Below are 228,161 nucleotides of genomic sequence, written 5' to 3'. Positions count from 1 at the left end.
GGACCCCGCAATCCACTTCGACCCCGACCCGGCACGGGCCGGCGAACGCACCCCGTCCCGCTGGGGCGGCTTCCTCGGCCCGATGCCCTTCGACGCCCTCGCGCACGGCATCCCGCCGGCCTCGCTGGCCGGGATCGAACCGGTACAGCTGCTCGCCCTGGAGATCTCGGCGCGGGCCCTGACGGACGCCGGGTACGGCAAGGACCGGGAGTTCGACCGGTCCCGGACCTCGGTCGTGTTCGGTGCGGAAGCCGGCACCGAGCTGGCGGGCGCGTACGGGCTGCGCGCGCTGTACCCCGGGTACCTGGGCGAGATCCCTCCCGAGCTGGACGAACAACTCCCGCGGCTCACCGAGGACTCCTTCCCCGGGGTGCTCGCCAACGTCATCGCGGGCCGGGTCGCCAATCGGCTGGACCTCGGCGGCGCGAACTGCACGGTCGACGCCGCATGCGCCTCCTCGCTGGCCGCACTCGACCTCGCCTGCCGCCAACTGCGCGACAAGGACAGCGACATGGTGCTGTGCGGAGGCGCCGACGTCCACAACGGCATCAACGACTACCTGCTGTTCTCCTCCGTCCGGGCGCTCTCCGCGAACGGCCGCTGCCGGCCCTTCGACGCGGCCGCCGACGGGATCGCCCTCGGGGAGGGGGTGGGGGCGCTCGTACTGAAACGGCTCGCCGACGCGGAACGGGACGGCGACCGGGTGTACGCCGTCATCAAGGCGGTCGGAGCCGCCAGCGACGGACGCTCCCTCGGCCTGACCGCACCCCGGCCGGAGGGGCAGCGCAGAGCCCTGGACCGGGCCTACGCACGGGCCGGGATCAGCCCCGGCGACGTCGGCCTCATCGAGGCGCACGGCACCGGCACCGTGGTCGGGGACACCACCGAACTGGCCGTACTGACCTCCCTGTTCACCGAGTCGGGCGCCGCTCCCGGAGGCTGCGCGCTGGGTTCGGTGAAATCGCAAATCGGGCACACCAAGTGCGCGGCCGGGCTCGCCGGACTGATCAAGGCGGTCCGGGCGGTCCACTCGGGCGTACGTCCGCCGACCCTGCACCTCGACACACCGGTCCCCGCCTGGAACGCGGAGAGCAGCCCGTTCTCCTTCGACACCGGAGCCCGGCCGTGGGCGGTGCCCGCCGGGCGGCGGATCGCCGGGGTGAGCGCCTTCGGATTCGGCGGCACCAACTACCACGCGGTGCTGACCGGTTACGCGGGAGCCGAGGAGCCCCGGCACGGGCTGGAGGAATGGCCGGCCGAACTGTTCTGCTTCCGCGGCGAGGACCGGCGCGCGGCGGGCCGGGCGATGGCCCGACTGGCGGCCAGGCTGGAGGAGAACGACGCGGCCGGGCGCCCCTGGGCCCTGCGGGACCTCGCCGCCGAGGCCGCGGCCGGGGCGGGTGCGGTACGGGTCGCGGTCGTGGCCGCCGACCTGGACGAGCTGGCGGCCCGGCTGGAGCGGGCGCGCGCCTTCACCCCGGGCGCGGGGGTCCACGTACGGGAGGAATCGGCGGCGCCCGGACAGGTGGCCTTCCTCTTCCCCGGCCAGGGCAGTCAACGCCCCGGCATGCTGGGCGAGTTGTTCACCGCCTTCCCGTTCCTGCGGGAGCTCCTGGACGCGGCGCCGAGTGCGGTGGCCTCCGCGATGTTCCCCCCGGCGGCCTTCACCGCGCAGGGGCGGACCGCCCAGCGGGCCGCGGTCACCGACACCCGGGTGGCCCAGCCGGCCCTCGGGCTGGCGGGCTCGGCGGCGCACCTGCTGCTGGGGGAGCTGGGCGTACGGCCGGACTGCGTGGCCGGGCACTCGTACGGCGAGCTCACCGCACTGTGGGCGGCGGGGGTCTGGGACCAGGAGAGCCTGCTGCGGCTGAGTGCGCGCCGGGCCGAGGCCATCGTCGCGGCCGCCGGGACGGATCCGGGGTCGATGGCGGCGGTGACGGCCGCGCCGGAGGAAGTGCGGGAGATCGCCGCGCGTGCCGGGTGCGTGATCGCCAACCACAACGCACCCCGGCAGTGCGTGATTTCGGGGCCGTCCGCCGCCGTCGCCGAGGCGGTGGCCGCCCTGCGGGAGGCGGGCCTGACGGCGGCCCCGCTCTCCGTGGCCTGCGCGTTCCACAGCGAGGTCGTGGCGGGGGCGGCCACGGCACTGGCCGAGGAACTCGCCGGGACGGAACTGGCCGACGCCGCCGTCCCCGTCTGGTCGAACACGACGGCCGGCCCGTACCCGTTGACCGCCGACGCGCTACGGGACCTGGTGGCCCGTCAGGTGGCCGAGCCGGTCCGGTTCGTGGAGCAGGTGGAGCACATGTACGCGGCCGGAGTACGGACCTTCGTGGAAGCCGGGCCGGGCCGCGTCCTGTCCGGCCTGGTCGGCCGCATCCTGGGCGACCGGCCCCACACGGTGGTGCCGGTTGACGTGCCCGGCGAGCACGGACTGCTCCGCCTGGTCACCGCGTTGGCGGAACTGGCCGCGGCGGGCGTCCCGGTGGCGCCCGAGGCCCTCTTCCGCGGCCGCACCTCCCGGCTCCCCGAGCGCGCTCCACGCCGCCCGGGCTGGCTGGTGGACGGCCACCTGGTCCGTACCCGGGACGGCAACCCCGTCCCCGGCGGCCTCCGCCCGGCCCGCCGGGTCCACGTCGCGGTATCCGAAGGAAAGGGAGCCCATCAGATGGCGCAGCCGAAGAACGGCACCGGCCCGGCGGGGGGCTCCGCCGCGGTGGGGGCCCACGCGAACGCAGGCTCCGACCCGCTGGGGGGCCGCACGAACGGCGGCCCCGAGAGCGTGCCTGCTCCTGCCGGGGGCGGGCACTGGCTGTCGGCCGGCATCCCCGGCGAGGACGGCTCGGCCGGGCGTTCCACCCGGGAGGAGGCCCTGACACCAGGGGGCGAGGACGGCCGCTTCGCGAGCAACGGGCACGGCGCCGCCCCTGGCGGGGGTGGCCCTTGGCTGCCGGGCGGGGGGTCTGGTGCAGGTGGCTCGGGTGGGGGGTTCGACCCGGTGGGGGGTGTGATCGGAGGGCCTGTGGGCGGTGGGTCCGCGGAGCCGGGGAGGGGTGGTCCTGCCGGGGACGGGCACTGGCTGCCGGGTGGGGGTCCTGGTGTGGGTGGTTCGGGTGGAGGTTCCCGTCCGGTGGGAGGTCCGATGGGTGGGTATGCGGACGCACGCAACGGCCGGGCCGGGCTTCCGGCGGCCGAGGGGGCGTCGTTCCTCCCCGGGAGCGGTGGGCCGGCGGCCGGTTCGGTCGTGGGGGGTGCGGATGGCCGGCACATCTGGACCGAGAACGGGGGCTCCGGCACGGGCCTTGAGTCGCTGTCGGGTCCGACCGCCCGGGCGGTCGCTCGCTCCGGTCACATGGCGGAGCCCACCACACCTGCCCCGGCCGACCGCCGGGAGGAGGCGGTCCTGGAGTACCTGCGCGGTTCGCGCGAACTGGTCCAGGCGCAGCGGGACGTCATGATCGGCTACCTGGCGTCGACCGCGACGGCGCCGCCGTGGAGCGGCCCCGACCCGGCCCCGCCCGGGCACTTCGCTGTCACCGGCCCGGCCCGCGCGATCCCGCCCTCCCCCCTCGGTACCACCCGTGGGGCCGTGGACCCGCAGGACGTGGGGGCAACCCCGGACCGGGGTCCCGGACAGGGGTTCGCGGGCCCACCGGGTGCGGTGGGCGCCCCGGGGATGCTCCGGAGCGCGGCTCCGGCTGCCCTCTGGGCCGAGCCCCGGCCGGACGGCCGAGGCCTGCCCGGCGGTGTCGACGGTGCCTGGTCCGGAGCCCATGGCGAGGCCCTGGTAGGCACGGACCCCGGTGTCGGGGGGGCCGGCGCATGGCCGACGGCCCCCGCCGGCGCGGCCTCGGGGGCCGGACTGCCCGGCGGCCCGGGGGCGGCCCCGGGGATGTTCGCGGACGCAGCCTCTCTCCGTGCGCGGGCCGAGTTCCGTCCCGACGCCGGAGCCCAGCCGGGAGGCGCCGACGCGTCCTGGTCCGCCGCCCACGGCGGGGGCGCGGACCCGGGCCTCGGAGGAACCGGACCGTGGCCGGCGGCCCCCGGTGGGCCGGAGTTCGACGGCGTGGCCCCGGGCTCGGGGACGATCGGTGGCGGGTCCTCGGGCAACGGGATGCCCGGTGGCGTGGTCCCGGGTGGCGGTCTGGCCAGGGGCGACGGGCGTGGGGGCGTCGGCGGCAGCGGGGGCGCGGCTCGTGGGGGGCCGCGGTCCGCCGAGGAGGTGATGGACGTGATCGTGGAGATCGTCCACACCCGGACCGGGTACCCGCGGGACATGCTCGCTCCCGAGCTGGACCTGGAGGCGGACCTGTCCATCGACTCCATCAAGCGGGTCGAGATCATCGGCGCCCTGGCCGACCGGATCGGCCTGCCCCAGGACGCGGGCGGCTCCGCCGAGTCCGCGATCGAGGAGCTGTCCCGGATCAAGACCCTGCGCGGCATCGTGGAATGGGTCTCCGGCCACACTGCCCTCCCCGAGCCTCCGGCTGCCGAGGCCGAGGCCACGGCGACGGCCCCGCCCGCACTCGGCCGCCTCCGGGTGGAGCTGCACGCGCTGCCGCCCGCGCCGGGGGACCCGGAGGTCCTGCGGGGTCTGCGGATCGGGGTCGTCGGGGAGGCCGGGGACGGCCAGGGCGTTGTGCCCGCGGTCACCGGGGCCCTGCGAGCCCACGGGGCGGACGTCCGGCAACTGGCCGAAGGCGACGCCGGGTTCGATGCCGTCCTCGACCTGTCCGCCCTGCGGCCGGGAACGGCGCCCGTCCTGCCCGAGAGCTTTCCCGGGCTGCAGCGGGCCCTGACCGGCGGTGTGCAGCGGCTCCTGCTGGTCACCGTCCGCGGCGAGTCCGCCGGAGTGGGAGTGCACGGCTTCGCCCGCAGTGCCTCCCTCGAATACCCGGGCAGGCTGATCCGCGCCGTCGAGGTCCACTCCAAGGAAGACCCGGAGCGGATCGCGGCGCAGCTCCTGGCCGAGCTGAGCTGCGAACCGGCCGCGCCGACCGCCGCCTCCTCCGCCTCCGCCTCCGCCTCGGCGGAGGTCCCCGCCTCCGTCGCCTACACCGCCGACGGCCTACGGGTCACCCCCCGGCCGGTCCCCGCACCGCTCGCCCCCGGCAACGGGACGCCGCCCCTCGACGCCGGCTCGGTGGTCCTGCTCACCGGCGGGGCCCGCGGGATCACCGCCCGGGCCGCCCTGGCACTGGCCCGGGCCACCGGATGCCACGTAGAGCTGATGGGACGTACGCCTCAACCCGCTGCCGAAGCCGATGAGTTCGGGCACGCCACCGACCGTGTCGCCCTGCGGGCCGCACTGATCGCCACCGGACTGCGCACCCCCGCGGAGATCGAGGCCGCGGCCTCGCGGATCCTCGCCGAGCGAGAGGTGCGGGCCACCCTGGCAGCCCTCGCGAGCGTGGCCGCGTCCGTCGGCTACCACTGCGCGGACGTCACGGACGAGCAGGCGGTACGAGGCGTCGTGGCCGCCGTGCGGGCCCGCCACGGCCGGCTGGACGGGATCGTGCACGGAGCCGGGACCCTGAACGACGGACTGCTCCGCGACAAGCAACCGGCCGCCTTCGCCGAGGTGTTCGCCACGAAGGTGACCGGCGCACGCCACCTCGCCGCCGCCGCGGCAGAGCACGGCGTGGCGCCCGCGCCCCGCTTCCTCGCCCTGTTCGGCAGCGTGGCGGGCGTCTACGGAAACCGGGGGCAGACCGACTACGCCGCCGCCAACGACGCCCTCGACGGCCTCGCGCACATCTGGGCGGAGAACTTCCCGGGCCGGGTGCTGTCGCTCGACTGGGGCCCCTGGGCCGCCGAGGCGGGCGGCATGGTCAGCCCCGAACTGGCGCGCGCGTACACCCGCCGGGGCATTGCGCTCATCGACCCGGAGGCGGGCGGCGCCGCGTTCCTCGCCGAACTCGCGCACGGGGCCGACGTACAGGTGGTCCTGATGGCGGCCGACGGACACGAGGGGAGTGAGCGGCGTGCCTGACCGCCATCGACAGGGGCAGGGGCAGGGGCAGGGTCAGGGCAAGGGGCAGAGCCAAGGCAACGGACAGCGGCGGCATCACCGCGGCCCGCGGCCCACCGATGCGGCGATCGTCGGGATGGGCGCCGTGTTCCCGGGCGCCGCGGACCTCGCCGCCTACCGCCGCAACCTCCTGGCCGGCACGGACTGCATAGGCGACGTCCCGCCCGGGCGGTGGGACCCCGAGGTCTACTACGACCCGGACGGCGCCACCGGACCGGTCTCCGGCGACCGGTTCTACTGCCGGCGCGGAGGGTTCGTGGACGGGCTCGCCGCCTTCGATCCGACCCGGTTCGGCATCATGCCGGCCACCGTGGAAGGGGCCGAACCGGACCAGATGCTGGCCCTGCACGCCACGGCCGAGGCCATCGCCGACGCGGGCGGCGAGAGCCGCCTGCCGGCCGACCGCTCGCGGATCGGGGTGGTGCTGGGGCGCGGCGGCTTCATGGGCGTGGCCACCGCCCGGCTCGACCAACGGGTGCGTACCGCACACCAGTTGGCGCAGACCCTGCGGGAACTCGCGCCCGATCTGGGGGAGCGGCGGATCGCCGCGGTGCGCTCGGCCTTCCAGGAGGCCTTGGGCCCCGAACGGCCCGACGCGTCGATCGGGCTCGTGCCGAGCTTCACGGCCGCCCGGACCGCGAACCGGCTCGACTTCCACGGACCGGCCTACACCCTGGACGCGGCCTGTGCCTCCTCCCTGCTGGCGGTGGACCAGGCGGTGGGGCTGCTGGCCGGCGGGCGCTGCGACGCGGTGATCGCCGGAGCCGTGCACCACTGCCACATCGCCACCCTGTGGAGCGTGTTCACGCAGCTGCGCGCCCTGAGCCCCAGCGAGCGGATCCGGCCCTTCGACCGGCGCGCCGACGGAACCCTCCTCTCCGAGGGCACCGGGGTGGTGCTGCTGAAGCGGCTGGCCGACGCGGAGCGGGACGGCGACCGGATCTACGCGGTGATCCGCGGCACCGGCGTGGCCGGGGACGGCAGGGCGGCGAGCCTGATGAGCCCGCTCGTGGCGGGTCAGGTGAGGGCGCTGGAACGGGCCTGGCGGGAGGCGGGTCTCGATCCGCGGGCGCCCGGCGCACTGGGGCTGCTGGAGGCGCACGGTACCGGGACCCCGGTGGGGGATGCGGCCGAACTGGACACGCTGGCCCAGGTGTTCGGTCCGTACGCGGGCGGCGGGACGGGGGCCGGGGCCGTCCGCGGCACCGGACTCGACGACACGGGCCTCGGCGCCGCCTTGGAGGGGGGGCTCGACACCGGGAACGCGATCGGCTTCGGCTCGGTGAAGTCGATGCTCGGCCACACCATGCAGGCCTCCGGCATGGCCGGGCTGATCAAGGCCGCACTCGCGGTGCACGAGGGCGTGCTGCCGCCGACCCTGCACCTGGAAGAGCCGCACCCCGGCCTGGCCCGGACCCGGATGCGGCCGGTGACGGAGGCCCGGCCGTGGGAACGCGGTCCGGCGCCGCGCCGGGCCGGGGTGAACGCCTTCGGCTTCGGCGGCATCAACGCGCACGTGGTGCTGGAGGAGGCTCCCGGCGCCGCGCGCCGCGCCGCACCCTCGGGCCGGACGGCGCCCGCGCGACCGGCGGCGCCCGTGCGCCGGTTCCTGCCCCTGGGCGGCCCGGCCGCCCCGGTGGGGGCGCCCGCGCGGGAGGAGGTGCTGCTGCTGGCGGCCTCCGACGCGGCGGAGCTGTCGGCCCGGCTGGCGTCCGGCTCCCCGGTGTCCGGCGGCGACGGGCCCTGCCGGCTCGCCGTCGTGGGTCCCACGCCCCAACGGCTCGCGCTGGCCGCGAAGGTGGCGGCGCGCGGCCGGGCCTGGCGGGGGCGCGGGGAGGTGTGGTTCACGCCCGAGCCGCTGGGCGGCCGGCTGGCGTTCCTGTTCCCGGGCCTGGAGCCCGAGTTCGCCCCGGCGCTGGACGACGTGGCGGACCGGCTCGGGCTGGAGCGGCCCCGGCTGACCAGGGGTGAGGAACTGACGGAGCGGGCGCTGGACGCCATCGCGACGGGCCGGTTCCTCGCCCGGGTGCTGCCCGAACTGGGCATCCAGGCCGATGTACTGGCGGGCCACAGCCTGGGGGAGTGGGCGGCGATGGTGTCCGCCGGGATGTACCGGCAGGACGCGGCCGACACCTTCCTGGACTCGCTGCGGCCCGGTTCGGTGAAGGTGCCGGACCTGGTCTACGCGGCGCTGGGATGCGGGACCCGGCGGGCGGAGGCCGCACTGCACGGACTGGACGGGGTGGCGGTCAGCCACGACAACTGCCCCCACCAGTCCGTGGTCTGCGGGTCTCCCGCCGAAGTGGCCACCGTTCTCGAACGGTTGAAGGCCGAACGCGTCCTCGGCCAGGAACTCCCCTTCCGCTCCGGCTTCCACACACCCATGTGGGAGCCCTACCTCGGTCAGGTCCGCGCCGCCTTCGCCCGACTGCCGCTCCAGCAGGGGAGCTTGCCCCTCTGGTCGGCTACCACCTGCGCGCCGTTCCCGCCGGAGCCCGAGGCGGTGCGCGAGCTCGTGGTCCGCCACCTGCTGGAGCCGGTTCGCTTCCGCGAGCTGACGATGCGGCTGTACGAGGACGCGGGCGTCCGGGGCTTCGTCACGCTGGGCCCGGGCAGCCTGCCGGGCTTCGTCGAGGACACCCTGCGCGACCGGCCCCACTTCTCGGTGGCGGCTTCCTCGCCCCGTCTCACCGGCCTCGCCGCCCTGCGGCGCACCTGCGCCGCCCTGTGGACCGAGGGGCACTCCCCGCGCTGGGACCGCCTGGCCCCCGACGGGACGGGAGGCCCGGACCGGGCCGCCGCCGGACCTGCCGGAACACCGGCAGCACCGGCGGCCGGGCGCGGCATGCTCCTGGACCTCGGCTCGCCGCTGGTCCGCCTCGGAGCGGCCGCACGCGCCACCCTGACCGGTCTCCTGCCACAGGCCACCACCGCGGCGGCAACCGCTCCCGTCACCCCGGCCACCCCTACCCCGACCACCCCGCCGGCCCCGCAGGCGGCAGAATTCCGGCCGGTCCTGCTCTCCGCCCTCGACGAGGCCTCCGCCACCGGCGAGACCGAGCCGCAGACCGGGACGCGTTCAGGGGGCCAGCCCGGGATCCAGCCCGGGACCGAGCCCGGGATCCAGCCCGGGACCGAGCCCGGGACCCAGCCCGGGACCGAGCCCGGGACCCAGCCCGGGACCCAGCCCGGGACCGAGCCCGGGACCCAGCCCAGGAACCACACCCTGCGCCTCTCCCTCGCCACGCTGCCCTACGTACGGGACCACTGCGTCTACCTGCAGCCCGACGGATGGCCGGAGGACTCCGACCGGTTCCCCGTCGTCCCCATGACGACGATGCTGGAGCTGGCGGCCGAAGCCGCCCTGCGGGACGCACCACCCGGCCTGGCCGTCATCGGCTACGAGCGGGTCCGGGCCCTGCGCTGGCTCCCCGTGGAGCCGGCCCTCGATCTGGCGGTCACCGTACGTCCCGCCGGGTCCGGCCGTGTGCGCGTCACGCTCGGGGAGTACGCCGACGTGTTCGTCCTGCTCGGAGAGCGCTACGAGGCCCTGCCCGCCCCCGACACCACCCCGCTGCGCGAGCCCCGGCCGGCCCCCGTCAGCGCCGAGGCCCTCTACCGGGACCGGTGGATGTTCCACGGCCCCCGCTTCGCCGGGGTGCACGAGGTGCGGGCCGTCGGCTCGGACGGCATCCGGGGCGTGCTGCGGGCGCTGCCCGACCCCGGGGCGCTGCTCGACGCCGCCGGGCAGCTCTTCGGGCACTGGATGCAGTTGCGGCTCCCGGTGGACCGGCTGGTGTTCCCGGCCACCGTGGACGGCATCCGCTTCTCGGGGCCCCCGCCCGCCCCGTACGAGCTCGTCGGGGCCACGGCCCGGATCCGCGAGGTGCGCGATGTCACCGTGCGCGGCGACATCGAGCTGCTGCGGGCCGACGGCCGGGTGTGGGCCCGGATCGACGGCTGGACGTACCGCCGCTTCGGCGCCGACGAGCGGGTCTGGCCGATGAAGTTCACCCCGGAGGTCTGCGGCATCGGCGAACCGCGACCCGAGGGCTGGTGTCTGGCCCGGCGCCGCTGGACCGACCCCGCCTCGCAGGAGCTGGTCATGCGCCGCTACCTCGGCGCCGCCGAGCGCGCGGCCTACGAGCGGCTGGGGCCGCGCGTCCGGGCGCCCTGGCTGCTGGGCCGGATAGCCGCCAAGGACGCACTGCGCCACCTGCTCTGGGACGGCGGGGCCGGGCCGGTCTTCCCGGCCGAGGTGCCGATCGGCAACGACCCGGCCGGGCGGCCCTACGCCGGGGGCGCGCTGGCCGGGGGAGTCCGCCTGACGATCGCCCACAAGGACCGGATCGCGGTCGCCCTCGCCCACCCCGGCCTGCCGGTCGGCATCGATGTGGAACAGGTGACCACCGATCCGGACGCGCTCATCCGCATCGCCCTGGCGCCGGGCGAACTCGGCCTCGCGGAGCGGCTGGCGGCCCAGGAGGGCGCCGGACTCCCGGCCGCGCTCACCGCCCTGTGGTGCGCCAAGGAGGCGGCCGCCAAGGCCGCCGGAACCGGACTCGCAGGCCGCCCGCGCGACTGGCGGGCCTCCGGCGACCCGGGCTCCGGCGAGCTGCGGGTGCTCTCCCCGGACGGGCACCCGTACCCGGTCCGCACCACCCTGCTCGTGCTCGCGGACGCACCACTCGATCACGTCGTCGCCTGGACCGACCGTCCCGCGACTCCGCCCCCCGTCCCCTTCCACCTCACGGAGACCAGTCATGGCAGCTGACATCCTCGCCGAGATCACCGGCATGCTCGTGGAGATCGTCGGTGACGAGCACCTCCTCGCGGACGAGGTCACGATGAAGACGACGTTCAACGAGGACCTCGCCCTGGAGAGCATCGAGTTCGTCGCCCTCGCCGAACTCCTCCACCACCGCTACGGCGCCCAAGTCGACCTGATGGGCTTCCTGTCCGAGAAGGACATGGACGGCATCCTCGCCATGTCCGTGGGTGAACTCGTCACGCACATCGGCCGGATCACCCACGCCTCCCTCACCCACGCCTCCCTCGGCCAAGCCTCCCCGGGACGCGGACACGGCAGCCCCGCCCGTGCCTCGGCCGCCGGCCGCCCCGCCGCCGCGACCGGATCGGACGGCTGATCCCGCCATGGCCTTCGTTCCCGCGGACACCGTCCGCTTCCACGTTCAGCAGCTCCCGGCCACCCTGCACGCGGCCGGCCAGGACGCCGCAGACCGCCCCGTGGTGGTCTTCCTGCACGGGCTGGTCGTCGACAACCTCTCCTCCTTCTACTGCCCCCTGGCCGTCCCGGTGGCCCGGGCCGGGCACGAGGTGGTCCTCTACGATCTGCGCGGCCACGGCCGAACCGAGCGCCCCGCCACCGGCTACGACAGCCGCACCGCCGTACGGGACCTCTTCGCCCTGCTCGGCGCGCTCGGCCTCGGGCACCGCCCGGTGCACCTCGTGGGCAACAGCTACGGCGGCACCCTGGCCCTGCACGCCGCTCTCGCCCGGCCCGACCTGGTCGCCGGGCTCACCCTGCTCGAACCCCCGCTCAGCGGGGCCTGGGTGGACAACATGGTGGACACCCTGTCGGCAGCCGCCCTCAGCCTCGAGGACAGCGCGGTACCCGCCGAGCTGCTCACCCTGCGACTGCGCAAGGCGGCCAACCTCACGGCCATCGCCGACGACCTGCTCAACCGCACTACCCTCATCGACGACATCGCCGCCAGCCGCACCTTCACCCCTGGCGACTACGCCGGACTGCGCTGCCCCGTCCTGATCGTCTGCGGCGAGCACTCCGAACTGGTCCTGGGGGCGCTGGAACTGGCCCGCCACGCTCCGCACGTCACCGCCGTCGAGATCCTGCCGGGCCTCGGGCACGACGTGCTGAAGGAGAACAGCGGAGCGCTGCGAGCAGCCGTGCTCGCCCACCTCGACGCCACGGCCACGGCCACGGCGGGGGCACTCACACCGACATCGCCGTCGACGCCGCCGTCGACATCGCCGACGACGGTGCGACCGCGGGCAGGAGCGCTGGTCCGGTGAAGGTGCTCTTCACGGTGCCGCCGCTCGCGGGGCACGTCAATCCGACCGTGGCGGTCGGCGCCGAACTGGCCGCCCGCGGCCACGAGGTCGCCTGGACCGGCCCGCCCGGGGCGCTGGCCCGGCTGCTGCCCGACCACGCCCGGATCCTCTCCGCCGGCGCGGAGGCGGGCGGCGACTACGCGATGCTGCACGCCCGCTGGCGCGATCTGCGCGGGGTCGGGGCGCTGCGGTTCCTCTGGGAGGAGGCGTTGGTACCCCTGGCCCGGGCGATGCTCCCCGGCGTGGTCCGGGCGGTCGGCGCCTTCCAGCCGGACGTGCTCGTCGCCGATCAGCAGGCCCTGGCCGGTCCGGTCGCCGCGCGGCGGCTCGGGGTGCCCTGGGTGACCTCCGCGAGCACCTCCGCCGAACTCACCCACCCCTTCGCGGACTTCCCGAAGGTCGGGGAGTGGGTGGCCGCGCAGATCGCCGGACTGCTGACGGAGTGCGGGGCCGGTCCCGAGCCGGCCGGAGCTTCCTGGGATCCGCGGTTCTCGGAGCGGCTGGTCCTGGTGTTCTCCAGCCGCGAACTGGTGGGAGGGGACGAGAAGTTCCCGCCGCACTACGCCTTCGTCGGTCCGGCCTTCGGGTCCCGCCCCTCCGTTCCCGGATTCCCCTGGGAGCGACTGGATCCCGAGCGGCGACGGGTGCTCGTCTCCCTGGGAACCCTCAACCAGGAGGCAGGGGGCCGGTTCTACGGCGCGGTGCTGGGCGCTGCCGAACGGCTCGACAAGGACGTCCAGTTGGTCCTGGCGGCCCCCTCCCCGCTGGTCGGAGCGGTCCCCGGGAACGTACTGCTGCGCGACAGCGTCCCGCAGCTGGAGCTGCTCCGTCACCTGGACGCGGTCGTCTGCCACGGCGGCCACAACACCGTCTGCGAGGCCCTCGCACACGGGCTGCCGCTGGTGGTCGCCCCGATCCGCGACGACCAGCCGATCGTCGCCCGGCAGGTAGTGGAGGCCGGCGCCGGGGTGCGGGTGCGCTTCGGCAGGACCAGGGCCGAGGAGCTGCGCGACGCGCTGACGGCCGTACTGGACGAACCCGGCCACCGTCGGGGCGCCCGGCGGATCCAGGCCTCATTCGCCGCGGCCGGCGGGGCCGCCGCCGCGGCCGACCGGTTGGAGGAACTCGTATGACGCGCTCCCCGCTCCCTTCCCCCGTCCGGATCCCCCTTTCCGTGCCCCTCCTGCTGCCCGGCGTCCGGTGGACCTCCGCCCTCCTGCTCGCCGCCCTCGGCGCGGGCACCGTGCGCGCGGCCCGCCGGCTGCGGGCGGTCCCGGTGCTGTCCATGGCCGCGTCCACGAACGGCGGGGTGCCGCGCGCCGCCGGGTGGCGCCTGCTCACGGCCGGCGGGGTCGAGCCCGATGCGGCCACCTTCCTCGCCGCCTGCGCGCACGCCGACCGCGAGGGGCTGCGGGTACTGGACCTGCTGCCCGGGGACCTGCCCGCCGAGCGGGTGCTCAGCCTGCTGCGCCTGGTGGACCCGGCCGGCTACCGGCAGGACCGTCTCGGCGAGGGCCGCGGGGCCGGTTTCGCCGTGCTCGTCGCCGAGGAGGTGCTCGCGCGGGCCGGGGTGGACCCGGCGGGCCCGGCCGCCACTGTGGCGGAACTCATGGCGGTGATCCGGCGCGTGAAGGAGTACGCCGCCGATGCCACGGGACTGGCCATCGCACCCGCCCTGAGCTGCGGACCACCCGTCGATGCGCGCGGGCCGGCCCGGGCGGCCGAGCTGCGGGCCCAGGGCCTGCCGCCCGGGGCGCTCGCCGCAGCGCAGCTCGCCGGGCTGGCCCTGCTGGCGGGGGTCGCCGTGCGCCAGGGCCGGTGGGGGGCCGCCGCGGCGGGACTGTACTGGATCCAGCCCTACCTCGTCCTCGGCCGGCGCGGTGCACCCCTGCGCCCCGGGGACCTCGCCCGGGCCACGGCCGCCCGGCCCGTACGCTCCCTCGGCGCGGCCCTGCGCACGGCCGCCGCGACGACCCGTACGCCGCGACCCGAGGCCGCCACGGCGGCCAACGGCCCGGCCGCAGTGCCGACCAACGGCCCGGCCGCCGCGCGGGACACGGAGCAGGACGCCGTCCGGGCCGGGGCGGTCCAGGCGTACCGCGCGGACCTGGCCGCCGGGACCGAGCGGTTCCTCGAACCGCGCCGGCCCGACTGCCCCTGGTGCGGCTCCGGGCAGCTGTCCGTCCGGGTCCGGGTGCCCGACCTGCTCCAGGGCAAGCCCGGCCGGTTCACCCTGGAGCAGTGCGGAGCCTGCGGGCACGTCTTCCAGAACCCCCGACTCTCCCCGGAGGGGCTGGAGTTCTACTACCGCGACTTCTACGACGGCCGCGGCGGCGAGGGCGCCGCCACCGTCTTCGGCCGGCTCGGCGCCGCCTACCGCGGCCGGGCCGAAATGCTCCGCCCCCACACCGATCCCGTGTCATGGCTCGATGTCGGAACCGGGCACGGCCACTTCTGCAACGCGGCCCGCGCCGTCTGGCCCGACACCCGCTTCGACGGGCTGGACATGGGCGACGGGGTCCGCGAGGCCGAGCGGCGCGGCTGGGTGGAGACGGGGTACCAGGGCCAGTTCCCGGAATTCGCGGTCAAACTGGCGGGCCAGTACGAGGTGGTCAGCATGTACCACTACCTGGAGCACACCCGCGACCCGCTCACGGAACTGGACACGGCGGCCGCCGTCCTCGCCCCCGGCGGCTACCTCACCATCGAACTCCCCGACCCCGAGTCCCGGATGGCCCGACTGCTCGGCCCGGCCTGGCTGCCCTGGTTCCAGCCGCAGCACCAGCACCTGATCCCCTCCTCGAACCTGCGCGAGGCGCTGGCCGACCGGGGCTTCACCGTCCTCGCCGAGGAACACGGGCCGGCCCACCAGGGCAACGACTTCTTCGGCGCGGTGGCCCTGACCGCGACCCGGCTGGCACCCGACCCGGACCGGCCCTGGGGGCCCCCGGCCACCACCGGCCGACGCGCCCTCACCGGAGCCGTACGGCTGGCCTCGCTGCCCTGCTTCGCCGCCGCGGCGGTGCTCGACGGGCTGCGCACCGCCGCGGCCCGGCGCACGGACGGCGGCAACGCCTACCGGATGCTGGCCCGCAAGGACGAGCGGTGACGGGCCGCGGCGCGCAGACCGGCCCGGTCCCCGCCGCCACGGTCACCGCCACCGGCCCCGGCGGGGCTGCCACCGGCCCCGCCGACACCGGCCCCGAGGCCCTCGCCGGAGGCGACCTCGCCCGCCGGGCCACCGCCGACCCCCTCTTCCGCCTGGTCGCCTACGCCCTGGAAGCCGCGCACGGCCGCCCCCCGGCCGCCGTCTGGAGTGCCCCCTACACCTTCCACCTGGGCTTCCCGGGCCTCGTCGCGGCGGCGGGCTGGCCGGTGGCGGCCGCAGCTGCCCCGCGCACCGACGGCCTCGTACGGCTCAGCTCCCTGGCCCACCCCGCGGACGGCTGCGACCTACCACTGACCCTGTCCGGGCCGCCGCCCGCCACCCCGCCCTGGGCCGCCCGCCCGTACGCACTGCTGCGCGCGCTGGCCCGGGCCGGGTACGGCCGTGGCGGGACCGACCTGCACGTGCAGGGCTCCCTCACCGCAGCCGCCGGGCTGGCCACGGAGGAGGCCGCCGACTGCGCGGTGGCGCTCGCGGTGGCCGACGTCCACACGGCGGCGGGCGAGGACCCGGACCGGGTGCGGCTGGCCCGGCTGATGGGGGAGGCGCTGCCGGACGGCGACGACGCCCTGCGCCGGGGCGCCCTCTTCGCCCGGCCGGGCAGGGCCCTCCTGCTCGGCCACGGCCCGGCCCGGCCGGAGCCCCGGCGGCAACGCCAGCGGTACGTGGTCTTCGACCCCGCCGCGTCGGGGGCCCGCCTGGTGCTGCTGGCCCTGCGGCCGGACCCCGACGGCACGCAGGACCGTACGGCCGACCTGGCCCGGGCCGTCGGGTGCGCCCGCCGGGCCGGGGCCCTGAGCGCCTGGCCGCCCGGGCAGCGGCCGGGGCGGAGCGTCCTGGTCCTGCTGCCCGAGGCCCGGCTGACCGCGGTGCGGGCGGCGGTCGCGGAGGACTTCCGCGACCGGGAGCTGCCCGCCCCCCGGTTCCTGAACATCACCGTGGCCGGCGCGGCCCGCCGCGAGGCGTGACGCCCGCTCCCGACGCCGGCTCCCGGCGCCGGGACCTGACACCGGCCCCTCACCCCGCGCACCACACCACTCATCACGAGGAGGAACCACCCATGGCACTGAGTCCCCCGACCGCACCGAGCGCGAGCGCGCCCGCCCGCGCGAGACACCGGGTCCGCCGGTCCGCCCTGCTCGCCGGGATCGGCGCCCTCGGCGCCCTCGGACTGCTGGGCGCCTTCACGATCGCCAACTCCCAGGCGGCGACCAGCGGTTCCGCGGCTCCTTCGGCCACGGCCGCACTGCCCGCGTACGACCACGTGGTCGTCGTCGTGTACGAGAACAAGCAGTACGGCGAGATCATGGGCAGCGCCAACGCCCCGTACATCAACCAGCTCGCGAGCGGCGGCGCGAGCCTGACCGGCATGAAGGCGCTGACCCACCCCAGCCAGCCGAACTACTTCAACCTCTTCTCCGGCGCCACCCAGGGCATCACCGGGGACGGCTGCTACACCCCGCAGTCGATGACCGCACCCAACCTCGGCCAGGAGCTGATCGCGGCCGGCAAGACCTTCGCGACGTACAACGAGGACCTGCCGAGCGAGGGTTCCACGGCCTGCACCAACGGCCAGTACGCCCAGAAGCACAACCCGTGGTTCGCCTTCAAGAACGTGCCGCTGAACACCGGCAAGACCTGGGCGCAGTTCCCGCAGAACAACTTCGCGGCGCTGCCCAACCTGTCGTTCATCGTCCCCAACCAGTGCAACGACATGCACTCCTGCTCGGTCGGCACGGGTGACACCTGGACGAAGAACAACATCGACGCCTACGCGCAGTGGGCGAAGGCCAACAACAGCCTGCTGGTTCTGACCTGGGACGAGGACAACTTCCTCGGCTCCAACCAGATCGCCACCGTGTTCTACGGGGCGAACGTCAAGACGGGCACGTACTCCACGGCCTTCAACCACTACAACCTGCTGCGCACCTTCGAGGACCTGTTCGCCGTGGCCACGCACGCCGGGAACGCCGCCAACGTCCAGCCGATCAGCGAGGTGTTCGGCTCCACGACCCCGACCCCGACCCCGACGCCCACCTCGACCCCGACTCCCACGCCGACGCCCACGCCGACCCCCACCCCCACCCCGACCTCGGCCGATCTGAAGCTGGCCAACCCCGGCCCGCAGAGCTGCAAGTTCAACCAGAGCTGCACCATCCAGCTCACCACCACGGGCGGGAAGCCCCCCGTCCGCTACGCCGCCACCGGACTCCCCTGGGGCCTGACCCTCGACGCCGCCACCGGCCGCATCACCGGAAAGCCCTGGGCCACCGGAACGATCCAGATCACCGCCACGGCCACCGACACCACCGGAGCCACCGCCACCACCACCTTCCCCCTCACCCTCACCTGGTTCTAAAGGAGGCACCCGTGTACCTGTCGACCAGCCGTGCGGCGGACATCGCCGCAGACCCTCCGGCTCCGAAGGGCCCCCTGCGGGCCGTCCCCGGCACGGTGCTCGCCCTCGGCATGGTCAGCCTGGTCACGGACGTCTCCGCCGAGATGGTCACCGCCGTCCTGCCGCTGTACCTGGTGGCCGGACTCGGGATGTCCCCGCTCGCCTTCGGCGCTCTGGACGGGATCAACCAGGGCGCCACCGCGCTGCTGCGCCTCGTGGGCGGACGGGTCGCGGACCGCACGCAGCGCCGCAAGCTCGTCGCCGGCACCGGCTACGCGATCTCCGCCGCCTGCAAGGCGGCCCTGCTCGCGGTCACCACCCCCTGGTCGGTGGCGGCGGTGCTCGCCGCCGACCGGACCGGCAAAGGGCTGCGCACCGCCCCGCGCGATGCGCTGATCTCACTGTCCTGCCCGCCGGGGGAGCAGGGCCGCGCCTTCGGCGTGCACCGCGCGCTGGACACGGCCGGGGCCCTGCTGGGGCCGCTGGCCGCGTTCGGCGTGCTGTGGGTGGCGGTGGACGGGTACGAGGCCGTCTTCACCGTGAGCTGCTGCCTCGCGGTGCTGGGCGTCCTGGTACTGGCCCTGTTCGTACGCGAGAGCCCCGCGCCCGCACCGGCGGCCGGGACGCCTTCGGCCCGCACCCTCCTGCGGATCCCCGGCCTGCGGCGGCTCTGCCTGACCGCCGCCGTGCTCGGCCTGTTCACCGTCGGGGACGCCTTCCTCTACCTGCTGCTCCAGCGGCGCCTGGACCTGCCGGCCGCCTGGTTCCCGCTGCTGGCGGTCGGCACCGCGGCCGTGTTCCTGCTGGCCGCCGTACCCCTGGGCCGGCTCGCCGACCGGCTGGGCCGCCACCGGGTCTTCCTCGGCGGCCACCTGCTGCTGCTCGGCGCCTTCCTGCTGCTCCTGGCTCCGCTGCCGCAGGGGCCCGCGCTCGTGTGCGGGGTCCTCGGCCTGCTCGGCCTGTTCTACGCGGCCACCGACGGGGTACTGATGGCCGCGGCCGGGCCGCTGCTGCCGCCCGGGCTGCGCACCACCGGGCTGGCCGTGCTCCAGACGGCGCAGGCCCTGGCGCGGTTCGCGGGCTCCCTGCTCTTCGGCGCCGCCTGGACCCTGTGGGGACCGGGCCCGGCGCTGGCCGCGGCGGCCGGGGGACTGCTGCTGGCCCTGACCGCCACGACCGTGGCCACGTCCGCCTTCGCGGGCCGCGGCCCCGCCTCGGGGGAGGAATCCCCCGAGGGATGAGGGCGCCGGCTCAGGCCGGTGCTCCACTCGGCTGCGGCTCCTTCGCGGCCCGCTGCCGCAGGGCGTCCTCGTCGGTGTCCGCGTCGTAGGAGATCAGCTTGGGCAGCAGGGCGGCCAGCAGCGCCACCGAGGCCACGCAGGCCAGTCCGCCGCTCCAGAAGGCCGGACGGGTCCCGGTCCAGCCGGCCATCGTGCCCGCGCGGACCTGGCCCAGCTGCGGGCCGACGGTGTACGAGAGCACCTCGATGCCCGCGAGCCGGCCCCGCAGCTCCTCGGGGATCGTCTGGTTCCAGATGGTGGCGCGCCCCAGCGCGCTGAGCATGTCGCCCGCGCCGGCCACCGCGAGGCACAGCAGCACGAGCCAGATGTTCCCGGACCAGCCCGCGGCCGCGATGGCCAGCCCCCACACCCCTGCCCCGCACACCACCAGCAGCCCGTGCCGGCGTACCCGCGAGGCCCAGCCGCTGGTCAGCCCCAGCGCCAGCGAGCCCACCGCGCCCGCCGCGTACATCAGACCCAGCGCCCACACGGCGTCGAGCTCGTCGGCGAGGAAGGGGAAGACGGCGTTCGGGAAGGCGAAGAACATCGCCGCCATGTCCACGGCGTACGTGCCGAGCAGCACGGGCCGGCTCCACGCGTACCGGGCCCCCTCGGCGATCCCCCGCAGCGAGGGCCGCTCGGCGTCGCGCGCGGGCGGAGCCGGACGCAGCCGCAGGCACAGCAGCACCGACACGGAGAACCCCGCGACGGTGACCGCGTACGCGGGGACGTACCCGGCGTACGCGACGACCAGACCGGCCACCGCGGGGCCGGCGATGGCGCCGAACTGGTAGCGCAGCCCGTTCAGCGCGGCGGCGGCGGTGAGCTGGTCGTGCGGCACGATCCGCGCCATCAGCGAGTCCATGGCCGGCCGCTGCAGGCCGGTCAGTGCCGATACGCACGCCGCGACCACGTACAGCGGCCACAGCAGGGGACTCGGCAGGGCGGCGTTGACCAGGAGGACCAGGGCGAGCACCCCGAGCCCGGCCTCGGTCAGCAGGATCATCCGCCGCCGGTCCACGGCATCGGCGAGGGCACCCCCGTAGAGACCGAAGACCACCAGCGGGAGCAGTTCCACCGCGCCCATCGCACCGACCGCGAGGGGCGAGTCCGTCAGGTGCTTGATCTGGAGCGGCAGCGCGATCATCGCCATGAACGAGCCGAAGTAGGTGACCGTGCCCTGGTAGAACAGCAGCCGGAAATCGGGGCTGGACCGCAGGGGGCTGAGGTCGGGCAGTACGGAGGCGAAGCGGGATCTGCTCACGAGGGGCCATCGTCGGCGCCCGCCCGTCCCCGGGCAACTGGTTTTCGGTCGTGGACGGGTTGGGGCCTGCCGTCAGATTCCCGTCGTCGTCCGATCCTGCACAATCGGCGGATGAGCGATGAAGACCCCTACCTCTGGCTGGAAGACGTCACCGGCGAGGCCGCCCTCTCCTGGGTGCGCGAACGCAACGAAGAAACGGTGTCCGAGCTGGCCTCGGACCCCGGGTTCAAGGTGCTGGAGTCGGAGGTCCGCGAGGTCCTCGACGACGACGGCAGGATCCCGTACACACGCCGGCGGGGACGCCACCTCTACAACTTCCGGCAGGACGCCGACCACGTACGCGGTCTGTGGCGGCGCACCACCCTGGAGGAGTACCGCAAGGAGCGGCCCGACTGGGAACCGGTCCTGGACCTGGACGCGCTCGCCGAGACCGAGGGAGAGAAGTGGGCCTGGGCGGGCGCCGCCGTCCTGGCTCCCGATCACCGCCACGCCCTGGTCATGCTGTCCAGGGACGGGGCCGACGCCTGTGTGGTGCGCGAGTTCGACCTGGAGCAGCGGGAGTTCGTCACCGGCGGCTTCGAAGTCGCCGAGGCCAGGACCACCATCGGCTGGATCGACCAGGACCGGGTCTGGATCGGCACGGACTTCGGCCCCGGTTCGATGTCAGTCTCCGGCTATCCCCTCCAGGTGCGCCGGTGGCGGCGCGGCACCCCCCTCGCGGAGGCGGAAACGGTCTACGAGGGCCGGCCGACGGACCTGAACGCGTCCGGCTGGCACGATGACACGCCCGGTTTTGAACGGGACTTCGTCCACCGGCAGATCGACTTCTGGAAGCAGGAGCTGCTCCTCCTCCCCGGGGACGGAACCCCGGATCCGGCGGCCGGGCCCGAGAAGATCGACGTCCCCGACGACGCCGGCGCCTCCGTCCACCGCGAGTGGCTCCTCGTCGCGCCGAAGTCGCCGTGGCTCGGCCACGTCGCGGGCAGCCTGCTCGCCTTCGACTTCGAGGCCTTCCGGGCGGGGGAGCGGGAGGCGGCGCTGCTCTTCACCCCGGACGAGCACACCGCCCTCGCGGGCTGGAGCTGGACCCGCAACCACCTGATCCTCACCACCAGCGCCGACGTCTCCTCCCGGCTGGAGCTCCTGACCCCCGGGCCGGGCCCCGACGGCTGGAGCCGCACCCCCCTCTCCGGCGTACCGCCGCTGTCCACGGCCTCCGTGGTCGGCACCGACCCGGACGTGAGCGACGAGTTCTTCCTGGACGTCTCCGGCCACCTCCAGCCCTCCACCCTCTACCGGGGTACGGCCCCGGCCGGCGCCGAGGAGACCGTCAAGCAGGGCCCGGCCCTCTTCGACACCGCCGGCCTCGCCGTCCGCCAGTACTTCGCCCGCTCCGCGGACGGCACGAGTGTCCCGTACTTCGTCGTCGGACCCGAGGACCGCACCGGCCCCGGCCCCACCCTGCTCTACGGCTACGGCGGCTTCGAGATCTCCATGGTCCCGGGCTACAGCGCCGTCACCGGCCGTGCCTGGCTCGCGCGCGGCGGCACCTACGTGGTGGCCGGCATCCGGGGCGGGCACGAGTACGGGCCGGACTGGCACAAGGCCGCGCTCGGGGCGAACCGGGTCCGGGCCTACGAGGACTTCGCCGCCGTGGCCCGGGACCTCATCGCCCGGGACGTCACCACCCCCGCCCAGCTCGGCATCGAAGGCGGCAGCAACGGCGGGCTGCTCATGGGCGCGATGCTCACCCGCGACCCCGAGCTGTTCGGCGCGGTCGTCGCCCACGTGCCGCTGATGGACATGCTCCGCTTCCACAAGCTGCTCGCCGGAGCGAGCTGGATCGCCGAGTACGGGGACCCCGACAGCCCGGCCGACCGGCCCCACCTGGAGGGGATCTCCCCGTACCACCAGGTCCGGACGGACGGGCCCCCGTACCCCCCGCTGCTCCTGCTGACCTCGACCCGCGACGACCGGGTCCACCCCGGGCACGCCCGCAAGATGGCCGCCCGGCTGCGGGAGTCGGGGCACCCCGTGCTCTTCCACGAGCACCTCGGCGGCGGCCACTCGGGCGCCACCGACCACGGGCAGGCCGCCTTCAACGGGGCGCTGGTCCACACCTTCCTGTGGGAGCGGCTGACCCCGCCGAGGTGACCGTGCGGTGTGCGGCGCGGCCCGGGATCAGATCTGGCAGCTGATCTCGGCCGCGACGCGTTCGCCGGAGGAAACGGCCGCGTTCAGCGTGGAGTTCTCCACGTCGGTGTGCTCGCCCGCGAAGTGGATCCGGCCCTCCTGGAGCCCCTCGCACCCGGCGATCGAGGTGTACTGGCCGACCTTGTAGTAGTGGTAGGCGCCCCGCTGCCAGGGGGCGCGCGACCAGTGGTCCTCGTACGCCCTGCCGGTGTAGGCGGCCCGGGTGCCCGGGTAGACGTGCTCGATCTGCGAGAGGAACCAGTCGACGTCGGCGGCGGGCGCCGGGCCGTGCGCGGCCCGGTGAGCACGTCGCGGGCGGTGTTCCCGCCGGGGAAGTTGACCAGCAGGGCCGGTGTTCCGGTGGGGGCGCCCGCGACCGAGCCGTCCCAGGCCGTCTGATAACCGACCGGGCCGGTGTTGCTGATGCCGTTGTACCCGAGCTGCGGCCAGGTTTTGGCCGACAGCTCGGTGACGATCTTCGCGTTCTGGCCCATGCCCTGCTGCCGGACGGCGGTCAGCTTGCGGGCGGAGAGGCCGGCCCCGGAGAGTTCGACGTCGCGCAGGGTGCTGAAGGGCAGGGCCAGCACCACGTGGTCGGCCGGAACCGAGACCGTGCTGCCGCCGTGGTCGAAGACGCAGGTGTACGAGCCGTCGCTGCCCCGGCGCAGGGCGATGAGCTGGTATCCCTGGCGGACCGTGCCCGCCGGGAGCTGGGCCGCCATCCCGCTCACGAGCTGGTCGTTGCCGCCGATGAGGTGGTACTTCTCGTCGAAGCCGCGCCCGCCGGCGAAGACCGACGAGGCCCCCAGGAAGCCGATCATGCCCAGCGCGGAGGCCTCGGCGGGCTCGCCGCCCGACTGGAGCTGCAAGGCCTGGATCAGCTGGCCGAGGCGGGAGCCGGGGGCCAGCCCGATCTCGTCGAGATAGTCCAGGCATGAGAGGTGGTCCAGCCGGTACGCCTCCGCGGTGTAGCCGTCGTAGCGGGCGGTGCCGGCGGCTGCGTACGAGGCGCTGAACGCGTCGTACGCGGCGTCGATCCAGTCGTCCTGCTGCTGGAGCCCCGAGTAGGAACCCCCGTTGACCCAGCCGGCGTAGTCCCCGGCGTGCAGTTCGCCGCCGTTGGCGAGCTCCCGCTGCAGGCCGAGGCTCCGTGCCAGGTCGAGGACCGCGGTGTCGGTGGAGCTGATGAAGGACCCGCCGTGCTCGTGGACCGCGCCGCCGGAGAAGAACCCGCGCAGCGACCAGCAGCGGCCCCCAATGCGCGTGGTGTCGGCCTCGTACACCGTGGTGGCGACCGGGTTGCCCTGGTTCCACAGCCGGTGCGCGCAGCGCAGTCCCGCGAGTCCCGCACCGACGATCACGACGCGCGGGGCGGCGGCGCCGGTCGCGGCGGCGGCGCGGCGCGGGGTGAGCAGGCCGCCGGGGAGGGCGGCGGCGAGGGCCGCGGCGCCCGCGGCGCCGAGCATCCGGCGGCGGCTGGGCGTACGGCCGTCGGAGGCGGGCTGTTCCCCGGCCCGGCGGGCGCGTTCGCGGCGGGTGTCCTCGGCGCGTTCGCCGAGGACCTCGGCGACGGGCATGTCCCGGCGACGGGCTTCGGCGTGGGCGGCGAAGGCGGTGCGGAGCGGGTCGGGAAGGCCGGCGCGGTGGGCCGGCCGGTGCGCGTGCTGCATGTGATCCCTCTTCTCGGAATCCTGCGGAGACGGCAAGGAGTCGGGCTGAAGGGGAGTAGAGCGGTGGCGCAACACCGTTGTCAACGATGTTGCGCCACTTTTTGGCAGACGGATGCCCGCGGACAGGTATCCGCGGACGGGGTGAATGCGCGTGGGTGGTCCTCGGATCAGGCGGGTGGGCCTCGGATCGGGCGGGTGCTCCTCGGATCAGGCTCCGCGCAGCGCCCGGACCCGGTTCTCGATCGCGGTGATCAGCGCCTCGACCCTGGCCCGGAAGATCTGTTCGTCCGTCACCTCGGCCAGTTCGCCGCTCAGTCGGGTGATGTGGGGGAATCCGGCGGGGTCGACCAGCCGGTACTCGCGGCTCCACGAGGACTCGTCGGCAGCCCGGATCTCCGGGTCGAAGAGCAGGTAGGCGGCGCGCTGGCCGACGTAGGCGAGCAGGGAGTCGCCGACCATCCGGTAGTGGACGGCCGCCTCGGCCCCTTCGAGCCCGGCCTCCGTCACCGCGCCGAGGATCAGCTCGACGACACGGAACTCGTTGGTCCTGCGGGTGGTCCGGCTGGCCATGGTCGAGCCGACCACCGGGTACCTGAGGGCGACTTCGAGGGAGCCTTCGGCGAGCGCGCGCAGCCGGTCCTTCCAGCCGAGTCCCGCGGGGATGCTGTCGAGCACCTCGCCGAGCGTGCGGTCGGCGACGGACAGCAGCAGGTCGTCCTTGTCGCGGAAGTGCCGGTAGATCGCGGTCGGGTCGGCGCCGAGCTCCTCGCCGAGGCGCCGGACGGTGAAGGCGTCCTCGCTGCCGCGGGCCGCGATGCGCAGGCTCGCTTCGATGATCACGTCGGGTGTGAGCTGGCTGCCCGCGCGCTTGGACCGGGCGGGTGTGTCGGATGGCTTCGGCATGGTGGGGCCAGTGTAACGATGTGGAACAGAGCGAGCGCAACACCGTTGACAACACTGTTGCGCTCCCGTTCACTCCTCCTCAACGAACCAGCCGTGCGGGGCTCACCCGCCGAGCCGAAGGATGCGTCGATGGGCAAGACCAGGCAGCGTGCCGACATCGTCTTCGTAGGGGGGCGGGTCTTCACCGGGACCTCCCCGACCCCGGTCGACGCCGCCGTCGCCGTCGGAGGCGGCCGGATCATCGCCGTCGCCGACGCAGCCGCCGTACGGCTCCTCGCGGACGCCGACACCGAGGTCGTCGACCTCGCGGGAGGACTGCTCGTCCCCGGATTCCAGGACGCCCACGTGCATCCCGCGGTGGCCGGCGTCCAGATGCTCGGCTGCGACCTGAGCGAGGAGCGCACCATCGACGGCTACCTCGCCGTGGTCGCGGAATTCGCCCGGACCCACCCCGACGTGGCCTGGATCCGCGGCGGCGGCTGGTCGATGGACATCTTCCCCGGAGGCACGCCGACCCGCGCCATGCTCGACGCGGTGGTCCCGGACCGGCCCGTCCTCCTCACCAACCGGGACGGCCACGGCGCCTGGGTCAACACCCGGGCGCTGGAGATCGCCGGCGTCGACCGCACCACCCCCGATCCGGCCGACGGCCGGATCGAGCGGGAGGAAGACGGAAGCCCGGCCGGCACCCTCCAGGAGGGCGCCGTGGAGCTGGTGGCACACCACGTGCCCCTCGCAACGCCCGACGAGGCGCACGCGGGCCTGCTCGCCGCACAGGAGCACCTCTTCTCCCTCGGCGTCACCAGCTGGCAGGACGCCATGATCGGCTCCTTCCCCGGCAACCCCGACAACTACGGCGTCTACCTGCGCGCCGCCCGCGAGGGCTCCCTGCGCGCCCGCGTCGTCGGCGCCCTGTGGTGGGACCGCGAACGCGGCCTGGAACAGATACCCGACATCGAGGAGCGCCGCCGCACAGGACAGGTCGGCCGCTTCAAAGCCACCAGCGTCAAGATGATGCAGGACGGCATCGCCGAGAACTTCACCGCCGGCATGCTGGAGCCCTACCTGGACGGCTGCGGCTGCGCCACCAACAACTCCGGGCTCAGCTTCATCGATCCGAAGGTGCTCACGGCAGCAGTGTCCCTGCTCGACCGCGCGGGCTTCCAGATCCACTTCCACGCCCTGGGCGACCGGGCCGTGCGCGAGGTGCTCGACGCCCTCGCCGAGGCCCGCGAGGCCAACGGAGCCAACGACAACCGCCACCACCTCGCCCACCTCCAGCTCGTCCACCCGGAGGACATCGCCCGCTTCGCGAGCCTGGACGCGGCCGCCAACATCCAGGCGCTGTGGGCCGCGCACGAACCGCAGATGGACGAGCTCACGATCCCCTTCCTCGGACCGGAGCGGGCCCGCCTCCAGTACCCGTTCGGCGACCTCCAGCGCGCCGGCGCCCGCCTGGTCGCCGGCAGCGACTGGTCGGTCAGCAGCCCCAACCCGCTGTGGGGCATCCACGTCGCCGTCAACCGCTCCGTACCCGACGAGGCCCCCAACGCGACCGGGACCTTCGAACCGGCGCCGCCCTTCTTCCCGGAGCAGGCCCTGACCCTCTCCCAGGCCCTCACCGCCTACACCGCCGGCAGCGCGTGGGTGAACCACCTCGACGAGGTCACCGGCACCGTCGAGGTGGGCAAGTACGCGGACCTCGTCGTCCTCGACCGCGACCCCTTCGCGCACCCCCCGATGGAGATCGCCGACACCCGCGTGCTGCGCACGTACATCGACGGCGAACTGGTCTTCGCCGCGACCGACTGACCGGTCACCGCACGCACCTTCACCGGCCGGTCCGCCTCCGGCCGAGCGTCACCCACCCCACCGAGCTCATCCCTCAGGGAGTCAGACGATGTCATCAACCCGATCGGGATCCCCCCTGCACCGAGGCCGCGGCCGCGGCCACCGCATCCGCACCGGCGCCGCAGCCGCTCTCGCCGCGGCCGCCGTGCTCGTCACCAGCGCCTGCAGCGGCACCGCGAACCCCGACAAGGACACGGACCAGGCCGCCGCGTACAAGATCACGGACAAGACGCCCGCCGCCGCCGGAAACGTGGACTCCTTCACCTGGTCCGTCTACGCGGAGCCGACCACCATCGACTACGCGTACTCCTTCGACTTCCCGCCCAACCAGATCCTCGCCAACGTCTGCGAGAGCCTGCTGCGCTGGAACCCCGACCTGACGACCTCCCCGGGCCTCGCGTCCTCGTACACCAACCCCACACCCACCAGCTGGGTGTACCAGATCCGCCCCGGCGTGCACTTCCACGACGGGACGGTGCTCACCGCCGACGACGTCGTCGCCTCCCTGAGCCGCAACCTCGACCCCGAGACCGGCAGCGTCTGGGCGAACCAGTACAAGAACGTCGAGTCCATCGACAAGACCGGCCCGCTGGAAGTCACCGTCACGCTGACCAAGCCGGACTCCACCTTCAACAAGTACCTGGCCGCCAGCCCCGGCACCGTGGAGTCCGCCGCCACCCTGGCCAAGTCCGGCAAGGACTACGGCAATCCGCAGACCGGCGTGAACTGCACCGGCCCCTTCTCCTTCGCCTCCTGGACCTCCGGCCAGTCCCTCACCCTCAAGCGGTTCGACGGGTACTGGAACCAGGAGCTGAAGGCCAAGTCCGGCGAGGTGAAGTTCGTCTTCCTCGCCGATGCCACCACCCGCGTCAACGCCTTCCAGAGCGGCGAGGTCGACGGCGGCTGGATGGTCCCGCCGAACGCCTACACCCAGCTGGGCTCCACCGAAGCCGGAAAGCTCTACTTCGGCCGCAACACCACCGTCGCCGACGAGGTCGTCGCCAACCTCAAGGGCCCCCTCGGCAACCCCAAGGTCCGCCAGGCGCTCCTCATGGCCACCGACCGCAAGGGCATCGTCAAGGCCGGCGCAGGCGGGGTCGGCGAGGTCTCCGACTCCCTCGTCACCGACAGCCTGTGGGCCGACGCTCCGCCCGCGACCCGCGAAGCCCTCGTGAAGGACCTGCCGAAGTACCCGTACGACCCGGCCAAGGCCAAGGCGCTCGCCGCCGAGGCCGGAGTGAACGGGCAGGAGATCGTGATCGCGACCAGCCCGCTGGACTCGCAGACCACGATCATCACCCAGGCCATCGCCCAAGCCGCCACCGCCATCGGACTGAAGCCGCGGATCGACTCCCTCTCCGCGGAGAAGTACACGACCCTCTTCACCGACCCCGCGGCCCGCGAGGGCATCGACCTCTTCCTCACCTTCTGGTACACGTCCATCACGGACCCGCTGGACATGTTCGCCTCGCTGGAGACCGGCGCCTTCAGCAACTACGGCAACTGGTCCGACCCGGCCTTCGACGCGGCCGTGCAGAAGGCCGTCGGCGCCCACGACCCCGCCGGGCACGCGGCCGCCAACGCCGAGGCGCAGAAGATCGCCTCCCGCGAACTGCCCTGGCTGCCCCTGTACACCCTGCCCGTCAGCGTCTTCATGGGTAAGAAGATCACCGGCGTCCAGCCCTCCATCGCCTACCTCTACTACCCGTGGGCGGCCGAGATCGGAGCCAAGGGATGACGGCCGCGGCGACGGCCGCGACCACCCGCGCCGTACGGGTGCTGCGCCGCCTGGCCGGCATGGCGGCGACCCTGCTCGTCACCTCCTTCCTCGTCTTCTCCTCCCTCTTCCTGGCCCCCGGAGACCCGGCCAGCTTCCTCGTCAAGGGACGCAGCCCCAGCCCGGAGGACCTCGCCGCACTGCGCAGCCAGTACGGCTTCGACGAACCCTTCCTGGTCCGGTACTGGAACTGGCTCGAAGGGGTGCTGCACGGCGACTTCGGCCGCTCCTACCTCTTCCACCAGGACGTCTCCGCGGTCATCTGGTCGCGGCTGCCCTCCTCCATGCTGCTGATCGCCGTATCCGGCCTGATGATCGCCGTGTTCGGCATCGGCTCCGGCATCATCGGCGCGCTGCGCCGGGGTTCGCGCACCGACCGCTCCCTGATGCTCCTCGTCACGGTGGGCGCGGCCGCACCCGCCTTCGTCGCCGCCCTGCTGCTCAGGTCGGTGTTCGGGGTGCAGCTGGGCTGGTTCCCCACCATCGGCAACGGCGAAGGCCTCATGGACCGGCTGCACCACGTGATCCTCCCGGCGGCGGCCCTGTCCGTCACCTTCACCGCCCTGGTGACCCGCGTGACCCGCTCGGCCATGCTCGACGAGCTGAGCCGCGACCATGTGGAGGTCGCGCTGAGCCGCGGAGCGCCACGGCGCACCGTCATCCGGCGGCACGTCCTGCGCAACGCCCTCGGCCCGATCGTCACCGTCTCCGCGCTCCTGGTCTCCGGCATGCTGGTCAGCACCGCGATCGTCGAGACCGCCTTCGGAATGTCCGGCGTGGGCTCGCTGCTCGTGCAGTCCGTCGACCAGCTCGACTTCCAGGTCGTCCAGGCCATCGTGCTGCTGGTGGTGGCCGCCTTCGTCATCGTCAACGCCCTCGTGGACCTGCTCCACCCACTGATCGATCCGCGCACGGCCGCGGCGGGGAGCGCCCGATGAGCACCCTTCCCGAAACGGGCGTCACGACCTGTACCCCGGGCACCCCCCGTACCCCGGGCACCCCCCGTGCCCGGCGCGACCCGCTCGCCCGGCTGCGCCGCCTCGGCGGCAGCCGGCTCCAGCGGACCTGCCTGACGCTCCTGGTCCTGTTCGTGCTCGTCGCGATCCTGGGCCCCTGGATCGCCCCGTACGACCCCACCTTCGGACAGCTCGGCGACACCCTCCTGGGGCCGAGCGCCCAGCACTGGCTGGGCACCGACCAGGGCGGCCACGACACGCTCTCGGCGCTCATCGTCGGCACCCGGACCAGCCTGGCCGGCCCGCTCGCCGTCGTCCTGTTCTCCACGGTCCTCGGCGTCGCCGTCGGCCTGTTCACCGCCTGGCGCGGAGGCTGGATCGACACCGCCGTCGGCCGCGTTCTCGACGTCCTGTTCGCCTTCCCCGCGCTACTCCTCGCGATCTTGGCGGTGGCCCTGTTCGGCAAGGGGATGACGGCTCCGGTGATCGCCATGGCCATCGCCTACATGCCGTACACCGCACGCCTCGTACGGGGCCTGGCCGTCCGGGAGAAGTCCCGGCCCTACATCGCCGCCTACCAGGTGCAGGGCCACTCGCCCCTGTACGTCACCGTCCGCAGGCTGCTGCCCAACATCGCCCCGACGCTGCTCGCCCAGTCGACGGTGAACTTCGGCTACGCCCTGCTCGACCTCGCCGCCCTCTCCTTCCTCGGACTCGGCGTACAGCCGCCCACCCCCGACTGGGGAGCCATGATCAACCAGGGGCAGGCGGCCGTCCTGCAGGGCCAGCCGCTCTCCGCGATCGCGCCGGCCGTGGCGGTCGTCCTGGTCGTGGTCGCCTTCAACGTCGTCGGGGAAGACCTCGGCGACCGGCTCGCGGGGAGGGACTCCCGATGACACTGCTCGCCTACGAAGACCTGCGCGTCACGCTCCCCGCGATGGCCCGCCCCCTCCTCGACGGGGTCAGCCTCACCGTCGCGGCCGGAGAGGTCGTCGCCCTGGTCGGCGAATCCGGCTCGGGCAAGTCCGTCACCGCCCGCGCCGCCCTCGGCCTGTTCCCGCAGGGCTCCGAGACCGGCGGCCGGGTCCGCGTCGACGGCACCGACCTGGTCGGCGCCGACCCCGCGAGCCTGCGCGAGGTCCGTACCAACAAAGCGGCGATGATCTACCAGGACCCGCGGGCCGCCATCAACCCGGTACGCCGGGTCGGGGACTTCCTCACCGAACCGCTGCGCCTGGTGCACGGCTGGTCCAAGGCCCGGGCGAACGTCAGGGCCGCCGAACTGCTCGACGCGGTCGGCCTGCCCGACCCCGTCCGCCACCTGAACCAGTTCCCGCACGAGCTCTCCGGCGGCATGCTCCAGCGCGTCGTGATCGCCGCGGCCCTCACCGCCGAACCCCGGCTCCTGCTCTGCGACGAGCCGACGACCGCGCTCGACGTCAGCACCCAGGCCGAGATCCTGGCCGTCCTGGGCCGGCTCCAGCGCGAACGCGGCCTCGGGCTCCTGCTCATCACCCACGACATCGAGCTCGCCGCCTCCGTCAGCGACCGGATCTACGTCATGTACGCGGGCCGGATCGTCGAAACGGCTCCCGTGGCGGAACTCTTCGCCTCCCCCCGGCACCCCTACACCGCGGGCCTGCTCGGATCCTCCCCGCCCCTCGCGGGCCCCCTGGCCCGCCTGACCCCCATCCCCGGCGCCCCGATGGGGCTGTTGGAGTCGGCCCCCGGGTGCGCCTTCGCAGCCCGCTGCCGGTTCGCCGAACCGGGCCGCTGCGACCAGTCCCCGCCGCAGCTCCTGCCGCACGGCCCGGCCGAGGTCGCCTGCCACCGCGCCGCCGAAATCAGCCTGAAGGAGGACAGTTGAGCAACCGTCCGAGCAAGGACACCGCCCCGGACCTTCCTGCGGAACTCCTCCGGGTGAGCGGACTACGCAAGACCTACCGGACCGGCGGGACGGAGGTCGTCGCCGTCGACGACCTGTCGTTCTGCGTACGGGCCGGCGGGGCGCTCGGCATCGTGGGGGAATCCGGTTCGGGCAAGACCACCACGGCCCGGATGCTGATCGGCCTGGAACGCCCCGACGCGGGCGAGATCCTGGTCCAGGGCCGGCCGCTGGCGGCCTCCGTACGGGGGAGGCCGGCCCGGCTGGCCCGCGCCAAGGCGGTCCAGATCGTCTTCCAGGACCCCTACCTCTCCCTGGACGCGCGGATCAGCATCGGCGCGACCGTCGACGGCGTGCTCACACTGCACGGCATGTCCGACCGGACGGCCCGCGCCGCACGCGTACGGGAACTGCTGGCCCAGGTAGGCCTCGGCGACCGCGAGGCCGCCGCCCTGCCCCGCCGCCTCTCCGGCGGGCAGCGCCAACGCGCCGCGATCGCACGGGCGCTGGCAGTCGAACCCGCCGTCCTGGTGCTCGACGAAGCGGTGTCCGCCCTGGACGTGTCCGTACAGGCGCAGGTGCTCAACCTGCTCTCCGACATCCGCCGCGACACCGGGATCGGCCTGGTCTTCGTCAGCCACGACCTGGCCGTCGTCCGCTACGTCTGTGACGAGGCGCTCGTCATGTACCGCGGCCGCACGATGGAACACCGCCCGGTCACCGAGCTCCTCACCGCCCCCGAGCACCCCTACACCCGGCTGCTGCTGGCCTCCGTACCCCGTCCGGGCTGGGACCCCGACTCGATCAGCCGGCGCCGCCGCGAGCTCGCCCCCTGACAGCGCCGACGGCTCCGGCGGCGGGGAAGTGACGCCGGGGCGGGCTCCGGTGAACCCGCCCCGGCCCGACCCGCGCGAGGGGACACCGGGGCCGGTGGACCGGCGCCTGCGGGCGGCCCAGTGATCATGGCCGGATCCGCGCGGTGCGCCCCGGCGTCCCCGCAACGCATCGCCGGAGATCCCTCAACGGGCGCCGCCCGTGGCTTACGATCTCGGCGGACGGTCCCGTCCCGTGATCGCCGCTCGACCCGCACTCGTGGAGGTCAACCGTGTTCCGGACGGCCAGAGGAAACTGCACGCGAGGAAACCGCAGGCGCGCCGGCAGCCTGCGCATCCGCGTCGCCGCCGCGGCGGCGGGCGCGTTCCTCGTCGCCGGATGCTCCTCGGGAGAAGACGGCCCGGGCGAGGCCGCCGGCGGAGTGCCCGTCGTGGAGAAGGGTAAACTGACGACCTGCACCCACCTGCCCTATCCGCCGTTCCAGTTCGAGAAGGACGGCAAGGTCGTCGGTTTCGACGTGGCCCTGGTCGACCTGGTGGCGAGCCGGCTCAAGGTCGAGCAGAAGATCCTCGACACCCCCTTCGAGAACTTCAAGACCGGCGCCTTCCTGAACTCCGGCGAGTGCGACCTCGCCGCCGCCGGCATGACGATCACCGACGAGCGCAAGAAGAACGTCGACTTCTCCGTCCCCTACTTCGACGCCACACAGGCGCTGCTCGCCACCAAGAAGAGCGGCGTGACCTCGCTCGCCGACCTCAAGGCGAAGGGGAAGAAGCTGGGCGCGCAGGCCGAGACCACCGGCGAGAGCTACGCCAAGGCCCAGGGCTTCGACCCCGTCGCCTTCGAGAGCTCGGACGCGGTCATCAACGGCCTGCGCACCGGCCAGGTGGACGCCGTCGTCATCGACTACCCCGTGGTCCAGGGCTGGCTCAAGGACCCCAAAAACGCCGCCGAGTTCACCCTCGGGCAGAACATCGAGACCGGCGAGCAGTACGGCTTCTCGGTGAAGAAGGGCAACACCGCCCTCGTGGCCGCGATCGACAAGGCGATCACCGACGCCAAGGCCGACGGCACCTACAAGAAGCTCTACGAGCAGTGGATCGGCCCGCTGCCCCAGACCACCCCGTGACCTCCCGGCTGACCCGGCGCCAGCGCCGCCGGGTCTCGCAGGGCTTGCAGTACGCGCTCTTCGTCGCGGCGCTGGTGCTGATCGGCGTCTCGGCGGACTGGGAAAGGCTGCAGAACCAGTTCGCCCAGAAGGACCTGGCGCTACGGCTCTTCCCCGAGATCATCACCACGGCCCTGCGCAACACGGTGATCTACACGACCTCCGGGTTCCTCCTCGGCCTGGTCCTCGGCCTGGTCATCGCCATGATGCGACTGTCCTCCGTGGCCCCGTACCGGTGGGTCGCGAGCGTCTACATCGAGCTGTTCCGGGGCCTCCCGGCCCTGCTGATCTTCATCTTCGTCGGCGTGGCGGTGCCCCTGGCGTTCCCCGGTACGCAGATCCCGGGCGGCACGTACGGCAAGGTCGCGATCGGCCTGGGACTGGTGGCCGCCGCCTACATGGCGGAAACGATTCGGGCGGGCATCCAGGCGGTACCCAAGGGGCAGATGGAAGCCGCCCGCTCGCTGGGCTTCTCGCACGCCCGCGCCATGGTCTCGGTCGTCATCCCGCAGGCCTTCCGCATCGTCATCCCGCCCCTCACCAACGAACTGGTCCTGCTGTTCAAGGACTCCTCGCTCGTGCTGTTCCTCGGCGTGACGCTGTCGGAGCGCGAACTGACGAAGTTCGGCCGGGACCTCGCCAGCCAGACCGCCAACTCCACCCCGATTCTGGTCGCGGGCCTGTGCTACCTCCTGGTGACCGTGCCGCTGAGCTTCGTGGTGCGCCGCCTGGAAGCCCGCGCGGACAAGGCCGTGTGAGGAAGACATGCCACAGGAGGCCCCAGCGGTGGACACGACGGCCACGGACGGCCCGGAGATCGAGATCCGGGGACTGCACAAGTCCTTCGGCGCCAACCACGTCCTGCGCGGCATCGACCTGGAAGTCGCCCGCGGCGAGGTGGTGTGCGTCATCGGGCCCTCCGGCTCGGGCAAATCGACGCTGCTGCGCTGTGTGAACCTGCTCGAAGAGCCCAGCGAGGGCCGAGTCTTCGTCGGCGGAACCGAGGTCACGGACCTGGACGTCGACATCGACGCCGTACGCCGCCGCATCGGGATGGTCTTCCAGCAGTTCAACCTCTTCCCGCACGTCAGCGTGCGCGAAAACCTCACCCTGCCCCAGCGCCGCGTCCTGGGCAGGGGCAAGGCCGAGGCCGAGGCCGTGGCCCGGGAGAACCTCGCCCGCGTCGGCCTCTCCGACAAGTCCGAGGCGTACCCCGCCCAGTTGTCCGGCGGCCAGCAGCAGCGGGTGGCGATCGCCAGGGCCCTGTCGATGGGCCCGGAAGTGATGCTCTTCGACGAGCCGACCTCGGCGCTGGACCCCGAACTCGTCGGCGAGGTGCTGGCGGTGATGCGGGTCCTTGCGGGCGAGGGCATGACGATGATGGTCGTCACCCACGAGATGAGCTTCGCCCGCGAGGTCGCGGACCGGGTCGTCTTCATGGACGGCGGAGTCGTCGTCGAGCAAGGGCCGGCGGCCCAAGTGGTCGGGGATCCCCGGCAGGAGCGGACCAGGAGCTTCCTCAACCGGATCCTCGACCCGGCGGCGGCCGAGCCGCCCGGGGCCCTGGGCGACGAATCGGGCCGGGGCGGGGACGCCTGACGGCGTCGAGCCCCCGGACCGAGCACCTGACCGAGCCGTGCCCCTGACCGAGCGTTGCACCAGGCTGGCCCCACCTCGGCTCCGCGCTGCCCATGGGGCAGGATGGGACGTCCGTTCCGGATGCGTACGCATGCGCGAACGCGGCATCCAGCACGACGAACTGACAGGTGACAAGGTGACCACACCACCCCTCATCCGGCGGCCCGCAGGGCCGCCCCTCGCCTCCCCGCTCCGGCGAGGGGCGGAGGACGTCCGTTGAGCCGGGACCTCGTCCTGCACGACTGGCTCATCGCCGGCGTCGCGCTGGCCGCGGGCGGGCTCGCCGGGCTGCTCCTGCGCGCCCTCGTGCGATGGCTGTCCAAGCACGCCCTCAGGACCCGGTGGAGCGGCGACGACATCGTCGTCGACGCGCTGCGCACCCTCGCACCGGCGGCGGCCGTCATCGCGGGCGCCGCCGTGGCCGCCTCGACGCTGCCGCTCGGTCCGCGCGTCTCCGGCTGGGTGAACCACTCGCTGACCGCGCTGCTGATCCTCGTGGCCACGATCGGCGTGGCCCGCGTCGTGGCCGGCCTCGTCCAGTCCGTGGCCCAGGCGCGGACGGGAGTCGCCGGATCGGCCACCATATTCGTCAACATCACGCGCGTCCTGGTGCTCGCGATGGGTCTGCTCGTCGCCCTCGAATCCGTGGGCGTGTCCATCGCGCCCTTGCTCACCGCCCTCGGCGTGGGCGGTCTGGCGGTCGCCCTGGCGCTGCAGGACACCCTTGCCAACCTCTTCGCGGGCGTGCACATCCTCGCCTCGAAGACGGTGCAGCCCGGTGACTACATCCGCCTGACGAGCGGGGAGGAGGGCTACGTCGTCGACATCAACTGGCGCAACACCGTGGTCCGCAACCTGTCGAACAACCTGGTGATCATCCCCAACGGGCGGCTCGCGCGCACGAACATGACCAACTTCACCCAGCCCGAACAGCAGTTGTCGATCATGGTCCAGGTGGGAGTGGGCTACGAGAGCGACCTGGAGCACGTCGAGCAGGTGACCCTCGAGGTGGTCGACGGGGTGATGGCGGACATCAACGGCGCGGTCCCCGACCACGAAGGGGCCGTACGCTTCCACACCTTCGCGGACTCCAGGATCAACTTCACGGTGATCCTCGGCGTCGGCGAGTTCAGTGACCAGTACCGGATCAAGCACGAGTTCATCAAGCGGCTGCACAGCCGGTTCCGGGCGGAGGGCATTTCGATCCCCGCCCCCACGCGGACGGTCGCGCTCCAGCACGAGGACTCCCGCCCCGTACCGCTCGCCGCGGGAGCGGCGGTCTCGGCGGTGTCGCCGGCTTCGCCGGTCCCGCACCAGCGCGAGGCACCGGCCGCGGCCCTGGCGGACGGTGTGCGGTAGCGGGCCGGGCCGGCACCCCGCCCCCACGCCACCCTCTCCGGGTGGCGTGGGGGACACCGGAGGCGAGTGGCGGCGGGGCGGGTCATAGGCTGACGGCCCGGGGGGCCGCCCAGTGGTCTCCCGCACCGAGCCGCCCATCGAGAGGACCACGTCATGAGTGAGAAGGCCCGCAAGCTGTTCGATGCGCTCGACCTGAACAGCGACGGGGTTCTGACCAGGGTCGAGGTGATCACGGCCCTGCGCAGCAAGGGCCCCACCCTCGCCGCCCAGGGGGACCTCCCCTTCTGGGCCGTGGGCGACGTGGACACCTCCTCGGCCCTCTTCGACCGGGCGAACGCGGACGGCGACGACGTACTGACCTTCGAGGAGTTCGAGCGCGAAGTCGACCGCCGCTTCGGCTGGTAGCCGCGAGCGGGCCCCGGATCCATGCCGGATCGGGGCCCGCTCGGTGCCGGATCCATGCCGGCTCAGTCGCGGATCCCGTCGCAGGCGATCTGCAGGTGCCGGGGCCCGCGCAGCACCGCGTTCTGCCGGTAGGGCGGCGGATCCTCCAGCAGCCGCGGGTTCTCCAGCCGCCGGGCCAGCTCGCTCAGCGCGAGCTGCGCCTCCAGCCGTGCCAGCGGGGCGCCGAAGCAGCTGTGGATGCCGCTGCCCAGGCCCAGGTGCTGGATGTCCTTGCGGTGCGGGTCGAAGCGGTCCGGGTTCTCGAAGCGGTGGGGGTCCCGGTTGCCGGAGGCCAGGATCAGCCACATCGAGGATCCCTTGGGGATGGTCACCCCGCCCACCTCGATGTCCACCAACGGCGTGCGCTGCGGCAGCAGTTGCACCGGCGGCTCGAACCGCAGCAGCTCCTCCACCAGCGGCACGGCCAGCCGGGGTTCCTCCTTCAGATCCCGCAGTACGTCCGGGTTGCGCAGGAGCGTCAGCATGCCGTTGGTGATCAGGTTGACCGTGGTCTCGTGGCCGGCGATCAGGAGCAGGGCCGCCGTGCTCAGCAGCTCCATCGTGGACATGGACTCGTCCGGCCCGTGTCCCGCGGCCAGTTGGGAGAGCATGTCCTCGCTGGGGTCCTTGCGCCGCTGCTCGATCAGCCCGGCCAGGTACATGCCCAGCTCCATGCGGGAGTCGTGGGTCTTGCGCTGCCGTTCGGCGGGATCGGCGTCCGGATCGGGGTCCAGGCTGGCCGCGAGGGTGTCGGCCCAGACGTGGAACTTGGGCTCGTCCTCGTGCGGTACGCCGAGCAGCTGGCAGATCATCGTCACCGGGAACGGATACGCGAACTGGTCGACCAGGTCGATCTTCTCGGTGTCGCCGAGGTTGTCGATGAGACCGGTGACGATGTCCTTCAGCCCCCCGCGCATCCCGTCGACGCGGCGCGGGGAGTGCGGCGGCCCGAAGGGCCGGTTGGCCATCCGGCGCAGCCGGTCGTGCTCCGGCGGGTCCAGCTTCAGGAAGCTCGGCGGCAGCGCGGTCTCCTCGGTCTCCCCGCCCTCGGCCAGCGGGTCCCCGGCCGTGGCGGCCAGGTTGCGCGCGTCGGAGCTGAGCCGCGGATCGTGCAGCAGGCCCTGGATGTCGTAGTAGGTGCTGATGACGTACGGTCCGGTCCCGTCGTGGAAGACGGGGGTCTTGCGCAGTTCCTCGTACAGCGGGTACGGGTTCGCGCGGCTGGAATAGTCCAGGATCTGGCTCAGGATGCCGTGGGCCATGGGGGTCCTCCGGGAACGTGCGGGTCAGTGCCCGGCGGGGGTGAAGGTGGCGATCCGGCGGTCGGCCGGCGAGTACCCGCTGAGGGTGATGGTCGGGCCGTGCGTGGGCACGGAGGGGTCGGGGAAGTCGGCCGGGATCGGCCGCTGCCCGTCGGGGCGCCGGTCCACCGTGGTGAACGGGGGCGGGAAGGGCGAGCTGGCCTCGATCTGCTTCTCGTAGAACTGCAGCCAGCGCCCGTTGTCGAAGGTGACGGCCCCGATGATCCGGCCCTGGTAGCCGTAGACGGCGGTGAACCGGCGCTCGGCCCGGGAGCCCTGGGTGAACATGATCTCGGTGCCCATCGACGGAACGCCGACGGATTTGATGTTCACCCCGAACTGCGAGGACCAGAACGCCGGCACCCACAGGTGCGGCCGGCGATCGGTGCTCTCGCTCAGCATGTTGTGGGCGGCGGTCTCGGACTGGGCCACGGCGTTGCCCCAGTGCTCCAGGGAGAGGAACTGGTAGCCGAACAGCGCGTGCGGGGAGCGGGCCACGTCGCCCGCCACGTAGATGTCGTCCGTGACGATCCCGCGGAGGTCGAAGGCCCGGCAGCCCGCGTCGCAGGCGATGCCGCGCGGACCCGCGCCGAGTCCGGAGCCGGTCAGCCAGTCGGTGTTGCGCTGGGCGCCGAGCGAGACGACCACCACGTCGCATTCCAGCGTGGTGCCGTCGGAGAGGTGTGCGGCCCGCACCCGGCCGGTGGAGTCGCCCTCCAGGGCGGTCACCATGATCCCGGTCCGCAGGTCCACGCCGTTCTCCCGGTGGAGTTCTGCGGCGACCGCCCCGATCACTCCGCCCAGGGCGCCGACCAGGGGGCCGTCGCCGCGTTCGGCGACGGTCACGTCCAGCCCGCGCTCCCGGCACGCCGAGGCGATCTCGGAGCCGGTGAACCCGGCGCCGATGACCAGCACCCGGCGCGGTCCGGCCGCCAGGGCGCGGGCCAGGCCCGCCCCGTCCTCGCGGGTGCGCAGGGTGAAGACCCCGCCGAGCTCGCCCTCGGCCTCGTTCGGCCAGGGCCGGGCCCGGACGCCGGTGGCGATCAGGAGACGGTCGTACGGGACCTCCTCGCCATCGGCGAGCCTGACCGTACGGGCCGCCATGTCGAGCCCGGTGGCCGCGACGCCGAGGCGCCATTCGGCGTCGATGTCGAGGCGTCGGGGGAGCAGGGTGTGCTCGGCGTCGGCCTTGCCCAGCAGCACCTGCTTGGACAGCGGCGGACGGTCGTACGGCTCGTGGGGCTCGTCGCCGATCAGGGTCAGCGAGCCGGCGAAGCCCTTCTCCCGCATGACCTCGGCGGCGCGCAGGCCGGCCAGCGAGGCGCCGACGACCACGATCCGGCCGGAGCGCTTGAGCTGGTCCAGGGCGGTGTCAGCCATCGGAGGCCGCCCCTCCGGTGCCGGAGGCCGCGGCCGCCGCGGTGCGCGGAGCGGCGCCGCCCGGCAGGTCCAGATCGTCCACGAGGATCGCCTGCACGGGGCAGGCGGCCGCGGCCTGGGCCACGCGCTCGCGCTGGGCCTCCTCGGCCTGCGGATCGTAGAGCAGTCCCTCGTCCCCGTGCATCGCGAAGACGTCGGGGGCGAGGAAGGCGCACTGTGCGTACCCCTGGCACCGGTTGAGATCGACGACGAGCCTCAGCAAGGTGGTGTCCTTTCGGTGCCCCCCTGGGCTTCCCGGACCAGCGTGCGCGCGGTGGTGCCGGGGGGCCCGCCCGCGACGGCCATTGGAGTGAGGCCCCGGCGCCCGTCAGGGGGCCGGGCGGAGGCGGCCCCGGCCCGACCGCAGGACGTACAGGCTCACGACCAGGGCCCAGGCCGGGAAGACCAGCTCGGACCAGGGCAAGGAGGAGCCCGCCACCAGCAGCACCAGGCCGGCGAGGTATCCGGCCAGGGTCAGCGGGCGCGGGAAGGCCCCGATCCGGCGGCCGATCGTGGAGGTCGCGAACACGAACACGGCGGCCATCCGCATCCCGTACGTGGTCAGCAGGTTGTAGGCGAAGTGGCGGCCGAACTCCTGGGGCTGGTCGGCGTCCAGCACGGTCCCGGCGGCCGCCGCGGCGCCGAAGAGGCTGGCGACGAAGATCAGCCCGCTGCCCAGGAAGACCGTGGCCACGAACCGGTCCTCGGCCTCGCCGGAGTGCTCCCGCAGTGCGCCCATGAACCACAGGAAGGCGATCCCCGCGAAGGGGACGAGCTCCAGCGCCGTGGTCACCGCGTCCCGCTGCCCCGAGGTGACCTCGACCTCGGCCGCGCCGCCTCCCTCGGGCAGGCCGATCCGGGCCAGCACGATCGCCGCCGCCATGAGGACGGCGAAGAGGATCCCCGCGAGCCCCGCAGCCCTGGGGGTGCTCAGGCTCTGTCCCGGGGCCGTCCCCGGTGCTTCCGGTCCTTCTGGTCTCATGCGTCCAGCAAGCCCGGGGTGCGGCCGTGGTGCCAGCGGGGCCGCGCGCCCGGGTGACAGGGGGTCCGGGCCCCGCCTCCACGACGGGGATGTAAGGAATCATTGACACCAGGTATGAATCCTTTTACCTTCGTGATGTCAAAGTTCTTTTACACGGGAGCGGGTGCGGTCGTGGCCTTCGAAGAGAAGCGCGCATGGATCATGGGGGTGGTCGCGATCGTCGGGTACGCGGTCTACCTGGCCCTCGTGCTGGGCCGGTTCGCGACGGGCCGGTCCGGCGACGGCGTCCCCCTCACGGAGGTCCCGTACGTCGCGCCGCTGCTCTGGACGGTCGGGGGCGCCATCGCCGCCACGATCCTCCTCAACATCGCCGTGGCGGTGGCCAAGCCCGGCGAGGCCGACGTCAAGGACCAGCGGGACAAGGAGATCGGCCTCCTCGGCGAGCACGCCGGGCAGTCCCTCCTCGCCATCGGGGCCGTGACCGCACTGATCCTCTCGATGGCCGGGGCGGACCGCTTCTGGATCTCGAACGCCCTCTACCTGGGCTTCGTCCTCTCGGCGGTGCTCGGCTCGCTCGTCAAGCTCGCCGCCTACCGCCGGGGGTTCCAGTCGTGGTGAAGCCGACCGGCATCACGAACCGGATCAGGATCCTGCGCTTCGAGCACGGGGAGATGACCCAGGCGGAGCTGGCGGAGCGCATCGGCGTGACCCGCCAGACCGTCATCGCCATCGAGAAGGGCCGCTACTCGCCCTCACTGGAGACGGCGTTCAGGATCGCCCGCGTCTTCGCAGTGCCGCTCGAACAGGTATTTCAGCACGGGGACGACGCAGTCGACGCAGACGAGGAAGGGACGGCGCCGTGAAGGCGATCGTGCAGGACACGTACGGCTCCAGCGAAGTACTGGAGCTCAGGGACGTCGAAACGCCGAGACCGGGCACGGGAGAGGTGCTCATAGCCGTCCGGGCGGCCGCCCTGGACGCGGGGGTCTGGCACCTCATGAGCGGCAAGCCCTACCTGCTGCGGCTCCTCGGCTACGGGCTGCGCGCACCCAGCGTGCCCGTACGGGGCCGGGAGGTCTCCGGGCGGGTCGAGGCGGTCGGCGAGGGGGTGAGTGCCTTCCGGGCGGGGGACGAGGTGTTCGGGATTTGCGAGGGCTCCTTCGCGCAGTACGCGACCGCCCGGCAGGACAAGCTGGCGCACAAGCCTGCCGGGATGCCCCTGGCGGAGGCGGCGGCCCTCCCGATCTCCGGGCTCACCGCCCTCCAGGCGCTGCGCGACGCGGGGCGCGTACGGCCGGGGCAGCGGGTCCTGGTCATCGGCGCCGCGGGCGGGGTCGGCACCTTCGCGGTGCAACTGGCCAAGGCGTACGGGGCGCACGTCACCGGAGTGTGCAGCACCACGAAGACGGAACTGGTGCGCGGGCTCGGCGCGGACGAGGTCATCGACTACACCCGCGAGGAGTTCGCGGACGGCGTCCGCCGCTACGACCTCATCCTGGACATCGCGGGCAACCGGGCCCTGTCGCACCTGCGGCGCGCCCTCACCCCGCGCGGGACGCTCGTGATCATCGGCGGCGAGGGCGGCGGTCCCTGGCTGGGCGGCATGGGCCGGGTCCTGTGGGCCGCGCTGCTGAACCCGTTCGTGCGCCACGGCCTCAAGGGGTTCATCTCCGCCGAGCGTCAGGCCGACCTGGAGGTCCTGCGGCGGCACGTCGAGGACGGCACCCTGTCCCCGGCCGTCCACCTCACCTGCCGACTCGCCGAGGCCCCGGACGCCATCGACCGGCTCCACCGGGGCGAGGCGCGCGGAAAGATCCTGATCACGCCCGACGAGGTCGACGACCGCCCGTAGCAAGGGCTAGGTGTGTTGTCCGGCCCCGGACGGGCCGTCACCAGCGCCGGTTCACGGTCGCCTTGCCGCCGGTCACCAGGCTTGCCGGGGGAACGTCATCGGCCACGACGGCGCCGGCGGCGATCACGGCATCACGGCCGATGCTGACGCCGGGCAGGATCGTGGCACCGGCGCCGATCCACACGTTCTCCGCCACGTCGATGGGCGCGCCGGTGAGGTACAGCCGCCGCTCCTCGGGATCGACCGGGTGGCCGCTGGTGATGAAGGTGACCTTAGGACCGACCATCACGCGCTCGCCGAGCCGGATGCCGGCGTAGTCCAGGAACGTGCAGTTCTGGTTGATGAACACGCGCTCGCCGAGGTCGAGTCGCAGGCCGTGGTCCGTGTAGAAGGGGGGATAGATCGTGACTCTCGGCGGCAGTGCCTTGCCGAGGATCTGTTCGAACAGTTCCGCCTTGCCCGCTTCGTCCTCGAAGGGCAGGACGTTCAGGCGCGAGGTGAGCTCGGTGACCCGCAGGACCCTCTCGGCCATGGCCTGGAACTCGGCGCTGCGGATACGCATGAGACGGTCGCTGGACAAGCTCGCTCACTCCTTTTGGAATTGACCGCCTCGTACCATAACGGTCTTTGCCGTGAGGGCCGGGCGGATTCGGCCGGCTCCGTCAGGCGTCCGGGATGCCGGAATGCCGCCCGCCGGGTGGTGGCCGTTCGTCATGGGCGCGTCACGGAACCGCCACAGGGGTGTGTGGCGGGAACCTGCTCGGGTCAGGGGAGCGTGTCCCTGCACGCGAGTGCCGGTGCGGTGCCGGTCGTGAACCTCGGGGAGCACCCAATGCAGTACACAGCAGGCATCGGCCGGACCGCGGCAGCCCTGGCGACGGCCCTGGCGGCTGCGGCTCTGATGACGGGCTGCACGCCGACCGGCGACGGCGGCGCGGCCGTCGACCCGGCGGCGCCGCCCGCGGCCTCGCGGCCGGCCGGGCCCACCCCCACCGGCGGCGACAAGGGCGGAACGACCAGCGGCGGCGGGAGCGGAGGTTCCACGGGCGGCGCGTCGCCCTCGGGCGGCGGCCCCTCCTCCCCCTCCGCCTCTTCCGGCGGCGGTACCGGAGGCGTGACGAAGAAGCCCTGCACGGTCGCCGACATCGAGGTCTCCGAGGCGCACCAGGCCGACGTCCGCCCGTCGGGCACGGGAACCGGGGCCGCCGTCATCTCCGTCACCAACACCTCCGCGTCTTCCTGCAAGGTGTACGGGTTCCCGACGGTCGCGGCGGCGGGCAACGGCTCACCGGAGAAGAACCAGCCGCTGGCCACCACCCACACCGGCCCCGCCGCGGCCAACGTGGTGCTGGCCCCGGGCGCCCGCGCGTGGACGAAGCTCACCTTCGTCCAGGTCCAGGGCGAGGCGGACGGCTACTGCGAGTCCGGCGCGACCCCGGGCTCCTACCCGACGGTGGTCATCGGCGTACTCGGCGCCGGGAAGCATCAGATCGCCATGGACGACGGCGTGTTCGCCTTCTGCGACGGCCGGGTGACGGTCACCGCCTGGTCCTCCGTCAAGCCGTCCTAGGCGCTGGACGGCCCTACGGAGTGGGCGCCGCGCCCGTGCCGGACGACGCGGCGGCCGCGGCGGGTGTGACCGGTGCGGCCGGCGTGGTGGACGTGGTGGGTGCGGCGGAGGCCGGGGGTGCGGGCGCGGCCGGGGTCCCGGGGGAGCCCGACGGGGTCCCGGGCGTGCTAGACGGGGTCGCGCCGGGCGTGGCCGTGGGGGACTCCGGGGCGCAGATGATCTCGTCGCGCGGGGTGTAGTGCGTACGGAACGTCTCGTGGCCGACCTCGTGGCCGGCCCGGACGAAGACGCGGTCGACGGAGACGTCGAACCCTTCCAGCGGGGTCTGCGGCTCGCAGGTGGGGCCGGTGACGATGCGCTTCGCCGGCGGGGTGATGTGCGTCCGCGGGCCCTTGGTCGCGCGTATCTCGTCGTACTGCTTCGTTCCGAGCAGGGTGACGGTGACCGAGGTGGAGGTGGAGGACGCCCGGACGGTCACTGGGTGTCCCGAGTCGTTCTGCCAGCGCAGGTCGAGGGTGCCCCAGGCGACGGTGGCCTCGCGGCCTTCCGGGTACCGCTCGATGTAGAAGGAGTGGGCCCCGTGCTCCAGCGGCTTCAGGCCCGCGAAGAACATGGCGTTGTACATGGTCGTCGCGACCGCGGAGACTCCGCCGCCGGGGGATTTCACGTAGCGGCCGTCGTTGATCATGATGCCGTCGACGAAGCCGTTCTCCTCGGTCCGCTCGCCCACCGCCTGGTTGAAGCTCCAGATGTCGCCCCGCTGGACGACGGCCCCGTTGATCAGTTCCACGGCGCGCGCGATGTTGTGGGTCCGGTAGGGCGCCGCGGGATAGGCGACGGTGAAGGTGGAGAGGACCTGCTGCCCGACGGCCGCCGGGGCGGTCGCCGTGGGCGCGGAGGGCCGGTCCGGGGCGGGCGTGCCCGCGGCGGCCGCGGAACCGGCGGAGAGGCCGCAGAGGCCGAGCAGGGCAGCCGTACCGGCTGATAGCAGGGCGATCCGCGTGGTGGCCGTACGGCCGTGGGCGCGTCGCATGTCTCTCCCTGTCGCTTCGGAAACCGAACCACACAAGCTTGGTCCAAATCGGACCAAAAGGGTGAGAAATGTGCCGGGTCTCACGATACGGGCGCCGATACGGGTGCCGATACGGGTGCGGCAGAGGGTGCGGCCCACCCACGGACGCCCACGGACGCCCACGGACGCCCACGGACGCCTACAGAACCGAGCGGATGCGTCTGACCAGCAGCGATCCCGCCAGGGCCAGGGCTCCCGCCAGTGCGTACAGGGCCGTGTACCCGCCGAGGTGGGTGACGACCGGGGCCGCGATCACCGGGGCCAGCACTTGCGGCAGCGCGTTGGCGATGTTGATGACGCCCAGGTCCTTGCCCCGGTCCTCGGCGGTCGGCAGCACGTCCGTGAGCAGGGCGAAGTCCACCGCCGTGTACACGCCGAAGCCGAGGCCCAGGATGAGCGAGGCCACGATCGCGCCGGTCCAGGTCTGCCAGACGGCGAGCAGCAGCGTGGCCGCGGCGATGACCAGCCCCGACCGGATGACGTAGGACTTGCGGCGGCCGCTGCGGTCCGACCGGATGCCGCTGATCACCACCGTGGAGAGCAGCGTGAGGGCGTTGAGCGCCGTGAGGATCAGGACGCCGGTGTCCGCGTCGCCCCGGTAGCGCACGGCGTCGGTCAGGTAGTAGAGCAGGTACATCGTGCTGATGGAGTAGGAGAGGTTCATCAGGAACCGGGTCAGCCAGGCCCAGCCGAAGTCGGGATGGCGGCGCGGGTCGATCCAGAAACCGGTCAGGAAGCCGCGCCACCGGAAGGCCGGCCGGGCGGCGGGGGCGAGCACCGAGTCCCGCCGCATCAGCACGTACGGCACGGCCGCGAGGACCGAGAAGGCCGCGCAGGCCAGGTAGCCGGCGGTGATCCCGCCCGCGACGGTGGCCAGCGCCGTGCCCACCAGGATCCCGATGACCTGGGAGACGCCGAGCCAGCCGCCGACCAGCCCGCGCTGCCGGGCCGGGACCTGGTCGGGGACGGCCGCGGTGAGCGCGGCGAAGGCGGCGTTGAGGGCGAGCTGCACCAGGCACCAGCCCGCGATCACCGCGACGACGCTCTGCGCGAGCCCGAGGACCACCAGGCCCGCCGCCCCGCCCGTCACCCCGGCGACCACCCAGGGGATGCGGCGGCCCGCGCGCGCCGTCGTACGGTCGGACAGCGCTCCGAAGACGGGATTGGCGACCATCGAGACGGCCGCGCCGAGCCCCGTCACCAGAGCGAGGGTGGACGCCTTGTGGTCCGGGGTGAGGAGCTCGGCCTGGCGGGCCAGCAGCAGCTGGAGCGGGCCGAACCAGCCGACCCACACCCCGAGGTTGGCCAGGGACAGCGCGCTCACCCACCGGCCGCCGGGCGGCGTGGCGCTCTCCCTGGCCGCCTCGGCCTTCGGCCCGGCGGTCACCTGCCGCTCTTGATCAGGTCGCGGTACCAGGCGTACGACTCCTTGGGGGTCCGGGCGAGGGTCTCGTAGTCGACGTGGACCAGGCCGAACCGCTGCCGGTAGCCCTCCGCCCATTCGAAGTTGTCGAGGATCGACCAGATGAAGTAGCCGCGGACATCGGCCCCCTCGGCCATCGCCTCGTGCAGGGCGCGCACGTGGCCCTCGTGGTAGGCGATCCGGCGCGCGTCCTCGATCCGGCCCGTGCCCGGATCCGGCCCGTCCCCGTACGAGCAGCCGTTCTCGGTGATGTACAGCGGCGGCAGCCGGTCGCCGTAGCGCTCGCGCAGGGTGGCGAGCAGTTCCCGCAGCCCGTCAGGGACCACCGGCCAGTCGAAGTCCGTGCGCTCGTACCCCTCGATCTCCCGGATGCCGAAGGGGAGGCCGGAGGGGATCTCGATCCCGCCGAAGGCGGAGGTGCCGGCCGGGGTGGGGGCGCCGACGAGCATCGGGTTGTAGTAGTTGACCCCGTACCAGTCCAGCGGGGCCGAGATCGCTTTGAGGTCCTCGGCCACCGGGCCGGGCAGCAGGGACTCCAGGCCGTCCGGGTAGGCGCCGGTCAGGATCGGGTCGGCGAAGAGACGGTTGGTGAGGGTGTCGTACAACGCGGCGGCGGCCCGGTCCTCCTCGCTCTCGCCGGCGGCCCACACGGGGCTGTGCGAGGCGGCTATGCCGATGTGGCGGGCGCCCGCCGCGCGCAGCGCCTGTACGCCCAGGCCGTGGGCCAGCAGCTGGTGGTGGGCGGCGGGCAGGGCGTCGAAGACGAGCTGCTTGCCCGGGGCGTGCTCGCCGAGGCCGTAGCCGAGGAGGGTCACCTCGGCGGGCTCGTTGATGGTGATCCACATCGGCACGCGGTCGGCGAGCCGCTCCGCGACCACCGAGGCGTACGCGGCGAACCGCTCGGCGGTGTCGCGCTCCAGCCAGCCGCCCCGCTCCTCCAGGGCGAGCGGGGTGTCCCAGTGGAAGAGGGTGGGCACCGGGTCGATCCCCGCGGCACACAGCTCGTCGACGAGCCGGTCGTAGAAGTCCAGCCCCGCCCGGTTGACGGCCCCGTGACCCTCGGGCAGGACCCGGGACCAGGAGACGGAGAACCGGTAGGCGTCCACGCCCAGTCCGCCCATCAGGGCCACGTCCTCGCGGTAGCGGCGGTAGTGGTCGGTGGCCACCTCCGCGTGCGAGCCGTCCTTGACGCGCCCCTCCTCCCGGGTGAAGGCGTCCCAGGAAGAGGGTCCCCGGCCGTCGGCGGTGGGCGAGCCCTCGATCTGGAAGGCGGAGGCGGAGACCCCCCAGCGGAAACCGGCCGGGAAGCGGGGCGCGGGCGGTACGGAAGTCGTGGGCGACACGGGCGACACGGGCGGTACGGACGCGGGCATGCGGACTCGCTTCGTTCGGGGACGCACGTGATCCCCGGCACGCACGGGTACGGGGACGCGCGCCGTCGGGCGCACTGCTCACGGCACTTTCGGGTCCCCGGACCCGCCCTGTCAATGGAAAGTGAACAATTCTCAACTTTTGCGGGAGCGCGGCTTACGTCTTCCACGGCACCGTCACCACCGCAGCAATCCGCCTATGGCTCCGCCTGTGACACGCGAGACACACGGTGGTTCTAGAGTCACCCCGTGGACGTCAATAGCTGGTTCGAGGTCGAGGACCCGGAGGAGTACGGCGAGGAGCCCTGGGACTTCGGCGAGGCCGAACTCGCCTTCCTGGCAGCCCTGCGAGCCCGGGCCGCTGATTGGCGGGTGCCGTGGGCTCCCAGCCAGGTCGGACGGCCCGAAGACGAGTCGTCGTTCCTCGTCCATATCAGCCTTCTCGATGAGGCGCGCCGACTGGTGCTCGCCGAGTGGGCCGTGCACTTCTACGGCACACACGTGCTGGCCGGGAAGGTCTGCGACCAGCTCTTCAACCTTCACGAGTCGCCCGAGCAGGGCTTCTTCCGGGCCTCCGGCACGGTCGAGGAGCTCGCGGAACGGTGCGCCGGCTGGTTCGAGAGCCTGTTGAGCCGCCCTGTCGTCCGCGTCGAATGGCCGTTCAAGGACAGGAAGCACGCGACCCGCTGGGAGTTCGCCGACACAGGCGAGGTCCTGGCGACGCGCGGCTCCATACCCGCCGACGGCTCATCCCCGGCCCACCGCCTCCCGGTCCGTCTCTGATCCGCCGGACAGGACCTAAGGGGAGGGGGATTCCCGACGTTGACCGCCGCGTTGATGTCCCGGTCCAGGACGGCCCCGCAGTACCCGCACTCCCACACGGCAACCGCTTCGTTCTCACGGATGATCCGAGTGGAGAGCTGGTGGTGGAGCTCGCGCCTCGCGTCGGTCACCCGTGCCTGAGCGCGGGCGAGCTTGATGCGGGCCTTGGCCCGGTTGTTGCTGCCCTTGGCCTTGCGGGACAGGCGACACTGTTCCCGCTTGAGCTTCTTCTGGGCCCGGCGCAGGAAACGCGGGGACTCGATCTTCGTGCCGTCCGAAAGGATCGCGAAGTGTGTGAGCCCCAGATCGATGCCGACTTCCGGCGTCGCCTCGGGCAGCGTCTCATCCGGCCCGGTCTCCACGACGAACGACGCGAAGTACCTGCCGGCCGCGACCTTGACCACGGTAACCGTGGACGGGATAGACGGCAGGGTGCGGGACCATTCGACCCGCACGTCCCCGATCTTCGGCAACGACAGGTCGCCGCCGGTCGTGATCTTCCATCGGGCGTTGGCGGTGAACCGTACGGCCTGCCGGTTGTCCTTGCGTGACTTGAACCGTGGTGCCCCCATGCAGGGGCGCCTGCCCTTGAGGCCGTCGAAGAAGTTCTTGTAGGCAGTGTCCAAGCCCCTGAGGGGCTGCAAGACCACGGCGGAAACATCGCCCAGCCAGGCGCGTTCCTCGGTCTTCTTCGCCTCGGTGATCAGCAGCTTGGACAGGTCACCGGTCTTCAGGAACGCATCGCCTGATGTGCGGGCGGTCTCACGAGCGCGGATGCATCGTTGTAGATCACCCGAGAGCACCCAAAAGCCTTGGCCAGCGCGGAGCGCTGAGGACCGTTCGGGTACAGGCGGAAGCTGTACCCAAGCTGCATGTCGATCAGCGTACTAGCCTCGCCCTTTCAGTTGGAGGGTGGCGGCTGAGCGGTGATAACACCAAAGTGCCTTCCTGGCCTGGGCCGATGAACCTTGTCCAAGAAGCCGTTGCCATACCGATCATGGAGTCTGTCGATCGAACGGGAGTCTCGATCGGGTGATCGCGGGCACTGCCCAGCACGAGAGCAGGGCCTGGCGGTATGCGGGGAAAATCCAGGGGAGCGGACGGCCGCGCGCTGCTACGGTCGGGCGCTATGAGCTGGCTCCCCGATAACTTCGTCCATCCCGTCCTGGTACCGCTGCCGGGCAGTGGTCATCACCTGCGGCCGATCCGGGAGACGGACACCCCGCTCGACTATCCGGCTGTGATGGGTTCGCGCGAGCGGCTGTGGACCATCTACGGCCCAGCCTGGGGCTGGCCCGCGGCCACCATGACCTACGAGGCCGACCAGGCCGACCTGTTGCGACACGAGAAGGAGATCGCCGCACACCAGTCCTTCAACTACGCGCTGTTCGACGCGGCGGAGACGGCTCTGCTCGGCTGCGTCTACATCGACCCACCGGAAAGGGCCGGAGCGGACGGCGATATCTCCTGGTGGGTGGTGGACGAGCTGGTTGGCAGCAAGGTCGAGCAGGCCCTCGACGAGTTGGTGCCGCAGTGGATCGCCGCCGACTGGCCGTTCGAGCAGCCGCGCTTCCTCGGCCGAGAGATCTCCTGGTCGGACTGGCTCGCCCTGCCGGAGCACCCCGACGCGTAAGTAGCTTTTGTTGTAATGCTCTGGGGCTTGGTGCTGGACGGCCGTCTCGATTGGGTGGTCGTCGGGTGCTCGGCGCATGCGAGGAGGGCCGCCTGAACAGCTCGCTGGTGTCGAATCACCGAGCATCAGGAGGCTCTGGTGTCGCAGTCTTGCGTGCCGATGCCCGTGCAGTCCACCGCGGGTACTCGGGAGTGTGACTGTTTGGCTCACCGGTTCGTCTCTGCAGTCAGAGCCCGCAGCAGTGTGCAGGGCAGATTGATGCCCGGGTCCGGGTGGGTGATGAAGGTATAGGCGGCGGCTTGTCGCCTAGATGATTGATTCCAAGGGGTAGCTGAACGGACGCGAGGGTGCCCACTCTCAGTTTGTGACGACCGAGATAGACACCCTCGCAACTGCACTGTACGTGCGGGTCGATGACCTTTTGAAGGCTTCGCCGCATCTTGCTCCGTGGCGGCCGCGGGTGGGTCTGGAGCCGAAGCTCAGCGATGCGGAACTGGTCACCCTGGCGGTGATGCAGGCCCTGCTGGGCTTCGTCTCCGAGGCCCGCTGGCTGCGCCATGCCCGTGCTCACCTGCGGCATCTCTTCCCGTACCTGCCGCAGCAGCCGGGCTGGAACAAGCGGCTGCGGCGGGCGTCGGGCCTGGTCAGGCAGGTCCTGCGTGAGCTGGCCACCGACACCGCCCTGTGGGGCGATGACGTGTGGATCGTGGACTCCACACCGGTGGAGTGCGGACGCTCCCGCGAGACCGCGAAACGCTCTGACCTGGCCGGATGGGCCGAGTACGGCTACTGCGCCAGCCACTCACGGTTCTTCTGGGGCCTGCGCCTGCACCTGGTCTGCACTCTGCACGGCCTGCCCATTGCCTTCGCGCTGACCGGAGCCAAAGCCGTCGAACGCGAAGTGCTGCTGGACATCTTCCAGGTAGAACCGGGACTGCTCGCCAACCGGCCACCACCGACGCTGCTGGCGGACAGGAACTACTACGGCCGTGCCTTCGAGAGGGACCTCGCCGACCTGGGGGTCCGGCTGCTGCGGCCGGCCCGCAAGGGTGAACCCGAGCGGGCCGGAGCCGAACTGTTCAAGCCACTGCGCCAGCTGATCGAGTCGGTCAACCAGACCCTCAAGGGACAACTCGACCTCGAACGGCACGGCGGCCGCACACCCGCCGGGGTCACCGTGCGCGTCCTACAGCGACTCCTCGCCCTGACCGCCGCGATATGGCACAACCACAAGACCGGTGGACCGGTCATCCGATCACTGACCGTCTACGACCACTGAAGCCTTGGAATCAATCATCTAGTCGGGAGTTCGTCGCCCAGGAGTGTGGCTGCAAGCCGGACCTCGGCGCGGGCCATCTGGTTGGCGAACCTGGTCTCCCGGTCTGTCTGGGCCGCTCATTTGCCGCGGTCGGCTTCCCGCTCTGCGAGCCGCCGCGGCCAGCCAGTCGTGGCGGATCAGGCTGCTGAAGGGTTCGATCAGCAGCCAGTAGGGTCGGAACCGGCGTACGGACGCCTGGTCGGTCCCGAAGACCCGGGTTTCGGTGTGCAGGTAGGTCCCGGCGCCCTGGCTCGCGACCGAGAAGGCCATCAGTCCCTTGATGTGCCCCGGCTCGTCGAATTCCAGGTACTCGTCGGGCGTCAGGGTGAGCCACTTCTGCCGCAGGGACCACGGCTGTCCGACGAAGCCGACGACGAGGTCCCCGCCCGGGTCGTCCTGGAGCTGGAAGGCGCCCACCCCCTCGTACAGCCCGTCGACGACGGGCGCGGCCCGGTCCAGATACCGCTCCTTGTCGGGGGATGTGAGACGGGCCGGAATGCTGCGCACGAAGACCAGCGGCCTGAGCGCGTACATCTCCGCGGGCTGCACCTCGCGCACCGCCCGCGCGACCACCTCGGGTTCGGCTGGCACGCTCCGGCCGTGGTGGGTGCGCCACTGGTACTGCGGCAGCCAGCTGTCACAACTGGCCATCTTCGGATCTGTCCTGTGACTGCGCATGACGTCGCCTCTCGTCCCTTCCCTCGATGAGATCCGCGCTCGCCGGCTCCGGGTACACCCGGCGAAGCGCTCTCTCGTCCCGCGCGGCGGTGTATGCGGGGCGCCGGTGGGGCGTCCAGCGGCAGTTACGATACCCGAGTTCCGGAACTCGGGTATCGTAAACTTGGGTCATGCCGAACCCGACACCGCGACTAGGGCGCCCCAGAGACAGTCAGATCGACAGCACCGTGCTCCGAGCCGCGCGCGAACTGCTCGCGGAGGTCGGCTACGCCGGGGTGACCATGAACGAGATCGCCGACCGTGCAAGTGTGGGCAAAGCGGCCATCTACCGCAGGTTCGGCTCCAAGGCGGAGCTGCTCTTCGCCTCGGCCGTGCACGGCATGGACATCGAGCCGCCACCGGACACCGGCTCCCTGCGCGGCGACGTCCGCGCGATGGCGGGCCTCGCCCTTGAGCGCCTCTCGACGCCCGCGGCCCGGATGCTGACTCCCGCGCTCATGGTCGAGATGTCCCGCGACCCGGCGCTGGTCGCCCGCTTCCAGGGCACCTTCATCGCACAGGAGCGGCGCGACCTCACGGCGATACTGGAGCGCGCCGAGAAGCGGGGGGAACTGCCCGGGCCGCAGGACCCGACGGTGGCCCATCTGCTGCTGGGCGGCCCGCTGTTCCTCGCGCTGTTCGCCTTCCATCTGCCGGTGGACGAAACCCTGCTCGACGAGCTCGCCGCGGTGATCGCCGCCGGGCTCATCGCCCGCGCCCGGGGCACTGCCGGCTGATTCGGCCCCGAGCCTCCCCGTTTCAGTTGGAAGGTGGCGGCTGAGGGGTGAAAACCCGAAAGTGTCTTCCTGGCCTGGGACGATGAACCTTGCTGAGGGGTTCTGTCGGTCCATGCGGAGGGCGCTTTCTACGTGCCGGCTATCGGCTCGCGTTCCACGGTCCATGTCACGGCGGACGGTTCGGGAACGGTCGGGCATGCCGGGGCACGCCTGCTCGCAGATCTAGCCGATGCGATCGGGCTGACCTCCGCGTATACGGCCGTGCTGCGGCCGTTGCGGCCTCGCGGGACCGGACACGATCCCGGCCGGATCGCGGTGGACCTTTCGGCGATGATCGCCGATGGCGGAGAGACGATCACCGACCTCGCGGTGCTGCGGGATCAGGGCGATGTGTTCGGGCCGGTGGCCTCCACTGCCACCGCCTGGCGGCTGCTCGCCCAGATCGACGACACGGTGCTCGCCCGTCTGTGGTCGGCCCGGGAGATCGCCTGGCTGCAGGCCGCCGAGACGGGTGAAGTGGTCGCCGCCCGCGCGGGCGTGTCCCGATCGAGCGTCTCCCGCGTCGTCAACGGGGAGACCACGGTCGCGCCCGAGATCCGCGAGGTCGTCCTGCGGGCCGTGCGCGAACTGGGCTATGTACCCAACGCCGCCGCCCGCAACCTGGTCACCCGCCGGACCGACGCGGTCGCCGTGGTCGTCTCCGACCCTCCCCAGGGTGTGGTCTCCGACGACCCCCTCGGTCCGCGAATCGTCCTGAGGGAGCGCTCCCTCAGGAGGGGCGCTCCTCGGAGGAGCCCGTCACGTCCCGTACGTGCCGCAGGCCCGGCCCCGCCAGGACCTCGTGCAGCTGCTGGAAGACCTGCCGGGCGCCCACGGCGTTCCAGTCCGCGGGGAGCAGCTCGGCGGGGAGGCCCGGGTCGAGGTAGGGCAGCCGACGCCACTCGGTGAGCATCGGCACGTAGTGGCGGAAGGCCTCGGCGGCGTCGATGCCGTCCTGCAGGGCGAGCTTCGCCGCGACCGGTGCGTACGCCCCGGTGAACGTGGCGTACTGGGCCTGGATCGCCGGGAAGTCCCACCAGGAGCTGACCGCCTCCGGCAGGTCGCTGAACGCGGCGTAGTCGGCGGCGGCGAACAGGTGGACGTACTCGCTGAGGCCGAGCCGGACGAGCATGTCGCGCGCGTCCTCCAGGAGCCGGCCCGGCGCCAGCCACACGCCGGGGGCGATGTTGCCGAAGCCGAGCCAGGTCAGCCTGGTCCGCAGCTGGTAGCGGTGGGAGCGCTCGGACTCCGGTACGGAGAAGACCGCCATGGCCCAGCCGTCCGCCAGGTCCGCCGGTTCGAGGCTGGCGAAGATGCGCCGGTCGCCGGCGTCGAAGACGGGGTGGACGGCCGGGCTGAGCCGGTACCCGGTGGCTGCGCGGCGCTCCGGTTCGAGAACGCCCTTCTTCTTGAGCCGGGAGATGGCCGAGCGCACGGCCTGGCTCTCCACGCCGAGTTCCGACATGAGCGTGATCAGGTCGGCGACGGAGATCCAGCCGCCGCTCCCGCGCACGAAGGCCCCGTAGACCGTACTGATCAACGAGCTGGGCCTGAGGGGGCTGTCCGACATGATCACCTTCCCGTGGTGTGGGGTGGTGATCCTATCGAGGGGCGGCGGCCGGGCCGCCTCCGGTCACCCCGAGGCCCGCGTTCCGGGGTGCAGGGGGGCCTCCGCGTACGCGCCGGAGAGGAGGTGGCCGGCTCCGGGGGCGACGGCCGGCAGGTCGAGGGCGCGCAGCATCTGGTGGGCGGTGCAGACGGCCGCGGAGACGACCGGCTTGCCGAGCAACTGCTCGGCCTCCTCGATGGCGCCGAGCGAGGGCATCTGCACGCAGGCCGACAGGACGACCGCGTCCGCGTCGGCGTAGTCCAGGGCGCGGGCCAGGCCGGGGAGCCTGGCCGGGTCGTGGGCGGCCACGTCCAGGTTGTTCGGGATCTCCAGGGCGTGGTGGTCGAGGACCTCGATGCCCTCGTGGGTGAGGTAGTCGACGACGGTCTGCGTGAGCGGGCGCATGTACGGGGCCAGCAGGGCCACCTTCTTGGCGCCCATCGTGTGCAGCCCGTGGACCAGGGCGCCGGCGCTGGTGACCACGGGGGCGGGGGCCCCGTTCTCCACGGTGCGCGTGTGCAGGCGTTCCTCGGAGGTGCGGTGGTAGCCGAGGCCCATGCTCATGATGGCGACCAGGCAGGCGTAGCCGAGGACGTCGACCCGCGCGTCGGAGAGCTCCACGGCGCAGCGGTCGGAGTCGGCGTCCATGGCCTTGAGCTGCTCGGGCGTCACGTGGGTCATGCGCATGCGGCTGGAGTGGAAGGTGAAGCGGTCGTCGGGCGCGATCTCCATGCGGGCGCGCAGGATCGCGGGCACCTCGGTTTCCATGGTGACGTTGGAACTCGGGACGATCTGGCCGATGCGGTAGGTGCGGGGCGGCACGGGTGCTCCTCGATGGTCGGGGGCCGGGGTGGCGGTGGCCGGGGTGGAGGGGGAGTGGTGGGGCGGGGTTCAGCGGGCGTCGACGACGGGGTTGGCGAGGGTGCCGATGATCTCGACGGTGGCCTCGACGGTGTCGCCGGGCACGAGGAACTCGGGCGGGACCATGCCGGCCCCGACACCGGAGGGGGAGCCGGTCGCGATGACGTCGCCGGGCTCCAGGGTCACGCCCGAGCTGATGTCGGCGATGAGCCGGGCGATGGGGAACAGCATGTGGCGGGTATTGGACTTCTGCTTGGTGACCCCGTTCACCCGCAGTTCGAGGTCGAGGTCCATCGGGTCCGGGACCTCGTCGGCGGTGACCACGGCGGGGCCGAAGGGGGCGTAGGAATCCTGGCCCTTGGAGAAGAACCACTGGCCCGAGCGGCGCTGGTCGCGGGCGCTGATGTCGTTGACGACGCTGTAGCCGAAGATGTGGCCGTACGCCTCCTCCTCGGTCACCCGGAAGGCGGCCCGGCCGATGACCACGGCGAGCTCGCACTCCCAGTCGAGCTGAGTGGTGAGGTCGGCGTTGTGCAGGATCGGCGCCCCGGGGCCGGTGACGGCGGTGGCGGGCTTGCTGAACAGCACCGGACGCGGCGGCAGGTCCTTGTCGGTGTCCAGGCTGCGGCTGGACTCCTCCACGTGCTCCACGTAGTTCAGCCCGACCCCGATGATCTTGCCGGGGCGCAGCGGGGCGCGCAGGGTGACGTCCTCCAGGCGGTGGACGGCCCCGGCGGGCCGGTCCGCGGGGTCGCCGGCCAGCAGGCGGGCGGCCGTCTCCCGGGCGGGGGCGCCGGCCCGGACGAAGGAGAGCAGGTCGCCGGGCAGCTCGACGCCCGCGTGCCGGGCGAGGGCCGCGAGGTCGTACACCAGGCCGTCGACCTGGGCGCCGAGACGGTCGGCGGTGGCGGTCATCGGCGCGGTCGTGTAGGTCACCAGTCGCATCGGTGGCTCCTAGGGGAGAGGGAGTGGGGCGGGGAGAAGGGGCGAGGCGGGGCGGGGCGGGGGCCCGCGGGGGGTGCGCCGCCGCACCGGGACCGGTGTCAGGGCCGGCGGTCCGGTGCGGCGGCGCGGCTCAGGAGGCGGGCTGGTGCCCGCCGTTGTCCGGGTACGCCTCTTCGCGGTGGAAGCCGAGGGACCGCATGACGGGGAAATCGTTGAAGGAGAACAGGCAGGCGTCCTCGGACGGATCGAGGTTGTGGTGCTCGTGCCAGGCCCAGGACGGGACGCAGAACACGTCGCCCTGCTTCCACTCGAAGCGCTGCCCGGCGACCACCGAGACACCGCGCCCCTTGGCCGCCGTGTAGATCACCGAACCGGTGTGGCGGTGGGCCTTGGTGGCCTGGCCCGGGCGCAGCAGCTGCATGTGGGCGCTCATGGTGGGCATCACCGAGCCGCCGGTCACCGGGTTGGTGTACTCCGCGATGACCCCGTCGTACGGGGAGCCCTCGCCGGCCGAGGCCAGGCCGAGCAGGGCCTCGTAGGTCTGCTCCCAGGGGTAGGCCAGCAGGGGGGAGTAGGGCCGGGTCCACTTCTCGGAGCCGTACGGGAGCAGGTTCGCGGCGTAGGTCAGGACCGAGGAGTTCACCACCTTCCCGGGCCGCTGGTACAGCTCGGGGTGGACCTCGTAGAACCCGGCGTCCAAGGCGTTGACCAGCGGGATGTCGAGGCCGTCCTGCCAGATCACAGGGGCGTCGGAGGCGTCGTTGCCGTGCTCGTGCCAGGTGCCGTTCGGGGTGATGGCGAAGTCGCGCGGGCCGACCTTCAGCTTCTGGCCGTCCACGATCGTCCACGCCCCGGTGCCCTCGTGCACGAAGCGCAGCGCCGCGGCCTGGTGGCGGTGGGCGGTCATGGCCTCGCCGGGACCCATGATCTGCAGCCCGGTGTAGAGGAGTCCGGCGGCGGCGCTGACGTCCCTGCGGCCGGGGTTGACCAGCATTACGACGCGGCGACCCGCGTCGTCGGCCCGGACGAGGCCGAGGGCCTTGTGGACGAGGGGGCGCAGCTCCTCGTAACGCCACAGCACCGGAACGGACTTGGGCTGCGGGTACCAGGGCTCGATGTCGTTGGCCACCGTCCACAGCGCACCGGCCTCCAGGGCTTCGAGCTCGCCGTAGTAGGCGGTGAGTTCGGGGGTGTCGGAGACCCGGGCGCGGCCGAGTGCGGTGTCGTCCTGGTCGGTGGTCATGCGTCCTCCTCGGGGGTGGCGGTGGCCGGCAGGGCCATGTGCGGGACGGTGAAACTGACCGGCACGCGCGGCCGGTTGTCCACTTCGAGGCGGAACACGTCGAAGCGGTTGTAGTGCCCGGTGATGTCGTGCATCTGCTTGGGCTGGATGCACCGGTTCAGGTCGATCTCGGCGTAGACGATGCCCTCGACGTCGACGAGCGGCTCCGTGACCGGGCGGCCGTCGGGGCCGAAGATGCCCGACAGGGCGCTGCGCGGCCGGGCGAACAGGGCCCGGACCGCCTCGTCTTCACCGGCGACCGCGTCGACGATCTCGGGGGAGACCGTGGAGCAGGCGACGACCGAGAAGACCTTGCCCTCGAAGCTGTGGGCCGCGGTACGGACGGCGATGGCCTCGGCCATGTCGTAGTCGGTGGGTGCCACGGGCAGGGCGATGTAGCAGGCCGCGTGCACCAGTTCGCCCTGGGCCAGAAGCGTGAAACGGGCCAGCGTGTTGGTGTTCTCCCCGCAGGCGAGCGCGCCGACCGGGCCGACGGGGGTCTGGTGGACGCGCAGGGAACTGCCGTCACCGCCCGTCCAGGTGAGCTTCTCCGCCCAGGTGGGCACCAGCTTGCGGTGCACGCCGAGCAGTTCGCCGTCGGGGCCGATGGTCAGCAGCGTGTTGTAGAGCACGCCCAGACTGTGCGGGGCGCGCTCGTTGACGCCGATGACCAGCACGACCCCGTACTGGCGGGCCGCCGCGCGCAGGGTGTCCACGTGCGGGCCGGGGACGTCGATGGACGCCCGCTGCAGGCGCTCGAACCAGGGCGAGCCCTGGACCGGGTTCATCGTCCAGTTCCAGTACGGATAGCCGGGGACGAACGCCTCGGGGAAGACGACGAGTTCGGCGCCCTTGCCGGCGGCCTCAGCGATCAGGGCGACGGCCTTGTCGACGGTGGCGGCGGGATCGAGGTAGACGGGAGCGGCCTGGACGGCGGCCGCGGTGAAGCGGGGCAGGTCGTTCGGGGAACGGGCCTCGCGGGTCTCGCGGATCTTCATGGGGGTCGGCCGTTCCGTTCAGAGGGCCGGCGCGGCGACGCGCGGCAGCCATCGCTGGTGCACCGGTGCGGCGGGCTGCCGCAGCAGTTCGAGGCGCGGCGGCACCCGGTCGGTGCGCGCCGCCGGCGGCCGGGCGCTGCCGGCCCGCCATGACCGGGCCCACGGGGCGGCCGGTCCGCGGTACCCCTGGGCCACGGCCGCGTGCAGGGTCCACAGCGGGTCGTGGAGCTGGGCGCGGCCCACCGCGCACAGGTCGGCGCGGCCCGCCAGGATCACCGAGTTCACGTCGTCGTAGGTGGAGATCGCGCCGACGGCGATGGTGGCCACCCCGGTGGTGTTGCGGATCAGGTCGGCGTACGGGGTCTGGTAGCTGCGGCCGAAGGGCGGCCGCTCGTGGGAGACGACCTCGCCGGTCGACACGTCGATCGCGTCGGCGCCCGCCGCGGCCAGGGCGCGCGCGATGTGCACGGCGTCCGCCGCGCTCAGGCCTCCTTCGGCCCAGTCGGCGGCCGAGACGCGGACCAGGAGGGCCTTCCCGGCCGGCCACACCGCCCGTACCGCGCCCAGCACTTCGAGCGGGAACCGCAGCCGGTTCGCGACATCTCCGCCGTACTCGTCGGTGCGCAGGTTCGTCAGCGGGGAGAGGAACCCGGACATCAAATGGCCGTGCCCGTACTGGAGTTCCAGGATGTCGAAGCCGGCCCGGTCGGCGCGCTCGGCCGCGCGCACGAAGTCCCGTACGACCAGGTCCATATCGGCGCGGGTCGCCTCGCGGGGCAGCGGGCCGCCCTCGTCCCAGGGCAGCGGGGAGGCGGCCAGCAGCGGCCCCCCGGCCGCCCGGCGGCCGGCGTGGGTGAGCTGGATGCCCAGGCAGGTGTCGGACTGGCCGTGCGCGAAGGCGGTGACCCGCCGCCAGGCGGCCTCCTGCTCGTCCGTCCACAGACCCGGGCAGCCCGCGTCGGTGCGGCCGTCGGCGCTCACCGCCGTCATGCCGGCGATGACCAGGGCCGCGCCGCCGAGGGACTGGGTGCCCAGGTGGACGAGGTCGAAGTCGCCCGGAACCCCGTCGACCGCCGTGGACAGCGCCATGGGCGGTACGACGATCCGGTTGCGCAGGCGCAGACCGCCGATCCGGAAGGGCCGGAACATGGGCGGCACCGGCGCCGAGGCGTTGACGGCGGTGGTGAACTCCTCGTCGCGCACACGCAGGTTGTCGTAGGTGACCCGGCGGCTGCGGGTCAGCAGGTTGAAGGCGAACTGGTGCGGATCCTGGCCGGTGTACCGGTCGATGTTCTCGAACCACTCCAGGCTGGCCTGCGCCGCCCGCTGCGTGGACTCCACGACGGGCCTGCGCTCGTCCTCGTAGGCCGCCAGCGCACTCTCCACGTCGGGGTGCTCGTGCAGGCAGGCGGCCAGCGCGAGGGCGTCCTCCATGGCGAGCTTGGTGCCGGAGCCGATGGAGAAGTGGGCCGTGTGCGCGGCGTCCCCGAGCAGCACCGTGTTGCCGTGGCGCCAGGTCTGGTTGCGCACGGTGGTGAAGCGCAGCCACTTGGAGTTGTTGGGGATGAGCCGGTGGCCGTCCAGGTGCCCGGCGAGGACCTCCTCGCAGCGCCGGATGCCCTCCTCGTCACTGGCGCCGGGCGCCAGGTCGACGCCGGCGGACCCGGCGAAGCCGCCGCGCTGCCAGGTGTCCTCGTCCATCTCGACGATGAAGGTGGAGCGGGTGGAGTCGTACGGGTACGCGTGCACCTGGAGCGTGCCGAAGTCCCGTTCCTCGACGATGAAGGTGAAGGCCTCGAAGACCTTGTCCGTGCCGAGCCACATGTAGCGGCCCGCGCGCTCGTCGAGATCGGCGCCGAAGGTGTCGGCGTAGGCGGCCCGGGTGGCCGAGCGCACGCCGTCGCAGGCGACCACCAGGTCGTATTCGGCGGCCAGTTGCTCCGGCGGAGGGGACTGCGTGCGGTAGCGGACGTCCACCTCCAGGGCGGCGCAGCGCTCCTGGAGGATCTCCAGCAGCCGACGGCGGCCCAGAGCGGCGAAACCGTGCCCGCCGGAGGTGAGGGTCCGGCCGCGGTGGCGGACGTCGATGTCGCTCCAGCGGGCGAACTCCGCCGACATCGCGGCGTGGACGAAGGGATCGGCCTGCGCGATGCCGTCGAGGGTCTCGTCGGAGAAGACCACCCCGAAGCCGAAGGTGTCGTCGGGAGCGTTGCGCTCCCAGACGGTCACCTCCCAGTGCGGGGAGATCTGCTTGGCCAGGGCGGCGAAGTACAGGCCGCCCGGCCCGCCTCCGATGACTGCTATGCGCACGGGGCGCCTCCTCGGTTGTTCTCGATCAGTTCGGGGGCCTGCCGGCCCGCCTTCGTGAGGACCTCGCGGACCTCGTCCGGCCAGGGGGTGGTCCCGGTCGCGCGGGCGGCGGAGTGGGCGATCACCATGCGGCCGGTGGCGGCCTCCGTGCCGTCCGGGCCCTCCGTGCCGTCCGCGCCCGCCGGGGCCGGCTCGCCGCGGACGGTGAAGGCGTAGTGGAGGGAGCTCGTGCCGACCTTGGTGACCCGCAGCTCGGTCCGTACGGCCTCGCCGAACCAGAGCCGGGCCCGGTAGTCGGCCTCGAAGTGGACCCGGGGCGTACTGCCGAAGAGGTGCGACAGGCCCAGGCGGCGCAGCAGCACGGCCTCGGCCGCCTCGACCCAGCGGATCACGGTGGAGTGGTGGTAGTGGCCCGCCGCATCGGTGTCGGTCCACTCGACCCGGCGCTCGACGACCACGCTGGGCAGGTGCGGCACCTGCGCCTCGGGACACCCGGCGGCGCAGCCGCCGTCCTCCGGCGCCGGGGCAGTGGTGGTGGGGGCGGCCTCGGCCGGCTCCCCTCCCCGGGTGCGGAGTTCGGCCCGCCTGAGCTTGCCGGTTTCCGTACGGGGGAGCTCGGTGACGAACTCCACCGCACGCGGGTACTTGAAGGGGGCGATGGCCGCCTTGACGTGCTCCTGGAGCGCGCGGACGGTCTCCGGGGCGGCCGGGACGCCCGCGCGCAGCACCACGTACGCCTTGACGAGCATCCCGCGCCGTTCGTCGGGGACCCCGACCACGCCGCAGTCCGCCACGTACGGGTGGTCGGCCAGCGCCTTCTCGACCTCGGGCCCCGCGATGTTGTAGCCCGAGGAGACGATCATGTCGTCGCTGCGGGCCACGTACCAGAAGTAGCCCTCGGCGTCGCGGATGTAGGTGTCGCCCGTGATGTTCCAGCCGTCCCGGACGTACGTGGTCTGGCGCGGGTCGTCCAGGTAGCGGCAGCCGGTGGGCCCGGTGACGGCGAGGAGGCCGGGCTGCCCGTCGGGGACGGGCTCTCCGTTCGCGTCCACCACGGCGGCCCGGTAGCCGGGGACGGGCCGGCCCGTGGAGCCGGGGCGGATGTCCTCGTCGGCTGCGGAGATGAACACGTGCAGCATCTCGGTGGCGCCGATGCCGTCGATGATGCGCAGCCCGGTGGCGGCGTGGAACTCCTCCCACACGGCGGCGGGCAGGGGTTCGCCCGCCGAGACGCAGCGGCGCAGCCCGGCCAGCAAGCCGGCGGCGCCCGCGGCCAGGATCGCGCGGTAGGCCGTGGGCGCCGTGAACAGGACGGTCACCCCGTGAGCGGCCACGAGGTCGGCCAGCTGCGCCGGCGTCGCGGTCTCCAGGAGCAGGGTGGCGGCTCCGACGCGCAGCGGGAAGATGACCAGACCGCCGAGCCCGAAGGTGAACGCGAGCGGCGGGGTGCCGGTGAACACGTCGTCGGGCTCCGGCCGCAGGACGTGCCGGGAGAAGGTGTCGGCGTTCGCGAGCACGTCCCGGTGGAAGTGCAGGGTGGCCTTGGGGCGCCCGGTGGTGCCGGAGGTGAAGGCGATCAGGGCCACGTCGTCCGCGGCGGTGTCCACGGAGGTGAAGACCCCGGTCTTGGCCGAGCAGCGGACGGTGAGGTCGTCCTCGCCGGGGCCGCCGTACGCGACGACGCGTGGGGCGGTGTACTCGGCGGAGCCGTCGGCGCCGGCAGCGGCCGATTCGAGTTCCTCGAGGTAGCGGTGGTCGCACAGGGCGACGGCGGGGAGGCTGATCTCGCACAGTGCGGCGAGCTCGGTGGCGCGCAGCAGCGGCACCGTGGTGACGGCCACTCCGCCCGCCTTGAGCACGCCGAACCAGGCGGCGACGAGCCAGGGGTTGTTCGGGCCGCGCAGCAGTACGCGGTTCCCGGGGAGCAGGCCCAGGTCCTCGGTGAGCACCTGGGCGACCTGGTTGGCACGCCGCAGCAGCTCGCCGTACGTCCAGCGCTCGTCGGGGGTCAGCAGGCAGGGGCGGTCGGGTCCCCAGCGCTCGACGGCGTCGTCGAGGAGGCTGTGGGCGCAGTTGAGCCGGTCCGGGTAGTCCAACTCCGGCAGGTCGAAGTGGAGTTCGGGCCAGAGGTCGAACGGCGGGAGCCGGTCGCGGCAGAAGGTATCGGCGTGCGCCGAAGGGGAAAGCTCCATGGGGCGGCACCTCAATCAGGGAGCAGCGGGGGAGATGGGGCAAGTATCTCGATAAATTGGCGGCCGTCAATTCCTCGCCATATTTCTGTGAGGTGATCGTGCTCTCGGGCGGCTCTCCGGCGGCTTCCGGGCGGCTCTCCGGCGGGCCTCCTCCGGCCCCCTCTCGAGCCCGCGATCCGCGCCGATCCGCCTGTCAGGCGGCCGGCACGCGAACCCGTGCGGACTTGCCGAACTCATCTGCCTGGACGCTGAGTTGACCTCCAGCCTCGGTGGCCATCAGGTGCACGATCAGCAGGCCGCGCCCGTTCTCGGCGTCTAGGTCCGCCTCGCCCCGCGGGTGCGGCAGCCGTGGCAGCGAGGGGGCTCCGTCGGCGACCTCCAGCTGGAGCCATCCCCCTCGCAGGGAGATCCCGACGCGCAGGCGGCCCGCGTCGGCGGCGTGCAGGACGACGTTCCCGACCAGCTCGCTCACGGCCAGCAGCAGGACGTCCGCGATCTCGGCGGAGATTTCCCAGCCGTCGAGGACCGAGCGCACCCGGGAGCGGATCAGGGGGACGGTCGCGGCGGTGGGCTCCGCGGCCCAGTGGTCGAAGCCGCGGGCCCGGGAGGCGGCCGCGGAGGTCGGGTCGGCCAGGTCGGCCGGGGCGGCGACGGGGCGCGTGGCGGGGGGTGTGGAGGTGAGCATGGCGTGCTCCCGGAGGGGAAGGCGACGACATTCGCGCGGTGGCTCGTGTAACTGCCGGGGAAATGGGACTGCCCGTGCTCTTGTGGTCTGCGGAAATGCGTCGCTAGAGTCGTGATTACACGTGTAACACGCTAGGCCTCCTCCCCGGCTCGCGCAAGCATTTCGGACATACGTTACGAAGCCTTGTCCGTAGCGCTCCGTGCTCACTCGGCCGCGGTGTGACCCGCACCTGAACCCCCCCGGCCCCCCGGGCCGAACAGATTGGAAGGGCCGCAATGACGCAATCGCTCCCCGCCGCGATCGATCCGGCGGACATGACCTGGCCGCCCCCGCCGTTCCGGACCCCCGTGTCCGCCGTCGTGGGCGCGGACGGGGTCCGCCGCTTCGAGGGGATCACGTACGCGACCTCGCCCGGCTACCGTCCCCGCCTGCTCGACGTCCACGTACCCGCGGGCGAGGGCCCCTTCCCGGCCGTGGTGTGGATCCACGGAGGCGGCTGGCTGGACGGCGACCGGCGCTATCCGCCGCCGACCGTGCCCGTGGAGCTGCTGCACGGGTCGGTGCTGGGGGCGGGGCTGGCCCTCGTCTCGATCGACTACCGGCACAGCCTGGAGGCCCCGTTCCCGGCCCAGCTGCACGACGTGAAGGCCGCGATCCGCTACGTCCGGAAGTTCGCCTCCGTACTGGGCATCGACCCGGACCGGATCGCGGTCTGGGGCGAGTCCGCCGGTGGCCACCTCGCGGCCCTGGCCGGAGTCGTCGGCGCGGACACCCCGGACGCGGCGGAGCTGGAGGGCACGCACGGAGTGGGCGCCGGCGACACCGCCGTACGGGCCGTCGTCGACTGGTACGGGGTCTCCGACCTGCTCACCCTCGCCGAGCACCCCATGCCGGCGTTCCCGCCGATGCCCGGCGGAGCCGAGTTCCCCGACCCGTACGAAGCCCTCCTCGGCGCGTCCGTCGCCGAACGCCCCGAGCTGGCACGGGCCGCGAGCCCCGTCACGTACGCCGTCGAAGGCTCGGAGCCGCCGCCGTTCCTCCTGGTCCATGGAACCCTGGACGGACTGGTGCCCTACAGCCAGAGCGAGGAGCTCGCCGCGGCTCTGGCGAAGGCCGGGGGCGAGGTCGTCCTGACCCCCGTGGAAGGCGCCGACCACATCTTCCTCGGCTCTCCCGACATCGACCGCATCGTCACCGACAGCGTCGCCTTCCTCGCCCGCCACCTGAGCGCCTGAGGTCCCGTAGCCGGTGAAGGGACGGCGCCGGCGGTGGGCGTTTCGGCACCGGGGCGCCCGCTGCCGCCGCCGGACCGGTCGGGTCCCCCCCTACGCCCCGTAGGCGGGAGGGGGGACCCGGAGACGGCGGCCGACCGGCTCGCGGACGGCCACCCGCCGGAAGGCGCGGGCATCACGGCCCCGACGAGACGGCCCGGCTCCGGGAGGACCGTCAGTCGGTGCAGCCGGGGACCGTGCCGGTGGGGCTGCAGTTGTTCGGCTGATTGGCGCGGACGACATCGCCGTTCAGCGTGAGGACGCCGGACGCCTTGAAGATGCCGCCGCCGTCACCCGCCCGGTTGTGCCTGATGGTGTTCTCCTCCAGCGTGGTGGTGCCCAGTCCCTCGGCTCCCCCTGCGTGGTAGAGGCCGCCGCCCTGCGCGGTGCCGTTCTTCGCGGTGGCCGTGTTGCGCAGGACCTTGTTGCGCTTGGCCGTCAGCGTGCCGCCGTCGGGGTTGTCGAGGCCGCCGCCCTGAGCCGTGCCGCCCGGTGCCTCGACGGTGTTGCCGGTGATCTGGCTGTCGGTCAGGTCGAGCGTGCCGAACGGGCCCACGCGGACGCCACCACCGCGCGCGGTGCCGTTCTTCGCGATCGCCCGGTTCGCGCTGATCTTCACGTCGCTCACGGTCATCAGGGCGTTGTTCGCGATGCCCCCGCCCTGGGCGAAGCCGTGCGGAGCGTCCGAGGTGTTGTCCGTGATGGCGCCGCCGGTGACGGTCAGTCTTCCGGGCGCCGGGACGCCGTTGGAGACGGCGGCGCGCGCGAACCCGCCCGGGGCGAAGGAGCGGTTCTTGCTGATGACCGTGTTCGTGACGGTGGTCTCGGCGAAGCTGATGAGGCCGGCTCCGAAGGCGAAGCTCTTGGTGTCCTTGGTGGCGGTCGCCGTGTTCCCGGTCAGCCGGGAGTCGGTGACCGTGAGCGGACCGTCATTGGCGATCGCGGCGCCCGCGGCGCCGCCGCCGAGGTCGCTGCCGCTGTAGATGACCTGGTTTCCGGTCACCTCGGTCTCGCTCACGGTTCCGGTACCGGGGTTGTCGATTCCGCCGCCCTGGGCGAACACGTCGGACTGGGACGTGTTGCCGGTGATCTTGCTGCGGGTCACGCTCATCTTGCCGGTGTTGGAGATGCCGCCGCCGCAGGCCAGGCCCGGGGGATCGGGGAAGGCGGGGCAGTCCGTGGCGAAGCCGCCGCTGATCGTCGTGCGGGCGAGCGTGAGGTTCCCCGTCGGGCCGACGAGGAGGATCCGGAACTTCGGCACCTTGTGCCCGCGCCCGTCCCGCCGGATCGTGGACCCACGTCCGTCGATGGTGATCTCACTGGTGATCACCGGCAGCCCATTTCCGGGGTTCCCGGGGTCCGGCGCCGTCAGTTTGTACGTGCAGGTGCGCGCCAGCTGGAGGGTGTCCGGTCCGGGTGAGGCGTTCGCGGCGTTGATCGCCGCGACGAGATCGGGAACCGAGCAGCGAACCTGCACCGTGGCGGCGTGAGCGGCCGGGGCGGGGACCGCCACCAACGCGCCCGCGACGAGGCCGAGGACGGCCGGGACATGCCGACGAGACATCGGGGGACTCCTCCTTCTGCGCTGTTGGCCGGCCGTCGGGGGACCGCAACCAGCCGAGCCCAGCCGACCACGCGCGCCCCCCTTCGGCTTCCTGGCTTGATCCATACAGGCGGGCGGACAGCCCGGACGGAGCACGAAGGCGTGCGAACGGGCCAAGGAGCGCGAGGGGTTCTCAGGCTCTCAGGAGGTCTCGCGTTGGACGAGGATCGCCTCTATCTCGGGTACGGGCGCCGTGGTGCCCGTCTCGATGAGGTCGTGCACGGCGTCGGCGACCATGGCGGGCGAGGCCAGCTCCAGGCGGATGGAGGTCAGCGGGGGTTCCTGGAGCCCTGCGAGGATCAGGTCGTCGGAGCCCACGACCGCCACGTCCTGCGGGACGGAGATCCCCTCGGCCCGCAGCGCGTGGAGGAGCAGCGCGGCGTACTCGTCGTTGTACGCGAACACGGAGTCCAGCCCGAGGCTCCGCCAGCGCCGGGCCAGCGCGGTCGCGGACTCCCGGGTGTACGAGAGCTCCACTGGGGTCACGGTGGCCATGTGCCGGGCGGCGACCGATTCGGCGCCGGCGAGCCGCGGCGCGGCGAGCGTGGCGAGGCCGCGCTCCTGGGGCATGACCACGCCGATACGGGTCCGGCCGCGGGCGATCAGGTGCTCGGCGGCGGTGGCGCCGATGGCGGCGTGGTCGAAGCCGATGGTGTGCACGCCCGGTACGGGGCGGGCGGCGAAGGCGATCAGCCCCCGCACGCCGGCGCGCCGCAGCAGTTCCGCGGCCTGCGCGGTGAGGCGGTCGCCGTCGAGGGCGATGACGGCCGCCGGGCGCAGTTCGGCCCAGGCGCGGGCGGCGTCGAGGGGATCGGCGAAGCGCCCCGCGTGCAGGACCGCGGTGTAGCCGTGCCGGTCCAGCTCGCTGTGCAGTTCGTCGACCCAGTCGCTGACGAGGCGGCCGACCGCGGAGATCGACGCGGGCATCAGGACGAGATTGCTGCGGCCGGCCCGCAGGGACCGTGCCGCGGCGTGCGGTACGTAGCCGAGCTGCCGGGCGGCGTCGAGGACGCGGGCGCGGGCGGCTTCGCCGACGCGGTGGCCCTGGGTGTCGTTGAGGACGAAGGAGACCGTGGCGCGGGACACCCCGGCGAGGCGGGCCACGTCGGCGCTGGTCGGGGATGCCGGAACAGGAGTGTCTTTGGCCATGACGTCGATCGACGCTCCTTTTGATCGGCTCGATGCCTTCCATTCGAAGGTTACACGAGTTAGATCAAGGGAGCGCGGGCCCGCCCGGATGGGCGGGCCGGGGTGGGCGGGCCGGGGTGGGCAGGCCAAGGTGGGCAGGCCAGGGTGGCGGAAGCGTCACCGGGGTCGGTCGAGCGCCCCTTCGTGCAGGCGCAGGGAGTCCCCGGCGAGGTCGTCGAGCGCGGTCACCACGGAGTCGAAGCGCATCGTGGTGCGGGTGTCCGTCTCGTACGGGCTCCACGTCGGCATGCCCGGATGGTTCGGGTCGCCGGTGCGGACGAAGGCGATCCAGGACTCGTGCATGGTGTGCGCGAGTCCGTCCCGGACGGCGGGGTCGAGCCCGCCCGTCAGGGGTGCGTGGGCCCACTGGTCGAAGTTGGCGAAGGCGAAGGGCAGTTCGAGGCAGTGGGCCGCTCCGAGCCGGCCGTCGTAGGCGGCCGCGGGGAGGTCGAACTGGTAGGCCCACACCGGCCGGCCCGCCGCGGCCCGCGCTTCGGCGAGCCGGAGGGCCGGCACCCGGAAGAGCTCGTCGGTGATGAGGTCCATCAGGACGCCGGCCGGCCCGGCCCCGGGTCGGGCGTGCTCGTACGCCGCGTACACCCCGGGGGCGGCGTCGGGGCCGAAGGTGTCCGCGATCCGGTCGGTCACCTGCTCCCGGGAGGCCGCGGCGTAGACCTCGTTGAGGGCGAAACCGAAGTTGGCCTCCTCCCGGGTCCAGCCGATCATCACCTCGATGCCCGCGGCGGCGCCGTGCAGCAGGGCCTGCGCCGGGTGGCGGGGCAGGGTGACCCCGTCGATCACCGGCAGGAACGGCGTGGGCCAGTACCCCCAGCGCGTGGTCAGCGCGAAGAGCCCGCCCATGGCGCCGATCAGCTCGGGCCAGGGCACGGCGCGGAGCTCGCTCAGGGTCTTGACCCCGGCGAGTTCCAGGTACGCGGCGGTGCGCTCCCGGTAGGCGTCGGGCGCGGGGAGGTCCAGCCCGAAGGGCGGGCTCATCAGGATCACCCGTCGGATCAGCTCCTGGGCTTCGGGCAGTCCGGCGAGGGCGGCAGTGGACACGGCGCCGCCCGACTGGCCGGCGACGGTGATCGACCCGGGGTCGCCGCCGAAGGCGGAGATGTTCTCCCGTACCCAGCGCAGGGCGGCGAGCTGGTCGCTCAGCCAGTGGTTGGCGCCGGCGCCGTCCGGTTCGTCCTCGGTGCCGGTGTGGAGGTAACCGAGCGGGCCGATGCGGTAGTTGATGCTGACGACGACCAGGTCTCCGTCGCGGGAGAAGGTCGCGCCGGAGTAGTTCGGCAGCGACCCGGAGCCGGAGACGAAACCGCCTCCGTGGATCCAGACCAGCACGGGACGCCGGGCGTCGTCGACCGCGGGCGTCCAGATGTCGAGGGTCAGGCAGTCCTCGTCGAAGGGCGGCGAACCGTGCCCGCCGAGGACGGGATCGCCGCCCTCCATGTACATCTGCGGGGCGCTGGGCCCGTCGGTGGTCGCGTCCCGGGTGCCGCTCCAGCCCGGATGCGGCCGTGCGGGCCGCCAGCGCAACTCGCCGACCGGGGGTGCGGCGTAGGGCACGCCCCGGAAGGCGGCGAGCCCGTCCTCGACCGCGCCACGGAGCGGGCCCGCGGGCGGATGTGCCACGGGGTGATCGGGTCCTGGGGTGGGTGCCATGAGTCGATCCTTCCTGGGCCGCGCGCCGAACGCGCGCCGGCCCGCCAAGAGTATGGCGTGAATTCTGCGACCGTCAATGTTTCGCGATAGTTGGACTGGTTGGCGGACGGCCTTCGGGCCGGCGAGGGATAGCCGACCGCGGCCGGTCCGCACGAGAGCCGGACCGCGCGTGCGGGGCCGCAGCGCGGGCAGCCCGTCGGCGGTGCGCGCTCCGGAGGGGCGGCCCGCCCGGACGGCCCGCCATTCCCGGAAGGTCTGACCCCGGCCGCGACGGCCGCTGGACGCTCTGGGAATGCCGGACGGTCCTGACCATCGATGACCCTGTGGCCGGCCGGCCGGCCGGCCCGGCCTGGCCTGACGGCCTGGCCCGGCTCGTTCGTACGCCCAGGCCCGCTCGGCCGTCTTGTGTCGGAAGGCCTTGGCTTGGCGACTCGGCAGCGCCGGAAGGCCCGGCCTTGCTCGGAAATGCTGCTCTGGGTGAATTCCTGTGAGGGACAATGCTCGGTGTGACGACTTGAAGAGCACCGGCCGGGCGGCAGCATTGGCGGAAGGTCGGGACCTGGGCCACGCTTCTCGAGGATGGTCGACGAGCATGTGCCGCCTGCGGAACGTCCGTCTGCTCGTACCAGTACCGCGTCCATCCGCCCGAGTCCTCGATGTTCGAGCGCTGCATCGGGCTCGCCTGGTGTTCCAGTTGCAGGATCTACTCCGGCAACATGGTCCAGGTCCCGCGCAAGCGGGTCCTGGTCGACCTCTTCTCCTCTCTGCCTCCTGAGCAGCGAGACCGGGTTCTCCGTTCGGAAACGCGGGTGATCGAGTTCCTGGACCGTCAGGTTCGAGGAGGCCGAGGTTAGGGCCCGTCGGCTGGCCGCGATCCGGAGAAGCCGCGTGTGCAGCAGCCGTTTCGCTCTTCCGAGCATGCCGCGCTTGGGGGCTTTGAGACCGTTGACGCGGCCCTCGACGACGGGCCCGGACGGCCAGTCGGTGCTCATCCGTAGACGACGGCGTCCAGTTCGGTGAGCGGTCCGGGGGCGAAGCCGGCCAAGCTGCACGGCTCGTCCCCACGGACGTCGGCGATCCCGTGGCGCAGCCGGTCTCCTTCGCGGGTGGTCATGAGGGCGGCGAAGGTGCGGACGCGGCCGCCCGCAGTGGCCGTGCCCTTGGGGCAGCAACCCCACGGGGTCTTCAGCCACCGCGGTCCTTCCTGGCGTAGGCGGTCCGGGTGGCGCCCGGACGGGGCGTGCTGCACGCCGGGCTCGCGGGGGTGGCTCGTGTCGCCCCGACGCCTGGTGCCGCCGGAGCGCCCTGCGAAGGTGGCCCGTTGGCCCATCCTGGGGGCCCGGCCGGTCTGTACGGACCGCCTGGATGGTGGGACGGCCCGGTCGGGTCTGGCGGCCCGGACCCCGGCTGGCATCGTGGTCTGGCCTACCGGGTCTGACCGTCGGGGCGCTCGGAAGGCGTGGTCCTCAGGGACGGCGCTGACAGGCCACCCGCTCCCGTCGGATGAGAGCCTCGGCCGGACCGTCCCTGAGCATCGCGGAGGGCGGTCAATCCCAGAGGGTGTCGGACGCCATGCGTTCCGCCTCCGTCTCCAGCAGGGGGGCGAACGCCCGCCACAGGAGCAGGCAGGCTCCCACGGCGGCTAGGGCGCCGGCGAAGGTGTCGCTCAGCCACTGGGCGTGCTGCCAGGTGCGGCTCCACATCATGGCGCCGGTGTAGCCCGCACCGAACAGCCACCACCAGCGCCGGCCGCCCGGCGGGAACAGCACCACCGCGGCCGCGATCACCAGTGCCACCGCGCTGAAGACCTGGCCGGAGGGGTACGAGCCGTCGTTGACCAGGGTCCAGGTGTGCGGGGGCCGCGGTCGGTCGGCCAGCTGCTTGAGCGGTAGTACCAGGAGCACTTGGGCCAGGACGGCCGTGGTGAAGACGAAGAGCGCCGACCGCCAGCGTCCGTACATGCACAGGCAGCCCATCAGCAGCAGCGGCACGACCGTGCCCAGTGGCCCGCCCATACGGTCGAGGACCGTGGCGAACCCGCTGGCGGTGTCGGCGGGCGATCCCTTCAGCGAAGAGGCCCAGGCGTCGTCGAGGCCCTGGAAGAAGGGCCGTTCGTCCAGGCGAAGGAGCAGTCCCATGAGCACGGACAGCAGGGTCAGCGCCGCGCCCCAGGCAAGGGCGTGGCGGGGCGGAGCCGCGGGGACGGGCCGCCGGGGCGGTCGACTGGGGATCGGAGGTGGGGTGACGGCGTGACGGGGGAAGCCGGGGAAACCGGACATGGCGGAACCTTTCGTGGCCGCCTCCCCGGGTGACGGGGGAGCGTGGGAAGGCGGCGGACGGGCGCGAAGCGCGGGGACGGAAAGGAGCGGACGCGCCGAAGGGCGCGTGCCGAGGCGGTTCGTGGAGGTGAGCGGCGGAGGCGGCTGCGCTGGTGGCGGTGTGTGGACGCGCCCTGCGGCGGTGTGCGGAAGGGGACGGGTTGACCCGAGCAGCGGCGGAGTGAGGACGGGGATGTGCGGAGTCGAGTGGAAGTGGCGCGGGGAGGCGTGTGGAAGGAGACGGGTGCAGGTCTGTGGAAGGGGTCGACGGGGCCGGGCGGATGGGTGCCGTACGGGTCCGAGCGACCGGGACGTAGGCGGTACGGGTCCCCGCAGGTCAGCCGGGCGCGCCCCAGATGCGGAGACGAGCGGGAGGGGCCCCGTCGGGCCGGGTCGGCCGGATCGGTCCAGTCGGCGGAACCGGCAGAATCACCCGAGCGGTCCGGGGTCCCCGCGTGGGTCGAGCAGCCTGGGACGACCTAGTCGGCCCAGCGACCCGAGGCGCCGAGGGCGCCCGAGCCGGCTGAAGCTGCTCGAGCCGTCCGAGCCGCCTGACCAGTCCGAGCTGCTCGAGCCGCCTGAGCTGCCAGGGGCGCCCGGCCTGCCTTGGCTGCCGGGGGTTTCCCAGCGGCCCCGGTTGGCGGTGCCGCCGGGGCCGTGAGGGGCGCCCCAGTCACCGGAGTTGGTCGAGTCGCCCGAGTGGGCCCAAGCGGCACAGTCGCCCGAGCGGCTGGGGGTAGCCGAGCCGTCCGAGCCGTCCGAGCCGCCCGGGTTGCCCGAGCCTCCTGGGCGGCCGGGGGTGTCCGACCTGCCTTGGTTGCGGTTTCCCAGCCGTCCGAGTTGGCCGAGTTGGCCGAGCCGTCCGAGCCGTCCGAGCCGTCCGAGCCGTCCGAGCCGTCCGAGTTGGCCGAGCGGGCCCAGTCGGCCCAGCGGCCTATGCCGTCTGAGCCCCCTGAGGTAGCCGAACGACCGAGCCGCCGGGGGTAGCCCGAGGTGGCCGAGCCGCCCGAGCCCCCGGAGGGGGACCGAGCCGCCCGGGGTGGCTGAGCAGCTCGTGCCGCCGGGGGTGGTCGGAGGTAACCGAGCCGCCCCGGCCGCCCAGAGACACTCCGCCCCGGGCGTGCCGGCATCGCGGTCGGGGCGGAGAGGTGGTGGGGTCCGCCGGAGTGCGGCGGTGCGGTGCGGAGTATTGCGGAAGCGTGACCGTCGCCACAAGGGCAAGAGGGTTCTCGGTCGGGCTGGACCCGCCCGGAGGCTGCATTTGGTTGGTTACACGTGATCCACCTGGACTGCGTCTAGGGGTCACGATCTGTACGGAGACCTGTGTCACCCCTTGGCGAGACCGGGGAACGGGTGCTACACAGTGTCCAAGCACCTGAAGTGACACGTGTAACAAACTCGTGTCGGCCGCATGGCGTCACACCGCACAGCGCCGACGGTGCCACACCACACAGCACCGCAGGGCACACGCAGCACGCACCACCCACCCCACCCCGCACAGCACCACATCCCCATCGCACCGCACCGCAGGCACCGCACGCACCGCGCCGAGCAATCGCACCGCGTCAGCCGCCTCGCGTTCGGCGCGGCATTCCCCCGGCGACGCCCTCGTGCGCGACAGCACCCTCGGCGTCGCCGCCCTCCCCGCGCACCGCACCGGCGGTCCCCCCACGCCACCTCCCCGCTCCGTCCCCCGAGGAGTCGTCATGGCTACGAACGAGATCATCGACCCGCCCGTCCCGGCGGATCCCGAACCCTCCCGCGGACGCGGGCTCCTGCTCCTCCTGCTGGTCGCGAACTCCGCGATGATGGCCGTCTACATGGGCGTCGGCTCCGTCCTCCTGCCCACCCAGATCGCCGCGATCGCCGGCGACGACAAGGTGGCCGTCCTGGGCCTGATCGGCGGCATCAGCGCGATCTTCGCGACCGCGTTCAACCCGATCGCCGGCGCCCTTTCCGACCGCAGCGGCCGCCGCAACCCCTGGGTGCTGGGCGGTGCAATCGGTTCGCTCGTGGGCCTGGCCGTCCTCGGCAGCGTCAGTACCGCCCTGCTCGTCGGGATCGGCTGGTGCCTGGTCCAGGCGACCATGAACATCTACCAGGCCGCCGTCACCGCGATCGTTCCCGACCGGGTGCCCGCCGCCCGGCGCGGTACCGCGTCCGCGCTGGTGGGACTGGGCCTGCCCATCGGCGGCACGGTCGGCGTGCTGATCGCCTCCCAGACCTCGGAGCACCTGCGCACCGGCTACCTCGTCTTCGGCGGGGTCATCGCCGCAGCCGCGCTCCTGCTCACCACCTTCTGCCGGGACGTACCGAGATCCGAGCCCGCCCCGGACGCGCACGCCGCCCCCAAGGGAGCCCAGCTCAAGGCCTTCCTGTCGGCGCTCGCCAACCACGACTTCCGGTGGGCCTTCATCGGGCGCGCCCTGATGGTCCTCGGGTACTTCTCGGTGGTCGGATACCAGCTCTACATCCTGGGCGACCACATCGCGCTCCCCGCAGGGCTGACCCCGCCCGCCGCGATGGCGATACTCACCCCGGTGTCGATGGTCGCGATGGCCCTCTCCACGGTGGTCGGCGGGTTGCTGTCCGACCGCTGGAACCGCCGCAAGGTGTTCGTCGGCGTCTCGGCGGCCCTCGCCGGGCTGGTCATGGTGGTCCCCGTCGTCAGTCCGACGTGGACGGGCATGCTCGTCTTCAGCGCGCTCAACGGCCTGGCCTTCGGATGCTTCATGGCCGTCGACACCGCGCTCGTCACCCTGGTGCTGCCCCGGGCCGAGGACGCCGCCCGTGACATGGGCGTACTGAACATCGCGAACGCCGGACCCCAGATCATCGCCCCGTTCGTCGCCTCGGCCGTGGTCACCACCCTGGGCGGGTACACCCCGCTGTTCCTGGTCGGCGGCGCGCTCTCGCTGATAGGCGCCCTCGCGATCCTCCCCATCCGCAGCGTGCGCTGATACCGCCGGGTCCCGTACGGGTCCCCGCACCAATCGGGTCCCGTACGGGACCCCGCACCCACAGGTCCCGTACGGGTCCCCGCACCCCCGGGTTGCCTTCGACCTCCGGGCCGCCCCTCCCGGGCGGCGGCCCGGCCCGCACTCCGGCGGGCTCGCGCCGAGGGTCGCGAGCCCGCCGGGCATCACCCCTCCACACCCTCACCCAGCTCGCAGTTCCCCTCTCCAACCCTCTCCGAAGGAGCGTTCCGTGCAACGCAAGCGAGTTCTGCCGTTGGCCGCCCTGCTGCTCTGCGCGCCGGCCCTCGCCGGTACGGTGCCCGCCGCCGCGGCCGAGCCGCAGGGCGGGCCGGCGCCCGCACCGGTGCCCGCGGGCCCGCTGCGGATCCTGCTCACCAACGACGACGGCTACAACGCGCCCGGCATCCGGCTGGCCTTCGCGCGGCTGACCGCCGCCGGGCACGACGTCACCATCGTGGCTCCGCTGACCAACCAGAGCGGAGCCGGCACGAAGACCTCCAACGCCCCGTCCCTCACCGTCCGCCACCCCGAGCCGAAGGTATGGGCGGTCGACGGAACCCCCGGCGACTCGGTGAACTTCGGGCTCTCCGAGGTGTTCGAAGGGCGAGCGCCCGATCTCGTCGTGTCGGGCACCAACTTCGGCCCGAACGTGGCCGCGCTCGCCTCCCACTCCGGCACGGTCGGCGGAGCCATCGCCGCACTGGACGCCGGCGTGCCCGCCATCGCCCTGAGCACCGGTGGCGTCGCGGCTCCCGACCCCGTGACCACGGTCAACGCCATGGGTCCGACGCTCGACTTCGCCGTCAAGCTGATCGACCGGCTGCGCTCGCGGGCCCGTTCCGGCCCCCTGCTGCCCCAGGGCGTCGGCCTCAACGTCAACCACCCGGTCGTCGGCGCCGACGGCAAGGGCACCCCGGCCGGGGTGGCCACCACCTTCCAGGACGCGCAGGCGCTCCTGAAGGCGGACTTCACCGATGCCGGCGACGGCACCTGGAAGGTCGGCGTGCAGGTGGACCTGAAGACTCCGGCCCGGGGCAGCGACGTGGAAGCCGTGAGCGCCGGGAAGATCGCCGTCAGCCCGATGAACGCCGACTGGAACACCGGTCCGGTCGACTTCTCCGTCACCGCCGCCCTGCTCACCGGGCTCCGCCCGTAGGCCGGGTCCCGTCCCCGGGCCCCAGGCCTCGTCCGTAGGCCAGGCCTCGCCCGGGCCGGGTCCCGCCGACCACCCCAGCCGGCCTTCCGGAGGCGGGGCGGGCGTCCCGCGCCCCGTCCCGCCCCCGGATCGTCCCGAAACCAGGAGTACGGATGCAACGGCTCTCGTACCGGATCACCCGGTTTTCCACGTCAAGGCCCTTACTCGGCACGGTACTCGGCCTCACCGCGCTGATCGCCGCCGCGCTCCCGGCGGCCGCCTCCCCCGGCGGCCTCGCCGACGGCCGGCCGGGCGGCGGCCCGCCGGACGGCTCGCCCCGCCCGGTGGTCTCCGTCGCGCAGGGCGTGCTGCGCGGCCGCGTCCACGACGGGGCGCAGGAGTTCCTCGGCGTGCCCTACGCCGCCGCGCCGGTCGGCGAGAACCGGCTGCGCGCCCCGCAGGCGCCCCGGGGCTGGAACGGAGTGCGCGAGGCCGTCGAACAGGCCCCGGCCTGCCTGCAGTTCTCGCCCTTCGGGCTGCGCGATCCCTCGGCCGTCAGCGAGGACTGCCTGTACCTGGACGTGTACCGGCCGGGCCGGGCCCGCGCGGGGGCCCGGATGCCGGTGATCCTCTGGATGCACGGGGGCGCGTACAGCCAGGGCACCGGCACCCAGTTCGGCGGGCGCACGATGGCGGAGCTGACCGGCTCCGTCGTGATCAGCATCAACTACCGCCTCGGCCAGCTGGGTTATCTGGGCCTTCCCGAACTGGGCCGCGAGAACGCGCTGCGCTCCGGCTCCTTCGGGCTGATGGACCAGATCCAGGCGCTGCGCTGGACGAAGGAGAACATCGCGTCCTTCGGCGGGGATCCGGGCAACGTCACCGTCTCCGGCCAGTCCGCGGGCAGCGGTTCGGTGTGCGGACTGCTCGCCGCTCCGCCGGCGGCCGGGCTGTTCCACCGGGCCGTTCTGCAGAGCGGCCCGTGCACGCTGCTGCGTACCCCCGACGGCGCGCGGGCCGCGTCCGAGGCGCGGGCCTTCGCCGCGAGCGCGGGTTGCCCCGAGCCGGCCGGCGTCGTGGCGTGCCTGCGCGCCGCCTCCGGGCAGTCGCTCGTGGACGCGGCCCGTACGCGGGCCACTTCGGGTCCCGCGTCGGGCGACGGGCTGCTGCCGCGGGATCCGGCCGCCGCGATCTCGGCCGGGTCCTGGAACAAGGTCCCGGTCCTGATCGGGAGCACCCGCTCCGAGGCACGCTTCTTCGTCGCGCTGACCCAGCCCGCCCTGACGGCCGAGCAGTACGCGCAGCAGGTCCTCGCGGGCTTCGGCGCGGCCGGGCCTGAGGTCCTCGCCCGCTACCCGGTCGCCGCGCACGGATCCCCGTACCTGGCGCTGTCGGCGGTCATGACCGATTCGACGTTCGCCTGCGAAACCGCCCGGACGGCGCAATCGTTCGCCCGCCAGGTCCCCACCTTCGCCTACGAGTTCGACGACCCCGACTCGCCGACGCTGGCGGGCGCGCAGGTCCCCGGCCTGGACGAGTCGAACGCGCACAGCGCCGAACTCGCCTACCTGCACGACTTCACGATGGGCGAGCGGCCCCTGACCTCCGTCCAAGCCGCCCTGGCGACGCGCATGAAGCGCTACTGGGGTGCCTTCGCCCGCCACGGTGTTCCCGCGGTCGCGGGTCAGACCCCCTGGCCGGTGACCGGTCCGGGCGGCACGGTACTGACGCTGGCGCCCGCGGGGGACCGGCTCGACCGGGCGTTCGCGGCCGAACACCAATGCGGCTTCTGGCGCGACCAGCCCTCCCGGCCGCTCTGACGGGAAACGAGACCCGGTGGTCCGTACGGGGGTGATCCGCGCGCGCGTCAACGCGTGAGCGCGGAGCTCATCCTTTGGTGATCACCGAAAGACGGCGGCCCGGGGGGTGCCGCCACGCCGCCGGATGCCCCGAGGGCCACGGTCCCCACGGGCATCCGGCGGTTTCCCGCGTCCGCGGCTCGGACGCGGGCCGAGCGGCGAGGCGGGATCGCCGAGCGGAACGGGCCGCGCGCGATGCCAGCATGCCCGTTCGGGCAACGGACCAGTCGAAGCCGTTGCGCAGGCACGGGAGTTGGAAAAACGTGACCGCTCAAACGGTGGACACGGCGGCTCGCTCGACGCCCACAGGGCGCAGGAACGGGGAAGGGAGAGGGGGCGCTGCGGTGGCCATGGCCATGGCCATGGCCGTGGACGCCTTCGCGCTGCGGATCCGGGGTCCTCGACGCGCGGCGCAGCGCGCGCTGACCTGGCGCTGCCCCCTCCGGGAGGGTGAGCGAACGGGGGATGGCCGACGGCGCCGTCGGCTCACCCCCACCCGAGGGACCCGGCGGGGCCGCCGGGTCCGGCCGGTTCTAGCGGGCGCCGGCCGCGGCGTGGGCCGGCGCAGCGGTGGCCTCCGCCATCGCCGCCGACGTGGCGTGCACGGTGTCGAGCTGGGTCTCCATGTCGTCGAGCGCGCTGCGCACCGCGGCGATCCGGAGCAGGAGCTCGTCGGCGGCGTCCGGCGGCGACTGCTTCGCCAGGAGCAGGGACCGCTTCTCCTCCTTCTCGGCCTCGTCCTCCATCTCCCGCGCCTCCTCAAGGGCGTTGAGGACCACCCCGATCAGGACGTTGACCAGCACGAAGGAGCCGAAGAGGACGTAGGAGGCGTAGAAGAGGATGCTCAGCGGGGAGATGGCCAGCCCCGCGTGGACGGCGTCCCCGAGCCCCTCGAGCGTCATCAGCAGGAACAGGGTCAGCCCGGCCCGGCCGATGGACCCGTAGTGCTGCGGGTCGTGCTCGGCGAAGCAGATCCATCCGATCATCGCGTACACGTAGACGATCAGCGCGCCCACGAACAGGAAGCTGACGGTCCCGGGCAGGCTGCGGCCCACCGCGACCAGCAGGACCCGCAGCTGGGGCATGAACCGGGCGGTGCGCAGGACCCGCGCCAGCCGCAGCAGCCGCAGCAGCGTGGTGTTCTCCCTGAGGAACGGGATGAAGGCCGAGGAGACGACCAGCAGGTCGAAGACGTTCCAGGGGTCTTGGAAGAAAGCTTTCGGCCGGTCGGCGTGCGCACCGAGGCGGATCAGCATCTCCAGGGTGAAGGCGATCACGCAGAAACGCTCGGTCGCCGACAGGAGGCCGCTGTACTCGGCGGAGAGGCCGCTGTACGTCTCGGCTCCCAGAAGGGCGGCGTTGAAGAGGATCACCGCGAAAACGGTGAGCGAGAACGCGGGCGCCTCGCACACGTCACGGCAAGGCGCGGCAAGCCTTCCACGCCAGGTGTCCACCGCGGTCGGGTCGGTCATCGTGCTCCCTCGTACGGGCCACCGGCCGCCCCCGGCCCCGCACGCGCCGGCTGCGCCGCGACGGAAGACGAGGCAGCCGAGGCGATGTTCATGTTCCGGGTCGTGTAACGCCGTACTGGGGAATTCGAGACGCCCTGGAGCGCTACATCGCCCGATCGGGGACCGGCCCGCCCCGCGAGGGCCGTGAAGGGGAGGGCAGGATGGGGTGCATGACGAGTCGTGACGGTGGAACCGGGCAGGCATGGGCCGCGTTGGGCGGCCCCGAGGAGCTGGCGGGGCGGGTCGGCTACCGGGGGCCGAGCGGGCTGGGGGACGGGCCGCTGCCCGTACGGGAACTCGCGCGGGCCACGGTGGGGGTGTGCGCGCTGGCCGCCGCGGAGCTGGCCGCCGTGCGGGCCGGGGGCGGTGCGCAGGACGTGGCTCCGCTGCTGGTCGACGAAGGGGCCGTGGCCACGGCGTTCGTCAGCGAGCGCCACCTGCTGGTGGACGGCCGGCCGCCCGTGACCTTCGCGCCGCTGTCGGGCTTCTGGCGGGCCGCCGACGGGTGGGTGCGTACGCACGCCAACTACGCGCACCACGAGACCGCGTTGGTACGGGTCCTGGGCGCCGGCACCCGGGAGGGCGTGGCCGGGGCGATCGCCGAGCGCCGGGCGGTGGACGTCCAGGAGGAGGTCTACGCGGCCGGCGGGCTGGCGGTGTCCGTGATGACGCAGGGGTACGGCCCGCCGCAACCCCTCGTGGAACGGACCGGCTCGGGCGTGCGCGGACGACCCCTCCCATCGGTCGCCGAGGGCAGCGGACTGCCGATGGCGGGGGTGCGGGTGCTCGACCTGACCCGGGTCATCGCGGGGCCGGTCGCCACCAGGACCCTCGGACTGCTCGGCGCGGACGTCCTGCGGATCGACTCCCCGGGACTCCCGGAATCGGACGACGCGTACGCGGACACCGGATTCGGGAAGCGCTCCGCGCTCCTGGACCTGGGCGAGGCGGGGGACCGGGCGGTGTTCGACGGGCTGCTGGCCGGCGCGGACGTGGTGGTGACGGGCTACCGGCCGGGAGCACTGGAGCGGTACGGGCTGGGCGCGGAGGAACTGCTCGCGCGGCGGCCGGGGCTCGTGGTGGCCGAGCTGTGCGCGTGGGGGTGGCGCGGCCCCTGGGCGGGCCGCCGGGGCTTCGACTCGCTCGTGCAGGCGGGATACGGGATCTCCGCGGCCTGCGGTGACCGGCACGGCCCCGGGGTGCTGCCGGCGCAGGCACTGGACCACGGGACGGGGTACCTGGCGGCCGCCGGCGTGCTCCGGGCACTCGCGGACGGCGGTGGGCAGGCCCTGCGGTTCTCCCTGGCGGGGACGGCGTCGTGGCTGGTCCGCGAGGTCCCGGGGGCCGGCGCCGCCGTACCGGGGTACGCCCCGCAACCGTGGCTGCGCGAGACCGCGTCGGGATACGGGCCGCTGCGGTACGCGGCTTCGCCGCTCGGGGGCCGAGGCTGGGAGCGGGGCCCCTCCCGCTGGGGGACGGACCGGCCCGCCTGGCTCTGACTCGACCGGGCGGGCGGATCGGCTCAGGCCACGGGTCAGGCCACCGGCCAGGTCACGGGACCGGTCCCGGGCGCTGGCGCGAGCAGGCTGACCGAGTCCGAGTCGCGCCTGGCGGACCTCATCTGTCAGGGCGCCACCAACCAGCAGGCCGCCCAGCACATGTTCATCTCGGTCAAGACCGTCGAGGGCATGCTGAGCCGCGTCTACCGCAAACTCGGCGTCCGCTCGCGCACCCAGCTCGCGGCGGCCCGCGCCGCCGCGGCCCCGGGCCGGGACGCACGGACGCCCCCCGGGTGACCTGGGGTCACTCGGGGGGCGTCCGGTACATCCGGTCCTGCGGGGACGGGGCCTTGGGGATCAGACCGCCGGCGCCGGGTAGGTCGGGTACTCGACCCCGGAGACGTACTGGACGACCCGGACGACCTGGCAGGAGTAGCCGAACTCGTTGTCGTACCAGAGGTAGAGGATCGCGTTGTCCCCGTCGACCTTGGTGGCGCCCGCGTCGACGATCGAGGCGTGACGCGAGCCGATGAAGTCGCTGGAGACCGCGTCGGGCGCCGTGGTGAAGTCGATCTGGCGCTTGAGCGGAGAGGTCAGCGACACGTCGCGGAGGTAGTCGAGCACCTCTTCGCGGGTGGTCTCGCGGCCGAGGCGCAGGCTGAGGATCGCGATCGAGACGTCCGGGACGGGGACGCGGATCGAGCTGCCGCTGATCGGGGCCTTGAGGTCGGGCAGCGCCTTGGCGACGGCGGAGGCGGCGCCCGTCTCGGTCATGACCATGTTGAGCGGCGCGGAGCGGCCGCGGCGGTCGGCGCTGTGGTAGTTGTCCAGCAGGTTCTGGTCGTTGGTGAACGAGTGGACGGTCTCCACGTGGCCGCGCAGGACGCCGTACTCGTCCGCCATCGCCTTCAGCGGCGGGACGATCGCGTTGGTGGTGCAGGAGGCGCAGGACAGGATCTGCTCGTCCGGCTTGATCGTGTCGTGGTTGACCCCGTGCACGATGTTCGGGACGTCGCCCTTGCCCGGAGCCGTCAGGACGACCTTGTCGATACCGGGGCGCAGGTGCTTCGACAGGCCCTCGCGGTCGCGCCACTTCCCGGTGTTGTCGATCAGGATGGCGTCCTTGATGCCGTACGCCGTGTAGTCGACCTCGGACGGGTCGTTGGCGTAGATCACCTTGATCTCGTTGCCGTTGGCGATGATCGTGCTGGTCGCCTCGTCCACGGTGATCGTGCCCTGGAACTGGCCGTGGATCGAGTCGCGGCGCAGCAGCGAGGCGCGCTTGACGAGGTCCGCCTCACCGCCGCCGCGGACGACGATGGCACGCAGACGCAGGCCGTTGCCGGAACCGGTCTTCTCGATGAGCAGGCGGGCGACGAGGCGGCCGATGCGGCCGAAGCCGTAGAGGACCACGTCGCGGCCCTCGCCGCGCTCGATCTTGTTGGCACCCGTGGCGCCGGACACGGCGCCGGCGGTGAACTCCTCCACCGACAGACCGCGGTGGTCCGTCGCGTACGCCGCGGCGAGCATGCCGAGGTCGATCTGCGAGGGACCGAGGTCGAGGGTGGTGAGCGCCTGGAGGAACGGGAGGGTCTCGGTGACCGAGAGCTCCTCGCCGTCGATCTGGCGCGCGAAACGGTGGGTCTTGAGAATGCTCACCACGGACTTGTTCACCAAGGAGCGGCTGTGCAGGAGGATCGTGACGTCCCGCTCCCGGTGCAGCTTGCCGATGATCGGGATCATCGACTCCGCGATCTTCTCGCGGTTCTTCCAGTTGGTGAACGAGTCGTCATTGACAGTCACAGAATTATCTTTCGAGCTAGGCGGCGCTCATATGCTAACCCGCGCGCGGATCGCTCCTTCAAGCACCCCCTGGGCAGGCGGTCAGCCCTCCGCGCGCTGGGTCACGGGAGCGGTGCTCTCGTCACCGAGGAACTCGTACCAGCGGCGCTGGAGGCACAGGTAGCGCGTGTCCGCCTCGGCGAGCGCGAGGAAGGAATCGACCGTGTCGGCCAGCCGCTCGCGCAGGCCCGGATCGGTCAGCTCGCCGTCCTCGCCGAAGGCCGAGTGCGCCATGGCGAGGCTGAACATGTCGGGGTACACCCGGGCCCCGAGGTGTTCGAGAGGGACCCGCAGCGCCCAGAGCCCGCGGTTCCCGCCGACCATCGACGGGGAGGCGGACACCAGCAGGGTCTGCTTGTCCTTGAAGGGCTGCGGCCGGAACCGGGACACCCAGTCGACGGCGTTCTTCAGGACACCGGGCACGGAGGCGTTGTACTCGGGCGAGGCGATCACCAGGGCCTGCGCCGCCAGCAGCCGCTCGCGCAGGGCGGCCGCCCCCGCGGGCTGGCCGTCGGCCTGCTCGGCGTCGCCGTCGTACGTGGGCATCACGAAGTCCCCGATCCGGGCGACGTCCGCGACGGCGCCCGACCGCTCGACCTGACCGGCGACGAGCGCGGCCAGCCGGGCGTTCACGGAGCCCTCGCGGGAGGACCCCGCGAGGACGAGGACCCGTAGCGCGTCGGCTCCGGTGGTGACGTTCAGGGGATCCGGGGCGGCCGGATCCGTCGGGAACTTCGGGCTCTGGGGCTGATTCGCATCGGTCACGTGCGGGACCGTACGGGACCCGCCGGGGGTCCCCCCGGCGCGGCGCACGGGCTGTCACCCGGACGGGGTCAGTTGGCGCCCCAGCCGCCGTCCAGGGGGAGCGAGGTGCCCGTCACGTAGCCGGTGTGCGGACCGCACAGCCACAGGGCGGCCGCCGCGACCTCCTCGGGCTCGATGAGCCGCTTGATCGGCGACCGCGTCAGCAGCACCTCGGAGAGCACGTCACCGGCGGCGATGCCGTGGGCGGCGGCCTGGTCCAGGATCTGCCCCTCGACCAGGGGGGTGCGGACGTAGCCGGGGCTGATGCAGTTGCTGGTCACCCCGTACGGGGCCCCCTCGATCGCGGTGACCTTGCTCAGCCCCTCCAGCCCGTGCTTGGCCGTCACGTAGGCCGATTTGTACGCGCTGGCGCGCAGCCCGTGCACGCTGGAGATGTTGACCACCCGGCCCCAGCGGGCGGCGTACATGTGCGGCAGCACGTGCCGCAGCAGGAGGAAGGGCGCGGTGACCATCACCTGCTGGATCAGGGCGAAGCGCTCGGGCGGGAACTCGGTGATGGGGGCGACGTGCTGGAGCCCGGCGCTGTTGACCAGGATGTCCACGGCGGCGGGCAGCTCCCCGATGGCGGCGGGCTCGGCCAGGTCGACCACGTGGGCGTACCCGCCGACGAGGCCGGCGACGGCCTCGGCCGCCTTCGCGTCGACGTCGGCCACGTGCACCACGGCCCCGGCCTCGGCCAGGGCCACCGCGCACGCCCGGCCGATGCCGCTGGCTCCGCCCGTCACCAGGGCGACGCGCCCCCGCAGACCGGTGGGGGAAGGAAGTTCGCTCGTCATGGCTGGAAGCGTAGGGAGGGCCCGGGGCGGCGCCCACGGTGCCGCACCCCATACTCGGCGCCGCCCGTATGGAGACGATCACCATGCGGGCCGGCGGCCAGGGCGGTCGGGCGCGGTGCGCCCTCAGGTGTCGAGCGGGCAGCTGGTCAGCAGGGCCGCCGGGGTGGCCTGCGGATCCCGGGGGACGGTGTGGCCGAGCGGTGGCCGCACACCGCGGCCGATCCAGTCCTCCAGCGCCGTGAAGGCGGCGCGGTGGCAGGGGGTGAGGGGGCGCAGCCGGTCGGGGAAGGCGTCGACGAGCGAATCGACGTGCGTGCCGCCCTCGATGCGGTAGTAGCGCAGCAGCCCGTCGCGGCCGGCCCGGCGGACCATCCCGGCGTAGACGTCGGAATCCCGGGAGATGGGGAGCAGGACGTCGAGGGTGCCGTGCAGGGTGATCAGCGGCTTGCCGATCCGGCCGGTGAGCGCGATCCGCTGGACGGCGCGGCGGACCTCCGCGGGCCGCTCGGCGTACGCGTAGTCGGCGTCACAGGCCGGGGTGCCGGGCGCGCAGAAGGGGGTCCCGGCCTCGGCCGGACCGTCGAATCCCGGATCGAACTCCTCGCGGTAGATCCGCTGGGTGAGGTCCCAGTAGTAGCTGTGGTGGAAGGGCCACAGGAACTCCGAGCCGGCCGGGAAACCGGCGGCGAGCATCGCCTCGTGCGCCTGCCCGGCCCGTGGCCCGCCGGCCGCGTAGACGGGGTAGGCGGACAGCGCCGGGGGCAGGAAGGTGAGGAGACTGGGGCCGTCGGCCCGCCACAGGGTGCCCTCCCAGTCCACCCCGCCGTCGTAGAGCTCCGGATGGTTCTCCAGCTGCCAGCGCACCAGGTAGCCCCCGTTGGACATGCCCGTGGCGAGGGTGCGGTCCGGGGGCCGGTGGTAGCGCTGCGCGACGACCGCGCGGGCGGCCCGGGTCAGTTCGGTGACCCGGGAGTTCCACTCGGCGACGGCATCGCCGGGGGCCCGCCCGTCGCGGTGGAAGGCGACCCCGGTGTTCCCCTTGTCGGTGGCGGCGAAGGCGTAGCCGCGCGAGAGCACCCAGTCGCCGATGGCCCGGTCGTTGGCGTACTGCTCGCGCACGCCCGGGGACCCCGCGAGGACGAGTCCGCCGTTCCAGCGGTCGGGCAGCCGGATGACGAACTGCGCGTCGTGGTTCCAGCCGTGGTTCGTGTTGGGGACGGCGGCCGGTGCGGCGGTGTCGGGGAAGTGGCCGTCGATCTGGATGCCGGGTACACCGGTGGGAACGGCCAGGTCCTTGGGGGTGAGACCGGCCCAGTCGGCCGGATCGGTGTGCCCGGACGCCACGGTGCCGGCTGTCGTCAACTCATCCAGGCAATCGGCCTGTTGGCGATCCGCACCCGGTACGTGGAGCTGGGCGAGGCGGGCGCAGTGCGCGTCGGCCCCGCCGGCGGCGGCCGGGGGAGCGGGGAGCGCCAGCAGGGCCGGGGCCAGGAGGGCGACGGCGGCGGTGAGGGCTGCGGTTCGGATGGGCGGTGGCATGGGGAAGCCTCCAGAGGGAGCGTCGGGGTGGAGTGGAGTGGAGTGGGGGAGATGCAGGGTTGGGGGGGGCCTGGGCCGGAAGGGCGGTTCAGGGGCAGCTGGTATCGGCGATGACGAAGTAGCCGGCGGGCGCCTCCTTCAGCGTGTGCGTGACGTAGAGGTTGTAGAGGCCCAGGTTCTGCCCCGACCCCCCGGCGTACGCGTAGCTCCCGTCGGTCGTGGCCCGGCCCGCCTGTACCTGCTGGTAGTTGTTCGTCGTCCAGCACGCCGCGGGCGCACCGGTCGTAGTGGCCGTGAGCGGTGCTGAGCGGGTCCCGGCCGTTCCCGCGCCGTCGCGGGCCGCAACCGTCCAGGTGTGACCCGTACCGGGGGCGAGGCCGCTGTCGGTGTGAGCGGGTCCGGCCGGGGTGGCGATCTGGATCCCGTCCCGGTGGACGGCGTAGTCGGCGGCGCCGGGCACCTGGTTCCAGGTGAGGGTGACACTGGTGTCCCCGACGGCGGAGACGGCCAGACCGGCGGGCGCGGGCAGGGTGCCGGGGCCGGGACCGGGGCCGGGCGTGGAGCCGTCCAGACCGAAGAACTTCGCGATCCAGTGGGCGGAGCAGATCGAGGCGAGGAAGTACGCGGCCCCCGTGCGGCCGCACTGCCCGGGACCGGAGCCCGGATCGACCGGGGTGCCGTGCCCGATGCCCGGGACCCGGTCCACCTCGACGGCCACCGTGCCGTCGGCGGCCAGGTACTCCTCCTGGCGGGTCGCGTCGGGCCCGATGACGGAGGTGCGGGCGGGAGTCTGCGGGAGCCCGTGCAGCGCCGTCCACTGGTCGCGCAGCTCATCGGCGTTGCGGGGGACGACGGTGGTGTCCGCGTCGCCCTGCCAGATCGCGACCCGGGGCCGGGGGCCGGTCCACGCCGGATACGCGTCGCGGACCAACTGCGCCCAGGCGGCAGGGGACTTGTCCACCCCGGGGTTCATGCACGTGTAGGGACTTGCGCCCTTGGCGCAGTCGTAGGGCAGTCCGGCGATCACCGCCCCGGCCGCGAACACGTCCGGGTAGGCCGCGAGCATCACGGACGTCATGGCGCCGCCGGCCGACAGGCCGGTGACGAAGGTGCGGGCGGGGTCGGTGGAGTAGGCCGAGGCGGCGTGGGCGGCCATCTGCCGGACGGACGCGGCCTCGCCCTGGCCGCGCCGGTTGTCCGCGGTCTGGAACCAGTTGAAGCACGTGTTGAGGTTGTTCGCGGAGGTGGTCTCGGCGAAGACCACCAGGAACCCGTCGCGGTCGGCGAGTTCGGGCAGTCCGGAGTTGTCGGCGTAGGTCTGGGCGTTCTGCGTGCAGCCGTGCAGGGCGATCACCACGGGCGGGTCGGCCGGCAGGGAGGACGGCCGGTATACGTACATGTTGAGCTGCCCCGGATTGGCGCCGAACGCGGTGACCCGCTGGAGCGCGACGGCCGCGCGGGCGGGGGAGGCGGGCCCGGCCACCACCCCGCCCACGGCGAGCAGCACCATCGCGAGCAGCCGCACGAGGGCCCGGCGGGGGCGAACGAGGGCCCGGCGCGGGCGCCCGTACGACCACCCGGGCGGGCGCCGTCGGACGGTGGTGGTGATCCGGGTCTCGGATGATCTGCTGCGCACGGACATGGCGGCTCCGTAAGTTGTTAGGCGGCGGGAAGGACACGGGCCCGTCGTCCGGGGCCCGCGGTGCCCGCCACCGTAGGAGCGGCTGCGCCCGCTGCGGGATGGCGCGGAGCGCCATAGTCGGGCCCCCGCTTGACCGGGCCGGGAGGGTTGCGGGGGCTCCCGGCCACTGCTAGGCCGTCTGGGAGGACGGAGGGGCCGCCGCGCGACCGCCCTGCGCCACCGCCAGTTCCGCGTCCGTCGCGGTGCGGACCTCGTCCACCGTGACCCCGGGGGCCAGTTCGCGGAGCAGGAAGCCCTCCGCGGTGATGTCGAGGACCGCGAGGTCGGTGATCACCCGGTGGACGACGCCCCGCCCGGTCAGCGGCAGCGTGCACCGCTCCACGAGCTTCGGGGCGCCGTCCTTGGCGGTGTGCTCCATGAGGACGATCACCCTGCGCGCTCCGTGCACGAGGTCCATCGCACCGCCCATCCCCTTGACCACCTTCCCGGGGACCGTCCAGTTGGCCAGGTCACCCGAGGCCGACACCTGCATGGCACCCAGCACGGCCGCGTCGACGTGCCCGCCGCGGATCATGCCGAAGGACAGCGCGGAGTCGAAGAAGGAAGCCCCCGGCCGGACGGTGACCGTCTCCTTGCCCGCGTTGATCAGGTCAGGGTCCACCCCGTCGGCCGGCGGGTACTGGCCCACGCCGAGGATGCCGTTCTCCGACTGGAGCACCACCTCGACCCCCGCCGGAAGGTGCTGGGGGATCAGGGTCGGCAACCCGATCCCCAGGTTCACGTACGTACCGTCCGTCAGCTCACGGGCGGCGCGTGCCGCCATCTGCTCGCGCGTCAAAGCCATGTCACATGCCACCCTGCTGGTCGGGGAGGAGGGCCGTCCGCACCGTGCGGCGCTCGACGCGCCGCTCCGCCGCCGGATCGCCGGGACGGACGCGGACCACGCGCTGGACGAACACCCCGGGCAGATGGACGGCGTCCGGATCCAGCTCGCCCGGCTCGACCAGCTCCTCCACCTCCGCGATGGTGACGCGCCCCGCCATGGCGACGAGGGGATTGAAATTGCGGGCCGAGGAATGGAAGACGAGATTGCCGTGCCGGTCCCCGGCCGCCGCCCGCACCAAGGCGAAATCGGTGGTGATGCCCTCCTCCAGGAGGTACTCCCGGCCGCCCCAGCTGCGCAGCTCCTTGGGCGGCGAGGCCACGGCGACGCCCCCGTCGGCGTGGTAGCGCCACGGCAGTCCGCCCTCCGCGACCTGAGTTCCGGCCCCGGCCGGGGTGTAGAACGCCGGGATGCCCGCGCCGCCGGCCCTCAGCCGCTCGGCGAGGGTGCCCTGCGGGAGCAGCTCCACCTCTAGTTCGCCGCTCAGGTACTGCCGGGCGAACTCCTTGTTCTCGCCCACGTACGAGCTGGTCATCCGGGCGATCCTGCCCTCGCGCAGCAGCAGCCCCAGACCCCAGTCGTCCACCCCGCAGTTGTTCGACACGACCTCCAGGCCGTGCACCTCCGCGCGCTCCAGCAGCGCACCGATCAGCACGCCCGGCACCCCGCACAAGCCGAAGCCGCCCACCGCGAGCGAGGCCCCGGCGGGAATGTCCGCCACCGCCCCGGCCGCACTCGCGACCTCCTTGTCCAGCCCCATCGCACACCCTCCTCCGCCCGGCCCGGGACCGCCGGCCACCCGAACGGGCCGGCGCGCGGCCGGGCCGGCCCGACCGACCCTAGGAACCGCCGCCCGCCCTGGCCATGGCGGCCGGGCACACACCGGACCGTCCCGCTGTGTGGCTCCGGAGCCACGGGGAACCGGCGGAGCCCGGCACACGTCACAGCCGTACCGATACGGTCCGGTACCGGACAACCCGGTACCGGACAACGAAGAACGAGGGGGAACCGATGGTGGGTCGAAACACCGAGAGACACCTGCGCGTGGTGAAGGGGAAGGCCGGCCCGAGCGCGGGCGTGGCCCTCGCCGTGAGCATGGGGGCCGTCGCCGTGCTGCTCACCGGCTGCGGGAAGGGCGCCGTGGCCGAGCCGGTGGATCCCGGCGCGACGGCGCCTGCCCGGCCCGTGGCGGCCGCGTCGTGCCCGGTGGCCGACCCCGCCGCATCGCAGTCGCCGCCGATGATGATCGACGGCACCGCGGCCAACACCCCCGAGGGCACTCGGCTCTCACAGGCCGTCGGGGAGCAGGGCTACGGCGCCTTCGCCGACGTCTACTCCGCCCAGATAGTCGACCACCCCGCGGGCCGGGTCGCCCTCTGCGTCACCGATCTCGCCCGCGGACGGCTCCTCTTGGCGGCGGCGCACGCGGCGGATCCGGAAGCGGACCCGGCCCGGGCCGACCTGTACCTGAGCAAGTACTCGCACCGGACCCTCCAGGCCGCCGGAGACAAGCTCATCGACCTGAAGGCCGGTTTCCCGATCTACAGCGTCTCCGGCAGCCACGGCGCGGCGGTGGAGGTCACCTCCACGCAGGAGGGCGCCGCGTCGGCGGAGTTCAAGGCGAAGCTGGAGAAGGCCACGGGGGGCATCCCCGTCACCGTCACGAAGGGCGAGCAGCCCACGCCCCTGCTGGGCCCGATGACCGCCGCTCCCTGACCGGCCGGGCCCTGACGGGCCGCTCCCTGACGGGCCGCTCCCTGACGGGCCGGGCCCTGACCGGCCGGGCCCCGTCCGGCCCGGCCCCGTCCGGGCGCTCGCGGCGGTGTGTGCGAGCAGCTCCTCCCCGGGAGCCTGATCACCGCCGTGCCGTCCTGCTCAGGGCCTCCGCCAGGGCTGCCGCACCGGGATGGGGACGCCTGCGGCGCGGGGACAGCACGCCGATGTGCCGTGCGGGGGAAGGGGGTTCGACCGGTACGACGCTCACGCGGCCGGCATCCCCGGCACGATCCCCCTCCCCGCAGGCGTCCCCGTCCGCAGAGCCGTCCCCCGGTGGCAGCGCGACCCGGGGGATCAGCGCGACGCCGACGCCCGCCTCGACGAGGGAGCGCGCGAAGAAGTAGTCCGTGGTGGACGCCGCCACCCGGAGGTCGAAACCGGCCCGATCCGCGTACCTGCGCAGGTACGCCTCGGTCTTGAGGCAGCCCAGCACCCAGCGGTCGGAGGCGAGTTCGGCCGGAGCGATCGACTCGCGCCCCGCGAACCGGTGCCCCGGGGGCAGGACCAGCGCCAGCGGGTCCTCCATCAGCGGCAGCCAGTCGAGCGCGGCCGCCGGTGGCAGCGGCAGCGGCCCGTCGAAGTGGTACGTCAGCGCCAGATCGGCGGCGCCCGAACGGACCATGGGCACCGCCTCCTCCGGCTCGGCCTCCACGACCGTCAGCTCCACCTCGGGATGCGCGACGACGAACCCGGCGAGCGCGCCCGGCAGCAGCCTGCGGCCCCCGCTCACGAAGGTGGCGACCGTCAGCCGCGGCCGCTCGGCGGTCACCCGGTCGATCTCGTGGCGCACCCGGTCGAGCTCGGCCGACACCGCCTCCGCCGCCTCCACCAGCAGCCGGCCCGGCTCGGTGAGCGTGATCCCGCGCGTACTGCGCACGGCGACGGGGTGACCGAGGCCGCGCTCCAGGGCCGCGATGTGCTGGGAGACGGCCGAGGGCGTCAGGAGCAGCGCCCCGGCGGCCTTGTTGAAGCTGCCGTGCTCGGCCACGGCGCGCAGGATGCGCAGCCGCTGCACATCGATCATCAGTTTTCCTTACGACGTGAACAGTATTCCGGTAGTTCCGCTGGGGACGGTACAGCGGCAGAGTCCAGGACATGAAGAAGATCCTGGTCATCGGCGGGAGCCGCTATTTCGGAAAGCACCTGGTCACCCTGGAGCGGGACGCCGGGAACGAGGTGACCGTCCTCAACCGCGGCTCCGCCGCCCCGCCCCGGGGCGTCGGCCACCTGATCGCCGACCGGGAGGACGAAGCGGGGCTCCGCGCGGCGCTGGGGAAGCGCACCTTCGACGTGGTCTTCGACCAGGTCTGCTACACGCCCGGGCAGGCGGAGACCGCCCGCCGGGTCTTCGCCGGCCGCACCGGTCGGTACGTGATGACCTCGACGATGGAGGTCCACGACCCCGCGCCGCCCACCCCTGAAGCGCGTGCCTACGCCGAGGGCAAGCGGCGGGCCGAGGACGTCCTGGGGGCGCAGTCCGCCTTCGGCCACGTGGCCGTGCGCACCGCGCACGTACTCGGCGGCGGCCGGGCGGAGTTCACCGGCCGCCTCGCGCACTACGTCGAGCGGATCGGCGCCGGGATCCCGGTGGCCGTGCACGAAGCCCCGTACCCCACCTCCTTCATCCACCACCACGAGATCGCCCGGTTCCTGCACTGGGCCGGGGAGCGGGACTTCACCGGGCCGGTGAACGCCGCCTCGCACGGCGAGCTCGACGTGCTCGGGCTGTCCGGGGCCGTCGCCGAGCGGGTCGGGCGGGCGCCGCGCCTGCGCACCGTCGCGGCCGGTTCCGAGGCCTCGCCGTTCTCCTTCGACCGGGCCTACGCGATGGACAACGGCCGGGCCGCCGCGCTCGACTTCCGCTTCGGGCGGGTCGCGGACTGGCTCCCGGAGGCCATCGGGGAGAGCGCCGCCGCGCTCCGGGCCGGTTCTGCCTGACCTGCCGGCGGCGGCGCGCCTGACGCTCGAAGGGAGTTTCAGTATGGGGACGGCTCACACGGACAGCCCGGTGCCCGACCTCAGGCCGGCTTGCGCCACACGGAGATGTGCTTCGCGGAGTCCTGGGTGAACGGCGACCCGTCCCAGTCCGCGACGCGACGTTCCAGCTCGAGTCCGGCGATCCGTGCCATCAGGTCGAGCTCGGCCGGCCAGGCGTAGCGGTGCCGGGAGTTCTCGCGGCGGTAGCGGCCGTCGTCGGCGTCGCGGGTGAAGTGGTGCGAGACGAGGATCTGCTCGACCAGGTCGAAGGTGTCGAAGCCGAGATGCTGCTCGGAGACGTCGAACGGCACCGCGACCTGGCCGGGCGGCAGGAGCCGCAGCGGCGGCACGCCCAGCTCGATGACGAACCGGCCGCCGGGCTCCAGATGACGTGCGGCGTTGCGGAAGCACTCGACCTGCTCGTCCTGGGTGAGCAGGTTCGTGATGGTGTTGTAGACGAGGTAGACCAGGGTGAACACGCCCGGAACGACGGTGGTGGCCATGTCCCCGATGGTCACCGGGAGCGTGTCCTCGTCGATCTTGCGCCGCAGTACCGCGGCCATGTGCTCCGACAGTTCGATGCCCACCACCGGTACGCCTCGTTCCCGGAGCGGGACGCCCACGCGTCCGGTCCCGATGGCGAACTCCAGGGCCCGGCCGTCTCCGACGAGCCCGGCGAGGAAGGCGACGGTCGGTCCGAGAACGGCGGCCGACGACGTCTCGGCCTCCTCGGCGTCGTAGCGGTCGGCGGTCGCACGGGTCCACAGCTCACTGGTCGTCACGGACGGCCACTTTGCCGGGTGCCGAGGGGTGTTGTCGACGCATTTGCGTCCTGCTCGGTGCAGCGTGCAGCGTGCACCGCGCACTCGTGCGGCGTTCTCGGGCCGTCCGTCCGCCCGTCCGTCCGCCCGTCCGTGCGCAGGCCGGTCGCGGGGATTTCATTATGATCACCGGCATGCAGTCGGAGACCCGCCCGAGCCCGCGCGCCCTGCGCTGGTTTGACGACAGGCCCTAGCGGTCCCCGGCCCGGCGCTCCAAGGGTGTTGCTACTGACGAGTTGTTCACACTGAAGGTGACGCTGCCCGCCCGGTAGCGGTCGTCTGACCACTCGATGGGGCGGCCCGTCCGGGTCGCGGAGACGTGCCGCTGGCGCAAAAGCGGGCTGCCGCGGCGGATCTCCAGCAGCCGGGCGTCCTCGCTGCCGGCGGGAAGCGCGTCGATGAGGTGCTCGCCGTAGTGGGCGACGATCCTGGAGTCGTTCGCGAGTCCGTCCATCACCGAGCGGCAGTCCTCGGGCATCGCCTCGACGGCTGCCGCGACCCAGTCGGCGTAGGCCGTCCGTTCGACCATCGTCGGCTCCCCGTCGAGCAGCCGGAGCCGCAGGACGGCCAGGATCTCCGTGCCGGCCGGCAGGGCCAGCCGGTCGGCCTCCTCGGCGGTGGCCGGCCGGCGGGTACGGGACAGGAAGCGGCTCGCGGCCTGGTGGCCGACCCCCTCGGCCCACTGGGCGAAGCTGTTGAGCTCGCCGAAGCTGTGCTTGCGCTCGTGGCGCAGGACGATCCTGCGGGCCCCCTGCCGGGAACCGATCAGCCCCTCGGCGGCGAGCGTCGCCACGGCCTGGCGGATGGTCGCGCGGGAGGCCGACCAGTGTGCCGCCAGATCGCTCTCCGAGGGCAGTTGGGCGCCCACCGGGTACTGGCCGGAGAGGATCGACCGGCGCAGCGCCTCGGCGATCTCCAGATACCGCACCGTAGCCATGGTGTCCTGTTCCCCCTTGTGTGGATGTGTGCACCGGCCCTGCTGAGTGCACCGGCCCTGCCGCCCGGATCCGGTAGCGCCCGTCCGCAAGCCTAGGCCGTGCCGAGCCTCTGAAGATCATCTTTGGGGCCGTCCGTCACGGTGGAATCCGGCCAGTCTCCGGTCTTCGTCGAGACGTGCTCCAGGAGACAGCCGCCGTTCACCGTCCGTACAGCGACCCAGTGCGAACTGGAGCCAACTTGTTCAGACAAGTGAAATCCCCTCCACGCGTTCTTCATGCGTTTTCGTCTCCGGGAGAGACCGTGCTCAGTTCCTCCGCCCGTCGCGGTGCGGCCGTCCTGCTCAGTGCCGCCGTGCTCACCACGCTCAGCGCGTGCGGCGCCGCACCCGACAAGACCGCCGGCTCCGCCGGTGGCGACGGCAAGAACAAGACCCAGCTCGGCGCCGCCACCTCGGTCGCCGACTTCGGCGGCCTGGAGGGCCTCGTCGCAGCCGCCGAGAAGGAGGGCGAGCTCAACGTCATCGCGCTGCCCGCCGACTGGGCGAACTACGGCGAGATCCAGAAGGCGTTCGCGGCCAAGTACCCCAAGGTCAAGATCAACGCCGAGAACCCGGACGCCTCCAGCGCCGACGAGATCGCCGCCGTCAAGTCCCGCAAGGGCCAGACCCGCGCCCCCGACGTCCTGGACCTCGGCATCGCCTTCGCCCGCAGCGGCGCCGCCGAGAACCTCTTCGCCCCGTACAAGGTCACTGCCTGGGACCAGATCCCCGCCTCCCAGAAGGACGCGGACGCCCGCTGGTACAACGACTACGGCGGCTACGTCTCCATCGGCTGCGACGCCGCCCGCATCCCGAACTGCCCGAAGTCCTTCGCCGACCTGGCCAAGCCCGAGTACAAGGGCAAGGTCGCCCTCAACGGCAACCCGACCAAGTCCGGCTCCGCCTTCGGCGGCGTCTACGCGGCGGCCCTCGCCAACAAGGGCTCCTTCGCGGACATCCAGCCCGGCATCGACTTCTTCGGCCAGCTGAAGAAGAGCGGCAACTTCATCCCCGTCGAGTCCACCCCGGCCACCGTCGAGAAGGGCGAGACCCCCATCTCGATCGACTGGGACTACCTGAACGCCGGCTACGCCGAGCAGTTCAAGGGCAAGGGCGTCGACTGGAAGGTGGCCATCCCCACCGACGGCGTCTACGCCCAGTACTACTCGCAGGCCATCAACAAGGACGCCCCGCACCCGGCGGCCTCCCGCCTGTGGATGGAGTTCCTGTACAGCACCGAGGGCCAGAACCTGTGGCTCAAGGGCTTCGCCCGCCCCGTGCTGCTGCCCGCCATGACCCAGGCCGGCACCGTCGACAAGGAAGCCGTCACCAAGCTCCCGCAGGTCCAGGGCACCCCGGCCTTCCCGGCCTCCACCGAACTGGACAAGGCCAAGGCCACCCTCGCCGAGAAGTGGGACAAGGCCCTCAGCTGATGTCCGCCTCCTCCACCATCCCCCACTCGACGGGGACCGCCTGCGGCAGCACCACCCGCCGCCGGCGGCGCGGCCCGCGCACCTGGCTCGCCGCCCTCCCGCTCCTCGTCTTCACCGCACTGTGCTTCGGCGTCCCGCTGGGCGCCATCGCCTTCGGCGCGGTCACCCGTACGGACCCGGTGAGCGGCGCCACCGAAGCGACCGGCGAGCACCTGGCCCGCTCCCTCCAGGGGCCCTACCTCGGCTCGCTCATCGGCAGCGTCCAGCTCTCCGCCCTCACCGCACTCGTGGCCGGGGTGCTCGGCGTCCTCATCGCGCAGGCCGTCGTCACCTCCCCCTCCCGCGCCCTGCGCGGGGCGACGCTGACCGCCTCCGGCGTCCTCGCCAACTTCGGCGGAGTCCCCCTCGCCTTCGCGTTCATCGCGACCGTAGGGATCTCCGGGGTCGTCACCCAGCTCGCCGACCTCACCGACCTCGGCTGGAACCTCTACTCCTTCACCGGCCTCACCGTGGTCTACCTCTACTTCCTGACCCCGCTCATGGTGCTGGTGACCGTCCCCGCGCTCGACGGACTGCGCCCGCAGTGGCGCGAGGCCGCCCAGAGCAACGGGGCGAGCGCATGGCAGTTCTGGCGCCACGTCGGCCTGCCCGTCCTCGCGCCGTCCCTGCTCGGCGGGTTCGTGCTGCTCTTCGGCACGGCCTTCGCCGCGCACGCCACGGCCGCCGCCCTCGTCGGCGGCTCCGTCCCGCTGGTCACGCTCAAGATCGCGGACGCCCTGTCCGGGAACGTGCTGACCGGCCAGGAGAACGTGGCCCTGGCCCTCGGCCTCGACATGATCGTGATCGCCGGCCTGGTCATGGCGGTCTACCTGCCCCTCCAGCGACGGAGCGCCCGATGGCTGCGATGACCCCGACGCCCGCCCCGAACGACGAGGCCGCGTCGGCGGCCACGCCCGCCGCGCACGCCACGTCCGCCGCGGCTGCCGGTCCGGCCGTCGCCGTCGCCGCCGCGGACGGTGAGCGGGACCGGCCCGAACCCCCGGCCCGTACGCCGCGCCGGCTACGGCCCCGCTCCCGGCCCCGGGTGTGGCGCGGAGCGGTGCTCGCCCTCGCGGGCGCGTACTTCGTCCTCCCGCTCCTCGCCTCCTTCGTGTTCACCGTGCACGTCCCCGGCCAGGGCATCAGCTTCGAGGCGTACACCCAACTGCTCTCCGCCGAAGGGTTCACCGAGAGCCTGCTGCTCTCGCTCGGCCTCGCCGCCGCGACCATCGCCGCGTCGCTGCTCCTCGCCGTGCCCGCGCTGGTCGCCGTACGCATCGGCTCGCCGCGCCTGCGCCCGGTCGTGGAGGTGATGTGCATGATGCCGCTGGTGGTACCGCCGATCGCGCTGGTCACCGGTATCACCACGGTGCTGCGCTGGGGTCCCGAACACCTCTCCAGGACCCCGCTCTACCAGACCTTCCTCGCGGTCCAGAACCCGGACTTCCCCGTCGTCCTGGTCCTCGCCTACACCGTGCTCGCACTGCCCTTCGTCTACCGCTCCCTCGACGCGGGCCTGCGCGCCGTCGACGTCCCGACCCTGGTCGAGGCCGCCCGCAGCTGTGGCGCGAGCTGGCCGTACGTGGTCCTGCGCGTGATCCTGCCGAACCTGCGGGCCGCCCTCGCCGGAGCCGGATTCCTCACGCTGGCCCTCGTCCTCGGCGAGTTCACGATCGCCTCGCTGCTCGGCTTCCAGCCCTTCGCCGTGTGGATCGTGTCCATCTCCGGAGCGCACGCCCGCATGTCGGTGGCCGTCTCCGTTCTCAGCCTCCTCATCACCTGGCTGTTGCTGCTCCTCCTCTCCCGGGCCGGCACCGCTCCCGCTACCGTGTCCGGCGGACCCGCGCGCACCTCCCGTACCCCCCGCACCTCCCGTACCTCCGGCAAGGAGTCCTGACCCGCATGTCCCTCACCCTTCCCGAGGCCAGGAAGTCCGCGGATGGCGAAGCGGCCACCGGCGGAGCGCGCGTCGAATTCCGCGGCCTGCGCCGGGCGTTCGGCTCCACCGTCGCCCTCGACGGACTCGACCTCACCATCGAGCCCGGCGAACTCGTCGCCCTGCTCGGCCCGTCGGGCTGCGGAAAGACCACCGCGCTCCGCGTCGTCGCCGGCTTCGAACAGCCCGACTCCGGCGAAGTGCTCCTCGACGGACAGGACATCACCCGGATCCCGGCCAACCGCCGGGACGCCGGCATGGTGTTCCAGTCGTACAGCCTCTTCCCGAACCTCAACGCCCGCGACAACGTGGCCTTCGGCCTGCGCGTCCGCAAGGTCGGCGCGGCCGCGCGCCGCGATCGCGCCGCCGAACTGCTCGACCTGGTCGGCCTGCCCGACCACGGCGACCGCTACCCGCACCAGATGTCCGGCGGCCAGCAGCAGCGCGTCGCGCTCGCCCGCGCCCTCGCCCTGCGCCCCCGCGTCCTGCTGCTCGACGAGCCGCTCTCCGCGCTCGACGCGAAGGTGCGGGCCAGCCTGCGCGAGGAGATCCGCCGGCTCCAGCTCTCCCTGGGCATCACCACCGTGTTCGTCACGCACGACCAGGAGGAGGCCCTGTCCATGGCCGACCGGGTCGCGGTGCTGAACGCGGGCCGTCTGGAGCAGTGCGCCGCCCCCGCCGAGCTGTACGAGCGGCCCGCGACCCCCTTCGTCGCCGAGTTCGTCGGCACCATGAACCGGCTCCCCGGACGGCTGTCCGGCTCCGGCACGGTCGAAGTGGCCGGCTCCCGGCTGCCGGTGGACGGTCCGGTGCCGTCCACCCCGGACGTCGAGGTGCTCGTACGGCCCGAGAACATCACCGTGACGGCGGCCGCAGCGGGCACCGAGGGCGCGGCCACCGTCGTATCGGCCTCGTTCTTCGGGTCGGTGACCCGGCTCCACCTGGACCTGCCCGACGGCATCCGGATCAAGGCCGACCTGCCCTCGCGCGAGGCCGGAGCCCTGGTCCCGGGCGCGCGGGCGGCCGTGGGCCTGGCCGAACGCCCCGTCCTCGTCGTCGCCACCGCGGCGGCCACGGCCACCGCCACGGCCTCAGCCTCAGCCTCAGGGGAAGCCTCATGACCGGACTCGCCGCCGTCCTCTTCGACATGGACGGCACCCTCGTCGACACCGAGGTCCTGTGGTGGCAGACCACCGCGGAGATCGCCGCCGGCCTGGGCTACGCACTGACCGACGCCGACGCGCCCGAAGTGGTCGGCCGAGCGGTGGAGGACACCGCCGCGCACCTCGTACGGGTCGCCCGCGCGGGGGACGCCGAGGAGGTGGCGCGGGCCCTGACCGACAGCTTCTTCGGACGGGTGGAACAGGGCGCGCCGATGCGGCCGGGCGCACAGCGGCTGCTCACCGCCCTGGAGGCGGAAGGCCTGCCGTTCGCCCTGGTGAGCGCCTCGCCGAGGGTGGTCGTGGACTCGGTGGTGGGCGGCTCGCTGGCCCATGTCCCCTTCGCCTTCACGCTGTCCGCCGACGACACGTCCCTGACGAAGCCGCACCCGGACCCCTACCGGGCCGCCGCGGCGCGCCTCGGCGCGGAGCCGTGGAATTGCGTGGCGGTCGAGGACTCCCCGGACGGCGCGGCCTCGGCGGAGGCGGCCGGCTGCGGAGTCCTGGTGGTGCCGTCCCTGCTGGAGGTCCCCCCGTCGCCGGTACGCACCTTCGCACCCTCCCTCACCGAGGTCACCCCGGACACCCTGCGGGCCTGCCTCGTCGCTCCGCTGGGGGTGTGACCGGACGCGGACGCGGCTAAGGGTTGTCCCGTAGTCCCGCGAGGCTGAGGGTCATGCGGTGCCCGGGTCGGCGCCGACGGCACCGGCCGAGTGAAGCGAACGTCCGAGGGCGCCGGTGAGGATGCGGGGGCGCCGGCGCCACCACCACAGGTCGGGACCGGGCAGCCTGTGGAATTGGTCGAGTGCTTGGCCGTCGTCGTCGATGGTCGCGGCCCGAACAGGCCTTTGTCGGGCTATCTCTCGCAGGCCCCGGGGGCCCGGCCTGGGTCACCACGGCGCTCCACCGGGCCAGCGGAGTTACGGCCACGACCCGCTCCTCGCGCGGGTCGTACTGACCAGTCCCGACCAGCAGGCCCTGCTCCACCTCGAGCCCGAACCCGAACCGACCAGCCGGGGCGAGGTGCCCTGAGCCCCCTCTGGTCGGGTGAAGCGCCGTTTGGGCGGCCTGTTGGTCCATCCGCCGTGTCCGCGCTGCACGCGCCTCGCCGTCCCGGTTATGTGGTCGTTGCGAACCAGTTCGCGTTCGTTGACCACCAAAGGAAATGAGGTGTTAGGCATGGCGGGACGAGTCCGGGTCGCGAGTCCGGCATACCGGCTCGCGGCGGTGTCCGCGGCTGCGGTGGCGTTGTTGGCGGGGAGTGTCACGGGGGCGGAGGCGACGGGGCGGACGGCCGCGCCGGTGGGGCGGTACGTGATCGTCCTGGAGGACTCGGCCCGTGACCGGCTCGACGCGGTCGTGCGGGCGCACCGACGGGACCACGGGGTGCTGGCGGGCTTCCAGTACCGGCATGCGCTGGTCGGGTACTCGGCGGTGGTGCCAGAGTCCCAGGTGGCGGCGCTGCGGGAAGACCCGAACGTGAAGGCGGTGGCTCCCGACCTGCCGGTGCACGCTACCCAGCAGGTGCTGCCGACCGGCGTGGACCGGATCCAGGCCGACGTGAGCAGTACGGCCGCCGGGAACGGGTCGGGGACTGTCGACACTGCGGTGGCGATCCTCGACACCGGCATCGACGACCGGCACCCTGATCTCAACGTGGCCGGCGGGTTCAACTGCATGGGCCCCTCGCGGCCCGACGCGTGGCGGGACAACAACGGCCACGGCACCCACGTGGCCGGTACCGTCGCCGCCCGGGACAACGGCGACGACGTCGTCGGGGTCGTGCCCGGCGCCCGCCTCTACGCGGTGAAGGTGCTCGGCGCCAGCGGCGGCGGATTCACCTCCACCATCGTCTGCGGGCTCGACTGGCTGGCGCAGAACGCCGCCCCGCTCGGCATCAAGGTCGCGAACATGAGCCTCGGCGGCGACGGCGCCGACGACGGCAACTGCGGGTTCACCAACAACGACCCGGAGCACCAGGCGATGTGCCGTGTGGTCAACGACGCCGGCGTCACGATGGTGGTCGCCGCTGGCAACGACGGCGCCGACTTCGCCGGCCAGACACCCGCCGCCTTCGACGAGGTCCTCGCCGTGACCGCGATGGCCGACTTCAACGGGCAGCCCGGCGGCGGCGCCGCCGCGACCTGCCGGACGAGCAACGAGGACGACACCGCGGCGAACTTCTCCAGCTTCGCCGTGAGCGCCGCGGACGCCGCCCACACCATCGCCGGTCCGGGCGTGTGCATCCGGTCCACCCGCAGGAGCACCGGCACGACGGTCTACTCCGGCACCTCGATGGCCTCCCCGCACGTGGCCGGCACGGCCGCGCTGTGCCTCGCCACCGGGCAGTGCACGGACCCGTCCCCGGCCGGTGTGATCGCCAAGCTCCGTGACGACGCCGCGGCCCAGCCCACCTCGTATGGCTTCGCGGGCGACCCGAACGCGCCCGTCAGCGGGCGCTACTACGGACACCTCGTCCACGCCGGCGGCTACTGAGCACGCCCATGCCCACGGCGGAGCCCCGGGTACCGGCCCGGGGCTCCGCCGTCATGGTGGTCGGGGGCCGGCCCGTCCTCTTCGCACCGGCCGTACAGCCCCGGCCGCATCGCTCCCGCTGACCTCGCCCTCCCCCTGGAACCGCCCTCTTGTCCAACTCCTCCAGGTCCGCGCGCGGTACCACGCAGCGCACCACCAGATGCCCGATAGCGGCGGCGAACTGCCGTTGTGGTCGAAGGCCGGAGGCCGCCCGCCAGACGTCCCCCGGCGCCTTCGGTTACCGACCTGGTCGGCCGGTTCCGGGATAGTGCAGCGGATTCCGCGTCGGCGTAGGTAGGCGCGGTTAGCGCGCGAGGAATAGGCCTTGTCGGCCCGCACCCTCGACGGGCGGACCCTCAGCTGGCCCAGGCCGAGACGAGGAACCTTGATGGCTTCCAACACGGCCGTGAACTGCGGGCTGTCTCCCTGCTGTCGGGCCGTGACGAGTAGTGATAGCGGCCTTTGCCCTTGCTCGCAGGACAGGTGGATCTTTGTGGTCCAGCCCCCGCGGGACCGGCCCCAGCCGTGGTCGTCAGGTTCGGACTGGTGGCCGCCCGGCGGTTCCTTCTGGACTTGGCCGTCCCGCCGGGCACCTCCGCGTGCTGGTGGGCCGGCACATCGTGGAGTCGACGCTGACGTCCCACGCGATCAGGCCGGCGGCGTCCGCCCGCGCTTGCAGTGCGGTCAGTGTTGACGGCCAGACACCATTGCGCTGCCAGCGACGGAAGAGCCCATACACGGTCTGCCACGGGCCGTACTCCGCTGGCAGATCCCGCCACGGAGCGCCGGTCCGCACCCGCCAGCGTATCCGTCGGTCAACCGTCGCCGACACACCGATGGTCTTCCCCGGCCGGCGACCGGTAACAACGGCTCCAGCACCGTCCACTGGTCATCTGAAAGATCCCCTCGCCCCACACCGAGATCATCACGGCGCGCGGTGAGACATGGACCCCAGTTCTAAAACACGACCTAGACCGTGAGGTCGAGCAGGCTCAGGATTCCCTCCGCGTACGCGGCCGATTCGGAGCCCGGGCACCGGGCTGCCGTCTCGCGCAGTCCGGACAACCCGGAGCGGATGTGTGCGGCGCACTGGCCGTACAGGCCGGCCTCGTGCGAGGAGCCGTCGTCCTCGGCGCCGAGGAGGCGCAGCAGCGCCCACAGCAGGGCCTCGCGCGTCGACTGCCGGGGCGGGCCGGCGAACCAGACGGCCATCAGGACCCCGCACACCGCCGGGGCGGGCGGTCGCAGCACTCCGGTGTGGAAGGCGTGGCCCTCCAGGGCACGGAACGCGGCCGGGTGTCCCTCGGCCGCGTCCCACAAGGTGTCTGCGAGATGACCGGCCGGGCGGCCGCAGCCGCATTCCATGGTGTTCCAGTCGTGCCGGGCGATCTCCCGGGCCACCGCGTCGGGCACCAGCGGGCTGGTGCGGGGCTGCTTCTCCGTCGTTCTCACGGGAGAAGTATGGGATCAGGCCGGTGGCCCGTCCAGAGCGGCCCGCCCGAAGGGGACCGCGAGGTCAGCCGCCGTGCCCCTGGCAGCCGCAGCCCTTCGCCGCGGCGCGCGGCAGCTCCTCGGTGAACTCGCTCTGCGAGAACACCGCGAGGACCGTCGCCGGCTCGGTGCCGTGGTTGACCAGGGTGATCTCCTTGCCGGCCGGCAGCATCGCGAAGGTGCCCGGGGCCACCGTCTTGGCACCGCACCCGCACGAGGCCTCCACCGTCCCGGCGACGCCCGTGAGCAGCAGCTCGGACGAACCGTGCGCGTGGGCCGGGATCGTCCCGCCCGCCGGCACCTGGATCCGGACCGCCGCCAGCGAGCGGAACGTCCCGACCTCCCGGGCCCTTCGCCTCGCCCCGGCCATGACAGGCTGGGTCAGTGAACGAGGCACCGCGCGACCCAGCACCCAGGACACCGCTCTACCTGAAGGTCGCCGGGGACCTGCGGACCGCCATCACGGCAGGCGAGTACGGATCGGGCGCGCGACTGCCCGCCGAGGACGAGCTCGCCCGCCGCTACGGCGTCTCCAGGGGTACGGTGCGCCAGGCCCTCGCCGCCCTGCGCACCGACGGGCTGATCACCTCGCGGCGCGGCACCCGCCGGGTCGTCCTCGGCGGCGGCGCGGGGGAGGCCGGGGGAGTCGCGGAGCTCCGTAGCTTCACCCGGTGGGCCCGCTCGCTCGGCCAGGAGCCCGGAGGGCGGACCGTGGCCGTGGACCGCGCCGAGGCCGACGCAGAGGAGTCGGAGCAGCTACGGATCGGCGCGGGCGCCCCCGTGTACCGCGTCCTGCGGCTGCGCACCCTGTCCGGGGCCCCCGTGATGGTGGAGCGCACGACGTACCCGGAGCCGGTCGGCGCCCTGGTCGCGGACATGCCGCCGGACACGGTCTCGTACTCCGAGCAACTCGCCCGGCACGGGGTCCTCTTCGCCGACGCCCACCACACCATCGACATCGCGGTGGCCGACGCGGACGACGCGCGGCTGCTGGGCTGCCCGGCGGGCGAGGCCCTGCTGCGCGAACGGCGCCGCTCCACCGACCCGGCGGGGGTCCCGGTGGAGTGGTCGCAGGACCGCTACCTGCCGGGGACCGTCGCCTTCACCGTGCACACCTCCGCCGCCAGCGCGCTGGGCCGCCTGCTCGGCTCCTGAGCAGCTCCTGATCAGCTCGTGATCAGGCGTTCTTGATGAGCAGGGCCTCCAGGAGCGGCCGGAAGTGGTCGAAGTCCGGGGTGGCCAGCTCGGGGTCCTTGGCCTGCTCGTCCCAGCGCCGCACGGCCACCGCGTCGGCCGCCCCCGGCAGCGCCTCGAACGCCCGCACCTGCTCGGCGGTCATCGGGCCGCCCTGGACGCGCAGGGTGTGTACGGAGGCCTCCGAGAGCAGGTCGAAGTAGCCCGGCTCGGCCGTGCAGAGGTAGCGCTTGGCGGCCACGTGCAGCCGGACCGGCTCGGTCACCTCCGGCCCGAACCACCGGGCCAGCCAGTCGGCCCCGGTGTGGCTGTGACGGTTGTCCTGCCCGCCGTCCATCAGGTCGCGGCCGGTCACCGTCCCGTGGAAGTGCCCGATGTCGTGCAGCAGCGCGGCCGCCACCAGGTGGGCTGGGGCGCCGGCCGCCTCGGCGAGGGCCCCGGCCTGGAGCATGTGCCCGGCCTGGGTGACCGCCTCGCCGAAGTACTCGGCGCTGCCCTCGCCCTCGAAGAGGCGGGCCAGCGCGTCGATGGCGCCGGCGCCGGGGACGTCGTCAGGGGCGGTGGTTTCGGAGGGGTTCACGCGCAGGCTCCTTCGCGGCGCAGGACGGCAAGGGTGGAGAGCAGCCCGTCGAGGTCGGCGTAGGTCCCCTGGAGGTGGCGTCCGCCCGATTCGGCGAAGGCGGTACGGGCGTGCAGCAGACGGGTGTTGTCGAAGACCACGCAGTCGCCGGGCGCGAGCCGGAAGCCGAGCCGCAGCTCGGGCCGCTCCAGCAGCTCGCCGAAGAGGCGGTAGGCCGCGTAGAACTCCTCCAGTACGGCCGCGGGCTGGTGCAGCGTGGAGATGGAGCGGTTGTTGAAGCGGACCTCGCGGATCCGCCCGAGCGGATCCACGTCGATCAGCGGCCGGTGGGCCCGCAGTTCGCAGTGCGCGTCGGCGAAGGCGAACTCCACCGGCACCCGGGTCAGCACCTCGAAGGCCTCCGGTTCCCGCGCGCGCAGCAGCGCGGCCGCGTGGAAGCCGTCGACCAGACCGGAATCGCCACCCCGGGCCTCGTTGCGCAGGCAGTGCAGCAGCTGGAGGGTCGGCACGGGATCCCGGTAGGGATTGTCGGTGTGCGGGGTGATCAACGCGCCGGTGAAGGCCAGGTTGTTGGGGTCCGCCTCCACGCGGACCTCGAAGAGCTCCCCGTAGTTCGTCTCGCGGACGAAGCCGAAGGTGCGGGCCACGTCCAGCACCATCCGGTCCCGGCACGGGACCTCCCGAAGGAGGGCGAAGCCCAGCCGGACCACGCTGTCGAGGACCTGCTCGCGGACCTCGCGGGAGCTGATGTACGCGTCCCAGCCGGCCTCCGGGATCCGCCCGTGCAGGTCCGCCGCCGCCCACAGCTCCTTGTCCGCCTCGGTCCGCCCGTCCCCGGCCGCGCGGTACGCCGGTCCGTCCGGGGCGTGGGCGTCGAGCCACTGTGCCGGGTACACGGAGCGGTGGCCGTCCGGCTGCCACTCCACCTCCCAGCCGGGCCCGCCGTCCGGGGCGGGTGCTTCCCGCACGGCGCGGACCGCCAGGCCGGCGGGCAGCTCGGTGATCTGGAACAGCTTCTGGCCGGTGCGCGGGTCACGGCACTCGGCGCAGGGGCAGTTGTCGCGCAGCCAGGGCGCAGGTGGGCGGGTGATCGCAGGTACGGACATCGTGGCTCCTGCCAAGCTTGGGAAAGTTGTATATACAACTCTGAGGTGCCCGCAGCGTGACAGGAGGAGGTGACCGGCAGATGGCGCACAGGTGGCCGGAACCGGATCGCGGCGCCGGCCGTCTGAGACCGGGGCGGACGGTGGCGGACGGGCCCCGGAGAGGACCGGCCGGCGGGTGAACGGACCCGCGGGCGGCTGAGCGAGGAGCGTGGGGGAGACGGTGTGGACGGCAAGGGCGCGGACGGCAAGGCTGCGGACGACGAAGGTGCGGGAGGCGAAGGTGCGAACGGCGAGTGTGCGGACGGCCACGTGGATCCGGCGAAGGATCGGACTCCTGCTGTTCGCGCTGCTCGCGACCCAGGTGGGGTCCCTCGTCAGTCCGGCCTACGCCTGCGGCTGCGGGGCCATGGTCCCCGACGGAAGCTCCCGGATCGGAGTCTCCCGGGAGGCCTCCGTGGTCCGCTGGGACGGCCGGACCGAAAAGGTGGCGATGCGGTTCACGGTCGGCGGCGACGCCAAGCGGGCCGCCTGGATCATGCCGGTCCCGGGGCGGGCCACGGTGCGCCTCGGCGACGGCGGGCTGTTCTCTCAACTGGTGGACCTGACCGGACCGGAGTACCGGACCCGCGGCTACTTCTGGCCGCGCGATGGGGACTGGCCCTTCGACTCCGGCCGCGGGGACGCGGCCGGAGCGCTGCCGCCCGGCAGCGGTGAGCCGCGGGTCGGCGTCATCGGCCGGGAGCGGCTCGGCGACTTCGACGTGGCCCGCCTGACCGCCACCGACCCCGAGGCGCTGGGCGACTGGCTCGAGGTCAACGGCTTCGTGCTCCCCGACCGTCTCTCCGCCGAGCTGAAGCCGTACGTGGACCAGCGCTGGGAGTACGTCGCCGTACGCCTCGCCCCCCGGGACCCCGGCGCCACCCTGAGCGGCACCCTGGACCCGCTCCTGATCCGCTTCGAGAGCGACCGGCTCGTCTACCCGATGAGGCTGTCCCGACTGGCCGCCACCGCCCAGTCCCTGGGTCTGTACGTCCTGGCGGAGCACCGCATGGAACCCGTCTCCGCGATCGGCGGCAACGCGCCCGAGGTGACCTTCGCCGGGCGGATCACCTCGACGGGACCGGTCGCCGAATTTGCGGGCGCGGAGCCGGTGTTCCTGACGGCCATCGACCAGAGCTTCCCGGTTCCGTCCCGGATCGACGGCGACCACGAACTGCGCGCCGCCGCCGCGGACGCCCCGTACCGCCGGGTCGAGTACACCGACGAGCTGCTCACGGCCGGCGGCCTCCCGGTCTGGATCCTCGCGCTCGGGGGCCTGCTCGCGCTCACCGCCCTCGCGGCCGTCCTGACCGCGCTGCTGATGCGCCGCCACCGGCCGGCCGCCGGGCCGGGGAGCCCGCACGTGTAACGGCGCAGTCGCCCCTGCCGTCAGTGGGCGGGGGATTGCGCTTGTGCCGACCGCCGCCGACCGCGTGCACGCTCCGCGCCCCGACCGGCCTCCCGGGCCAGCGCCGGAGCGCAGAGCCACCAGGCGACCAGGCCTGCCCCCGCGCCGGCCACCGCCCCGGCGGCGGTGTCGCTGAGCCAGTGCGCGTGCAGCCAGGTGCGGCTCCACATCATCGCCAACGTGAACACCGCGCCGCCGATCCACCACGCCCGGCGCCTGGCGGCCGGGACGAGGAGCGCGCCGACGATGACGACCAGGAGCGCCGCGCCGGCCGCGTGCCCGGAGGGGAAGGATCCGTGGTCGACCCGGACCAGCGGATTCTCCGGGCGCGGCCGGTCCACCAGGTACTTGAGGCCCTGTACGACGAGCATGTTTCCGGCCATGTAGACGAGGAAGAGGAATCCCGCTGACACCCAGCGCCGCCGGACGAGCAGGAAGAGCAGCAGGGCGAGCGGGACGACGGCGCCCACCGGGCCCCCGAACCAGTTCAGCAGCGTGGCGACCACGGAGGGCAACCCCTCGTGCGGTCCGCCCATCCAGGCCAGCCAGTGGTCGTCGAGGCCCTGGAAGGGCGGCCGCGCGACGTCCCTGCGGACGACGAGCGCGAGCGCCGCGGCGGATCCGAGCAGCGCGACGCCGAGGGTGAGGGTGCCGGTGCGCCTGCTGCCGGGGTCCGTCGCGGACGCGGGTGCGCCGGCTTCGAGGGGTGGGCCGACGGGGATCGTGGACATGGCTGTGCTGCCTCTCGCGGCGGGGGAAAAGAGGGGTGACGAGGGGAACGCGGGGAACGAGGGGGTGCGGGTAGGGGGTGGCGCGTGCGGGGGCACGTGGCCCGTTGTGGTGTGGCCATACCTCGTGCTTACACGTGTAATCAGGGAATGTAGCGATGCCTTCCCCGCACCACAAGCCCCGCGGGCCCGGGACCCCGGCCGCCCGCCCGGCCGTCCGGATCGGTTCGGCGCCGAGGGCCCGCCGTCAGGCCCCCGGCCGGATGATCGTGATTCCCGGTCCCGGCGCCGAGCCCATCGCCGCCAGCGCGGCCGGCGCCCCGTCCAGCGGGATCGTGGAGGTGACCAGCAGGTCCGGCCGCAGCGCCCCGGAGCGGACCAGTTCCATCATCGGCGGGTAGGCGTGCGCAGCCATCCCGTGGCTGCCGAGGATCTCCAGCTCCCACCCGATGACCCGCTCCATGGGCAGCGCCGCGGCCCCCCGCGCCGCGGGCAGCAGCCCGACCTGTACGTGCCGCCCGCGCCGGCGCAGCCCTGACACCGACGCCGCCGCCGTGGCCGCGGAGCCGAGCGCGTCGAGCGACAGGTGCGCACCGCCGCGCGTGTACTCCCGTACGGACTCGGCCGCATCGCCCCGCCCCGGATCCACGCAGTGCGCGGCCCCGAAGGCCCGCGCCAGCTCCAGCGCCGCCGGCGCGGTGTCCACGGCCACCACCCGGGCACCCGCCGCCACCGCGATCATCACGGCCGACAGCCCCACCCCGCCGCAGCCGTGTACGGCGACCCACTCGCCCGGCGCCACCCGCCCCTGCGCGACGACGGCCCGGAAGGCCGTCGCGAACCGGCAGCCGAGCCCGGCCGCGGTGTCGTACGAGAGCTCCTCGGGCACGGCCACCAGATTGACATCGGCGTGCTCCAGCGCCACGTACTCGGCGAAGGACCCCCAGTGGGTGAATCCCGGCTGGGTCTGCCGGGCGCACACCTGGTGCTGCCCGGCGGCGCACTCGGCGCAGCTGCCGCACGCGCAGACGAAGGGCACCGTCACCCGGTCCCCGGTACGCCAGTTGGCGACTCCCGGGCCCACCGCCTCGACCACACCGGCCAGTTCGTGGCCGGGCACGTGCGGGAGCGTGATGTCCGGATCGTGGCCCATCCACCCGTGCCAGTCACTGCGGCACAGCCCCGTCGCCTTGACCCGTACGACCACCCCACCGCCGGCCGGCACCGGATCGGCCACCTCCCGCACCTCGCCGGGCTCCCCGTACCGCTCGAACACCACCGCGCGCACGCCGACCGCCTCCACTCGCCTGATCCGTCCGACCCGGGCTCCCTTGTCGGCCCCGGGCCCGGATGTGAAGCTGCCGGGACGACCACCACACACCATCAGGGGGACCCGATGACCCGCAAGACGACCCGCAGGACGACCCGCAAGCGCGCCACGGCCGCCGCCGTATCCGTCCTGCTCGCCCTCACCGTCACCGCCCTCGGCGCGAGCGCGTCGGCGTACGCGGCCGCGGGCGAGAAGAAGGTCGAGGTCATCAAGTAGCGGACCGGCTCCCGGGAGGTCTCCGTACACTGGCGGGCATGGTAAGCCGCATCAGTGAGCTGGTCATCGACTGCGCCGACCCCGAGCGCCTCGCCGCGTTCTGGAGCGAGGCCCTCGGCTACGTGGAGCTCTCCCGGGAGGGCGACGGAAGCATCGAGATCGGGCCGGCCGCCGCCGGTTTCGGAGGTCCGCAGCCCACCCTCGTCCTCAGCCCGAGCAGCGACCCGCGGCGGGGGAAGCTCCGCCTGCACATCGACGTCAACCCCGTCGACCGCGACCAGGAGGCCGAGCTGGAGCGCCTGCTCGCCCTCGGTGCCCGTCCGGTCGACATCGGCCAGACCGGCGCCGAGAGCTGGCACACCCTGTCCGACCCGGAGGGCAACGAGTTCTGCCTCCTGCACACCCGGCTCGGGCCCCTCTGACCGACCGGATCCGAAGGGCGATGTCCTAGGCCGTCTGGGCCGTCCCGGCCCGGCGCAGGGTCAGGGCTGCCAGGGCTTCGGGGGCGCCCGGCTGGTCGCGGATGCCGGGGAAGGCGTTGACGTCCACGATCAGGGGCGATCCGTCGGCCGTGGCGATGATGTCCACGCCGTAGACGTCCAGGGAGTAGACCTCGCCGGCCCGGCGGGTCAGATCGGCCCAGCCCTGCGGGAGCCGGTGCAGCGGCAGGGTCGGGCCGCGGCCCTCCGGGGAGAGTTCCGAACGGCGCAGGGCCGCGAAGACGCGGTCTCCGATCGCCCAGAGCTTGTGGTCCCAGCCGCTGTTCGGGGCGAAGTCCTGGACCACCACCGGCTCGTCGGGCCAGTCGTCCGCCAACTCCCCGAGGCGCACCGGGTCGTCGACCCGGGCCACGAGGTCCGCGCGTCGGCTGTGGCGGCTCTTGACGACCACGGGGGCGACCAGCGCCGCCCCGGCCGCCCACCGCGCGAGCGCGCCGACGGTACGGGTTCCCGCGAACGGCAGCCCGGCCCGCACCGCAAGCTCCGCCATCAGGGTGCGGTCCTGGCAGAGCGTGGTCGCGGCGGCGGAGTTGACCACCGGCGCCCCGAGCCGCTCCAGGCGCCGGGCCAGTTCCAGCCCGGGAGGGGTGTGTGCCTTGAGGAGGTACACGTCGGCCGGTGCCTCGCAGGCCGCGTCCGGCGCGCCGGGATCCAGCAGCTCCACCCCGTGTCCGGCAGCCCGGAGGAGGCCGGCCGCCGCCGAGAGCAGCGGATGCCGGGGGTTGTCCGTGATCAGGCCGATCCTCATGCCGGGTCCCCCGTGGAGGCCGGGGGGACGGCCGCGCCGCCCATGGTCGCCGTCAGACCCGTCAAGGCCGTCAAGGCCGTCAAGGCCGTGACGTCAGTGACGGCCGTGGCCGACGGTGTGCCGGCGCCGGCGCCGGCGCCCGTGCCGGCCGTGGCCTGGACCGGGATCAAGACGGCCGGGCCGGACAGGCGGGGCGGGGCGGACCCGGCCCTCGCTCCGGCCCCGGGTACGGGCCTCGGGCAGCCGCCGCCGCGCGCGAGGTCCAGTACCGCGCGGGCCACCCGGGCCGCCGCGTCGGGGACCTGACGGAAGCTCGGGAAGTCGTTCACGTCCACGACCACCGGTCCTTCGGGCCCCAGCAGCACGTCCACCCCGTACAGGTCGAGGCCGTACACCTCACCGACCCGCGCGCCGATCTCCGCGATCTCGGCGGACAGCGGGACGAGGCGCTCCGGCACGGAGGTGTCCGGATGCAGGGGGGAGCGGCGCTCGGTGGCGAAGAGCTCCCCGCCGACCGCGTACACCTTGAGGTCGGTGCCCGAGTTCGGCACGTACGGCTGGGCGACGAGCAAGCCATCGCCGGCCAGTTCGGGGAGCATCGCGGCCAGCCGCTCCGGCGAGGAGACCAGGTGCACGGCCCGTCCGGAGCTGCCGTCGGCGGGTTTGACGACCAGTGGGTACTCCGACGCCGGGATCTCGGCCAGCAGCTCCGGCCGGGCCGCCGCGTACGTCGGCGGCAGCGGCAGCCCCCGGCCGCGCCCGATGGCGGCGGCCAGCGCCTTGTCCCGTACGCCCCGGATCGCGCGGGCGTCGTTGACGGTCGTCGCACCGGCCGCCGCGGCGGCTTCGAGCAGGGTCAGCCCCGGCCCGCCGGACACCGTCTTGAGGATCCAGGCGTCGTGGGCGCCGGCATCCACCGCCTCGCTCATCCGCAGCAGCGAACCGCCGGGCCGCAGCACCTCCACCCGGTGGCCCCAGGCCTTCAGTTGCCGGACCACCTCGTTCGGCATGCCGTCGTGGCGGTAGTGCTCCTCCACCAGGAAGCAGAGCCTCATGGACCTTCCCCATATTCCCCGGACGTCCGCCGATCCCGTCCGGCGAGTTGTGACGTCACAGGATGTCATGGGCCGCAATGTGATGATCGGTCCGTGTACGCAGCACCCCGCAACGGCGCCGCCGGGGCGGGGTTCGCCGTCCGGCCGCCGCCGGCCACTGTCCGGCCACCGAGACGCGGGTGGACCGGACGGTGCGGGCTCGCGATTTCCCCCCTGTTCAAAGCGCTACAGAAGGAGACTTACCGGTCGCAGTTGAGCGGAAAACTTGTCAGGGGCTGCCCAAAGCGATCAGCAACTCTCCTATAGTGATGCCTCGTTGCCAGGAACCTTCTCCTCCATTTACGCCCGGTATGAGGCTCTGATTGATGACGGCGTCGCCCTCCCCCCTTCGCCCCTCCGCGCTGGCCCTGCTGATCACCGCAGTCGCCGGTGGCGCGCTCACCACGGCGGCGGTGGCCGCGGCCCCGTCGTCCATCGCTACCGCCCTCGGCTGGTTCGCCGGCGCGGGCGTCCTGCTGCTCGCGGTATCGGCCTTCGCCGTGACCTGGTGCGCACGCACCTCCCGGACGCAGCGCGGCCGCATCTCCGGCCTGAGCGCCGAACTGGCCGCCCGTGACGGGCACATCGCCCGGCTGATCGCCGACGCGACCCGTGACGCGGCCGCGCGCACCGCCGAACGCTCCCGTCTGACCGGCGAACACACCGCCGAACTGGAGCGGCTGACGGGTGACCACGCCGCCGCGCTGGAACACCTGGCAGGCGCGCACGCCGCCGAGCTCGACGGGCTGGCCGCCGCCCAGAACGCCTCCCGCGAGCGGCTCGGCGGTGAGCTGCGCCGCGCCGAGTCCGGCCGGGCCGCCGCCATGGCCGCGGCCGCCAACGCGGCCGGCCGGATGCAGGCCCTGGCCACGGGGATGCTCGCCGACCTGCGTGAAATGGAACACCGGCACGCCGACGAGGACGTCCTCGGCGACCTGCTCCACCTCGACCACCGCACCGCCCAGGCCGGCCGCCTCGCCGACTCCATCGCCGTACTGACCGGGGCCCGTTCGGGCCGCCGCTGGGCGAAGCCGATCGTCATGGAGTCCATCCTGCGCGGCGCGATGGGCCGCATCGGCGGCTACCAGCGCGTCAGGCTCCACTCCACCAGCGACGCGGCCGTCGCCGGGCACGCGGCCGAGGGCGTCATGCACGCCCTCGCCGAACTCCTCGACAACGCCGCCAACTTCTCCCCGCCGACCGCCGAGGTCCACGTCTACGTGGAGGAGGTGCCGTCCGGGATCGTCATCACCGTCGAGGACAGCGGCCTCGTCATGAGCGAGGTCCAGCTGCGCCGCGCCGAACAGGCCGTGACCGCCGCCTCCCTGGACCTGGCCGGACTGTCCGGCACCCGGCTCGGCCTCGCCGTGGTCGGCCGGCTCGCCCGCAAGCACGGACTGACCGTCTCCTTCCGGCCCTCCGCCCGTGGCGGTACGGGCGCGCTGATGATGCTCCCGCAGGAGCTCATCAGCCGCACCCCCGCCGAAGCCCCCGCCGCGCCGCTCGCCATCCCGGCGCAGCCGTCCGCCCGGGTCGCGCGGGAGGCTCCCGCGGCGCCCGAAGTCCCCGCCGCGGCCGAGCCCGAGGCCAGGCACGACACTGCCGTGCACGACACCGCCGCCGGTCGGGACGACACCGTCCGCGCGCAGGACCGTACGGCGGCGGACGGCGGGACCGCGGTCCCCGGCGCAGCGGACACCGGCACCGGTTCAGGCGCCGGGACCGGTACGGGCGCCGACGCCGACTCCGCGTCCGAGTCCGAATCCACCGGCGGCCACCCGCACTTCGGCGAGAGCGGCCTGCCCCAGCGCCGCCGCGGCCGGACCCTGGCAGCGGCCCACCCCGAGGGCACGGACGGTGCGGGCACCGAGACCCGTACGGCCTCGCCCACGGTCTCCACCACGGCCTCCGCGCCCGGCGGGGCGTCCCGGTCGGCCGCGCGGTTCGGCAGCTTCCGCCAGGCCGTCCGCGGCGCCGCGGCCCCGGGCGAAGCAGCCCCGGGCAGCGCCGACGCTCCCGGCGACGAGCAGCAGCCCGCGCACACCCCAGACCCGGAAGGCAACACGCGATCATGACCGGCTTCACCACCGACGAGACGCTCACCTGGCTCCTCGAAGGCCTCCTCGAGCGCACACCGGGCGCCCGCCACGCCCTGGTGCTCTCCCGGGACGGCCTCAAGCTGTGCCGCACGCCCGAGCTCTCCGTCGACCAGGCCGACCAGCTCGCCGCGATCGCCGCCGGCATCCAGAGCCTGTCCCACGGCGCGTCCGTCGAGTTCGGCGACGGCAGCGGCGGAGTCCGCTCGGCCATGGCCGAGTTCTACGGCGGGATCCTGTTCATCGTCGAGGCCGGCGAGGGGGCGCACCTCGCGCTCGTCGCGACCGAGGAAGCCGACGCCGGACTCGTCGGCCACAACATGTCCGAACTGGTCGAGCAGCTCGGCGAACACCTCATCGCCAGGCCCCGGGGATGAGCCGGCCCCGGCCGGGCCGGGACGATTCGCCGGACCGGCTCTACACCCTCACCGGTGGCCGCAGCCGCTCCGGCTCGGACGTCTTCGACCTGGTCACCCTGGTCGTCGCCGAAAGCGATCCGGTGCCCGGCATGCAGTCCGAGCACGCGGCGATCCTGCGGATGTGCCAGTTCCCGACGGCCGTGGTGGAGATCGCGGCCGAGCTCGGACTGCCGGTGTCGATCGTACGGATCCTGCTGGCCGACCTGCTCGCCACCGGACGGATCCGCGCCCGGCACCCGCGTACGGCGAACTCGGCGTACAGCTTTACCGACCCCGACATCCTGGAGCAGGTGCTCGTTGGACTCCGCAATCTCTGACGCGACGATCCCCGAAGCCGCGTCGCCGACCCCGCCCACCGAGTACCGGGCCACCGAACCGCTCCGGCCCCGCCAGGCACTGCGCAGCACCGCCGACAACGGACTGAAGATCGTCATCGTGGGCGGTTTCGGCGTCGGCAAGACCACGATGGTCCGCTCGGTCAGCGAGATCCGCCCGCTGAACACCGAAGAGACCATGACCAAGGCCGGCGAGGCCGTGGACGACACCCACGGGATCGCCGGGAAGAGCGCCACCACCGTGGCCTTCGACTTCGGACGCATCACCCTCGACGCCCGCAACGTGCTCTACCTGTTCGGCGCCCCCGGCCAGGAGCGGTTCTGGTTCCTGTGGGACCGGCTCTTCTCCGGCACCCTCGGCGCCGTCGTCCTCGTCGACACCCGGCGCCTGGCGGACTCCTGGTACGCCATCGACCGGCTCGAACACCACGGCACGCCCTTCGTCGTGGCCTGCAACGACTTCGGCGGCCCCGCGCACACCCCGGAGCAGATCCGCGCCGCCCTGGACCTGCCCGACGGCATCCCGCTGGTGTTCTGCGACGCCCGCTCCCGGGAGTCCAGCAAGCAGGTCCTGATCTCCCTCGTCCAGCACCTCCAGACGGCCGCGCTGTCGAGCACCCGGCCGATCCTCCAGCAGAGCCCCCTGTCCCAGACCCCGGAGCCCACCCCGTGACCTGCCCCGCCGCCCCCGAGCACCAGCCCCTCTACCTCGGCGGCCCCCGGTTCCAGACCGACCCCGCGGAGCTGTACCGCGAGATGCGCCGCGACCACGGCTCCGTCGCCCCCGTCGTCCTCGACGGAGACGTACCGGCCTGGCTGGTCCTCGGCTACCGCGAACTGCACCAGGTCACCAGCGACCCCGTGCTCTTCTCCCGGGACTCCGAGCTGTGGAACCAGTGGGACCGCATCCCCGCCGACTGGCCGCTGCTCCCGATGATCGGCCGCCGCCAGCCGTCGATTCTCTACACCGTCGGGGAACGCCACCGCGAGCGGGCCGCCGTCATCTCCGAGGCACTCGAAGCCGTCGACCCCTTCGAACTCAAGGGGCACGCCGAGCGGTTCGCCGACGAGCTCATCGACGAACTGTGCGGCAAGGGCTCCTGCGACATCGTCGGCGAGTACGCCATGCTGCTCCCGCTGCGCGTCCTCGCCCGCCTCTACGGGTTCTCCGACACGCAGGGCCCCGGACTCGTGCGCGCCATGAACGACATGATCAACGGGCGGGAGGGCGCCCTGGAGGGCCAGAGCCACCTCGCCGAGTCGATGTTCGCGCTGATCTCCGCCAAACTCGCCGAGCCCGGACCCGACGTGGTCTCCCGGATGCTCGCCAACCGGTCCGGCTTCACCGTGGAGGAGGTCGCCCAGGACCTCATGGTCATGATGGCCGCGGGCCACCAGCCCACGGCCGACTGGATCGGCAACTCCCTGCGCCTCATGCTCACCGACGACCGCTTCGCCGCCTCCCTCGCGGGCGGCCGGCACAGCGTCGGCGAAGCCATGAACGAGGTGCTGTGGGAGGACACCCCCACCCAGAACGTGGCCGGCCGCTGGACCTCCCGCGACACCCACCTGGGCGGCCGGCGCATCGCCGGCGGCGACCTCGTCCTGCTCGGCATCGGCGCCGCCAACACCGACCCGCACGTGCGCACCGACGCCGGAGCGCTGACCGGCGGCAACAACGCCTTCTTCTCCTTCGGGCACGGCGAACACCGCTGCCCCTTCCCCGCCCAGGAGGTCGCCGAGGTCATCGCGCGCACCGGCATCGAGGTGCTCCTCGACCGGCTGCCCGACGTGGACCTCGCCGGGCCCGCCGGGGACCTGGCCCGCCGCCCCTCGCCTTGGCTGCGCGGCCTCACCGCCCTTCCCGTGACCTACACCCCGACCCCCGCCCTTGGAGCCACCCGATGACGTGTCCGATCGACCACACCGGCCCCGCGGCCATCGTCCTGGACCCCTTCGTCGCCGACCTCGACGCCGAGAGCGCCGCGCTGCGCGCCGCGGGCCCCCTGGTTCAGGTGGTCCTCCCCGGTGACGTGGCCGTGTACGCCGTCACGCACCACGCCGAGGCCCGCAAGCTGCTCACCGATCCCCGGATCGTCAAGGACATCGACGTGTGGGGCGCCTGGCAGCGCGGCGAGATCCCGATGGACTGGCCGCTGATCGGCCTCGCCAACCCCGGCCGCTCGATGCTCACCGTGGACGGCGAGGACCACCGCCGGCTGCGCACCCTGGTCGCGCAGGCCCTGACCGTACGCCGGGTGGAGAAGCTGCGCGCCGGCATCGAGGCGCTGACCACCGGCATGCTGGACAAGCTGGCCGCGCTGCCGGCCGGCGAGAGCGTCGACCTCAAGGCGCAGTTCGCCTACCCGCTGCCGATGAACGTCATCAGTGACCTGATGGGCGTCGACGCTGAGGAACACCCGCGCCTGAAGGCCCTGTTCGAGAAGTTCTTCTCGACGCAGACCCTGCCGGAGGAGGTGCCGCAGATGATGGCGGACCTCGGCGCGCTCTTCTCCCGCATCGTCGAGGCCAAGCGCGAGAACCCGGGCGACGACCTCACCAGCGCCCTCATCGAGGCCTCGGAGGACGGCGACCACCTCACCACCGAGGAGATCACCAACACCCTCCAGCTGATCGTCGCCGCCGGCCACGAGACCACCATCAGCCTGATCGTCAACGCGGTCGTCGCGCTGGAGACCCACCCGGAGCAGCGCGCCCTCGTCCTCAAGGGCGAGGTCTCCTGGGAGAACGTCATCGAGGAGACCCTGCGCTGGTCCAGCCCCACCTCGCACGTCCTGATCCGCTTCGCCGCCGAGGACGTGGAGGTCGGCGACCGGATCCTGCCCAAGGGCGAGGGCCTGATCGTCTCCTTCGGCGCGCTCGGCCGCGACGAGGCCCAGTTCGGCGAGACGGCGGGCGAGTTCGACGCCACCCGCACCCCGAACCGGCACATCTCCTTCGGCCACGGCCCCCACGTCTGCCCCGGCGCGGCCCTCTCCCGCCTGGAAGCCCTGGTGGCCCTCCCGGCCCTCTACGCCCGCTTCCCGGACCTCACCCTGGCCGTCCCCGCGTCCGAGCTCCGCAACAAGCCGATCCTCACCCAGAACGACCTCTTCGACCTCCCGGTCCGCCTGGCCTGACCGCCGCTGCCCCGCCCTCTCGATCCAGGAGCGGCGGGGCAGCGCTTTAATCGGATGTGCTTACGGGGCACGGTTGTTAGGTTCTCCGTGTGCCGAAGCTGAATCAGATCATCGCAGTCGAAAAGGGCGTCAAGTCCAAGGCCCTCCAGGAGCTCACCCAGGCTCACCAGGACGTGCAGAAGCCCGCCCTGCTGGCCGGCATCTCCCGGACCTACCAGCCCAAGGACGAGGAGGGCGAGCAGCTCCCGCCCGAGTCCACCCGGGTCCAGATCAAGGCCGAGGACGCCCTGCGGGCGACCGCCTCGACCCTCACCCGGCTCTTCGACGTGACCGCGACGAAGGACTGGGCGAACCGGTCCGCGGTCGCGGACGTGGTGGTCGACGGCACGGTCCTGCTGCCCCAGGTGCCCGTCCCGTACCTGCTGTTCCTGGAGAAGCAGCTCACCGACCTGCACACCTTCGTGCGCAAGCTGCCGGTGCTCGATGCCTCCGAGTCGTGGAGCCTGGACCCCTCGACGGACGCGTGGAAGACGGACGCGGTGCGGACCATCCGCACGAAGAAGGTCCCGCGCAACCACGTGAAGGCCGAGGCCACGGAGAAGCACCCGGCGCAGGTCGAGGTGTACTACGAGGACGTGGCGGTCGGTTACTGGACCACCGTGAAGTTCTCCGGAGCGCTGCCCGCCCGGCGGGTCAACGAGCTCCTCGACCGGGTCGAGAAGCTCCAGCAGTCCGTCAAGTTCGCCCGAGAAGAGGCGAACAACACCGAGGTCACCGACCAGCGGATCGGCGACGCGGTATTCGGCTACCTCTTCCGGTAGCCCCACATTCGCCCCCCGTCGCGAGCGGGGGGTGCGCGATGAGCGCAAGCTGAAACTGATGTTGAAGCTGATCCAGGGGTGTCAGGTGGGGGTTCGAATCCCTCCCCCCGCACACGTGCGGGGGTGGCCCAAGTCCGGCAGAGGCGGCCCCGTCAAACTCAGATTCTCGCTCCAGTCTCAGTATTCGCCGCCGAACACCGGATCGACCGAGCGCGGGCGAACATCGACGGATGGGGGTTCAAGTCCCCCCGGCGCCTCTTCCGTGGCGCTGTAGTTCAACGGCAGAACACGTCGGTCTCAAGATGACCCGCGGCTCTTAAACGCCGCCGGTGTGCGCAAATGGGTGGCAAGCTGGAGCCCGGGAGCTGGACATGCTCCCGGGCTCCGTCACGTTGCGTGACCTCCGCCGCGCGGGGCGGCCCCGGTTCAACGCGGTGCCGGTTCAACTACGTGGGCACCGGTACGGACACGAACGCCGTGCCCGACTCGTTCTCCACCAGGACCGCCCGGACGTCCGCCGGGTCCACCGCCGCCGAGCCGTCCAGCGCCGCACCCTTGCCCTCGCCGTGCTCCGCGGCGCCCACCACCCAGCCGCCCGCCGTGGTGCGCGTGCCGTCCCGGGAGACCACGACGATCCGGCAGCGCTCGCCCGCCGGGATCCCCGTCACCGCGGCGTGCACCCGTACCCACTTGGCCGCGGGCGTCACCCGTACGGTCATCCGCGCGCCCGTGCCCGCATCCGTCGCGGAGGCCACCTTGGTCCCCGCCGTCGGCGCGGACGGTTCGGCCGAGACCGTCGGCTGCGGCCGGGCCTCGACGCCGGTGCTGCCGCCGCCCAGTTGCGTACCGGCCCAGAAGACGGCGGTCAGCGAGGCCGCCACGGCCAGTCCGGTGAACGCGGTCCGGCGCCGCCGCGCCCCGTCGACCTCCTGGCGCATCTGGCGCAGGGTGCGCTGGAGCAACAGGTCCCCGCCCTGCGGCGGACCGTCGAGGAACGCCTCGGGGGGCACCTCGCCCAGTGCCGCCTCCATCTCGCGCAAGGCCGTCACCTCCTGACGGCACTGCACGCAGCCGTCCACGTGTTCCTCGACCCGGCGGACCTCCGCGTCGTCCAGGACGCCGAGAACGTACGGGCCGAGCAGTTCCTCCTCGTGCCGCTGCCCGTTCATGCCACCACCTCCTGCAGTCCGCCGGGCCGCGGAGACGGGCCGCCCGTGCGCGTGCTTTCCCTGAAGACTTCTCTGAGCGCCTTGAGCGCGTAGTGCGAGCGCGATTTCACCGTGCCGGCCGGGATGCCGAGAGCGTCCGCCGCTTCGGCGACGCTCTGCTGGCGGTAGTACAACTCCGTCAGCACGTCCCGGTGTTCCGGTGACAGCTGGTCCAGGGCCCCCAGGACGGCCATCGTGTCCACCACGGCGTCGGCGTGGTCCGCCTCGGCCGGCGGATGGGCCGGCGATCCGGACACCTCCGTGGGCCGGGCCGCCTTAGCCCGGTACCGGTCGGTGATGATGTTGCGGGCCACCGTGAGCAGCCAGCCGCGTACGGAACCCTTCCCGTTCACCAGGACCTCGGAGTGGCGCCAGGCCCTGATCAGGGTCTCCTGGACGATGTCCTCGGCCGCGGCCCGGTCCCCGGTCAGCCGGGTCGCGTACGCGAGCAGGGCGTGACCGTGCTCCTCGTACACGGACTTGATCAGTGCCTCGTCGGTCGAGCCCCGCCGAGTGCGGGGCCACAGTGGTCCGGCCATCTCACCCTCTCCGTCTTCCTCGCTTTTTTGGTGCGGTCAGAACACGCCACGCACGGGCGCCGGGTTCACGTGACCTGCGTCACCCGGGAGTCGGTGGTTCGCGCTGCCGCTCATGTCCGGCAGGTGCGGCCCTGGTTGAGGCAGTCCACGACCTCGTCCATCCGCGGGCCGGTCATCACGTTCACGAACATCCCGTGGTCCGTCTTGGGGCTGTGCCGCTGCTCGGGGAAGGAGTCGAGCGCGATCGGCGCCCCCGCGGGCACGGCGTAGGCGAGGGAGATCCGCAGGCGCGGCACGGGGAAGGTGTCCTGGGGGCAGACCCCGTTCGCCGCCGGGAAGCGCAGGTGCGAGCGGTGGCCCGGGCTGCTGGTGTCCAGACCGTTCCAGCAGCTCGGGAAGGTGAGCGTACGGGTGAGGCGCTCGCCGTCGGGACAGCGCGGATAGCGCGTGGTGGAGCGGTCGGGGGAGCCCGAACAGCCCCAGCGGGCCCGTACGTCCTCGTCGGAGTCCGCGGTGAAGGCCACCGCGTCACCGGTCATCGCGCGCAGGAACCGGGGCATCGCCACCACCTTGCTCACCGGACTGCCGAGGAACTCCACCGACACCGCCGTCTCCGGCAGGATCGCGCCCGCGTTGCCGTGGCCCGCGGCCCCCTCGTGCGGCCGGTCGCCCGTCCGGTCCGTGCGGCGCAGCACCGGCCAGTAGTACGTGGAACGGTCCCCGCCCGCGCAGCTGGTGGCGGCCGCGTCCAGCGAGGCGTCGGTGGAGAAGGCGTCCGTGGACAGGTTCCCCACGTAGCCGTGCGTGTGGTGGGCGCCGGAGCGCAGGCCCGGGGAGACGACGAGGTTGTCCTCGTTGTAGTGGCCCGCCTCGTTGCGGCCGCAATCCACCGTCACCCGCCCCGCGGAGGCCTGCGGACCGGCCGCGGGGGGCTCGGCGGGCCCGGGCGGGACCTCCTGGATGTCCACGAAGTCGGCGGGTCCGGGACCGGCCCCGGACGCCGGCGGGTGCGGCCCGCCCGAGCGCGCGGCCCCCAGCACGGCGGCGGTCAGCCCGGCGCCCAGTACCAGGCAGATCAGCAGCGTGAGCAGTCGGCGTTCGTTCCCCATGCGGGTCACGGTTGCCGCCCGCCCCCGCCTGCGTCAACCGGGCGTCCGCAGGGCGGTCACCGCCCGGCCGGGGCGCCGCAATCCGTTGAAGGTGTCACGCACGGGCCCCGCGGCCGGAGGCCCGCAACTTATGCCCCCGTTTGGCTGTTCATACGGCAAAGCAACCACGCCGGCTCGACGGCGGCCAGGAGCGGGATGCCGCCGCCGAACTGCGCTACGCCGAAGCCCTCAACCGCGGCGTCCACTCCCCGCGCGCCGCCCGCGAGATCGGACTCCTCGGCCCGGGCGGCGCCCACCTCCGCTGAACCTCAGGCCAGCGGCGCCGCGTCGAGCTCGATCACCTCCGCGGGTCCCGCACGGAACGCGGGGCTCGCCGCGTCCGCCTCGATCATGTGAGGGGTGACGTCGTGCGCGGCGAGGGCCGCCCGCGAGGCCCACTCCTCGACGAGGACGAACCGGTCGGGCGCGCCGCTCACCCGGTGCATGTCGTAGCGGACGCAACCCTCTTCGGCCCGCACGACCGGCGCGAGGCGTTCGTAGGCGTCGATCTGCTCACGGCCGCGGCCCGGGAGGGTGGTGATGTGGATCAGGAGTCGAACTGTCGATGGCATGGGCCGAAGACTAGATCGACCGGAGCGGGCAGCGGAAAGGCTTTTCCACCCCGGCGTCCACCCCTGCAGGACCGGTTTGGTGTTCGAACCAGGACGACCGGCCATCACGACGCGAGGGTCGCGGGCCGCGGGTCGGCAGATGATTCCGTCGTGCGGGTCGTCTTGCCCGCGCCCCTCAGCCATGTGAACGAGAAGAGGGCGGCGCCGGCCATGACGATGGCCGCGCCTACGGCTGCGTAGCTCATCCCGTGTGTGAACGCGTCACCGGCGGCCGCCAGTACGGCGTCTGCGGTCCCGTCCGTCAGCTGGGCGGCGGCGGCCGTCGCACCGCCGAGCGTTTCGCGGACGGCTTCGGCCTGCGGTCCTCCCGAGGGCAGTGCTCCGGCCATGTCCCGGGTGTACACCGCTGCCCCGATGGATCCGAGGATCGCCATGCCCAGCGCGCCGCCGAGCTCCTGGCCCGACTCCAGCACGGCCGCGGCCGATCCCGCGCGCTCCGGCGGGGCCGCGCCGAGGGCGAGTTCGTTGGCGAGGGTCATGGCGGCGACCAGGCCGCCCGCGTACAGGGAGGCGCCGGCGAGGGTGAACCAGAGTGCCGAGTCGGTGCGTACCTGGGTCAGCCACAGGAATCCGCAGGCGGAGAGGAGGAAGCCGCCGCCCATGACGTACGCACGGTCCACGCGCTGTGCGAGCGCGGCTCCGGCCGGGGCCATGACGGCCACCCCGGCGGCCGGTACCAGGCTCCACAGTGCGGCGTTGAACGGGCTCAGGCCGAGGACGGACTGCAGGTACTGGGTGAGGAAGACGGCCATCCCGACCGTGGCGAACATCGCGAGGAGATTGGCGAACACCGGGCCGCCGAAGCTGCGCCGGCCGAGCAGGCCGAGGTCGATCATCGGATGCGCGAGGTGCTTCTGCCGGCGCACGAAGACGAAGCCGAGCACCAGCCCCACGCTGATGGAGAGGGTGGGCAGCGGCTCGTACCCGTGCCGGGCCCATTCCTTGATGCCGTAGATGACCAGGAGTACGGCGCCGAGTGACAGCACCGCGCTCGGCAGGTCGAAGCGTTCGCGCTTCGCCGACGTGAACTCCGGCACCAGGAACGGCACCAGCACGAGCAGCAGCACCATCGCGGGCAGGTTGATCAGGAAGACCGCGCCCCACCAGAAGTGCTCCAGCAGCAGACCGCTGACGACGGGCCCCAGCGAGATGCCCGTCGTCATGACGGCGGTCCACAGGGTCACCGCCTTGCCGCGCTGCTTCTCGTCGTGGAAGAGGTTGCGGATCAGGGCGAGGGTCGAGGGCATCAGGGCGGCGCCGCCGAGACCCAGCAGTGCGCGCACGGCGATGAGCAGTTCAGCCGTGTGCGCGTAGGCGGCCGCCACTGAGGCCGCTCCGAAGAGCACCGCTCCCGCGAGCACCAGCGTGCGCCGGCCGATCCGGTCGCCGAGCGCACCCATCGTGATGAGCAGCCCGGCGAGGACGAAGCCGTACATGTCGAGGATCCACAACTGCTGCGTCGCGCTGGGCTCCAGGTCCTGGCTGACGTAGGGAATCGCGAAGTACAGGATCGAGACGTCCATCGAGACGAGGAGCAGGGGCAGCATCAGGACGCCCAGGGCGGTCCATTCCTTGCGCCCCGCGCGGGGGCCGGGTGAGTTCTCCATGAACGGCAGGGAACCGGGAGCGTGGCGTACGCCGCAAACAGGTACCTAGTGCACCCCGCCATTGATCGGCTTTGAACAGCTGCGATGCCTTGTCGGTGCACTAGTACAGTGCGGCCATGACTGTGGAACCGCCCTACCTCCGCATCGCCGGCGACATCCGCCGGCGCATCGCCTCGGGTGAGCTTGTGCCCGGTGCCCGCATCCCTTCGACCCGGCGCATCACCCAGGAGTGGGGCGTCGCCATGGCGACCGCGACGAAGGCGCTTGCGGCCCTGAGCCAGGAGGGTCTCGTACGGGCCGTGCCCGGCGTCGGCACCGTGGTCGCCGAGTCAGGACGAGAACGGCCCTCGACTCCCCACCACGGACTCACCCGGGATCGCATCATCCGCGCCGCGATCGCCCTCGTCGACGCCGAAGGGCTCGCCGCGCTCTCCATGCGCCGGGTCGCAACCGAGTTCGGGGTCTCCACCATGGCGCTCTACCGCCACGTCCCGAGTAAGGGCGAGCTCGTACGGCTGATGTCGGAGACGGCGTTCAACGGAGAACCACCGGGGCCGCGACCAGCCGGCTGGCGCGCGCAACTGGAACGTGAGGCCCGCTGGCTGTGGCGCCTGTACCAGCGCCATCCCTGGCTGGCGCGAGCCATGGCGGCCCTCACTCGGCCGATGGCCTCACCCCACGCGATGCGGTACACCGAGCGGGTCCTCACTGCTCTGAAAGGCCTGGGGCTGACACCGACCCAGATCATCCACGTCCACCTCGCTCTTCTCGGGTACGCGCAGGGCGTCGCGGCGGCCGTCGAGCTGGAGTCGCAAGCGCGCCAGGACACCGGCATGACACCCGAGGAGTGGATGGCCTCCAACGAACCGCGGATGGAGTCGATCCAGACCGCGGGGGCCTATCCGACCCTGTCCACCCTCTTCGGCCAGGAGGGGTTCGACCTCGAACTCGACACCCTCTTCGAATTCGGTCTCGCACGGATGCTGGACGGAGTCGAAGCACTCATCGAGCAATCCTGAGCCCCGGCCCCGCACGACCGGTCGGCCCCGCATCACCGGTCGGCCCCCGCATCACCGGTCCGCCCCGGATGGCCGGTCCGGTCCTTGCCCGTTGCGGGCCGGCCGCGCAGAGTGGCCCGGTATGACACCAGAAGACCTGCTGCAGGCCCTCGCCCGTACCCGCGCCTCCCTCGACGGAACCGAGGTCACCTTCTGGTGGACGGGCGACGTCCACTCCTGGGCCCCCGGTGAGCCCTACCGGCGCCTCTTCGGATTCGAAGGCCTCAATGTGGCCCGGCTGGTGGAGGACGAGGCGCCGGGGACCTACCAGCTCCTCACCAGGGAGGCCGCGTTCTACCTGGACCCGCTGACCCGCGAGATCCTGGAGACCTGGGAGGACAAGCCCGTGGTCCACGTCTGGAACGACCCCGCGAACCAGAGGTGGCGTCCCTTCCCGGTCCCCATGACCGAACTGGGCGACCAGGTCTGCTTCAGCCTGGAGATCCCGCTCGCCTACCCCTCCCCGCTGCCCGTCGCGCAGTACCCGGCGAACTCGGCCGACGACACCTACCGGGCCCTGGAGCTCTTCCAGTTCTTCGCCCCCGCCTCGGTCCTCGCCACCGACGCGCCCAGCGTCCCGTCCACCATGTCCTGGACCCGGATGTCGCCCTGGCTCCCCTGGATGGAACAGGGCCCGCGCCCCGGCGGGCTCGTCTTCCACTGCCGGGGCCGCAAACTCGGCTCCTACGCGCAGGTCCCGGAGCGGACCCGCGCGTACATCGAGGCCCGTCACCCGGAGTTCGCCCACGCCCCGGAGAAGTGGACGGAGCCGAACGAGACCAGCTGGACGTACTTCCGTAGGCTCAACCCGCCGTCGGACCCGCCCGGCGCCTGAGCCGGGCAGCTCCGCGCAGGTCCGGTCGGGTCCCGGCGGGTCCCGGCGGCGCCTCCCCGAGGGGCTCTCAGTCGTCGGCCGCGAACCGGTCGAGGGCACCGAGCACGTGGTCGAGGGTGGCACGGCCGCCCAGGTGGCCCGCCTCCTCCACCACGGTCAACTCCACGCCGGGCCAGGCGCGGGACAGTTCCCAGGCCGTGTCGAGGGGGCTGCCCATGTCGAGCCGGCCGTGGATCAGGACTCCCGGGATCCCGGCCAGCCGGTGGGCACCGCGCAGCAGCTCGCCCTCCTCCAGCCACGCACCGTGCGAGAAGTAGTGCGAGCAGATCCGGACGAGGGCGAGCCGGGCAGCCGGCGGCCGGCCGGTGTACGGGCGGGAGGCGACGTTCGTCTCGCCGGACAGTACCGCGTCCTCCCATGCGCACCAGTCCGCCGTGGCCTTCGCCCGTACCTCCTCGTCGGGATCGGCCGCCAGGCGCGCGTAGGCCCCGACGAGGTCGCCGTCGTGCGCCGTGCCGCCGGCTCCGGCGAGGAAGCGGTCCCACTGCTCGGGGAAGTACCGGCCGACGCCGCGGTACAGCCAGTCGATCTCCGAGCGCCGGGTGGTGGTGACGGCCGCGATGACGATCTCGGAGACCCGCTCCGGGTGCCGTTCGGCGTAGGCCAGGATCAGGGTGGAGCCCCACGAGCCGCCGTACAGCAGCCAGCGGCCGATGCCGAGGTGCTCGCGCAGCCGTTCCATGTCGGCGACCAGGTGGGCGGTCGTGTTGTGCCGCATGTCGGTCGCCGGGTCGCTCGCGTGCGGGGTGCTGCGGCCGCAGCCGCGCTGGTCGAACAGGACGACCCGGTAGCGTGCCGGATCGAAGAGCCGCCGGGCGCGCTCGGTGCACCCCGACCCCGGACCGCCGTGGACCACGAGCGCGGGCTTTCCGTGCGGATTGCCGCAGATCTCCCAGTAGATGACGTTCCCGTCGCCGACGTCGAGCATTCCCTTGTCGTAGGGCTCGACCGGCGGGTGGAGCTCTGCCACGTCCCGACCTCCTCATCTCGCTCTCCCAAACGGCCGCTTGCCGGCGGCCCCTCGGGGGTCCGCCCACCCTAGGGCCTGGCGTCGCCTTCCCGTCTGCCCCGCCCTTCGGGCGACGACGGGAAGGCGACGACAGGCCCTACGGCGCCCTCACCAGGGTCCGGACAAGGGTTTTCCCCGTATCGCGTTCATCCCCGCTTTGCCTACTGTCTGCCCACCGGCGATCCTCCCCGTCCGAACAGCCCCCGCGCCCACCCCACATGGCGTGAAGCTAGAGGGTCGGTCCTTCGCCGGTGCCACCGTCGCCCGGCCCCGACGCCGCGGCAGGCGACTACGTGGTGTGCAGCAGCGGTGGCCGGGCGGGCTTGACCAGCCCGTTCCGGTCCCGCGGCCGCCGGTCAACCTCCCACACTGCACCAACCGGCCGTCCCGGCTCGTTCTGTGGCGGCCCGCGAAAGGGAACACCGTGCACGCATCCAGTCGACGCAGGCTCATATCCGTGGTGGCGATGTCCGTCACCCTGCTCGCCGGCACCGCCACCACCTCCCTGGCGCTGTCCGCCGCGGAGCCCGCCCCCGGCTCGCAGACCCTCCCCGCCGCCGGCGCCCCCGCTGCCGCCGCCCCCGTCGAGAACCTCATCGTCGGCTACAAGGCCTCGGCCGCCGAGGCGGGCTCCAACTCCGCCGCCGCCGCCGACGTGGCGGCCAAGGGCAAGAAGGCCTCGAAGAAGGCCACCTTCGAGCGCCGCCTCGGAACCGGAGCAGCCCTCGTCACCCTCGGCGCCCCCGCCGACGCGGCCGCCGTCATGGCCCAGTTCCGCGCCGACCCCGACGTCGCCTACGTCGAGGCCGACTCCCGCGCGTACGCACTCGCCGTCACCCCCAACGACACCGAGTACGCCAAGCAGTGGGACCTCTTCGAGCCCACCGCCGGCATGAACGTTCCGGCGGCCTGGGACACGACCACCGGTTCGGGCGTCACCGTGGCCGTGATCGACACCGGCTACGTCGCCCACTCCGACCTCGCCGCCAACGTGGTCGCGGGCTACGACTTCATCACCAGCTCCACCGCCGCCCGTGACGGCAACGGCCGCGACAACAACCCCGCCGACCAGGGTGACTGGAGCGCGGCCGGCGAGTGCGGCACCGGCTCCAAGGCCAGTGACTCCTCCTGGCACGGCACTCACGTCGCCGGCACCATCGCCGCCGCCACGAGCAACTCCAAGGGCGTCGCCGGCATCGCGTACGGCGCGAAGATCCAGCCCGTCCGCGTGCTCGGCAAGTGCGGCGGTGCCACCTCGGACATCGTCGACGCCATCACCTGGGCCTCCGGCGGCACCGTCTCGGGCGTCCCGGCCAACGCCACCCCGGCCAAGGTCATCAACATGAGCCTCGGCGGCTCGGGTGCCTGCACCGCCACGTACCAGAACGCCATCAACGCCGCCGTCGGCCGTGGCACGACCGTCGTCGTCGCCGCAGGCAACAGCAACTCCGACGCGGCCGGCTTCTCGCCCGCCAGCTGCAACAACGTGATCAACGTCGCCGCCAGCAACCGCACCGGCGACCGCTCCTTCTACTCGAACTACGGCGCGATCATCGACGTCGCCGCCCCGGGCGGTGAGACCCGCCGCGCCACCGACACGCCCGGCACCATCACCACGCCCGAGAACGGCATCTGGTCCACCCTGAACACCGGCGCCACCACCCCCGGCGCCGAGAACTACGAGCCCTACCAGGGCACCAGCATGGCCGCCCCGCACGTCGCGGGCCTCGCCGCCCTGCTGAAGTCGGCGAACTCCGCGCTGACCCCGGCCCAGATCGAGTCCGCGATCAAGACGAACGCCCGCCCGCTGGCCGGCACCTGCACCGGCGGCTGCGGCACCGGCCTCGCCGACGCCGGCGCGGCCGTGGCCGCCGTGACCTCGACCCCGCCCACCCCGGGCTTCGAGAACACCACGGACTTCGCGATCGGTGACAACACCACCGTGGAGAGCCCGGTCACCGTCACCGGTGTCACCGGCAACGCCCCGGCCACCCTCAAGGTCGCCGTGAACATCGTCCACACCTACATCGGTGACCTGAAGGTCGACCTGGTCGCCCCCGACGGCACCGTCTACACCGTGCACAACCGGACCGGCGGCAGCGCCGACAACATCAACCAGGTCTACACCGTCAACGCCTCCTCCGAGGTCGCGAACGGCACCTGGAAGCTGCGCGTCAACGACAACGCCGGCGGCGACACCGGCAAGATCGACTCCTGGAGCCTGACCTTCTGAGTCCGGCCCCCTGAGTCCGGCCCTCCGGGCCGGATCCCCGCCGCGGCCCAACTCGGCCTGACGGGGCGATAGTACGGACCAACAGCCCGCCCGACCTGCCGATACACCGCGTATCGACGGGCCGGGCGGGTTTTCCGGTCACGTGACTGAATTCTGCGTCACAATCCGGGCCCACCGGCCATCCGACCTCGTATTGTCGCGTCTCACAGGAAGGGCACAGGAACGGGGACCGAGAGGCTGGTGGCTGTGCGTGGTGGCAGCGACGGGGCACCCTGACACGACCGTCGGACACGGCGAACTGATCAAGGCGGTCGACCGCGCGCTGACCACGCACGGACGCGCCCTGCTCACCGGGCCCGCCGGCTCGGGCAAGACCGAGGTGCTGCGCGCCTTCACCGAGGCCGCCGCGCTGCGCCACGAGACCGTGCTCCGTCTCGCCCCCGGAGCCGCTGACCGGTGGATACCCGAGGCCGCCGCCGCCGCCCTCCTCGCCTCCGTCCCGGCCGCCGCGCTGGAATGCCTCTCCGGACCGCAGCGCGCCGCCATCGCCCTCCTGCGGCGGGAAACCGACGCATCCCGCGTCGGCCGCGACCACGTCGCCCTGCGCCTCGCCGTCGTCGAGGTGCTGCGCACCCTCGCCGCCCGCGGCCCCGTCCTGCTCGCGCTCGACAACGCCCAATGGCTCGACGCGGAGAGCACCGACCTGCTCCGCTTCGCCCTGCGCCTGACCCCGCCGCAGGTACGGGTCCTCGCGGCCGAATGCGTCCAGGGTGGAACCCCGCTCGCCGAGTCCCTCTGCGGACCGGACGCCCCCCAGATACGGGTGCCCCCGCTCGGCACCGACGAGATCGCCGAGCTGCTGGTGCGCCGGGGTCTCCCGGCCCGCCTCGCCGGCCGGATCCACCAGGCCAGCGGAGGCAACCCGCGCCTCGCCCTGGCACTGGGCCGCTCCCTCGCCGAAGCCGCCGGGTCCCGCGACGGCGGCGCCCACCACGCCGATCCGCTGCCCGTCTCCGGCCAGGCCCGCGAGGTGGCCCGCCGACTCCTCGGCGTCGTCCCCGGCCAGGCCCGACGCACCCTGCTCTACGCCGCCCTCGCCGCGCGCCCCACCACCGCGCTGCTGCGCCGGGCCGGCCGCCTGGACGCGGAGGCCGAGCTCGCCGTGGCCGAGCGGGCCGCGCTGGTCACCGTAGAAGAGGACGGCACGATCCGGTTCATGGCCGGGGCCCTGCCGACCGCGCTGGCCGCCGACGCGGGCTGGCCCGAACGCGCTGCCGGACACGCCGCGCTGGCCGCCGCCGTCGACGACCCCGTCCAGGCCGTACGCCACCGCGCGCTGGCCGTGGACGCCCCCGACCAGGCGCTCGCCGCCGAGGTGACCGAAGCGGCCGCGTCCTGCAGGCGCCGTGGCCAGCGGGCGCTGGCCGCCGAACTCGGCCTGCTCGCGGCCGACCGGACCCCCTACCACCTGCCCGGAGAGGAGCTCGCCCGGCTGGTCGCCGCCGCCGAGGACGCAGGCTGGGCCGGCCGGGCCGACCTCGCCCGCCGTGCCACCCGTGCCGTACTCGCCCGCGACGCCTCGCCCGGCGACCGGGTGCGGGCCCGCCTCGCCGTCATCGACGCCGCCGGCCAGGCCCTGGGGGCCCTCGACGAGACCTTCGCGTACGCCATGGCCGACGCCGAGGGCGACCCCGCCCTGCAGGCCGCCGTCCGGCTGCGGACCGCCTGGAAGCACAACCTCAGCGACGGCGACCCCGTCCGCTCCCGCGACGCCGCCGCGCAGGCCGGGGTACTGGCCCGCAGCGGCGGAGACCAGGTCGCCGAAGCCATGGCGCTGACCGTACGGGCCCGCATGGGCCGCATCCTCGGGGACCCGGACGCCGAGGAGATCCTTGCCGAGGCCCTGGCCCTGCCCGCCCCCGACGTACCGCTCGGCATGCGCAACGCCCCGCAGTACCTCGCCGTCCGCCACGCCCTCTTCGACGACCGGAACGCCGACGCCCGGCGCCAGTTGCTCGTGCTGCTGCCCGCCGTACGGCGCACCGGCTCCGCCGAGGACGTCTTCGAGGTGCTGCGCAGCCTGACCGAGGTGGAACTGCGCCAGGGCAGGTGCGCGGCTGCCACCGCGCGCGCCCGCGACGCCCTGGAACTGACCGTCGAGGCGGGCCTCTCGCCCGGCCCCGCCTGGTACCTGGCCGCCCTGGCTGAGGCCATGGGTGGAGGTTTCGCACGCGCCGCCGGATACGCCCGGCGCGGCATCCAGGCTTCGCAGGAGGAGCACGACCAGGTCTTCCTCTCCCGCGGCCTGTACGTGCTCGGCCTGGTCGAACTGGCCACGGGCGAGGCCGCGAAGGCCGTCACCACCCTGCGCCGCGTCGCCGAACTGGAGGCCGCGCAGCAGGTGGTGGACCCCTCGATCCTGCGCTGGCACGGGGAGCTCGCCGAGGCCCTGGTCGCCGCCGACGTACCCGAGGAGGCCGCCGAACTCCAGGCGAAGGTGCGTACGACGGCGCTCGCACTCGGCCGCACCAGCGTCATCGCCGCCCTCGACCGGGCCCGGGGCCTGTGCCTGTCGGCGCAGGGCGATGCCGATGCGGCGGTAGCCCTGCTGGAGGACACCGCGCAGCGCTTCGAGCTCCTCGAGCTCCCCCTGGAGCGGGCCCGTACGCTGCTCGCGCTCGCCCGTGTGGAACGCCGCCGCCGCCGGCGCGCACCCGCCCGCGCCGCGCTGGGGGCGGCGGCCGAGGTCTTCGCCCGGGCGGGCGCCGCTCCGTGGACCGAGCTCGCCCGGGAGCCGTCCCCGTGCCCCTCCCCGGGGGAGGGCGGCGGGGCCCGCCCCCTGGCCGCCCTCACGGAGGCCGAGACCCGCCTCGCGGTGCTGGTGGCCCAGGGCGCCAGCAACCAGGAGGCGGCCGCGAAGCTCTTCGTCAGCGTGAAGACCGTGGAGGCCCGGCTGACCCGGATCTACCAGAAGCTCGACGTCCGGTCCCGGGCCCAGCTGGCCACCACGCTGCGGCTGAGCTGACCAAGGCCGTGCCGGCCAAGGCCGTGCCGGCCCGGCTCAGCAGCTCAGGTTGTTGCCCGGGGTCACCCCGAGGAGCTGGGTGAAGGCCTGGTAGGTGTTGATCCGGCTCTGCACCTGTGCCGGGTTTCCGCCGTTGCACTCCAGGGCGCCGTTGATGGAGCGGATGGTCTCGCCGAAGCCCGCGCCGTTCACCATGGCGGCGTGGGCGGTCATCGTGCCCGGGCCGTTCTGCGTGTTCCAGTACCAGAGCGCCGTCTTCATCGCGACGGCCGGGTCCTGCTCCACCAGGTAGGGGTTGGCCAGGAGGTTGATGCCCAGGGCGTCGCCGGCCGCCTTGTAGTTGAAGTTCCAGCTCAACTGGATGGGCCCGCGCCCGTAGTAGGCGGCCTGCCCGGCAGGACAGCCGTAGGACTGGCTCGTGTCGCAGTAGTGCGGGTAGTTGGCGGTGTTCTGCTCGACGATGTGCACGAGCCCGCCGGTCTCGTGCGAGACGTTGGCCAGGAAGGCCGCCGCTTCGCGCCGCTTGACGGTGTCGTCACCGGTGGTGGCGAAGCCGGGGTAGGCCGACAGGGCCGCGACCAGGCCGCTGTAGGTGTAGAAGGGGTTCCTGTTCGGGAACATCTGGTTGAACTGGGCCTCGCTGACCACGAATCCGGACGGGTTGGGGGTGGTCGGGTCCGGGTCCGGGGTCGTTCCGCCTCCGCAGACACCCTGGTCCGACCAGACGCCCCACTGGCCGGTGGTGCCGGGGGTCTCGCCCTGGGTCCACCACTTGGCCTGCCAGTTGTGGCCGCCGTACGAGGCGTTCATGCCACCGGTGTAGACGGCCGAGGTCGCCCACGCGCCGGCGCAGGCGGGAGCCGCGGCGGCGGGGGAGGAGGGGAGGGCGATCGCGAGGCCGAGGGTGACGGCCGCGGTGGCGGCCAGCGAGAGGGCGCGGCGGCGCAGGATGGGCATCACGGAAGTTCTCCTTCAGTGGGGGGAGTTGCCGTGGGGGGCAACGGGCAACGGACAACTGCGCCCACTGAAGCGAGGATGGTCTGGACCTGTCAAGGTCTAGACCAAAATGAAGCGCCGGTGCTCCGCCCCGAAGGGCGGTGCACCGGCGCTCCGTTCTTGGGTCAGCTACCGGCGGAGAGGTTGCCGGAGAGGACCGGGATGTTGTCCAGGATGTGCGAGGCGGTCTCGTCACCCTTGGCCTGGGTGGAGTTCTCGGCGCACTGCTGGTTCTGCGGGTTGGACGCGATCGGGATGTCCTGGACGCCGACGTTGACGAAGGCCAGGATCGACTGGGCGTTGACCTTCGCGGGCAGGCCGACACAGAGCTTGTTCAGGGAGCCCTGGATGGCGGACATCTGCGGGCTCATGGAGCCGGAGGTCTCCTGGTTGCCGTAGACCTGCGAGGAGCCGTTGCCGTTGACCGTGTTGACGCCGTTGTCGTTGCCGATCGCCATCGCCGGGGAGGCTACGGCGGCACCGGCACCCAGAACGGCGGCGGTGGCGGCTGCGGTGGCCATGAACTTCTTGAGCATGTGGGAGATCCTTCTTCTGTCGCACTGTCGCATGAGATAGCTGCCCTCGGCGGGACGAGCTGCTCAACTGCCGTGGACACCGGGGGTTATCACCCATCACCCGAGTGGCCCAACCTTGCACTCCACCGGTGCGGTCGGGCGTCGGCTGATTGACCCAACGCCGACAGGCGGGCGGTTCCTCTTCCCGGGGTGCGTTCGTGCACGTGCGCCCCGGGTTATTGCCCCGTGCGCTGGGGGCCCCGTCCGGATCCGGACGAGGGGGTGCCGCCCCCGACCGGATCCGGACCCTGTGCAGGTCCCGGACCCCGTCGGGGCCGGCAGGGGCGGTGTCGCGGCAACGCGACGCCGCCGCGGTCAGCCGGTCTTGCGGCGGACCTTCTTGTTCTTGCCCCCGGGGTTGCCGCCGGCGCCCTGGATCTTCGCCCGGCTCTGGTGTGCCTGCTGCGACTGGGCATTGGCGGCGTTCCGCTCCAGGGCCTCCTTGAACTTGCGCTTGGCTTCCTCGGCCGGCGATTCGTTCTGCGGGGTGTCTGATTCGTCTGACATGCGTCCTCCTGGAATGTTCTGAAGCCGTTGCAGTCTGTCAGGTGGTGTTTCCCCTGGCCAACGCGTTCGGGCGATGCGGCTTCGGAGCGGTCTCAGGCGTCCTTCTCCAAGGTCGGCCGCAGCCGCTCCAGCAGGGTGTGGAGCGTCGCGCGCTCGGTGTCGTCCAGGACGTCGAGGGCGCCGTGCGTGGCCTGCATCTCCTCGCGCACCCGGCGGATCACCTCGCGGCCCGCATCCGTGGCCACGACGTTCTTGACGCGCCGGTCCGCGGGGTCGGCCTCGCGGCGGACCAGCTCGCGGGCCTCCAGCCGGTCCACGATGCCGGTCACGTTCGAGGCGTCGCACACCAGCAGGGTGGCGAGGCCGCGCATCGGGAGCGGGCCGTTCAGCTGGGCGAGGACCTTCGCCTGGGTGGAGGTGAGGCCGTGGTGTGCGGCGGCCGCCGCGAAATCCCGCCACTGGGCGGTGCCGATCGCGGCGAGCAGCTCCAGCAGCTCCAGCTTGGTCGGGACGGCGTGGGGGGTGGTCGTGCTCATGCTCGAAGCGTACTCAAGGTGCTTCACATTATCAACCTTTTACTTGACCACCTTAACTATTGAGGTCTACCGTCTGCTGGAGTCGAAGTACTTGATGACGTCAAACATCTGCGATCTGAAGCACTGAAAAGGTCCTCCCTGCCATGAGCCCCACCCCCTCCGCCACCACCCAGGCCGGCGGCCGCCGGAACGAGACGGTCATCGTCTTCGCCCTGAGCCTGGCCGCCATGGTCGTGTCGATGATGCAGACGCTGCCGGTCCCGATCCTGGGGCTGATCCGGAGCGATCTCGGCACCACCACCGCCAACGTCAGCTGGGTGACCACCGCCACCCTGCTGTCCGCCGCCGTCTTCACCCCGCTGCTCGGCCGCTTCGGCGACCAGCACGGCAAGAAGCCGACGCTGGTGGCCGTACTCGGCGTCATGGTCGCGGGCTCCGTCATCGCGGCGCTGGCGTCCTCGCTCCCCCTGCTCCTCCTCGGCCGGGTCCTCCAGGGCGCGGCGACCGCGATCTTCCCGCTCGCCCTCTCGGTGCTGCGCGAAGAGGTCCGCCCGCAGAAGCTCCCCGGAGCGATGGCCCTGGTCAGCGGCACCCTCGCGTTCGGCAGCGGCCTCGCGCTCGTCGCGACCGGCCTGCTCACCTCCGGTAGCGACGCCGACTACCGCAACGCCTTCTGGATGGCCACCGGCTTCGCCGTGCTCGCGCTGCTCGCCGTCGTCTTCCTCGTTCCGGCGACCCGGCACAAGACCGGCGGCCGTACGGACTTCCTCGGTGCGCTCACCCTGGGCATCGCCCTGCTGCTGCTCCTGCTGCCGATCTCCCAGGGCCACGAGTGGGGCTGGGCCTCCGGCCGCACGCTGGGCAGCTTCGCCGGCGCAGTCGTCATGACCGCCGTCTGGGTGTTCACCGAGCTCAAGGTCCGCGAGCCCCTCGTCGACATGCGGATGTTCGTCCACCGCCCGGTCCTGATGGCCAACCTGGCCGGCATCCTCGTCGGCTTCGGCATGTTCGCGAACTTCCTCGGCGTCTCCTACCTCGTCCAGATGCCCGAGGCGCTGACCGGCTACGGCTTCGACGCCTCCATCCTGCGCGCCTCCGTGGAGTTCCTGCTGCCCGGCGCGATCGTCTCGCTCCTCGCCTCGCCCATCGGCGGGCAGCTGGTCCGCCACCGCGGACCGCGCGCCGCACTGACGGTGGCCGCGGCCCTCGGCGCCGCCGGCTTCGGCTGGCTGGCCCTGGACCACGGGCACAGCGCCTCGGTGATCGGCGCCGGCCTCATCGTCGGCGCGGCCGTCAGCTTCGGCTACGCGGCCATGCCGGCCGTGATCATGGCGAGCGTCCCGCACCACCAGAGCGGCATCGCCAACGGCATCAACTCGATCTCCCGCTCCACGGGCAGCGCGATCGGCAGCGCCATCGTGACCACCATCCTGGCCTCGAAGACGATCGAGCACCTCCCGGCGGGAGTCCCCGCGCTGCCCGCCGAATCCGGCTTCACCCTCACCTTCGCCATCGGTGCCGTGGCCTTCGCCCTGGTCGCGGTGATCAGCGGAATCGGCCTGCGCGGTACACACGGCCCGCGGACGGCCGGCGCGGGTGCCCCCGCTCCGGCGGCCGCCTCGGCCGGGACCACGCCTGCGGGCACCGGGCCGGCTGCCGCCCCGGTGTCCGCCGCGAAGGCCGACGCCTGATCCGTCCGCACCGCACCGCATCGCCGGTGCGGCTCCACCACCGAGCCGCCCCCGGGTCCTGCCGCACACGCGCCAGGACCCGGGGGCGGCTTTACCCGTTCAACGGCGACGACCTCGCGGTGGGCTGAGCGCTCCGTCCGGCCCACCGCTGGATAGGGTCGACCGGGCCCGGAAAGGATCTCCCCGGGCCCGGAAGGGTGCCATGACCAGCGAAGCAGTGATCCGGATCCTGCGGGCGGCCGACCGGCCGGCCGCCCGGTGGAAGAACGGCGGGGGAGTGACCCGCGAGATCGCCGCCGGACCCGAGGGCTCGGGGATGGACGACTTCGGCTGGCGGGTCAGCCTCGCGGAGGTCACCGCCGACGGCGCCTTCTCCGTGTTCCCCGGCGTCGACCGCACGCTCACGCTCGCGGAGGGCGCGGGCATGGACCTCGAAATCGGCGGCGTACGACGCCTCGTGGACCGGCGATACGAGCCCCAGCGGTTCCCCGGCGACGAGCCGACCGGCTGCCGGCTGCTGGCCGGGCCGGTGGTGAACTTCAACGTGATGTACCGCCGGGGCGTGGTGAGCGCCGACACAGCCGTAGTACGGGGCGACCTCGCGCTCACCGTCCGGCCCGGCGAAAGCCTGCTGATCGTCGCCCTGGAAGGGACGGCCGAGGTCGTCGGCTCCACCGGACTGGGCCCGTACGACGCCGTCTTGATGACGGGAGCGCAGGAGGTCCTGCTACGGAGCTCCGGGCGCGCGGCGGTGGTCCGGCTCGCCCCGGCCCCGACGGACCCCGGCCGCATTCAGCCGGCGTAGGAGGCCTAGGAGGTCGTCCACTTCGCCAGGGTCCGGGGCGCTCCGGCGCCGAACTGCAGGTCGACGGCCGGCCCGAGTGTGATCCGAAGTCCCCTCTGTGTGCGAAGCGTTGACAAAGTCGTCATCTGCTAGAAACCTGTGGCGCCATGGCCGCATAACTGCGATCAGATCACTCAAAAAATTAATAACGGTGCGCAAGTTTGCGGCAGGCGCGGTTGCGCCGGGCCGGTCCCCTCATGGAACAGAGGACAGCATGAGATGGAAGCAAGGCGGCCGGCTGATGGTGGCCGGCACGGTGGTCGCGGGACTGATGTCGTTCGGACTCCTGCCCGTCACCCTCGCCGCCGCCGCGGGCGGACCCAACCTCGCCCTGGGCAAGTCGGTCTCCGCGAGCGGATCCCTCGGCGGGTACGGGGCTCCGGGAGTCACCGACGGCAACCAGGGCTCGTACTGGGAGGGCCCCTCGGGCACCTTCCCGACGTGGGTGCAGGTGGACCTCGGCAGCAGCGTCGCCGTCGACCAGGTGGTGCTGAAGCTGCCCGCCCCGTGGGAGACGCACACCGAGACGCTGACCGTGCAGGGCAGCGCCGACGGGAACACCTTCACCACCCTGTCCGCTTCGGCGGGACGGGTGTTCAACCCCGCCCAGTCCAACGCGGTGACCATCGGGTTCACCGCCGCGACGGTCCGCTACGTGCGGGTGAACGTCACCGCCAACACGGGCTGGCAGGCCGCGCAGATATCCGAGCTGGAGGTGTACTCCGCCGACGGCAGCGGTCCCGGCGACCCGGGTGATCCCGGGGATCCGGGTACGCCCCCCGTCGGCGTGAACCTCGCCCAGGGCAAGCCCATCGAGGCCTCCTCCACCACCCAGTCGTTCGTCGCGGCCAACGCCAACGACGACAGCGTCACCAGCTACTGGGAGGCGGGCGGCCAGCAGTCCACGCTGACCGTGAAGCTCGGCTCCAACGCCGACGTCACCGGAGTCGTCCTCAAGCTCAACCCCGACCCCGCCTGGGGCAACCGCACCCAGAGCTTCGAGATCCTGGGCCGGGAGCAGTCGGCGAGCGGGTTCACCACCCTGAAGGCCCGCGCCGACTACGCGTTCAGCCCGGCCGGCAACCAGAACACCGTGACGGTTCCCGTCACCGGCCGGCTCGCCGAGGTCCAGCTGAAATTCTCCGGCAACACCGGGGCCGTCGGCGGCCAGGCCGCCGAGTTCCAGGTCATCGGCGCCGCCGCCCCCAACCCGGACCTCACGGTCGCGGACCTCGCCTGGTCCCCGGCCGCCCCGTCCGAGAGCGACGCCGTCACGGTCAACGCGACCGTGCGCAACGCCGGTTCGGCCGCCTCCCCGGCCACCACCGTCAACGTCAGCCTCGAAGGCGCGGTCGCGGGCAGCACCCCGGTCGGCGCCCTCGCCGCCGGAGCCTCGGCCACCGTCCCGGTCTCCCTGGGCAAGCGCCCGATGGGCAGCTACACCGTCTCCGCCGTGGTCGACCCGGCCGGCAGCGTCCCCGAGCAGGACGACACCAACAACAGCCGCACGGCCGCCGCGAAGCTCGTCGTCGGCCAGGCGCCGGGCCCCGACCTGGAAGCCCTCTCCATCACCACCAGCCCGGCCAACCCGGCCGTGGGCGCCCCGGTCTCCTTCACCGTGGCCGTCCGCAACCGGGGGACCACCGCGGTGAGCGCGGGCACCGTCACCCGGCTGGTCGCCGGCGCCACCACCCTGAACGGCCCCACCCCGGCGATCGCGGCCGGTGCGACCGTCAACGTGCCGATCAACGGCACCTGGACGGCGGTCAGCGGCGGAGCCACCCTCACCGCCACCGCCGACGGGACCGGCCTCGTCGCCGAGACCAACGAGAACAACAACAGCCACTCCCGCGCCGTGGTCGTCGGCCGCGGGGCGGCGCTCCCGTACACCGAGTACGAGGCGGAGGCCGGCAGTTACACCGGCACCCTGCTGCAGAGCGACGCCCAGCGCACCTTCGGGCACACCAACTTCGCCACCGAGTCCTCAGGCCGCGAGTCGGTACGCCTCTCCTCGACCGGCCAGTACGTACAGTTCACCTCCACCAACCAGGCCAACTCCATCGTCGTGCGGGGCTCCGTACCCGACGCCGCGAACGGCGGCGGCGCCGACGCCACGATCAGCCTGTACGTCAACGGCAGCTTCGCCCAGAAGCTGACGCTCTCCTCCCGGCACAGCTGGCTCTATGGCAGCACCGACAGCCCCGAGGGCCTGACCAACACCCCCGGCGGCGACGCCCGCAGGCTCTTCGACGAGTCCCACGCCCTGCTCGCGCAGAGCTACCCGCCCGGCACCACCTTCCGCCTCCAGCGCGACGCGGGCGACACGGCCTCGTACTACGTCATCGACCTGATCGACCTGGAACAGGTGGCCCCGGCGGCGTCCAAGCCCGCCGAGTGCACCTCGATCACCGACTACGGCGCGATCCCGAACGACGGCATCGACGACACGCTCGCCCTCCAGAAGGCCGTGACGGCGGACCAGAACGGGCAGATCGCCTGCGTCTGGATCCCGCAGGGCCAGTGGCGCCAGGAACAGAAGATCCTCACCGACGACCCGCTGAACCGCGGCCAGTTCAACCAGGTGGGCATCAGCAACGTCTCCATCCGCGGTGCGGGCATGTGGCACTCCCAGCTCTACACGCTGACCCAGCCGCAGGACGCCGGCGGCATCAACCACCCGCACGAGGGCAACTTCGGCTTCGAGATCGACGACAACACGCAGATCTCCGACATCGCCATCTTCGGATCGGGCCGGATCCGCGGCGGTGACGGCAATGCCGAGGGCGGTGTGGGCCTCAACGGACGCTTCGGCAAGAACACCAAGATCACCAACGTGTGGATCGAGCACGCCAACGTCGGCGTCTGGGTCGGCCGCGACTACGACAACATCCCGGCCCTGTGGGGTCCCGGCGACGGCATCGAGTTCAGCGGCATGCGGATCCGCGACACCTACGCCGACGGCATCAACTTCGCCAACGGCACGCGCAACTCCACCGTCTTCAACTCCTCCTTCCGCACGACCGGTGACGACGCCCTCGCGGTGTGGTCCAGCAAGTACGTGAAGGACCAGTCCGTCGACATCGGCCACGACAACCACTTCCGCAACAACACCATCCAGCTGCCGTGGCGCGCCAACGGCATCGCCGTCTACGGCGGTTACGGCAACACCATCGAGAACAACCTGATCTACGACACCATGAACTACCCCGGCATCATGCTGGCGACCGACCACGACCCGCTGCCCTTCTCCGGGCAGACCCTGATCGCGGGCAACGGGCTCTTCCGGACCGGCGGCGCGTTCTGGAACGAGGACCAGGAGTTCGGCGCGATCACCCTCTTCCCGTCGAACCTGCCCATCCCGGGTGTCATCATCCGCGACACCGACATCCACGACTCCACCTACGACGGGATCCAGTTCAAGACCGGCGGCGGGGTCATGCCCGACGTCAAGATCACGAACGTGACCATCGACAAATCCAACAACGGGTCCGGAATCCTCGCCATGGGCGGAGCGCGCGGCAACGCCATCCTGTCCAACGTCACCATCACCGGATCCGCCCAGGGCAACATCCTGATCGAACCCGGATCGCAGTTCCTGATCAACGGCGGCTAGGTCGTACCCGGGCGGGGCGTCGGCCGAAGTGGCCGGCGCCCGCAGTCCGATCGTGCGGCCGCGGACGCCGGTCATCCGCAGCTCCAGCTGGCGCTGACTGGTGTTCACCGCGTGGGTGACCGTGGTCGGCGCCAGCAGCACGGCCCGCCGTACGCCGGCGGCCGCCGAGCTCTCCACCGGGAACTCCGCGTCGTGGGCGATCTCGCCCGCCGGGACCCGGTCCGGGCGCACCGGTGCAGGTAGGCGGGCTCGTAGATCTCGATCGAGCCGTCCCATCCCGTCCTTGATGTCGGGGTCGTTGGCGAACTGCTGCAGCTCGTACCCGGTGACCACGACCCGGCCGTCCGGCAGCGCCAGGGCGTTGGAGTGGTAGCCCCGCGGCAGCCGTTGGGCCGGCCCGAGCCTGCACCGGCCGTCCGCTCCCCGCAGTTCGGTCTGGCGGAACCTCAGATCGGCCTTCGGGTTGAACGGCCCGAATCCGTAATCCCTCGTGTTCCACGGCGCCCTGGGTGGCCCGGCGCAGCTCGGCGTGGGCGCGCGCGTGGCTGGCCCCGATCACGGCGGCCTCGGCCGCATCGGTTCCCCCGGTCCCGTCGGTCACCCCGCCCGCGCCGATTGACCCCGTTGCCCCGGCCCCGCCGTCCGTGCCGTGCCCCGGAGTCGCGGCGGCGGCCGGCGCGGTCGCGAGGACCAGGGCGGAGACGACCGCGGTCGCGGAGAGCAGGGCGGACCGGTGCAGGCGGCGCATGGGGCTCCTCGGCGCGGGCGGTTCCGTAGGGCGCTCAGCAGAGGAAATATCGGGAGGAATCGGATGGCGTGACGTGCCAGTCGCCCTGCCGATGAGCCGTTCGGCCCTCCCCGACCCCCTGCCAGAACGTTTCTGCGGTGAATGGGCCCGGCCATCGGAGTGAGGCCGCGCACCCGTTCCCCGATCGGCCCGGTACGGACCGCTTCCATGGCCGGGTGATCAGAACACTGCGCACCGCGCTCGGCGCCGTCCTCGTGACCGGCGGCCTCCTCGCCCTCCTGCCCGCCTCCGCCGCCGGGGCGGCGGGTGGCCCCGCGGCCCCCGCCGCGCCGGAGGACCGGGTGACCGTCGACGTCGCCACGGTCAACGGCTCGGGGTGCCGGCCGGGCAGCGCCACCGTCGCCGTGGCCGAGGACAACTCGGCCTTCACCGTCACCTACAGCGAGTACCTGGCCATGGCGGGCGGGAGCAGCGCCCCGACCGACGGCCGCAAGAACTGTCTGCTCTCCCTGCTCGTCCACGTCCCGCAGGGGTTCACCTACGCCGTCGCCCAGGTCGACTACCGGGGATTCGGCAGCCTCCAGACGGGCGCCGTCGGCACCCAGAAGGCCAGCTACTACTTCCAGGGCATGAAGCAGACCGACTCCCGCACCCACAAGTTCAACGGCAAGCTCGACGACAACTGGCAAGCCTCCGACACCACGGGCATCGAGGCCCTCGTCTTCGCCCCCTGCGGCGAACAGCGCAACTTCAACATCAACACCGAGCTGCGCGCCGAGGTCGGCACCTCGGACCCGGCGACGACCAGCTACATGGCGCTCGACTCCACCGACGGCAGCATCAACAGCGTCTACCACTTCTCCTGGAAGAAGTGCCCGGCCGGCTGACCCGGCCCGGCGCGCTCCCCACGGGCGGCCGCGCGGGACTCCCGCTCAGGAGTCCCCCCGCGCGGCCGCCTGCCGCTGCCGCTTGCTCAAGGGGGCCAGCGTGAGGTCCTGGGCCTGCGAGCGGATCCGCTTGAAGCCGTACCCGTGTTCCGTCAGCCAGGTCTCGGCGGCGAGCTCGGCATGGGCGGTCGCGTCCAGGATGTCCCCTTCGGCCTCGCCCTCGGCCAGGAAGCGGAAGGTGAAGGAGGGCCTGGCCGCCACGTCGTACGTGAGGTGCCCCTCGGGGGTGAACTCGGCCGTCAGCAGGTCGTGCCGTGCCGCGTCCGCGAGGAGCGCGGCGCGCTGGTCTTCGGTGAGGCCGTCGAAGGACCCCCGGACCGTGATGCGGAAGGTGCGGGTACTCATCCCTTCAGCCTAGGCAGCGTCCCGACCCGTCCGCACCGGGTTTTCCGGGGGCCCGCCACTCCGACGGCCCAATCGCCGCGCGCCGCGAACAACCCCGGCGTCACCCGGTCGAGGCGGCCGCGACCTGGGCTTTCGCGCAACTGCCCGGCATGCCGGGCGTGTCGCGCCCGGCTAGCGTCGGCAGCGTCCGGAGTCCTTGGATTCCGCGAGGGGGGTCCTGCTATCCGCCTGTGCGAGAGGCCGAGCCGATGCTGAAGGACGCTCCGATAGCCCAGATGACCCCGATAGCCAGCCTGCTCCGCGTGGAGAAGGGCGTGGCGGCCCCCGAGGAACTCGCCGCGATCGCGGTGGTCGTCGCCTGCTTCGCCCGCCGCAACTCCGCCGGAGCGGCAACGGGAGCGGCCCCCGCCGAAACCGCCCGTCGCAGGCGCCCCGCGCACCACGGCTCCGGCTGCTGGGCGGGCTGCTGGGCCTGCGCCTGACGCGGACCAGCAGCACCCATGAACGCCCCTGCCCCCGGCCCGCTTACGGGCCGGCGGCAGGGGGACCACTTGGCGTACGGGCCGGTCAGGCCCGGCGCAGCACCGTAGAGAGGGCCTCGGACAGTGCGGCCTCGGGATCGGCCACCGGCCCCTGCGAGCGCCACGCGACGAACCCGTCGGGCCGCACCAGAAGGGCGCCCGCCTCGGACATCGCGTGCACCTCGCTCCAGTCGGAGCCTTCCTCCTGCACCAGATCGGTGCCGGGAACGCTCGCGGACCCGATGGAAGCGGACCCGATGGAATACGCGTCGAGCTTCACCGACAGCCGCTCGGCCACCCGTTCGGCCGCCGCCTTCCACGGCGAGCCCGCGCCGCACAGCAGCACGAACGCGCGCTCGTACAGGTCCACCGTGGAGACCCGCTCGCCGTCGGCCCGCGTCAGCCACATGTGCGGGGCCCGCGTACCGACGTCGCCCTTCATGCGCATCCCCTCGGGGATGACCGGGCGGTCCGGCGACCCGCCGACGAACGCCCCGCTCGGGTACGCGTACGCCATGGCCGTCGTCAGGACCCCGCTGCCCGGTCCGCCGCCCATGGTGGGCGGAGGCGCGTACCCGGGGTGGCTGTGCTCCGCGGAACGGGCCGAGGCGCGCTCGGCGGTCGCCAGCGCCACCGGGTGCCGCTCGGCCCCGTAGGTCTCCAGCAGTCCGATGCCCGCCGAGCCGTCCAGGACCGCCGCGATCTTCCAGGCCAAGTTGTGCGCGTCCTGGATGCCGGTGTTGGAGCCGAACGCGCCGGTGGGGGACATCTCGTGGGCCGCGTCGCCGGCCAGGAACACCCGCCCGGACGAGTACCGCACGGCCACCCGTTCGGCCGCGTGCCAGGGTGCCTTCCCGCCGATCTCCACGTCCAGGTCCGGTACGCCGATCGCCTCCCGGATCTGCCGGGCGCACCGCTCCTCGGTGAAGTCCTCCAGGGTTTCCCCCTGGTCCGGGTGCCACGGCAGGTGGAAGACCCACTGGGTGTCGTTGTCCACCGGCAGCAGCGCCCCGTCCGCACCCGGCTTCATCAGGTAGCAGACGATGAACCGCAGGTCGCCCAGCACCTCCACGAGCTGCCGCGAGCGGAAGGTGACGCTGACGTTGTGGAACAGCTCGCCGCTGCCCGTCTGGGGGATGCGCAACTGCTCGCGTACGGGGCTGCGCGGGCCGTCCGCCGCGATCAGGAAGTCGGCGCGCACGGTGATGTGCTCGCCGGTCTCCCGGTCCTTGACCAGCGCGTTCACCCCGGCCTCGTCCTGGTCGAAGCTCATCAGCTCGGTCGAGAACCGCACGTCGGCGCCCTGCGCGCGGCTCTGCGCGGCGAGGATCGGCTCGATGTTGTTCTGGCTGCACACGCACCAGCCGGTCGGGCTGAACTTGCTGAGCGCCCCGGCCGGGTCGATGGCCTTGACCAGCCACTTGTGATCGCCGCCCAGCAGGGACTCCGTCTGGAGGATGCCCATGTTGTTCTCCAGCGCGGACGCCGCCTGCCGGATGGCGTTTTCCGCCCCGGCCACCCGGAACAGCTCCATGGTCCGGGCGTTGATGCCGCGCCCGCGCGGGTGGTCGGAGGTACCGGCGTGCTTCTCCACTACCAGGTGCCTGATGCCGTGACGGCTCAGGAACAGCGAGGTGGACAGACCCACGAGGGAGCCGCCCACGACGAGAACCGGTACGCGAACATCTGCCGTGTCTTCCATCAGCTGCGAGCTCCTGAATTCTGTGTGGGGGGGGGAGTGCACTCTTTTATGCCCCCGATCGCCGGCCAAGCCCAGGAGATACGCCGGTTGTCACCCGCTTGATCCGGAGATGTAGCGCTACGTCCGCACCCGGATGACGATGAGCGACAGCGGTTCCCCCGAAGACACGCCGGCCTGCCGTCCCCGCGACGGCCGCCGGTCCGGGGCGGCCACGCCGATGACGGACGAGGGTCCGTACGCGATGAACATCCCCGCCCTCACCCAGGGCCCTCACGAAGGAGTGAGCAGATGACGACCACCCTGTCCGAACGGGTGTCACAGTCCGCCTTCGACGGATCCATGCTCCGGGTCGTCCTGCTGATGGACCTCCACGAAGGAGCCCAGCAGCGGTTCTTCGAGGCGTACGAGCAACTGCGCCACGACATCGCGTCGGAACCGGGCCACATCAGCGACCAGCTGTGCCAGTCCTTCGAGAACCCCTCGCAGTGGCTCATCACCAGCGAGTGGGAGAGTGCACCGCAGTACCTCGCCTGGGTCAACAGCGAGCACCACGCCGAGCAGGTCCGCCCCCTCGGCGCCTGCGCCCGCGCCATGCGCCCGCTCAAGTACACCGTCCTGCGCGAGACCGGACGCGGCTACCAGGACGCGCAGCGGCCCACGGGTGCCCGGCTGCAGGAAGCGCCCCGGCTCGGCGCCGGCATCGTGCGCCACGCCCTGACCTTCACGGTCAAGCCCGGCAGCGAGAAGGACGTCGCCGCGATCCTCTCCAGCTACGCCTCGCCGGCGGCGGACGTCGACGGCCACACCCGGCTCCTGCGGACCTCGCTGTTCATGCACGGCAACCGGGTCGTGCGTACGGTGGAGGTCCGCGGCGACCTGATGGCCGCCCTGCGGCACGTCTCCGAACAGCCCGAGGTGCGGGCCGTCGAGGAGGCCATCAACCCCTACCTGGAGCAGGACCGCGACCTCGGCGACCCCGAGTCCGCCCGGATGTTCTTCATGCGGGCAGCCCTCCCCGCCGTCCACCACGTCGCCGCGCGCGAAGCCGGCGGCGCCGACCGCTCCGACGTACGGCGCCACGCGCTGTTCTACCCGGCCAAGCCCGGCTGCGGACCGGCACTGGCCCGGTTCCTCGCCCGGCAGGACGAGGAGGCGGCCCACCGGTCCGACGCACCGTCCGTGAGCAGCAGCATCTTCCAGCGCGACGACATCGTCGTACGCCTCATCGACGTGCGCAGCCCGCACGGCGCCGGGCTGGAAACCGCCTTCGGCGTCCGCGGACCGCGCAAGGCGGCCGTCCTCGCCCGCCTGATGGCCGGACCCGTCAGCGGGTCCGACGGGGCAGCCGCGTCCGCGGTCCGCCACACCATGAGCCTGGTCACCGACCGCAGGGCCCCCGCCGAAGGCTGACCGCGGCGGCACCCCGCCCAGCCGGCCCACCCGGCCCCCGGACTCCACATCCCCGGACCCCTCATCCCCGGACCCCTCGTCCTCGGCCCCCAACCACCAGCCCCGTCCAGGCATCCCACCGCCAGGAGGAACCCCCGCCATGACCAGACAACGCCCACCGCACATCGTGGACCTCAGCGAGACGCAGCCCAACACGAGGCGCGGCGGCGACCTGAGGGCCGTCCTCACACCCACCTCGGTGGGCTGCACCAGCGGCTTCATGGGCCTGGCCGTCATGGCGCCGGGCGAGCACATCGCCGAGCACTACCACCCGTACTCCGAGGAGTTCGTGTACGTGGTCGCCGGCGAGCTGGAGGTCGACCTCGACGGCGAGGCCCACCCGCTCCTCACCGACCAGGGGCTCCTCGTCCCGATGAACGTGCGCCACCGGTTCCGCAACGTCGGCGGTACCGAGGCCCGCATGGTCTTCCACCTCGGACCGCTCGCCCCGGACCCCAAGCTCGGGCACGTGGACACGGAGGAAGCCGTCCACCCGGAGGGCTCCGCCTGGGAGCGGCCCCCGGACCGCGCGGGAGCGGTCTCGTGACCCGCCGACGCGTGGCCGTCACCGGGGTCGGCGTCGTCGCCCCCGGCGGGATCGGCGCCTCCGCCTTCTGGGAGCTGCTCTCCAACGGGCGTACGGCGACCCGCGGCATCACCCTCTTCGACCCGACCGGCTTCCGCTCCCGGATAGCCGCGGAGGTCGACTTCGACCCCGCCGCACACGGGCTCGCCGCCGAGGAGGCGGCCCGCGCGGACCGGTACATCCAGTTCGCGCTGGTCGCCGCCGCCGAGGCGGTGCGCGACGCCGGACTCGACCTCACCACCGACGAAGCCTGGCGCACCGGAGTCTCTCTGGGCACCGCCGTGGGCGGCACCACCCGCCTGGAGCACGACTACGTGGCCGTCAGCCAGTCGGGCGACTGGTGGGACGTGGACCACCGGCTCGCCGGGGCCCACCTGCACCGTGCCTTCACGCCGGCCACCCTGGCCTCCGCCGTGGCGGAGAAGACGGGAGCGCGCGGACCGGTCCAGACCGTCTCCACCGGCTGCACCTCCGGACTCGACGCCATCGGCTACGCCTTCCACTCCATCGCCGAGGGCAAGATGGACGTCTGCATCGCCGGCGCCTCCGACTCACCCGTCTCGCCCATCACCGTGGCCTGCTTCGACGCCATCAAGGCCACCTCGCCCAACAATGACGACCCCGCCCACGCCTCCCGGCCCTTCGACGCGGACCGCGACGGCTTCGTCCTCGGCGAAGGCGGCGCCGTCCTCGTCCTGGAAGAGCTGGAACACGCGCGGGCGCGCGGCGCGACCGTCTACTGCGAGATCGGCGGCTACGCCACCTTCGGCAACGCCCACCACATGACGGGGCTGACCACCGAGGGCCTGGAGATGGCCCGCGCCATCGAAACCGCCCTCGCCCAGGCCCGGACCGACGCCCGCGAGATCGACTACGTCAACGCGCACGGCTCCGGGACCAAGCAGAACGACCGCCACGAGACCGCGGCGGTCAAGAAGGTCCTGGGAGACCACGCCTACAAAACGCCGATGACCTCCATCAAGTCCATGGTGGGGCACTCCCTCGGCGCCATCGGGGCGATCGAACTGGCCGCCTGCGTCCTGGCGATGACCCACCAGGTCGTCCCGCCCACGGCCAACTACGAGACCCCCGACCCCGAATGCGATCTGGACTACGTCCCGCGCGTCGCCCGCGAGCGCAAGCTGCGCAGTGTGCTCTCCGTCGGCAGCGGCTTCGGCGGCTTCCAGTCCGCGGTCGTCATGACCCGCCCCGACGAGCGCAAGGAGGAGGTGGTCTCGTGAACGTCCGTACGGTCATCACGGGCATCGGAGTGGTCGCGCCCAACGGCATCGGCGCCGAGGCCTTCTGGAAGGCGACCCAGTCGGGCGCCTCCGTCCTGGGCCGCGTCACCCGGGAGGGCTGCGAACACCTCCCGCTGCGCGTCGCGGGCGAGGTACGGGGCTTCGACGCGGCCTCGATGGTCGAGGAACGCTATCTCGTCCAGACCGACCGCTACACCCACCACGCCCTCGCCGCGGCCGACCTCGCCCTGGAGGACGGCCGGCTCGGCCGGGCCGACTACGAGGACGACCCCTTCTCGGTCGGCGTGGTCACCGCCGCCGGGTCGGGCGGCGGCGAGTTCGGCCAGCGCGAGCTGCAGCACCTGTGGGGCCAGGGCCCGCGCTACGTCGGCCCGTACCAGTCGATCGCCTGGTTCTACGCGGCCAGCACCGGGCAGATCTCCATCCGCCGGGGCCTCAAGGGCCCCTGCGGGGTCGTCGCCGCCGACGAGGCGGGCGGACTCGACGCCTTCGCGCACGCCGTCCGGGCCATCAACCAGGGCAGCAAGGCCATGCTGGTCGGAGCCACCGAGGCGCCCCTGGCCCCGTACTCCATCGTCTGCCAGCTCGGCTACGAGGCACTGAGCACCCACGAGGACCCGGACCGGGCCTACCGGCCCTTCACCGACAAGGCCTGCGGCTTCGTACCCGCCGAGGGCGGCGCGATGTTCCTGGTGGAGGAGGAGCGGGCGGCCCTGCGCCGCGGCGCCTCCGTACGGGCCCTCCTGGCCGGACACGCGGCGACCTTCACCGGCCCGCACCACCCCGAACGGGCCGACGCGTCCGCCGAGGGCCTGGCCCACGCCATCAAGGGCGCCCTGCGGGACGCGGGCTGCGCCCCCGAGGAGGTCGACGTGGTCTTCGCCGACGCGCTCGGCACCCCCGAAGCCGACCGGGCCGAGGCGGCCGCGATCCTCTCCGCCCTCGGAGCGCACGGGCGCAAGGTGCCGGTCACGGCGCCCAAGACCGGGACGGGCCGGGCCTATTGCGCGGCCCCCGCCCTCGACACCGCCGCCGCGGTCCTCGCCCTGGAGCACGGCATCGTCCCGCCCACGCCGAACGTGTTCGACGTGTGCCACGACCTCGACGTGGTGACGGGCGGCGCCCGCCCGGCACAGCTGCGCACCGCGCTCGTGCTGAGCCGGGGCCTCATGGGCTCCAACGCCGCGCTCGTCATCAAGATCCCCTCCTAGAGACAGAAGGAGCCGCTCATGTCCGAAAGACTGACCGTCGAGGAGCTGGCCGCGCTGATGAAGTCCGGGGCCGGCATCACCGTGGACCCGGCCGACATGAAGAACCGGCCGGACTCCCTGTTCGACGACTACGGCCTCGACTCGCTGGGCCTGCTCGGCATCGTCGGGCTGCTGGAGAACCAGCGCGGCCGCGCCCTGCCCACCGACGCGGACCGCTGCAAGACCCCCAAGGAGTTCCTCGAACTCGTCAACACCAGCCTCATGACAGGAGCTTGACATGGCAGGACACACCGAGAACGAGATCGTCGTCAAGGCGCCCATGGACACCGTCTGGGAGATGACCAACCATCTCCCCAGCTGGCCCGCGCTGTTCAGCGAGTACGCCTCGCTGGAGATCCTGGAGGAGGACGGGCCCACCACCCGCTTCCGCCTGACGATGCACCCCGACGAGAACGGCACCGTGTGGAGCTGGGTCTCCGAACGCACTCCCGACCCGGTCAGCCGCACCGTGCGCGCCCGCCGGGTCGAGACCGGCCCGTTCGAGCACATGGACATCCACTGGCAGTACTTCGAAGTCCCCGGCGGCACCCGGATGGTGTGGACCCAGGACTTCGCGATGAAGCCTCAGGCACCCGTCGACGACGCCGGGATGACCGCCCGCATCAACCAGAACTCCAAGATCCAGCTGGAGCTGATCCGGGACAAGATCGAACAACGCGAACGCGAGAACCGCACGCCCGCGGTCAGCCGCGTCTGAGACGAAAGGCAGCACACCGGATGCACCGCGCTCTCATCGTGGCCCGCATGGCGCCGCAGTCCGCCCCCGACATCGCCGAGCTCTTCGCGGCCTCGGATGCGGGCGAGCTGCCGCACCTCGTCGGAGTCACCCGCCGCAGCCTCTTCCAGTTCGGCGACGTGTACATGCACTTCATCGAATCGGACCGGCCCCCCGGCCCGGCCATCGCCGAAGTCACCGGCCACCCGGAGTTCCGGGACCTCAGCGACCGGCTCACCGCCTACGTCAGCCCGCACAACCCGGAGACCTGGCGCAGCCCGAAGGACGCCATGGCCCAGGAGTTCTACCGCTGGGAGCGCCCGGGCAGCTCCCGTACGGCTTGACCGTACGGACCGCCCCGCGCGCGAACGACAGGCCTCGGGCCCCGCACCCACCGGGTGCGGGGCCCGCCACCATGCCGCCCCTGGGTGCGATGCCCCCCTCGGCGACATCGACGTCTTCCTCGGCCTGGACGCCGGCGAGGGCGAACACCACGCCACGTCGTTCCGCAGACCTAAACCATGGTCAGGAGGTGGTCCGTGGGTCCGTAATCGATCTTCCAGTCGGGATAGATCCCCACGGCACCATCCCTCCGGCACCGCAGCCCAACCGTCACCCAGCGGACCAACCCGTCGTCGGCAAGCGAGAACGCGACTGCCACCTCGAACTCCCGGCCTCCGCAAGGGCAGCCGGCCTCGCCAGGATCCGCGTCCTCCCAAAACTCCTCACTATCCGCAATGAACGCGCGGCCGCCGCACTCAACGCACATGCGCTCGGCCCCGCCCTCGACATCGTCGAAGAGCACGAGGAACACACGCCCGCCACAACCGCCACAGACGGAAGAAACGATCATCACCGGACGGCTGTCGTCAGCGCTCCGGAGAAGCGCCGCGAGATCCGCAGAGACACCCTCGCCAACCTGATCATCAGCATGCACAAGCGCATCGTTCCAGACGCCCGAAGCAGCACCCCTCCACCGTGACCAAATAGATAGGGCACCCCCCCCGGCGACGAGCTCCGCGTACCGGCGCGCGCCGCCCTTCGGGGTGCGCTGCCGCCCCGTTCACCCGGGGCCGAAAGGGAGTCGGTCCCTCAGGCGGAGCCGCGCACCACCAGCGAGGTCGGGGTGATCACGGATCCCGGCACGCGGTGCGATGCGTGCGCCGGGTCCAGGGACCGCAGCAGCAGCCGGGCCATCAGACGTCCCATGCCCTCGATGTCCTGGCGTACGGTCGTCAGCGGCGGATCGGCACTCTCCGCCACCAGCTCGGCATCGTCGAAGCCGACCAGTGCCACGTCCCCCGGCACGGACCGGCCCCGCTCGCGCAGCACGCCCAGCGCGCCCGTCGCCATCAGGTCGTTCGCGGCGAACACCGCGTCGAGATCCGGGCAGCGCTCCAGCAGTTCGGCCATCGCCCGGGCTCCGCCCGCCGTGGTGAAGTCACCCTCGGCGATCAGTGCCGGGTCCGCGTCGAGCAGTACGTCCCGGTACCCGTCGAGGCGGTCGGTCGCCGACGTCTGGTCCAGCGGCCCGGCGATGTGCGCGATGTGCCGGCGCCCCCGGGACAGCAGGTACCGTACGGCCTCGCGCGCACCCCCGCGGTTGTCGGCGTCGACGTACGACACCGGACCGTGCACCGGCCCCGTCCAGCCGGGCCGCCCGCCGTAGACGGTGGGCATGCCGATGCGGCGCGTGATCGCGGGCAGCGGGTCGTCCGTGTGCAGCGAGAAGGCGAGCGCGCCGTCGACGTGGCCGCCCGCCAGATACCGCTCGATCCGGCCGTAGTCCCCGCGGTGCTCGACCAGGAGCAGCACCAACTGCGTGTCGTGCGCGGTCAGTTCCTTGCTGATGCCGCGGACCTGGCGGGAGAAGAAGGGGTCGGAGAAGATCCGGATCTCCGGCTCGGCGATGATCACGGCGACCGCGCCGGTGCGCCGGGTGACCAGGGTGCGGGCCGCGTGGTTCGGTACGTAGCCGAGGTCCAGGACGGCCGCGCGGACCTTGTCGACCAGGTGCGGGCGGACGCCGTCGCCGCCGTTGACGACCCGGGACGCGGTGGCCCTGGACACTCCGGCCCGCGCCGCCACCGCCTCCAGGGTGGGCCGGCCGGAGAGAACCTGTTCGGCCACGGGCGCTCCTCGTGCGTATCCGGGGGCGGCAGCCCGGGCCCCGCGGGCCCCGGCCCTGTCGGACAGCAGGGTAACCCGCACCGCCGGGAACGCTGAGAGCGCTCCCGGTCCAGGGCGACGCCCGGGCGTTCTCCAAGCTTGCCGTCCGCCCTGTCGGGCGACGGGGCGGCGCCGCAAGTGCGATTACGGCCGTTCCTCGGAAGCCTGAACTACCCAGGCCCTCTTGTGAGTTGAGCCGGACCTCCTGAGAATGCGCATGACAACCGAAGGATCTTCGGTCGCATTGTCACTCAGAGGGGAACCCCCACATGAACAAGCCTCTCGCCGGCGCCGCGTTCGCCCTGCTCCTCACCGGAGCGGTGGCCTCACCGGCCGTGGCCCAGGCACCCCTGGACACGGCCCGGCAGGCCGTCGCGGTCAACTTCGCCGGTACGGTCGCGCTCAGCAACTGCTCCGGCTCCGTCGTCCGCGTGCCGAACTCGCTGCCGAGCGACCCCGCGCTCGTGCTGTCCAACGGCCACTGCCTGGAGTCCGGCATGCCGGCGGCCGGACAGGTCGTCAAGGACAAGGCGTCCAGCCGCAGCTTCTCGCTGCTGAACGCCTCAGGCTCCAAGGTCGCGACGCTGCGCGCGAGCAAGATCTCGTACGCCACGATGACCGACACCGACATATCGATCTACCAGCTGACCAAGAGCTACGCGCAGATCAGCAGCCAGTACGGCATCAACGCGCTCACCCTGAACGACGCCCACCCGGTGCAGGGCACCGCGATCAAGGTGGTGTCCGGCTACTGGAAGCGAACGTACAACTGCAACGTCGACGGGTTCGCCTACCGCCTCAAGGAGGGCGAGTGGACCTGGAAGGACTCCCTGCGCTACACCTCGTCCTGCAACACCATCGGCGGGACCTCCGGCTCCCCGGTGATCGACACGACGACGGGCAAGGTGGTCGCCGTGAACAACACGGGCAACGAGGACGGCGGGTCCTGCACGCTGAACAACCCGTGCGAGGTGTCCGAGAGCGGCGCCGTGACGGTCCGGCAGGGCATCAACTACGCGCAGCAGACCTACATCATCGTCCCCTGCGTGGGCCCGGGTAACACGATCGACCTGAACCGCCCCGGCTGCACGCTCCCCAAGCCGTAGCGAACGCGTCGGGGCCCGCCCGGAATCCGGACGGGCCCCGACATCAGGCCGAATCAGCCCTTGGGGACCACGATGACGACGGTGCTGCACACCTTGTCGGCGAAGGTCTGCTTCTTGGCGTCCCACAGCGGCCACAGGTAGCCGATGTAGCAGGCGACGCTGTCGAGGAAGTGCGCCAGCTTGCGGACGAAGGCCATGCCGAAGCCGAGGACGCTGCCGTCGGCCTCGCGGCGCACGCTGATCCCGAGGACCTTCTTGCCGGTCGACTGGCCGGTCGCGCCTTCCTTGTAGAGCTGGAAGATGCCCATGCCGAGGGCGTAGAGCCAGCCGATCAGGAAGAAGACTCCCGGCCCGGCGGTGGCCGCGTCGTCGCTCATGGCGAGGTCGATGAAGCCGAGGGCGTACATCGGTCCCGCGATGATCAGACCGTCGAGGAGGGTCGCGCCGAGGCGCAGGCCCCAGTGCGCCAGCGGCGGCATTCCGGTGCCCGGCATGGGCGGCATGCCGCCCGGCATGCCGGCCGGCGGGTACGCGCCGTACGGCTGCTGCGGGGGGACGCCGCCGACGGGCTGCTGCGGGTAGCCGTACTGCGGGGGGACACCCTGCGGCGCCTGCTGCGGGTAGCCGGGCTGACCCTGCGGGGGCTGCTGCTGGCCGTAGGGGTTGTTCGGGTCGCCGAAGCTCATGGCGAAGTCTCTCCAGGGGTGTGGCGGGGACGAGCGGTCCGTGCGGAGGGACGTGGAACGAGCGGTTTGCCCCCCTGCGCAGCCGCGAACTTGCGGGGCCATGGTGTTAGTAACATCGGCCACTTGTCCAATCCGCTGCCCCATGTGTGGACCACGTGACGGGCCGGTGTACACGGCATGGAGTCCCGGACCCTGAGAACAGGTCCGGGACTCCCGGGGCCACTTCGCTGACCACCTTTACAACGACCGGCGCCCCTGCGGGTCACCGGTGCGGCGCCACCGCTACTTCGGCATCAGGACGGTGTCCACGATGTACACGGTGGCGTTCGCGGTCGGGACGTTGCCGCAGACCACGGTGGACGCGCCGTTGACCTTGTAGGACTCGCCCGAGCCGGTGGTGGTCACCTTCCCGGTCTCCAGCGTGGCGAAGGAGCCGTTCTCGAGCTGCTTCGGCGTCAGCTTCTGGCCGACCACGTGGTACGTGAGGATCTTGGTCAGCGTGGCCTTGTCGGCGAGGACCTTGTCGAGGTCCACCTTCGGGATCTTGGCGAATGCGTCGTTGGTCGGCGCGAACACGTGATGTCCTTGGCGTTGTTGAGCGTGTCGACGAGCCCGGCCTGCTTGACGGCCGCCACCAGGGTGGAAAGCGCCGGGTTGTTGGACGCGGCCGTCGCGACCGGGTCCTTGGCCATGCCGTCGAAGCTGCCCGCGCCCTCCTTCGGGACACCGGCGCACGCGGCGCCGAAGGGCCCCTCCACCGTCATGGGCGCCGAGGCGTCCGCGGCCGGGGAGGAGGCGTCCGCGCTCGCTTCGGCGGCCGCACCGGCGGCGGCGTCTTTGTCGGAGCCGGAGCCGGAGTCGGAGCAGGCGGCCAGCGCGAAGGGGAGTACGGCTGCGGTGGCGACGGAGAGGGCGGTACGGCGGAAACGAAGGGTGTTCATGGTGTTCTCCAGAGAAAGAGAAGGGGTTGGTGAAGAGGGAGCGAAAGGACGGAAAGTGTGTGAAGTAGTGCGAAAGCGGAGTCGCTTCGGTCAGCCGACCGTGACGAACACGCCGTGCCGGCCGCTCGCGCCGTCCGGGACGGTGCGGGTCCGCAGCTCGGTCTGGACCTCGCCCCGGCCGTCCGTGGCGCGGACGGTGAGGCGGTGGCCGCCGGACGCGGCCTTCCAGTCGAAGGACCACAGGCGCCAGGTGTCCGTGGTGGCCTGAGCCGCGAGCGAGGCCTCCTGCCACGGCCCGTCGTCGACCTGGACCTCGACCCGCTCGATGCCGCGGTGCTGGGCCCGGCCCAGCCGCGCTTGACCCAGTAGGGGTCGTAGGAGTCGAAGGTGGTGAGCTCGATCTCCCGGATCCACTTGCAGGCGGAGACGTAGCCGTAGAGACCGGGTACGACCATGCGCACCGGGAAGCCGTGTTCGAAGGGGAGCGGCTCGCCGTTCATGCCGACGGCCAGCATCGCGTCCCGGCCGTCCATGACCTCCTCGACGGGGGTGCCCAGGGTCATCGCGTCCACTGAGCGCGCGATCAGCTGGTCGGCCCGGCCGCCGCGCGACGGCGCCTGGACACCGGCCTCCCGCAACAGGTCCGACAGACGTACGCCGAGCCAGCGGGCGGAGCCGGCGTAGGGGCCGCCGACCTCGTTCGACACGCAGGTGAGGGTGATGTCGCGTTCGATCAGCGGGCGTTGGAGGAGTTCGGGATAGGAGTAGGAGCGCGGGCGGGCGACGCCCTTGCCGTGGATGCGCAGCCGCCAGGTGCCGGCGTCGACCTTGGGGACCACGAGAGCGGTGTCGACACGGTAGAACTCCTTGTTCGGTGTGGTGAAGGCGCTGACCCCGGGAAGCCGTGGGGCCGCCCCGGCCGGGACCGGCGCGGCCGGCGAAGCGGGAGCGGGCAGGCGGACGGCGGCCCGCGAGGCGGTGGCGCCCCGGCCGCGCCGGCCGGTCAGGGCCCGGCCGAGGGCGCCCGCGCCGGTGGAGGCGAGCGCGGCGATGCCGACCGCGAGGAGGAAGCCCCGGCGGTTCCAGGTGGCGGGCGGGCCGGTGTCGGTGGCTACGGCGCCGGCAGCTCCGGTGCCGGCTGCTTCGGTTCCGGCCCCGTCCAGGGTGTCTGCCTCCGCGCCGTCCCCTCCGGCGGGCCGGGCGGCGGGGCCGCCCACCTTCCCCACCAGCAGGTACAGCACCAGCGCCCCGGCCGCGGCCCCCACCAGCGAGGGCAGGACGTCCGCCGCCCCGGCCGCGTCGGGCCGGCCGAGGGCCGCCGCCGCACCGAGGACGCCGAAGGCCAGTACACCGGCCGCCGCGGTCCGGCGGTGGCGCAGGGCGAACACGCCGAGCAGGGCCGCCAGGAGACCGACGGTGGCGAGGATGCCGAGCTGGAGGCCCAGCTTGTCGTTCTCGCCGAAGGTGCGGATGGCGAAGTCCTTGAGCGCCGCCGGCGTGCGGTCGATGGCCGCCCCGCCGATCACCGTGACCGGTCCCGCCTGCGGCCGTACCAGGGACGCGGTCAGCTCGGCTGCGGCCAGAGCCGCGTAGCCCGCCGGCAGGCCGCTCGCCGCGGCGAGGGCGCCCCGCTCGACTGTCCTTCGGTTGATGCTCACGAACCTCATTCGGTGCGGGATCCCTCCCGGATGGGCCGGTCATCCGAACACGTGAAGATCCGTTGGTATGTTGACCGTTGTGCGCGGGCCGTACGGCGTCGCTCTGCAGGGCATCGCTTCGTACGGCATCGCTTCGTACGGCATCGCTCCGTACGGGCGCGCGCACCCGGGCGGCGGCGCCGACGGCCGCCGCCCGCGCGGGTCCTGCGGGGCCCGGGGGCGCTCAGAAGTGGCGACCCACTCCCCGCCGGTCCGCAGGACCACCGGCCCGCCGCCGCCCCGTAGCCAGCGGCGGACCCGAGACCGTGGTCCGTGCGATCCGTCAGGCGTTGACGCAGGTGTTGCCGAATGTGGGGTTGAGCAGCCCGATCACGCTGACCGAGTTGCCGCACGCGTTGATCGGGATGTGGATCGGGATCTGGATCAGGTTGCCCGAGCCGACCCCGGGGAGTGGGCGGCGATGCCCTGGGATCCGGCGTCGGCCGAGGCCGCCGAGGCCCCACCCACGAGAAGGGCGCCCGAAGCGAGGGCGAGTACGGCACTCTTGAGGACACGCGACACGACAGATCTCCTTGCTGGCTGTGCGGCGGCGGACTCCGGGACCCATCGGCCCCGTGACCCGCCGCGCGGCGGCCCCTGAACCGGGCCCGCAGCCCTCCTTCGGCCCGGACCCCCGGCGCGGTTGGTCCCGGGGTGCCGGTTCCCCCGAACGGATGCCCTTTCGCGTGGATTCCGGCCAATCCGGGCACGGACCGGCTCCGAAGACAGGGTGAGACAGCAAGGACCCGGCGTGCACCGCGACCTCGGCGGACGAGGAACGGGTGCGCCTGCCACGAAGGATCGTTCATGCGATGGATGGACCGGCGAGAACCACTCGCGGCCCCGGCGTGCCTGCCCGGGCCCGGCCGTATGCGGGGGCCGCTCAGGTGCCCCGAGAAGCTACGCTTCCCCGGACCGGGTCCGGGCCCCGGCCCCGGCCCAGGCCCCGGCCCCGGCACTGGCCCCGGATCGGCCGCGGCCGAACTCGCCGAGCTGATGGCGCGCGTCGCGCAGGGAGACCAGGACGCGTTCTCCGCGCTGTACGACACCGTGGCCGGAACCGTCTTCGGCATCGCCGTCAAGGTGGTGCGCGACCGCGCACAGTCGGAGGAGGTCGCCCAGGAGGTGATGATCGACGTGTGGCGCCAGGCCGCCCGCTACCGCCCCGACCATGGGAGCGTCATGGCCTGGGTGGCCACGATCGCCCACCGCCGGGCTGTCGACCGGGTCCGCTCCGTCCAGGCCTCGGCCGCCCGCGAGCACGACGTGGGCGTACGCGGCCAGGAACGGCCCTTCGACGAAGTGAGCGAGCAGGTGGAGACCCGGCTCGAGCGCGATCAGGTCAAACGCTGCCTGCGCCGGCTGACCGAGCTCCAGCGCCAGGCCGTCACCCTCGCCTACTACCAGGGGCTGACCTACCGTGAGGTCGCCGAGACCCTCCAGACTCCTCTTCCCACGATCAAGACCCGGATGCGCGACGGACTGATCCGCCTGCGCGACTGCATGGGGGTGACCACGTGAAGCACGACGAAGAACTGCACACCCTCACCGCGGCCTACGTACTGGACGCGCTCGGACCGAGTGAACAGGAGGCGTTCTCCCGGCACTTGGCCCGCTGTGCGCCGTGCTCCGGGGACGTGGCGGAGTTCTCCGCCACGGCCGCCAGGCTGGCCTCCGCGGTGGCCCTCGTGCCCCCGCCGCAGCTGAAGGCGGAGGTCCTGGCCGGCATCGAGACCGTCCGTCAGCTCCCCCCGAGGGTCGGCGTCCGCCGGGCGGCCGGATTCTTCGACCGGCTCCCGCGCAAGGCCGGTGCCTTCGTCGTCGCCGCTTCCCTCGTCGGGGCGGCCCTCTTCGGCGGGGCCGCGCTCCACGAGAGCGGGCAGGCGGACCGGGCCCGGCAGGAGGCCCGGCAGGCCGAGGTGCGCAGCCAGGAGCTGCGGGCCGTGGTCACGGCCCCGGACGCCCGTACCGTCCACGGCCGCACCAGCGGCGGAGCCGCCGCGACGGTGATCACCTCCGCGGCCCGGGACCGGGCCGTGTTCCTCGCGGACCGGCTGCCGGCTGCCGGGGAGGGGCGCACGTACCAGCTCTGGCTCGCCGACGGCGGCAGGATGCGCCCGGCCGGCTTCCTCACCGGCGACGGGGCGGCCGTGCTGGACGGCGGCCTCGGCACGGCCACGGCGGTCGGCCTGACGCTGGAGCCCGCCGGGGGATCGCCGCAGCCGACGACCAGCCCCCTGGTGCTGCTCGCCCTCCCGGCGTAGGGCGTACGGCGAACCCGGGCGGGTGGCACGGAGCGACGGCTCCGGTCACCCGCCGGCGGGGTTCACGGGCCGGCCGAGCAGCGCCGCCGCGTTCGTGTCGAGGATCGCGGCCGCCTCCCGCGGCGCCAGCCCCGACTCGGAGACGTAGGAGACCGCCCGCACGAACACCTCCCCGTCCTCGTAAGGGAAGTCCGTACCGAGGACGAGGCGGTCCGCGCCGAAGGAGGCCGCCGCCGCGACCAGCGCGGGCCCGTGGCCGTGCGCGACGGTGTCGTACCAGAGCCGTCGGGCCGCCACCGAGGGCAGCTCGGGCGTCCCCGGGGACTCGAAGGCCAGGTGGTCGTCGAGCCGGCGCAGCAGCATCGGCAGCGCGCCGCCGAGGTGGGAGGCCAGGATCCGCATCCGGGGGTAGCGCCGGGGAAGGCCCGCCAGGATGAGGTGCATGACGGCCACCGTGTCCTCGACGGGAGCTCCGACCATCCACGTCATGCGGTGCCCGCTGATCAGGGGGCTGCCGGCGCCCTCGCCCGCCGGGTGGACGTACAGCACCGAACCGCGCCGGTCGAGCTCCTCGTACAGCGGATGGAAGAGCGGATCGGCCAGGGCCCGGCCGCGCACGGTCGTGGTGACGGCCGCGCCCACCATGCCGAGCTCGTCGAGGGCGTACGCGAGCTCGCGCAGCGCCGCGTCCACGTGGGGCAGCGGCAGCGCGGCGAAGGCCAGGAAACGCCCGGGCCGGCCGGCAACCAGCTCGGCGTAGGACTCGTTCACCGCGCGGGCCAGCTCCACCGCGTCGGCCTCCCCGGCCAGGTGCGGCGACTGCGGGGGGACGGAGAGCACCTGCACGCGGATGCCCGCCCGGTCCATGAGGGCGAGGCGGTGGTCGAGGTCGGCCGGTGTGGCGTCCGCACCGATCCCGCGCTGGGTGCCCGTGTCGGTCCGGCCCAGCCGCTCCAGCCGGTCCAGGTAGGCGGGGGTCCACAGATGGGCGTGCACGTCGATCCGCGAGCCCGGCGCCGGTGTGCTCACCCTTCGATGGAACGCCCTGCCCGCGAACCCGGCCAATCGGGGCCGCGGCAGGCGCGGTGGACGTAAGCCGCTCCGGTGTCCCGTACCGCTGTCACTGTCGCTGACGGGGCGGTACGGGACACCGGGCGGGCGCCCCGCCCGGACCCGCTCAGCGGGTCGCCCCGGTGCCCTTCCCCGCGACCGTGTTGCTCGTGACCGCGCCGTCGGCGCCGGCCAGGGTCACGGCGTGCCGGACGCCGTCGGAGCCGAGGACCACCACGCGCCAGGCGCTCCCGCCGCCCTCCTGGGCGATCACGCGCAGGGCTTCGGCCTTGCCGCCGGGCACGGCGGCCTCCGCCTTCTCCAGGGCCTGGGCCGCCGGCAGCGCGGGCAGGGGTACGGGGGCCCGGTCGGGCCCGTCCGTGACGAAGCCGTCCTCGCCGTCGGGCGTCCCCGGCCGCACCAGTCCGTCCGGCGGGAAGACCCCCCGCTCGCCCTTCTGGCCCCGCAGGCCGGGTTTCCCGGGCTCGCCCGGCTTCCCGGGGCGCGCGGGAAGCGGAGCCGTCATCTCGCCGCCCCCCTCCCGCTCGACGTCGAACCGGTCCCACATCCGCTCCGCGCGCGTGCGGCGGACGTCGTGGTCCTGGTCCGCCACGGCCATCACCGCGGCCCCCGCACCGGCGGAGGCCACCACCACGAGCCCGAGCGCCACCCAGCGCCCCCGGCCCTCTCGGGCGAACCGGGTGAAGCGGGCGATCCGGGCGCCGCGCCCCGCCGCCTTGCCGGCCGGGTCGCCGCCCTCGCCGCCGCCCTCGCCGGGAACAGCTGCCGGGGGGTACTCGGGCGGCTGCGGACTGGACTGAGTCATCTGGATGCTCCTCGCGTTCTCCGGGCGACGTGCCCGGCTCGGCCGATCCTGCGAGCAGGATGCTGAAGCCCCGCTGAAGCGAGCTGAAGAACCCTTCAGCAAGCCGGCGGCGCGACCTGAGAACCTTGCCCCATGCGCGTACTGGTGGTCGAGGACGAGCGGCGGCTGGCCGCCGCCCTGCAACGTGGTCTGCGGGCCGAGGGCTTCACTGTGGACACGGCACACGACGGGCCGCAAGGCCTGTGGATGGCCGGCGAGCACGACTACGACGCCATCGTGCTCGACATCATGCTGCCCGGCCTCAACGGCTACCGGGTCTGCGCCCGGCTGCGCGCGGCCGGCTGCGAGTCCGGCATCCTCATGCTCACCGCCAAGGACGGCGAGTACGACGAGGCCGAGGCCCTGGACACCGGCGCCGACGACTTCCTCTCCAAGCCCTTCTCCTACGTGGTCCTCGTGGCCCGCCTGCGGGCCCTGATCCGGCGCACCGGCCGCCGCAGCCCGCAGGTCATGGAGTTCGGCGACCTCCTCGTCGACCCGGCCCGGCAGCGCTGCACGCGCGGCGGCGTGGAAGCCCGGCTGACCGCACGCGAGTTCGCCGTCCTGGTGCACCTGGCGCGCCGGGCCGGCGAGGTCGTACCCAAGCGGGACATCCTCGAGCACGTGTGGGACGCCGCCTACGAAGGGGACCTCAACGTCGTCGAGGTCCACGTCAGCGCCCTGCGCCGGAAGATAGACGCGCCCTTCGGCCGGGCCGCGGTGGAGACCGTCCGGGGCGCCGGCTACCGGCTGGCGGCCGACGGTGGCTGAGCCCGACCGGTCCTGCGCGCCCTCCGGGCAGCCCCACCTGCCCTACGACTTCTACGAGGACGGGGACCGCCCTCGCGCGGCGGCGTACCGTCCGCGCGAGCTCGCGTACCGGCTGCGCCGGGCCGCGTCCCGGCTCCGGCCGAGGTCCGTCCGCGCCCAGGCCACCCTCGGTGCGTCCGCCGTGGTGGCCCTGGCCCTCGGCGTGGCCTCCTTCGCCCTGCTCGGGGCCCTGGAGACCAACCTGACCATGAGCGCCCAGGAGGATGCCGAACGGCAGGCCGTCAGGGTGGCCGCGCTGGCGGCCACCGGGCAGCTGGACCCCCTGCCGCCCCCGGGCCACGGGACCGACTTCGTCCAGGTCGTGGACGCGCGGGGCCGTGTGCTCGCGGCCAGCCCCAACCTCAGCGGCCGCCCCGCCCTCGTCCCCGAACCACCCGTCGCACCCGGCACGGTCCGCGACACCTGGAAGGGCGGCCGGGCCCGCCAGGAACACCGCCAGCGCGTCGTGCAGGTCACCACCGTCACCGCGAAGGGCCTGGTCACCGTCTACGCCGGGACCTCGCTGCGGGACGCCGACACCGCCGACGCGACCATCATGGCGGTGCTGGCCGTCGTGGTCCCGCTGCTCGTCCTGGTCGTGGCCCTGATCACCTGGCGGGTCACCGGCTGGGCCCTGCGCCCCGTCGAGGCGATCCGCGCGGAGATGGCCGAGATCGGCGACCGCGAACTGCACCGCCGGGTACCCGTTCCGCCCACCCGCGACGAGGTGGCCCGGCTCGCCGTCACCATGAACGCCACCCTGGACCGGCTGGAGGCCGCCGGCATCCGCCAGCGCCGCTTCATCGCGGACGCCTCGCACGAACTGCGCAGCCCCATCACGGTGCTCCGCACCCAACTGGAGGTCGCGCAGGCCCACCCGGATCCCGAGCTGTGGGGCGAACTGGTCAGCGGCGCGCTGGAGGACACCGTACGGCTCCAGGACCTGGCGGCCGACCTGCTCCTGCTGGCCCGTCTCGACACCTCGGAGCCGCCGCCGGCCGCCGCCGTCGACCTCACGGAGGTGGCCCGCGAAGCGGCCCGTACGCGCAGGGGCGCCCGGGTCCCGGTGCACGCCGACATCACACCCGGGATCGCGGTCCGCGGCAGCACGATCTGGCTGTCGCGGCTCGTCACCAACCTGCTGGACAACGCCGGCCGCCACGCCGAGCAGCACGTCACCCTCGTCCTGCGCGTGGACGAGCCCCGGGGCGAGGCCGTCCTGGAAGTCACCGACGACGGAGCGGGCATCGCTCCCGCCGACCGCGAGCGGGTCTTCGAACGCTTCACCCGGCTCGACGACGCCCGCGCCCGCGACGAGGGCGGCACCGGACTGGGCCTGGCCATCGCCCGCGACATCGCCCTGCGCCTCGGCGGCACGCTCGCCGTCCGGGACTCCCCGAAGGGAGCCCGCCTGGTCGCCACGCTCCCGCTGGGCCCCTGACGGCGCTCGCCCGGCCGGCTCAGCACACGGGTCGGCGTCCCGCGTCCCGCGCGGCCTCCTCCTCCGCCGCGACGGGCGCGGGCAGCCCCGGTACCGGATCGGACGGGGCCACCAAGCGCCCTTCGCGGCCCGGGGGGTCGAAGAGCGCGGCGGGCTTCACGGTGACCCGGCCAGTGGAGACGGCCTCCAGGGTGCCGAGGGCCGAGACGTACGCCGGGAAGCTGTCCGTGTCCCGCCGGTGGCGGGCCGGCTCCCGGTAGTCACCGAGGGCCGGGTAGCCGTCCTGCCCGGTGAGCGTGTACGAGGTGGTCACCACGCGGTACGAGGCCTCCGGGCGCAGCGGGACACCGTCGACGAGCACGTCGCCCGGTGCCACCCGGTCCCCGACGGGCCCCGCCGCGTCGAAGGAGTACCGGACGTTGTCCGACACCGCGAGCGGGGCGTACGTCAGCACGCCGGAGGCGTCCAGCGCCCACTGCTGCTCCAGGGCGTCGTGGAGCCGGCGCCCGCTCACCTCGGCACTGACCAGCGGGCATCCGTAGCCGACGGCCCGCCAGGCCCGCTCGAAGCTGACCGGGTCGTCCAGGGCGGTACCGGCGAGCAGATCGGTGTTGATCACGCTGCGGCCCACGCGCGGGGCGACCGCGATGAGCGCCAGGTCCGCGCCCGACCGGGCGGGCCGGGGACTGGTGTCGAAGGAATCGGGCGCCTGACGGGCGCCCCACAGCGCCCAGTCGGCGACGAGGTTGCCCATGGTGGACTCCCCGGCCGGGGAGAGCCGGCGGCGGAAGGAGGCGCGCTGGCGTCCGATGACTCCCGCCCCGCGCCGCTGCGCGAAGCCCGTCCAATAATCGACGACACCCTTGAGCACCGGATCGGGGGCCACGTCGCGGCTGTTGGGGTGGTTCACCGAGGTGGTGAGCGCGCGGACGACCGTACCGGTGTCCGGGTCGAGCCGCAGGGTGATCTCGCCGATGATCTGCCCGTGGCAGCCGGCCTCGACGAACGGCCGCGGGCGCCCGAGGGGGTCCGGGAGCATCATGTTGAAGGCGCAGTGCCAGTGCCCGGTGACGATCGCGTCGATGTCCGGGGACACGCGCAGTGCCAGCTCGTACGCCGGACCGCTGGGTTCGCTGCCGGAATCGAAGTCGCCGCCCGCCACCGCCCCGTCGTGCATGCTCAGCACGATGGCGCCCACTCCGAGCGCCTTGAGCCGGGCGGCGCAGAGGTTGGCGGAGGCGAGCTGGTCGAGGGTGGTCAGGCCGGGCTGGAAGGAGTTCCCGAAGGTCTCGGCGGCGACGACCGTCAGGTGGATGAAGCCGATGGGCAGCCGCTGCCCGCCCGGCGCGTCCACCCACTCGATGTTGTACGGGGGGAGCACCGTCTCCCCGCTCGCCGCGGACACGGCGTTGGCGCTGTAGTAGCGGAAGTCGGCGCCGTGGAAGGGGGCGCCGCCCGAGTCCGGGAAGGAGTTGGTCAGTCCCGCCCCGTCGTAGGGGAGCCCTTCCTCCATGTGCCGGCGCAGGAAGCCGGGCGTGCGGTCGAACTCGTGGTTCCCGGCGGTCGCGAAGTCCAGGCCGAGCCGGTTCAGCGCCTCGATGGTCGGCTCATCGGCGAGGGTGAAGGCGGGGAACTCCCAGCCCGAGAAGAGGTCGCCCGGCGCGAAGAAGAAGGAATTGGCCCGGCCGGCCCTCAACCGGGCCAGATGGGTGGCCATGTAGGCGACCCCGCCCACCGCGTACGAACGGCCGCCCGCGCCCGTGATGAGGGAATCCCTGGCCGGGGGAGCGGACAGGTAGCCGTGCAGGTCGGTGATGTGCAGCAGCTGTACGTCCACGTACCCGGCCGCGCTGGCGGAGTCGTGCGCCGCGCCGGTGGCGGCCGCCGCGGTACCGGTGAGCGCCTTGACGCCGACGGCCCCGGCGGCACCCGCGGCCCGGGCCAGGAACCGGCGCCGGCCGAACTCTTCCACGAGCCCCCCGATTCCGCGGGCGGGTCAACTCCCGCTCCCTCCGGAGCAGTCTGTACGCACCCGGTAACCGTCCGTGGCGGGGCGCCCGTCGGCGGGGCGAAATCGCGGGAAACTTCACCCCGTCGACGAACGGCCCGCCTCCGGCGGCTGCGAAGCGCGGTAGCGGGCCGGGAAGAGGTCGACTCGACTCCATGGGGGAGTCCTTCGTGCCTGCGGGGTGACATGGGGGCGGCGGCGCGTGCCGGGAGGCAGGGTGGGAACCGGACCGTCGGTACGCACCGCCTGCCCGGCCTGCGGCGGCGAAGACTCGGCCCCTGCCCGGCCGCCGCGGGGGTCAGCCCTGCGCGGCTCTGCCCTTCTTGACGGCCTCGGTGATGTCGGCCGTGTCGGCGGCCGGCGGGACCGCGATGTCCTTCGCAACGCCGTAGGACAGGAAGTCCATCCTCACGGCGACGTCCCCGAAGGTCTGGTTCAGCCGTGAGGGCATCCCCTGGTCGTCGACCCAGACGTCCGAGACGAGCTCGGTCGCACCGCCTCCGCCCACCGCGCCGAACATCGCCTTGGCGTCGCCCAGTTTGTCCACCGGAACGGTGGCGTGATAGTGGACGGAACTCTTGCCGTTGACGTCCTCCTGGCCGACCTCGGTGACGTTCGTGGCCCACTTGAGCGACTTGAGCGCGGCCGTCGGGTCGCTGTTGCCCGCTTTCATCCCGGCTGCGCCCTGCTCGCCGAGCACGGCCGTGACCTCGACCTTCAGCCAGGTCTTGCCCACGAAGGGGCCGCTCGGCGCCGGATCGATGCCGTAGTAGTACGCCCCTTGGACGAGCCGGTACGTGACCGTGCCGTCGGACACCAGATCCTGCAGCTGGAGGTCCTCGGCCGGCATCTCGGCCTCCATCGCGAGGCCGTTGCCCCAGGAATAGGTGCCGTTCACGTGGACCGGCTTGCCGCCCGTGCCGGGCATCGTCACGCTCATCTCGACCTCGGCCGAGCCGGCCTTGGAGGCCTCGTCGGAGGCCTTCGTGAGCGTCGCGACCAGAGTCTCGGCCGAGTCCGCCGCCTTCTTGCCCACGGAGGCGCCGGCCGCACAACCGCTCAGGCCCGCCGTCACGATCACGGCCGCCGCGATGCTCGCGGTGACTGTTCCTGCCTTCATTCCCCACCCCTTGGCCGGTCGTCGTCCCGGTCCCCCCGGACGGGACCTGATCGTCGCACGCTCGCACGCTCGCACGACTCCTTGACCGGGAGGGAGGTTCTTCGGCCTCCGCCGCCCCGTCGCGATGTCCCCCGGCAGGCCCCGGGAAAACTCGCGGGCGCCCGTCCGAGCCGCCTGTATATCCTGCCCGGCATGCTGCGAATCGAACGCCTGCGGGCCGGTCACGAGGCTGCCCTGCTGGCCTTCGAGCGGGACAACCGGGCGTACTTCGCCCGCACCGTACCGGACCGTGGGGACGCGTACTTCACGGAGTTCGCCGCCCGCCACCGCGCCCTTCTCGCGGAACAGGACACGGGTGCGTGCAGGTTCCACCTCGTGATGGACACCGCCGGAGAGCTGATCGGACGCGTCAACCTGGTGGACCTCGCGGACGGCGCCGCCGACCTCGGCTACCGGATCGGCGAACGGGCGGCGGGCCGCGGCGCGGCCACCGCCGCCGTGCGGGAGGTCTGCCGGCTCGCGGCCACGGAGTACGGGCTCAGCGTCCTCACCGCCTCCGCGGCCCTGGACAACGCGGCCTCGGCGGCGGTGCTCCGGCGGAACGGATTCACGGTCGTGGGGGAGACCGTCCTGGACGGATGCCCCGCGCTGAGCTACCGGCGGTCACTGGCCGCGGAGGTCTGACCGGCCCGGACCGGCCCGACCCGGCTCGCCCGCCCCGCTCCCCTCCCGCCCGAACGGAGCGACAGCCCCGGGCCTGGTGCGTACGGGTGACGGTCCGACAGCGATGCGTCACCCCATCGGTGGCCCCGGCGCGCGCGCACGGCGTTGATCACCGAGTGTGTGGATCACTGGCAGCGTGCGCTGCCCGTCGGCCCCCGCACTGAGGAGTCCCCGGCCCCATGGCTGTCGCCGCCGTCGTTAAGTTCCGCCCAGGAGCTGGCCGTCGCGCGCAAGGGCAACCACGCCGAAGCCGGCGCGCCGATAGACCTCCACCTCGCCGCCGACCGGATGCCGGCCCCCGCCAAGGCGGAGGTGCGCGGCCTCACCGAGCAGTACGCGCACCTGGTCATCGACCGCGAGTGGCCCAGGATGCGCGAGGGCTCCACGGACGAGGAGGCCTGGGCCATGGCCTACGGGCTCTACCAACGGGTCGCCAAGGTCCCCGCGGAGACCCCGCCGAAGGCCTCCTCGGGCGTGCACCTCGACCCCGTCGCCTTCCGCGAGGCCTGCGGCGGATGGCCTTCGTGACCGCGCACGGCATGTGAGACGCCCCGATTCCCCTTCGCTTCCCTTCCCCCTTCCCTTTCCCCCACGTAAGGGTTCCCCATGGCCCGTCCCGGAGTCGCCCGCGCCCTGGTCGCCGGCACCCTCCTCGGCCTGCTCCCCGCCGGCCCCGCGGCCGCGCACGAAGGCCCGTACGATCCGGATGCCGCGCGGCCGGCGCCCTACGTCGCCCCCGAGCGGGTGCGCCGCGAGGTCAGCGCGGAGGAACGGCGCAACCTCGGCGAGGACCACGCGGAGGAGCACGCCCGTACCCGCCTCGCGCTGCGGGACGCCGCCGACTACCCCGACACCACCCGCCGCGCCCGCCTGAACGCCCTCACCGAGTCCCAGGCCGAGGCCAACGCCGGTCTGGCGCCGGAGAAGTACGGCGTGTTCAAGGAGTACTTCGACTCCCCGGACTTCGCCGCCCACATCGCGCTGCTGCCCACCGGCAAGGTGCTGCTCTTCTCCTTCGAGCGGATCGAGACCAACCCCACCAGGGAACCCGCCCCCACCAACATCATCGGCCCCACGAACGCCGGCCGCGCCTTCCTCTGGGACCCGGCCGAGGGCACCGGCGCGGCGGCGTTCACCAAGGTCACCCCGCCGGTGGTCGACATGCCCGACGGCACCCACTCACCGCGCCCCGCACCGTTCTTCTGCTCCGGGCACTCCTTCCTGCCCAACGGCATGCTCGGCGTCTTCGGAGGCAACCTCGGCTCCAACGGAGGCAGCGGCGCCAAGCTCTCGCTGGTCTTCGACCCGTGGACGGAAACCTGGAGCCGCAGCCAGGACATGGCCACCGGGCGCTGGTACCCCTCCGTGGTGACCGCCGCGGACGGCCGCCAGCTCATCATGTCCGGCCAGTCCGAGCTGGGCTGGGGCACCCCGACCACGCTCGTGGAGCGCTTCCCCGCCCTCGGGTACCCCGTACCCCGGGAGAAGACGGACGTCCCGCGCGACGCCCCGGTCGGCCCGTTCAAGGCGAAGGCCCCCTTCACCCGCGACTACCCCCACCTCTTCTCGCTCCGCGACGGCCTGGTCTACGGGCTCGGCCGGGTCCACAACGAACAGTGGGCCTTCGACCCCGTCGACGAGACCCGAACCGACCTGCCGCCCCGACCCGACGGCAGCTCCCGGACATACGGGGGAGCCGTGCCGCTGCCCGGCGGGTACCAGGGCCCGGGCGCGGCCCTGATCATCGGCGGGGACCGCACCGACCCGAACACGTACAAGCTGTCCGGGGGCCGCTGGACCGTCGACAAGCCCCGGGCCTTCGGCCGCACCCAGGACAACACCCTGCTGATGCCGAACGGAACGCTGCTGACGGCGAGCGGCGGATTCGACATCCGCGACTACGGGAACGGGGTCCTGAACCCCAACGCCGATCTGAAGTACCGGCAGTTCGAGATGCGCGACGGACAGGGGAACTGGAAGCTCGGCCCCGCCCAGCGGCTTCCCCGCGGCTACCACTCCAATGCCGTCGTCCTGCCCGACGGCCGGGTCGTGGTCACCGGCGACGAACTCCAGCAGCTCGCCAACGACGCCGACATCACCGACGAGATGAACGGCACCATCGAGATCTACGAGCCCTCCTACCTCCACCAGGGCGCCCGGCCCGCCCTCGACGAGGCGCCCACCGGCCCGGTCGGCCACAACACCCGGTTCGAGGTCGCCACGAGCACCCCCGGCCCGGTCGAGCGGGCCGTACTGCTGGCGCCCACCACCGCCACGCACGCGGTCAACACCAGCCAGCGCCACGTGGAACTGCGCATCAAGCGGCGCGCGGGAGACACCCTCACCCTGCAGGCTCCGCCGAACGCGGCCGCCGCCCCGCCCGGCTACTACATGCTCTTCCTCCTCGACGCCAAGGGAGTTCCCAGCGTCGCCCAGTGGATCAAGCTCGACTCCGGAGCGCCCGCCGCGCTGCGGCGCTGAACCAGGCCGTTCTCCGTCGTTCTTCCCCCCTCCCCCCGCCCCTCCGCCACTTGGAGCAAGCCGATGGCCCTCGCCCCGTCGCCGCCCCCGGGCTGCCCCCACACCGGACCCGCCACCGGACCCGCCCGCAGGACCGTGGTCCAGGCGGCGGCCCTCGCCGCCGCCGGAGTCACTGCCGGCCTCGCGCCCACCGCGTGGGCCGCCGAAGCCCCGGCCCGCCCGGCGGCGGGCCCGGCGGCGGGCCCGGCCGCGGAGCCCGCACGCAGGGCCACGGACCCCGAACCCCTCCCGCTGCGCACCGACCGCAACTCCCAGGGCGACATCCTCGCCGGGTTCCGCAAGGACCACGCCTGCTTCCTCTTCCTCCGCTTCCGAGACGCCGACAAGGCCCGGCACTGGCTGACGGGCCTGCTGCCCTCGATCTCCACCACTGAGGAAGTGGCCCGCTTCAACCGGGCCTTCAGCCGGGCCCGCCGACGCAGCGGCGGCATCGACCCCGACTCCATGGCCACCCTGTGGACGGGGCTGAGCCTGACGCATCCGGGGCTGCTCCTGTTCGCGGGCAAGGAGCCCTTCCCCGCGGCCCCGGCCGGCTCCAGTGCCGAGGCCTTCACCCAGGGCTCCGCCGCCCGCGCGCAGCAGCTCGGCGACACCGGAACCAGCGCCCCGCAGTCCTGGCTGTTCGGCTCTGAGGACCCCGGCCGCGAGGTGCACGCCGTCCTCACGCTCGCCGCCGACCAGCCCGAACGCCTCGCCGCCGCCGTCGCCGAACACCGCGCGGGCGCGGGCGCGGCCGGCGCGACGGTCCTCTTCCGCCAGGACGGGGCCACCCTCCCCGGCGAGCTGCGCGGGCACGAGCACTTCGGCTTCCTCGACTGCATCAGCCAGCCCGGCGTACGGGGCTTCGACGAGCCCGACCCGGCCGACGCCAACGGCGTGCTCGGCAAGCCCGGCACCCGGCTGATCCCCGCCGGCGAGTTCGTCGTCGGCGCCGAGCGGGTGGGCAAGCGCCCCACGGGCCTGCCCGCCTGGGCCACCGGCGGCGCCTTCCAGGTGGTACGCCGCCTCGCGCAGGACGTGCCCGGCTGGTGGACCCAGGTCGCCCTGCGCCTCGCCGAACTCCAGCGCGCCGGCGCCGCGCCCGCCGACGCCGGCCGGGAATGGCTCGGCGCCCGCCTGATGGGCCGCTGGCCGGGCGGGATGCCGGTCGCCCTGTGCCCCGCGGCGGAGCAACTGCCCGTGCCGGGAAAGCACCCCGACGCCAAGCTCGACTACAGCCAGGACCCGCAGGGCTGGCGGATGCCGCTGTTCGCGCACATCCGCAAGGGGAACCCACGCGACGGCCTCGTCCTCACCCCGGGCCGTCCCCCCGTAGCCCAGGCGGAGCTCGACGCGCGGCGCCTGATGCGGCGCGGAATCCCGTACGGCCCCGTCTACAAGCCCGAGCTGGGCGAGGAGCACGGGCCACAGGCCTCGCGCGGGTTGGTCTTCGTCTGCCACCAGTCGGACCTGGTGGGGCAGTTCGAGCTGGTGATGCGCAAGTGGGTGAACGAACCGGACTTCCCGGCCGGTCGCAACCCGCGCACCGGCTGCGACCCGGTGCTCGGCCCCGATTCGCCCATCGCCTTCGAGACCCCCTCCGCCGACGGCACCGGCAGCCGGGCCAACACCCTCCACTTCGGGCGGTTCGTGCGCACCGAGGGCTCCGTGTACGCCTTCAGCCCCTCCCTGCCCGTCCTGCGGGCCCTGGCCGAAGGAGAGCTCGACGACTCCATCGAGTTCCACACCGGCTCCGTACTGCGCCTCGGCGAGACCCTCGACGCGGGAACGCTCCGGCTGTCCCTCGACAGCACCGGCGACCTCGCCCTGCTCGACGCCGAGGGCCGCCGTACGTGGCACACCGACACCGCAGGCTCCGGCCACGACGCCGTCCTCACCCAGGACGGTGAACTGCTCGTGCGCAAGGCAGACGGCCGCCCGGCCTGGTCGAGCGGAACCACCGGCCACCCCGGTGCGCGCCTGCTGCTGCGCCCCGCCGGAGACATGGTGATCCTGGCCGGGGAGCAGGTGCTGTGGAAGGCGTCCGCCTCGTAGGGTGACGGCATGGCGATCACGGCACCAGTGACAGGCGACACCCGGCTGATCTACGGCTGCATGGCTCTCGGCGGGAGCTGGGAGCCCGGCCCGTACCAGGCCGAGGACATCGACGCGGCCGAGGCGGCGATCGAGGCCGCCCTCGACAGCGGCATCACGATGTTCGACCACGCCGACATCTACCGGCACGGAAAGGCGGAAGCCGTCTTCGGCGAGGTGCTCGCCCGCACCCCCGGCCTGCGCGAGCGCATCACGCTGCAGACCAAGTGCGGCATCCGCCTCGCCGAAGGCGACCGCCCCGGGATCTACGACCTGCGGGGCGCGAGCATCCTGCGCCGCGTCGAGGAGAGCCTCACCCGGCTGCGCACCGATGTCATCGACGTCCTGCTCCTGCACCGGCCCGACCCCCTGGCCGACCCGGCGGAGATCGCCGAGGCGCTCACCTCGCTGCACCGCCAGGGCCTCGTCAGGCAGTTCGGCGTCTCCAACATGAACGCCGCGCAATGCGCCGCCCTGCAACGCCACCTCGATGTCCCGCTCGTCGCCAACCAGCTGGAAATGAGCCTGCGGCGGCGGGACTGGCTGGAGGACGGGGTCCTCGTGAACACCCCGGCCGCGGCGGCCGTCGGCTTCCCGGCCGGCACCGTCGAGTACTGCACGGCCAACGGAGTCCGCCTCCAGGCCTGCGGGGCGCTGGCCCAAGGCCGCTTCACCGGGCGGGAGTCGAGCGTCGGGGAGCACGCGACCGCCGAGCACCTGCGCGACCTGGCCAAGGCCAAGGACACGACACCGGAGACGATCCTGCTGTGGTGGCTGCAACGCCACCCGGCCAGGATCGCGCCCGTCATCGGCACCGGACGCCCCGAGCGCATCCGGGCCTGCCGCGACGCCGCGCTGCGCGCCCCGGACCTCGGCCACGAGGAGTGGTACTCCCTGTGGCTCACGGCCCGGGGCGGGCCGCTTCCCTAGTGCTGTGACCGGAAAGGTTCACCGGGTCGCGACGCCCGGCACGGCACCTCGCCGCGTTGTCGGACCACGCCGGTACGTCCAGTACGAGGCGCGGTCCTCCGCCTTGCGATGCACCGCACCGAACGCCGCGACCCGGCAAACCTTTCCGGCCACAGCACTAGCCCTGCCCCGGTCGGCTAGCCCGGCGAGCCGACCGCGCACACCAGGATCGGGGTGGCGCGGTGCGGGTCGAGCGCATTGCGGACCATGTGCCAGACGTTGAGGTCGTAGGCCTCGCCGATGTGGCCCACCGGGTCGAAGGGGCAGAAGTCCTGCACGTACTGGTTCTTGACCCCCGGCTCGCGGACGAACGCCGTCTCGGTCGGGGTCACCAGCTCGTCGTAGCGCGAGGTGATGATGGTGTACGCGATCCCGGGCTGGGCCACCGGACCGTCGTTCAGCGCCAGGATCGCGGGACCGCCGGGCACCTCGTCGGCGAGCACCGGGATGCCTATGGTGGTCACGATCTTCTCCATGGCCGCCCGGCCGATCAGCTTGTCGCCCAGGTCCAGCAGCCCGGCGGCGTTCGTGCCGTGGGTCGGGGGAGCGATGGCCACGACCGCCTTGATGTGGCGCTGGATGCCCTGCATCTTGGCGAGGTAGAGGGCCTGGAGCCCGCCCTCGGAGTGGCCGACGACCGAGACCTCGGCCGCGCCGGTCGCGCCGCGCACCTTCTCCACGTACTCCTTGATCTCCAGGTTGGACACGGCCACCGGCTTGAGGCCTCCGACCAGCGGGAAGCCGTCGTAGGCGCCGTAGGTCAGGGCGAAGGTGCAGTAGCCGCGGGCGGCGAGGTCGAGCTGGAGGAAGTTGAGGTCCTCGTACCAGGTGGCAAAGGTGCCGTGGAGCAGCACCACGGGCTCGGGGTGCGCGGCGCTCGGCCGGCAGGAGAAGTCGTTGACCCCGCCTCCCGTGACGCCCTCGGTGGCGGCGTGGGCCGGGAACGCGGCGCCGAGCAGCAGGGCCAGCGGGAGAGCTGCTCTGGCGAGCAGGGTGCGGGTGCGCGACGCACGGGTACGGGGGGCCATACGACATCTCCTGACAGGGGGTCATGAACTGGTCGGACTGCACAGAATGCTCCGGCGCGCCGCCGGTGTCCCCTGGCGGTACGCGCAGAATGCTTCCTCCCGCGTTTGTGCACGGTGACAATGCGGGGATGGACGACGCGGGGATGGACGCAGCGGGCGGGACGGCGGGTGCGGGATCCGGTGGGGCGGTGGCCGGGGCGGTGGACGGGGAGTTCGCGCCCGCCCCGGGGCTCGCCGCCGCTCTGCTGCCCCGGATACCGGAGATGGCGGCCGAGACGGTCGCCCGGCTCACCGCCGACATCCCCGCCTACCGGCTGCTGCCCGACAGCGTCCTCGGCGGAGACCTCGTCGCGAACACCGAGGCCGTGCTGAGGCTGTTCTTCACCACCGTCGCCGAAGGGCGGGCGCCCACCGAGGGCGAGCTGGCCGCCCCCGTCGCCTGGGGCGCCGAGCGGGCCCGGGACGGGGTCCCCCTGGAGGCGGTGCTACGGGTCTACCCGCTCGGCGCCCGCCGGGCCTGGGAGCTCGCCGCGGCCGGCCCCGACCCCGTCGCCGACCCGTACGCCCTGGTCACGAGCCTGCTGGCGTTCCTCGGCGAGGTCATGCCCAAGGTCGCCGAGGCCTACCTGCGCGAACAGGCCGACCTCGACTGGGAGCAGCGCGAGCACGGCCGCAACCTCGCCGGGGTCCTGCTCGCCGGCCGCCCGGCCCGGCGCGCGGCCGAGCGGTACGGACGCACCCTCGCCGAACGGTACGAGGTGGTCGTGCTGCGGCTGCCCGAGGCACCCGGCGGCGCCACGAACCGCATCCTGCGCGCCCTGCGCTCCGAACTGGACGGGAACCCCGAGGTGCTGGCCACCTTCAAGGGGGAAGGCGGTGTCCTTCTGGTCCCGCTCGGCCCGGCCGGGACGGATGCGCCGGACGGCGCGACCCGGCGGCTGCTCGCCCGCCTCGACACGGCGGCCGAACTGCGGTGCACGGCGGCGGCCGCCGTCGCCGAGGACCACGGATCGATCCCGCAGGCCCAGGCGGAGGCCTCCGAAGTGCTGTCCCTGGCCGAGGACGTGGGGCGCCCGCCGGGTCTCTACCGACTGGCCGACCTCGCCGTCGAGTACCAGCTCGTGCAGCCCGGCCCCGCCCGCGACGCCCTGGCCCGGGTCCTGGCACCCCTCGAAGACCAGCCCCATCTGATCGCCACACTGCGGGAGTTCATCGCGGCCGGCTACCGGCGCAGTGAGGCCGCCGACGCCCTCACGGTCCACCGCAACACCCTGACCTACCGTCTGGGCCGCATCCGGCTGCTCACCGGTCACGACGCCACCGACCCCACCGGCGCCCGCCACCTCGCGGCCGCCCTCACGGCGTACGGCGCGGCCCGCCGCAGCGGCCCCTGAGGCGCGGTCCCGGGCGGGGCACGGACCGGACGCCGTCGGAGCCGCCGCGCCCGCCCCCGCCGGGAAGTCCGGCCGGCTCAGGTGAGGGGGAGGAGCCGGGACGGCCCGTGCGCCGACGCGGGCGCGGAGGCGGGCGACGCGAGCGGTGAATCGGTGTCGCCGCCCAGCGCGCTGCCGGCCAGCCAGGCGTCCCAGCTGAGGTTCCAGTCCCCGAACCCGTTGGCGAACGGGGCCATCGGCTCGCCGCCGCTGTTCACCACCGAGACCACGTCCCCCTCCCGCACCGTGTCGAAGAACCAGGCCGCGTCGGCCGTGCTCATGCCCGTGCAGCCGTGGCTGACGTTCTCCTCGCCCTGCGCCTCGACCGACCAGGGCGCGGCGTGCACGTACTCCCCGCTCCACGTCACCCGGGTCGCGTAGAAGACGGGCAGGTCGTAGAACTCGCTCGTTCCGCGCTTGATGCCCACGCTGTCGCCGCGCATCCGCACCTTGCGCTCCTTGCCGAGCACGACCTTGACGCCGGTGCGCGTCAGGAAGCCCGCCTTCCCGGTGGTCACCGGGATGGTCCGGACGGTCCTGCCGTTGCGCCGTACGGTCATCTCGTGCGCGGCGGCGTCCGTGAGCGCCTCGATCCGGTCCCCGATGGTGAACCGCAGGGACTCCGACGGGCCGCCGTACTGCCGTTCCCCGACCTCGACCCCGTCGAGACCGCTGACCACGTGCACCACGGCGTGGGCCGGCCAGTAGGTACGGGGCCGGTAGTGCAGGGTCGAGTCGTCGACCCAGTGCCAGGCCCCCTGTACCGCCGGCTCGGAGGTGACCTGCAAGGCCCGCTCCAGCCGGGCCCGTGCGGCCGGATCGCCGGCGGGGACGGGGTGGCTCAGGGAGGCCGTCACGATCTGCCCCGCCCCGTACGTGCCGGGCCGGGGCCCGAACTCGGCCGTGAGCCGGTCGTCCTCGGCCGCGGGCGCGGTCCGGAACATCATGGTCACGCCGACCGGGGTTCCGGCCACGTCCTGGGCGCCGACCCGCACGGTGTAGGTCTCGCCGGCCCGCAACGGCTCGGTGTTGGCCCAGTGGTGCCCCCGGGAGCCCAGGGCTCCGCCCACGTGGCGCCCGTGACCGTCGTGGACGGTGACATAGGTCAGCAGCCCCGGCCCGGCGAGGGCGATCTCCAGGGGACCGGCCGCGTCGGTGGGCAGGACGACCGTGTGCGCGGCCGCCCGGGACGCGCCGCGGGACGCGGGATCGCGCACCACGGAACCCGCTCCGCTGGAAGTGGCCCGGACCACCTGCTGTTCCAGCCCGCCGCACAGCCCGGCCCGGAAGGCGTCCATCGCGCACCGCCGGCCCCCGTCCTCCAGCACCCGGCCGACCAGCAGCTCGACGGAGCCGGGATGCTGGGCGCCGGCCTGCCGCCCGTCACCGGACCGCGACGCCGACTGCGGCGCGGCGGCGACGACGAAGACCACCCCGGCCACCGCCCCGGCCACGCTCCACGTCCTGCTCCGTCGCCGGAGTCCTCCACGGTGTGTCGATGACAGCATGCGCGCCACGCAGCCCTCCCAGATCGCCTTCGGCCGGATGGCAGCATCAAAACGATTTCCGGGCAGCCTGATGATCATGAACTCGCCTGTGGGGCCGAATGGGCACCGAAGAGGGCTCGTACGGAGTAGGGGAGGGGGGCTTCGGGCCGCAGGGGAGCCGCGCTTCAGGCCGGAACGTCGGCGAGGGCCGTGACGTTGGCGACGGCCGTGACGTTGTCGAAGAACGTGGCGAGGTTCGCGACCGTCCGCTGGATCTTCTCCTCCAGCGTGAGCGACTCGTGGAGCCGTGCGCCCGGGCCCGCGTCCTTCTTGCCCCGTACGTAGAGCGAGCAGGCGAGGTCGCCGCAGATGTAGGCGCCCACGGAGTTCCCCTGCTGCCCGGCCTTGCCCGCCTTCGGCGCGACCATCAGAGAGACGCCCCCGGTGTGGGTGGTCAGGCACAGCGAACACATGCTGCGCCGCGCTTGGGAGGGGGCGGCGGCGGAGGTGCGCAGTGCGAGGGCGACCGGGCGGCCGTCCAGTTCGGTGGCGAGGTAGGCGCGCTCGGGGGCCTTCGGGTCCCACCAGCCGAGGAAGTCCAGGTCGTCCCAGGGCCGTTCGGTCAGGTCGCGGGGTACGGACAGGCGCTTGGCTTCGCCCTTGGTGCAGTTCACGAAGGCGGTACGGATCTCTTGCTCGGTCAACGGCTTCATGAGCGGCAGGCTAATTTGCCTAAAGGTTTTAGGCAAATGCATAATGGCTATCGCCAGCTAGGAGGCACATGATGGTTCGAGCAGGACTGACCACGGAGCGGCTGACCCGGGCGGGCGCGGAGCTCGCCGACGAGGTCGGCTTCGAGCAGGTGACCGTATCGGCGCTCGCCAGGCGGTTCGACGTCAAGGTCGCGAGCCTCTACTCGCACCTGAAGAACTCCCAGGACCTCAAGACCCGGATCGCCCTGTTCGCCCTGGAGGAACTGGCCGACCGGGTCGCTGCCGCCCTCGCCGGGCGGGCCGGCAAAGACGCCCTCGCCGCCTTCGCCGACGCCTACCGGGACTACGCCCGCCAGCACCCCGGCCGCTACGACGCCGCACGGCTCCGCCTCGACCCCGAGACGGCGGCCGCCAGCGCGGGCGTCCGGCACGCCCAGATGACGCGGGCGATCCTGCGCGGCTACGACCTGACGGAACCCGACCAGACACACGCGGTCCGGATGCTCGGCAGCGTCTTCCACGGCTACGTCAGCCTGGAGCTGGGCGGCGGCTTCAGCCACACCGCCGTGGATCCGCAGGAGTCCTGGAACTGGATCGTGGACTCGCTCGACGCGATGCTGCGTAAGCCCGTAAGCCCGTAAGCCCGTAAGCCCGTAAGCCGGTAACCCCGTAACCCAGTAATTCCGACCATCACGAGGCTGAGGCGATGACCACCGACCACGACTGGATCACCACGCCCGTCACCGAGGAGCTCCTGCGCGGCGCCCTCGACGTGGAACGCACCGCGCACGGTCTGCTGCCCCACCGGCTGCCCGCCCGGGCCCGCCTGCAGATCCCCGACGACCAGCTGGCCACCGCCGAAGTCCGCCCGTCCGGCGTCCGCCTGGTCTTCCGTACCCGGGCCACCGTCATCGAACTGGACGCCCTGGCCACCAAGAGGGCCTACCGCGGCTTCCCGGCCTCGCCGGACGGCGCTTACGACCTCGTGATCGACGGCGTGCTCACGGCCCGGGCCACCGTGCCCGGAGGCAGGGTCCGCACCCTCGACCTGGCCACCCAGGCCGTCGAACTCGAAGAAGGCCCGCCCGGCACCGCCCGCTTCGCGGGTCTGTCCGGGCGCGACAAGGACGTCGAGATCTGGCTCCCGCACACCGAGATCACCGAGCTGATCGCCCTGCGCACCGACGCCCCCGTCACACCGGCGCCGGAGAGCGGGCGCAGGGTGTGGCTGCACCACGGCAGCTCCATCAGCCACGGCTCGGACGCCGAGCGTCCGACCGGCACCTGGCCGGCCCTGGCCGCGGCGCAGGGGGAGGTGGACCTGGTCAACATGGGGTTCTCCGGCAGCGCCCTGCTGGACCCCTTCACCGCGCGCGCGATGCGCGACACTCCTGCCGACCTGATCAGCGTCAAGATCGGCATCAACATCGTCAACCTGGACGTGATGCGGCTGCGCGCCTTCGCCCCCGCGGTCCACGGCTTCCTCGACACCCTCCGCGAGGGCCATCCGGCCACGCCCCTCCTGGTCGTTTCGCCCCTCCTGTGCCCGATCCAGGAAGACACCCCCGGGCCCCTCGCCACCGATTTCAGTACCGGGACCCTGCGGTTCAAGGCGCTGGGCGACCCGGCCGAACGGGCCGCCGGGCGACTGACACTGGGCGTCATCCGGGACGCCCTGGCCGAGGTCGTCGCGCAGCGGGCGGCCGAGGACCCGCACCTGCACTACCTCGACGGCCGCGACCTCTACGGCGCCACGGACCACGCGGAGCTGCCGCTGCCGGACGACCTGCACCCCGACTCCGCGGGCCACGTACGGATCGCCGGGAACTTCGCCCGCCACGCCTTCGCCGCCGGGGGCCCCTTCGCCGCCGGGCCAGCCTCCGCCCCCACGACCGGCTGAAACCGCCCGCCGCGTCCGGCGGGGCAGCCCCCTCGGGTGCCCCGCCGGACTCGCCGCCGACCCGGCGGCGCGCCACAATGACGGCACGCCCGTCCGGTGCCCGGAAGCTTCACCGGCCCGCCATTTTGCATGAACATGCATCATCGCGCATACTCATCCCATGTCAAAGGTTCTCACCTCCCTGCCCACCGGCGAGCGCGTCGGTATCGCCTTCTCCGGCGGCCTCGACACCTCCGTCGCCGTCGCCTGGATGCGCGACAAGGGTGCCGTCCCCTGCACCTACACCGCCGACATCGGCCAGTACGACGAGCCCGACATCGCGTCGGTGCCCACGCGGGCCACCGCGTACGGCGCCGAGATCGCGCGCCTCGTCGACTGCCGTGCGGCGCTCGTGGAGGAGGGCCTGGCGGCTCTCGCCTGCGGTGCGTTCCACATCCGCTCCGGCGGCCGCGCCTACTTCAACACGACGCCGCTCGGCCGCGCCGTGACCGGCACGCTGCTGGTCCGCGCGATGCTGGAAGACGACGTGCAGATCTGGGGCGACGGGTCGACCTTCAAGGGTAATGACATCGAGCGGTTCTACCGCTACGGCCTGCTCGCCAACCCGCACCTGCGCATCTACAAGCCGTGGCTCGACGCCGACTTCGTCACCGAGCTCGGTGGCCGCAAGGAGATGTCGGAGTGGCTGCTCGCCCACGAGCTGCCCTACCGCGACAGCACCGAGAAGGCCTACTCCACCGACGCCAACATCTGGGGTGCCACCCACGAGGCGAAGACCCTGGAGCACCTCGACACCGGTGTCGAGACCGTGGACCCGATCATGGGCGTCCGTTTCTGGGACCCCTCGGTCGAGATCGCCACGGAGGACGTGGCCATCGGCTTCGAGCAGGGCCGCCCGGTCACGATCAACGGCAAGGAGTTCGCCTCCGCCGTCGACCTGGTCATGGAGGCGAACGCCATCGGCGGCCGCCACGGCCTGGGCATGTCGGACCAGATCGAGAACCGCATCATCGAGGCGAAGAGCCGCGGCATCTACGAGGCTCCGGGCCTGGCCCTGCTGCACGCCGCGTACGAGCGCCTCGTGAACGCGATCCACAACGAGGACACCGTCGCCCAGTACCACAACGAGGGCCGGCGCCTCGGCCGCCTCATGTACGAGGGCCGCTGGCTGGACCCGCAGGCGCTGATGATCCGCGAGTCGCTGCAGCGCTGGGTGGGTACGGCGATCACCGGCGAGGTGACGCTGCGACTGCGGCGCGGCGAGGACTACTCGATCCTGAACACCACGGGCCCCGCGTTCAGCTACCACCCGGACAAGCTCTCCATGGAGCGCACCGAGGACTCGGCGTTCGGCCCGGTGGACCGCATCGGCCAGCTCACCATGCGCAACCTCGACATCGCCGACTCCCGCGCGAAGCTCGAGCAGTACGCCGGCCTCGGCATCGTCGGTACGACCCACCCCGCCCTGATCGGCGCCGTCGAGGCGCCGGGATCGGGCCTGATCGGCGCCATGCCCGAGGGCGGCGCCGAGGCCATCGCCTCCCGCGGCGAGGTCTCCGGCGACGACGAACTGCTGGACCGCGCCGCGATGGAGTTCGGCACCGACTAGTCGCTGCCGGCGGCAGGACGTGAAGCGCCGCCCGTGGTCCCGGTGGGGACCGCGGGCGGCGTTCTTCTTGCCGCGGTGTTCCTCCTGGTCAGGAGGCCGTGGTCATGCAGGGCGCGACCGCGCCGCTACGGACCCGGCGCACCTCAGCACGGGGTCCCGGTGGATCTCGACGAGTGCGGCAACGTCCGCCGCCCGCCAGGGACGAAGGGTGAGGGCGGGAGCGGTGGTTGTCGCAGCAGCCGTGAGCGTGATGTGAGTTGGCACCGGCAGATCTTATGCGTCGCCCCCGCTGAACAGGCCGCCGTCCTGGCAGGATCGCGGCATGGAACGGGTGCTGGGAATCGGTGGATATTTCATGAGGGCCGCGGATCCGGCGGCCCTGGGCGCGTGGTACCGGGACTGCCTGGGGCTGGACTCGGACGAGCACGGTCTGTGGCGTCAGGGAGCCGGACCGACGGTGTTCGCGCCGTTCGAGTCCGGGACCGACTACTTCGGTTCCCCCGCCCAGCAGACCATGCTCAACTTCCGGGTCCGCGACCTGGACGCGATGCTCGCGCAGTTGCGCGCCAAGGGGGCGGACGTGGCGCCGGAGACCCAGGACATGGCCGGCGTCGGCCGGTTCGGCTGGGTCACCGATCCCGAGGGCAACCGGATCGAGCTCTGGCAGCCCGCCTGATCACGCGTTCACGCGGCCCCTCAGGCGGTGGCCGTCGCGGCCGGCTCACGGGTGGCCGCTTCCGGGGTCACGTCGGGCGCGGGCGCGGGCGGGGTCGGCTGGGCCGCGTACACGGCCTCCGCCGGGAGGTGGCGTTCCAGCCGGGTCAGGGCGAGTGCGGCGCCGAGCGCGGCGACGGTCAGGAAGGCCCAGGGCAGGCGGCCGTCGAGGGCGAGCAGTCCCGTGAAGAGGGACGGGGCCAGCGCGGTGGCCAGGGAGTACGACAGCTGGTACGTGGCGAGGTAGCGGCCGCGCACGGCCTCGGGTGCGGCCGAGACCGACAGGGCGCCGCCCGAGGGGCTGTGGACCAGCTCGCCGACCGTGTAGACCACCACGATGACCAGCAGGGCGACCAGCGTCGCGGTCTGTCCGGGCCGGACGGTGCCGAGCACGATCTGCCCGACGAAGGCGGCGGCGAAGAGCAGCGCCCCGAGGGCCGCGGAGCGGGTGCGGCGGGCTCCGGAACGGCGGACCCGGCTCGCGATCAGGACGCCGATTCCCGCGCAGAGGGCGGTGTTGACGGTGAAGGCCGCACCGGTGAGGGAGTCGGGTCCGTGCAGCCACGTGGTGATGTAGAGCGGGAAGAGGACGGACAGGGCCGCGTATCCGAGCGCGGTCAGGAAGTTGGCGGCGGTCAGGCCCAGGAAGGGCCGGTCGGCGAGCACCATCCGGTAGCCCGCCGGCGGACGCTTGGCCGAGCCGGGTGCGCCGCCCGTGCCGGGCTCGCCGTTCGCGTGGTCCCGTAGCGGCTTGACGCGGCTGACGAGCAGTCCGGCGAGCGCGAAGGCGAGCGAGTTGCCCCAGGCGGTGTAGGTGAACCCGTCCGTGCCCCACAGGGCCAGTACCCCGGAGACGGCCAGGGCGCCGGCGCCCATGCCCGCGTTCTGCAGGGCCCGGATGGAGGCCTGGAGCCGGTCGCGGGCGCCGCCCCGGGCCACTTCCCCGATGAGCGACTGCTGCACGATGGGGAAGGACCGGTCGGCGAGGGCCGTGACCAGGGCGACGGCGGCGAAGGCGGGGAGCGACCCGGCGAACGGATAGAGGGCGAAGCCGAGTGCCCGGACCGCGTAGAGCAGCAGGTTGACCTTCCTGGCCCCGAACCGGTCGACGGCCGAGCCGGCGAGCGGCATGACCGCGAGTCCGGCCAGGCCGGTCGCCGTCAGCACGATGCCGACGACGGCGAAGGAGAGGCCGGTGACGTGGTGGAAGAAGACGAGCGAGAAGGGGATGTACATCCCGATCCCGATCGCGCTGATTCCCACTCCGAGGAGCAGCGACCGTTCGCCCGCCACCCGTTCCTCGCGCATGCGCAGGCCCTTGACCACGTCGATCTCTCCCCCGAATAGATTGCTGGAAAGTAGCTTAGCGCTAAGATGCTTTGGGTCAAGGGGGTTTTCTCGCGGTCGCGAGCGGAGCCGGCTACTCGTCGCCCGGGGCATCTCCGCCGCCGAGGTTCCACGCCTCGATGTCGCGGTAGTGGATCCGCCCGGGGCCACGGCCGATGTTGCTGCCGACCAGGTGCAAGCGCTCCGTCCGCCAGCGGCGCCCCGCGAACCCGGTGAGTCCGGCAGCGGCCTCCACGGCCGAGGAGGCGTCGTTGCGGCGGGCCCGCGCCAGCGTCAGATGGGGGCGCAGCGGCCGGTCCTCGAAGGGGATGCCACAGTCCTTGACCACGGCGCGCACCTCGGCGGCGAGCCGGTGCAACCCGTCGAGGTCCCCGTCGATCCCGCTCCAGAGCACCCGCTCGCCGAAGTGCCCACCCCCGCGCAGGGCCAGGCGTACGGGACTGCGCGCCGCCGCGAGCTCCGCGAGCGGCGGCCGCAGGAGGGGGACGGCCTCGACCGGCAGCTCACCGAGGAACGCCAGGGTGATGTGCCAGTCCTCGATGCGGTTCCACCGCATGTGCGGGTACGCGGCGTAGGCGGGGCCCAGCTCGCGCGCCAGTTCCTCCTTCGCGTCGTCGGGCGGGGCGAGCGCGATGAACACGCGAACGGTCGCGGGCCGGGTCTGTTCGTTCACATCGTTCACAGGAGACTTCGTACAGTGCTTCGGGCGGTCCGGTCGTTCGACGTGGTCAGGTGTAGTCCGCCGTGTTGTGCACGTCGCCGAACCGGGGAAAGATCCGCTCCACGGTGAACTCGTGCTCGTCGGCGGCGAAACCGGACATGGCGTCAGCGACGAACTCCAGCTCGTAGCCGTGGTCGCTCGCGGCCCGCGCCGTGGACTCGACCCCCATCGTGGTGACCAGTCCGGCGAGCACCAGCGTGTCCACGCCCAGCCCGCGGAGCCGCTCGTCCAGCCCGGTGTCGTGGAAGGCGCCGACGGTGTGCTTGACGATCAGGACGTCGCCCGGCCGCTCCAGCCCGTCGGCGAAGCCGCTGCCCGGCGGCTGCTCCGCGACCCCCGGCCGGTCCACTCGGACGAGCACCACCGGGCGTCCGTCCGCCCTGAACGCCTCGGCCAGCCGCAGGCAGCGGGCCAGTACCTCGTCACCGGAGTGAGGGGCGACCGGCAGGTCGATGATGCGGGGCATCAGGTCGATGAGGATCAGCGCGGAGGTCACGGGAACGATCATAGGACAGGGGGCCGTCCCGGCGCCGGAGCCATCGCACTAGGGCGTGCTCGTGAAGGAACGGCGGTAGGAGCGGGGCGGAACCCCCCTGCGCCGCACGAACTGTTCGCGCAGGACCGCCGCGCTGCCGTAGCCGACCCGGCGGGCGATCTCCTCGACGGGCAGATCCGTGCTCTCCAGGAGTTCCTCGGCGCTGCTCAGGCGCAGGTTCCGCAGCCAGGCGTGCGGGGTGGTGCCGGTCGCGGCGGTGAAGCGGCGGGCGAAGGAACGCTTGCTCATCACGGCCCGGCGGGCCAGCTCCGTCACGGGGAGCGGCTCGTGGAGGTGCTCGCGGGCCCAGGCGAGCACCTCCATGAGCCGCTCGTCCCGGCAGTCCTCGGGGACGGGCGCCGCGACGTACTGGGCCTGCCCGCCGTCGCGGTGCGAGGGCAGCACCATGTCCCGGGCGACGGCGTTGGCCATCGCGGCCCCGTGCTCCCGCCTCAGCAGGTGCAGGCACAGATCGAAGCCGGCGGCGGCTCCCGCACCCGTGACGATCCTGCCTTCGTCGATGTAAAGGGCGTCCGGTTCGACGGCCACGTCCGGATGGCGGTCGGCCAGCAGCTCGGCGAACCGCCAGTGCGTGGTGGCCCGCAGCCCGTCGAGCAGCCCGGCCTCGGCGAGCGCGAAGGTGCCGACGCAGTGGGCCGCGAGCAGGGCGCCGCCCCCGTGCGCGCAGACCAGCGCGTCGAGTACCGCCGGACCGGGCGGTGTACGGAAACCGGCCCCCGGCAGGGCGATCACCAGATCGGCGGCGGCCAGCCGGTCGAGGCCGTGCTCGATCGCGAGCGGCACGCCGATGTCGGTGGGGACCGGCCCGGGCCGCTCGGCGCACAGGGCGAAGTCGAAGCCGGGCAGCCCCTGCCCGTGCGGGCCGAAGACCTCGGTGACGATCCCGACGGCGAGCATGCCGACACCGGGCGGGACGTACGCGGCGACGGTCGCGAAAGGGGGCACGGGGGCAGTCTGCCACCGTGGCGCGCATCGTGGCACGAATCCTGCGATCACTGGCAGGTGTGCCACTCGTACGCTCCCCGTCGCCGCGGAAGGATTACAGCCATGACGAACACGACGAAGAACACGACGAAGAACGAGACGAAGAACAACACGGTCACCGCACAGGACCTCCGCACCGACGCACCCCTCGGCCGCAGCGCCGTCTACAAGGTCCTGACCACCGGCTACGTCGGCTCCACCGGCCCCGGGGTCGCCGCCACCGTCTCCTACGTATCCGACGCCGGCCGGCGCTTCATCTTCGACCCGGGCATGGTGGCGAGCCACGCGGACATCCTCGGCCCGCTCGCGGAACTGGGGCTGGGTCCCGACGACATCACCGACGTGGTGCTCAGCCACCACCACCCGGACAACACCATGAACGTGGGCCTGTTCGGCCGGGCCCGGGTGCACGACCACAAGGTGGAGTACCAGGGCGACCAGTGGACGAACCGGGACGCGGAGGGCTACGAACTCACCCCCTCCCTGCGCCTGATCCGTACCCCGGGGCACAGCCACGAGGACATCACCCTGCTGGCCGGAACGGACTCGGGCGTGGTGGCCTTCGCCGGCGACCTGTGGTGGCACGCCGAGGGCCCCGCCGACGACCCGGTCGCCCCGGACCGCGAGGTGCTGCGCGCCTCCCGGCTGCGGGTGCTCGCCGCGGCGGACGTGATCGTGCCCGGCCACGGAGGCCCCTTCGCGGCCAGTGGCACCGTGCCGCTCTAGGCCCGTCTCCGCCGGATCGCGTCGGTGGATGCGGTTTGCGTCAACTCTCCTCTGATTTGGGAGAGTTGATGCCATGCTGACCTATCTTCCATGGGGCATACCGGTTCGCCCCAGGAGGTCAGATTGCAGTCCAGGCGCTTCCTCGCCCCACCCCGCGTGCTGCGCCGGTCCAGGCTGCTGCTCATAGCCTTCGGTCTCGGCGCGCTGCTGATCGGCTTCACGCCGTGGCTCGGGGTCGCGAGCCCCGCACCCGCCCCCGCGCCCTTCGAGGAGCAGGCGGCGCAGCAGTCGCCGCACCACGGCATCGCGCCGGCGACCGCCATGGAGCCGACGGCCCCCGTCCTCGACCGGACCGGATGGACGGCCGCGGCGAGCGACGAGGAGACGGCCGGCGAGAACGGCCGCGCCGCCAACGTGCTCGACGGTGACACCGGCACCCTCTGGCACAGCAAGTGGTCGGGCACCGCAGCCCCCTTGCCGCACAGCATCACCATCGACATGCACCGTACGGCGGTCGTCTCGGCGCTCGTCTACACCCCCCGCACCAACGGGGCCAACGGACGCGTCGGCGAGTACACCCTCAGCGTCAGCGCGGACGGAGCGAACTGGCCGGCCCCGGTCGCAAGCGGCACCCTCGCGGACGACGGCAGTGCCAAGACGCTCGGGTTCGCCCCGCAGGGGGCCCGGTTCGTACGGCTGACGGCGCTCACCGAGGCAGGCGGCCGCGGCCCGTGGACCTCCGCCGCCGAGATCAACCTGCTGGGCGACCCCGGCACCCCGGAGGCCACCGTGGACCTGGCGCGGACCGGATGGACCGCCGCGGCGAGCGACGAGGAGACGGTCCGCGAGAACGGCCGCGCCGCCAACGTCCTCGACGGCGACACCGGCACCCTCTGGCACAGCAGGTGGTCGGGCACTGCGGCCCCCCTCCCGCACAGCATCACCATCGACATGCACCGCACGGCCGCCGTCTCCGCACTCGTCTACCACCCCCGCACGAACGGTCCCAACGGCCGGGCGGGCGCGTACACCGTCACCACCAGCACCGACGGCACCGCCTTCGGCACACCGGTGGCCGCGGGCACGTGGCGCGACGACGACACCGTCAAGACCGCCACCTTCACCCGCAGCGCGAACGCCCGTTTCGTCCGGCTGACCGTGACCACCGAGGCCGGCGCCCGCGGCCCGTGGACCTCCGCCGCCGAGATCCGCCTGAGCGGGCCGGCGAGCCCCGCCGTCCACGGGTCCTGGGGCCGGATCACCGGCTTCCCCCTGGTCCCCGTGGCCACCGCCGTCCTGCCGGGGGACAAGCTGCTGGCCTGGTCCGCGTACGCGGTGGACCGCTTCGGCGGCAGCAACGGCTACACCCAGACCGCGATCCTCGACCTGAAGACGGACAAGGTCACCCAGCGCCGCATCGACAACACCGGGCACGACATGTTCTGCCCGGGCATAGCCATGCTGGCCGACGGCCGCGTGCTGGTCACCGGGGGCAGCAACGCGCAGAAGGCCAGCATCTACGACCCCGCCACCGACGACTGGTCCGCCGCCGGAAACATGAACATCCCCCGCGGCTACCAGTCCATGACCCTGCTCTCCACCGGCGAGGCCTTCGTCCTGGGCGGCTCCTGGAGCGGACCCGCGGGAGACAAGGCCGGCGAGGCCTGGTCACCGGCCACCGGCACCTGGCGCGGCCTCCCGGGCATCCCCGCGCTCCAGGCCTCCACCGCCGACCCGACCGGACCGTACCGCGCCGACAACCACATGTGGCTGCACGCCACTTCGGGCGGCAAGGTGCTGCAACTGGGCCCGAGCAAGCAGATGAACTGGATCACGACCACCGGCGCGGGCAGCATCACCCCCGCCGGAACCCGCTCCGACAGCGCCGACGCCATGACGGGCAACGCCGTCGCCTACGACATCGGCAAACTCCTCACCCTGGGCGGCTCGCCCGCCTACCAGAACACCCCCGCCACCCGCCGCGCCTACACCGTGAGCATCACGGGCAGCCAGGTCGAGACCGCCCGTAGCGGAGACATGGAGTACGCCAGGGCCTTCGCCAACAGCGTGGTCCTGCCCGACGGCAAGGTGATCGTCTTCGGCGGACAGAGCTACCCGGTCCCCTTCAGCGACGCGACCTCGGTCCTGACCCCCGAACTGTGGGACCCCTCGACCGGCGCCTTCACCCCGCTCGCCACCATGGCCGTCCCGCGCAACTACCACAGCGTGGCCAACCTGTTGCCGGACGGGCGGGTCTTCTCCGGCGGCGGAGGCCTCTGCGGCGACTGCGCCACCAACCACGCCGACGGGGCGGTCTTCACACCGCCGTACCTCCTCAACCCGGACGGATCGCCGAAACCGCGCCCCGAGATCACGGGTGACGTCCCCTCGAGGACGGCCCCCGGCACCTCCCTCACGCTCTCCACCTCCACCCCGGCCGCATCCTTCGTCCTGATGCGGGCCGCGGCCGCGACCCACTCCACGGACAACGACCAACGCCGCGTCCCCCTCGCCTCAACGGCCACGGGAACCGGCACCTACACGGTGTCCATACCCACCGACCCGGGCGTGGTCCTGCCGGGCACCTACATGCTCTTCGCCTTCGACGCCCAGGGAGTGCCGAGCACGGCCCGGTTCCTCACCATCAGCCACTGATCCAGGGCCCCATGGCCCCCCCCGGGAGGCACGGCAGGCCCAGGTCGGACTGTGGGAGGATGCCGTCCATGACGTGCATTCGAAGGGGCCGTGCCGCGTAGATCACCGGCTTCGCTTCGCCCGCGGGAACGCGGTCGGGGGAGCCCCTCCGTGCGGTACCGCGATGTCCCGGGCCTGTCGGGAGGGGCGAATGCCGCCGTCCGCGTGCTCGAACGGGAGCGGCTGTCCCCGGGCGTCGTGGCCGTGGCACTGAGCGTGTGGTCCGTGCGCGTGCACGGCACCAAGCGCCGGTGGAGGCCGTGGGAGGCCGAGTTCACCTGCCCGTGCTGCGGCGAAGGCTGGGCCCGGGACAAGCTGCAAGAGGCTCTGTTCATGCTGCCGCCCAGGGCCGCGGCCGAACTCCGGGTACAGACCGAGCGCCTGGACGCGGTGCTTCTCGGGCGAACGCATCACGAGCCGATGGCGGAGGCGGAGTCGGCGTGGTGGCACCGCCGGTGCTGACCGTGCTCAGGCGTCACGCCGCACTGCCGGGCCGGCGTGCGCCCAGGGCCGGAGCGATCGAAGCGGCAGGCACACCGCCGGGTCACACCACGCCCCGGCACGGGTCCGGCCCGGCACCCGCGCGGTGCGGGGCCGGGCCGGGCCGGAGCGTCGTACGGTCGGCTCAGGGCGCGAGGAGGTAGGCGTTCGTGATCGTCTCCCGCACCGTGTTGCCGGCCTTGTCCCTGAGGTCCACCCGGAACGTCACGGCCTTGGCCGACGCCGGGTGCTTCACGGTCACCGACCGTGCGCCCTCCGGGTCCTTCGCCACCGCGAGGAGGCTCCAGGTCTTGCCCCCGTTGTAGGAGACCCGCACCGTCAGCGCGGCGACCTGCCCTTCCCCGGCGGCCGCCCCGCCCAGCACCAGCGGCACCTTCAGCGCCCCGCCGGCCGGCGCCGTCCCGCTCAGGCTCAGCTTCGGCGTGAGCCGCACCGTGGACAGGGGCAGCGCCACCCGCTGGTCCGTGCCCGGGCGGGCAGAGGTGAACGTCCAGCTCGCCCGCACCTTCGTGCTGGTGGCGGTGTCCTTGGCGGACCGGGTCGCCTCCTTGGTCAGGCGGTACACCGCGGAGCCGGCCGGGACCTCGGCGCTGATCCAGCCGTAGGGCTCGGTCTCCGCGAGGACCCGGCCGCCGGACTCCAGCCGGGTGAAGCCCCCGGTGGTGACGGACGAACCCTCGTGACCGCCGGCGTCGTTGAACAGCCCGACGTTGGCGTCCAGGTAGTCGCCGGTCCGCCACGCGCCCTGTTCCTCCCCGGCCTCCACGTCCGGTCCGACCACCGCGGTGTTGAAGTTCAGCGTGTAGCGCTTGCCAGGCTGGTAGGACGCCTCGTTCCGCGTGTAGATCATGCGCGCCTCGCCCCGGGCGTCGACCTGCGAGGCGACCCAGCTCCAGCGCACCCCGGCGGCGCTGACGTACTGCGTGCTCGCCAGCGGCAGGGTCTGCTCGGACGGGTCCGAGATGCCGGAGGTGTAGCCGTCTTCGCCGGTCGGCGTCGCGTGGATCAGGCCCTTGGCGCCGGTGACCGACGCGCCGAGGCCGAGCTTCACCTCGGCGACGTCCGCCCGGGTGAGCTTGCGGTCGAGCCCGTTGAACCAGGTGCCCTTGCGGTTGAAGGCCAGCCGGTAGTCGACGTTCTTGCCCGCCGCCCCCGGCGTCTTCCACAGGCCGTTGTACTGCGCCCGCAGGGTGGGCGCGTCCGGGCCCAAGTGCTGGGTGAGGATCCGCGTCGTGCCATCGGTGGCCCACATGTCACCCACGCCCGCGGCCTCGTCGTAGAACCCGGCGTACGCGCTCACCAGCTTCGCCGACGGATCCGGCGGGGTGACGGCGAACGGCTTGGCCTTGCGCGAGTCGAAGGTGACCGTGGTCTTCCCGGTGAGCTTCAGCACCGGCTGGACGAAGAAGCCCAGGGTGGAGTCCGGGCCCCAGACGACGCCCTCCAGCAGGTAGTCGCCCTTGGGCAGCCGCTGGACGACGGTGCCGCTCGGGTCGTACGGGACCTCGAAGCGGCCCTCCATGCCCCCACCGAGCTTCGTCACCGTGGTGTAGTACGTCGACGGGTTCGCACCGTTGACGTCCAGGTGCTTCAGGGTGACGTCATAGGACTCCACCTCACGCTCGACCACGAGGCCGGTGCGCACTGCCTGCCCGCCCCCGGAGGCCAGCACGGTGCCGCCGAAGGCGCCGTCGACACCGCCCTTGCGGGTGTCGGCGGTGACGGTGGTCTTCGCGGTGCCCCCGGCGGGGACGGCCAGCTGGGCGTCCTTGACGGTGAACATTCCGGCCGGGGCCGGGCGGCCGGACTGGTCGGTGCCGGAGGTGCTCAGCTTGAGCGTGACGGGCTGGGTGCCGTGGTTGCGGTAGGTGAGGGACTTGGTGACCGGCTTGTCGTCGGCGTGCGGCCAGGAGCGGGTCCCGAAGGCGAGGGAACCGGGCTCGGAGGTGACGACGGCCTTGACGGCCCGTGCCAGGTCGGTGCGGCCCGCGCCCTGCTGGTAGGCGTTGAGCGCCGGGTTGGGCTTCGCCGAGCCGGTCAGCAGGGCCTTGATCCGGGCCGGACTCCAGTCCGGGTGCTGCTGGCGGACCAGAGCCGCGGCGCCGGCGACGTGCGGGGTGGCCATGGACGTGCCCGACATGCTGACGTAGCCGTCGGCGGGCCCGGGCTCCGGGCTCTGCGTGGTGCTGGCAGCGGTGATCTCGACGCCCGGGGCGGTGATGTCCGGTTTGGCTACTCCGTCGGCGCTCGGGCCGCGGCTGGAGAACTCCGCGAGCTGGTCCTGCCTGTCCACCGCGCCGACCGTGAGCGCCGCGCGGGCGGTGCCGGGCGTGCGCAGCGTGCGGGCCCCGGGGCCCTCGTTCCCCGCGGCCACCACGAACAACGCCTTGCCAGAGAGCTGGGCGACCGCTTCCTCCATCGGGTCGACGCCGGGCTCGTCGGGGGAGCCCAGGCTCATGTTGACCACCGTCGCACCCTGGTCCACGGCCCACTGCATGCCGCTGACGATGCCGGAGGTGTCGCCGAAGCCGTCGTCGCCCAGGACCTTGGCGTCCAGGAGCTGCACGCCGGGCGCCACACCCTTGTACAGGCCGCCCGATCGCGTGCCCGTTCCGGCGATGGTCGAGGCCACGTGCGTGCCGTGCCCGTACCGGTCCGCGGCATCGGGCGAGCTGCTGAAGTTCCGCTGTGCCGTCTCGACGCCCTTGAGGTCGGGGTGGGTCTCGTCGACCCCCGTGTCCAGGACGGCCACCTTGACACCCTTGCCGGTGTAGCCCGCCTGGTGCATGGCGGGCGCGCCTATCTGAGCCACGCTCTTGTCCAGGCTGGCGCTCACCTTGGCGTCCAGCCACAGGTGGGCGACGGGCGGCACCGGAGCGGCGCCCGCCACGCGGGCGTTCGCCCGGCCGGTGACCGCCGCCCACAGGGCCGCCGCGTCGGCCTTCGGCGCGCTGAACGCCTCGCCGGCCACCGCGGGCAGCGGCCGGCGGTCGCGCGCGACCCGGGCGAGCGTGTCGCCCGAGGCACCGAAGGTCCCGGCGCCGGAGGCGTCCCGCCAGTAGCCGGCGATCAGGGGCAGTGCGCTGCGGTGCGCGTCGTCGTACCCGTCCTTGACCAGCTGGGCCACGTCGAACAGCCGCCGGTCCAGGACCGCGTCGGCGACCAGGCGCAGCGCGTCCTGCGGGACGACGTACGTGTGCGCGCCCTCGCGACGCACCGAGAAGGCCGTCCCCTCACGGCCCGCGCCCCGGACGAGCCGCTCGACGCTGCCGTCGCCCTTGACGACGACCCGGTCGCCGGTGATCAGGGTCACCGTCGCCGACGGCTTAGCGTCCGCCTTCGGCCTGCCCGTTGCCGCAGCCCCCGTGCCGTCCTGCGCCGGCTGGGCCCCGGCCGACACCGTTCCCGCGATCAGTGTCCCGGTCACCGCAGCGGCGAGCGCCGCCGTCCTGACCTTCCTTGCGAATCCCACCCGTGTTCCCCCGTGTTCGTGTGCATGCCGATCGTGTCGGCTACCACGCGACGCGGGTCCGCACGGTTCTCCGTGGGCCCGGAAGATCCAGGAGCGGCCGAATACTTGGCCGGATGAGGCGTCACCAGGTGACGGGGCGCTCCCGCAACCCGTAGACGATGGTGTCCCGTTGGACCACGAGCCGCTCCTCTGGGAACGGCCAGCCGCAGGCCGGGCAGCTTGCGCAGGACGGTCTCCAGCATGATCTGGAGCTCGACGCGCGCCAGGGTGTGGCCCAGACACTGGTGCGGACCGTGGCCGAAGTACAGATCGGCCGCAACGAGCAGGACCCGGTCCGCGCAGCCCGACAACAGGGCGCCGGCGGCGCTGGCGAGCCCGTACAGGAAGCCGCTGCAGGCGGCGTTCACGTCCCACGAGGCCGCACCGCCCAGACCCAGCCGGGTCGCCAGCTGCGGGGCCATGGCAGGCATGGGCCGGTCCGGGGGTGGAGGTAGCCACGAGCACGGTGTCCACCGGAGCGCCGCCCGCCACGGCCAGGGCACGGCGCCCGGCTTCGAGGGCGAGCTCGCCGGTCGACACTCCGGGGTCGGCCCGGCGCCGCTCGCGGATCCCGGTGCGGCGGTGCACCCAGGCGTCGTCGATGCCCCAGGCCGAGGGGAGTCCGGCGTTGGCGACCACCCGGGCCGGAACGTATCCGGCGATGCCCTCCAGAACCGCCGCGGGCGGGGCGGACCGGATGGCCGGAGGTGTCAACTGGTCTTCTGGACAAGGCAAGAGGGAAGTCACGCCCGTCTCTCAGGAGGGATCTCGGGGGAGCGGCACGACCTAGGGCGGGTCAAGATCACGGCGGACGCGGAGGCGTAGGGGAACGGATGTGCTGAACGCCGGGTTGGGCATCATCGCCGCAGCTCAGGGGCGTGTAGGAAGAAGCGTTACGGCCGATGGGCTATCAGGGGATCGCCCCAAAGACTGAACCGGGTACGGCTGACCAGGCGTCCCGCTGACGTCGGGGTGCAGCCGTCCTCCGGGCCATCAACCGCTTCCAGGGGCCGGGGGCAACGGCGCGGAGGGGGTGCCGCTGTTGAACGTGTTGCGCACGCACCCCTCCCGGGCCGCTCCATGGCAGACGAGACCGGGAGGGAACGGGCGGGAAGGGGGTGTCAGTCGACCTGGAGCTCGCCCATCCGGCTCCAGCCGGTCGCACCCTCGATGGTGGTGCTGACGATCTCCGGCGTCCGGGTGACCAGGGGGCGCATGGTCTCCAGGGCCGCGCGGAAGTGCCGCGAGGTGACGTGCGCCTCCGCGGCGTCGTCCTGGAACGCCTCCACCAGTAGGTACGTGTCCGGCTCTTCCAGGCTGCGGGACCACTCGAACCACAGGTTGCCCGGCTCGGCGCGGGTGGCCTGCGTGAACTCCGCGACCAGCTCGGGCCACTGGTCGACGTACTCGGACTTGACGGGGAATTTGACCACAATGAAGATCATTCGAGCATTGTAGGCGCGGGCCCGCCCGGCCCACGGTGCCCTCAGGTCTGCTCGGGAGAGGGAGCCGCCGCCCCCGTCTCCGCCCCCGGCGCCGGTGCGGGGAAGGCGACGGCGGTGAGCGTTGCCGCCAGGTCCTCCTTGCGCATCCGCTGGTCGACGTAGATCAGGGCGATGACCAGTTGCGGAAAGCTGAACTGGAACAGCGAGCTGATGACACCGCCGAGCATCATGGTGGCCCCGTAGACGAGGAACCCGAAGATCAGCGTGCTGGAGTCAGGCGAGGGATCGTCCAGCCCCGGCAGGATCGGGAAGATCGCGAACATGCCGACGAAGCCGAACGGCATCTGGATGGCGTACCCGATGGCCATCGCCACGAGGTGCCCGAGCAGCGAAACCCCGAACACCCTCCACCAGCCGTCGCGGACCAGCTGCGAGGAGCGCCGCAGGGCCGCGACGGGGCCGAGTCCTTCGCACACCGCCGCGGCGGGCGCCAGGCTGAACCGGGTCACGAGCCAGATCGAGAAGGGCACGCACAGGAGGGAGCCCAGGAGGAGCAGGCCGAAGGCGGCCGGCGGGCCGGAGCCGTCCAGGTCCGTGGACATGATGATCAGCGGGATGCAGATCGCGTACAGCAGGAGCGCCGGCCCGCCCGCGATCAGCGCGGTGAGCAGTACGGCGCCGAGCACCGACGGCAGCCGTGACCAGCTGCGGCGCCACATCGCGCCGAAGGTCGCGGGGCGGCCGAGCACCGCCTTCTGGATCAACGCGGGGCACAGGGCACTGAACATCGCGGCGCCCACCGTCATCACCACGAGCAGGACCACGCCCGCCGGTACGAAGGACAGGAAGAGGGCCGCCACGTCCGAGCCCTCGGGGTCTTGTCCCGGAGGAAGATCGAAGACGGCGGAGAACCGGTCGTGCAGGGCCACGAAGGAGATCGCGAGCGTGGCGGCCACGAGCAGGATGCCGATGCCCTGGACCACGGCCATGACGCCGATCAGGGGCTTCCAGTACCGCCGGAAGGTCCCGAAGGCCCCGTTGATCACATCGCCCGTACCGAGCGGGCGCAGGGGTATGACGCCCGGCTGCGGGGCCGGCGGTGGCATCCAGCCGCCGCCCCACTGCGGCGGTACGGGCTGACCCGGGTGGTGAGTCCACCCAGTGTGGTGCGACATCGCTGTTCCCCCTCGAATGAAGGGACACGGTAACCCGCCGGTAAAGGCCCCCTGTCAAGGACCCCCGGTCCTCAGCGAGTGTCCCCGCCCGCCTCGTCCAGGGGGACCACGAGTCCGATGGTCTCGGCCGCCACGGCGATGGCGTAGTCGAAGAAGGCGGCCTCGTCCCGGACGCTGTCGTGGGTACGGCTGAAGACCTGGAACACCAGGAGTCCGACCAGGCTGCTCCACAGCACGATCCCGCGCTCGATGACGTCCGAGAACGGAGCCGGCGGCAGGCCGCCGAAAGCCTCCACGGCGGCCGGCAGCAGCAGCGGCGGCCCGGGCACCGTGCGCCGCGGCGGGGTGAGTTCGCCGCCCGCCAGGGCCGCGCCCACGATGCCGGCGAGGACGCCGGGCGTGCGCGAGGCGGGCAGGACGGTGTCCTCGGGGGCGTGATAGCCGGGTACGGGCGAGCCGTAGATCAGCGTGAACTCGGCGGGGTGCTCGAAGGACCACCGGCGCAGCGCGCGCGTGACCGCGAGCAGCCGCGCACCCGCCGACGCGTGGACGGCAGTGGCGGCCTCGTCGGCCTGCTCCATCGCGGCGCCGGACGCGTGGTAGGCATCGATGACCAGCGCTGTCAGCAGGTCGTCCCGGTGCGGGAAGAGGGCCCGCACCTCGGCGACGGCACGACCGCAGTCGCGCGCGACGGCGTCCAGGGACACCCCTGCGCCGCCCAGCTCCACCAGGTGCAGACGCGCGGTCTTCTTGATCAACTCTGACAGGATCGCGTCGCCGGATGTCGAATTCGTTGCGTAATCGTCCATGCCGAAACCGTACCGGTGGTCGGCAACTGCCGTGCGTGCGGCCTCCGTAGGGGCGCGGACCGAGGACCCCGGCCGGTAGCGGCGCCCCAGTGCGCTGATGTCGTCGTACGCGACTCCCCTCCGGGTGCGTGAAGATCGGGCGAGAGCGACGCGAACGCCTCCGCCACGACACGCAGGCGGGTACGACCGCAGACGGAGGGCTCCATGGGATCCACGGGTACGGGTAGGGGCAGGGGTACGGGTACGGGCACGGACACCGATGCGGACCGGCCCGGCCGGGTCGAGGCCCACGGCATCGACCACGTTCCCGACCGGGAGCGCCACGGCCGCCCCCGCGAGCTGTTCCCCGTCTGGGCGGCGGCGAACGTGAACTACCTGAGCATGGTGGTCGGCGGCGCCCTGATCCTCATGGGCCTGAGCCTGGGTCAGGCCATCGCGGTCATCGTGCTGGGCAGCCTGTTCTGGGCGCCGATCGGCCTGCTCGCCGTCTCGGGACCGGCCTCCGGCACGCCGAGCGAGGTGATCGCGCGGGCGATGTACGGGGTCCGCGGCAACCGGGTGAACATCGCCGTCAACGGCTGGCTGCTCTGCATCTGCTACATCGCCCTCAACCTGGCCGCCGCCGCGGTCGCCGCCTTCGTCCTCGTGGAGAAGGCGGGCATCGACACGAACGGCGCGGTCAAGACCGCCGTCGTGGTGGTCATCGCCGCCCTCACCCTGGCCATCGGCGTCTACGGACACGCCACCATGGTGAAGCTCTACCCCCCGATCGCGATCGCCCTCACGGTCACCTTCGCCGTCGTCGCCGTCGCCGTGTGCACCCGCGCCGACCTGGGCCGACAGCCCGCCGAACCACTGACCGGCGACGCCCTGTGGGCCACCCTCGCGGCCGGTCTCACGCTCATCGCCTCGGGCCCGCTCTCCTACACCAACAGCGCGGACTTCTCCCGCTACCTGCCGCGAACGGCCTCCCCGAGGGCCGTCGCGGGCTGGACCGCGCTCGGCGGATTCCTGCCCGGCGTCCTCCTCACCTCGCTGGGCGCCCTCGCCGCGACCGTCGTGGACATGGCCGAACCGCAGGCCGGGCTGGAGAGCATCCTGCCCTCCTGGTTCTCGCCCGTGTTCCTGTTGGCGATCGTGCTCGGCACGATCGCCAACAACGCCATGACCGCCTACAGCTCCGGCCTCGCCCTCCAGGCCGCCGGCGTTCGCGTCCGCCGCTCCGTCGGCGTCCTCGTCGACGGAGCGCTCGGGGTCGTGGTGACCCTGTACGCGCTCCTCGTCTCCAACTTCCTCGACACGGTCGGCAACCTCCTCCAGCTGACCGTCGTCGTCCTGGGCCCCAGCACGGCCGTCTACGCGACCGACATCCTGCTGCGCCGCTGCCGCTACGACGGCCCCGCGCTCACCGACGAGAGCCCCGGCAGCCCCTTCTGGTACACCGGGGGCGTCAACTGGGCGGGAGCGCTGGCCCTGACGGCGGGCATCGCGGCGGCCGCCCTCTGCGTGGACACCCTGTACACCGGCCCCGTCGCCCGGGCCCTGGACGGCGTGGACCTCTCCCTGCCGGTCGGCATCGCCGTGTCGGCGTCCCTCTACGCGCTCCTGATGCACCGCTCCCTACGAGGCCGGGGCGGCGCGCCGCAGGCCTGACCGGGTACGCACCCTCTGGGACGGGGCGTGCAGCCCACCGGGCCGAGTGCTGTGCGGCTCATTTCGTGGAATGCCGTTCAGTTCAGGGCGCGGAGGTGGTTTCGCAGCCCGGTGCCGAATGGGGTGGGGGTGCCGTCGTACGAGGTGATCAGGGCAGGACCGGAGTTGCAGTTCCAGGTGTTCCAGGTCCAGCCGAGGTACGAGAGGGACCGATCGTCGAACCACTGCATGACGCGGTCGATGAACCCGTGTGCGCAGGTGTTCTCGCCGATCTCGCCCGCCACGAGGGGGACCCGGGCGGCGACCGGGGCGAGGCTGGATTCCCAACACTCCTCACTGGCACAGGTGTTGAAGTTGTAGACGTGCCAGGCCGCGGCCACATTGCCCGTCGGGTCGGCGGGGGAGTGGGTGAGCCACTGGCTCAGGTCGTTGGAGTAGGCGATGCCGGGGACCAGGAGGAGATTGCGGGCGCCGGTCGCGCGGACGGCGTCCACCAGGTCCTGCATGCCGGCGACCTCGTAGCCGATGCCCGGACAGGTACCGCCGTCGCGCCAGCAGGTCCATGCCTGGGCGATGGTGGAGGTGGCCCGGTCCGGATAGGGCTCGTTGAACAGGTCGAAGACGACCCGCCGGTCGTTCTTGAAGGTGTTCGCCACCGAGGTCCAGAACGCCGGGGTGTACTGGGCGTCCGGCATCGGCTTCTGGCAGGAGGCGTGGACGTCGGCGCATCCGGAGGAGTTGCCGGTGTACTGGCCGTACGTCCAGTGCAGTTCGACGACCGGGGTCATGCCGTGCGAGAGGACCCGGTCGACCAGGCCCTTGACGGCGTTGACGTAGTTCGCGCCCCGGTACTCGGGCTTGATGTTGTCGAGGCCGAGCCAGCACTCCTCGTTGAGGGGGATGCGGACCGTGTTGGCCTTCCAGTCGGCGATGGCGCGCACCGAGGCGTCGTCGACGGGACCGTCGAAGATGCCGTGGCCCTGGACGCACATGTACTCGGCCCCGGAGCGGTTGACGCCGAGGAGGCGGCGGGTGGCACCGTTCAGGTCGGTGAGGCGGTTGCCGGTGACGCTCAGTTCGGGCGCCCCGGAGGTCGGGTCGGTGGGTGTGGGTGTGGGTGTCGGGCCCGTGGGCGTGGGGGTGGTGGGTGTGGGCGTCGGAGTGGGTCCGGGCCCGGAGTCGGTGGTGCAGGCGGCTCCGCCCAGCGTGAACGCGCTGGGCGCCGTATTGGCGCCCGACCACGAGGCGATGAAGCCGGTCGTCACGCTCCCGCCGGTGCCGAGCGTGGCGTTCCAGGTCTCGTTCTCGGCGGTGACGGCCGACCCGGTCTGGGACCACTTGGCGCCCCAGCCCTGACTGAGGTTCTGCCCGGCCGCGAAGCCGAAGCCGAGGCTCCAGCCGTTCAATGCGGAGCTGTTGTTGGTGACGGTGACCGAACCCTGGAATCCGCCGGCCCATTGGCCGGTGACCGAGTACGTCACCGTGCAGGAGGGTGAGGCCGCGGCTCCTGCGGCCGGACCCATGACGGCGAGCGCACAACTCGCCATCGCGAGTGCTGCCGTTGTGAGCAGCGCGGACGTACGTGGGGGGTGTCGCATGAGGGAGTCCTTGCAGCGAGGGCGCGCTTCTGACGGCGCGCCGACTGACGGAATCGCTCCCACTGGTTGGGCCAGACCGTAGCTGCAACTGACGCCAAGCAAAAGAGGAGTTGGTGAAATTCCCCTGGGAACGGCTTCGACTCTTCACGGACCTTGACGGCGTGGAGTCGCGTCTGCACAGTGGGAGCGCTCCCGCTGGTTCAGAGCTTGTGCCCATCCCCTGCACGCCTTCATCACCAGACCGAGAGGAGAACCATCCCCCATGCCGAGCCGGAGCCTCAGCCCACGCGGGGCGCTTCGAGACGGGCGACGAGTTCCTCGACGAACGCCTCCAGGTGGGGCGGGCGAGAGCCGGTTCGGGTGGCGACGAACCACGTACGGGTCAGCGGCTTCGCACCCATGCGGACCAGGGCCAGATCGTGCGAGGCCGCGTAGGGGGAGGCCACCCAGTTGGGCAGGACCGCCAGCCCCTGGCCGCCCGCCACCATCTCGATCACCAGGTCGGTCACCACCGGCATGGTGGTGATGCGGGCGGGCCGCGCCCCGGCCGGGATCGGCAGTGGCATCGACGGGATGCGCTTCTGGTCGTAGAAGTCGTAGAGGACCAGGTCAGTGCCGTCGAAATCGCGGGCAGTCACGTGCGCGCGGGAGGCCCACGGGTGCCCGGCGGGCACCACCGCCACCATCTCGTCCTCGAACAGCCTGGTCAGGGACACCCGGTCCATCTGCAAGTCGGGTTTGGTCACCAGGGCCACGTCGACCAGGTCGGCGAGCAGGGCCGGGATCGGCGCGTCGTCGGCGACGGTCTCGATCCGGACCTCGATGTCCGGCTCGCGCGCCCGGAAGGAGCGCAGGACCGGCGGCAGCCACGGGAAGGTGGTGCTGCACTGCGCGGCGAACCGCACGCGCCGGTCCCGCCCGTCGCGGAGCTCCCGCAGGTCGCGCGAGGCCGATTCGAGTTCGCCGAGGACGTGGCGGGCGGCGACCAGGAGCCGGCGGCCGGCGGCGTTGGGGATCAGCCGGCGGCCCTTGCGGTCGAAGAGCGGCATCCCGAGACGGGCTTCCAGCCGGGTGAGCCGCTGGCTCAGCGCGGGCTGGCTGACGTAGAGCCGCTCGGCGGCGGCCGTCAGCGAGCCGGCCTCGGCCGTGGCCTCCAGGAGTTCCAGGTCACGCAAGTCCACATCCATAACGCTGGATTATCACATGCTCCATATTTCGTCGTGGTGTTATGGGTCGAGGGCTCCTAGGTTTCTGGTGTCGGCCACCGGGGCTCCCCGGCCGCCGCCCACGAAAGGGACACCTTCCATGAGCGTCACCAGCACCAGCACCAGCTCCACCACCACGGCCATCGTCACCGGCTCCTCCAGCGGCATGGGCCTCGACATCGCCCGCGCCTTCCTGGCGGCCGGCGCGAACGTCGTCCTCAACGGCCGCGACCCCGACCGTCTCGCCAAGGCCGCCGCCGGCCTCGGGCATCCGGAACGCACCGCGTCCGTCGCGGGCGGCACCGCCGCCCGGGAGACCGGCGAAGCGCTCGTCCGTACGGCGCTGGAGCGCTTCGGGCGGATCGACGTCCTGGTCAACAACGCCGGCACCTTCGAGCCGAAGCCCTTCACCGAGGTGACGGAGGATGAGCTCGACGGCTATCTGACGGGGAACCTCAAGGGCACCTACCTCACCACGCAGGCGGTCGTACGGGCCCTGCGTGCCCAGGGGCAGGGCGGCAGCATCGTCAACATCGGCACCGTGCTGGTGGACCACGCGCTGGCCGGCTTTCCGGCCTCGGCGCCCGTGGTCAGCAAGGGCGGTGTGCACGCGCTGACGACGAGCCTCGCGGCCGAGCTGGCCGCCGACGGGATCAGCGTCAACCTCGTCGCGCCGGGCATCATCCGCACCCCCCTGCACGCGGGCGCCGACGTGGACTCCTACGGCGGTCTCGCCCTGCAGGACCGCGTCGGCGAGGTCGCCGAGATCTCCGATGCCGTGCTGTACCTGGCGGGCGCCGGGTTCGTGACCGGCCACGCCCTGCGGGTGGACGGCGGCCACGTGACGGGCCGCCGCATCTGAGGCCCCTGCCCCACCCGAGTACGCCCCCCTGCACGTCACCGCTACAAGAAAGGGAATCCCCGTGCCGTACGTCAATGTCAAGATCACCCGTGAAGGCGCGACCGCGTCGCAGAAGGCCGAGCTCATCGCGGGCATCACCGACCTGCTGGTCAAGGTCCTCGACAAGGACCCGGCGACCACGTTCGTCCTCATCGACGAGGTCGCTCTGGAGGACTGGGGCGTGGGCGGCGTCCCGACGGACGAGTACCGCCGCCGCAACCGTCCCCGCGGCTGACCTTCGGGTCAGGTCGTGTCCGGGTCCGCAGTGCCCGGGTCCACCGTGCCCGGGTCAGGCCGTGCCTGGGTCCGCCGTGCGCAGGTCCGCCGCGCACAGGTCCGGGCCGATGAAGGGCAGCAGCCGCACCGTGGTCCCGCTGGACTCCAGCAGGCCGTCCAGGACGCCCTGATGGACGGCGCACACGACCTCGGGACGGTCCCGGGCCAGCTCCCGGTACGGGCATTCATGCAGCAGTACCCGCCGGGTGCCGGGGTCGGGCCCCGGTGCGTCCCGGGGTGCGAAGCCCATCCGGGCGGCCGCGGCGAACACCCGCTCCGCCGCCGGACCGCTCCCGGCCAGCCGGCGCCCCCAGTCGAGGCCGGCCTCGCGGGACGCGCCAGGGCCGCCCCCCACCGCCTCGGCCAGGGCCTGGGCGAGCTCCCGGAAGGGGGTGTCCGCCGGTTCCTCCCGGGGATCGGGCCGGATGGCCGCGTACCGCAGTCTGGGGCGGCCCCGGCCCGGCCCGGCCGAGGCGGTGGCCGTGACCAGGCCCGCCTTCGCCAGAGCGGCCAGGTGGTGGCGGACGGTGGCGACCGAAAGCCCCGTGGCAGCGGCCATGTCATCCACGCCCAGCAGGCCGTCCGCCTCCCGCAGCAGGGTCATCAGACGCCGACGCGACGGTGCGGCCAAGGCGTGGTGGACACGCTGGGCATCCACACCACGGGGCATTTCGGTCATGACCCAAATATAATCGATGCCCATTGACTAAAAGAGGGGGAGACCCCGGTCCCCCCTCAGTCGCGCCACCACCTCCGCCAGGCATCCGGGCGACAGCCGCAGGTCGACGAGCGGCACCTCTTGGCCTCGGCGGCTGTCCGGCATGCCGGACAGCCCGTACGTCCCCACGCCCGCCCGGGACCCAATCCGTGGACTGTTATCGTCCGCTCATGCCCGAGCTGATCACGCCCACCCCCCGTCTGTACGCCTCCTGGCTCGCCGCGCAAGAGGAATGGGGGCCCGACGCCCACATGGACGGCGCCGGGCTCGGCTCCGACGACGACGTGGACACCCCGGAGGGCTTCGCCGCCTGGACGGAGCGGCTGCGACGGTACGGGGACCGCTCGGTGCCGCTCGAACACGGACGCGTCCACGCCACGTACTGGTGGATCGCCGAAGGAGACGAGTACCTGGGCGCCATCGACCTGAGGCACTACCTGAACGGATTCCTGCTCGACGCGGGAGGCCACATCGGCTACAGCGTGCGCCCCTCGGCCCGTGGCCGGGGCCTGGCCACCTGGGCTCTGGGTGAGGTCAAGCACGAGGCCCGGCTGCTGGGGATCGACCGGGTGCTGCTCACCTGCGACCCCGGAAACCAGGCCTCGATCCGCACGATCGAGAGCAACGGTGGCGTGCTGGAAGACGTCCGCGAGACCCTGATCGGCCCCAAGCGCCGCTACTGGATCGACCTTTAGCCGACGACCGCCCCCGCCCCCGCCCCCGCCCCCGACCGGCCCGCTACCGGGCCACCGCTGCCCCGCTACCGCGCCGCCGGACGGTGCGGGAACGCCGGCGCCGCGGGAGCGGGGCCCAGCGTGGTGGTGCCGGGAGCCGCCCGATGGCCCAGGCCCGTGCGGTAGGCGTCCAGCGCCGCCTCGGTGCGGCCGGCCCGGCGCAGCAGATCACCCAGGAGTCGGCACAGGTCCGCCAGGTCGCCCGTCGCCCCGCTGCGCTCCAGCAGCGCCAGGGCCTGCACGTAGTGCTCCTCCGCGGCCTCGGGCTCGCCCCGCTCCTCGGCCATGAGGCCGAGGAGCCGGTGCGCGCCGCCCGCGTGGACGGCGCCGTGACTGTCCCCGAGAGCCAGCAGCGCCGAGAGCAGCCCGGCGGCCTCCTCGTACCGGCCGAGCCGGCGCAATACGTCGGCGAGCTCGACCTCCACCTGCGCGGTGTACAGGGCCGCCCGCCCGGCCGAGAGCATGTCCCGCGCCGTGCGCAGTTCCCGCTCGGCGGAGGCGAGGTCCCCGTCCTGGGCCTGTACGTAGCCGCGCATCCAGTGGCAGTGCGCCAGATCGGTCCGCAGCTGTAGCTGCCCGTAGATCGCCTGGGCCTTGGCCAGGGAGGCGTCGGCGTCGGCCACCCGCCCCTCGGTCAGGAACGTCCGGGCGACCTGCCGGTGCATGCCCGCCACCAGGGCCGGGTCGGTGACCCGGGGGGCCAGTGCCAGGGCGAGCTCGGCGGCATGGGCGGCCCGGGCGTGGGCGCCCATGTCGATGTACGGCCCGATGACCGCGGCGTAGAGCAGGAGCAGCGCCTCGGGGTCGGCCAGTCCGCTCGCCCCCAGCTCGTCGATGGTGGATTCGAGCAGGTAGCAGGCGTAGCGCAGTTCCCCTGCCAGCAGGTGCGCCACCGCGCGGCCGCGGATCGGGCGGGCGCGGCGGGGGAGCGGCTCGTCGGCCAGTAGTCGTTCGGCGGATTCGAAGTACCCGATGGCATCCGGGAGTTCACCGGTCTCCAGGGCGCAGTCGCCGAGTCCGAGCAGCGCCCCGACCTGCTCGTCGGTGAACCCGAGGTCCTCCGCTTCGGCGAGCAGGCGCCGGTAGTGGACGGCGGCCTCGCCCGCCGCGCCGGAGGCCAGGAGCTGCTGGGCGTCGGTGAGGGCGAGGCGCAGCTCGGTGGCCAGCCCGGCGGGGCGTCCGGTGGCCAGCTCCTCGTAAGAGGTGCCGAGCCGCCCGGCCAGGAAGCGCAGGGCTGCCTCCGAGGGGCGCACCTTCCCCGACTCCAGGGTGGAGACATAGGCCGGGGTGTACGCAGGCTCTGCCAACTTGCGCTGTGTCAGGCCGAGTTCGGTGCGCATGCGCTGAACCCTGCGGCCGATTTCGGCCGGTTCGTCCATGAGATCCCCCTGGTTGCTCGAACTGCCCAGTATTCAGGGGGAGCAGGGCATTGCGCACCCGTCGCGCGCCACCTAATTTAAGCAACCGATTCAGTGTGCTTACACATCGGTTTAACTCCCGTCATCGCAGGAGGACTTCATGCACCACGTCAGACGCCCGGCTGCCCGGGCGGTCCTGCGGGCAGCCGTCGCGGCGGCTTGCGCGACCGCCGCGTTGCTGGCCGCCGGGCCCGTCCGCGCGGCCGACGCCCCGGTCGTGCCCCGGCTGGTGGTGGAGATTCCGGGGCCGGAGCAGGGCGGTGAGGCAGGATCGGGCCACGCCCGCGTCCCCGCACGGGCCGACCGGCCGGCCGGGACGGGCGCCCGGCTCTCCGAAGCGGAGCGCGCGGCGGACGGCGAGGTGGTCAAGCTCGTCGACAACGGACCCACCGCCGACCGGCTGGACGTGGTCGTCATCGGTGACGGCTACACCGCGGCCGAGCTGGCGAAGTTCCACACCGACGCCCAGGCCAAGTGGGCCGAGGTGACGGCCGTGGAGCCGTACGCCACCTACCGGAACCTCTTCAACGTCTGGACGGTCGACGCCGTCTCCCGGGAGTCGGGCGTCTCCGGCGACCCCGACCGGGCGGCCGTCCGCGACACGGCCCTCGGCTCGTACTTCTGGTGCGAGGAGATCGAGCGGCTCCTGTGCATAGACCAGCCCAAGGTGGACTCCTACGTGGCCAGGGCGCCCGAGGCCGACCTGGTCATCGTCCTGGCCAACAGTGCCAAGTACGGCGGCGCCGGCTACAACGAGCCCAGCGCCACCCTCGGCTACGAGGGCATCTCCACCGCCTCGGCGGACAACGCCAAGTCAGGCCAGGTCGCCATCCACGAGACGGGCCACTCGCTCGGCAAACTCGCCGACGAGTACTTCTACCCCGGGGTCCCGGACTACGAGAAGTACACCGGCCCCGAGCCCGCCGAGTCCAACACCTCCAAGCTGTCCGCCGACCGGATGGCCCGCCAGCGTGCCAAGTGGTACCGCTGGCTCGGCGAGCCCTCTCCGGACGGCGGCGCCGTGGGCGCGTACGAGGGCGGCGGCTACTTCGTCACCGGGATCCACCGCCCCACCGACAATTCGCTGATGCGGGTCCTGGGCAAACCCTTCAACCTCCCCGGCGTGGAGGCGATGATCGCCGGCTTCTACCAGCACGCGAGGGCCGTCACCCCGCTCACCCCGACGGACCGCACCCTGCGCACCGCGCACACCGCGAAGGCGGCCGTGCCCCGGCTCACCGGCGCCGACGGCCGTCAGCTCCTGGTCCGCTGGTACCTCGACGGCCGCGAGGTCAAGCGCCTGGCCGGCCGGACCGACGTCACGGTCGCCGAGCTGCGGCTCCCCGACCTCCGCACCCACACCCTGTCCGTCACCGCGGAGGACCGGACCCCCTCGGTCCGCGACCCGGAGATCGCCCGCACGCTGCGCACCACCGTCGACTGGAACGTCCGCCGGTAGCCGGCGGACGGGCGGGCGCAGCACACACGACGACGACGGCGGCGGCGGCGGCGCGGGAGCCGATAGCTCCCGCGCCGCCGCCGGCCGTCTCCGGTCCTCGGCCCCCTAGGGCCTGTCGTCAAACTCCCGTCTGCCGCGCGACGCCTGGCACGCGCTCTCGCACTGGGACGGCGGCCGGAGCACCGGCCCGCTCACCGCTCCGCGGCAGGCGGCGCAGCGCAAGGGCCATGGCGGCCACCACGTACGTGCACAGCACCGCGACCCCGGCCCACCAGGGCAGCGGGAAGTACCCGGCGGAAGGCGCGTAGTGGGCGGTGACCTGCGGATACTCCACCAGGGTCTGCTGGACGGCGAAACCGGCGGCCGGAGTCACCCGGAGCAGCCACTGCGCGAAACCGTCGCTCAGCAGGGGGACGGTGCTCACGGCGTACGGGACCACGACGGCCGAGACGGCGACGAGCACCGCCAGCCGGCGGCGCTTGAACACCGCGCCGAGGGCAAGGGCGAGCACGGCCGTGAGGGCGAGCACCGCGGCGACACCGATGACCACCCGCGCCCCGGTCAGCGCGGAAAGCCCGACGACGGGAACCCCGTTGGACTTCAGGACCGCGACGCCGACCGGCACCACGATGCCCACGGCGAGCAGCCCGGTCACGAACGTCACGGCCCCCACGACGACGGCCCTCGCCCCGAGCACCGCACGGGTGAGCGGCGCGCCGTCCAGCGGCTGACGGCGGCCGGACCCGCCACCGGCGAACCGCACCGCCACCACGAGCACGATGAGCAGGGCGAGGCTCAGACCGGTCAGCATCCCCTCCACGGGGCGGCCGCCCGTGGTGGCCATGGGCCCGATGTCACCGACTCCGGTGACGGTGATCGTGCCGCCTTCCTCCACCGCGCCGGACGCCCTGTGCTGCTTCTCCCAGTCGGTGTTGTTCATCTCGCCGATCGTCTCGGCCCGCCAGCTCCCGCCCGCGGCGGCGCCCTCCAGGCCGATGCGGTCGAAGGAACCGGCGGCCTGGGTGAAGCGCACCTGCTCGGTGGAGCCGCCGAGGCCGACCGGGCGCAGGGTCAGGTCTCCGGGAGAGGTGGCGAACATCCCGACCTGCGCGGTCTCGGACAGCCCGGCGAGCTTCACCGCGGCCACCTTCACCCACCGCTCGCCGTCGGAGGACTCGTAGCCCGTGACGGTGTCGCCCGCCCGGGTCAGCCGCAGCCACCGCGGCGATTCGGCCGAGACCGCGGCGCCGTTGACGGAGCTCCCGGCGATGTCGTGGCCGTAGTCGTACTGCATCCGCACGCCGTGCTCGCCGGTGACCATCAGGGCCGCGTACGAGGATCCCCGGCCGACGCCGTCCTTGACGATGATCCCGGCCTTCGCCCACGGCACCAGGCCCGGGACGATCTGGTCGTGGTGGGGCGGCGGATAGGTGATCGTGCCCGTCATGGACGTCATCCGGACCGTGATGCTGCCCTCGCGCCCCAGATCCCGGTGCATGAAGGCGAACTGGTCACTGACCGCGGCGCCGTCCGGACCGGTCGGGTCGACCGGGCAGGTGCCGGCGCAGGACGCGTGGTTGCCGAGGGCGTAGAGCAGACCGAGGGCGAGGACCATCAGGGCCGCCGTGACCAGGGCGATCAGCCGGGCCGGACGCAGGAAGCGGGTCCACTCCTGCCGGAGGAGTTCGTTGTGTGTGAGCATGCTCCGGTTCTACGCAGCCGCCCGTAACGGGGTCCGAACCGTCGCTGTCATGACGCTGTTAGGTGCCGCGGGGCATGCTGGACCCCATCGGACGGGACGGGGAGAGAAGTCATGGCCAGACTGCGGAGCAGGACCGTCGGACGGCGGTTCACGATTCTCTACGCCACGGTGTTCCTGCTGTCCGGGGTCGGGCTGATCGCCCTGATCTACCTGCTCTCCCGCTCCGACATGACCCGGTCCGCTCCCGGCCGGCCACCGCCGGGCGAGCCGGCCACGGGGGTCGCACAGCACGTCCTCGACCTCGAACGACAGCTCGCGGAGGTGCACGCACAGCAGTCCCGGCAGCTCCTGGTCGGCTCGCTGATCGCGATCGTGGTGATGGCGGCCGTCTCGCTCCTGCTCGGCCGGATCCTCGCCGGGCACGTCCTGCGCCCGCTGCGCCTGATCACCGCGGCCACTCGGCGGATCTCCGCCGAGAACCTGGACCAACGGCTCGCCGTGGCCGGGCCCGACGACGAGGTCAAGGAGCTCGCGGACACGGTGGACGGCCTCCTGGCACGCCTCGAGGCCTCGTTCGCCGCGCAACGACGCTTCGTCGCCAACGCCTCGCACGAACTGCGCACCCCGCTGACGACGATCCGGGCCTCGCTCGACGTGGCCGTGGCCAAACCGCAGCCCGCGGCGCAGACCGTCGCGCTCGCGGGCCGGGTGCGCACCGAACTGGACCGGGTGGACCGCCTGTTGGAAGGCTTCCTCGTGCTCGCCCGGGCGCAGCACGGCGTCCTGCCCGACCGGGTCCCCGTATCGCTCGCCGAGCTGGCGGGGGAGGCACTGGCCGACCGGGCCGGCGCCATCGCCGAGAAGAACCTGACCGTCGAGGACGAGCTGACGTCGAAGGCGTGGACGTCGGGCAGCCCGGCGCTGCTGTCCCGGCTGGTGCAGAACGTGATCGACAACGCGATCGTGCACAACCAGGCGGGCGGCTGGATCCGCATCGCCACACAGGACGACGCCGGCGCGGACGGCGCACCCCGGGCCCGTCTCGTCGTCGAGACCGGCGGGAGCGTCCTGGACCAGGACCAAGTGGACCGGCTGACGCAGCCGTTCGAGCGGCTCGGCACCGACCGGACGGGATCGCAGGAGAGTTCCGGACTGGGGCTGTCGATCGTCGCCGCGATCGTCTCCGCACACGGCGGCAGCCTCGACCTCCGTGTCCGGGCGGAGGGCGGACTGAAGGTGACGGCCGCGATGCCGTCGGCGAACGCCTTCGACGGCCCGTACGGTCCGCACGGGGGGACGGCATGAGGATCCTGGTCGTCGAGGACGCGCGCTCGCTCGCGGAGGTCGTCGCCGAAGGATTGCGCGACCAGGGGATGGCCGTCGACCTCGCCTACGACGGGCTGGCCGCCGCCGCCAAGCTCGACGTCAACGCGTACGACGTGGTGGTCCTCGACCGGGACCTGCCCGGCATCCACGGCGACACGCTCTGCCGGATGATCACGGAGCGGGACGACCGCGCGATGGTGCTGATGCTGACCGCGGCCGGATCGCCCGGCGACCGGGTCAGCGGCCTCACCCTGGGCGCCGACGACTACCTCGCCAAACCCTTCCACTTCCCCGAACTGATCCTGCGCATCCGCTCCCTGGCCCGCCGCAGGCCCGCGGCCCGGCCCCGTACGCTGCGCGCCGCCGGAATCGAACTCGACCCGGTGCACCGCAACGCCCTGCGGGAAGGCACCCGCCTGGAGCTCTCGGTCAAGGAGTTCGCCGTGTTGGAGGCCCTCCTCCGGGCCAGCCCGGGCTTCCTGAGTGCCGAGGCCCTGCTCGAACAGGTCTGGGACGAGAACGCAGACCCGTTCACCAACACGGTCGCGGTCACCATGGGCCGCCTGCGCCGCAAACTGGGCGCCCCGCAGGTCATCACGACAACCCCAGGCGTGGGCTACCGCATCGCGGACCCAGCCTCCGGCTGACCCCTCATCCACCCTGGAATCTCACGATCCGGCCGCCGAACATCGAGGACATGTCCAGGAGGCGATCCGGGCCTCGCGACACGGTGTCTGCGCCCAACTGCTGAACCACCGCGACGAAGGGACCCTGCCGGAACCAGACGTAACGGCCGATCAGCTCCGGCGGTACATCGATGTCGGGGCTGCCGTCGCTGTTGAAGTAGGTCGAGTCGCCGGTACCTTCACGCCGTCGTACGTGATGCGACCCGCGGCTGTGGCCTTGTGGCATTCCGGCACCGCCTGGCAGTCCGGAACGCCAGTGGCAGGCGCGAACTCGGTTGCTTCGGCTTCGGGGAACAGCTTCGCATCCACGTCACTTCGTTCGGGGAGCGTCATGCGGATCGTGTCCGTGCTCGTGGCGGACGCCGTGACGCCGGGTTTCGCATCGCTCGCGTCGTGCTGGGCGGGAGTCCGACTGTTCGGCGCGATCGTCAAAGGGGGTCGCCAGGTGAGGCGCTCAAGCCGTCCAGAGCGGTACGACCGCGAGCGGACTGGTTCGGCCTGTCTCAGTCGTGACATTGTCGCCATGTTCGCGACACGCCGCGACGACTTCACCAGAGATCTCGGCCAGCAGGGCAGCGCCGTCCGCATGCCGCTGACGGGACGGCGAAGACAGGGACGGATAATGGCACGGCACGTAACGAGCGGAGAGTTGAAGAAGCGATGACGCTGAAAGAAGGCCGGCGGGTGAGGCTGGCGGCGGACACCTGGCTGACCGACTGGGTCGCGATGACGCAGGGCCCTTCGGCGGAGGCCGGTGCCGTCGTCGGGTCGCTGTCCCTGGCGGCGGGTACCGAGGGCACCGTGGTGCGGGTGATCGAGCACGACCTGCAGACTCCGGAGTCCCGCGAGTACGAGCGGCTCAAGTCGCTCCTCGACGCCTTCGGCGCGGGTATGCCGACGGAGAGCAGGAAGCAACTGGAGGAGAAGGTCGCCGGCCTGGAGCCCGCGTGGACCGCCTACCGGGCGGAGCCGCTGCGGGTGAGCGTCCGGGTGCGCTTCGACAACGGATTCATCCTCGACGACGCACGCGAAGACGTCTTCGACCCCGCCTGACCGGATCTACGGGGCCAGGGCCGCGTCCACCGCCGCCTCGGCGTGCAGGCGGGCGGTGGGGAAGAGCGGTACGGAGCTGTCCGCGGGGCCGATGAGGAGCTCGATCTCCGTGCACCCCAGGACGACTCCCTCGGCGCCCCCGGCGACGAGGTCCTCGACGACCCGGCGGTACGCCGCACGCGATTCCTCGCGGACGATGCCGAGGCAGAGCTCCTCGTAGATCACCCGGTGTACGAGCGCACGCCCCTCGGGATCCGGGACGCGGACGTCGAGCCCGCCCGCGGCCAGGCGGCCCCGGTAGAAGTCCTGTTCCATCGTGAACGCGGTGCCCAGGAGCCCCACCCGGCGCAGTCCGGCGCCGCGGACGGCGGCTGCCGTGGTGTCCGCGAGGTGCAGCAGCGGGACGGAGACGGCCGCCTCGACCGAGCCCGCGACCTTGTGCATGGTGTTGGTGCAGATCAGCAGGAGCTCCGCGCCCGCCGCTTCCAGCGACCGGGCGGCATCGGCCAGTGCCTCGCCGGCTTCCTCCCAGCGGCCCTGGACCTGCAAGCGCTCGATCTCCGCGAAGTCCACGGAATAGAGCACGCAGCGGGCGGAGTGGAGTCCGCCGAGGCGCTCGCGGGTCCGCTCGTTGAGGATCCGGTAGTACTCCGCCGTCGACTCCCAGCTCATACCGCCGATCAACCCGATCGTCTTCATGCGCCCACCATAAGGGAGAAGTCGTAATGCTCGCTCATCCATAAGTGGGCCTTTGGTCTTCTGTGGGCGGGACCTCCAGCTCGTCCAGGACCCGGTGCAAGGGCCGGCGCAGGGCAACGGCCACGGGCCGGGCGTCCGCGCGGGCGTAGGCGGCCAGCCCCTCGCGGGCCGCGGTCACGGCGGCCCCGGGATCGGCTCCCGACAGGGCCCGCTCGACGGCTCGGGCGGTGAGCGAGGCCAGTTCCGCAAGCCGCACCCGAGCCCGGTCGAGCTCGGGAGCGAGGTCCTCCCGGCCGGTGAACGCGGCCACCTCCCCGGCCAGGGTCGCCACGTGCACGGCGAGCCCGTCGGCGGCGGCCACGCGCTCGGCCCGCAGGCGTACGGCGCCGCGCTGACGGCGGCGCAGAGGGTTGAAGCGCAGGGCCCGTTCGGCTTCACGGGCGCGCGCGGCGCCCGCGTGCACGGCCTCGACGTGGGCGTGCACCCGGGTGAGATTGTCGCGGGCGGCGGCCGGGCCGGCGCCCAGCACCGCCGCCGTGCCGGTGAGGGAACGGCTCAGGCGCGCCCCGCAGTCCTCGGAGACGACCGCCAGGACGCGCTGGGGGTCCGGCGGCCACAGCAGCGGAGCGAGGAGGATGGTGACCGCCGCGCCCGCCGCGGTCTCCCACACACGGTCCAGTGCGTAGGAATCGGGGGAGGCGTTGGCGAAGACCAGCAGCGAGGACAGCGCGACCTGGATGTTGAGCGCGCCGCCGGCCCGCAGGACCATGCCGACGCCCAGGCCCAGGGCCACCACCAGGGCCAGGGTGAGGGTGGAGGGCCGCCACAGGTTCAGGACGGCGATCGCGATCAGCACGCCCGCCACGACCCCCAGGATCCGCTGCAGCGAGGTGCCCAGGGCCGTCATCGGATCACCGCGCAGGGCCACCAGGGGGACGATCGCCGCGAACACCGGCGGCTGGTCGGCGCCCAGCCACAACGCGGCCTGCCAGGCCACGGTCACCGTGACCACCATCCGGGCGGCCGCGGGACCCTCGTCGCGCAGGAGCTCCCGGGCGCGCCCGGCCCGCTCTGCGGGGGAGCCGGCGAGATCGGTCATCCGTTCCCTTCGGTGTGCCCCCCCGGCACGGACGGCTCAGCGGCGGTGGATCCGGTCGATGCCGTACCACTTGGACACACAGGAGGCGACCCAGTCCCGCTCGTAGGTCCGGGTGAAGAAGGGCTCGGCGAGACTGCCGATGTACAGGGGCTCGTAGGCCACGTCCGTCGCACCCCGCTCGGCTTCGGCCTGGATGCGTGCGCTCTGCGCGTCCCAGGCCACCGAGCGGGCGACCGTGGCGGTTGTGAGCCGCTGGACCTCCGGGACCAGGACGGCCAGCGAGGCCAGCGCGAGGCAGCCCGCCGCCACGGCGCCGGCCAGGAGCGCCGGGCCGGCGTTGCGGTGCTCGAGCAGCCGCCGCCCGCCCCACGCGCCCAGCAGGGCGCCGTAGCCGCAGAGCGCCAGCTCCATCGGCACCAGGTAGCTCGTCCAGGTGCGCGCGTACGTCCACCCGGTCGGCCCGTAGCCGCTGCGCAGACCCACCGCCACCGCGAACGAGCCCAGGAGCACCACCAGCACGGGGAGCAGCAGGAGGGCGGTCAGCGTGCCGCGCGGTACGGTCCGGCGCGGCTCCCGCTCCTCGGGCACGGGCCCGCCCCGGCGGGCCCTGCCCAGGACCGTCGCCAGCCCCAGCAGCACGCCGACGGCCGCGGCGCCGAGGTAGGCCGGGCGGCCGGTGACGGAGTCCCACATGCGCAGCCAGTCCTCGAAGGTGGCCCGGAGCCCGGTTCCGGACAGCAGGGACTCCTTGGCCGGCTGCTGCGCCCGGCGCCACCGGGCGCCGGGGGAGGTGTAGAGCACGATCAGGCCGATGACCAGGCCCGAGCACCAGACGAGGCACCAGGTGAAGGGACGCCAGTTCTGCGCCAGTCCGAGGCGGGGCAGGCAGACCAGCCCGACCAGCCCCGCGAGGATTCCGCTCACGAGCGCGAACGGCTCGCTCAAGGTGCCGATGGCGAAGGCGATGAGGAACGCGGCGACCATGCCGGCCACCCGGACGGCCGTACGGGGGTGGGAGGCGGTCCGCAGGGCCAGCAGGAGCGCCCACACGCCGATGACGCTGGGAACGGTGTGCGAGATCGTGGCGGGGGCCCACAGCAGGGCCTGATAGCTGCGGGGGCCCGCGAAGTAGACCAGGGCCTGGATCACCAGGGCGCAAGCGATCAGGACCGGCAGCCGCGCCCTGCCGCCCAGGAACCGGACGAATTCACGGCCCAGCAGCACGAGTCCCACGGTGAACGAGACGGCTATGACGGTGGGCAGGACCTTGGCCCCGACCAGTCCGTCGCCGTAGATGATCCCGCTCAGGAAGGCGTTGGTGATCCTGCCGTTCTGCGTCATGTAGAAGTCGGAGGTGATGCCGAAGAGCCCCATGTCGCGCGACTTCCACGCGGCGCACCAGTCGTCGGACGTGGGCCGCAGGTAGAGGCCGAGGAAGCATCCGACGGCGACCAGCGCACCGGCCGTCGCGGCCGGCACCCACCAGGTGGCCGCGAACACTCCGCGCAGGAGCGGACGCCGCCGGCCACCGGCGTCCCTCACCTTCTCCTTGTCGGTCTCGCCCTGGCACTCGACTGTGCTCATCTATCAGTCCTTCGCAGCCGAATCCGGCCGGGGGAGGCGGCCGACGCGCCCGCCGCCCGCGGTGACCGTGGGGCCCGCGGAAACCCATGATGTGCACGGCCCGAGGCACCCGGCATCCTGGGTGCGCCAGGACGGGTACGGGGCCACGAGGCCCCTGCGCACTCCCGGGTCACCCGCGCGGCGGGCCTGCCGTGGCGGCCCGCGCGGGACTCTCCCAGCATGGGGGAGCAGGGTCCGCACGCACGCGGGCCGGCGGAAGGAGCGACGATGCCCGGTGTCCGGCCCGGCCGTTGGGCGGTCGTCACGGCGGCCTTGGCGAGCGTCGCCGTACCCGTGTGCACCCCGGGCCATCCCACCGTCCGGCACCCGGGGCACGCCACCCGGTACGACGCCGGGCACGCCACCCCGCAGGAGGCAGGGCGCCCCGTGGACCGGGACATCGGGCAGCAGGACGGCGGCCCGGCGCCCCTCGCCATGCCGGTGGGCCACCGGGGCCGTTCCGACCCCGCGCCCGGACACGCCAGCCCGACGGCGCTCGAGGCCCCCACCGCCGGCCTGCTGTCCAACGCGACCGGCGCCGAAGGCGTTCCGCCGTCCCTCGCCGCGGACGCGCGCTACGTCACGGGGAGCCACGTCCTGCGGCTGGCCTCCGGCCGGTGGATGTACCTTCCCGACGCCAAGACGGCCTCGATCGTGGTCGCCGCCGGCCATCCGCCCGCCCTGCGGCAGATCGAACGCAGCCGCGCCTGGCTGGCCTCCGGCCGGGTCCCCGGCGCCTCGCCCGAACAGCGCGCGGCGGCCGAGCGTGCCCTGCTGGCCATGCGCGCCCTGCTCCGCCCCAACGGCGCCGTGGCGGCGGGCTGGAGCCACGGCTGGAAGTACTCCTGGCCGCGCGACTCCAGCTTCGCCGCGGCGGCCTTCGCGCACACCGGCCACGACGCCGAGGCCCACCGGATCCTGCGCTACAGCGCCGCGACCCAGCGCGCGGACGGGACCTGGGAAGCGCGGACGAAGCTCGACGGATCCGGGCCGCCCGACTCCAGGAGCCCGCAGCTCGACGCCAACGGCTGGGTCCCGTGGGCCACCTGGCAGTGGTACCAGGCGGCCCCCCGGGCCACCCGCCGGGCCCGGCTGGCCACCCTCTACCCGATGATCCGCAAGGCGGCCGACCATGCGGCGGGCTCCCTGCGGGCGGACGGGCTGCCCCCGGCGTCCCCCGACTACTGGGAGCTGACGACGGCCACCGCGAACATCGGTACGGCCGCACCGCTGCTCGCCGGGCTCAACGCCTCCGCAGACCTCGCCCGCGAGGCGAACCGGCCCCAGGACGCGGCCCGCTGGGCCCGCGCCGCGCGGCGGCTGTCCGCCGGCATCTCCACCCGCTTCCTCCCCCTGGGCTACCAGCGCACCGTCGACGGACGCCACGGGCACGACAGCGCGGTGGCCTTCATGGCGCCGCCCTTCAACCAAGCCCCCGCCGGCCTCGCCGGGGCACTGGACACCACGTACCGGGAACTGCTGCTGCCCAACGGCGGGCTGACGCCCGGGAACGATCCCGGGGCGCGCTGGGGCGCGTACGCCTGGACACCCAGTACGGCCTTCTTCGCGCTCGCCTGGGCCGGCACGGGCCGGCCGGAGAAGGCCGGGCGGGTCCTGGACTGGGTCCTCTCCAAGCGGAACGCGCTCGGCGAACTGCCGGAGAAGGTGGACGGGGCGGGCCGGCCCCACTCGGTCGCGCCCCTGGCGTGGACGGGTTCCATCGCCGTCCTGGCCCTCGTGGCGCTCGACGGCAAGGGGCTCCCGACCCCGCCCCTGCGCCCGTAGCGGGCAGGGCAGGCCGCCGGGCCTGCCGTACGCACACATCGTGGGGGTTCAACCGGGCTGCGTTCCCTCACCCGGCGGCTCGGCTCGGCTCGGCACGGCGCGGCGCGGACGCCGTGCCGAGCGGGGCGGGACGGTGTCAGGAGCCGGCCGCGGCCGGGACCCGACGCGGTTCGCCGTCGTCGTCGCCCGCGCCGCTCACGGCTGTCCCCCGGGACTCGCGGGGCTGTCCGGCACACCCTCCGGCGGCGGGACGGCCGGGTACCAGGGGGCGGTGGGAGGGTGGCTGCTGCGCAGCTTGGAGGCGCCACGGGGAGGGGTCGTGACGTGCAGACCGGCGTCCAGGCCGAGAACCGCGCCGACGGGCGGGCCGTCCTGGGGGGCCAGGGCAGCCGGGGCGCCCGTGTAGTACATCTGGGACTCGTACCAGGACGGTCCGCCGTCCCTGTCCGAGACGCCGACCGTGCCCGCACCCGCGCGGCCCGCGAGCAGGTCCCCGGCGACGCCGACGGAGCCGTAGCCGCCCTGGCCGCCCACCTCGGTGACCGGGGAGAACTGCGGTACGGGCCCGTCGGCGGTGGCCAGGCTCGTGGCGACGGTGCCCGCGCCGGGGCGGCGGAAGTACAGGGCGACTCCGTCGCCCTGCGCGCGCGCCGAGAGCGCCCCGGTGGTCGCCGGCAGCCTGGTCGGGACGGGGGCGCCGAGCGGGGCGTCCGGGGTGTGCTGGACCCAGGCCAGCACGCTCTGCGCCGTGGCCGCGTACACGTGGCGCCGGCCGGCCTTGTCCGTGGCGGTGACCGGGTCGCCCAGCAGGCCGGAGCCGCCCAGGGACGCCCACGCGCCGAAGGCTCCGTCGGGGGCCGACTGCGTGCTGGCGCGCAGGGTGCGCCGGGAATCGCGTACGTAGACGGTCATCCGGCCGGTACCGTCCAGGGCCACGGCCGGTGCGCTGATCGCCGAGGTGCCGGTCGTGTCGTCCGTCTCCGGGGTGCCCAGCGACAGCCACGGGCCGAAGGCGCCGTCGGGCGCAGCCTGGACGCAGTAGACGAGCTCGCGTTTGTACGCCTTGGGCGTGGCGCCCAGCGTGGTCCGGGTACCGAAGACCCCGACCCTGCCGTCGGGGAGCCGGACCGCCGTCGCCCCCGTGTCCATCCCGGTCCCGGCGAGGAACTCGGGCCCCTGCCAAGCGGCCTGGGGTCCGCTGCGCGACCAGTGGGCCATCCGGCCGTCCAGCACGGCGAAGGCCCACAGCCGGCCCGGTACGCCCTCGGTCATCCAGGAGCTGACATCGCCGCGGCTGTAGCGGATGGTCCGGGTCCAGCCGGCGCCGGTGGGCCGGGTGGCCGTCTTGCGATCGCCGCAGCCGGCGGGGCTGCCGCACCAGTTCTGGTGGTCGGTCCAGGCGTAGGTCTTGAGGTAACCGAGCTTCTCCGCGGCGGCCTGCGGGTCGAGTGCAGGCGGCAGGGGGGTGTTGGGATAGCTCATGTAGTTCTGGACGGAGAAGTGCGGCCGGTCCGTGGACTTCGCGTAGCGCTCGGCCGCGGCCTGCACGAACCGGGCACCGTATATGTGGTCCTGGTGGTCGAGGAAGTTGCCGCCGATGCGGGTCCGGCCGGGCGTCGGGTCCTGTGTCCGTATGGTGGTCGGCCGGTACATCGCGAAGATCCCCGCGAGGGCCTCGATGACCTGGTCCTTGTTGTACGAGAACCCGGGCTTGACCGGAGTCCGCAAGCTCATCTGGGCACCCAGGGCGGGGACGCGGCCGTCCCACAGTCCGCGCAGGCTGTTCGGATTGTCCCCCGAGATGCTGCCGGCCTCCCGCAGCTGCATCCACACCAGGTTCACCTCGGGCCGTGCCACGAGGACGTCCACTTCGGCGCTCCCGCCGCCGGCGGTGGGTATGGAGCGGCGCTGCCAGGCGCTGGTGCGGTCGCCGGTGGTCATCTGCGCGTAGGCGGCCCGTATGCCGTTCTGCCGGGCCTCCGCGTAGGCGGCGTGGTTGGCGGGGACGACGGGGTCCTGCAGGTGCGGGCCGTGGGCCTCGTTGTGGCCGTCGGCCTCGCCGGCGGTGAGAAAGACGGTGGTGACCTTGATGCCCGTGGATATGGAGCGGCTCAGGTCGGGGTTCATGAAGAAGAGATCGTCGTCGGGATGCGCGACGACCTGGAGGACCGTGCCCTCGGTCACACTCGGGCGGGGCGCCGCCCCGGGGGCCGCCGGCTCCGACGTGGTCCCGTACCCGTAGGCCCAGGTGGTCACCCCGGCGGCGCCGACGGTGAGCGCGGTGAGTACGACCGCGAGGCGGGTGCGGCTGGCCAGGGACATCTGCAACGCCTCGGGGATCGGTCGGTCGGGTGCGAAGTTGGGCTGCGGGGCGGGTCGGTGCCCCGTTGGCCCCACCGCTTTCCGGAGACGACCGGGTCCGATTATGCCTCGCGCGCGTGTGCCTGACACACCGTCAGGTCCTTTATCGGTCGACATCGAGTGACTTTCCCCCTATCACCCAAGTTGGGTCTTTTGTCCGTATATATCAGGCACGGACTCCCGCCCCGTGCCCCGGCGAACCGTGCCGCCCCCGTCGAAGCCGAAGGTCCGGCACATCCGGCACATCCGGCTGCTCGCGGAGCCCGTCCCCTGGTGGGCGCGGTGGCGGCCGCACCCCCGGCGCCCGACACGGGGTCGGCGGCCGGGCCGAAAAGCGTCCCCGGTGGTCGTGCGGGGAGGGTGCCTCCGGTGTGATCGGATCCACACTGCGGGGACCTCCGCGCCCGAGGTCCGCGGCGGGGCCGCTCGACGCGCCGATGCTTCCCGCCTCGAATCCGTCGCGCACTGCGCACCCCCCGCCATGATCAACATACAGGTCCGAGGGGGGCTTGCGACAAGACCCGGGGCGTGTCGAAGAATCGCCCACGGAAGCCGGAATCGACGGCTATCCGCCTCTGCCGATATGCCGATATGGGAGTCACCGAATGCGTGTGGTGTTGTCGACGTACGGGTCGCGCGGGGCCGTCGAGCCGATGGCGGGGCTGGCGGTGCGCTTGCGGGAGTTCGGTGCGCAGGTCCGCGTGTGCGCGCCGCCCGACGAGGAGTTCGCGCTGCGGCTGGCCGGGCTCGGCGTGGAGCTGGTGCCGGCGGGCAGCCCCGTGCGCCCGCTGGTGACCTCGGTGACGCCGGGATCGGCACAGGGCCTTGCGCAGCGGGCGGAGGATCTGATGGCCGCACAGTTCGACATCGTCGCCGCTGCGGCCGAAGGAGCGGACGCGCTCGTGGCGACCGGCCCCTTGCCGGTCACCGCCGCCGCGCGGTCGGTGGCCGAAAAGCTGGGCCTGCGGTACGTGCACGCGAGCCACCAGCCGGTCAGCCTGCCGTCACCCCACCGGCGGCCGCCCGCGCGGCGGGGGCAACCGCTGCCGCCGGACGCCACCGACAACCAGGCACTGTGGGACCTGGACGCCCGCATTGCGAACACCATGTTCGGTGAGACGCTCAACACCCTGCGGGAGGCGGCCGGTCTGGCACCGGTGGACTCCGTCCGTGACTACGCCTTCACCACCCGCCCGTGGCTCGCCACGGACCCCTTCCTCTCCCCGTGGCAGCCGACGGGACTCGCGGTGATGCAGACCGGAGCGTGGTGCGCACCGGACGAACGCCCGCTCCCCGTCGAACTGGTGGCGTTCCTGGACGACGGCCCACCGCCCGTCTACGTGGGCTTCGGCAGCATGCCCCCGGGCGCCGTCGAAGGGGTCGCACCGGCGGCCGTCGAAGCGATCCGTGCGGGGGGCCGCCGTACGGTCCTCTCCCGGGGCTGGGCCGAACTGACCCCGGCCGACGGCCGGGACGACTGCCTCCTCGTCGACGAGGTCAACCACCAGGCCCTCTTCCGCCGGGTGGCCGCCGTCGTACACCACGGCAGCGCGGGCACCACGACGACCGCCACCCTCGCCGGCGTGCCCCAGGTGGTGCTGGCCCAGGGAGCGGACCAGCCCTACTGGGCCGGCCGGGTCACCGACCTGGGCATCGGCGCGGCCCACGAGGGCCCGCCCCCGGCCGCCGAGTCCCTGTCGGCCGCGCTGCGTACGGCCCTGGCCCCCGAGACCCGCGCCCGGGCGGCCGCCGTGGCCGCCGCGGTACGCACCGACGGGACGACGGTGGCCGCACGGCTGCTGCTCGAAGGGGCCGCCCGGACCGCTTGACCTCGGCTCCGCCCGGGATCCCGGCGGCGCTCTCCCACGCGGTCGTCGGCGCACTGCCGGCCACCGGCCGGTGCTCCGGGCGGGGCCCCGGCCGGGCCCGCCCTCATCCGGTCGGCCCAGCCGGACGGCGGGCCGAATCCGCAGGCCGGGGCCGTACGTTCCGCATCCCGTGGGGCCCGCCGTCTATCCCGGCCCGCCCCACGGATGGGAACCTGAGGCTGCCGCTCAACCGAGCGCGGGCGCCCACACCTTCCCCCCGGACCGGGCCGTCTCTGCCGTCGACCTGCCATCAAGGGAGCTCACCGCATGCAGACCCGTTCAGCCGATGATGCGCGCAAGCGAGTGGTGTGGGGGATAGCCCTCGTCCTGATCGCGGTCACGGCGCTTCTAGGGGCCCGGCCCGGGGCCGCCACGGCGACCTCCCTGCCCGCCCCGCCCGTACCCGTACTCACCTGGGGCCCCTGTGTCGACGGCCAGGGCGACGGCTTCGAGTGCGCGACCGCCCAGGTGCCGCTGGACTACCGCCAACCCACCGGAACCACGATCCCGATGGCCGTCACCCGCCGGCTCGCGGCCGACCCGGCCCACCGCGCCGGTGTCCTGGTGCTGCACCCCGGCGGACCCGGCAACTCCGGGGTGAACTTCGCCCGCAACAGCTACGCCGCGCTCCCCGCGGCCCTCCGTGACGGCTTCGACGTCGTCGGGTACGACATGCGGGGCGTGGCACGCAGCGGCCAGGTGGAGTGCTGGAACGACGCGGAGTACTCGGCCGCCGTCGACGCCGCGCGCGGCGTCCCCGGACCCGGAGCCCTGCAGACCGCCCTGCGGCAGGGCCAGGAGTTCGCCGCCGCCTGCCGGGAACGCGCCGGTGGCCTCGTGCCGTTCATCGGCACCGGGTCCAACGCCAAGGACCTCGACCTGCTGCGCCAGGCCCTCGGCGAGGAGACGCTCACCTTCTACGGCCGCTCCTTCGGCAGCTACGTCGGCACCGTGTACGCCGCCCAGTTCCCCCGGCGCGTGCGCGCCATGGTTCTGGACGGGGCCTACGATCCGCGCCGCTACGCCGATGTGCCGTACGCCTACGACGCCACGCAGTTCACCGCCCTGGACGCGGCGGTCGGCCGGTTCCTCGACTGGTGCACGCAGAACCCCACCGCCTGCGGATTCGGCGAGGGCAAGGCCCGGGAGGCCTTCGAACAGCTCAAGCGGGACCTCGACGCCGATCCCGTCATCACCCCGAGCGGACGCCCGGCCACGGGCTACACCCTCGCCTACCGCCTGATGTTCAACATCAACTCGGGCAAGGAGATCTGGCCCTACCTGGGCGAGGCGCTGGCCGCGGCCCAGGCGCACAAGACCTCCTTCCTGCTGTCACCCCCCTCACCCGGGTCCTTCGACTTCCTCAACGTCAACCTGGCCGTCGAGTGCGCCGACCGCGTCTACCCGACGAGCCGGCTCCTCCTGGGCGGCCTGCTCAGCGCGGAGGTTGCCTCGGCGCCCCTGCTGGGACTGCCCATCGGCCTGGGACCGCCCACCTACGACCACAACCACGCGCCCGCCTGCGCGCAGTGGCAGGCGGAACGCCCGAGCCGATACGAGGGCTCCTACCGGGCGGCCGGCTCCGCCCCGATCCTGGTCCTCGGCACGACCGGTGACCCGGACACCCCGTACCGGGACGCCGTGGCCCTGGCCGGGACGCTGGACGCCGGACGGCTGCTGACCTTCGACGCCGAGGGTCACACCGCCTACAACCGGAGCGCGTGCGTCAGCGCGCTCGTCAACGACTACCTGGCCACCCTGGCCTTGCCCGCACCGGGCACCGTCTGCGCGGACGAGACGCCCCCGGAAGCGCTCGGCCGGCGCACCACCGGGCCCGTGGAAGTCGACGAGACGAACGACGTGATCCCCACCCTGCGCTGACGGCGGATCCGCCTCAGCTGCCCGCCTCAGCCGGCCGTCACGGGTGAGCCGGGGCGGGCCAGGCGGGCGAGGTAGCGGGCCAGTCCGGTCGCGTCCTCGCCCGCCCAGCCCACGTACCCGTCGGGCCGGACCAGGAAGAGCCCCTTGCCGTACGGCTCGTACGGTCCGATCCGGTGGACGCGCAGGAAGCCCGCGCTCACGGGCGGCAGTTCGGCATCCGTGCCGACGGCCAGCAGGGTGAACTGCGGCCCCCGGAACAGGTCGAAGAGCCTGCGCCCGTCCGGCAGCGGGCCGTCAGGGGCCCGGTCCCCGGCTTCCAGGGCGCCCGCGGCCCCCTCGGAGAGCGGGCCGCCCCGGTAGCCCAGGCCGAGCTGGCGGGTGGCGTCGCCGCGTTCCTCCTGGCCGCGGTGGATCCGCGTGGACAGTCCCAGTACGTGCGCGGCGACGGGCTGCCGCTCCTGCTCGTAGGTGTCCAGGAGCGCGGGGTCCGCGCCGTGGCGCAGTACCTGTCCGAGCTTCCAGCCGAGGTTGTAGGCGTCCTGCACGCTGGTGTTGAGGCCCTGGCCGCCGGCGGGGGAGTGCACGTGGGCCGCGTCGCCCGCGAGCAGCACCCGGCCGGCGCGGAACCGGTCGGCCATGGCGGCGCGGGGCCTGAAGTCGGAGGCCCACCGGACCCCGACGACGTCCTGCGCGCCCAGATGGGTCAGGGCGGCGACCGCGGCGGGGATGTCGAGATCGGCGGTCCGCGCCACGAACTGGTGCTCGTCGGTGCCGGGCAGCGGGCACAGCGCGGCGAAGCCGCCGTCCGGGCCCGGGAACAGGTGCCAGTGGTCGCGGTCCAGGGCGCCGGGGCGCAGCCGGACGTCGGCCACGACCATCGGGGCGGGATCCACGGTCTCGCCGGTCATGCCGATCTCCAGGGCCTTGCGGACCGTGGAGCGGCCGCCGTCGGCGGCGACCAGGTAGGCGGCGCGCAGCGTACTGCCGTCCGAGAGGTACGCGCTCACCCCGTCGGCGTCCTGGTCGAAGCCGGTCAGGGCGACGCCGAAGCGGACCCGGCCACCGAGCCCGGTGAGTCGCTCGAACAGGATCTCCTGGGTGCGCCACTGGGGCAGGAGGCGGACTCGCGGATGCGGTTCGGTGTCCGTGGGGCCGCCGACGTCGGCGTCTCCGAGCATGTCGTGCTCGCCCACGGGCCGGCCGTCCTGCCAGATCTGCCCGATCGGCGCGTGGGCGCTGGCCTCCCGCACCTCGTCCCCGACGCCGAGGTCGTCGAAGACCTCCAGGGTTCTGGGCTGCAGACCCTTGCCCCGTGAGCCGGGGAAGAGGTTCTCGGCGCGCTCGACGACCAGCGCGTGCACGCCGCGGCGGGTGAGGTCCAGGGCCAGGGTCAGTCCGGTGGGGCCGGCGCCGACGACGAGCACGTCGGGAGCCCCGATTTCCTTAACGTTGTTAAGTTCGGTCATGGGTACGAGAATGTGCTTAACGCTGTTAAGTTGTCAAGGTGGTGAGAGAAGAACGAGAAGCGAAACCCGAACGGGCCCGGCTCGACCGGGCGACGGTGGCCGCCACCGCCCTGCGGCTGCTCGGAGACGTGGGCCTGGAGGGCCTGACCCTGCGGGCCATCGCCAAGGAGCTGGACGTCAAGGCGCCCGCCCTGTACTGGCACTTCAAGGACAAGCAGGCCCTGCTCGACGAGATGGCCACCGAGATGTTCCGCCGGATGACGGCGGACCTGGACGCGGCCCGACCGCCCCGCGACTGGACGCAGGCACTGGAGGCCGCGATGCGGGGCCTGCGGGGGCATCTGCTGCGCTACCGGGACGGAGCCAAGGTCTACAGCGGTACGCATTTCACCGACATGAGCTACGCCGCTCCCATGGAGGCCCATCTGCGGACGCTCGTCGCGGGCGGCTTCACGGCTGCCGGAGCGGCCCGGGCCTGGTTCACCGCGTACAGCTACACCATCGGGTACGTGATCGAGGAGCAGTCGATGGGCCCGCTGCCGGGCTCGGACGGCGAGGGCTACGACCTGAAGGCCCGCGCCGACCGGCTCGCCGGCTTCCCGCTGACGGCCGAGGCGGGCCCGGAGATGTTCCGCGACCAGGACGCCGGCTTCGAAGCGGGCCTGGCGGCGGTGCTCGCGGGCATCGCCGCGACCCTCCTCCCGCCGGCCGCGCGGCCGACCCCGCAAGGCCCGCAGGCCCCGTAGGCCCCGTACGTCGCGCCGGCCCCGTCAGGGCGTCGGGGCGGCGACCGCCGCGCCCCGCACCTCGCGGCGGGGCGCGAGCGCCGGGGCCGTGACCATGACGGCGGCCGCGGCGGCGCCCAGCAGCATGATGCCAGCCGCCCACCAGAGGGCGACACCGAAGCCGTGCACCACGCCCTGGGCCTCGATCAACCGCTGCGCCGGGGACGCGGGGACGCTATGGGCCGACTCCGCCGGACCTGCGAGGTGTGCGGCGGTGTAGGCCGTCGCGGCCGTGCTCGCGATGGTGTTGAGGAGCGCCGTTCCGATCGCCCCGCCCACCTGCTGGGCCGTGTTGAGCGTGGCCGAGGTGACCCCCGAGTCGCTCCGTGCCACGCCCTGGGTGGCCGTCGACATCACGGGCATGAAGACCAGGCCCATGCCGAACCCGAGGACCAGCATGGCGGGGAGCACCTGGGACGCGTACGAGGAGTCCACTGTCAGCCGCGTGAGGAGGACCAGGGCCACGGTGGCCAGGAGCAGCCCGGGGACGATCAGTGAGCGGGGGGCGAGCCGGTCGAGGAAGCGTGCGGAGACCTGGGTCGCACCGGTGATGATCGCGAGGGTCATGGGGAGGAAGGCCAGCCCGGTCCTGACGGGGGAGTAGCCGAGCACGAGCTGGAAGTAGTAGCTCATGAACAGGAGCACGGGGAGCAGGGTGATGGTGGCCAGCGTCATGGTGACGAGGCAGCCGGCCCGCGTCCGGTCCCTGATGATGTGCGGCGGGAGCATGGGGTCGCTCGCCCGCGCCTGCCACCAGGCGAACGCGGCGAGCAGGGCGGACCCGCCGACGAGGAGGCCGGCGACCAGGCCGTCGGACCAGCCGCGCGGTTCGGCCTCGCTCAGCCCGTAGACGATGGCAAGGAGTCCGCTGCACCCGAGGACCGCTCCTGGGACGTCGAGCTTCGCTCCCGTGCGTCCCGAGTCGCGCAGGACGGCGAAGGTGCCGAGAACCGCGATCGCGGCGATGGCCACATTGACGTAGAGGCACCAGCGCCAGTTCAGGTACTCGGTGAGCAGGCCCCCGGCGATCAGGCCGACGGCCCCGCCGCCGCTCGCGATCGCCGCGAACACGCCGAAGGCCTTGGCGCGTTCCCTGGGGGTGTCGAAAGTGGTGGCCAGCAGCGACAAGGCGCACGGCGCGAGCAGCGCGGCGAAGATGCCTTGCATTGCCCGGGCCGCGAAGAGCATCCCCGGTCCGCTCGCCGCGCCGCCGAGGGCGGAAGCGAGGGCGAAGCCGCTCAGGCCGATGACGAACGCCCGCCTGCGGCCAATGAGGTCCGCGATGCGCCCGCCCAACAGGAGCAGCCCGCCGAACGCCAGCGAGTAGGCGGTGATCACCCACTGCCGGTTGCCGTCCGACATCCCGAGATCGCGCTGGGCGGAGGGGAGCGCGATGTTCACGATCGTGGCGTCGAGGACGACCATCAGCTGGGCCAGTCCGATGACGGCGAGCGCCCACCAGCGCTGGGGATCGTGAGGGCCCGCCGGTGTGCCGTCGGCGGGCCGGGGGGCGGCTTCGGACAACGGGCCGGATGAGGTGTCGCTGACGGACGTCATGTAGTCAGCCAAACACGGATCGTGACGATTAGCCCGCCTGGAGATCCGGGGGTGGGACCCTGCGTCCCCAGGCGGAACGGCCGGACGGGTGAGCGGGCCGACGGGGGCGGTCAAGGCGTCCGGGGCGGCTGGAGCGTGTGGATCGGCTGGAGCGGCCGGGCCGACCCGTCCGCACTCCCGGTCCGGCGCATCGTGCCGCCGTGTAGACGGAGTCCGCCGCGGCGTCCGGCGCGGCTACCGCCGCCCGCTGGCGGCGGACATGGAGGCGGCGCAGGGCCGCGTACAGGGCCGCGGTGGCCACGCTGGCGGCGCACCAGGCGCCGAGGATCACGAGGATCGTACTGAGGACGGCCACGGGGACTCCTCGGGGTGTGAACAACGCCGCCTGCGCGAGCCGGGCAAGGTGTGCTCGCCGTGACCGACCAGTACCCGGAGGAGACGGACTTCACGCCCGCCGCCTCCGGTGCGGACACCGCTACGGCGCGATCGGCAGCTGGCGCTTGTGCTCGGTCAGGCGGTAGCGGCGGACGATCGTCTCGAAGGCGCGCTCCCCGACCGGCTTGCCCTCCAGGAAGTCGTCGATCTCGTCGTACGTGACACCCAGCGCGTCCTCGTCGGCCTTGCCCGGGTCGAGGGTCTCCAGGTCCGCCGTGGGCGTCTTCCAGACCAGTTCGGCAGGTGCGCCCAGGGCGTCGGCGCAGGCCCGTACCCGGCGCTTGGTCAGCCCGGTCAGCGGCACCACGTCGGCCGCGCCGTCGCCGAACTTGGTGAAGAAGCCGGAGACCGCCTCGGCGGCGTGGTCGGTGCCGACGACCAGGCCGTCGTGCGCTCCGGCCACCGCGTACTGGGCGACCATGCGCTGGCGGGCCTTGATGTTGCCCTGCACGAAGTCCTGGTGGTGGGCGTCCCGGAAGACGGTCCCGCCGGCCAGGGAGGCGGACAGCGCCGCGTCGCTCGCGGGCTTCACGTCCACGGTCAGCACCCGGTCGGCATTGATGAAACCGAGGGCGAGCTGGGCGTCCCGCTCGTCGGCCTGGACCCCGTAGGGCAGGCGCATGGCGTAGAAGGCCGCCTCGTGCCCGGCCGCGCGGACCCGCTCCACGGCGAGCTGGCAGAGCCTGCCCGCCGTCGTGGAGTCGACCCCGCCGCTGATCCCGAGGACAAGGGAGCGCAGGCCGGTGGAGGTGAGCCGCTCGGCGAGGAAGGCCACCCGGCGCTCGATCTCCCGCTGGGCGTCGAAGCTCTCGGCGACCAGGAGCTCCCGGGCGATCTCCTGCTGCAGGGCGGTGGACGCCGGCTGGCTCACGGCTGCTCCTCATGATGGTTCGTCGGTTCGGAAACGATGCGCTGTCCCGCCGACCCTAACCGAGCGCGCGGGTGAGCCGCGTCTCACCCTCGTGACGGCGCTTGTCTATGCAACGAGTTGCATAGAAAGATCGGGGCATGGCACTTGAGCACGCGATCCTCGTCTCCCTGCTGGAGCAGCCGGGGTCCGGGTACGAACTGGCCCGCCGGTTCGACCGGTCCATCGGCTACTTCTGGACCGCGACCCACCAGCAGATCTACCGCGTGCTGGGCCGGATGGAGGGCGACGGCCGGCTCGACGTCCGCGAAGTGCCGCAGGTGACCCGGCCGGACAAGAAGGAGTACTCCGTCACCGCGGCCGGCCGCGCCGCCCTCTCGGCCTGGCTCCACGAGCCGATCCAGGCCGACACCGTCCGCCACGAGCTCGCCGTGAAGATCCGCGGCGCGGCCTTCGACGATCCGGCCGCCCTGATCCGCGAGGTCGAGCGGCACCACCGGACGCACGCCGACCGGCTCACGCACTACCTGGCGGGGGAGTTCCGCGATTTCACCGGACCCGAGGCCCCGGCCCAGGACCCCTGCGACGCCGGGCGGGAACTCCAGCACGTCGTCCTCCGCGGAGGCATCGCCTACGAGCGCATGCAGCTCGCCTGGCTGGAGGACGTCCTGGCCACCCTCCACCGCCTGGCGGCCCCCTGACCCGGCGCCGCCGCGCCCCTCCCTCCTTTTCTTCCCGCTCCACCCCTCATCCTCCGACGCATCCTCCGACCGGAAGGCGAACGCCCATGAGCGACCAGCTGCTGTTCAACCCGCGCACCTACGACCCCGCGCACTTCGACCCCGAGACCCGCCGGCTGCTGCGCGCGACGGTCGACTGGTTCGAGGAGCGCGGCAAGCGCCGGCTGATCGAGGACTACCGCACCCGCGCCTGGCTGGGGGACTTCCTCGCGTTCTCCGCGAAGGAGGGACTCTTCGCGACCTTCCTGACCCCGGAGCCGGCCGCCGGGCAGGACGGGCCCGACAAGCGCTGGGACACCGCGCGC

Annotated in this window: 189 protein-coding genes and 10 pseudogenes (2 of these 199 only partly in view); 104 read left to right on the top strand and 95 right to left on the bottom strand. The window is 72.9% G+C overall.

The window, feature by feature from the left end; all coding sequences use genetic code 11:
* The 9 genes from AC3IYI_RS01575 to AC3IYI_RS01535 form a co-directional block, all read left to right on the top strand.
* Positions 1–5,992, top strand: partial view of an SDR family NAD(P)-dependent oxidoreductase gene (locus tag AC3IYI_RS01575; RefSeq protein WP_489408467.1) — the 3' portion only. Its footprint begins 1,988 nt before the window's first position; the window shows 5,992 of its 7,980 coding nt (coding positions 1,989–7,980); its start codon lies off the left edge, out of view; it ends in the stop codon at positions 5,990–5,992.
* A gap of 115 nt (positions 5,993–6,107) precedes the next feature.
* A complete protein-coding gene (locus tag AC3IYI_RS01570) occupies positions 6,108–10,805 on the top strand; it encodes a beta-ketoacyl synthase N-terminal-like domain-containing protein (RefSeq protein WP_489408466.1) in 4,698 nt (1,565 codons plus the stop codon).
* Entirely contained in the window at positions 10,795–11,178 is a 384-nt protein-coding gene (locus AC3IYI_RS01565) for an acyl carrier protein (RefSeq protein ID WP_489408465.1), read from the top strand. The genes AC3IYI_RS01570 and AC3IYI_RS01565 overlap by 11 nt, the downstream gene beginning before the upstream one ends.
* Positions 11,179–11,185: 7 nt before the next feature.
* The gene (locus AC3IYI_RS01560; protein ID WP_489408464.1) at positions 11,186–12,085 is read left to right on the top strand and encodes an alpha/beta fold hydrolase; all 900 of its coding nucleotides are present in this window, start codon (positions 11,186–11,188) and stop codon (positions 12,083–12,085) included.
* A gap of 2 nt (positions 12,086–12,087) precedes the next feature.
* On the top strand, positions 12,088–13,257 hold the full coding sequence (locus tag AC3IYI_RS01555) for a glycosyltransferase (protein WP_489411845.1): 1,170 nt from the start codon (positions 12,088–12,090) through the stop codon (positions 13,255–13,257).
* Positions 13,254–15,233 carry a class I SAM-dependent methyltransferase gene (locus AC3IYI_RS01550; protein WP_489408463.1) on the top strand — a complete coding sequence of 660 codons (1,980 nt, stop codon included), beginning with the start codon at positions 13,254–13,256 and terminating at the stop codon, positions 15,231–15,233. Before AC3IYI_RS01555 ends, AC3IYI_RS01550 begins: the two co-directional genes overlap by 4 nt.
* Positions 15,230–16,258, top strand: coding sequence for a galactokinase (locus AC3IYI_RS01545; protein ID WP_489408462.1), 1,029 nt, complete (start codon positions 15,230–15,232; stop codon positions 16,256–16,258). The genes AC3IYI_RS01550 and AC3IYI_RS01545 overlap by 4 nt, the downstream gene beginning before the upstream one ends.
* A 92-nt stretch (positions 16,259–16,350) precedes the next feature.
* On the top strand, positions 16,351–17,649 hold the full coding sequence (locus AC3IYI_RS01540) for an alkaline phosphatase family protein (protein WP_489408461.1): 1,299 nt from the start codon (positions 16,351–16,353) through the stop codon (positions 17,647–17,649).
* 11 nt (positions 17,650–17,660) lie between these two features.
* A complete protein-coding gene (locus AC3IYI_RS01535) occupies positions 17,661–18,929 on the top strand; it encodes an MFS transporter (RefSeq protein ID WP_489408460.1) in 1,269 nt (422 codons plus the stop codon).
* Positions 18,930–18,939: 10 nt separating this feature from the next.
* On the opposite strand, the gene AC3IYI_RS01530 is transcribed toward AC3IYI_RS01535, so the two are convergent.
* Positions 18,940–20,232, bottom strand: coding sequence for an MFS transporter (locus tag AC3IYI_RS01530; protein ID WP_489408459.1), 1,293 nt, complete (start codon positions 20,230–20,232; stop codon positions 18,940–18,942).
* 111 nt (positions 20,233–20,343) lie between these two features.
* On the opposite strand from AC3IYI_RS01530, the gene AC3IYI_RS01525 reads away from it, so the two are divergent.
* A complete protein-coding gene (locus tag AC3IYI_RS01525) occupies positions 20,344–22,386 on the top strand; it encodes a prolyl oligopeptidase family serine peptidase (RefSeq protein ID WP_489408458.1) in 2,043 nt (680 codons plus the stop codon).
* A gap of 83 nt (positions 22,387–22,469) precedes the next feature.
* Here AC3IYI_RS01525 and AC3IYI_RS01520 read toward each other — a convergent pair whose 3' ends face one another.
* Both AC3IYI_RS01520 and AC3IYI_RS01515 read right to left on the bottom strand, forming a co-directional pair.
* Entirely contained in the window at positions 22,470–24,095 is a 1,626-nt protein-coding gene (locus AC3IYI_RS01520) for a flavin monoamine oxidase family protein (RefSeq protein ID WP_489408457.1), read from the bottom strand.
* Positions 24,096–24,302: 207 nt separating this feature from the next.
* A complete protein-coding gene (locus AC3IYI_RS01515; RefSeq protein ID WP_489408456.1) occupies positions 24,303–24,998 on the bottom strand; it encodes a TetR/AcrR family transcriptional regulator in 696 nt (231 codons plus the stop codon).
* Between the two features lie 129 nt (positions 24,999–25,127).
* Between AC3IYI_RS01515 and AC3IYI_RS01510 the strand changes: the two genes are divergently transcribed.
* The 11 genes from AC3IYI_RS01510 (at position 25,128) to AC3IYI_RS01460 (ending at position 36,871) form a co-directional block, all read left to right on the top strand.
* On the top strand, positions 25,128–26,810 hold the full coding sequence (locus AC3IYI_RS01510; RefSeq protein WP_489408455.1) for an amidohydrolase: 1,683 nt from the start codon (positions 25,128–25,130) through the stop codon (positions 26,808–26,810).
* 88 nt (positions 26,811–26,898) lie between these two features.
* Positions 26,899–28,587 carry an ABC transporter substrate-binding protein gene (locus AC3IYI_RS01505; protein WP_489408454.1) on the top strand — a complete coding sequence of 563 codons (1,689 nt, stop codon included), beginning with the start codon at positions 26,899–26,901 and terminating at the stop codon, positions 28,585–28,587.
* Complete coding sequence (locus AC3IYI_RS01500; RefSeq protein WP_489408453.1) at positions 28,584–29,564, top strand: ABC transporter permease; 981 nt, start codon at positions 28,584–28,586, stop codon at positions 29,562–29,564. Before AC3IYI_RS01505 ends, AC3IYI_RS01500 begins: the two co-directional genes overlap by 4 nt.
* Complete coding sequence (locus AC3IYI_RS01495) at positions 29,561–30,478, top strand: ABC transporter permease (RefSeq protein WP_489408452.1); 918 nt, start codon at positions 29,561–29,563, stop codon at positions 30,476–30,478. The genes AC3IYI_RS01500 and AC3IYI_RS01495 overlap by 4 nt, the downstream gene beginning before the upstream one ends.
* Complete coding sequence (locus AC3IYI_RS01490; protein ID WP_489408451.1) at positions 30,475–31,449, top strand: ABC transporter ATP-binding protein; 975 nt, start codon at positions 30,475–30,477, stop codon at positions 31,447–31,449. Before AC3IYI_RS01495 ends, AC3IYI_RS01490 begins: the two co-directional genes overlap by 4 nt.
* The gene (locus tag AC3IYI_RS01485) at positions 31,446–32,303 is read left to right on the top strand and encodes an ABC transporter ATP-binding protein (protein ID WP_489408450.1); all 858 of its coding nucleotides are present in this window, start codon (positions 31,446–31,448) and stop codon (positions 32,301–32,303) included. Before AC3IYI_RS01490 ends, AC3IYI_RS01485 begins: the two co-directional genes overlap by 4 nt.
* Positions 32,304–32,629: 326 nt before the next feature.
* Positions 32,630–33,430 carry an ABC transporter substrate-binding protein gene (locus AC3IYI_RS01480; protein ID WP_489411844.1) on the top strand — a complete coding sequence of 267 codons (801 nt, stop codon included), beginning with the start codon at positions 32,630–32,632 and terminating at the stop codon, positions 33,428–33,430.
* The gene (locus AC3IYI_RS01475) at positions 33,397–34,227 is read left to right on the top strand and encodes an amino acid ABC transporter permease (RefSeq protein ID WP_489408449.1); all 831 of its coding nucleotides are present in this window, start codon (positions 33,397–33,399) and stop codon (positions 34,225–34,227) included. Before AC3IYI_RS01480 ends, AC3IYI_RS01475 begins: the two co-directional genes overlap by 34 nt.
* 7 nt (positions 34,228–34,234) lie before the next feature.
* Positions 34,235–35,068, top strand: a complete 834-nt coding sequence (locus tag AC3IYI_RS01470; protein ID WP_489408448.1) for an amino acid ABC transporter ATP-binding protein — start codon at positions 34,235–34,237, stop codon at positions 35,066–35,068.
* Positions 35,069–35,323: 255 nt separating this feature from the next.
* On the top strand, positions 35,324–36,466 hold the full coding sequence (locus AC3IYI_RS01465; RefSeq protein WP_489408447.1) for a mechanosensitive ion channel family protein: 1,143 nt from the start codon (positions 35,324–35,326) through the stop codon (positions 36,464–36,466).
* A 153-nt stretch (positions 36,467–36,619) separates the two neighbouring features.
* Complete coding sequence (locus AC3IYI_RS01460) at positions 36,620–36,871, top strand: EF-hand domain-containing protein (RefSeq protein WP_266875230.1); 252 nt, start codon at positions 36,620–36,622, stop codon at positions 36,869–36,871.
* A 62-nt stretch (positions 36,872–36,933) separates the two neighbouring features.
* On the opposite strand, the gene AC3IYI_RS01455 is transcribed toward AC3IYI_RS01460, so the two are convergent.
* From AC3IYI_RS01455 to AC3IYI_RS01440, 4 genes are all read right to left on the bottom strand, one after another.
* The gene (locus tag AC3IYI_RS01455; protein ID WP_489408446.1) at positions 36,934–38,172 is read right to left on the bottom strand and encodes a cytochrome P450; all 1,239 of its coding nucleotides are present in this window, start codon (positions 38,170–38,172) and stop codon (positions 36,934–36,936) included.
* Positions 38,173–38,196: 24 nt separating this feature from the next.
* A complete protein-coding gene (locus AC3IYI_RS01450) occupies positions 38,197–39,591 on the bottom strand; it encodes an NAD(P)/FAD-dependent oxidoreductase (RefSeq protein ID WP_489408445.1) in 1,395 nt (464 codons plus the stop codon).
* The gene (locus AC3IYI_RS01445; RefSeq protein ID WP_489411843.1) at positions 39,584–39,850 is read right to left on the bottom strand and encodes a ferredoxin; all 267 of its coding nucleotides are present in this window, start codon (positions 39,848–39,850) and stop codon (positions 39,584–39,586) included. Before AC3IYI_RS01445 ends, AC3IYI_RS01450 begins: the two co-directional genes overlap by 8 nt.
* A 108-nt stretch (positions 39,851–39,958) precedes the next feature.
* Positions 39,959–40,612, bottom strand: a complete 654-nt coding sequence (locus AC3IYI_RS01440) for a hypothetical protein (protein ID WP_489408444.1) — start codon at positions 40,610–40,612, stop codon at positions 39,959–39,961.
* A 135-nt stretch (positions 40,613–40,747) separates the two neighbouring features.
* Here AC3IYI_RS01440 and AC3IYI_RS01435 point away from each other — a divergent pair, with 135 nt between their 5' ends.
* Genes AC3IYI_RS01435 through AC3IYI_RS01425 form a run of 3 tightly spaced genes read left to right on the top strand, consistent with a single transcriptional unit; the run spans position 40,748 to position 42,464 of the window.
* The gene (locus AC3IYI_RS01435; protein ID WP_489408443.1) at positions 40,748–41,230 is read left to right on the top strand and encodes a hypothetical protein; all 483 of its coding nucleotides are present in this window, start codon (positions 40,748–40,750) and stop codon (positions 41,228–41,230) included.
* A complete protein-coding gene (locus AC3IYI_RS01430) occupies positions 41,224–41,475 on the top strand; it encodes a helix-turn-helix transcriptional regulator (RefSeq protein ID WP_489408442.1) in 252 nt (83 codons plus the stop codon). The genes AC3IYI_RS01435 and AC3IYI_RS01430 overlap by 7 nt, the downstream gene beginning before the upstream one ends.
* Positions 41,472–42,464 (top strand): NAD(P)-dependent alcohol dehydrogenase, encoded by a 993-nt coding sequence (locus AC3IYI_RS01425; protein ID WP_489408441.1) that lies wholly within the window; start codon positions 41,472–41,474, stop codon positions 42,462–42,464. The genes AC3IYI_RS01430 and AC3IYI_RS01425 overlap by 4 nt, the downstream gene beginning before the upstream one ends.
* A 37-nt stretch (positions 42,465–42,501) precedes the next feature.
* Here AC3IYI_RS01425 and AC3IYI_RS01420 read toward each other — a convergent pair whose 3' ends face one another.
* Positions 42,502–43,044, bottom strand: a complete 543-nt coding sequence (locus tag AC3IYI_RS01420) for a DapH/DapD/GlmU-related protein (protein WP_489408440.1) — start codon at positions 43,042–43,044, stop codon at positions 42,502–42,504.
* Between the two features lie 252 nt (positions 43,045–43,296).
* On the opposite strand from AC3IYI_RS01420, the gene AC3IYI_RS01415 reads away from it, so the two are divergent.
* Positions 43,297–44,034 carry a DUF4232 domain-containing protein gene (locus tag AC3IYI_RS01415; RefSeq protein ID WP_489408439.1) on the top strand — a complete coding sequence of 246 codons (738 nt, stop codon included), beginning with the start codon at positions 43,297–43,299 and terminating at the stop codon, positions 44,032–44,034.
* A gap of 13 nt (positions 44,035–44,047) precedes the next feature.
* Here the strand turns inward: AC3IYI_RS01415 and AC3IYI_RS01410 are convergent, their stop codons facing one another.
* The 5 genes from AC3IYI_RS01410 to AC3IYI_RS01390 form a co-directional block, all read right to left on the bottom strand.
* Positions 44,048–45,067 (bottom strand): VanW family protein, encoded by a 1,020-nt coding sequence (locus AC3IYI_RS01410; protein ID WP_489408438.1) that lies wholly within the window; start codon positions 45,065–45,067, stop codon positions 44,048–44,050.
* A gap of 178 nt (positions 45,068–45,245) precedes the next feature.
* Entirely contained in the window at positions 45,246–46,493 is a 1,248-nt protein-coding gene (locus AC3IYI_RS01405) for an MFS transporter (protein ID WP_489408437.1), read from the bottom strand.
* Positions 46,490–47,902, bottom strand: coding sequence for a GH1 family beta-glucosidase (locus AC3IYI_RS01400; RefSeq protein WP_489408436.1), 1,413 nt, complete (start codon positions 47,900–47,902; stop codon positions 46,490–46,492). The genes AC3IYI_RS01405 and AC3IYI_RS01400 overlap by 4 nt, the downstream gene beginning before the upstream one ends.
* Positions 47,903–48,438: 536 nt before the next feature.
* Positions 48,439–49,497, bottom strand: coding sequence for an RNA-guided endonuclease InsQ/TnpB family protein (locus tag AC3IYI_RS01395; RefSeq protein ID WP_489411842.1), 1,059 nt, complete (start codon positions 49,495–49,497; stop codon positions 48,439–48,441).
* The gene (locus AC3IYI_RS01390; RefSeq protein WP_489408435.1) at positions 49,452–49,595 is read right to left on the bottom strand and encodes a helix-turn-helix domain-containing protein; all 144 of its coding nucleotides are present in this window, start codon (positions 49,593–49,595) and stop codon (positions 49,452–49,454) included. The genes AC3IYI_RS01395 and AC3IYI_RS01390 overlap by 46 nt, the downstream gene beginning before the upstream one ends.
* Positions 49,596–49,850: 255 nt before the next feature.
* On the opposite strand from AC3IYI_RS01390, the gene AC3IYI_RS01385 reads away from it, so the two are divergent.
* Both AC3IYI_RS01385 and AC3IYI_RS01380 read left to right on the top strand, forming a co-directional pair.
* Positions 49,851–50,354, top strand: coding sequence for a GNAT family N-acetyltransferase (locus AC3IYI_RS01385; RefSeq protein WP_489408434.1), 504 nt, complete (start codon positions 49,851–49,853; stop codon positions 50,352–50,354).
* A 364-nt stretch (positions 50,355–50,718) separates the two neighbouring features.
* Entirely contained in the window at positions 50,719–51,633 is a 915-nt protein-coding gene (locus tag AC3IYI_RS01380; RefSeq protein ID WP_489408433.1) for an IS982 family transposase, read from the top strand.
* Positions 51,634–51,651: 18 nt separating this feature from the next.
* Here AC3IYI_RS01380 and AC3IYI_RS01375 read toward each other — a convergent pair whose 3' ends face one another.
* Positions 51,652–52,350, bottom strand: a complete 699-nt coding sequence (locus AC3IYI_RS01375; protein ID WP_489408432.1) for a hypothetical protein — start codon at positions 52,348–52,350, stop codon at positions 51,652–51,654.
* A gap of 170 nt (positions 52,351–52,520) precedes the next feature.
* Between AC3IYI_RS01375 and AC3IYI_RS01370 the strand changes: the two genes are divergently transcribed.
* Positions 52,521–53,126: a TetR/AcrR family transcriptional regulator gene (locus AC3IYI_RS01370; protein WP_489408431.1), complete on the top strand. Its 606-nt coding sequence runs from the start codon at positions 52,521–52,523 to the stop codon at positions 53,124–53,126.
* Between the two features lie 102 nt (positions 53,127–53,228).
* A pseudogene (locus AC3IYI_RS01365) lies at positions 53,229–53,855 on the top strand (LacI family DNA-binding transcriptional regulator); the annotation flags it as partial.
* 40 nt (positions 53,856–53,895) lie between these two features.
* Here AC3IYI_RS01365 and AC3IYI_RS01360 read toward each other — a convergent pair.
* The 9 genes and pseudogenes from AC3IYI_RS01360 to AC3IYI_RS01320 all read right to left on the bottom strand — a co-directional run bounded on the left by AC3IYI_RS01360 (position 53,896) and on the right by AC3IYI_RS01320 (position 64,047).
* Positions 53,896–54,735, bottom strand: coding sequence for a PaaX family transcriptional regulator (locus AC3IYI_RS01360; protein ID WP_489408430.1), 840 nt, complete (start codon positions 54,733–54,735; stop codon positions 53,896–53,898).
* Between the two features lie 63 nt (positions 54,736–54,798).
* The gene (locus tag AC3IYI_RS01355) at positions 54,799–55,542 is read right to left on the bottom strand and encodes a maleate cis-trans isomerase family protein (protein WP_489411841.1); all 744 of its coding nucleotides are present in this window, start codon (positions 55,540–55,542) and stop codon (positions 54,799–54,801) included.
* A gap of 123 nt (positions 55,543–55,665) precedes the next feature.
* A complete protein-coding gene (locus AC3IYI_RS01350) occupies positions 55,666–56,580 on the bottom strand; it encodes a fumarylacetoacetate hydrolase family protein (protein ID WP_489408429.1) in 915 nt (304 codons plus the stop codon).
* Between the two features lie 130 nt (positions 56,581–56,710).
* Positions 56,711–57,823, bottom strand: a complete 1,113-nt coding sequence (locus AC3IYI_RS01345; RefSeq protein ID WP_489408428.1) for a cupin domain-containing protein — start codon at positions 57,821–57,823, stop codon at positions 56,711–56,713.
* Positions 57,820–58,860 (bottom strand): carbon-nitrogen hydrolase family protein, encoded by a 1,041-nt coding sequence (locus tag AC3IYI_RS01340; RefSeq protein WP_489408427.1) that lies wholly within the window; start codon positions 58,858–58,860, stop codon positions 57,820–57,822. Before AC3IYI_RS01340 ends, AC3IYI_RS01345 begins: the two co-directional genes overlap by 4 nt.
* A gap of 18 nt (positions 58,861–58,878) precedes the next feature.
* A complete protein-coding gene (locus AC3IYI_RS01335; protein WP_489408426.1) occupies positions 58,879–61,170 on the bottom strand; it encodes an oxidoreductase in 2,292 nt (763 codons plus the stop codon).
* Positions 61,161–61,550 (bottom strand): annotated as a pseudogene (locus tag AC3IYI_RS01330) (acyl-CoA thioesterase); the annotation flags it as partial. The pseudogene AC3IYI_RS01330 and the gene AC3IYI_RS01335, both read right to left, overlap by 10 nt.
* Positions 61,551–61,718: 168 nt before the next feature.
* Positions 61,719–63,362, bottom strand: a pseudogene (locus AC3IYI_RS01325) (AMP-binding protein); the annotation flags it as partial.
* Between the two features lie 193 nt (positions 63,363–63,555).
* On the bottom strand, positions 63,556–64,047 hold the full coding sequence (locus AC3IYI_RS01320) for an ATP-binding protein (RefSeq protein WP_489408425.1): 492 nt from the start codon (positions 64,045–64,047) through the stop codon (positions 63,556–63,558).
* 275 nt (positions 64,048–64,322) lie between these two features.
* Between AC3IYI_RS01320 and AC3IYI_RS01315 the strand changes: the two genes are divergently transcribed.
* Positions 64,323–65,282 carry an alpha/beta hydrolase fold domain-containing protein gene (locus AC3IYI_RS01315; RefSeq protein WP_489408424.1) on the top strand — a complete coding sequence of 320 codons (960 nt, stop codon included), beginning with the start codon at positions 64,323–64,325 and terminating at the stop codon, positions 65,280–65,282.
* Between the two features lie 211 nt (positions 65,283–65,493).
* Here AC3IYI_RS01315 and AC3IYI_RS01310 read toward each other — a convergent pair whose 3' ends face one another.
* The 5 genes from AC3IYI_RS01310 to AC3IYI_RS01290 all read right to left on the bottom strand — a co-directional run bounded on the left by AC3IYI_RS01310 (position 65,494) and on the right by AC3IYI_RS01290 (position 72,056).
* Positions 65,494–66,882: a hypothetical protein gene (locus AC3IYI_RS01310; protein ID WP_489408423.1), complete on the bottom strand. Its 1,389-nt coding sequence runs from the start codon at positions 66,880–66,882 to the stop codon at positions 65,494–65,496.
* Between the two features lie 180 nt (positions 66,883–67,062).
* A complete protein-coding gene (locus tag AC3IYI_RS01305; RefSeq protein ID WP_489408422.1) occupies positions 67,063–68,070 on the bottom strand; it encodes a LacI family DNA-binding transcriptional regulator in 1,008 nt (335 codons plus the stop codon).
* 156 nt (positions 68,071–68,226) lie between these two features.
* Entirely contained in the window at positions 68,227–69,777 is a 1,551-nt protein-coding gene (locus AC3IYI_RS01300) for a carboxylesterase/lipase family protein (RefSeq protein ID WP_489408421.1), read from the bottom strand.
* Between the two features lie 988 nt (positions 69,778–70,765).
* Positions 70,766–71,026 carry a hypothetical protein gene (locus tag AC3IYI_RS01295; RefSeq protein WP_489408420.1) on the bottom strand — a complete coding sequence of 87 codons (261 nt, stop codon included), beginning with the start codon at positions 71,024–71,026 and terminating at the stop codon, positions 70,766–70,768.
* 298 nt (positions 71,027–71,324) lie between these two features.
* Positions 71,325–72,056, bottom strand: a complete 732-nt coding sequence (locus AC3IYI_RS01290; RefSeq protein ID WP_489408419.1) for a phosphatase PAP2 family protein — start codon at positions 72,054–72,056, stop codon at positions 71,325–71,327.
* Positions 72,057–73,801: 1,745 nt separating this feature from the next.
* On the opposite strand from AC3IYI_RS01290, the gene AC3IYI_RS01285 reads away from it, so the two are divergent.
* The 3 genes from AC3IYI_RS01285 (at position 73,802) to AC3IYI_RS01275 (ending at position 78,028) form a co-directional block, all read left to right on the top strand.
* Positions 73,802–75,055: an MFS transporter gene (locus AC3IYI_RS01285; protein ID WP_489408418.1), complete on the top strand. Its 1,254-nt coding sequence runs from the start codon at positions 73,802–73,804 to the stop codon at positions 75,053–75,055.
* A 247-nt stretch (positions 75,056–75,302) separates the two neighbouring features.
* Complete coding sequence (gene surE, locus AC3IYI_RS01280; protein WP_489408417.1) at positions 75,303–76,229, top strand: 5'/3'-nucleotidase SurE; 927 nt, start codon at positions 75,303–75,305, stop codon at positions 76,227–76,229.
* Between the two features lie 152 nt (positions 76,230–76,381).
* On the top strand, positions 76,382–78,028 hold the full coding sequence (locus AC3IYI_RS01275; protein WP_489408416.1) for a carboxylesterase/lipase family protein: 1,647 nt from the start codon (positions 76,382–76,384) through the stop codon (positions 78,026–78,028).
* A 572-nt stretch (positions 78,029–78,600) separates the two neighbouring features.
* Here AC3IYI_RS01275 and AC3IYI_RS01270 read toward each other — a convergent pair.
* On the bottom strand, positions 78,601–79,539 hold the full coding sequence (locus AC3IYI_RS01270) for an ion transporter (RefSeq protein WP_489408415.1): 939 nt from the start codon (positions 79,537–79,539) through the stop codon (positions 78,601–78,603).
* A 209-nt stretch (positions 79,540–79,748) separates the two neighbouring features.
* Here AC3IYI_RS01270 and AC3IYI_RS01265 point away from each other — a divergent pair, with 209 nt between their 5' ends.
* Together AC3IYI_RS01265 and AC3IYI_RS01260 are read left to right on the top strand one after the other, a co-directional pair.
* Positions 79,749–81,077, top strand: a complete 1,329-nt coding sequence (locus AC3IYI_RS01265; RefSeq protein ID WP_489408414.1) for a CoA transferase — start codon at positions 79,749–79,751, stop codon at positions 81,075–81,077.
* 87 nt (positions 81,078–81,164) lie between these two features.
* Complete coding sequence (locus tag AC3IYI_RS01260) at positions 81,165–81,374, top strand: response regulator transcription factor (RefSeq protein ID WP_489411840.1); 210 nt, start codon at positions 81,165–81,167, stop codon at positions 81,372–81,374.
* A gap of 60 nt (positions 81,375–81,434) precedes the next feature.
* Here the strand turns inward: AC3IYI_RS01260 and AC3IYI_RS01255 are convergent, their stop codons facing one another.
* From AC3IYI_RS01255 to AC3IYI_RS01225, 7 genes are all read right to left on the bottom strand, one after another.
* Positions 81,435–82,880 (bottom strand): glyceraldehyde-3-phosphate dehydrogenase, encoded by a 1,446-nt coding sequence (locus AC3IYI_RS01255; protein WP_489408413.1) that lies wholly within the window; start codon positions 82,878–82,880, stop codon positions 81,435–81,437.
* Positions 82,881–82,961: 81 nt separating this feature from the next.
* Complete coding sequence (locus AC3IYI_RS01250; RefSeq protein WP_489411839.1) at positions 82,962–83,621, bottom strand: NADPH-dependent FMN reductase; 660 nt, start codon at positions 83,619–83,621, stop codon at positions 82,962–82,964.
* A 131-nt stretch (positions 83,622–83,752) separates the two neighbouring features.
* A complete protein-coding gene (locus AC3IYI_RS01245; protein WP_489408412.1) occupies positions 83,753–84,520 on the bottom strand; it encodes a 3-hydroxybutyrate dehydrogenase in 768 nt (255 codons plus the stop codon).
* 123 nt (positions 84,521–84,643) lie between these two features.
* On the bottom strand, positions 84,644–86,059 hold the full coding sequence (locus AC3IYI_RS01240) for a 3-hydroxybutyrate oligomer hydrolase family protein (RefSeq protein ID WP_489408411.1): 1,416 nt from the start codon (positions 86,057–86,059) through the stop codon (positions 84,644–84,646).
* Between the two features lie 88 nt (positions 86,060–86,147).
* Complete coding sequence (locus tag AC3IYI_RS01235; protein WP_489411838.1) at positions 86,148–87,569, bottom strand: extracellular catalytic domain type 1 short-chain-length polyhydroxyalkanoate depolymerase; 1,422 nt, start codon at positions 87,567–87,569, stop codon at positions 86,148–86,150.
* A 301-nt stretch (positions 87,570–87,870) separates the two neighbouring features.
* Entirely contained in the window at positions 87,871–88,545 is a 675-nt protein-coding gene (locus AC3IYI_RS01230; RefSeq protein WP_489408410.1) for a CoA transferase subunit B, read from the bottom strand.
* Between the two features lies 1 nt (position 88,546).
* Positions 88,547–89,344: a CoA transferase subunit A gene (locus tag AC3IYI_RS01225; RefSeq protein WP_489408409.1), complete on the bottom strand. Its 798-nt coding sequence runs from the start codon at positions 89,342–89,344 to the stop codon at positions 88,547–88,549.
* A gap of 251 nt (positions 89,345–89,595) precedes the next feature.
* On the opposite strand from AC3IYI_RS01225, the gene AC3IYI_RS01220 reads away from it, so the two are divergent.
* A complete protein-coding gene (locus AC3IYI_RS01220; RefSeq protein ID WP_489408408.1) occupies positions 89,596–90,300 on the top strand; it encodes a hypothetical protein in 705 nt (234 codons plus the stop codon).
* Between the two features lie 139 nt (positions 90,301–90,439).
* Here AC3IYI_RS01220 and AC3IYI_RS01215 read toward each other — a convergent pair whose 3' ends face one another.
* Complete coding sequence (locus AC3IYI_RS01215) at positions 90,440–91,384, bottom strand: LysR family transcriptional regulator (RefSeq protein WP_489408407.1); 945 nt, start codon at positions 91,382–91,384, stop codon at positions 90,440–90,442.
* Positions 91,385–91,455: 71 nt separating this feature from the next.
* On the opposite strand from AC3IYI_RS01215, the gene AC3IYI_RS01210 reads away from it, so the two are divergent.
* On the top strand, positions 91,456–92,298 hold the full coding sequence (locus AC3IYI_RS01210; RefSeq protein ID WP_489408406.1) for a Rossmann-fold NAD(P)-binding domain-containing protein: 843 nt from the start codon (positions 91,456–91,458) through the stop codon (positions 92,296–92,298).
* Between the two features lie 80 nt (positions 92,299–92,378).
* Here AC3IYI_RS01210 and AC3IYI_RS01205 read toward each other — a convergent pair whose 3' ends face one another.
* Positions 92,379–93,119, bottom strand: a complete 741-nt coding sequence (locus AC3IYI_RS01205) for a class I SAM-dependent DNA methyltransferase (protein WP_489408405.1) — start codon at positions 93,117–93,119, stop codon at positions 92,379–92,381.
* Positions 93,120–93,348: 229 nt separating this feature from the next.
* The gene (locus tag AC3IYI_RS01200; RefSeq protein ID WP_489408404.1) at positions 93,349–94,095 is read right to left on the bottom strand and encodes a GntR family transcriptional regulator; all 747 of its coding nucleotides are present in this window, start codon (positions 94,093–94,095) and stop codon (positions 93,349–93,351) included.
* A gap of 302 nt (positions 94,096–94,397) precedes the next feature.
* Between AC3IYI_RS01200 and AC3IYI_RS01195 the strand changes: the two genes are divergently transcribed.
* The 6 genes from AC3IYI_RS01195 to AC3IYI_RS01170 all read left to right on the top strand — a co-directional run bounded on the left by AC3IYI_RS01195 (position 94,398) and on the right by AC3IYI_RS01170 (position 101,198).
* Complete coding sequence (locus tag AC3IYI_RS01195) at positions 94,398–95,567, top strand: ABC transporter substrate-binding protein (RefSeq protein ID WP_489408403.1); 1,170 nt, start codon at positions 94,398–94,400, stop codon at positions 95,565–95,567.
* Complete coding sequence (locus tag AC3IYI_RS01190) at positions 95,567–96,475, top strand: ABC transporter permease (RefSeq protein WP_489408402.1); 909 nt, start codon at positions 95,567–95,569, stop codon at positions 96,473–96,475. Before AC3IYI_RS01195 ends, AC3IYI_RS01190 begins: the two co-directional genes overlap by 1 nt.
* A complete protein-coding gene (locus AC3IYI_RS01185) occupies positions 96,463–97,503 on the top strand; it encodes an ABC transporter permease (protein ID WP_489408401.1) in 1,041 nt (346 codons plus the stop codon). Before AC3IYI_RS01190 ends, AC3IYI_RS01185 begins: the two co-directional genes overlap by 13 nt.
* A 5-nt stretch (positions 97,504–97,508) precedes the next feature.
* Complete coding sequence (locus tag AC3IYI_RS01180) at positions 97,509–98,663, top strand: ABC transporter ATP-binding protein (RefSeq protein WP_489408400.1); 1,155 nt, start codon at positions 97,509–97,511, stop codon at positions 98,661–98,663.
* Positions 98,660–99,325, top strand: coding sequence for an HAD family hydrolase (locus tag AC3IYI_RS01175; RefSeq protein ID WP_489408399.1), 666 nt, complete (start codon positions 98,660–98,662; stop codon positions 99,323–99,325). Before AC3IYI_RS01180 ends, AC3IYI_RS01175 begins: the two co-directional genes overlap by 4 nt.
* Positions 99,326–99,881: 556 nt before the next feature.
* The gene (locus tag AC3IYI_RS01170; protein ID WP_489408398.1) at positions 99,882–101,198 is read left to right on the top strand and encodes a S8 family serine peptidase; all 1,317 of its coding nucleotides are present in this window, start codon (positions 99,882–99,884) and stop codon (positions 101,196–101,198) included.
* 231 nt (positions 101,199–101,429) lie between these two features.
* Here AC3IYI_RS01170 and AC3IYI_RS01165 read toward each other — a convergent pair.
* The 3 genes and pseudogenes from AC3IYI_RS01165 to AC3IYI_RS01155 all read right to left on the bottom strand — a co-directional run.
* Positions 101,430–102,152 (bottom strand): annotated as a pseudogene (locus tag AC3IYI_RS01165) (IS5 family transposase); the annotation flags it as partial.
* 54 nt (positions 102,153–102,206) lie between these two features.
* Complete coding sequence (locus AC3IYI_RS01160) at positions 102,207–102,689, bottom strand: hypothetical protein (protein ID WP_489408397.1); 483 nt, start codon at positions 102,687–102,689, stop codon at positions 102,207–102,209.
* A gap of 64 nt (positions 102,690–102,753) precedes the next feature.
* Positions 102,754–103,098 carry a cupin domain-containing protein gene (locus AC3IYI_RS01155; RefSeq protein WP_489408396.1) on the bottom strand — a complete coding sequence of 115 codons (345 nt, stop codon included), beginning with the start codon at positions 103,096–103,098 and terminating at the stop codon, positions 102,754–102,756.
* Between the two features lie 14 nt (positions 103,099–103,112).
* Between AC3IYI_RS01155 and AC3IYI_RS01150 the strand changes: the two genes are divergently transcribed.
* Positions 103,113–103,883, top strand: a complete 771-nt coding sequence (locus AC3IYI_RS01150) for a GntR family transcriptional regulator (protein ID WP_489408395.1) — start codon at positions 103,113–103,115, stop codon at positions 103,881–103,883.
* A gap of 22 nt (positions 103,884–103,905) precedes the next feature.
* On the opposite strand, the gene AC3IYI_RS01145 is transcribed toward AC3IYI_RS01150, so the two are convergent.
* Both AC3IYI_RS01145 and tmpA read right to left on the bottom strand, forming a co-directional pair.
* Positions 103,906–104,502, bottom strand: a complete 597-nt coding sequence (locus AC3IYI_RS01145) for a phosphonate degradation HD-domain oxygenase (protein ID WP_489408394.1) — start codon at positions 104,500–104,502, stop codon at positions 103,906–103,908.
* Positions 104,499–105,608 carry a 2-trimethylaminoethylphosphonate dioxygenase gene (gene tmpA / locus AC3IYI_RS01140; RefSeq protein ID WP_489408393.1) on the bottom strand — a complete coding sequence of 370 codons (1,110 nt, stop codon included), beginning with the start codon at positions 105,606–105,608 and terminating at the stop codon, positions 104,499–104,501. Before tmpA ends, AC3IYI_RS01145 begins: the two co-directional genes overlap by 4 nt.
* A gap of 280 nt (positions 105,609–105,888) precedes the next feature.
* On the opposite strand from tmpA, the gene AC3IYI_RS01135 reads away from it, so the two are divergent.
* Positions 105,889–107,016: a DUF2330 domain-containing protein gene (locus AC3IYI_RS01135; protein WP_489408392.1), complete on the top strand. Its 1,128-nt coding sequence runs from the start codon at positions 105,889–105,891 to the stop codon at positions 107,014–107,016.
* Positions 107,017–107,036: 20 nt separating this feature from the next.
* On the opposite strand, the gene AC3IYI_RS01130 is transcribed toward AC3IYI_RS01135, so the two are convergent.
* Entirely contained in the window at positions 107,037–107,786 is a 750-nt protein-coding gene (locus AC3IYI_RS01130; RefSeq protein ID WP_489408391.1) for a phosphatase PAP2 family protein, read from the bottom strand.
* A 244-nt stretch (positions 107,787–108,030) separates the two neighbouring features.
* Positions 108,031–109,071 carry a zinc-dependent alcohol dehydrogenase family protein gene (locus AC3IYI_RS01125; protein ID WP_489408390.1) on the bottom strand — a complete coding sequence of 347 codons (1,041 nt, stop codon included), beginning with the start codon at positions 109,069–109,071 and terminating at the stop codon, positions 108,031–108,033.
* 108 nt (positions 109,072–109,179) lie between these two features.
* On the opposite strand from AC3IYI_RS01125, the gene AC3IYI_RS01120 reads away from it, so the two are divergent.
* Both AC3IYI_RS01120 and AC3IYI_RS01115 read left to right on the top strand, forming a co-directional pair.
* On the top strand, positions 109,180–109,329 hold the full coding sequence (locus AC3IYI_RS01120) for a hypothetical protein (protein ID WP_489408389.1): 150 nt from the start codon (positions 109,180–109,182) through the stop codon (positions 109,327–109,329).
* 38 nt (positions 109,330–109,367) lie between these two features.
* Positions 109,368–109,751 (top strand): VOC family protein, encoded by a 384-nt coding sequence (locus AC3IYI_RS01115; protein ID WP_489408388.1) that lies wholly within the window; start codon positions 109,368–109,370, stop codon positions 109,749–109,751.
* Positions 109,752–109,776: 25 nt separating this feature from the next.
* On the opposite strand, the gene AC3IYI_RS01110 is transcribed toward AC3IYI_RS01115, so the two are convergent.
* Together AC3IYI_RS01110 and AC3IYI_RS01105 are read right to left on the bottom strand one after the other, a co-directional pair.
* Positions 109,777–110,577: an ATP-grasp domain-containing protein gene (locus tag AC3IYI_RS01110; protein WP_489408387.1), complete on the bottom strand. Its 801-nt coding sequence runs from the start codon at positions 110,575–110,577 to the stop codon at positions 109,777–109,779.
* Positions 110,574–111,632 (bottom strand): ATP-grasp domain-containing protein, encoded by a 1,059-nt coding sequence (locus tag AC3IYI_RS01105; protein WP_489408386.1) that lies wholly within the window; start codon positions 111,630–111,632, stop codon positions 110,574–110,576. Before AC3IYI_RS01105 ends, AC3IYI_RS01110 begins: the two co-directional genes overlap by 4 nt.
* A gap of 365 nt (positions 111,633–111,997) precedes the next feature.
* Between AC3IYI_RS01105 and AC3IYI_RS01100 the strand changes: the two genes are divergently transcribed.
* The 8 genes and pseudogenes from AC3IYI_RS01100 to AC3IYI_RS01065 all read left to right on the top strand — a co-directional run bounded on the left by AC3IYI_RS01100 (position 111,998) and on the right by AC3IYI_RS01065 (position 118,594).
* The gene (locus AC3IYI_RS01100) at positions 111,998–113,746 is read left to right on the top strand and encodes a sensor histidine kinase (RefSeq protein WP_489408385.1); all 1,749 of its coding nucleotides are present in this window, start codon (positions 111,998–112,000) and stop codon (positions 113,744–113,746) included.
* A complete protein-coding gene (locus AC3IYI_RS01095; RefSeq protein ID WP_489408384.1) occupies positions 113,743–114,144 on the top strand; it encodes a roadblock/LC7 domain-containing protein in 402 nt (133 codons plus the stop codon). The genes AC3IYI_RS01100 and AC3IYI_RS01095 overlap by 4 nt, the downstream gene beginning before the upstream one ends.
* A complete protein-coding gene (locus tag AC3IYI_RS01090) occupies positions 114,141–114,503 on the top strand; it encodes a DUF742 domain-containing protein (RefSeq protein ID WP_243333039.1) in 363 nt (120 codons plus the stop codon). The genes AC3IYI_RS01095 and AC3IYI_RS01090 overlap by 4 nt, the downstream gene beginning before the upstream one ends.
* Positions 114,484–115,194, top strand: coding sequence for a GTP-binding protein (locus tag AC3IYI_RS01085; RefSeq protein ID WP_489408383.1), 711 nt, complete (start codon positions 114,484–114,486; stop codon positions 115,192–115,194). Before AC3IYI_RS01090 ends, AC3IYI_RS01085 begins: the two co-directional genes overlap by 20 nt.
* Positions 115,191–116,429, top strand: a complete 1,239-nt coding sequence (locus AC3IYI_RS01080) for a cytochrome P450 (protein WP_489408382.1) — start codon at positions 115,191–115,193, stop codon at positions 116,427–116,429. Before AC3IYI_RS01085 ends, AC3IYI_RS01080 begins: the two co-directional genes overlap by 4 nt.
* The gene (locus tag AC3IYI_RS01075; RefSeq protein ID WP_489408381.1) at positions 116,426–117,661 is read left to right on the top strand and encodes a cytochrome P450 family protein; all 1,236 of its coding nucleotides are present in this window, start codon (positions 116,426–116,428) and stop codon (positions 117,659–117,661) included. Before AC3IYI_RS01080 ends, AC3IYI_RS01075 begins: the two co-directional genes overlap by 4 nt.
* Positions 117,662–117,750: 89 nt before the next feature.
* On the top strand, positions 117,751–118,482 hold the full coding sequence (locus AC3IYI_RS01070) for a DUF7873 family protein (RefSeq protein ID WP_254384971.1): 732 nt from the start codon (positions 117,751–117,753) through the stop codon (positions 118,480–118,482).
* A gap of 24 nt (positions 118,483–118,506) precedes the next feature.
* A pseudogene (locus tag AC3IYI_RS01065) lies at positions 118,507–118,594 on the top strand.
* 334 nt (positions 118,595–118,928) lie between these two features.
* On the opposite strand, the gene AC3IYI_RS01060 reads toward AC3IYI_RS01065, so the two are convergent.
* From AC3IYI_RS01060 to AC3IYI_RS01050, 3 genes are all read right to left on the bottom strand, one after another.
* Positions 118,929–119,651: a zf-HC2 domain-containing protein gene (locus AC3IYI_RS01060; RefSeq protein WP_489408380.1), complete on the bottom strand. Its 723-nt coding sequence runs from the start codon at positions 119,649–119,651 to the stop codon at positions 118,929–118,931.
* Positions 119,648–120,229, bottom strand: coding sequence for a sigma-70 family RNA polymerase sigma factor (locus AC3IYI_RS01055; protein WP_489408379.1), 582 nt, complete (start codon positions 120,227–120,229; stop codon positions 119,648–119,650). The genes AC3IYI_RS01060 and AC3IYI_RS01055 overlap by 4 nt, the downstream gene beginning before the upstream one ends.
* Positions 120,230–120,339: 110 nt before the next feature.
* Complete coding sequence (locus AC3IYI_RS01050; protein ID WP_489408378.1) at positions 120,340–121,338, bottom strand: DUF1996 domain-containing protein; 999 nt, start codon at positions 121,336–121,338, stop codon at positions 120,340–120,342.
* A gap of 140 nt (positions 121,339–121,478) precedes the next feature.
* On the opposite strand from AC3IYI_RS01050, the gene AC3IYI_RS01045 reads away from it, so the two are divergent.
* Entirely contained in the window at positions 121,479–121,643 is a 165-nt protein-coding gene (locus AC3IYI_RS01045) for a hypothetical protein (protein WP_489408377.1), read from the top strand.
* 3 nt (positions 121,644–121,646) lie between these two features.
* Here AC3IYI_RS01045 and AC3IYI_RS01040 read toward each other — a convergent pair whose 3' ends face one another.
* On the bottom strand, positions 121,647–121,949 hold the full coding sequence (locus AC3IYI_RS01040) for a putative quinol monooxygenase (RefSeq protein WP_489408376.1): 303 nt from the start codon (positions 121,947–121,949) through the stop codon (positions 121,647–121,649).
* Positions 121,950–122,053: 104 nt separating this feature from the next.
* Positions 122,054–123,616, bottom strand: coding sequence for an MFS transporter (locus AC3IYI_RS01035; protein WP_489408375.1), 1,563 nt, complete (start codon positions 123,614–123,616; stop codon positions 122,054–122,056).
* A 116-nt stretch (positions 123,617–123,732) separates the two neighbouring features.
* Between AC3IYI_RS01035 and AC3IYI_RS01030 the strand changes: the two genes are divergently transcribed.
* Together AC3IYI_RS01030 and AC3IYI_RS01025 are read left to right on the top strand one after the other, a co-directional pair.
* Positions 123,733–124,635, top strand: a complete 903-nt coding sequence (locus AC3IYI_RS01030) for a TetR/AcrR family transcriptional regulator C-terminal domain-containing protein (protein ID WP_489408374.1) — start codon at positions 123,733–123,735, stop codon at positions 124,633–124,635.
* A 121-nt stretch (positions 124,636–124,756) separates the two neighbouring features.
* Entirely contained in the window at positions 124,757–125,509 is a 753-nt protein-coding gene (locus tag AC3IYI_RS01025; RefSeq protein WP_489408373.1) for a DUF1838 family protein, read from the top strand.
* 67 nt (positions 125,510–125,576) lie between these two features.
* Here AC3IYI_RS01025 and pip read toward each other — a convergent pair whose 3' ends face one another.
* Positions 125,577–126,497 carry a prolyl aminopeptidase gene (gene pip / locus AC3IYI_RS01020; RefSeq protein WP_489411837.1) on the bottom strand — a complete coding sequence of 307 codons (921 nt, stop codon included), beginning with the start codon at positions 126,495–126,497 and terminating at the stop codon, positions 125,577–125,579.
* A 547-nt stretch (positions 126,498–127,044) separates the two neighbouring features.
* Between pip and AC3IYI_RS01015 the strand changes: the two genes are divergently transcribed.
* Entirely contained in the window at positions 127,045–128,811 is a 1,767-nt protein-coding gene (locus tag AC3IYI_RS01015) for a S8 family peptidase (RefSeq protein ID WP_489411836.1), read from the top strand.
* Positions 128,812–129,061: 250 nt separating this feature from the next.
* A complete protein-coding gene (locus AC3IYI_RS01010) occupies positions 129,062–131,836 on the top strand; it encodes a helix-turn-helix transcriptional regulator (RefSeq protein WP_489408372.1) in 2,775 nt (924 codons plus the stop codon).
* A 36-nt stretch (positions 131,837–131,872) separates the two neighbouring features.
* On the opposite strand, the gene AC3IYI_RS01005 is transcribed toward AC3IYI_RS01010, so the two are convergent.
* From AC3IYI_RS01005 to AC3IYI_RS00990, 4 genes are all read right to left on the bottom strand, one after another.
* Positions 131,873–132,793 (bottom strand): glycoside hydrolase family 19 protein, encoded by a 921-nt coding sequence (locus tag AC3IYI_RS01005; protein ID WP_489411835.1) that lies wholly within the window; start codon positions 132,791–132,793, stop codon positions 131,873–131,875.
* A gap of 164 nt (positions 132,794–132,957) precedes the next feature.
* Positions 132,958–133,368: a rodlin gene (locus tag AC3IYI_RS01000; protein ID WP_489408371.1), complete on the bottom strand. Its 411-nt coding sequence runs from the start codon at positions 133,366–133,368 to the stop codon at positions 132,958–132,960.
* A gap of 354 nt (positions 133,369–133,722) precedes the next feature.
* Positions 133,723–133,914 carry a DUF5302 domain-containing protein gene (locus AC3IYI_RS00995; RefSeq protein ID WP_389694838.1) on the bottom strand — a complete coding sequence of 64 codons (192 nt, stop codon included), beginning with the start codon at positions 133,912–133,914 and terminating at the stop codon, positions 133,723–133,725.
* 92 nt (positions 133,915–134,006) lie between these two features.
* A complete protein-coding gene (locus AC3IYI_RS00990) occupies positions 134,007–134,450 on the bottom strand; it encodes a MarR family winged helix-turn-helix transcriptional regulator (protein WP_489408370.1) in 444 nt (147 codons plus the stop codon).
* A 143-nt stretch (positions 134,451–134,593) separates the two neighbouring features.
* On the opposite strand from AC3IYI_RS00990, the gene AC3IYI_RS00985 reads away from it, so the two are divergent.
* From AC3IYI_RS00985 to AC3IYI_RS00975, 3 genes are all read left to right on the top strand, one after another.
* On the top strand, positions 134,594–136,141 hold the full coding sequence (locus AC3IYI_RS00985; protein WP_489408369.1) for an MFS transporter: 1,548 nt from the start codon (positions 134,594–134,596) through the stop codon (positions 136,139–136,141).
* A 202-nt stretch (positions 136,142–136,343) separates the two neighbouring features.
* The gene (locus tag AC3IYI_RS00980) at positions 136,344–136,946 is read left to right on the top strand and encodes a HutD/Ves family protein (protein WP_489408368.1); all 603 of its coding nucleotides are present in this window, start codon (positions 136,344–136,346) and stop codon (positions 136,944–136,946) included.
* A 253-nt stretch (positions 136,947–137,199) separates the two neighbouring features.
* The gene (locus AC3IYI_RS00975) at positions 137,200–140,598 is read left to right on the top strand and encodes a CARDB domain-containing protein (protein ID WP_489408367.1); all 3,399 of its coding nucleotides are present in this window, start codon (positions 137,200–137,202) and stop codon (positions 140,596–140,598) included.
* Positions 140,599–140,655: 57 nt separating this feature from the next.
* On the opposite strand, the pseudogene AC3IYI_RS00970 reads toward AC3IYI_RS00975, so the two are convergent.
* Positions 140,656–140,874, bottom strand: a pseudogene (locus AC3IYI_RS00970) (galactose oxidase-like domain-containing protein); the annotation flags it as partial.
* A 687-nt stretch (positions 140,875–141,561) separates the two neighbouring features.
* Here AC3IYI_RS00970 and AC3IYI_RS00965 point away from each other — a divergent pair.
* Positions 141,562–142,233, top strand: a complete 672-nt coding sequence (locus tag AC3IYI_RS00965) for a DUF4360 domain-containing protein (protein ID WP_489408366.1) — start codon at positions 141,562–141,564, stop codon at positions 142,231–142,233.
* 45 nt (positions 142,234–142,278) lie between these two features.
* Here AC3IYI_RS00965 and AC3IYI_RS00960 read toward each other — a convergent pair whose 3' ends face one another.
* Positions 142,279–142,638 (bottom strand): DUF6204 family protein, encoded by a 360-nt coding sequence (locus tag AC3IYI_RS00960; protein WP_489408365.1) that lies wholly within the window; start codon positions 142,636–142,638, stop codon positions 142,279–142,281.
* A 275-nt stretch (positions 142,639–142,913) separates the two neighbouring features.
* Here AC3IYI_RS00960 and AC3IYI_RS00955 point away from each other — a divergent pair, with 275 nt between their 5' ends.
* Complete coding sequence (locus AC3IYI_RS00955) at positions 142,914–143,120, top strand: acyl-CoA carboxylase epsilon subunit (RefSeq protein WP_489408364.1); 207 nt, start codon at positions 142,914–142,916, stop codon at positions 143,118–143,120.
* 85 nt (positions 143,121–143,205) lie between these two features.
* Here AC3IYI_RS00955 and AC3IYI_RS00950 read toward each other — a convergent pair whose 3' ends face one another.
* Positions 143,206–144,861 carry an FAD-dependent oxidoreductase gene (locus AC3IYI_RS00950; protein ID WP_489408363.1) on the bottom strand — a complete coding sequence of 552 codons (1,656 nt, stop codon included), beginning with the start codon at positions 144,859–144,861 and terminating at the stop codon, positions 143,206–143,208.
* 288 nt (positions 144,862–145,149) lie between these two features.
* Between AC3IYI_RS00950 and AC3IYI_RS00945 the strand changes: the two genes are divergently transcribed.
* The 7 genes from AC3IYI_RS00945 to AC3IYI_RS00915 all read left to right on the top strand — a co-directional run bounded on the left by AC3IYI_RS00945 (position 145,150) and on the right by AC3IYI_RS00915 (position 150,488).
* Entirely contained in the window at positions 145,150–146,271 is a 1,122-nt protein-coding gene (locus tag AC3IYI_RS00945; protein WP_489408362.1) for a SchA/CurD-like domain-containing protein, read from the top strand.
* Between the two features lie 139 nt (positions 146,272–146,410).
* On the top strand, positions 146,411–146,857 hold the full coding sequence (locus tag AC3IYI_RS00940) for a cupin domain-containing protein (protein WP_243333070.1): 447 nt from the start codon (positions 146,411–146,413) through the stop codon (positions 146,855–146,857).
* Positions 146,854–148,137 (top strand): beta-ketoacyl-[acyl-carrier-protein] synthase family protein, encoded by a 1,284-nt coding sequence (locus tag AC3IYI_RS00935; RefSeq protein WP_489408361.1) that lies wholly within the window; start codon positions 146,854–146,856, stop codon positions 148,135–148,137. Before AC3IYI_RS00940 ends, AC3IYI_RS00935 begins: the two co-directional genes overlap by 4 nt.
* Positions 148,134–149,369 (top strand): ketosynthase chain-length factor, encoded by a 1,236-nt coding sequence (locus AC3IYI_RS00930; RefSeq protein ID WP_489408360.1) that lies wholly within the window; start codon positions 148,134–148,136, stop codon positions 149,367–149,369. The genes AC3IYI_RS00935 and AC3IYI_RS00930 overlap by 4 nt, the downstream gene beginning before the upstream one ends.
* Before the next feature lie 18 nt (positions 149,370–149,387).
* Positions 149,388–149,645 carry a phosphopantetheine-binding protein gene (locus AC3IYI_RS00925; RefSeq protein ID WP_112448182.1) on the top strand — a complete coding sequence of 86 codons (258 nt, stop codon included), beginning with the start codon at positions 149,388–149,390 and terminating at the stop codon, positions 149,643–149,645.
* Between the two features lies 1 nt (position 149,646).
* The gene (locus AC3IYI_RS00920) at positions 149,647–150,126 is read left to right on the top strand and encodes an SRPBCC family protein (RefSeq protein WP_489408359.1); all 480 of its coding nucleotides are present in this window, start codon (positions 149,647–149,649) and stop codon (positions 150,124–150,126) included.
* A 20-nt stretch (positions 150,127–150,146) separates the two neighbouring features.
* Positions 150,147–150,488 carry a TcmI family type II polyketide cyclase gene (locus tag AC3IYI_RS00915; protein ID WP_489408358.1) on the top strand — a complete coding sequence of 114 codons (342 nt, stop codon included), beginning with the start codon at positions 150,147–150,149 and terminating at the stop codon, positions 150,486–150,488.
* 170 nt (positions 150,489–150,658) lie between these two features.
* Here AC3IYI_RS00915 and AC3IYI_RS00910 read toward each other — a convergent pair whose 3' ends face one another.
* Both AC3IYI_RS00910 and AC3IYI_RS00905 read right to left on the bottom strand, forming a co-directional pair.
* Complete coding sequence (locus AC3IYI_RS00910) at positions 150,659–151,081, bottom strand: hypothetical protein (RefSeq protein ID WP_489408357.1); 423 nt, start codon at positions 151,079–151,081, stop codon at positions 150,659–150,661.
* A gap of 155 nt (positions 151,082–151,236) precedes the next feature.
* Positions 151,237–152,274 (bottom strand): LacI family DNA-binding transcriptional regulator, encoded by a 1,038-nt coding sequence (locus AC3IYI_RS00905; protein WP_489408356.1) that lies wholly within the window; start codon positions 152,272–152,274, stop codon positions 151,237–151,239.
* A 308-nt stretch (positions 152,275–152,582) separates the two neighbouring features.
* Here AC3IYI_RS00905 and AC3IYI_RS00900 point away from each other — a divergent pair, with 308 nt between their 5' ends.
* Positions 152,583–153,419: a S1 family peptidase gene (locus AC3IYI_RS00900; protein WP_489408355.1), complete on the top strand. Its 837-nt coding sequence runs from the start codon at positions 152,583–152,585 to the stop codon at positions 153,417–153,419.
* Positions 153,420–153,472: 53 nt separating this feature from the next.
* Here the strand turns inward: AC3IYI_RS00900 and AC3IYI_RS00895 are convergent, their stop codons facing one another.
* From AC3IYI_RS00895 to AC3IYI_RS00880, 4 genes and pseudogenes are all read right to left on the bottom strand, one after another.
* Complete coding sequence (locus tag AC3IYI_RS00895; protein WP_489408354.1) at positions 153,473–154,105, bottom strand: RDD family protein; 633 nt, start codon at positions 154,103–154,105, stop codon at positions 153,473–153,475.
* A gap of 282 nt (positions 154,106–154,387) precedes the next feature.
* A pseudogene (locus AC3IYI_RS00890) lies at positions 154,388–155,046 on the bottom strand (fasciclin domain-containing protein).
* Between the two features lie 90 nt (positions 155,047–155,136).
* A pseudogene (locus AC3IYI_RS00885) lies at positions 155,137–156,713 on the bottom strand (molybdopterin-dependent oxidoreductase).
* 313 nt (positions 156,714–157,026) lie between these two features.
* Positions 157,027–157,265, bottom strand: a pseudogene (locus AC3IYI_RS00880) (chaplin).
* 438 nt (positions 157,266–157,703) lie between these two features.
* On the opposite strand from AC3IYI_RS00880, the pseudogene sigK reads away from it, so the two are divergent.
* Together sigK and AC3IYI_RS00870 are read left to right on the top strand one after the other, a co-directional pair.
* Positions 157,704–158,264, top strand: a pseudogene (gene sigK, locus AC3IYI_RS00875) (ECF RNA polymerase sigma factor SigK); the annotation flags it as partial.
* Entirely contained in the window at positions 158,261–159,007 is a 747-nt protein-coding gene (locus AC3IYI_RS00870; protein WP_489408353.1) for an anti-sigma factor, read from the top strand. The pseudogene sigK and the gene AC3IYI_RS00870, both read left to right, overlap by 4 nt.
* 45 nt (positions 159,008–159,052) lie before the next feature.
* Here the strand turns inward: AC3IYI_RS00870 and AC3IYI_RS00865 are convergent, their stop codons facing one another.
* Together AC3IYI_RS00865 and AC3IYI_RS00860 are read right to left on the bottom strand one after the other, a co-directional pair.
* Positions 159,053–160,036, bottom strand: a complete 984-nt coding sequence (locus AC3IYI_RS00865; protein WP_489408352.1) for an amidohydrolase family protein — start codon at positions 160,034–160,036, stop codon at positions 159,053–159,055.
* A 148-nt stretch (positions 160,037–160,184) separates the two neighbouring features.
* Positions 160,185–160,883, bottom strand: a complete 699-nt coding sequence (locus AC3IYI_RS00860) for a PepSY domain-containing protein (RefSeq protein ID WP_489408351.1) — start codon at positions 160,881–160,883, stop codon at positions 160,185–160,187.
* 132 nt (positions 160,884–161,015) lie between these two features.
* On the opposite strand from AC3IYI_RS00860, the gene AC3IYI_RS00855 reads away from it, so the two are divergent.
* Positions 161,016–161,693, top strand: a complete 678-nt coding sequence (locus AC3IYI_RS00855) for a response regulator transcription factor (protein ID WP_243333090.1) — start codon at positions 161,016–161,018, stop codon at positions 161,691–161,693.
* The gene (locus AC3IYI_RS00850) at positions 161,686–163,173 is read left to right on the top strand and encodes a sensor histidine kinase (RefSeq protein ID WP_489408350.1); all 1,488 of its coding nucleotides are present in this window, start codon (positions 161,686–161,688) and stop codon (positions 163,171–163,173) included. Before AC3IYI_RS00855 ends, AC3IYI_RS00850 begins: the two co-directional genes overlap by 8 nt.
* 19 nt (positions 163,174–163,192) lie before the next feature.
* Here the strand turns inward: AC3IYI_RS00850 and AC3IYI_RS00845 are convergent, their stop codons facing one another.
* The gene (locus AC3IYI_RS00845; RefSeq protein WP_489408349.1) at positions 163,193–165,145 is read right to left on the bottom strand and encodes a bifunctional metallophosphatase/5'-nucleotidase; all 1,953 of its coding nucleotides are present in this window, start codon (positions 165,143–165,145) and stop codon (positions 163,193–163,195) included.
* 334 nt (positions 165,146–165,479) lie between these two features.
* Positions 165,480–166,301, bottom strand: coding sequence for an SCO4651 family lipoprotein (locus tag AC3IYI_RS00840; RefSeq protein ID WP_489408348.1), 822 nt, complete (start codon positions 166,299–166,301; stop codon positions 165,480–165,482).
* 192 nt (positions 166,302–166,493) lie between these two features.
* Between AC3IYI_RS00840 and AC3IYI_RS00835 the strand changes: the two genes are divergently transcribed.
* The 5 genes from AC3IYI_RS00835 to AC3IYI_RS00815 all read left to right on the top strand — a co-directional run bounded on the left by AC3IYI_RS00835 (position 166,494) and on the right by AC3IYI_RS00815 (position 172,568).
* Positions 166,494–166,985 carry a GNAT family N-acetyltransferase gene (locus tag AC3IYI_RS00835; RefSeq protein ID WP_489408347.1) on the top strand — a complete coding sequence of 164 codons (492 nt, stop codon included), beginning with the start codon at positions 166,494–166,496 and terminating at the stop codon, positions 166,983–166,985.
* A gap of 159 nt (positions 166,986–167,144) precedes the next feature.
* Entirely contained in the window at positions 167,145–167,552 is a 408-nt protein-coding gene (locus AC3IYI_RS00830; protein WP_489408346.1) for a bestrophin-like domain, read from the top strand.
* Positions 167,553–167,630: 78 nt separating this feature from the next.
* The gene (locus tag AC3IYI_RS00825) at positions 167,631–169,505 is read left to right on the top strand and encodes a galactose oxidase early set domain-containing protein (RefSeq protein ID WP_489408345.1); all 1,875 of its coding nucleotides are present in this window, start codon (positions 167,631–167,633) and stop codon (positions 169,503–169,505) included.
* A 63-nt stretch (positions 169,506–169,568) separates the two neighbouring features.
* Positions 169,569–171,599, top strand: coding sequence for a Dyp-type peroxidase (locus tag AC3IYI_RS00820; RefSeq protein WP_489408344.1), 2,031 nt, complete (start codon positions 169,569–169,571; stop codon positions 171,597–171,599).
* 9 nt (positions 171,600–171,608) lie between these two features.
* Positions 171,609–172,568 carry an aldo/keto reductase gene (locus AC3IYI_RS00815; RefSeq protein WP_489408343.1) on the top strand — a complete coding sequence of 320 codons (960 nt, stop codon included), beginning with the start codon at positions 171,609–171,611 and terminating at the stop codon, positions 172,566–172,568.
* A gap of 176 nt (positions 172,569–172,744) precedes the next feature.
* On the opposite strand, the gene AC3IYI_RS00810 is transcribed toward AC3IYI_RS00815, so the two are convergent.
* The gene (locus tag AC3IYI_RS00810) at positions 172,745–173,635 is read right to left on the bottom strand and encodes an esterase/lipase family protein (RefSeq protein ID WP_489408342.1); all 891 of its coding nucleotides are present in this window, start codon (positions 173,633–173,635) and stop codon (positions 172,745–172,747) included.
* 128 nt (positions 173,636–173,763) lie between these two features.
* Here AC3IYI_RS00810 and AC3IYI_RS00805 point away from each other — a divergent pair, with 128 nt between their 5' ends.
* Entirely contained in the window at positions 173,764–175,029 is a 1,266-nt protein-coding gene (locus AC3IYI_RS00805) for a PucR family transcriptional regulator (RefSeq protein WP_489408341.1), read from the top strand.
* A gap of 77 nt (positions 175,030–175,106) precedes the next feature.
* Here the strand turns inward: AC3IYI_RS00805 and AC3IYI_RS00800 are convergent, their stop codons facing one another.
* Positions 175,107–176,522: a L,D-transpeptidase gene (locus tag AC3IYI_RS00800; protein ID WP_489408340.1), complete on the bottom strand. Its 1,416-nt coding sequence runs from the start codon at positions 176,520–176,522 to the stop codon at positions 175,107–175,109.
* A 218-nt stretch (positions 176,523–176,740) separates the two neighbouring features.
* Positions 176,741–177,268 (bottom strand): FBP domain-containing protein, encoded by a 528-nt coding sequence (locus tag AC3IYI_RS00795; protein ID WP_489408339.1) that lies wholly within the window; start codon positions 177,266–177,268, stop codon positions 176,741–176,743.
* Between the two features lie 71 nt (positions 177,269–177,339).
* Between AC3IYI_RS00795 and AC3IYI_RS00790 the strand changes: the two genes are divergently transcribed.
* The 4 genes from AC3IYI_RS00790 to AC3IYI_RS00775 all read left to right on the top strand — a co-directional run bounded on the left by AC3IYI_RS00790 (position 177,340) and on the right by AC3IYI_RS00775 (position 181,453).
* The gene (locus tag AC3IYI_RS00790) at positions 177,340–177,909 is read left to right on the top strand and encodes a TetR/AcrR family transcriptional regulator (protein ID WP_422519557.1); all 570 of its coding nucleotides are present in this window, start codon (positions 177,340–177,342) and stop codon (positions 177,907–177,909) included.
* Positions 177,910–177,974: 65 nt separating this feature from the next.
* Entirely contained in the window at positions 177,975–179,168 is a 1,194-nt protein-coding gene (locus tag AC3IYI_RS00785) for a GDSL-type esterase/lipase family protein (RefSeq protein ID WP_489408338.1), read from the top strand.
* A 160-nt stretch (positions 179,169–179,328) separates the two neighbouring features.
* Positions 179,329–180,777 (top strand): argininosuccinate synthase, encoded by a 1,449-nt coding sequence (argG, locus tag AC3IYI_RS00780; protein ID WP_327250668.1) that lies wholly within the window; start codon positions 179,329–179,331, stop codon positions 180,775–180,777.
* Between the two features lie 322 nt (positions 180,778–181,099).
* The gene (locus AC3IYI_RS00775; protein ID WP_243333115.1) at positions 181,100–181,453 is read left to right on the top strand and encodes a VOC family protein; all 354 of its coding nucleotides are present in this window, start codon (positions 181,100–181,102) and stop codon (positions 181,451–181,453) included.
* A gap of 20 nt (positions 181,454–181,473) precedes the next feature.
* Here the strand turns inward: AC3IYI_RS00775 and AC3IYI_RS00770 are convergent, their stop codons facing one another.
* From AC3IYI_RS00770 to AC3IYI_RS00755, 4 genes are all read right to left on the bottom strand, one after another.
* Entirely contained in the window at positions 181,474–182,817 is a 1,344-nt protein-coding gene (locus AC3IYI_RS00770; RefSeq protein WP_489408337.1) for an MFS transporter, read from the bottom strand.
* 94 nt (positions 182,818–182,911) lie between these two features.
* Positions 182,912–183,511 carry an RNA 2',3'-cyclic phosphodiesterase gene (gene thpR, locus AC3IYI_RS00765; RefSeq protein WP_489411834.1) on the bottom strand — a complete coding sequence of 200 codons (600 nt, stop codon included), beginning with the start codon at positions 183,509–183,511 and terminating at the stop codon, positions 182,912–182,914.
* A 55-nt stretch (positions 183,512–183,566) separates the two neighbouring features.
* Positions 183,567–184,055: an isochorismatase family protein gene (locus AC3IYI_RS00760; RefSeq protein ID WP_489408336.1), complete on the bottom strand. Its 489-nt coding sequence runs from the start codon at positions 184,053–184,055 to the stop codon at positions 183,567–183,569.
* A 48-nt stretch (positions 184,056–184,103) separates the two neighbouring features.
* The gene (locus tag AC3IYI_RS00755; protein ID WP_489411833.1) at positions 184,104–185,012 is read right to left on the bottom strand and encodes a GlxA family transcriptional regulator; all 909 of its coding nucleotides are present in this window, start codon (positions 185,010–185,012) and stop codon (positions 184,104–184,106) included.
* 150 nt (positions 185,013–185,162) lie between these two features.
* Here AC3IYI_RS00755 and AC3IYI_RS00750 point away from each other — a divergent pair, with 150 nt between their 5' ends.
* The 3 genes from AC3IYI_RS00750 to AC3IYI_RS00740 all read left to right on the top strand — a co-directional run bounded on the left by AC3IYI_RS00750 (position 185,163) and on the right by AC3IYI_RS00740 (position 188,981).
* On the top strand, positions 185,163–185,825 hold the full coding sequence (locus AC3IYI_RS00750; protein WP_489408335.1) for an MBL fold metallo-hydrolase: 663 nt from the start codon (positions 185,163–185,165) through the stop codon (positions 185,823–185,825).
* A 123-nt stretch (positions 185,826–185,948) separates the two neighbouring features.
* Complete coding sequence (locus AC3IYI_RS00745) at positions 185,949–188,480, top strand: galactose oxidase family protein (protein ID WP_489408334.1); 2,532 nt, start codon at positions 185,949–185,951, stop codon at positions 188,478–188,480.
* A 150-nt stretch (positions 188,481–188,630) separates the two neighbouring features.
* Entirely contained in the window at positions 188,631–188,981 is a 351-nt protein-coding gene (locus AC3IYI_RS00740; RefSeq protein WP_489408333.1) for a hypothetical protein, read from the top strand.
* Positions 188,982–189,144: 163 nt separating this feature from the next.
* Here AC3IYI_RS00740 and AC3IYI_RS00735 read toward each other — a convergent pair whose 3' ends face one another.
* The 5 genes from AC3IYI_RS00735 to AC3IYI_RS00715 form a co-directional block, all read right to left on the bottom strand.
* Complete coding sequence (locus tag AC3IYI_RS00735; RefSeq protein ID WP_489408332.1) at positions 189,145–192,492, bottom strand: S8 family peptidase; 3,348 nt, start codon at positions 192,490–192,492, stop codon at positions 189,145–189,147.
* On the bottom strand, positions 192,444–192,962 hold the full coding sequence (locus AC3IYI_RS00730; RefSeq protein ID WP_489408331.1) for a cytochrome P450: 519 nt from the start codon (positions 192,960–192,962) through the stop codon (positions 192,444–192,446). The genes AC3IYI_RS00735 and AC3IYI_RS00730 overlap by 49 nt, the downstream gene beginning before the upstream one ends.
* A gap of 690 nt (positions 192,963–193,652) precedes the next feature.
* A complete protein-coding gene (locus AC3IYI_RS00725) occupies positions 193,653–193,976 on the bottom strand; it encodes a putative quinol monooxygenase (protein WP_489408330.1) in 324 nt (107 codons plus the stop codon).
* A 41-nt stretch (positions 193,977–194,017) separates the two neighbouring features.
* Positions 194,018–195,151 carry a DUF7847 domain-containing protein gene (locus AC3IYI_RS00720; RefSeq protein WP_489408329.1) on the bottom strand — a complete coding sequence of 378 codons (1,134 nt, stop codon included), beginning with the start codon at positions 195,149–195,151 and terminating at the stop codon, positions 194,018–194,020.
* Positions 195,152–195,222: 71 nt separating this feature from the next.
* On the bottom strand, positions 195,223–195,960 hold the full coding sequence (locus AC3IYI_RS00715) for a TetR-like C-terminal domain-containing protein (protein WP_489408328.1): 738 nt from the start codon (positions 195,958–195,960) through the stop codon (positions 195,223–195,225).
* A 204-nt stretch (positions 195,961–196,164) separates the two neighbouring features.
* Between AC3IYI_RS00715 and AC3IYI_RS00710 the strand changes: the two genes are divergently transcribed.
* Positions 196,165–197,613, top strand: coding sequence for a purine-cytosine permease family protein (locus AC3IYI_RS00710; protein WP_489408327.1), 1,449 nt, complete (start codon positions 196,165–196,167; stop codon positions 197,611–197,613).
* A gap of 77 nt (positions 197,614–197,690) precedes the next feature.
* Here AC3IYI_RS00710 and AC3IYI_RS00705 read toward each other — a convergent pair whose 3' ends face one another.
* A complete protein-coding gene (locus AC3IYI_RS00705) occupies positions 197,691–199,211 on the bottom strand; it encodes a cellulase family glycosylhydrolase (protein WP_489408326.1) in 1,521 nt (506 codons plus the stop codon).
* Between the two features lie 278 nt (positions 199,212–199,489).
* Complete coding sequence (locus AC3IYI_RS00700; protein WP_489408325.1) at positions 199,490–200,398, bottom strand: LysR family transcriptional regulator; 909 nt, start codon at positions 200,396–200,398, stop codon at positions 199,490–199,492.
* A 118-nt stretch (positions 200,399–200,516) separates the two neighbouring features.
* On the opposite strand from AC3IYI_RS00700, the gene AC3IYI_RS00695 reads away from it, so the two are divergent.
* A complete protein-coding gene (locus AC3IYI_RS00695) occupies positions 200,517–201,278 on the top strand; it encodes an SDR family NAD(P)-dependent oxidoreductase (protein ID WP_489408324.1) in 762 nt (253 codons plus the stop codon).
* Positions 201,279–201,339: 61 nt separating this feature from the next.
* Positions 201,340–201,552: a tautomerase family protein gene (locus tag AC3IYI_RS00690; RefSeq protein WP_243333154.1), complete on the top strand. Its 213-nt coding sequence runs from the start codon at positions 201,340–201,342 to the stop codon at positions 201,550–201,552.
* A gap of 54 nt (positions 201,553–201,606) precedes the next feature.
* On the opposite strand, the gene AC3IYI_RS00685 is transcribed toward AC3IYI_RS00690, so the two are convergent.
* Positions 201,607–202,272: a helix-turn-helix transcriptional regulator gene (locus tag AC3IYI_RS00685; protein ID WP_489408323.1), complete on the bottom strand. Its 666-nt coding sequence runs from the start codon at positions 202,270–202,272 to the stop codon at positions 201,607–201,609.
* A 209-nt stretch (positions 202,273–202,481) separates the two neighbouring features.
* Here AC3IYI_RS00685 and AC3IYI_RS00680 point away from each other — a divergent pair, with 209 nt between their 5' ends.
* Complete coding sequence (locus tag AC3IYI_RS00680) at positions 202,482–203,006, top strand: GNAT family N-acetyltransferase (protein ID WP_489408322.1); 525 nt, start codon at positions 202,482–202,484, stop codon at positions 203,004–203,006.
* 65 nt (positions 203,007–203,071) lie between these two features.
* Here AC3IYI_RS00680 and AC3IYI_RS00675 read toward each other — a convergent pair whose 3' ends face one another.
* Positions 203,072–204,424 carry a tetratricopeptide repeat protein gene (locus AC3IYI_RS00675; protein ID WP_489408321.1) on the bottom strand — a complete coding sequence of 451 codons (1,353 nt, stop codon included), beginning with the start codon at positions 204,422–204,424 and terminating at the stop codon, positions 203,072–203,074.
* A 139-nt stretch (positions 204,425–204,563) separates the two neighbouring features.
* On the opposite strand from AC3IYI_RS00675, the gene AC3IYI_RS00670 reads away from it, so the two are divergent.
* A complete protein-coding gene (locus AC3IYI_RS00670; RefSeq protein ID WP_489408320.1) occupies positions 204,564–205,922 on the top strand; it encodes a M64 family metallopeptidase in 1,359 nt (452 codons plus the stop codon).
* Between the two features lie 118 nt (positions 205,923–206,040).
* Here the strand turns inward: AC3IYI_RS00670 and AC3IYI_RS00665 are convergent, their stop codons facing one another.
* Positions 206,041–207,624, bottom strand: a complete 1,584-nt coding sequence (locus AC3IYI_RS00665) for a DUF1349 domain-containing protein (protein ID WP_489408319.1) — start codon at positions 207,622–207,624, stop codon at positions 206,041–206,043.
* A gap of 111 nt (positions 207,625–207,735) precedes the next feature.
* Here AC3IYI_RS00665 and AC3IYI_RS00660 point away from each other — a divergent pair, with 111 nt between their 5' ends.
* The 3 genes from AC3IYI_RS00660 (at position 207,736) to AC3IYI_RS00650 (ending at position 210,689) form a co-directional block, all read left to right on the top strand.
* On the top strand, positions 207,736–208,929 hold the full coding sequence (locus AC3IYI_RS00660) for a sensor histidine kinase (RefSeq protein ID WP_489408318.1): 1,194 nt from the start codon (positions 207,736–207,738) through the stop codon (positions 208,927–208,929).
* Complete coding sequence (locus AC3IYI_RS00655; RefSeq protein WP_489408317.1) at positions 208,926–209,597, top strand: response regulator transcription factor; 672 nt, start codon at positions 208,926–208,928, stop codon at positions 209,595–209,597. The genes AC3IYI_RS00660 and AC3IYI_RS00655 overlap by 4 nt, the downstream gene beginning before the upstream one ends.
* A 699-nt stretch (positions 209,598–210,296) precedes the next feature.
* On the top strand, positions 210,297–210,689 hold the full coding sequence (locus AC3IYI_RS00650; RefSeq protein WP_489408316.1) for a hypothetical protein: 393 nt from the start codon (positions 210,297–210,299) through the stop codon (positions 210,687–210,689).
* A gap of 6 nt (positions 210,690–210,695) precedes the next feature.
* Here the strand turns inward: AC3IYI_RS00650 and AC3IYI_RS00645 are convergent, their stop codons facing one another.
* Genes AC3IYI_RS00645 through AC3IYI_RS00635 form a run of 3 tightly spaced genes read right to left on the bottom strand, consistent with a single transcriptional unit; the run spans position 210,696 to position 214,071 of the window.
* On the bottom strand, positions 210,696–211,388 hold the full coding sequence (locus tag AC3IYI_RS00645) for an aspartate/glutamate racemase family protein (RefSeq protein WP_489408315.1): 693 nt from the start codon (positions 211,386–211,388) through the stop codon (positions 210,696–210,698).
* Positions 211,389–211,422: 34 nt separating this feature from the next.
* On the bottom strand, positions 211,423–212,487 hold the full coding sequence (locus AC3IYI_RS00640) for an FUSC family protein (RefSeq protein WP_489408314.1): 1,065 nt from the start codon (positions 212,485–212,487) through the stop codon (positions 211,423–211,425).
* Between the two features lie 36 nt (positions 212,488–212,523).
* On the bottom strand, positions 212,524–214,071 hold the full coding sequence (locus tag AC3IYI_RS00635; RefSeq protein ID WP_489408313.1) for a DUF6056 family protein: 1,548 nt from the start codon (positions 214,069–214,071) through the stop codon (positions 212,524–212,526).
* A 267-nt stretch (positions 214,072–214,338) separates the two neighbouring features.
* On the opposite strand from AC3IYI_RS00635, the gene AC3IYI_RS00630 reads away from it, so the two are divergent.
* Positions 214,339–215,895 carry a glycoside hydrolase family 15 protein gene (locus tag AC3IYI_RS00630; RefSeq protein ID WP_489408312.1) on the top strand — a complete coding sequence of 519 codons (1,557 nt, stop codon included), beginning with the start codon at positions 214,339–214,341 and terminating at the stop codon, positions 215,893–215,895.
* A 195-nt stretch (positions 215,896–216,090) separates the two neighbouring features.
* On the opposite strand, the gene AC3IYI_RS00625 is transcribed toward AC3IYI_RS00630, so the two are convergent.
* Positions 216,091–218,217, bottom strand: coding sequence for a PIG-L family deacetylase (locus AC3IYI_RS00625; RefSeq protein WP_489408311.1), 2,127 nt, complete (start codon positions 218,215–218,217; stop codon positions 216,091–216,093).
* 644 nt (positions 218,218–218,861) lie between these two features.
* Here AC3IYI_RS00625 and AC3IYI_RS00620 point away from each other — a divergent pair.
* Together AC3IYI_RS00620 and AC3IYI_RS00615 are read left to right on the top strand one after the other, a co-directional pair.
* The gene (locus AC3IYI_RS00620) at positions 218,862–220,085 is read left to right on the top strand and encodes a glycosyltransferase (protein WP_489408310.1); all 1,224 of its coding nucleotides are present in this window, start codon (positions 218,862–218,864) and stop codon (positions 220,083–220,085) included.
* 306 nt (positions 220,086–220,391) lie between these two features.
* The gene (locus tag AC3IYI_RS00615; protein ID WP_489408309.1) at positions 220,392–222,005 is read left to right on the top strand and encodes an alpha/beta hydrolase; all 1,614 of its coding nucleotides are present in this window, start codon (positions 220,392–220,394) and stop codon (positions 222,003–222,005) included.
* Positions 222,006–222,031: 26 nt separating this feature from the next.
* Here the strand turns inward: AC3IYI_RS00615 and AC3IYI_RS00610 are convergent, their stop codons facing one another.
* A complete protein-coding gene (locus tag AC3IYI_RS00610; protein WP_489408308.1) occupies positions 222,032–223,471 on the bottom strand; it encodes an FAD-dependent monooxygenase in 1,440 nt (479 codons plus the stop codon).
* A gap of 38 nt (positions 223,472–223,509) precedes the next feature.
* Here AC3IYI_RS00610 and AC3IYI_RS00605 point away from each other — a divergent pair, with 38 nt between their 5' ends.
* Positions 223,510–224,217 carry a TetR/AcrR family transcriptional regulator C-terminal domain-containing protein gene (locus AC3IYI_RS00605; RefSeq protein WP_489408307.1) on the top strand — a complete coding sequence of 236 codons (708 nt, stop codon included), beginning with the start codon at positions 223,510–223,512 and terminating at the stop codon, positions 224,215–224,217.
* Between the two features lie 24 nt (positions 224,218–224,241).
* Here AC3IYI_RS00605 and AC3IYI_RS00600 read toward each other — a convergent pair whose 3' ends face one another.
* Both AC3IYI_RS00600 and nadE read right to left on the bottom strand, forming a co-directional pair.
* Entirely contained in the window at positions 224,242–225,813 is a 1,572-nt protein-coding gene (locus tag AC3IYI_RS00600; protein WP_489408306.1) for an MFS transporter, read from the bottom strand.
* Positions 225,814–226,288: 475 nt separating this feature from the next.
* Positions 226,289–227,119, bottom strand: coding sequence for an NAD(+) synthase (nadE, locus tag AC3IYI_RS00595; protein WP_489408305.1), 831 nt, complete (start codon positions 227,117–227,119; stop codon positions 226,289–226,291).
* A gap of 137 nt (positions 227,120–227,256) precedes the next feature.
* On the opposite strand from nadE, the gene AC3IYI_RS00590 reads away from it, so the two are divergent.
* A complete protein-coding gene (locus tag AC3IYI_RS00590) occupies positions 227,257–227,817 on the top strand; it encodes a PadR family transcriptional regulator (RefSeq protein WP_489408304.1) in 561 nt (186 codons plus the stop codon).
* Positions 227,818–227,903: 86 nt separating this feature from the next.
* On the top strand, positions 227,904–228,161 hold the 5' portion of the coding sequence (locus AC3IYI_RS00585) for an acyl-CoA dehydrogenase family protein (protein ID WP_489408303.1). It continues 1,467 nt past the right edge of the window; 258 of the gene's 1,725 nt are visible here — the first part of the coding sequence; the start codon lies at positions 227,904–227,906; the stop codon falls past the right edge of the window.

It is taken from the genome of Streptomyces sp. GL_148, from assembly GCF_057834205.1.
The sequence above is the reverse complement of the archived record's forward strand: the minus strand, read 5'-3'. Positions and strand labels throughout refer to the sequence as shown.

Excerpts from the sequence above, each read along its gene's own strand:
- AC3IYI_RS00805 (WP_489408341.1), top strand. The coding sequence starts at position 173,764 with ATGGACGACGCGGGGATGGACGCAGCGGGCGGGACGGCGGGTGCGGGA.
- AC3IYI_RS01035 (WP_489408375.1), bottom strand. The coding sequence starts at position 123,616 with ATGGAGAACTCACCCGGCCCCCGCGCGGGGCGCAAGGAATGGACCGCC.
- AC3IYI_RS00815 (WP_489408343.1), top strand. The coding sequence starts at position 171,609 with ATGGCGATCACGGCACCAGTGACAGGCGACACCCGGCTGATCTACGGC.
- AC3IYI_RS00835 (WP_489408347.1), top strand. The coding sequence starts at position 166,494 with ATGCTGCGAATCGAACGCCTGCGGGCCGGTCACGAGGCTGCCCTGCTG.
- AC3IYI_RS01520 (WP_489408457.1), bottom strand. The coding sequence starts at position 24,095 with ATGCAGCACGCGCACCGGCCGGCCCACCGCGCCGGCCTTCCCGACCCG.
- AC3IYI_RS01415 (WP_489408439.1), top strand. The coding sequence starts at position 43,297 with ATGCAGTACACAGCAGGCATCGGCCGGACCGCGGCAGCCCTGGCGACG.
- AC3IYI_RS01055 (WP_489408379.1), bottom strand. The coding sequence starts at position 120,229 with ATGGCCGGACCACTGTGGCCCCGCACTCGGCGGGGCTCGACCGACGAG.
- AC3IYI_RS01235 (WP_489411838.1), bottom strand. The coding sequence starts at position 87,569 with ATGGTGCTGCTCGCCGTGGGCGGGGTGGTGGCCGGGCCCGCCTCCCCC.
- AC3IYI_RS00725 (WP_489408330.1), bottom strand. The coding sequence starts at position 193,976 with ATGATCTTCATTGTGGTCAAATTCCCCGTCAAGTCCGAGTACGTCGAC.
- AC3IYI_RS01005 (WP_489411835.1), bottom strand. The coding sequence starts at position 132,793 with ATGCCCATCCTGCGCCGCCGCGCCCTCTCGCTGGCCGCCACCGCGGCC.
- AC3IYI_RS01245 (WP_489408412.1), bottom strand. The coding sequence starts at position 84,520 with ATGACGAGCGAACTTCCTTCCCCCACCGGTCTGCGGGGGCGCGTCGCC.
- AC3IYI_RS01040 (WP_489408376.1), bottom strand. The coding sequence starts at position 121,949 with ATGCCATCGACAGTTCGACTCCTGATCCACATCACCACCCTCCCGGGC.
- AC3IYI_RS00630 (WP_489408312.1), top strand. The coding sequence starts at position 214,339 with ATGCCCGGTGTCCGGCCCGGCCGTTGGGCGGTCGTCACGGCGGCCTTG.
- AC3IYI_RS01460 (WP_266875230.1), top strand. The coding sequence starts at position 36,620 with ATGAGTGAGAAGGCCCGCAAGCTGTTCGATGCGCTCGACCTGAACAGC.
- AC3IYI_RS01270 (WP_489408415.1), bottom strand. The coding sequence starts at position 79,539 with ATGACCGACCCGACCGCGGTGGACACCTGGCGTGGAAGGCTTGCCGCG.
- AC3IYI_RS01440 (WP_489408444.1), bottom strand. The coding sequence starts at position 40,612 with ATGAGACCAGAAGGACCGGAAGCACCGGGGACGGCCCCGGGACAGAGC.
- AC3IYI_RS00920 (WP_489408359.1), top strand. The coding sequence starts at position 149,647 with ATGGCAGGACACACCGAGAACGAGATCGTCGTCAAGGCGCCCATGGAC.
- AC3IYI_RS01285 (WP_489408418.1), top strand. The coding sequence starts at position 73,802 with ATGGCTACGAACGAGATCATCGACCCGCCCGTCCCGGCGGATCCCGAA.
- AC3IYI_RS00655 (WP_489408317.1), top strand. The coding sequence starts at position 208,926 with ATGAGGATCCTGGTCGTCGAGGACGCGCGCTCGCTCGCGGAGGTCGTC.
- AC3IYI_RS01570 (WP_489408466.1), top strand. The coding sequence starts at position 6,108 with ATGGGCGCCGTGTTCCCGGGCGCCGCGGACCTCGCCGCCTACCGCCGC.
- AC3IYI_RS01515 (WP_489408456.1), bottom strand. The coding sequence starts at position 24,998 with ATGCCGAAGCCATCCGACACACCCGCCCGGTCCAAGCGCGCGGGCAGC.
- AC3IYI_RS01300 (WP_489408421.1), bottom strand. The coding sequence starts at position 69,777 with ATGGCACCCACCCCAGGACCCGATCACCCCGTGGCACATCCGCCCGCG.
- AC3IYI_RS00860 (WP_489408351.1), bottom strand. The coding sequence starts at position 160,883 with ATGACTCAGTCCAGTCCGCAGCCGCCCGAGTACCCCCCGGCAGCTGTT.
- AC3IYI_RS00680 (WP_489408322.1), top strand. The coding sequence starts at position 202,482 with ATGCCCGAGCTGATCACGCCCACCCCCCGTCTGTACGCCTCCTGGCTC.
- AC3IYI_RS01120 (WP_489408389.1), top strand. The coding sequence starts at position 109,180 with ATGACCCGCAAGACGACCCGCAGGACGACCCGCAAGCGCGCCACGGCC.
- tmpA (WP_489408393.1), bottom strand. The coding sequence starts at position 105,608 with ATGTCCGTACCTGCGATCACCCGCCCACCTGCGCCCTGGCTGCGCGAC.
- AC3IYI_RS00695 (WP_489408324.1), top strand. The coding sequence starts at position 200,517 with ATGAGCGTCACCAGCACCAGCACCAGCTCCACCACCACGGCCATCGTC.
- AC3IYI_RS01200 (WP_489408404.1), bottom strand. The coding sequence starts at position 94,095 with ATGGCTACGGTGCGGTATCTGGAGATCGCCGAGGCGCTGCGCCGGTCG.
- AC3IYI_RS01240 (WP_489408411.1), bottom strand. The coding sequence starts at position 86,059 with ATGCCACCGCCCATCCGAACCGCAGCCCTCACCGCCGCCGTCGCCCTC.
- AC3IYI_RS00995 (WP_389694838.1), bottom strand. The coding sequence starts at position 133,914 with ATGTCAGACGAATCAGACACCCCGCAGAACGAATCGCCGGCCGAGGAA.
- AC3IYI_RS00990 (WP_489408370.1), bottom strand. The coding sequence starts at position 134,450 with ATGAGCACGACCACCCCCCACGCCGTCCCGACCAAGCTGGAGCTGCTG.
- AC3IYI_RS01350 (WP_489408429.1), bottom strand. The coding sequence starts at position 56,580 with ATGCGACTGGTGACCTACACGACCGCGCCGATGACCGCCACCGCCGAC.
- AC3IYI_RS00955 (WP_489408364.1), top strand. The coding sequence starts at position 142,914 with ATGACCCCGATAGCCAGCCTGCTCCGCGTGGAGAAGGGCGTGGCGGCC.
- AC3IYI_RS00650 (WP_489408316.1), top strand. The coding sequence starts at position 210,297 with ATGACGCTGAAAGAAGGCCGGCGGGTGAGGCTGGCGGCGGACACCTGG.
- AC3IYI_RS00620 (WP_489408310.1), top strand. The coding sequence starts at position 218,862 with ATGCGTGTGGTGTTGTCGACGTACGGGTCGCGCGGGGCCGTCGAGCCG.
- AC3IYI_RS00715 (WP_489408328.1), bottom strand. The coding sequence starts at position 195,960 with ATGGACGATTACGCAACGAATTCGACATCCGGCGACGCGATCCTGTCA.
- AC3IYI_RS01360 (WP_489408430.1), bottom strand. The coding sequence starts at position 54,735 with ATGTCGGACAGCCCCCTCAGGCCCAGCTCGTTGATCAGTACGGTCTAC.
- AC3IYI_RS01470 (WP_489408448.1), top strand. The coding sequence starts at position 34,235 with ATGCCACAGGAGGCCCCAGCGGTGGACACGACGGCCACGGACGGCCCG.
- AC3IYI_RS01025 (WP_489408373.1), top strand. The coding sequence starts at position 124,757 with ATGACACCAGAAGACCTGCTGCAGGCCCTCGCCCGTACCCGCGCCTCC.
- AC3IYI_RS00945 (WP_489408362.1), top strand. The coding sequence starts at position 145,150 with ATGACGACCACCCTGTCCGAACGGGTGTCACAGTCCGCCTTCGACGGA.
- AC3IYI_RS01225 (WP_489408409.1), bottom strand. The coding sequence starts at position 89,344 with ATGGGGCTGGACAAGGAGGTCGCGAGTGCGGCCGGGGCGGTGGCGGAC.
- AC3IYI_RS01275 (WP_489408416.1), top strand. The coding sequence starts at position 76,382 with ATGCAACGGCTCTCGTACCGGATCACCCGGTTTTCCACGTCAAGGCCC.
- AC3IYI_RS00640 (WP_489408314.1), bottom strand. The coding sequence starts at position 212,487 with ATGACCGATCTCGCCGGCTCCCCCGCAGAGCGGGCCGGGCGCGCCCGG.
- AC3IYI_RS00810 (WP_489408342.1), bottom strand. The coding sequence starts at position 173,635 with ATGGCCCCCCGTACCCGTGCGTCGCGCACCCGCACCCTGCTCGCCAGA.
- AC3IYI_RS00730 (WP_489408331.1), bottom strand. The coding sequence starts at position 192,962 with ATGCCTGCCATGGCCCCGCAGCTGGCGACCCGGCTGGGTCTGGGCGGT.
- AC3IYI_RS00600 (WP_489408306.1), bottom strand. The coding sequence starts at position 225,813 with ATGACGTCCGTCAGCGACACCTCATCCGGCCCGTTGTCCGAAGCCGCC.
- AC3IYI_RS00790 (WP_422519557.1), top strand. The coding sequence starts at position 177,340 with ATGGTTCGAGCAGGACTGACCACGGAGCGGCTGACCCGGGCGGGCGCG.
- AC3IYI_RS01410 (WP_489408438.1), bottom strand. The coding sequence starts at position 45,067 with ATGCGACGCGCCCACGGCCGTACGGCCACCACGCGGATCGCCCTGCTA.
- AC3IYI_RS01510 (WP_489408455.1), top strand. The coding sequence starts at position 25,128 with ATGGGCAAGACCAGGCAGCGTGCCGACATCGTCTTCGTAGGGGGGCGG.
- AC3IYI_RS00840 (WP_489408348.1), bottom strand. The coding sequence starts at position 166,301 with ATGAAGGCAGGAACAGTCACCGCGAGCATCGCGGCGGCCGTGATCGTG.
- AC3IYI_RS00775 (WP_243333115.1), top strand. The coding sequence starts at position 181,100 with ATGGAACGGGTGCTGGGAATCGGTGGATATTTCATGAGGGCCGCGGAT.
- AC3IYI_RS01320 (WP_489408425.1), bottom strand. The coding sequence starts at position 64,047 with ATGCTCACCTCCACACCCCCCGCCACGCGCCCCGTCGCCGCCCCGGCC.
- AC3IYI_RS01110 (WP_489408387.1), bottom strand. The coding sequence starts at position 110,577 with ATGAGGATCGGCCTGATCACGGACAACCCCCGGCATCCGCTGCTCTCG.
- AC3IYI_RS01220 (WP_489408408.1), top strand. The coding sequence starts at position 89,596 with ATGGTGGGTCGAAACACCGAGAGACACCTGCGCGTGGTGAAGGGGAAG.
- AC3IYI_RS00895 (WP_489408354.1), bottom strand. The coding sequence starts at position 154,105 with ATGAGCTTCGGCGACCCGAACAACCCCTACGGCCAGCAGCAGCCCCCG.
- argG (WP_327250668.1), top strand. The coding sequence starts at position 179,329 with ATGTCAAAGGTTCTCACCTCCCTGCCCACCGGCGAGCGCGTCGGTATC.
- AC3IYI_RS00720 (WP_489408329.1), bottom strand. The coding sequence starts at position 195,151 with ATGTCGCACCACACTGGGTGGACTCACCACCCGGGTCAGCCCGTACCG.
- AC3IYI_RS01090 (WP_243333039.1), top strand. The coding sequence starts at position 114,141 with ATGAGCCGGCCCCGGCCGGGCCGGGACGATTCGCCGGACCGGCTCTAC.
- AC3IYI_RS01180 (WP_489408400.1), top strand. The coding sequence starts at position 97,509 with ATGTCCCTCACCCTTCCCGAGGCCAGGAAGTCCGCGGATGGCGAAGCG.
- AC3IYI_RS01550 (WP_489408463.1), top strand. The coding sequence starts at position 13,254 with ATGACGCGCTCCCCGCTCCCTTCCCCCGTCCGGATCCCCCTTTCCGTG.
- AC3IYI_RS00670 (WP_489408320.1), top strand. The coding sequence starts at position 204,564 with ATGCACCACGTCAGACGCCCGGCTGCCCGGGCGGTCCTGCGGGCAGCC.
- AC3IYI_RS01505 (WP_489408454.1), top strand. The coding sequence starts at position 26,899 with ATGTCATCAACCCGATCGGGATCCCCCCTGCACCGAGGCCGCGGCCGC.
- AC3IYI_RS00900 (WP_489408355.1), top strand. The coding sequence starts at position 152,583 with ATGAACAAGCCTCTCGCCGGCGCCGCGTTCGCCCTGCTCCTCACCGGA.
- AC3IYI_RS00635 (WP_489408313.1), bottom strand. The coding sequence starts at position 214,071 with ATGAGCACAGTCGAGTGCCAGGGCGAGACCGACAAGGAGAAGGTGAGG.
- AC3IYI_RS01185 (WP_489408401.1), top strand. The coding sequence starts at position 96,463 with ATGGCTGCGATGACCCCGACGCCCGCCCCGAACGACGAGGCCGCGTCG.
- AC3IYI_RS01230 (WP_489408410.1), bottom strand. The coding sequence starts at position 88,545 with ATGGCTTTGACGCGCGAGCAGATGGCGGCACGCGCCGCCCGTGAGCTG.
- AC3IYI_RS01215 (WP_489408407.1), bottom strand. The coding sequence starts at position 91,384 with ATGATCGATGTGCAGCGGCTGCGCATCCTGCGCGCCGTGGCCGAGCAC.
- AC3IYI_RS00685 (WP_489408323.1), bottom strand. The coding sequence starts at position 202,272 with ATGACCGAAATGCCCCGTGGTGTGGATGCCCAGCGTGTCCACCACGCC.
- AC3IYI_RS00950 (WP_489408363.1), bottom strand. The coding sequence starts at position 144,861 with ATGGAAGACACGGCAGATGTTCGCGTACCGGTTCTCGTCGTGGGCGGC.
- AC3IYI_RS01565 (WP_489408465.1), top strand. The coding sequence starts at position 10,795 with ATGGCAGCTGACATCCTCGCCGAGATCACCGGCATGCTCGTGGAGATC.
- AC3IYI_RS00915 (WP_489408358.1), top strand. The coding sequence starts at position 150,147 with ATGCACCGCGCTCTCATCGTGGCCCGCATGGCGCCGCAGTCCGCCCCC.
- AC3IYI_RS00925 (WP_112448182.1), top strand. The coding sequence starts at position 149,388 with ATGTCCGAAAGACTGACCGTCGAGGAGCTGGCCGCGCTGATGAAGTCC.
- AC3IYI_RS00960 (WP_489408365.1), bottom strand. The coding sequence starts at position 142,638 with ATGAGTACCCGCACCTTCCGCATCACGGTCCGGGGGTCCTTCGACGGC.
- AC3IYI_RS00615 (WP_489408309.1), top strand. The coding sequence starts at position 220,392 with ATGCAGACCCGTTCAGCCGATGATGCGCGCAAGCGAGTGGTGTGGGGG.
- AC3IYI_RS00795 (WP_489408339.1), bottom strand. The coding sequence starts at position 177,268 with ATGAAGCCGTTGACCGAGCAAGAGATCCGTACCGCCTTCGTGAACTGC.
- AC3IYI_RS01095 (WP_489408384.1), top strand. The coding sequence starts at position 113,743 with ATGACCGGCTTCACCACCGACGAGACGCTCACCTGGCTCCTCGAAGGC.
- AC3IYI_RS01490 (WP_489408451.1), top strand. The coding sequence starts at position 30,475 with ATGACACTGCTCGCCTACGAAGACCTGCGCGTCACGCTCCCCGCGATG.
- AC3IYI_RS00645 (WP_489408315.1), bottom strand. The coding sequence starts at position 211,388 with ATGAAGACGATCGGGTTGATCGGCGGTATGAGCTGGGAGTCGACGGCG.
- AC3IYI_RS01560 (WP_489408464.1), top strand. The coding sequence starts at position 11,186 with ATGGCCTTCGTTCCCGCGGACACCGTCCGCTTCCACGTTCAGCAGCTC.
- AC3IYI_RS00665 (WP_489408319.1), bottom strand. The coding sequence starts at position 207,624 with ATGCTCACACACAACGAACTCCTCCGGCAGGAGTGGACCCGCTTCCTG.
- AC3IYI_RS00660 (WP_489408318.1), top strand. The coding sequence starts at position 207,736 with ATGGCCAGACTGCGGAGCAGGACCGTCGGACGGCGGTTCACGATTCTC.
- AC3IYI_RS01175 (WP_489408399.1), top strand. The coding sequence starts at position 98,660 with ATGACCGGACTCGCCGCCGTCCTCTTCGACATGGACGGCACCCTCGTC.
- AC3IYI_RS01500 (WP_489408453.1), top strand. The coding sequence starts at position 28,584 with ATGACGGCCGCGGCGACGGCCGCGACCACCCGCGCCGTACGGGTGCTG.
- AC3IYI_RS01265 (WP_489408414.1), top strand. The coding sequence starts at position 79,749 with ATGACGAGTCGTGACGGTGGAACCGGGCAGGCATGGGCCGCGTTGGGC.
- AC3IYI_RS00785 (WP_489408338.1), top strand. The coding sequence starts at position 177,975 with ATGACCACCGACCACGACTGGATCACCACGCCCGTCACCGAGGAGCTC.
- AC3IYI_RS01345 (WP_489408428.1), bottom strand. The coding sequence starts at position 57,823 with ATGACCACCGACCAGGACGACACCGCACTCGGCCGCGCCCGGGTCTCC.
- AC3IYI_RS01400 (WP_489408436.1), bottom strand. The coding sequence starts at position 47,902 with ATGCCCGCGTCCGTACCGCCCGTGTCGCCCGTGTCGCCCACGACTTCC.
- AC3IYI_RS01340 (WP_489408427.1), bottom strand. The coding sequence starts at position 58,860 with ATGAAGATCCGCGAGACCCGCGAGGCCCGTTCCCCGAACGACCTGCCC.
- AC3IYI_RS00820 (WP_489408344.1), top strand. The coding sequence starts at position 169,569 with ATGGCCCTCGCCCCGTCGCCGCCCCCGGGCTGCCCCCACACCGGACCC.
- AC3IYI_RS01385 (WP_489408434.1), top strand. The coding sequence starts at position 49,851 with ATGAGCTGGCTCCCCGATAACTTCGTCCATCCCGTCCTGGTACCGCTG.
- AC3IYI_RS00855 (WP_243333090.1), top strand. The coding sequence starts at position 161,016 with ATGCGCGTACTGGTGGTCGAGGACGAGCGGCGGCTGGCCGCCGCCCTG.
- AC3IYI_RS01100 (WP_489408385.1), top strand. The coding sequence starts at position 111,998 with ATGACGGCGTCGCCCTCCCCCCTTCGCCCCTCCGCGCTGGCCCTGCTG.
- AC3IYI_RS01495 (WP_489408452.1), top strand. The coding sequence starts at position 29,561 with ATGAGCACCCTTCCCGAAACGGGCGTCACGACCTGTACCCCGGGCACC.
- AC3IYI_RS01375 (WP_489408432.1), bottom strand. The coding sequence starts at position 52,350 with ATGCGCAGTCACAGGACAGATCCGAAGATGGCCAGTTGTGACAGCTGG.
- AC3IYI_RS01030 (WP_489408374.1), top strand. The coding sequence starts at position 123,733 with ATGACTGTGGAACCGCCCTACCTCCGCATCGCCGGCGACATCCGCCGG.
- AC3IYI_RS01525 (WP_489408458.1), top strand. The coding sequence starts at position 20,344 with ATGAGCGATGAAGACCCCTACCTCTGGCTGGAAGACGTCACCGGCGAG.
- AC3IYI_RS01210 (WP_489408406.1), top strand. The coding sequence starts at position 91,456 with ATGAAGAAGATCCTGGTCATCGGCGGGAGCCGCTATTTCGGAAAGCAC.
- AC3IYI_RS01015 (WP_489411836.1), top strand. The coding sequence starts at position 127,045 with ATGTCCGTCACCCTGCTCGCCGGCACCGCCACCACCTCCCTGGCGCTG.
- AC3IYI_RS00675 (WP_489408321.1), bottom strand. The coding sequence starts at position 204,424 with ATGGACGAACCGGCCGAAATCGGCCGCAGGGTTCAGCGCATGCGCACC.
- AC3IYI_RS01450 (WP_489408445.1), bottom strand. The coding sequence starts at position 39,591 with ATGGCTGACACCGCCCTGGACCAGCTCAAGCGCTCCGGCCGGATCGTG.
- AC3IYI_RS00710 (WP_489408327.1), top strand. The coding sequence starts at position 196,165 with ATGGGATCCACGGGTACGGGTAGGGGCAGGGGTACGGGTACGGGCACG.
- AC3IYI_RS00985 (WP_489408369.1), top strand. The coding sequence starts at position 134,594 with ATGAGCCCCACCCCCTCCGCCACCACCCAGGCCGGCGGCCGCCGGAAC.
- AC3IYI_RS00755 (WP_489411833.1), bottom strand. The coding sequence starts at position 185,012 with ATGCTCGCCGTCGGGATCGTCACCGAGGTCTTCGGCCCGCACGGGCAG.
- AC3IYI_RS01130 (WP_489408391.1), bottom strand. The coding sequence starts at position 107,786 with ATGTCCACGATCCCCGTCGGCCCACCCCTCGAAGCCGGCGCACCCGCG.
- AC3IYI_RS01290 (WP_489408419.1), bottom strand. The coding sequence starts at position 72,056 with ATGTCCGGTTTCCCCGGCTTCCCCCGTCACGCCGTCACCCCACCTCCG.
- AC3IYI_RS01075 (WP_489408381.1), top strand. The coding sequence starts at position 116,426 with ATGACGTGTCCGATCGACCACACCGGCCCCGCGGCCATCGTCCTGGAC.
- AC3IYI_RS00625 (WP_489408311.1), bottom strand. The coding sequence starts at position 218,217 with ATGTCCCTGGCCAGCCGCACCCGCCTCGCGGTCGTACTCACCGCGCTC.
- AC3IYI_RS01305 (WP_489408422.1), bottom strand. The coding sequence starts at position 68,070 with ATGGCCAAAGACACTCCTGTTCCGGCATCCCCGACCAGCGCCGACGTG.
- AC3IYI_RS01155 (WP_489408396.1), bottom strand. The coding sequence starts at position 103,098 with ATGGCCGGGGCGAGGCGAAGGGCCCGGGAGGTCGGGACGTTCCGCTCG.
- AC3IYI_RS01060 (WP_489408380.1), bottom strand. The coding sequence starts at position 119,651 with ATGAACGGGCAGCGGCACGAGGAGGAACTGCTCGGCCCGTACGTTCTC.
- AC3IYI_RS00610 (WP_489408308.1), bottom strand. The coding sequence starts at position 223,471 with ATGACCGAACTTAACAACGTTAAGGAAATCGGGGCTCCCGACGTGCTC.
- AC3IYI_RS01190 (WP_489408402.1), top strand. The coding sequence starts at position 95,567 with ATGTCCGCCTCCTCCACCATCCCCCACTCGACGGGGACCGCCTGCGGC.
- pip (WP_489411837.1), bottom strand. The coding sequence starts at position 126,497 with ATGCTCGACGTCGGCGACGGGAACGTCATCTACTGGGAGATCTGCGGC.
- AC3IYI_RS01105 (WP_489408386.1), bottom strand. The coding sequence starts at position 111,632 with ATGAGGCTCTGCTTCCTGGTGGAGGAGCACTACCGCCACGACGGCATG.
- AC3IYI_RS00980 (WP_489408368.1), top strand. The coding sequence starts at position 136,344 with ATGACCAGCGAAGCAGTGATCCGGATCCTGCGGGCGGCCGACCGGCCG.
- AC3IYI_RS00590 (WP_489408304.1), top strand. The coding sequence starts at position 227,257 with ATGGCACTTGAGCACGCGATCCTCGTCTCCCTGCTGGAGCAGCCGGGG.
- AC3IYI_RS01435 (WP_489408443.1), top strand. The coding sequence starts at position 40,748 with ATGTCAAAGTTCTTTTACACGGGAGCGGGTGCGGTCGTGGCCTTCGAA.
- AC3IYI_RS00975 (WP_489408367.1), top strand. The coding sequence starts at position 137,200 with ATGAGATGGAAGCAAGGCGGCCGGCTGATGGTGGCCGGCACGGTGGTC.
- AC3IYI_RS01000 (WP_489408371.1), bottom strand. The coding sequence starts at position 133,368 with ATGCTCAAGAAGTTCATGGCCACCGCAGCCGCCACCGCCGCCGTTCTG.
- AC3IYI_RS01170 (WP_489408398.1), top strand. The coding sequence starts at position 99,882 with ATGGCGGGACGAGTCCGGGTCGCGAGTCCGGCATACCGGCTCGCGGCG.
- AC3IYI_RS01115 (WP_489408388.1), top strand. The coding sequence starts at position 109,368 with ATGGTAAGCCGCATCAGTGAGCTGGTCATCGACTGCGCCGACCCCGAG.
- AC3IYI_RS01390 (WP_489408435.1), bottom strand. The coding sequence starts at position 49,595 with ATGCAGCTTGGGTACAGCTTCCGCCTGTACCCGAACGGTCCTCAGCGC.
- AC3IYI_RS01540 (WP_489408461.1), top strand. The coding sequence starts at position 16,351 with ATGGCACTGAGTCCCCCGACCGCACCGAGCGCGAGCGCGCCCGCCCGC.
- AC3IYI_RS01310 (WP_489408423.1), bottom strand. The coding sequence starts at position 66,882 with ATGTCTCGTCGGCATGTCCCGGCCGTCCTCGGCCTCGTCGCGGGCGCG.
- AC3IYI_RS01050 (WP_489408378.1), bottom strand. The coding sequence starts at position 121,338 with ATGGGGAACGAACGCCGACTGCTCACGCTGCTGATCTGCCTGGTACTG.
- AC3IYI_RS00750 (WP_489408335.1), top strand. The coding sequence starts at position 185,163 with ATGACGAACACGACGAAGAACACGACGAAGAACGAGACGAAGAACAAC.
- AC3IYI_RS00705 (WP_489408326.1), bottom strand. The coding sequence starts at position 199,211 with ATGCGACACCCCCCACGTACGTCCGCGCTGCTCACAACGGCAGCACTC.
- AC3IYI_RS00825 (WP_489408345.1), top strand. The coding sequence starts at position 167,631 with ATGGCCCGTCCCGGAGTCGCCCGCGCCCTGGTCGCCGGCACCCTCCTC.
- AC3IYI_RS00940 (WP_243333070.1), top strand. The coding sequence starts at position 146,411 with ATGACCAGACAACGCCCACCGCACATCGTGGACCTCAGCGAGACGCAG.
- AC3IYI_RS01370 (WP_489408431.1), top strand. The coding sequence starts at position 52,521 with ATGCCGAACCCGACACCGCGACTAGGGCGCCCCAGAGACAGTCAGATC.
- AC3IYI_RS01315 (WP_489408424.1), top strand. The coding sequence starts at position 64,323 with ATGACGCAATCGCTCCCCGCCGCGATCGATCCGGCGGACATGACCTGG.
- AC3IYI_RS01355 (WP_489411841.1), bottom strand. The coding sequence starts at position 55,542 with ATGGAAACCGAGGTGCCCGCGATCCTGCGCGCCCGCATGGAGATCGCG.
- AC3IYI_RS00700 (WP_489408325.1), bottom strand. The coding sequence starts at position 200,398 with ATGGATGTGGACTTGCGTGACCTGGAACTCCTGGAGGCCACGGCCGAG.
- AC3IYI_RS01455 (WP_489408446.1), bottom strand. The coding sequence starts at position 38,172 with ATGGCCCACGGCATCCTGAGCCAGATCCTGGACTATTCCAGCCGCGCG.